This is a genomic window from Streptomyces tibetensis, from assembly GCF_007655005.1.
Classification (GTDB): domain Bacteria; phylum Actinomycetota; class Actinomycetes; order Streptomycetales; family Streptomycetaceae; genus Streptomyces; species Streptomyces tibetensis.
The window spans coordinates 1-171,722 of record NZ_SZVW01000022.1 but is presented as its reverse complement, the minus strand read 5'-3'; the positions used below and the strand labels follow the sequence as shown (position 1 = coordinate 171,722).

The following is a 171,722-nucleotide window of genomic DNA, read 5'->3' as shown; positions in this document are numbered from 1 at the left end:
ATCGCATGACACATGCCAGGGTTAGAACGAGTACCTTGATCCACTTTCGATACACGCCCTAGTTGACACCACGAAGGGGCTGGCCGCCAGATGCCATGAACACGTTCAGGAGCACTTGGATGGCCCCGTCGCGTCACGGGCTGGGGCTACCCGCAGTTGCCGTCAGCGGCTGTAGCGGGGCGGCAGGCCGAGACGCGGGTTGGGATCGAGAAGGATGTCGGCGGGGCCGAACTTCCCGGCCAGCTCATGGATTTCGGGGTCGTCGTGGAGCAGGAGGTAGCCGTTGTCGACGAAGGGCCGGCCGTCGAGGGTGATGGTGGGCTGGTCGAACTGACAGTCGCAGTGGGCGTGGCCGGGGGCAGTGCGGTCGACTTCTCCCTGCGGGGTGAGGCCGTCGATGCCGAAGTAGAAGGCGCCGGCGTGCTTCTCGCGTTCGAACTGGGTACCGCCTGCCGAGCGGACCTTGGGGTTGAGTCCGATGAGCGCGTGGCGCATGCAGCAGCCGTCCGACGCGTAGCGCCGCAGTTCGGCGGCCGCCGAACCGCCGTGAACGGCAGTGACGCGGTTGTTTTCCAGCTCCAGCGTAATCTGTTCGGCGGGAACGCCGGTTACGGTGGATTCCTCGACGACAACCACGCCGTCGGTCTGGTCGGGGGAGAAGTTGGCTCCTCCGTACGGGAAGGGCCGCCACACGCCGTTGGTGAGGGGGCGCTGGAGTGGCCGCTCACCGGCGATCCCGTGGTGACGGCGCGGAAGGTCACATCGGTACCCAGTGCGGTGGTGACCCTGATCTCCTGTGCCGCGGAGATCTGGGCGTATGCCTTGGTCTCCAACCCGAAGTACAGCTCGAGCGGGAACCGGGCCCTGGTGGAAAGGGCCGAGGCCGTGGCCGTCTGGTGCAGGGACACGAACCGGGCCCGCTTCTTGGCGATCTCGTTGAAGAACTGTGGGGCGGTGTGCACCTCCCCCCACCACGTCAGCGAGATCACTACGTCGGCGGCGGCGTGAGCGGCGGACAGGAGCGGTGAAAGCGCTCGACCCCACGCACCGGCGCTGAACGGCGCTGTGGACAGCACATGCACCTCGGCATTGCGGTAGGCGGCCGCCGCCGCGACCGCCTGGATGACCACCGGATCGGTGCCGTGCTCGGCCAGGACCAGCACCTGCTCGCCCGCCGTGACCGCGGCGTATTCCATGAGGTTGTAGGCGCCAGGCATTAGCTCGGTGATCGACAGTGGTGCTGCCGTCGGCGTGTCCAGGTAGCTGACGGGGGCGGTCATGGTCATGACAGCCACTCTTCGATCGATGCGGGTGCGGAAACTTGGGATTTCGTGTTGAGACGCAGGTCGCGGCCGGCGCCGGCTCCGACGGCGGCCTGGATGAGTGTGAGGGCGACCAGGAGCAGGAGAGGGAGCGTCCATCCGCCGGTGAGCTCGCGCAGCGCGCCGAGGAGGAGTGGTCCAACGGCGGCCACCAGGTAGCCGACGGACTGGGCCATCGAGGCCAGTGCCGCTGCCTGAGAGGCGTCCGCCGCCCGCTGGCCCTGGAAAGTCAAGGCGAGGACCAGGCACGCTCCGCCGCCCAGGCCCGTGAGCACACAGGACACGGCGGCCAACTGCGGTGCCACAGCCAGCAGCGCGAAACCCGCCGCGACGATCGCTGAGGCCGCCGCCGCCAGAAGTCGTTGATCCGTCCATCTGCGGGCGAGGACGGGAAGTGCACTGCTGGAGACGAGACCGACGATCTGGAAGAAGAACAGCTGCCACCCGGCGGCGGTCTCTCCTACTCCGTGATCGTGCACGATGCTGGGCAGCCAGGCGATCGTGGTGTAGAAGCCGAGGGACTGCAGCCCCATGAACACGCTGACCTGCCAGGCCAGGTGGGAACGCCAGGGGATACGCACCCGCGCGGCAGACGTCGCCGCCCCGGGGCCGGTGCGCCGGTACAGCGGGATCCAGACCCCGAAGGCCAGCGCGGCGAGTACGGCCCAGCACGCCAGCGCGGTGTGCCATCCCCCGGGCAGGTGATTCGCCAGCGGGACCGACACCCCGGAAGAGACGGCCGCAAGCAGGCCCATCGCGGTGACATAGAGGCCGGTCACTTGCCCGATCCGGTCTTCCGGCACGGTGCTCTTGATGACGGACGGCAGCAGCACGTTGCCGTAAGCGATCGCGCCCGCGACCACCACCGTGCCCGCAAACAGGAAGAACACCCCGGGTACGGATCGCATGAGCAGCCCGGCCGCCAGCACGGCGAGCGAGACGACCAGGACGCGGGGCGCACCGTGCCGCTGGGCGGTCCGGCCGACCAGCGGTGAGGTGGCGGCGAAGGTGAGCAGCGGCAGGGTGCTCAGAAGCCCGGTCCAGGTGCCGGACAGGCCGGTCGATGTCTCGATGCCGGGAAGCAATGGACCCACCCCGGTCAGTGCGGCACGCAGGTTCACCGCGACGAGCACAACACCCACCAGCAGCCACACACCGGGTAGGACGCCCGACGCAGCGCTGCCCGTCCTGCCCGACACGTCGCGCGGGTCATTCACCCGCATCACGACCGCTTCCCACCGCACCGCCCTTATCAGCGCCGGCATCCGCGCTCAGCCGGCCCGTAACTCGCACCAGCATGGACGCCGCGTAGCGGGCAGCGACCGCGTCGCCGGCACCGATCGCATCAACCACTGCACCATGCCAGTGGTCATGTTCGGCGGCGACGTCGCCGTCCCACGGCAGCGCGGTCAGCACGGCGGCCAGGGCACCGCCCAGATGTTCGTAGATCTCCGCGAGCAACTCGTTGCCGCTGGCCTGTACGACGGCCAGGTGAAAGGCGCCATCGGCGGCCGCGATCTGCGCCATCACCCCCGAGTGGTTGCTTTCGCGAGCCACCGCCAGCAGTTCCCGCAGCCGCGCGATGTCCGCTTCGGACCGCCGTTCGGCGGCCACGCCGGCGGCATACTCCTCCAGCACCGCCCGCAGTTCCAAAACGTCCGCCGGAGGCGTGGTAGCCGTCCGCCGCAGCAGGACCGCCTCCAACTCACTGGCCACCCGGACGTAGGTGCCATCGCCGACCCGAGCCTCCAGCAGGCCGAGGTGGACCAGGGCCCGCAAGGCCTCGCGAATGGTGTTCCTGCTCACCTGGAGCATCTCAGCCAGTTCCAGCTCCCCCGGAATGCGGGTGTCCACCGGCCACCGCCCGGATGCCAGTTGCTCCCGCAGCTGGTCAGCAACCTGTGCGGCCAGGGTCGACGCCCGGCGTGGCTGCCGCAGTCCCTCCATCACAACCTCCAAATGCTGGACATCTGCACATCCGGATTGAAGCATGGGAAGGGCCGCCAAAGCTGGCGTCGCCCGATGATTGGTCCGCTTACCCGCGCCTGCACGCCACACAGATGCCGGGAAAGCATCGCCGGTCGAAGGGCAGCACTTGCGGCTCCGTCGGAGAGCGCTCGAGTCCAGTGAGTTACTGCCTTGCCGTGCAAGTCGGCGGCGGAACGGGTTGACAGGACGGCCCGATCGCACCTCGCAGTAGGTGCGGTACCTGGTCCCGCAAACCGAGGATCAAGTGCTGCATGGGGAAGTGAGCTCGCACTCGGGGCGGGCGCGTGCTGTGAAGCGGCGGGCACTCAGGGACACGACGGCGGCCTAAGCGCCGCAACACGTCGGGTCGTTCCCCACGAGCCTTCATCGGGACTGATCGCGGAGTGAAGGCGGCCAGGGAAGCGGCACCCGCTCCTGCTGCTGCCCTGTTTGTATTCCGCTGCCCTTCTGCTCCAAACGAGCAGGACCGGCCAGCTCGCGCAGCCCCGCCAAATCCCTATTCGTCACCCGCGCTTGTCGCAGGCCGGCCCTTCGCCTGGAGCGCGGCCGCACGCTGGTCGACCCTGCGCAGCGCGATTGCCCCCCACTGATGGTTCTCCCGTTCGAACGACATCCCACGCAGCAGGGTGAGGTAGGGACCGATGCGTTCGGCTTCGGCGAAGTACGCCTCCTCGGAGCGCCCGTCAAGCAGGCGCTGCCGGAGCCTCTCGTAGCGGGCCAGCTTGGCGGTTGCCCACTCCATGCGCTCGACGATGGCCTCGCGGACCGCGTCAATGTCGCCCGCATCCAGGCACTGCACCTTGACCATCAATTCGTCCCGGATCACCGCCGGCTTACCCAAAGGCTCGGCCGTGTAGGCGTGTACGACCTCACGCCCGATCTCCGTCAGGGAGAAGAGTCGCTTGTTGGGGCGGCGCTCCTGCTCGACGAGGCGGGCCGTGACCAGCCCTTCGGCCTCCATGCGATCCAGCTCCCGGTAGAGCTGCTGGGGCGTCGACATCCAGAAGTTGGCGACCGTCGCGTCGAATTTTTTTGCGAGGTCGTAGCCGGACGCCTCGCCCTCGAGCAGCGCGGCCATCACCGCGTTCCGCAATGCCATGGGCACACGCTAGCACTACTGAGACTAGTCAACTACGCGACTAGTGAGCGTCGCCAACAACCTGTAGACAGTGGGCAAGTGTCCGTTCTACTCTCTAAGCACCTATTCAATTTATTGAGTATGCGAGGTGGCTCATGCATCCTTTCCGCAAGGCCGTCGAGAGCGGGGACATGGACGCCGTGGCCGACCTGCTGGCCGACGATGTCGTCTTCACCAGCCCGATCGCCTTCAAGCCGTACTCGGGCAAGGCGGTCAACGCCGCGTTCCTACGTGGTGTACTCCGCGTCTTCGAGGACTTCACCTACATCCGTGAGATCGCGGGCACCGACGGCCGCGACCATGTCCTCGTCTTCACCACGACCGTCGCCGGCAAGAAGCTCCAGGGCTGCGATCTCCTCCACTTCGACGAGAACGGCAGGATCGACGACTTCACGGTGATGGTGCGCCCGCTCTCCGCCGCCCAGGCGCTGGCCGAGGCCATGAGTGCCCAGTTCGAGCAGATCGCACGAGAGGCGGCCGAACAGTGACCACGAACGCGTACCTCAGCGACACAGGGACCGTGGACCATGCCACACGCCTCTGATGCGAAACCCGGTACGGGAGGAAGCCCTCTTCCACGGCATGGAACGCACCAGCTCGGCGAAGACCGCGAGAGGGACGCGCCTATCCCACACAAGTGGCGGCTACCACTCGCGATCTGTGCCGGCACTTTCACGCTCATGGCGGGCATCACGGCCTCAGGCGCCGCGGCCCACCACCAAACGGGGCATCCGCTGCCCTCGTCCTGTCGGCCCCAGCAGGCTGCAGACACCTACGATCCGGCGCCGACCCCCCTACGGAACCCTCTCGGCACCCCAGCGGCCAGCCCGTCCTGTGACGCGACCGTCCCCGACCGCACCCCGGCCCCGACACCCGAACCCGCACCAATGGCGGCACCTTCGCCGGATCAGGCGGATGCCCCAGCACGGCCCGCCCTCAGTTCGCAGCCAGCGGTCGCCTAACCCGGCGCAAGCTGGACACCTCGTCACACTGGCGGCGCAGCGCCTCCCGCCCTGAGCCCATCGGACGCCACGGCCCCGGACGAGAGAGACCCCCTGAAAGCGAAAGTGCCACGGCGCGTCGCAGTCCCGAACGGCGAGGTCAGCGATGATCCCACCGATGACGGGGACGATCTTGAAGCCATGCCCGGCGAATTGCAGGCGATCCGGACCTGGGGATGGCGGGGGTGGGCCGACAACACAAAGCGCTCGTCGGGAGTGAGCGTGTACCTGCAGGCCGCGCCGCTCAGGAACCGCCCGCCGCCCAGCGCGGGAATCCGCAGACGCAGATCCCCGCGCATCGCCTCCACCTCCTCCGGATGGATCTCCCGATCGAGGCCGTCCGGATCGGCGAGAGAAACCTTGGCGTGGAAGGCGACCTTGGCGCCGTCGTCCGCGCCGCCGACCGCGGGAAAGCCGTAAATGTCGCCGCCGTCGCGGTCCTCACAGACGTAGACCTGATGCTGGTCCGGAGCGAAGGGCGCGGTTCCGTCCCGGGGGCAAACCAGGAGATGACGCGACGTCGCGAACCAACTAGTTCTCGGCAGGGCCGACGACGGCCTGGCTGTCCCTCCCTGCGAGGGTGAGCGCCTCCTACAGTCCGGGCGGGTGTGAACTCTTTCCGCCACGTCAGCAAGCGAAGGAACACCATGGCAGGCATCACAGGCAGGACCGTTCTGATCGTCGGAGCCTCGTCAGGGATCGGCGCGGAGGTCGCGCGCCGGCTCGGCCACGGTGGCAACCGTCTGGTCGTCACGGCACGACGGGCCCCCGAGCTGGCAGCCCTTGCTGAGGACGTACGAGCGGCCGGCAGCGCCTGCCTGGACATTTCCGCCGACGCCCTGGACGCGCAGGCGGCCGCCGACGTAGTGGCGTCCGCCGTTGCCCAGTACGGCTCGATAGACATCGCCCTGCTCAACGCCGGCCAGGGACCGGACATGTCGATGGACGAGGTCACCGTGGCGGACGTGTCACGGATCATGGCGCTGAACTACGACGTCGTCGTCAACTACCTCATCCCGCTGATCGCACAGATGGGAGACCAACCGCACGGCGGCCTGATCGCACACACCAACTCGCTGGCAGGGCTCATGGGCATCCCCCGCCAAGGCCCCTACTCCGCCGCGAAGGCGGCCGCCCGAACGCTCATCGACGCCGCGCGCGTCGAACTGGCGCCCAAGGGCATCCGGTTCACCAGCATCCACCCCGGCTTCGTAGCGACCGACCGGGTCAACGCCGACAGCCTGCCCAAACCCTTCCAGGTCAGCACAGAGCGCGCGGCACGCCACGTCATACGTGCTCTGGAGAGAGAACCGGCGCAGGCGTACTTCCCCTGGGCGACAACCGCCCTGGTTCGTACCCTCAGCGTCCTGCCCACTGCGGTCTCCTCGGCAGTCCTCCGGAGCCTGGCTTCCCGATAGAGCAGCTGCGGGTATGTGTGGCGGCGGCATCCCAGCGACGTGGTTACCTCACCAGATGGGCGTCATGCCGCTCGACGACCTCTGACGGGCGACTCCGCGCTACCGGCCAGCGCGAGGGTGAAGCGGGGACGCCCTTCGCGAAGGTGCAGAACCTGGGGTAGGTGCGGGTAGTGGCCCGCTGAGTCCTGTCGCCAAGGGATGGGGGGTGCGTCGGCGGCGTCGCCGACGCTTCCCTACGTGTCCATCCTTCAAGGACATGGGCCGATCGCGTCGTCCTGATCCCCGTAGGGTCCGCGGCGCGGGGCGTTCAACCTCGTTCGGGCGTCAGTCCGCCGTCTGTGCCAGGCCCTCCGTCACCTTCCGCAGCAACGGCCTGCTGCCGGCGATGGCAGCGAACATGGCCAGCGCGCCGAGGCTCACGCAGGCCACGAGTTGCACGGACCGGAGGCGTTGATCGTCGTGCCGGCCGCCTAGTTGAGTTGCATGGCGCCGAAGACACCCATCGGCGGTGGTGCCGCCGGCCAGGACGGCCAACGGGATGACGGTCTCGCGGACTCGGGCCCGGTCCAACACCTTCAGCGGGGTGCCGGCCAGCCGCAGCAGGCCGTAGATCCGGCGCCGGTCGAGGACGTTCGCGGCCGCGGTGAGGCCGGCGGAAGCGGCTGCGACAAGGAAGCTCAGCACCAGGGTCGCGGTGCTGACGGTGGCAATGCGGGCGAATCCCGTGTCGTCCGGCGCGGAGACGTACTCCTGCGTGAACGGGTACCTGCCCGACGCACGGACCTCAGGGCGGTGACAGCACTGTCGATGTCCTCCTGACTGCCGGAGACATGGGCGATCACGCCGGTGGCACCGCCCAGCAGGCTGTCGTAGTCGTCCTCCCTCACGCCGGAGACGGTCACCGTGACGCCCATACGGCGCAGCGCAGTACGAGCCAGGCGTCTGGGGCGTTCGTGGTGATCACTGCCACCTGGCCCGATATCGGCGGCGGTGACCACCACCAAGGGCGAGGGTCGACGGCTTTGTCGGCATAGGCGCGGATGGTGGCGTCCAGGCCGGGTGAGCGGGACAGAATGCCGACCGCGGTGACGTCCTTGAGGGCGAGCGTGCGGGTGTCGATCCGGCTTGGCTCGCCGGCCAGTCCGCCCGCGTTGGGTGAGGCACGAGAAGAAGTGGCCCCGGAAGTGTGATGCGAAGTCGAACGCGTCCCGCCCGCCGGGCATCGTGATGCAGCAAACTCACCTCTGCGGCCTTCGTATGAGCACGGTTCCGTGGCGGAACGCATGATCATGCGAGGGCCGTCCGACTGCCCGGCGAATCTCCAGACGTTTGAGGAAGCATTCGCGGAACGGCCACTCCGTGGCCGTTCCGCGAACCGAGGCCCCGGGGCGATGAGTCACCTGAAAAGGCAATGACGGAGGCCCGGTCAGAGCCGAGATTCAGGCCTTACTTCAGAGGGCTGGTGCACACCGACTGCGTCGCGGTTTCGAGTGCCTGGCGGTGCAGTGCGTCGAGCCGGTCGATGATTGAGCCCGACTGCGTGGCCAGTGCCAACTGGACAGTGCAGGCCACGGGGGTGCTCCGCAGGTGCTGCGTAGTCTTGAGCCCTTGCAGGAGCTCCGTGGTGAGCTGGTCGAGCTGCGTGCGAATCTGGGTGAGATCCGGACGCGTGGTCGGCGCCTCGTCGGGGTATGCGGTCCAGCGGGCGAAAAGCCCCTTCTGCACAACCTTGCTCGCGGTGATCTGGTCCCGGAAGAACGCTACCGTCGCGTCCGGGTCCAGACCGAGCGTACCGGCCTGCTGCCTGACCGCATCCAGCTCCTGCTGCTCACGAGCCGGGTCAGCGATGGGCGAGTTGGTGCCGAACTTCGACGCCGCTACCTGATCGCTGACCAGGAGACGCTGAATGACGATGTCTGTCAGTGAACCGAGCTGGCCCAACGGCTTGACAGTCGTGTTGGAACTCTCTGCCGGAGTTTCCTGTGGGCCACCACTCGCCGCCATGGCCTGAGGTGCACCCAGTGCGACTGCGGCTACCACCGACGCGCCAGGCAATATGTGACGACGCATCCTTTTGGGAGTCTTCAACTGCATTTCCTCGCTCTTGCTCAGGTGATCATTTTACCGACGCACTATCCGCGCGGCCCGGCAGTGTCCCGCCCGCGACCCGCACCACGTAGATGCGATGCGCTCTTGCCCTAACCGAGGGGCGTCGCCCGGACCTCGGAGATCTGGCCTTGGCTCCGCGGTATGCGGCTGGGAACCAACGGATGCGACACAGGGTTCGAAAAAAGCTTCTTCGGCTCCGGCGTACGGGTTCTGGTCATAGGGGTGGGTTGTCGCTGCTGGTCAGATGAGGTTCGGGAGGGCCTGCGATCGTTCGACCGCGCCGGTGATCACGTCGGTCCACGGCAGGTGCGTCGCGAATTTCAGGTGCCGGGGGGGCTGTGGTGACGATCCGGGCACTACGCCAAACCGGGCCTTGGGTCCAAGGCCGCACCCCACCACACAGAGTCCCGTGGCAAGCTGACGAGGACTCAGGAAGATAATAATTAACGCGAACAGCACCATTACAACGCACGATTGAGGCCTTGCCTGGACGCATACAACTCCGGAACTGCCAACGACACGCAAGCAGTTCTGTGGACCTGCAACGTCGGATCCGGCCAGCGGTGGGCCCTCATCAGAACGCAGGCCGAACCGAGTGCCGGAACGGTTCACAGCCGAAGTGCCGTGCATGGCCGGCACTTCGGATCCCCCTCCCAGATTCCCCTAGGTCGGCCCTTCCGGGGAGATGTGCAGAGACCTGGGCGTCAGGCGTCGGGTGAGCCGCTCCGGGGCTGATGGAGGCTCAAACCACCCCCGTGTTCACCGAGGGGGCGCGGGTACCACTGAGCCGGTCGGCAGCGGCGGGTGCGCCGGGGCCGCCCCAGCGGTTGTGCCAGAGCCGGCGATGAGGACAAGGCCGACGCTGAGAGCGGCGGTCGCTAGCCCTGCGGCGACCGCGAGCTTCACACGATGAGTGGTGTTACGCATGGCAATCCTTCCGTGATGTGTTCAGGTGTTCCGAACCTGCCCCAAAGGGACCGGGACCGTGGTCGCGGTGTGACCGCGAGCCGTAGTGGAGCGGCCCATCGCTGACGTGAGCCGGGCTCGGCGGTGGCAGAGGCAAGGGAGCTCGGCACGTCGTGATCGGCGTACCTACCGGGTGACGCGGCGTTCCGCATGCCGATGGTCAAGATCTCTGTTTCGTGGCCGCTATCCGAGCCGCAGTAGAGGCGGCTCAGGTAAATCGGAGGGCGCTGGAAAAGTTGGTCGTCATCGGTCGTGAATTCACCGGTCGACCGCTTACGACGAGACCGGCGGCTGTCTTGCCGATGGAAGAGCGGCCGCCTTCCACGACGGGCTTGTCGCCGCGATCAGACCCGACACGGGCTTCGATGTCGTCGCTCGGGCCACTGCCGCAAACGAGATTGCAACTGGTCAGCACTCTGTGCGGCCAGAGTCGACGCCCGGCGCGGCAACCGCCACCCCTCCGTTAAACCTCCAAATGTTGGACATTTGCATATCTGGATTGAAGCATGCGAACGACTGGTCAAGCCAGCGCTCTGTGACGCATCCCACACTGGCCGTGTCTATACGGCGACCCCTGCGCTCAATATGACCCCGTCGGAAATTTCGGATGGTCGAGATCAGCTGCCGAAGATTCGTCAGCGGACTTGCAAGTCGCGGAGTCCTCGCCGGAGGAAGCCCACGCTCCGGGCGCGCTCGCGGGAGTTGCTGCACAGGGGCCGATCCGGACACCGGTGGCACTGGCTCTTGGTGAACCGCGCCATGATGAGGGGGCCGCGGTGGGCGAGCGGGTCGGGTAGGTGCTGTGCCAGCCCTGGCTGACCGGTCGATGCCGATGTGGAAGTCGCCCCGGGCGAAGTCTTCGTTCCTGCAGTGCCGGCGGGTGGGGTTGCCCCGGCAGCGACCCGCTGACGGTCCGTGCCGTTGGAGGCATTCCAGCAGCCGACAGGCCTCGCCGGCGGCGAGGATCCTGGCATTGGGCCGATGGGGTTCTGCTCAGGCGGACCGGACGGCCGTAGCGGCGCCCCCAGTCATCGTCGACCAGGCCGACCAGCATCGCCTGCTGCCGGAGTCCGCTACGCACTCTTGTTGGTTAGGAAGGGGATGACGACGAACCCGCCCGTGTGACTGAGCAACCGGGCGGGTCGACGTCCGGGACTGCAGGCACCGGCGCCGGACCAGTTGTGCGTCGCGTCGCAGCCATGACCCACGGGTTCGGGATCACGCGATGCGGACCTGCTGCGCGCGGACCGGCTCAGCGGCGACCGCGTCGCCGTGTCGGCGTGAACGCGCCTCAGCCGACGCTCGCATTTTTCAGTGCTGGTCAGGGCCTACTTACCAACTCCCCGGCCCTGCAGAGTCGGTGCCGGCCGGTGGTACTCCCTCGCCATCGGCACGTCCACAGGCGGCCCCGAGTCACCTGAGCCCCCTTCGGTGACTCGGGGCCGCCCTTGCACTCGCGTACGCGGCTTCGTACGGACCATGCAACGACCACGGGGAAGGGACCTTCCTTTGCAGAGCAAGCACCAGCGGACGAGAAGGAGACTGCACGGACATGGCAGAACAGGATTCGGCCTCGCCGCCTTGCTCGCCCTGGCCGGCCTCACCGCGACCGCGACTGCCGCCCCCGCGGCACCGGTCATTCCGGCCGGCCCGTCCGCCGCGTCTCTGGGCGGCAACCCAGGCCTGACCAAGCCGGCCGCGCGCGTGACGCTGCTGACCGGTGACACCGTCACCGTGGACGGCAACGGCCGGGTGGTCGAGGTCCGGCCGGGAAAGGGCCGTAGCGGCGTCGGGTACTCGGTACGGCGCTTCGCCGGGCACACCTACGTCGTTCCGCTCGACGCGACGAGGCTGCTGGGCAGCGGCAGGCTGGACCGCCGACTGCTCGACGTCACGCAGCTCGTCAAGGACGGCTACGACGACGCCCATCGCAAGCAGGTACCGCTGATCGTCTCCTACAACGGCTCGAGCGCTGTGCAGCAGGAAGCCAGGGAATCCCTCTTCGCCGGATCGGCGGAGGTCACGCACCGGCTGCCGGCCATCCACGGCGACGCGCTGACCACCGACAAGCCGGACGCGGGGAAGGTGTGGCGGACGTTGACCGACCCCGCCGGCAACCGCGCCGCCGTGACCACCGCCCCCGGGATCGACCGGGTGTGGCTGGACGGCCGAGTCAGGGTCACTGCGCAGGATCCCGTCGCTCCAGACCCGCACGGAGGGGTCGCGCAGATCGGTGCCCCGACGGCCTGGAAGGCGGGCTACGACGGCAAGGGCGTCAAGGTCGCCGTCCTGGACACCGGCATCGACGCCACCCACCCGGACCTCAAGGGCAGGATCCTCAAGGCCAAGGACTTCAGCGGTTCCGGCTCCACCGACGACAGGCAGGGCCACGGCACCCACGTCGCCTCCACCATCGTGGGCTCCGGCGCGAAGAGCCGCGGCAAGTACAAGGGGGTGGCGCCCGGGGCGAAGTTGCTGGTCGGCAAGGTTCTGGACGACACGGGCTTCGGTGAGGACTCGGGCATCATCGCCGGTATGCAGTGGGCCGTGGCGCAGGGCGCCAAGGTCGTCAACATGAGCCTCGGCAACGTCGACACGCCAGACGTCGACCCGATGGAGAAGGCCGTGAACGACCTGTCGGCCTCCTCCGGCGCCCTGTTCGTGATCGCCGCTGGAAACTCGGGCCCCTCGGACACCACCGTCGGCTCCCCGGGGTCAGCTGCGGCCGCCCTCACAGTGGCCGCCGTCGACCGCGACGACAAGATCGCCTCCTGGTCCAGCCGCGGACCCACCGCCGACGGCCGCCTCAAGCCGGACATCGCCGCGCCCGGCGTCGACATCATCGCCGCCAAGGCCGCCCGCGGCACCGAGGGCAACGACGAGGCACCCGGCTATGTGTCGATGTCCGGCACGTCGATGGCCACCCCGCACACCGCGGGCGCCGCCGCCATCCTGGCCCAGGAGCACCCCGACTGGACCGGCGAGCAGCTCAAGACCGCCCTCACCGCCTCGGCGAGAACGCTGAACGGCGAGACCGCGTACGACGTCGGCGTCGGCCGGGTCGACCTGCCCCGGGCGATCGACACCACCGTCAGCAGCGAGCCGTCCTCGGTCGACTTCGGCTCTCCGGACCCCTGGCCGCACAACGACGACACCCCGGTCACCAGGACTGTCACCTACCGCAACGACGGCACCCAGCCCATCACCTTGAACCTGGACATCACCGCGACGGGCCCCGACGGCGGGACGGCGCCCACCGGCATGGTCAGCGTCTCCCCCGCGCGGCTGACCGTCCCGGCCGGCGGCACCGCGCAGGCGACGGTCACGGCCGACACCCGGCTCGGCAGCGCCGACGGCCTGTACTCCGGCGCGGTCACCGCGAGCGGTGACGGGCGCAGCGTCCGTACCGCCGTGGCGGTCGACCGCGAGGTGGAGTCGCACACGCTGACCCTGGTCACCACCCGCCGGGACGGCAAGCGCGACAACGAACCGGACGTCACCGTGGCGGGACTGGACACGGGCAAGCAGTTCACGCCCTACGACGATGGAACGGCGCGGGGCGGCACGGTCACCCTGCGGCTGCCCCGAGGGCGCTACGCGATCAGCGCCACGTCCATCACCCCGGCAGGCCAATCGGCCCAGTTGGCCGCTCCTCACGTCGTGCTCGACCACGACACCACCGTCGCCCTCGACGGACGCAGGGCAAAGCCCGTGAAGGTGACTGCTCCTGATCGTCGGGCCACCTTGCGCGACGGCCAGGTGGTCTTCGCCGCCCGCGGTGCCAAGCCGGCCTACGACCTCTCCGTCGGCACCGGCCTCGACGCCGGGACGAGCTTCCTGGGCCAGGTCGGCCCGAGCGCCCCCGCGGGCGACTTCATCGCCCAGGTCGGCGGCGTCTGGCAGCGCACCGCGACCTCGCCGGCGTACAACCTGGTGACCACCCGCACCGGCCGCTTCTTCGACGGCCTCACCCGTAGGTTCGCCTCCACCCGCGGCATGGCCAGAGTGAACACCTCCGTCGCCACAGCCCTGGCCAAGGCCACGACCGCGCAGAACAACGCGTGGTCCACGCCGGGCTGGTCAGCGCTCGACCAAGCCACGTCGGCTTTCGAAGGGCCGCTGCGTGCGGCACCGACCGCCTCGATCGTGCAGTACCTGTCGGCCGACCACGGCTTGCGCTGGAGCCTCGGCGCCCGGACACAGAACGGTACGGACGGCGAGGGCATGACCGCCTTCGCCACCTCACGCCGCTTCGAGCCGGGCCGTACGTACCGCGTCACTCTGGACGGCGGTGTCCACGGCCCGATCGTGACACCGACGAAGGTCGTAGGCGGCCTGCGGGTCGGCCGGTACTACGCGCTGTGCGTGCCGATGTTCTCGGACGGGCCCGGCGACTTCTCGTTCTCCGTGCAGACCAGCGTCCACACCCGGCTCACCTCCGGCAGCAAGGTCATAGGCGACTCCACCGAGGACACCTGCCCGAACACCTACTCCAACCTGCGGGCCGACACGGCACGCTACAAGCTGTCCATCACCGCCGACCGCAGCAAGGGCTACAGGATCAGTGACCACGTCGAGGGCGTGTGGACGTTCACCTCGGCGAACACACCCGAGACCGAGGTGGTCGCCTGGCCGCTCTCCGTCGTCCGTTTCAACCCGAAGCTGAGCCTGACCGGCACGGCGAAGGCGGGCGCCCGGATCACAGTCCCGTTGTCCCTGCAGGGTCCGGCGGCGGCCAAGGGGCACCTGAAGTCGCTGACGGTGAAGGTGTCCACCGACGGCGGGCGCACCTGGAAGCCGGTCACCGTGCGCGGCACGGCGAGCGGCACGCCTTACCTGTCCCTTACCAACCCGAAGAGGCCCGGCACCGTCTCCTTCAGGGCGGACCTCTCCGACACCGCCGGCAACACCTACACCGGCACGATCCACAACGCCTACCGAACCGTCCGGTAACCGGAAGGCACCCCCGGCGGTGGTGAGCCGGCTCAGCCCGGCCACCACCGCCGCACACACCCACAGCTCGATCAGCTGCTTGCTCACGAACGGAACACCCATGGCCCACCACGGTCGCCGACGTCTGACCCGCCGCGATGTCCTGATCAGAACCGCCGTCGGCGCACTCGTCCTCGGCCCAGGCGCCGCGGTCGCCGGCCCCTTGCTCGCCACCGCCGACGCGGCGCCCAGCGCCTTCGGATACCGCGACGACGGACAGGCCTACGTCATCACCACCGGCGCCGACCTGGTCTTCAAGGTCGACCACCGCACCGGCGACCTGACCTCGCTGGTGTACAAGGGCACCGAGTACCAGGGCTACGGCAACCGCAACTCGCACGTCGAGACGGGCCTGGGCACGTCTTCCGTGAGCATCCGCAGGACCGGCGACACGATCCTGATCACCGTCGTGCACGGCACGATGCACCACTACTACGCCGCCCGCCGCGGCGAGAACAACGTCTACCTGTGGACGAACAAGGCGGACACCTCCATCACCGCCACCCGCTACATCGTCCGCGTCAAGCCCGGCCTGTTCCCCAACAACAACCCCGACACCTGGGACGCCCGCACCGACACCCTGATCGAGGCACAGGACATCCGCCGCAAGCCCAACGGCACCACCCGCTCCAAGCACTACTCCAACCAGCGTGTCATCGACTACGACCACGTCGGCTGGAGCGCCGGCAAGACCGGCATGTGGATGGTGCGCAGCAACCACGAGAAGGCCTCCGGCGGCCCGTTCTACCGCTCGCTCATGCGCCACCACTACGAGGACGGCGCAGGGCTGTACGAGATCCTCTACTACGGCGAGAACCAGACCGAACCGATGCGCTTCGGCCTTCAGGGGCCCTACATCCTCGCCTTCACCGACGGCGACGCACCCGCCCGCTCCCTCTCCCACGACCGGATCGACACCTCCTGGGTCGACGGCCTGGGCCTGGTCGGCTGGGTCGGCCGCGCAGGTCGCGGGCGGGTCGCCGGGGTCGGCATCAGCGGCCGGAGCGACGGCCACGCCTACACCGTGGGCTTCGCGAACGCCACCGCCCAGTACTGGGCGAAGGCCGACGCCGCCACCGGGCACTTCCTCTCCCCGTACATGCTCCCGGGCACCTACACGCTCACCGTGTACAAGGACGAGCTCGCCGTCCACACCACGGCCGTCACCGTGACGGCCGGGAAGACGACGGCCCTGCACACGCTGAAGGTCACCGCGGACCCGAGCCGGAAGCCCGCGATCTGGCGGATCGGCGACTGGACCGGCACCCCCGGCGGCTTCAAGAACGCCTCCCTGGTGACCACCATGCACCCCTCCGACGCCCGGGCCAGGCCCTGGACCACTGGCGTCCACACGGTGGGCTCCTCGTCTGCGGCGGACTTCCCCTGCTACCAGTGGGCGGACATCAACAACAAGCTGAAGATCCGCTTCAAGCTCACCGCCCAGCAGCTGGCCTCCGGCCACACCCTCAACATCGGCATCACCACCGCGTTCGCCAACGGCAGGCCCCGGATCAGGGTCAACGACTGGGTCTCGGCCGTCCCCCAGCCAACCAAGGAACCGACGACCCGCTCGCTCACCGTGGGCTCCTACCGCGGCAACAACCACACCTACAGCCACGCCGTCCCGGCAAGCGCCTGGATCAAGTCCGCCGACGCCTACCAGGAGCTGACGATCGAGATCGTCAGCGGCTCCGGCGGCACCGCCTACCTGAGCCCCGGAGTGTCGTACGACGCCATAGAGCTGGTGCCCTGAGCCCGAGGGAGTCCCGGCCTCATCCGCTGGGGCCGGGATTGCCTCCGGACGGGTGAAAACGTAGGTTGAGCACCGTTTCTTGTTTGATGGTTGAAAGGTGCCACCAGGTGGGCCGACGAGAGAAACCAGTCGACCCCAGTGCCGGTCCGGTCCAGCGCCTCGCGCATGACCTGCGCCTGCTGCGGGAGAAGGCCGGGAAGCCGCCGTACCGGGAGATGGCCGAGCGGGCGGGCTACTCCACGACCGCGCTGTCGCAAGCCGCGGCCGGTGACCAGCTGCCGACACTGGCGGTGGTACGCGCGTACGCGGATGCACTCGACGCCGACCCGGACGAGTGGGAGGCCCGCTGGCGGGAGGCGGACGCCGAGTCCCGTGCTCCCACGGCCGACGAGCGGGCTCCGTACCGTGGGCTCGCCCGCTTCGAACCGGCTGACAGCGACCTGTTCTTCGGCCGGGAGGCGCTCGTGCGCGAACTCCTGGACCTGGCGCACACGCACCGCTTCGCGGCGGTGTTCGGGCCGTCCGGCAGCGGCAAGTCCTCGCTGCTGAGGGCCGGCCTCATCCCGTTGCTGCGGGAAGACAGGGGCACCAGCCGCCCGGCGGTGGTCCGGGTCCTCACCCCCGGCGAGCGGCCCGCCCAGACTCACGGGCCGGCGCTCGTTCCCCAGAACGGTGAGCTGGACACCTGGGTGATCGTCGACCAGTTCGAGGAGCTGTTCACCCTCTGCCACGACCGCGAGGAGCGGGACCGCTTCCTGGACCTGTTGCTCAGCGCGCGTGAGCCGGAGAGCCGCCTGCGCGTGGTGGTCGCGGTGCGCGGCGACTTCTACGGCCACTGCGCGGTCCAGCGGGAGCTGGCCGAGGCGGTCAGCCGCGCCAACCTGCTGGTCGGGCCCATGAGCGGGGACGAACTGCGCGAGGTGATCACCGGCCCGGCCACCGTCGCGGGGCTGAACGTGGAACGGGTTCTGACCGCGCGGATCATCGAGGAGGTCGGCGACCAGCCGGGTGCGCTGCCGATGCTCTCGCACGCCCTGCTGGAGACGTGGCGCCGTCGCCGGGGCCGCACCTTGACGCTGACCGGCTACGAGGAGACCGGCGGCGTCCGTGGGGCGATCGCCGCCACTGCCGAAGAGGTGTATGGCGGTCTGTCCACCCAGCAGGCACGGACCGCCCGCCGGATCCTGCTGCGGCTGATCGCCCCCAACGGCTCCGCTGACGAGCAGGGTCGGGCCCTGCCCGCGGGCGCCCCCGACACGCGTCGCCCGGCGTCCCGCGCCGAACTGGCCGGACCGGACGCACAGGACGTAGTGGAACGTCTCGCCGCCGCCCGTCTGGTCACCTTGGACGGCGGCACCGTCGAGCTGGCCCACGAGGCGCTGATCACGAGCTGGCCGCGGCTGGCCGGCTGGATCGAGGAGAGCCGGGAACGACTGCACGTGCAGTGGCTGCTCGGCGAGGCCGCACGCGCCTGGGACGGGCTGGACCGCGATCCCGGCGCCCTGTACCGGGGCACCCGGCTGGCCCGGGCAGAGGAACTCTTCGCCGGCAAAGGGGCGGGGGCAGTACGAAAGGCCACGGAAGAGGACCTGGCCCCACTGGAGCGGGCGTTTCTCAGCGCTTCCCTGGATGCCCGGCGCGCCGAGCGGGATGCGGGGGCACGCACCGTCCGTCGTATGCGCGCGCTCACGGTGGGCCTGTCGGTCCTCCTCGTGTGCGCGCTGGCGGCCGGCCTGCTCGCCTGGCAACGCGACCGGGCGAGCGCGCAGGAGTCCGCGAAGGCCGCCGCCCGTCGCCTGGCCACGATCTCCGACAGCCTGCGTTCCAGCGACCCCCGCACCGCCGCCCTGCTCGGCGTCGCGGCCTGGAAGCTCGCTCCGCTGACCGAGTCCCGCTCCGCGCTGCTGGCGGCGCTGGCCCAGCCGGAACGGGACGCCTTCACCGACCCGCAGACGGGCAGGGACGTCCGCCGCTACCTCACCGACCACGGCCGGAGTCTCGTCAGCGTCGTGAACAGCGCGGTGAGTGTGTGGAGCGTCGCCGACCACCGGCGCACCGCGGCCTACCACCTCCCCAGCGGCATGGAGGTGACCGCCGCCGGCGCCGACTCCCGCTTTCTCGATCTCACCGGGCCGGACGGTGACGTGCTGTGGGACCTCCCCGCCGGGAAGCCCGCCGCCGAACTGGGCGACGCCACGCTGATGGACACCTCGGACGACGGAAGCACGTACGTGACCGGCCCGGCGGGCGAGGGCGGCACAGTGCGGGTACAGCGGACTGACAGCTCCAGGCCAGCGCTCTCGGCCGATGTCAGGGCGGCACAGTGCGGGTACAGCGGACTGACAGCTCCAGGCCAGCGCTCTCGGCCGATGTCCCCGACGGTCTGTCCATGACGGCCCTCAGCCCGGACGGCCGGCTGCTGGCGCTGTGCCCGGCCGGGGCCCCGCCACAGGTGTGGGACACCGTCCGGCACCGGCGGCTGACGGGAGAGTGGGACAAGTCCGACGGCACCGTCTGCGGCACCGGCACGGGAGCGGACGGCGGATCCCGCCTCCTGCGGTTCAGCACGGACGGCCGGCGCCTGGCCATCGCCTACGGTACGGCCGCCACAGTCTGGGACGTGAGCAGCGGACGCACGGCCGCCGACTTCCAAAGCGGTGGGATCTCCGGGTTCACGCAAGCCGCCCTCTCCCCCGACGGGCGGTTCCTGGCCACAGCCGACGACCAGCAGATCGCCGTGTGGCGACTGGACAACGGGGGCACCCTGGCCTACCAGCGGCCGTTGTCCGGTGCTGAAGTAAGGGGCCTGACCTGGGATCCGGGCAAGCAACGCGTCCTGCGATACCTGGACGGCGCCACAGTCCACAGCTACGACCTCACCGACCGCCTCGGCGCTCGATGGCAGGGCACCGAGGCCGACGCGACCGCCCTGAGTCCCGACGGCACATCCCTGGCCACCGTCACCCGGTCCGGCGACGGCTACCGGTTCGAGCTGCGCTCCACCGGCTCGGACAAGGTGCTCGGCCGGGCCACCCTCGGCTCCCTGCCCTCGCTGGACAGCACGACAAGCCCATTGCTGTCCTTCAGTCCGGACGGCCGGTCGCTCGCCGTCGCCGACACCACCTCCTCACAGGGCTCCCTGCGAATGCGATTCACCCTGTGGGACGTACCGGCGCACAAAGTGCGCACGTCCTTCACCGACTCCGGCGCCGCCGACCGCCCCCTGGCCGGACTCGCCACGGGCCCCGGGGGACGGACTGTGGTGGCCGTGCGTGAAGGCGGGGCCGAGATGTGGGACACCGCACACGGCCGCAGGTCACGGGTCCTGCACGGCCTGTCCGAGACGGCCCTGGTGGTCCGGCCGGACGGGGGGCTGCTGGTCGGCTACGACGACGAGTACGGGAACGTGGCGTCCGGCAAGGTCACCGGGCGTGCCCTCGCCGACGGCCGGGAGGTCACCGCGCTCGCCTTCAGCCCCGGCGGCACGCGGCTGGCCGTCGGTGACAGGACCGGGCATGTCACTTTGTGGGACGGCGACGTCCGACGTCGCACGGGCGTGTTGACCGGCACGGCCGACACGGTCTCGCGGGGTGAGCCCGAGTCCGTCACCGCGCTGGCCTTCTCCGCCGACGGCCACACCCTCGCCGTGGGCGGGATGGCCGGCACGCTACGCCTGTGGGACACCGAGAACCAGCAGCTGCTCGGCAGCGATCTGCCGACGTCCGGTGACGAGATCCGCTCGCTCTCCTTCGCCGACGACGGGGGCACGGTCTACGCATCAGGCCCGGACGTGCCGCTCCAGGCCCAGGCCATCGCACCGGACCAGGCCGTCCGCGCCGTCTGCCGGCGAGCGGGCGGCGGGCTCACCCGTGCCCAGTGGCGCAACTACGTCCCCGACGCCCCCTACCGCGAGGTGTGCCCCGCTCAACGCTGAAGAAGCCGCAATCGGGGGGCGTCGCAGGATTGTTCGGAGTGACCCCGAGGGTCGCTGAAAAACGCTCCTGACCTGCAACATCGAGAGCACGACGGCCGTCCGCGCTGCTGCGCTGGACGGCCGACCGGCGTCCGTTCCGCGTCGCCCGGCACGTCCTCTCTCCTCCAGGTGCTCCGCATGCGTTCTCCCGCCCTCCTTCCCCCGGCTCTTCTCCTGCTCGGTTCACTCACCCTCACCGCGGCCTGCGCCAACGGGTCCGGAACCCCGGACCCCTCCCCCGAACCGGTGCAGGCCGGACCGTCCTCCTCCGTCTCCCGGGCGGTCGACCCGTCGAAGATCAAGGGCCTGGAAATCGTCAACGACAGCAGTGAGCAGCGCTCCTGCCCGTTCGCCGTCAGCTACCCGGACGTGCCCGGAGCCGAGGCGATGACGGCCGCGATGAAGGCGGACGCCGACCGGCGCGTGGCCTCCTTCCGCTCCAGCAGGTGCGGCAACGGCTCGCCTTCGGTCGGCGAGCTCAACGTCAGCCACCAGTTCCTGGTGGCCTCCGGTGACGTGCTCGGCGTCCGGCTCACCACAGTGGACAGCAGTGGGGCCGGCAACGGGCGGTCGACCAGCACGTACTGGTACGACGGGCGGGACGGCGCCTACCGCCAGGCACTCGACCTCATCGCCGACGGGTCACGGGACGCCTTCACCGGCGCCCTCAAGCAACGGCTCAAGGGCCGCGAAGGGGTGGACCCCACCTCCCTCGACGACTCCTTCGCCGACGCCACCCACCGCAGCGGCTTCCTCGACGATCTGTCCTTCACCGCCGTCGGCGGTATCCGAGTTCAGCTCGACTCAGGCACGGTGGGAGCCTCTGCAGCCGGGTCCTACGTCGTGTCCCTCGACAAGGCGACGGTCACGCCTTGGCTGTCCCCCTTCGGCCGACGCGCCCAGAAGCAGACCGAGCACCCCAACGGCGACCTCGACCTTGGCGCCCCCAGCACACCCAGCGCGGCCGTGCCCACCCACACCGCCTCCGCCGACGACGACACCGACTGCAAGAAGGTCAAGTGCATCGCCCTGACCTTCGACGACGGCCCCGCCGCCCCGGAGACGGCGAACCTTCTGAACCACCTCGCCCGGTACAAGGCACGTGTCACCTTCTTCACCGTGGGCCAGAACGTGGCCGCCCATCCCGAACTCGTACGCGCCGAGGCGAAGGCCGGTCACGAGGTCGGCAACCACTCCTGGAACCACCCCGATCTCACCAAGCTCACCCCGGAGCAGGTCGCCTTTCAGCTGGGCCGCACCAGCTCCGCGATCAAGGCCGCCACCGGCACGGCCCCCACCCTCTTCCGGCCGCCGTACGGCGCGGTCAACGCCCAGGTGAAGGCCGCCACCACACTGTCGCCGGTGCTGTGGGACGTCGACACGGAGGACTGGAAGTACCGGGACAGCGCCAAGGTCGCTCAGACGGTCATCGCCAAGGCGCAGCGCAACAGCGTCGTCCTGATGCACGACATCCACCCGACGTCCGTCGCCGCCGTCCCCGAGATCCTTCGCTCCCTCACCGCCGAAGGCTTCCACTTCGTCACGGTGAGCCATCTGCGCGCCACGCTGTGATCAGGGAGCGGACGGCCGGCGCTGATGCGGTCCACGGCTGCTAAAGCGTCGGGCGTCGAACGGGTCGGTCATGATCTCACCGATGACCGGGACGAACTTGAAGCCGTGCCCGGAGAAGCCGCAGGCGATCGTCACCTGGGACTGGCGAGGGGGAGCGACAGCACGAAGTGCTCGTCGAGAGTGAGCGTGTACGTGCAGGCGGCGCTGAGCAGGAACCGACCGTCGGCCAGCGCGGATGGGTCTCCCGATCGAGACGGTCCGGATCGGCGCGAGAACCCTTGGCGTGGAAAGCGACCTTGGCGCCGCCGTCCGCGCCGTCGAGAGCGGGAAAGCCGTAGACGTCGCCGCCGTCGCGGTCCTCCCAGACGTAGACCGGATGCCGGTCCGGGGCGAAGGGTGCGGTTCCGCCCTGGGGAGGGGACCAGTACATGACACGGCGCTCCACACAGCGATCACCAGCCGGTCCGCCACGTACGTCTCCTTCGCCGTGACGACCCACACAAGCGCAGATCGGCGCCGTGCCGGGCCGCCGGATCGAGGTGGGCCGCGACGGTCAGCTCGGGCCGCGCCACACCGGCCTCACGCTCGTAGAAGGCCGGATGGTCGTCAGCGGGGGTGACCGGGGGAAACGGCGACGGATCTCGGCGCGGTCAACCTAATTTCCAGGACATTCGACGGCCCGGCAATCAGCGCATACAGCGTGACGAATCCGAGCACGACCGAACACCAAGTTTCGACAGAATCCTTGACGGCTCCTCGGCGCCTTCCTACGCTCCGTGGGAGCGTTCCCATGCTCGTCTGGGTGAATGATCACCTTCCGGCCCTCAGGGTCACCGATCCACTCAGGCACCCCCACGCATCGGAGGCCATCGTGACCGGCGCACGCCTCGACATCACGTCACCACCACGACGAGCCACGGTGCGGTTCCCAGAAGCTGATCGCTCGGCGGCATCACCACCGTCGAACTGACCGGCACGCGCATCACCCCACCGCTCCAAGACGCCCAGTGTCGCGCCGGCCTGGCATCACCGCGCCGGGAACCAGCCCCGCACCTTGGGCACTTCTTCGGTAACAGCCTGCCCACCCCGCCTCGCCCTGGCGTCTGCACTGCCTGAACCCCGCACACCTGACCAGTGGTGGGCACGAGCCAGGCGCGCTGACGTCATGGGCAGTTGCGCGGCGGCGAGGCAGCCGTTCACCGAACCGCACCTCTCATAGCACCCCCCGCTCACACAGGAAGGCAATGGCATGCGCAGCACCCGTCACTTACCGTTCGTCCGGATCCTTCTGACTCTGCTTCTGCTCGCCCTCGGCGTGACCGTTGCGCCTGCGGTCGCTGCCGCTCCCGCAGCTGCCCCCGTACGCATCATGCCGCTGGGTGACTCGATCACCGGCTCCCCCGGCTGCTGGCGAGCGGTGCTGTGGAACCGGCTACGCAGCAGCGGGCACTCGAACGTCGATTTCGTCGGCACACTCAGCCAGCAGGGCTGCCCCCAGGCGTTCGACGGCGACAACGAGGGCCACGGCGGCGAGCTCGTGACCAACGTGGCGAACCAGAACCTGCTTCCTGCCCGCCTCTCGGCCACCCACCCCGACATCGTTGTCATGCATTTCGGCACGAACGACGTCTGGAGCAGCATCTCCCCCGACCGCATCCTCGCCGCCTACACCAAGCTGGTGACGCAGATGCGGGCATCGAACCCGAACATGAAGATCCTGGTCGCACAGATCATTCCGATGAACCCCTCCAACTGCACCGGCTGTGCCGGGCGAGTGGTCGAGCTGAATGCGCGGATTCCTGGCTGGGCCCGGGCGACGAGCACAAGCCGCTCTCCGGTGACCGTGGTCGACCAGTGGACGGGCTTCAACACCTCGGGCGACACCTACGACGGGGTACACCCGTCCTCCTCCGGCAACACGAAGATCGCCGCCCGCTGGTATCCCGCCCTCGCCGCTCTCCTGTGAACGGTGCCCCGAGCGGCCCGGACATCCGGACGTGATCCCGCTGCCTGCCGGGCCGTCGTTCGGGCCGCCTCCTCCCGGACAGGCAGCCAGCGCAACACCACGGCACCACGACGACGAGCAGCCCGTCCGCGTCCCACATCACGGCCGACACCCGCGCTGCCCCCGTCAGCTGCACGACACAAGCCGCCCCCATCAGCTGTCCGACACAGGCCACCCCCGTCAGCTGTCCCCGACACGACCCACCCCCGCCTAAGCACACTCCTTCCCCTCCTGGAGCCGCCATGAGAGTCCACACGCGAACCGCCCCACGAATGGCCGCCGTCCTGGCAGCTCTCCTGGGTCTCCTCGTCCCCCTGCTCGGTCTCGCCGCCCCGGCCCAGGCCGCGCCCACCGGCTTCCGCGTCCAGAACGGCCGCCTGCTGGAAGCGTCCGGCAACGACTTCGTGATGCGGGGCGTCAACCACGCCCACACCTGGTATCCGAACCGGATCAACTCCCTCTCCCACATCAAGGCCAAGGGCGCCAACACCGTCCGTGTCGTCCTCGCCAGCGGTGACCGCTGGACTCGCAACAGCGCCGCCGACGTGGCCGACATCATCGCCCAGTGCAAGCAGAACCGGCTCATCTGCGTCCTGGAAGTCCACGACACCACGGGCTACGGCGACCAGAGCGGCGCGACCACCCTCTCCCGCGCCGCCGACTACTGGATCAGTCTGAAGAGTGTCCTGACCGGCCAGGAAAGGTACCTCATCGTCAATATCGGCAACGAGCCGTACGGAAACAGCAACTACACGAGGTGGACGGCCGACACCAAGGCCGCCGTCCAGAAGCTGCGGAACGCCGGGGTCAACCACACGTTGATGGTGGACGCACCCAACTGGGGCCAGGACTGGGCGTTCACGATGCGCGACAACGCCGCGTCGGTGTTCGCCGCCGACCCGGACCGCAACACGGTGTTCTCGGTCCACATGTACGGCGTCTTCAACACGGCCGCGAAGGTCAATGACTACCTGAACCGTTTCGTGGCCGCGAAACTCCCCATCGTGGTCGGAGAGTTCGGCCACAACCACAGCGACGGCAACCCCGACGAGGACGCCATCCTGGCCGCCGCCCAGCGGCTCCGCCTCGGCTACCTGGGCTGGTCGTGGAGCGGCAACAGCAGCGATGTGCAGTACCTGGACCTGGTCACCGGCTTCGACCCCAACCAGCTCACCGCTTGGGGCCGGCGCCTCTTCAACGGAGCGAACGGCATCGCCGCCACCGCCAAGGAGGCCGCGGTCTTCTCCGCCGGCGCCACGGGCACCAACTCCCCGGCGGCTCCCCGGCACCACCGCTGACGCAACGCGACCTTCATCTGTCATGCGCACGCCACATGTAGTCGGTCGCCCGTTCGCGACTCCCGTATCCACGACAAAGACATGGAGGAACAGGACGATGCACTCGAGCATCACCGACGTCCCGGTGTCCGGCGACGCCCCCACCCACCTGCCGAGAGCCGCCAGGAGGAGCAGGACGGTCACGTTGAAGGCGGCCGTGGGCGCGGCCGTGACCGGCCTGCTCACCGCACTGCTGTCGATCCAGCCGGCGTCGGCGCAATCCCCGTCGGCCGCGGCCAACCCCTACGAGCGCGGCCCGGCTCCCACGGTGAGCAGCGTCGCCGCCCAGCGGGGCACGTTCGCGACCGCGGAGGTGACCGTCCCGCCCGGCAACGGCTTCAACGGCGGGAAGATCTACTACCCGACGGACACCTCTCTGGGCACGTGGGGTGCTGTCGCCGCCGTGCCCGGCTACACCGCCCGGTGGTCCGCCGAAGGCGCGTGGATGGGGCCCTGGCTCGCGTCCTTCGGGTTCGTCGTCATCGGCATCGACACCAACAGCCCCAACGACTACGACACCGCCCGCGGCACCCAGCTCCTCGCCGCGCTGGACTACCTCACCCAGAAGAGCCCGGTGCGCGACCGCGTCGACCCCAACCGGCTGGGCGTGCTCGGCCACTCCATGGGCGGTGGCGGCGCCATCAGCGCGGCCGAACGCCGGCCCACCCTGAAGGCAGCCCTGCCGCTCGCTCCCTTCTCCCCCTCACAGAACCTGTCCACCCTGCGCGTGCCCACGATGATCATGGGCGCACGGGACGACGGCACGGTCACGCCCTCCTACCTCAACGGGCTCTACGGCAGCATGCCGGTCGCCACCCAGAGCGCCTACATCGAGCTCACCAGCGGCGGCCACGGCTTCCCCACCTGGGGCAACTCCAACGTGACGCGCCGTACGATCCCCTGGCTCAAGATCTTCCTCGACAACGACACCCGCTACACCCAGTTCCTGTGCCCGTCGCTCGCGGACAGCAGCGGGGTCTCCCGGTCCCAGACCAAGTGCCCGTACGTGCCGCCCGGCGGCACGACCACTCCCCCGCCGAGCGGCGGACAGATCGTCGGAGCCGGCTCCGGCCGCTGTCTGGACGTACCGAACGCGTCGCAGGCCAACGGCGCCCAGGTCCAGCTGTGGGACTGCTCGGGCAACGTCAACCAGAAGTGGGCGCGCACCGACGCCGGGGAACTGCGTGTGTACGGCAGCAAGTGCCTGGACGCCGAGGGGGCGGGAACCTCCCCCGGCACACGGGTCATCGTCTGGGACTGCCACGGCGGGCAGAACCAGCGCTGGAACGTCAACGCCGGCGGCACCATCACCAGCGCGGGATCCGGTCTGTGCCTCGACACGACCAGCGGCGGTACCGGAAACGGTGCCCAAAGCATCCTGGCGAACTGCAACAGCACGTCCACCCAGCGCTGGACCCTCCGGTAACGAGGACTGAATCCGACCCTAGGCAGAAGGGGCCGAAGTGCCTTGCGGAAAACGGCACTTCGGCCCTTGCTTCACTGCAACCCGGACACCCGGCGTGCCGGAGGAGGACGGCTGGGACGGCATCGCCGTACTCAGGTTGGCCGGCGCAGCCCTGGGCGCGGTCGTTGCACACCGGCACACATCGGGATCGGGCTCATGCCTGACGCCTTCGGACACGCACAACCGATCAAGGAGAAACCATGTTCAGACTCATCCGCGCGGTGCTCTCCGCGGCTGTGGTCGCCGCCGCGGTACCTCTCGCTCTCTTATCCGCCCCCCAGGCCCTGGCACTCGACAACGGCCTTGCCCGTACCCCGCAGTTGGGCTGGAACGACTGGAACAGCTTCGGCTGCAACGTGAGTGACCGTCTGATCCGCGAGACGGCCGACGCGATGGTCTCCAGCGGCATGGCCGCAGCCGGCTATCAGTACGTCAACATCGACGACTGCTGGTCGACACGGAATCGCGACGCCGGCGGCAACCTGGTCGCGGACCCCGTGAAGTTCCCCAACGGCATGAAGGCAGTCGCCGACTACGTGCACGGCAAGGGGCTGAAGCTCGGCATCTACTCGTCGGCCGGCCTGACCACCTGCGCCGGTTACCCCGCCAGCCTCGGCAACGAGCAGCGGGACGCCAACCTGTGGGCGTCCTGGGGCATCGACTATCTCAAGTACGACAACTGCGGTGACCACCAGGGCCGCAGCGGCCAGGACCGCTACACCGCCATGCGCGACGCGCTCGCCAGGACAGGCCGCCCCATCCTCTTCGCCCTCTGCAATTGGGGCCAGGACCAGGTCGGTACCTGGGGCCCCGCCACCGGCAACTCCTGGCGCAACACCGGCGACATCCAGGCCAACTGGAACTCCGTGATGGGCATCCTGGACGCCCAGCCCGGTTGGGCGGGCTTCTCCCGCCCCGGTGCCTGGAACGATCCGGACATGCTGGAGGTGGGTAACGGCCTGTCCGACACCGAGTCCCGAGCCCACTTCAGCCTCTGGGCGCTGCTCAACGCGCCTCTGATCGCGGGCAACGACCTGCGCACCATGAGCGCCGCCACCAAGTCGATTCTGACCAACACCGAGGTCATCGGGGTCAACCAGGACTGGGGCGGCAGGCAGGGCAACCGGATCGTCGACAACGGAAACACTGAGGTGTGGACCAAGCCGATGGCAGGCGGCTCGGTCGCAGTGGTGCTCCTCAACCGCGGCAGCGGCACGGCCACCATCTCCACGTCCGCTACCCAGATCGGCCTCGGCTCGGCGTCCAGTTACGCGGTACGTGACCTGTGGGCGCACTCCACCAGCACGACCAGCGGCTCCATCAGCGCCTCCGTCCCCGCCCACGGCGCCGCGATGTACGTGGTCTCCGGCGGCGGGACCCCGCCCGGCAGCAGCACCTACTCACTGAAGGGTCAGGGCTCCGGCCGCTGCCTGGACATCACCGGCGGATCCCAGTCCAACGGAACCCTCGCTGAGATCTGGGACTGCAACGGCGCCGCCAACCAACGGTTCACCAGCACCAGCGCGGGCGAGCTGCGGGTCTACGGCGGCGCCAAGTGTTTGGACGTCGTCGGCGCCGCCACCGCCAACGGCACCGCCGTGAACATCTGGGACTGCAACGGCCAGTCCAACCAGCAGTTCCGCCTCAATCCCGACGGCACCATCACTGCCGTCCACTCCGGTAAGTGCCTCGACGTCATTGGCGGCGCCACCGCCAACGGCACCAAGGTCCAGATCTGGGAGTGCGGCAGCGCAGCCAACCAGAAGTGGACCCGCATCTGACCGATCGCTGCTGACCGACACGCTCCGGGCCGTGACCACGGGTCCGGCCCGGAGAGCCGCCACGTTCTGAACTTTGCAACGGTGGAAGAGGCTTTTCTTCTCCGTCGCATGAGAACAGGCTCTTTGTTGAGCATGGAATCGCTCACCTGAATAACTGGCGGGCTCTCGCCCGCCATCACGGTCGCCGCAGGCACATGAGCGACATATACGCTCTCTTAGCGGCACGAAGGCTGTGCGGCAGTCCGCCGGTGGGCCTTCGCACTGACCTCCCGGCGGTTCCTCACGAAGCCTGCCGCCGGCACTCAGCGGCAGGGCCAGAGCCTCGCTCTCCTGGGTGATCCACGGCCTCGATGAGCCACCATCGTCAGGCAGGCTCACGTAGGAGGTGGACGAGTGTGGACGCGTAGTCGTCCGCGGCAAGGTCCAGGAGCAGGCCATGGCTGAGCAGGACGGCGCCGTGGTGCACAGTGCCGGTGGCCGTGTCGCGGTAGCGTGCCGCAGGGTCGAGTCCGCGCAGGGGCAGGACCGAGGAGCGATGTCCGTAGCGCTGTGACCGTCGCAGGGCGATCACTGCGGCTTCCCGACCGTCGGGGGCGAGATACTGCACCGCGCTGAGTTCCCCGTCCCCGGGGGGCCGCAGCCGGTGCTGCTCGCCCAGCTGCACCAGATGCCTTACACGTTTGTAGGCGGCGACGAGTTCGGTGGCGCGAGCCAGTTCCGCCTCGCCCCACTGGTTGAGGTCGCCGCCTATGCCCAGCACTCCGTTCATGGCGGCGTGGAAACGGAAGTCGAGGGGCACGCTGCGCCGTGTGTAGGGGTTGGGGCTGTCGGTGACCCAGGCGCCCATGACCCGCGCCGGGTAGAGCTGGGAGAAGCCGTGCTGGATCTCGATGCGATCCAGTGCGTCGGTGTTGTCGGAGGTCCACACCTGGTCGGTACGGGCGAGGATGCCGAGGTCCAGTCGGCCTCCGCCGCTGCTGCACGTCTCTATGCGCAGCCCCGGGTGGTCGGCGCGCAGCCGGTCGAGCAGTGCGTAGAGGTGGCGTACGTGGTCGATCCACAATCGGTCGGGGTCACCGTCCGCGTCGGGCCATCCGGCTTCGGAGAAGGGGCGGTTCATGTCCCATTTGAGGAAGTCGATGGCGTTCTTCGACAGCAGTTCGTCGAACCGGCCGTGCAGCCAGGCGGCCACGTCGGGGCGGGCGAGGTTGAGCACCAGTTGGTTGCGGTGCTCGGTGCGGCGGCGATGCGGGTGGTGGAGCACCCAGTCGGGGTGCGCGCGGTACAGGTCGCTGTCGGGATTGACCATCTCGGGTTCGACCCACAGGCCGAACTGCATGCCCAGCTCGTGAACCCGGTCGGTCAAGGGACTCAGGCCGTCAGGGAAACGGCTGGAGTTGGGCGTCCAGTCGCCGAGTCCGGCGGCGTCGTGGGTGCGGGCGCCGAACCAGCCGTCGTCCATGACGAAGAGTTCGGCACCGAGCGCCGCGGCCTTCTCGGCCAGCGCGATCTGCCCGGTGACGTCGATGTCGAACTCGGTGGCCTCCCAGGAGTTGTAGAGCACCGGTCGTATCTCTTCCGGGTGCGGCAGCACATGGTTCAGGACGTGCCGGTGCCACAGACGGGACGCCGCGCCGAAGCCCCCCTCGGTGTACGCGCCCGCGCAGACCGGGGTGGCAAGTTCCTCGCCCGGCGAAAGCTCCCAGGTGACCGGGTCGTGGCCGAAGCCCGCGGACAGGGTGACACGTTCGGTGGGCATTCTCTGGGCGGTCAGCCGCCAGCTGCCGCTCCAGGCAAGGGCGCACGACCAGACGGCACCGTGAACCTCGTCGGCTCCCCCGTCGTCGATCATGGCCCACGGGTTGCTCTGGTGCCCGGTGGTGCCGCGACGGCTGGTGAGGACGGTCTCCGCGTAGGGCAGCGGGGTCCGGTTCAGCTGCGTTTCGGCGCACCATTGTCCCCGCACCTGGCTGAGTCGGTACTCGCCCAGTCTGGGCAGGACCCAGGTGGCGGAGTCGGCGCGGAGGATGGTGATCGGGTCGGCGGTCTCGGTCCCGGTCCCGGTGTGGCGTAGGACCAGGTGGCGTTCGATGACGTCGGTGCCGGTGCGCAGGCGGTAGTGGGTTTCGATGGTGAGCGGGTAGTGCCGGTCGGCGAACCGCAGTACCAGTTCCGTGCCGTCCTCGTGGTGCAGCACCTCCTCGCCCGCCGGGTGCGGTTCCAGGTCGCGCACGCCGTCCGGGAAGCGGACCTGGACGCCCGCGTGGGCGTAGCGCATGGCTCCCGCGGTGTCGAGGTCGAGGGTGCCGTCGGCAGGGTCCTCGAACGACCGGTGGCCGGGCTCCGGGTAGCGGAGCAGTGAGGCGGCCTGTTCGAGCGTGAGGCGGGGCCCCCAGTGCAGGCCGCGCAGGCGGTCGGCGTCGTCGAGGTGGAGCACGTAGCTGGAGCCGGGTCCGGACAGGACCCACAGCCGGCGCTCGGGGTCGTGGGCGATGTTCGGCATGGCGGCCTTTCGGGCGGGTGACGATCGGGCGGCGAGAACGTGCGCCGGCATTGCAGGGGGACGGGGCCGCCGCCGGACTCGGCGGCGGCCCCTGGGGGTGGGACGGTCAGCCGTTCACGGGGGCGACCTCGATGTAGTCGATGTCGGGTGCGTAGGAGGCGGAGTTGGAGATCTTCAGGGTGTTGGTTCCGGCGTTGAGGCTGATCGTTGTGCCCAGCGACCAGAAGTCGCTCCAGCCGTAGGTGTTGCGGAAGGTCGCCGTGGCGGGGGTGCCGCCGTTCACCGTCAGCTGAGCGGTGCGGGACTTGACGTTGGTGTTGTAGCTGCCGGTGCCCGACCGGTCGTTGTTGGCGTAGTGGATCACCAAGGCGTAGCGGCCGGCGGCCGGGGCGCTGATGTTGCCGAAGGTCAGCGTGTTGGCGCTGCCGTTTCCGACGTAGCCGACGTCCTTGCCGCCGGAGGTCCACACGTTCGACTGGACCTTGGCCGCTCCGGCCAGGGTGCCGCTCTCGGCTTCGATCTTGGTGACGCCGCTGGTGTCACCCGAGCCGGCCACCTTAATGTCCTTGAGGGTGACGGTGGCGCCGCTGTTCGGGGTGGCCTTGATCCGGTTGATGCCGGCCACGAGGTAGAGGCGGTTGCTCGCGGTGGTCGCGGCGCCGTTGGAGTTGGCCAGGGTGGCGACGGTGGTGCCGTTCAGGGCCAGGGCGGCCGTTCCTCCCGTGGAGGCGTAGTCGGCCTTCACGGTGTAGTAGCCGTCGGTGGGCGCGTAGGCGTCGAACGTGGTGCTGTCACCGGAGCCCAGGACGACGGCGCCGGTCCCGGCCTCGCCCACGTCGGCGTACGACCAGCTCGGGGTGCCGCTGGTGTCGGCGAAGGTGGCCTCGTACAGCGTCTCCGGGGTGCTCGGCGCGGCCGTCAGGTCGATCTTGTCGAGGGTCACGTCACCCACGGCGGTGCCCAGAGTGGCGTCGGACTTGGCGAGGGAGACGGTGTGGCTGCCGGCGCTCAGGGTCACCGGGACGGTGACGTTGGCGCGGTACTCGGAGTTCAGGGTGGACGGATAGGTGACGAACTTCGGGTTGGCGCCATCGATCCGCAGCGCCTGCTGGGCCGGGGTGCCTGTCCCGTTGCCGTAGAAGATGCGCAAGTTGTATGTGCCGGACGACGGGACACTCACCGCGAAGTCGACCTTGCTGCTCGTCGTGTTGAGGGCGGTGACGTCCTTGGTGCCGGAGGCGGCGTAGAGCTGCGCGGTGTTGTAGTTGGCGCCCGTGCCCTGGCTGCTGATCGTGCCGCCGGTGATGGTGGCGTTCTCGGCCTCGTACGAGGAGTTCACCGGCACGGTGGGCGTGGCGGCGGCGCCGCCGCCGTTCGGGGTGACCGTGATGCGGTAGGCCGACATGGCGTTCAGGCCGGTCAGCGGGACGGTGATGGACCCGCCGGCGGGGGTGAAGGCGGTGCGGGAGATGGTCTGCGGCGGCGCGGACACGCCGTCGTATCCGGACCAGTCCAGGGCCTGGACGGTGACCTCGACCTTGCTGCCGAAGGTGGCGCTCGGGATGTTGTTGATCACCACGCTGGTGTCGGTGGCCGACCCGCCGAGGATCACCTGGGCCTGCTTGCGGGTGGTGTCCAGCGAGGCCATGCCCTGGAGGGTGTCCTGGACGTTGGCCTGCGGCGGGGTCGCCTTGACGGTCTGCCCGGTCATCCCGGCGTACCAGTGCCAGAACCACCAGGTGCCGTTGGGGCTGTTGGTGAGGGCCGTGTTGCCGTCCATGTTGCCGGCCGCGTCCCAGTAGGGCTGCTGGCCGTAGACCTTGGTGTCCTCGAACATCGTGGCCCATTGCACCATCTGCCCGGGCACCGAGAGGTCGCGCCGGTTGGCGTACTCGTCGATGTTGATCGGGATGGAGCTGATGCCGCGGGCGCTCTCCAGGGAGCGGTACGTCGTGTAGTGGCCGCGGTAGGCGGAGAGGGAGCCGGGGCCGAGCTCGTGCCAGGTGAACACGTCCGGCAGCTGGTTCTTGGCCTTGGCGTAGGTCAGGAAGTCGCCGAAGAACTTGCTGTTGAAGCCCGCGGTGTTGGGCCCGCCTATCTTGGCGCCGGGAATGATGCTCCGGATCCGGTCGTAGACGGTGCTCCAGTCGGAGTCGAACTTGTTCAGGGCGTTCTGGTAGGTGGTGGCGTCGCCGCTCTTGATGCCGGTGTACCAGATGCCGTCGGGCTCGTTGAACGGGACGAAGACCACCTTGTCCGCGTACGAGGTCCCCTTGATCGCGTTGACCGCGGCGTCGACCTTGGTGAGGTAGTCGTCGATGCCGAGGTTCTGGTACGGCCAGGCCGAGTACTCGTCCTGGATGTTGGTGTACATCGTGCCGCCGCCGTTGCGGAAGAACGACGGGGCCACGTCCAGGATGTCCCCGTTGGGGTGCTGGGCACCGTTCGGGGGCTTCTGCGATCCGGTCGTGAGCTTCAGCGGCGCCAGCAGGTTGTCGCTGGGAACACCGTCGTCGCTCTGCCCGTAGAGCGCGCCGTTCGAGCCGCGCAGGACGGAGCCGGTGGTCGTGCCGAGGTCGACGGTGAACGTCTGGGTGGCGGCCGCTGCCGTCTGTGGCACCGCGAGCGCGGTGCCGACGAGGGCGGCTACGGCAAGCAGCGAGCTGGTGAGGGCTGCTCTCCTGCGCCCGGGCGGCGCAGCGCCCGGGGTGCGCGTGTCGAGGGACATAAGGACCTGGCTTTCCCCTCCCGCGGCACTGCGGGAGGACGGATCGAGAGGACGGGATGTTATCGCTCACATCCCCCGCGGACGGAGCGCTACGAAGGTGTCCGGCGCCTGGGCCGGGGCAGCAGGGCGAGAACGGTCAGGCGGGGCGGTGCGGCGCCGGGCCCGTGCTCTCGCGCACGATCAGGTCAGGTTCGGCCCATAGGGGTGGCGCCGGGGCCTCGTCCGGGTCGAGCAGCCGGTGCAGCATCCCGAAGGCACCGCGCCCGAGCCCTTCGAAGTCCAGCCGTACCGAGGTCAGGGTGGGGTGGGTGTACGCCGCGTACGGTGCGTCGTCGAAGCCCATGACGCTCAGGTCGCCGGGCACGTCCCGGCCCGCCTCCCTGGCCGCCCGCAGCACACCGAGTGCGAGATCGTCGTTGCCGCAGAGCACGGCGGTGACCTGCGGGTCGGCAACCATGGCACGGGCGGCCAGATACCCGGATCGCGGGCTCCAACCGCCTTCCAGCGGCTCAGGGGCGGGATGACCGGCGCCGGCGAGCGCGTCCCGCCAGCCCTCGGCGCGCTGCCCGACCCGCGTCGTGGAGGACGGGATCGTCATGTAGCGGACGGTCCTGTGTCCGAGGCCCAGCAGGTACCGGGTGGCCTGGGCCGCAGCCGCCCGGTCGTCGAGCCAGGCTTCGGGCCTGCCGGTCTGCCCGGCCTCCCGCGGCCGCTCCACCACGGCTGCCGCGGGGAACTCTGAGGGCAACGCCTGCCAGGCCCGCTCACCGGCCGCGTTGAAGGCGATCACCAGTACGGGTTCCCCGGGGCGGGCCAGCCGGCCGGCAATGTCGTCCGGCGTCAATGGGGAGTCCTCGTCCAGGACACTGACCGACACCGCGAAGTCCGCTGCCCGGGCCGCCTCCTCTATGCCCCGTAGTGCGAGGGAGGCGCCGTACAGGGTGGTGTCCGAGGTGAGCACCGTCACCGAGCGCACCACTCCCCCGGCCAGCGCCCGGGCGAGCCTGTTGGGTTTGTAGCCCAGCTCGTCGATGACCTCCAGCACGCGCGCCCGGGTGGCCTTCGCCACTCTCGGCCTGGCGTTGACCACACGGGAGACCGTCTGGTGCGAGACCCCGGCCGCCTTGGCGACGTCGAAGATACTGACGGACCGCTGCCGGTCGGCGCCGTTCTCGGGCGGCTCCTCGTCGCGGCGCGCCGGGGTGGGATTCTGCATGTCCGTGGGCTCCTGGTGAATGTCGGTCGAGGCTCCTGCCGGCGACTGCCTACTTGATCGCGGCGTTGGATGCCTCGTTGACGGAGTCGGCCGCCGCCTTGGGGGACTGCTGACCCAGCCACACCTGGTTGAAGGCGTCCTGCACCTTGACGCTGTACGTCGCCGAGGACGTGGTCAGCGGATATCCGATGGTGGTGCCCTCGGCTTCCTTGGAGAAGCCGCTGACGTCCACGCCCCGCTGCTTCCACACGGCCACGTAGTCCTTGTTGAGCGTGGGAATGCCCGGCCACACCGATCCCTCGGAAACGATGATCTTCTGGGACTCCTCCGACCCGAGCCACTTCACCAGTTCCCACGCCTCCTTGGGGTGCTTGCCGCCCGCGTACAGGGCGTTGCTGAGCCCGTTGTACACCGTGCCCTTCCCGACCGGGCCACCGGGCAGCTCGGCGATGCCGAAATTGCCCTTCATCGAGCTCTGGTAGGCGTTGAGGTCCCAGCTGCCGTCCCACACCACGGCCGCCTGCTTGCGGGCCATGACCTGCGGCAGGGACGCCCCGTTCGGGGTGTTCGTGACGGAGGCCGGCACCGCCACGTGGTACTTCAGCCGCAGGTCCCGGACGAACTGGATGGCTTCCACGCACGACGGCTGGTCGATCGTCCACTTCCCCCACGCCTTGTCCTGGAGCTTGCAGCCGTTCTGGGCCGCCGCGTCCCACCAGTCCGTCTGGCCGTTGGACGACCCGAGTGCGAGACCGTACTGCTTGACCTGCTTGCTGTCGAAGCCCTTCTCGTTCGGATGCTTACCGTTGGCGTCGACGGTCAGCTTCTGGAGCGCCTTGACGAAGGTGCCGCCGTCGGTGGTGTTCCAGGACAGGCCGCCCAGCTCGCTCTGCGTCAGCCCGGCCTTCTCGAGCATGGTCTTGTTGTAGACCTGGGCGATGGTGTCCCAGTCCTTCGGCAGGCCGTACTGCTTTCCGTCCTGCTGCCAACCCGCCAGGAGCTTGGGGTCGTAGATCGACGTGTCCAGCTTGTCGGCCTTGATGTACGGGGTGAGGTCGGTGAGGACGTTCTGCTGGGCGAACTGAGGGAAGTACGCCACGTGGTCCCAGAAGACGTCGGGCGCGGTGCGGCCGGCCATCTGGGTCTGCAGCTTGCTCCAGTACTGCGCCCAGGCGTTCAGCTCGATCTTGACCTTGATCTTCGGGTGCTGCTGCTCGAACACGTCGATCGACTTCTGCAGCGCCGGCTGCTGAACCGCGTCCCAGATGGCGTACCGCAGGGTTACGGTGCCTCCGGAGGAGGATGTTTCCGAGCCGGACGAGCCGCAGGCGGTGGTGAGGCAGAGCAGGAGTGCGCTGGTGGCGGTGGCTGCCAGGACTCTTCTGGAGGTTGCGGACATGGTTGGGCGTCCTTTCGGTGCGGGCGGTGCCAGGTGCTGTCGGGGGGTGGGGTGAGGAGGCCGTTGTGCGGTGACGTCCCCGGGGACGTGGGCCGCTCGGTCCGGCGGCGGACGGCCTACTTGAGGCCGGTCAGCGCGATGGAGCGGACGATGTGCCGCTGGAACAGCAGGAACACGGCGATCAGGGGAAGCAGGGCGAGGGCCGCCCCGGCCAGCACGATGTGCGGCAGGTCGGAGACGTGCTCTCCCTGGAGGGCGGAGATGCCTACGGTGACCACCCGGGTCCGGTCGCTGTTGGTGATGATGAGCGGCCAGATCAGGTTGTTCCAAGTGTTGACGAACGTGATGATCGCAAGTGTCGCGAGGACTGGACGGCTCAGCGGCAGCATGATCCGCACCAGGATGCTCCAGGTGCTCGCCCCGTCGATTCGGGCGGCGGCCTCCAGGTCCTTGGGAATGGTGCGGAAGTGCTGGCGCACCAGGAAGACGCCGTACGGGGTGCCGAGGAAGGTGGGCAGGATCAGACCCGCGTACGTGTCGACCATGTTCAGCTCACGCATCATCAGGAACAGCGGCACGAGCGTGATCATCTGAGGCACCATCATCGTGGCGAGGTATCCCCAGAAGATCCAGTCGCGCCCTGGGAACTCCATCCGGGCGAGCGCGTACGCCGCCAGCGCGCTGAACACCATCTGTCCGACGGTGACGAGGACGGCCACGGCCAGCGTGTGCAACAGGAAGGAGGACATCCCGTACTGGTTCCATACGGCGGTGAAGTTGGCGGACGTGGCGGGATGCGCGGGGGCCCAGGCGTCGGTGGACAGGAGATCCGAGGGCCGCTTGAGCGCACCGTTCAGTGTCAGCAGGTACGGGGCGATCGACAGCAGCGCGCCGGCGGCCAGGATTCCGTACAGCGTCGTTCTGCGGACGGCGGTCGAGAGGGAAGACATGATCGTGGCCGTCCTCAGCTGAAGTCGTAGACGGTGCGCTTGCGGAAGTACAGGACCTGGACGGCCGTCACCAGCAGGATCACGGCGAACAGCAGCATCGCCAGCGCCGAGGCGTAGCCGGTGCGGAACAGCTGGAAGGCCTGCTGGTAGATGTGGTAGTTCATCGTGTCCGTCGACCCGCCCGGCCCGCCCTGGGTCATCACGTAGACGGTATCGAACATCTGGAACGACCCGATGGTGTTGGTGACCAGGACAAAAAACATCGAGGGCCGGAGCAGGGGCAGCGTGATCCGGAAGAAGCGGAGCACGGGCCCTGCCCCGTCCATGTCGGCCGCCTCGTAGAGTGACTCCGGGATCGCCTGCAGGCCCGCCAGAAGGAACAGCATGGTGTAGCCGGTGTATTGCCAGATGTTGACCGAAGCCAGCACCGGCATGGCCCAGGTGGTGGACGACAGCCAGGCCGGGCCGTCCACGCCGAACAGGGCGAGGAACTGATTGACCACGCCGTGCTGCGGGTCGAACGCCCAGCTCCAGACGATGCCGAGGGCCACCGGCATGGCCATCCACGGCAGGACGAACAGCACCCGGAACGCCTTGCCGCCGCGCAGCTTGCGGTTCATCGCAAGGGCGAGCAGCAGTGCCAGCACGGTCTGCGCGGGAATGTTCAGCACCACGTAGTAGGTGGTGTTGCGCATCGCGCGCCACACCTCGCTGTCGCCCATCATCTCGCGGTAGTTCGCCAGTCCCACGAAGTGCGGGGCGCCCATCAGGTTCCAGTCGAAGAAGCTGATGACGACGACGCCGACGATCGGCGCCACCAGGAAGAGCGCGAGCCCGGCGAGGCTCGGCGCGAGCAGGACGTACGCCTCGACCGTGGCGCGGATGCGGCTCCGCCTTCGATGGCGTTCAACTGCCGGCGCTCCCGGAGGCACAGCCGGTGGGCGGTGGCCGCGGTCCACCAAGGGGGAAGACACGGCGACAGACATGTTATCGGTCACATTTTGCTCCGTCGGGCGACTCGTCCGATGCGGCTAGAGCAACGGCCAGAGTTTGGGAAGAACAGACCGCCTGAGGTGGGGCTCGCGGCGCGGCTGCGCGGCTGTGTTTCAGCGATGCGAGGATGAGTGTTAGCGCTAACACTCTCGACGTCAAGGGGTGCCGTGAGGATTCATGTCGGCAGGTCCCGCCGCCCTCCACGGCGCCGACCTGCTGCAGTCTTCGACGGGTGTCGGGCGCCGACGAGGGGAGTTTGCCTGTCCGGCCAGGAACGGCGGTGCCGGCCGGTGGTCCACCGGGACAACCACTACGCCGACCTGGTCGGCCGTTCGCAGCACCTCGTCGCTCCGCCCGACCGACGACGGGCGGCGCGGTCCGGTCGGTTCACCTCGATCACTTGAACGTTCTGGGCGAGCAGGTACCGGCACCGGGCCGCACCGTGGGAGCCGGTGCCCTCCACGCCCGCGTGGCGCAGGTCGCCGAAGGAGCGGGCCCACTACAGAGGGCCGACAAGAGGACACCCCGCACATGTACTTCCGAGCGCATCAGAGTCCGAGATGTCTCCTCCAAAACGGCACTGGACCACATTCGACACCCGGAATGCCCGATATGACGCATACATCGCAAACGGAAACGACGAGACCTACAGCCCGGATTCGAACCGGATTCGCCCCGGACAGCTTTTCAGCAAGTAAACAAGGCATCCGATCCGCGGAAACGTGGTCACGTCCCGCACGGACGGCGCTTTGCGGGGCGGATCGTCGTGCGGGAAGGCTTCGCGGAGCCGCTGCACGTACTTCTTCACGACGCTCTCGCCACCGGGATAGCCGCGCTCGCGAACTTCCTCGAACAGGCGGCGGGCGACGGTGCAGCCCTCCGCCCACCGCTGATGCATGTAGGGCCTGCAGGGATCGAGGATGCTGGTCCTGCCGGTCCACCGTCCGACCAGGAGCTCGTCCGCGGTGGCCGCATTCGCGAGTCGGCGGACGGTGTGGCGGGCCAGGCCCAGCTGGCGGGCGACCGACCGCAACCCGAGCCCCTCATCCACCAGGGCATGGACGGCCGCGTGCTGCTCCCGCACCCGGTCGGACAGACGACCTGACTGTCGTGGTTCATCCAGGGGACGCGGCATACGGGCCGGGTTCTCGAGGAGCTCAGCGCGGACCGGGGGAGTTTCCTCCGGCTCGCGCAACAGGGCGCGGTGCTGGATGACCGTCTTCTCGACGGCTTCCACCAGGTTTTTTCCAGATGTGCCACCGGTCCGCGACGTGGATCGCCTCCGGGGCGCCGAGCCGTCCGGCCTCGGCGTAAGCGGTCGACCGGTCACGGCATATCACCTCGACGCCGGGGTGGTCGGTGAGCCAGGCGGCAACCGTTGCCGTGGCCCGGTCGGGCAACAGGTCAACCTGACGGCGCGTGTGGATGTCCACCAGGATCGTGCCGTTAATTGTGTCCCTTGCGCAGGGCGAACTCGTCCACTCCGAGCACCCGTGGTGTGTGCACTTGCGGATCCGGCAGGCGGCGATCACCCGCAGGAGCGTCGACCTGCTCGCCCGGACCGCGAGCGTGTCCGCCAAGCGGGCGCCGGCCCGGCCCGCCAGCATCACGGCCACCTGTTGCAGCACCGTCTGCAGCCCGGCGCTTCGTCTCCCATGCCGGCAGTCAGCCCCTCGACCTGCTCGGCGAACGTGGCCTGCCGGCCGTCGCGGTCGCGGCAGCGGAACCGCCGGACCTGTAACTCGATCACCACGTGACGCCCGCCGACCGCGGTGTCGGCGAGGCGGCGTACGTATCGGCTGCGCACTCGGCCCGACGTCGTCGAGCAAGCAGGACACACAGCCCGCTCCGCCGACGCGCGGGCTGGCACGATCACCAACTCGCCGTCGACCACTACATTTTCGAGCACAACGCCTTCGACCCGGTGGAACCACAGGTCCTGGAGGAACACATCACCCACGGCCGTTCGTGATCGCGGTTGTGGTGACCCTCCGTGGCTCTGGCACGGAAAGTGATCCAGAACCACGGTTCACGGAACGGCGACAGGTCCGGACACTCGCCGGACCTGTAAACGTCAATGCAGCGCCGAAGCTGGGGAAAGAGCCCCCACCCCAGCCTGACGAGACGTCAGCAAAGTCAGCATCAGGTCAGCAAGAGTCCTGCCACAGCCGCTCATAGACAGCCACACTTTGGAATCGCCAAGCGCACCGGACTGAGTCGGCCCTGTTCGGACACCTTCAGGCCGGCGGGTGAAAGACAGTGAGAATCACCCCACCGCCTTCCGCCTGGCTGTCACCCACGCCGACGCTTCCCGCAGTTCAGCGCACCCTTCCTCGCGGTTTCAACGGCACCGCCAGCAGCTCCGGTGCGGGCACTGGAGCCCCGTCGTACGCCTTCACCTCGCCGAATCGGGAGCCTTCCATCCAGCCCCGACGCGCCTGTACGATCTCCTCTTGAGATCGCCCGATCCAGCTCCAGAACAAATGGAACGGGCCATGCGGCGAGTGGGTCGCAGTGTGGCCATCTCCCAGCCCGTACGGCGCGTGGGTGTGCGGGGGCGGCGGGCCGAAGGGTGCGTTGTCGAGGTGGCAGGCCTCGGATCACCAGAGCGCAGCGCCGGTTAGCGGGCTTCCGAGGCTCACGGACAGTTCGCCGAACCATGCCCTCTCACGCAACCACGCTGACAGTGATCGCTCGCGGACGCCGGCCCATCCACCGGCCACACCGGCCACCATGAGTTCAACGCAGCGTAGTCAGTGCCAAGTCAGCACGGGAGAGGTGGCAACGGGTGATGACGTGCGCTTTCAGTCAGCACCGAACCAGCACAGGAGTCAACACGCGATCGCCAAATCGCCCTGAAGCGCGCACCCCAGACACTGTCTGATCTGCCACCGATCAAGCCCTCGAAATGGCCTACGAACCCCTACATAGGTGCAGCACGCACAGCCCGCCCCCGAACTATGTAGTCCCACCACATGTGCCACTGACCTGCGGATTCCTACCGTGTGCGAACACCCACCCGTCCCCACCGCACACGAGGAAGTGGCGCCCATGGCCTCCGCAGCAACCGCTCCCCCACCCCCCGCCAGCCTCAAGCGCATCGTCGCCGCGTCCCTCATCGGCACCACCATCGAGTGGTACGACTTCTTCCTCTACGGCTCCGCCGCGGCCCTCGTGTTCAACAAGCTGTTCTTCCCGGACTCCGACCCGCTCGTCGGCACACTGCTGTCGTTCCTGACCTACGCGGTCGGGTTCGCCGCCCGGCCGCTGGGCGCGCTGGTGTTCGGGCACTACGGCGACCGGCTCGGGCGCAAGAAGCTGCTGGTGCTGAGTCTGCTGCTGATGGGCGGCGCGACCTTCGCGATCGGGCTGCTGCCGACGCACGCCTCCATCGGGACGGCCGCGCCGGTGTTGCTCACCGTGCTCCGGCTGGTCCAGGGATTCGCGCTCGGCGGTGAGTGGGGCGGTGCCGTACTGCTGGTGTCGGAGCACGGGGACGCTCGGCGGCGCGGGTTCTGGGCGTCGTGGCCGCAGACCGGCGCGCCGGCGGGGCAACTCCTCGCCACCGGTGTGCTGTCGCTGCTCACGGCCCTGTTGTCGGACGCCGCGTTCGGCAGTTGGGGCTGGCGGGTGCCGTTCCTGTTCTCCGGGGTGCTGGTGATCGTCGGTTTGTGGATTCGTCTGTCTGTCGATGAATCGCCCGTCTTCAAGGAGGCGTTGGCGCAGGCCGAGGCCCGCAAGGCGGACGCGGCGGCGGACGCCGAGAAGCTGCCGCTCGTCTCCGTGCTGCGACACCACTGGCGTGACGTCCTGGTCGCGATGGGGGCACGCATGGCGGAGAACATCAGTTATTACGTCATCACCGCCTTCATCCTCGTCTACGCCACCACCTCGGCCGGCGTCTCCAAGCAGACCGCGCTGAACGCGGTGCTGATCGCCTCGGCCGTGCACTTCGCGGTCATCCCGGCGTGGGGCGCGCTCTCCGACCGGATCGGCCGCCGGCCCGTGTATCTCATGGGTGCGGTCGGTGTCGGGCTGTGGATGTTCCCGTTCTTCTCGCTGATCGACACCGGCGGTTTCGGCAGCCTGATCCTCGCCGTCACCGTCGGGCTGGTCCTGCACGGGGCGATGTACGCGCCTCAGGCCGCGTTCTTCTCCGAGATGTTCGCGACGCGGATGCGCTACTCCGGTGCCTCGATCGGCGCTCAGTTCGCCTCGGTCGCGGCGGGTGCGCCCGCCCCGCTCATCGCCACCGCGCTGCTGTCCGACTACGGCAGCTCCACACCGATCGCCCTGTACGTCATCGCCGCCGCGGTACTCACGGTCATCGCGGTGGCGGCGGCCGAGGAGACCCGGCACCGGGACCTGGCCGACGCCGACGCCGTGCTTCCCTCCGACCGAGGAGCGGACCTGAGGGACGCCGCCACGGAGGACGCCCGCACCGCCTGACCGAGAACCCGCGGCCTTCGGCCCCCGTACGTCCCGCGTACGGGGGTCAGTGCGGTGCCGGCGCCGACAAGAGGTGCAGGCGCAGCGCGAGCTGGATCTCCAGGGCCCGGGCCGGGCTCTGCCAGTCGTCGCCGAGGAGACGGCCGACGCGCTCCAGACGCTGGGCGACGGTGTTCACATGAACGTGCAGTTCGTCCTTGGTACGGGCGGGGCTCATGCCGCAGGTGAAGTACGCGTCGAGGGTGCGCAGCAGTTCCGTGCCACGTCGCCGGTCGTAGGCGACGACCTGGCCGATGGTGCGGTCGACGAAGCCCGGGATGTCGCGGTCGCCGGCCAGGAGCAGTCCCAGGAAGCCGAAGTCCTCGGCGGCGGCCCCGTCCCCGGCACGACCGAGGACGCGCAGGGCTTCGAGGCAGCGGCGGGCCTCCGCGTAGGCCGTGGCCACGGTCTCGGGGCGGGCCGCGAGGTCCTCGGCGGGTGCGGAGGCGCCGACGGTGACCGGTGCGTGGACCGCCGTGCCCAGATGCCGGGCGGCGCGGCGGGCCAGATCGGTGCCCGTGTCACCGGGACCGAGGGGCAGCAGCAGGACGGTGCCGCCGTCGCGTGCGGCGGCCAGGCCGTGCCCGGTGGCGGCCAGGTGGGACGCCGCCGCTGCCAGCCGTCTGCGGGCGTCGGCCTCCTGGTCGGCGTCGGTCGCGTCGCCTTCCAGTCGCGCGGCCAGGACCACGTGGAGGGCGTCGAGGTCTGCGTGGAGCCGCGCCGCGCGTTCCCGCAGCAGGCGCGGGTCGCGGTCGCGGGCGTCGAGCAGGTCGTCCAGCAGCTCACCGCGCACGCGCTGTTCGGCCTCGGCGGCGGATCTGCGGGCCAGGAGCAGCAGGGACGTGACCATGGCGGCACGCTCCAGGGTGCGCTGGTCGACGGGGTCGAGCCCCGGGTGCCCGCGCAGCACCAGGGCGCCGAGCACTTCGCCGCCGGCGGCGACGGCGGCGACCCAGTCGCCCTTGTGCAGCACCGCGTGTCCCTGTGCGCCGGACTTCTCCAGGGCACCGGCGGGTGCGGCGGCGGCCTCGGCGAACTCGACCGTGCCGTCGAGGATCTCGGAGACCGCGGCGGCCACGTCGTGCACCCCGCCGCCGCGCAGGACGAGTTCGGCGAGCCGGTCGTGCACGTCGGAGGCGCGCTCGATGACACCGCTGCGGTCCTGGATGATCTCGTTCGCACGCTCCAGGCCGGCGAGAGCCGACCTGGTCTCGGCGAGCAGGTTGGCGGTGTCGATGGCGGCCGCGGCGAGGGCGGCGAAGGAGCCGAGCAGGGCGATCTGCTCCCGCTCGAAGACCCGGGCGCGGCGGTCCGCGGCGAACAGCACGCCGATGACGTGGTGCCCGAGCGTCAAGGGCACGCCGAGAATGGCCACCAGCCCTTCGTCCCGCACGCCCGTGTCGATGGTGTGGGTGTGCTGGAAACGGTCGTCCTTGAAGTAGTCGTCGGTGACATAGGGGCGCGCCGTCTGTGCGACCAGGCCGCCGAGCCCCTCCCCCATGCCGAGCCGCAGCTGCTGGAACCGGGCCGCGACCGAGCCCTCGGTGACCCGCATGTAGGTGTCGCCGCGCTCCGTGTCGTTCAGGCTGAGGTAGGCGACGTCTGTGCCGAGCAGCGAGCGGGCGCGCTGCACGATCGCCTGGAGCACGGCATCGAGGTCGCGCAGACCGGCGAGGTCGTGGGCGGTCTCGAACAGCGCGGACAGCTCGGCCTCGCGCCGGCGTCGTCCCTCCAGCTCTGCGCGTACGCGCAGGGCGAGCGGCTTGGCCTGCCGGAGCGCGGCGATCCACTCCGCCGGGCGCCCTTCGGCACGCGCGAGCAGCTCCGGCTGCTCATAGGCGTCGGCCGACGCGCCCCGGGCCAGGAGCTCGAGGAACGGCATTTCGGCGGACTGCACGTGATCGCTGGACATGCTCACAGGATTCACCATGTTCGGGCCGCCCCGTCAGCCCTGTGGACAACTCCCCCGGGCGGACGGGACCGGCCGCTCAATGGGCGGTCCAGCCGCCGTCGAGCACGAGCGAGGTACCGGTCACGAACGATGCCTGCGGGCTGCACAGATACGCCACCGCCTCGGCGACCTCCTCCGGCTCGATGAGCCGTTTGACGGCGCTGTCCTGCAGCAGCACCTCGGACAGGACGCGTTCCTCGGGGATGCCGTGCGCCTGCGCCTGGTCGGCGAGCTGCTTCTCGACCAGGGGGGTGCGCACATAGGCGGGGTTCACACAGTTCGAGGTGACACCGTGGGGCGCTCCTTCGAGGGCGGTGGTCTTGGACAGTCCCTCCAGCCCGTGTTTGGCCGCCACGTAGGCGGACTTGTAGGCCGAGGCGCGCAGCCCGTGCACGGAGGACACGTTCACCACGCGGCCCCACCCCTGCCCGTACATGTGGGGCAGGGCCCCGCGGATGAGCCGGAAGGGTGCCTCAAGCATCACGGTGAGCACCGTGTGGAAGACCTCGGGCGGGAACTCCTCGATGGGGCGCACCAGTTGGATCCCGGCGTTGTTGACGAGGATGTCGGTGCCCGCGGCGGCGAGTTCGGCGGCGTCCAGGTCGGTGAGGTCGAGGACGTGCGGCTCCACCGTGCCCGCGAGGCCGTGGCCCTGGCCGGCCAGGGCCTCCAGGCCCGCCGCGTCCCGGTCGACGGCTCTCACCTTGGCTCCGGCGGCCGCGAGCCGCAGCGCGCAGGCACGGCCGATGCCGCCGGCGGCGCCGGTGACGAGCGCGGTGCGGCCGCCCAGGTCGAGCGGGGAGGCGTGGGGAGCCAGAAGGGCACGGGGCGCGGTCATGGGTCGACCCTAGGCAGCGCCCACGCCCCATCCCATGTGGTCAGGCCCCATAGTTCAGCGGGAGGCGGTGGGGTTGAACCATGTGGGGGCGTCCGACAGGGCCTGCTTGATCCGGTGCAGGCTGAACTGGTCGAGGTCGGGCAGGGCGTCGACGTCGAACCAGGCGACGTCCAGCGACTCGTCGTCGTTCACCCGCGCCTCGCCGCCGACGGCCCGGCAGCGGAAGGTGATGTCCATGAACTGGCAGGTGTCACCGTTCTCATAGGTGACGGGCTCCAGGGCCTCGACCACGACGACCCGTTCGGCGACGCAGCGTACGGCCGTCTCCTCGTAGACCTCGCGCACAGCGCAGGCGGCGGGCTCTTCCCCCGGGTCGGGGATGCCGGCGAGCACGGACCACTTGCGGGTGTCGGCACGGCGGTTGAGCAGCACCCTGCCCCCGTCGTCGAAGACGAGGGCGGTGACTCCGGGGAGCCAGAGCAGCTGTTGACCGGCCGAGGCACGGAGTGTGCGGATGAAGTCGGGAGTAGCCATGCCATCGACCCTAACGGGCCGCTCACGGCGCCCCGGCGCGATTCAAACGGCGTGCGACGGGCGTACGGTCACACGTCCCCGGCGCGTCGCCCGCGCAGCCCGGCGCCGACGGCCCAGCCGAGGCCGCCGGCCGCGACCAGGACGAGGGCGATCTCCGGCAGGATGCCGAGCCGCGTGGCCGGGGTCTGCGAGGAGCGCAGCGGCACCTTCTGCACCAGGGAGTCGGCCACGAACATGCCGGTCTTCTGCGTGATCCTGCCGTCCGGCATGATGATCGCGCTGACACCGCTGGTCACGGGTACCGTCACGGTGCGGCTGTGCTCGACCGCGCGGACCCGGGACATGGCGAGCTGCTGGTAGGTCATCTCGCTGCGGTCGAAGGTGGCGTTGTTGCTGGGCACGGAGATCATCTGAGCGCCGTCGGTGACCTCGGAGCGCACGGTCCAGTCGAAGGCTGCTTCGTAGCAGGTGACGAGGCCGACCTTGGCGCCGTCCATGGTGAACACGCCCGGCTCGGTGCCCCGGCTGAAGTCCTGGCGGACCATCGCCGTCCAGTTCTTGTTGATCGCGCCGATGAGCGAGCGCAGCGGGAGGTACTCGCCGAAGGGCTGGATCTGGCGCTTGTCGTAGGTGTCGATGGGGCCCTTCGCCGGGTCCCACAGGATCTGCTCGTTGTACAGCTTGCCGTCCCGCTCGACGACGCCGCCCACCGAGATGGGCACGCCGACGGACTTCGCGGCGGCGTCGATGACGGCACGGGCGTCGGGGTTGGCGAAGGGGTCGATGTCGGAGGAGTTCTCCGGCCAGAGCACGAAGTCGGGCCGCGCGACCTTCCCGGCCTTGACCTCGGCGGCCAGGCGTTCGGTCTCGCGCACGTGGTAGTCGAGTACGGCCCGGCGCTGGGAATTGAAGTCGAGGCCGGCGCGGGGCACGTTGCCCTGGATCACCGCGACGGTGGCGGTGCCGTCCTCGGCCGTGTCGCTCACGAGCGGCCGGGCCGCGACGGCGCCCACGACCGGGACGGCCAGGCTCAGCAGGCCCATGGCCGCCGCGGCCCGCCGTACCTCACCCGTCCGCCGCCATCGCACGGCCAGCCGGACGACCTCGTACAGCCCGAAGCCGCACAGGACGACCGCGAAGCCGAGCACGGGGGTGCCGCCCACCGCGGCGAGCGGCAGGAACACTCCGTCCGCCTGCCCGAAGGCGACCTTGCCCCAGGGGAAGCCGTTGAAGGGCGCACGCGCGCGTGCTGCCTCGCCGGCGATCCACACGGCGGCCGCCCACACCGGCCGGCCGGGGAGCTTGGACACGGCCGCGACGCCCGCGCCGACCGCGGCGACGAACAGGGCCTCGATCGCCACCAGGGCGAGCCAGGGCCCCGGCCCCACCTCCACTCCGGTCCACACCAGCAGCGGCAGCAGGAAGCCGAGGCCGAAGAGGTAGCCGAGCCCGAGTGCCGCCTTCCAGCCGCGGCCCCGCAGCACCCAGCCGAGGACGGCGAACGCCGGCAGCGCCAGCCACCACAGCGTGCGGGGCGGGAAGGAGACGTAGAGGAGCAGGCCGGAGAGCGCGGCTGCGGCGGCCGGAGCGAGACGGACGAGCCGCCGGGCCCACGTCCGCGCCCCGGGCGCGGTCCGCGGCTCCAGCTGGTCCGACTCGCCGACGGAGGTTGCGGTGACGGTCACTCCCGGAGTGTAAGGCGCGTGACCTGGGAGCCGACAGCGCGGTGTGCACCGCTAACTCGCTGTTCATTTCGTCACGACACATCCTCAAACCGTCCACCAGCCGTTACGGTGTGCCCAGCCTCAGTCGTAGGGCCCGTGGCGGCTTGTGACGGCGGGGGTCTTCACAAGTCGGGGGCGACGGTGCGCCGGGGGGCGGGCGGGGTGGGTTCCAGCGGGTTGACGTCCGCGTCCGGGTCGGACGCGGACGGCGAGAGACGAATCGTTTCCGACGCGGCCGGTGTCGTGGTGCTGGGCGCCTGCGCCGCCTGGTCACTGATCACGGCGGCCGTGCACGACGGCAGGCCCGAGGGGGTTCTCCTGGCGGTGCTGGCCGTGGCCGCCGGGTACGCCGCCGGACGGATCAGTGGGGCGTTGCTGCCCGTCGGCGCGCCCTTCGCCGGGGCACTGGCCGGCATCGCGCTGACGGTGGCCGTTCCGCACCTCGCGCCCGGTCCGCAGATCGCCGCACCGCTCGGGCATGCGGGGGCCACCGCCGCCGTACTGACCCTGTCGGCCGGTGCCGCGTGCTGCGCGGCCTGGGCCACGCCGGTACCGGCCGTTCGGTTCGCCCTGCGTCTGCTGGCGGCCGGGACCGCGGTGCTGGCGGCCGTGCTCGGTTCCACCAGCGGCTTCGCGACCTGCCTCGCGGTGCTGCTCTGCTCGCTCGCCGCCGGCCGCACCCGTCACCGTGGCGCCGGTACGGCCGTGCTGGCCACGGTCGCCGCCCTGGTCACCGGTCTGGTCTGGGCGGTTGCCGCACGGGCCGTACCGGTCGGCTTCGTGGCGGCTCTGGAGGGGCGTCTGACGCCGCATCGCGTACGGCTGTGGCAGGACGCATGGCATCTGCTGGGCGACGACACGCTGCTGGGGGCCGGCCCGGGCCGCTTCGGGGAGCTGAGCACGACGTCCGCCCAGTCCCTGTTGTCCGACGACAAGCCCCACTCGGCGCCCCTGCAGCAGGCGGCGGAACAGGGGATCGTCGGGGTGGCCCTCCTCGCGGCCGTGTTCGGCTGGGTCCTCTACGCCCTGTGGCGCGGTCCGCGCCCGACTCCGGTGGCGCTCACCGCCGGCACGGCGTTGACGGCACTCGCCTTGATCGCCGCCATCGGCAACGCGCTGAGCTTCACGGCGGTGTCCGTCGGAGCGGGCCTGCTGGCGGGCATGGCCACGGCGCGTCCCCTCGCCGACGAATCGTCGGGCCGTACCGCGCGAAGCCAGGCGCGCGGAGCGGGACGCACCCCGGCGTGGTGACCGGGGGGGGCACACGGCGTCCGGCGCCATGGGTGTCACCGTCCGGTGACCCCAGTCCTGTGACCGCAGTCCGGTGATCACAGTCCGTGATCAGTACCGGTGATCACAGCCGGTGACGAGGCCCCGAGGTTCAGTGTGCGGTCAGTGTGTGGGAGCGCCCGGCTTGGTGGGCCGCAGCCGCGCCTCGATCACCCGTACGGCGGCCTCCGCGTCGTCCACGGTGATCGTGAAGGTGTGCCCGTCCCACAGTTCGAGCTCGACACCCTCGCCGCGTCGTACGACCACCGCGGTGCCCTTCTCCGGCAGCCACCGGTAACCCCAGCCGCCCCAGTGGCGGGGGGTGACATGGGAGATGTACGTGGCGCCGGCCACGCTGGAGAGCGGGATACGGCGGCGGGGCACGCCGATGTGGCCGCAGCGCACCTCGAGGTGCTCTTCGTCGACCCGCAGGGCGACGTGCACGAAGGCGAGCGTTCCGAAGAGGACCAGCAGCCCGGCGGCGATGCATCCGACGACGGCCATCACCAGTGGGGCGATGCCGGAGGTCCAGGCCGAGTCGACGGCCAGCTCGATGCCGAGTGCCATGCAGGCGGCGCCCACGAGCGCCAGCAGCCACTGCACGCGGTTCGTGGCACGGCCGGTCCAGACGTCCGTGTGCGCGTGGGGGGCGTTCTCGCCGTGGCGGTGGTCCCTCATGCCTTGAGGGTACTCAGATTTCGCTCCGCTGGTACCTCGTGGCGGAGCGTGACTGCGCCGGGCGGCCGTCGCGCCGAGCCGGGTGGCCGGTGACCTTCGGTGACCGGTTCTCCGGTCAGCGGGCGGGTGTGACCGCCTGCAGCAGACGCCCTTCGGCGTAGGCCAGGGCGGGGGCGGGCAGCGTGCCCTCGCGTCCGCTGAGCAGCACGGTGAGCGTGCCGTGCGGGGTGGCTCCCGGCGCGGGCTGCAGGCCGACACGGCGCAGGGCCTGGGCGGCCACGGCTCCGGCGGAGCCGTGCAGCACGAGGGGCTGGCGGCCGGGTCGCTGGACGGCGGCCCGGATGCGCTCGGCGACCAGTTCGTAGTGGGTGCAGCCGAGGACGACGGTGGTCACCTCGTCCGGGGTGAGGGCGGCGGCCGCGGACACCGCCGCGTCGATGGCCGCCTCGTCCGCGTGTTCCACGGCCTCGGCGAGGCCCCAGCAGGGCACCTCGGTGACGGGCACGCCACCGGCGAAGTCCTTGATCAGGTTCTGCTGGTAGGGGCTGCCCGTGGTGGCCGGCGTGGCCCAGATGGCGAGGTGGCCGCCGCCCGCCGCGGCCGGTTTGATCGCGGGGACGGTGCCGATGACCGGAAGCTCCGGTTCGAAGCGGGCGCGCAGGGCGGTCAGCGCGTGCACGGTCGCGGTGTTGCAGCCGACGATCAGGGCCTCGGGGCGGCGCGCTGCAGCGGCTTCGGCGACGGCCAGGGCGCGCTCGGTCAGGTCCTCGACGGTGCGCGGGCCCCACGGCATGCCGTCGGGGTCCAGGGAGAGCACGAGATCGGCGTCGGGGCGCAGCCGTCGTACCGCGGCGGTGGCCGCCAGCAGACCGATTCCGGAATCCATGAGCGCGATCTTCACCCGATCACGATAGACGATGAGCCGTCCGGGGCAGCGTCGGTGGGGCAGACTGCGCCCGTGAGCGCCGTTGTGTGGACCGCCGCTGGATCACTCCTCGCCTGGGTGTGGCTGCTGCTCTGTCAGGGCTTCTTCTGGCGCACCGATGTGCGACTGCCGACGCGCACGGAGCCGGACGTGTGGCCGTCCGTGTGCGTCGTCGTCCCCGCCCGCGACGAGGCGGCCGTGCTGCCCGCCGCGCTGCCCTCGCTGCTCCTGCAGGACTATCCGGGACGGGCGGAGGTCTTCCTCGTCGACGACGGCAGCTCGGACGGAACCGGTGATCTGGCGCGTGAGCTGGCAGGCCGGCACGGCGGGCTGCCGCTGACGGTGGGGTCGCCGGGCGAGCCTCCGGCGGGCTGGACCGGCAAGCTGTGGGCGGTGCGCCACGGCATCGGGCTGGCACGCGCGCGTGATCCCGAGTACCTCCTCCTGACGGACGCCGACATCGCGCACGCTCCGGACAGTCTGCGGGAGCTGGTGGCGGCGGCCCGTTCCGGTGGATACGACGTCGTCTCCCAGATGGCCCGGCTGCGGGTGGACAGTGTGTGGGAACGGTTCGTCGTGCCGGCGTTCGTCTACTTCTTCGCGCAGCTCTACCCCTTCCGCCGGATCGCCGTGGCGGGTCGGACGGCGGCCGCGGCCGGGGGCTGTGTGCTGCTGCGGGCGGAGACCGCGGAGCGGTGCCGGATCCCGGACGCGATCCGGCACGCCGTGATCGACGACGTGGCGCTCGCCCGGGCCGTCAAGCGTGGCGGTGGCCGCGTCTGGCTCGGGCTCGCCGAGCGGGTGGACAGCGTGCGGCCGTATCCGCGCCTGCACGACCTGTGGCGCATGGTCTCGCGCAGCGCGTACGCCCAGCTGCGGCACAGCCCCCTGCTGCTCGCCGGGACGGTCGCCGGACTGGCGCTGGTGTATCTGGTCCCGCCCGTATCGGTCCTGACCGGCCTCGCCGCCGGCAGCACGTCGGCAGCCGTCGTCGGCGGTCTCGCGTGGCTCGTCATGACGGGGACGTACGTCCCGATGCTCCGCTACTACCGGCAGCCGCTGTGGCTCGCTCCGCTGCTGCCGTTCACGGCGTTCCTCTATCTCCTCATGACCGTCGACTCGGCGGTGCAGCACTACCGGGGGCGGGGTGCGGCCTGGAAGGGCCGCACCTACGCGCGCCCGGACGCCCTGCCCGACGAGGGCTGACGGCCGCCGCAGGGGTCATTTTCGGCCAGGGGTCCAGTTCATGCCCCAGCCGTAGGCGTGGTCGACGGTCCGCTGCGGACTCACCCCGCGCTCGGGTACGAGGTAGCGCGCCTCACGCTGGACGACCAGGTCGCCTCCGGTGTTGGTGATCAGGGCGAGCGCGCACACGAGCGAGGGAACCGTGCACTCGTCGAGGGAGAACTCGATCGGTGCCCCGTGCTGCGGCCGGAGCGTGACCGAGGCGTGCAGATCGGCGAAGGAACGGGCGCCTTCGTAGATGGTGACGAAGACGAGGATGCGCCGGAAGGCGTTCTTGTGGTCGAGGTTGACGGTGAGGTTCTCACCGCTCGACACGGCGCCGGTGCGGTCGTCACCGTCGAGGTGGATGTACGGCGGCCGGTGCAGGACTCCGAAGCTGTTACCGAGGGCCTGGACGACGCCCTTGCTGCCGTCGGTGAGTTCGTACAGCGCGCACAGGTCGAGGTCGAGGTCGGAGTGCATCGCGGTCGGGCGCCCGACCTTGCTGCTCCACCCCGAGAACTGTTTGCGCACCTCCCAGTTGAGGTTGACGTGCAGCGCTCCGGAGGTGCCGCCCTGTTTGGCGAGGGAGACGGACGGGGCCGCCTTGGTGAGCGTCACCTTGGTGAGGCGGACGGGCGTGGGCGGCGCGGCGGGCGGGGGCGGAGCGGCGGGCTGCGGCAGGGGCGGGGGCGAGTACGCGGCTGCGGGCGGCGCCGTGGCGGGGGCAGGTGCCGCCTGCTGCGGTTCGTCCACCGTGATGCCGTAGTCCGTGGCCAGCCCTTCGAGGCCGCTGCTGTAGCCCTGGCCCACGGCGCGGAACTTCCAGGCGCCCTGGCGACGGTAGAACTCGCCCAGCACGAAAGCGGTTTCGGTGGTGGCGCCCGGGTTGTCGAAACGGGCCACCGGCGTGCCCTGGGCGGCGTCCTGGACCTCGATGTACAGGTCGGGAATCTGCCCGAAGGTGCCGCCGTCGGCCGATGCGGCGAGGACGACGGTCTCGATGGCGGGTTCGACGCGCGCGAGGTCGACGAGGAGCATGTCGGTCACCCGGCCGTCGGTGGTGCGCTTGCCCTCGTGCCGGATCGCGCCGGAGGAGTGCGCGGGCTGGTTGTAGAAGACGAAGTCCGCGTCGGAGCGGACCTTGCCGCTCACCAGCAGCAAAGCGGAGGCGTCGGTGTCGGGCACGCCCGCTCCGGTCCGCCATCCCAATTCCACCCGCAACGCGGCGGTCGGCACCGGAGTATTTGAACCTTTCAGCATTTGCATGTCCGCCCCCATTGCGTGTCGCCGCGCCAGGCCCGTCCCGGCCGTCCGTCGAGTTTCGTGCGCACAACCTAATTGCTCGCCACGGCGAAGTCCCCCGCGCGGCCGCCACGGTGACCGGCGGCCGACCGTCGGTAACCCGCCCGGAACTCGGCCTTTACACGATCAAGGCCTCGTTCGCCGCCCCTTTTTGGCGAGTTCGCTCGCATTGGGGATCCCTGGTCACTGCGGACACGGAAAACAACCCTCTTATCGGTCTCCCCAACGAGCACATAGTTGGCTTAACTTATGTGGCATGACCTCCCCCCGCTCCACCTATGGCGGCGGCTACTACTCCGCCTCCTTCCCGGACACCCCGATCTACGACAGGCTCGTCGCCGAGCGGGGTACCCCGCAGATCGCCCCGATCCGGGTCCCCGCCCAGTACGACATGCCGGGCGGCAACCTTCCCGCCCTCCCGTCGGCGCTGCCCGCCCTTCCGGCAGCCCCCTCCCAGTCCGCCTACGGCTATCCGCAGACGCAGCAGCCCGCCCCGCTGCAGCAGGCGCCCGCGGCGTACATCCCGCAGCAGGCCACCGCTCCGCGCGGCTACCCCGGTCCCCAGCCGCAGCAGCCGCGTCCGGCGGCCCCCGCGGGCTACGAGGCGATGCGCCCCGCGGCTCCCCGGCCGGCCCCGGCGCCCTATCAGGACCCGTACAACAGCCAGCAGTACCGCGGCTACTGAGCCGGACTCCGGGGGCTGTCGTTGCCGGCTGGCACGATGGCCCCATGGGGAACGCTCACCTGCACTCGATTCACCTCCATCCGGTCAAGGCGGTCCGGGGCCTGGCGCCCCGGCAGGCCGTCGTGGAGCCCTGGGGGCTGGCCGGGGACCGGCGCTGGGTGCTGATCGACGACGGGGGAAAGGTCGTCACGCAACGCCAACAGCCGCGACTCGCGCGCGTCGCCGCCGAGCTGCTGCCCGGTGGCGGCGTCCGGCTGTCCGCGCCGGGCATGCCGCCGTTGACCGTGCCCGTACCCCGGCCGTCGGTCACCGTGCCGGTGGAGATCTTCCGCGACAAGGTCGAGGCGGTCCCCGCCGAGGACGAGGCCGCGCACGCCTGGTGCAGTTCCCACCTCGGCGTCGAGGTGCGCCTGGTGCACCTCGACGACCCGGCCACGCGCAGACCTCTCGCCCCGGAGTACGCGCGGCCCGGTGAGACCGTCTCCTTCGCCGACGGCTTTCCGCTGCTGCTCACCACCACGGCCTCGCTCGACGCCCTCAACTCCCTGATCGCGCAGGGCGAGTACGTGGGCGAAGGCCCGCTGCCCATGAACCGCTTCCGGCCGAACGTGGTCGTGACGGGCACCCCCGCCTGGGCCGAGGACGACTGGTCGCGCCTCGCCATCGGGGACGTGCCGTTCCGCGTGGCCAAGACCTGCGGCCGATGCGTGGTGACGACCACCGACCAGGACACCGGCGAGCGCGGCCGCGAGCCCCTGTTCAGCCTGGGACGGCACCGCCGGCGCGACGGCAAGCTGGTCTTCGGCCAGAATCTGGTGCCGCTGTCGCGCGGCGCGATCCGGGTCGGGGATCCGCTCAGGATTCTCGAATAGCTCTTCGGGCGGAGCGGGAACCGTGCCGCGGGTCCGGGCGTTTGGGCTTGTGTGAGAAATTCATGAGAGGCCCTGGGGAGAGGTGACTTCGCTCTCTCTTCGACGGGTCCGTGCGTGGACGGCTCCGCCGGGGAGTATCACGGAGCGGGAAGGGGGTGCAGGCAGTGCGAGCGATCAGCGGACTCTGGCGCTGGCGGCGCAATCCGCTCTGCCGCGCGACCGACCTGGCCGAGGCCTGGCTGGCACTGGCCGCCCTGCTGCTGATCCTGCTGGTCGCGCCGGTGGCCGGCTCACTCGTCGGGGAGTCCGCTCAGGACGCGCTGCAGCGCTCGGTGCGGGCGCAGCACGAGGCGCGGCATCTGGTGACCGCCACGGTGGTCCGCAAGCTGGACCGCTCCCCGCTGGACTCCGACCCCGAGACGTCGTCGGGACGGGATCTGCGCAACCGCGTCCTCGCCGACTGGACCGCGCCGGACGGCACCGCGCACCAGGGCCCCGCCCTGGCGAGCCTCAAGGACCCGCAGCAGGGCGACACGTTCCGGATATGGACCGACGCGCACGGCCGGATGGTGCCCCGCCCGCTCGACTCCGCGACCGCCTCGACGCACGCGGTCCTCGCCGGCTTCGGCGCGGCCCTGGCGACGGGCGGACTCATAGAGGGCGGCAGACGGCTGATCGTGTGGCGCATGGCCCGCCGCCGGTACGCGCGTTGGGACCAGGCATGGGACAGGGCGGGCCCGGACTGGGGCAGGACAGGCGCCGGCAGCTGACGGGCTTCAGGCTCTGGTCAACCCACCACCCGCGCGCACGCTACGGTGGTCCGGCCGAACCGTTCGGCACAACCCGCGCGCGAGCGAACCTCAGGGACGCGCCGGTGTCGATGCCGTGTGCGTGCCCGGGCCCCGGAGGGCCGGGCTCGGTCGCGGTAGCGACCCCGGCCGGAGCGCCCCTAGGGCGGACGAGCCATCAGTACGACCGAGGTGGGGGCACAGCTACACCATGGCACAGGGCACGGTCCAGGTGACGCACACCGGCACGTCGCGGTGGCGGCGCCGCACGGGTGAGTACGCATCGCTCGCCGCCGCCCTGGAGGCCGCGGCCGACGGAGACGTCCTCACCGTCGCGCCCGGCACCTACCGGGAGAACCTCGTCCTGCAGCGCGCGGTGACCCTGCGCGGCCCCGAGGGCTCCCCCGGCTCGGTGCGGATCGCACCCTTGGACGGCGTGCCGCTGACCGTGCGCGCCTCGGCGGTGGTGCAGGACCTGCACGTGGAGGGCCAGGACGCGGCCGCCCCCGCCGTGCTGGTGGAGGAGGGCACCCCGGAGCTGCGGGACGTGCGGGTCGTGACACGGTCGGCGGCCGGGATCGAGGTGCGCGGCAGCGCCCGGCCCACGGTGCGGCGCTGCGCGGTGGACAACCCGGCGGGCATCGGCATCGCCGTGGTCGACGGCGCGGGCGGGGTGTTCGAGGAGTGCGAGGTCGTCGCGGCCGGCCAGGCGGGGGTGGCGGTGCGCGGCGGCGCCCACCCGCGCCTGGAGCGCTGCCGGGTGCACCACACCTCGGGCTCGGGCCTGTCGGCGACCGGGGAGAACTCGGCGCTGGAGGCCGTGGGCTGCGAGGTGTACGAAGTCCGGGGCAGCGGTGTGCAGATCACCGGCCGGGCGACCGCGCACCTCACCGACTGCGATGTGCACCGCACGACGTCCGACGGCGTCACACTCGACACGGACGCGGTGCTGACCCTCGCCGACTGCCGTATCCACGACATCCCGGAGAACGCGGTCGACCTGCGCTCCCGTTCCGTTCTCACCCTGACCCGCACCACGGTGCGGCAGTTCGGGCGCAACGGCCTGTCGGTGTGGGACCCGGGCACCCGGGTGGACGCCAACCAGTGCGAGATCTTCGACAGCACGGGCGACTACCCGGCGGTGTGGGTCAGCGACGGCGCCACCGCCGTACTGGACTCATGCCGGGTGCACGACGTGCCGGACGCGCTGTTCGTCCTCGACCGCGGTTCGCGTGTGGACGTCGTCGACACCGACCTGTCGCAGGTGCGCAACACGGTCGTGTCGGTGAGCGACGGCGCGACCGCGCAGCTCGACGACTGCCGGATCCGGGACGCGGCGACGGGCGCCTGGTTCCGCGACCACGGCAGCGGCGGCACGCTCAGCGGCTGCACGGTCGACGGCACGCAGACCGGCGTGATCGTCACCAAGGGCGCCGACCCCACCGTGGAGCGCTGCACGATCGACTCGCCCGCGGAGGCCGGCGTCTATGTCTCGGCGGGTGGCCGGGGCAGCTTCCTCAACTGCCGGGTGACGGGCAGCGGCGGCTACGGCTTCCACGTCATCGACGGCAGCCGTACGACGCTGCGGAAGTGCCGCACGGAGCGGTGCGCGCGCGGGGGTTACGAGTTCGCGGACAGCGGCGCCGACGCGACGTCCGGGGCGGGCCCGCTCGTCGAGGACTGCACGAGCGACGAGAGCGCGGGGCTGCGCGCGCCCGCGGCGCGGGAGACGGCCGTGCAGGCGGTGAGCCACTCCCCCGGCCTGCTGGGCGCGCTCCCGGGACCGCGCACCGAACCGGAGCCTGAGGCGCAGGCCGCCGGGGCCGAGCAGCCGGCCCGGACCTCCAAGGACGTCCTCGGTGAACTGGACGCGCTGGTGGGCCTGGAGAGCGTCAAGCGCGAGGTGCGCGCCCTGACCGACATGATCGAGGTCGGCCGCCGCCGTCAGCAGGCCGGTCTGAAAGCGGCCTCGGTCAAGCGTCATCTGGTCTTCACCGGCTCCCCCGGCACCGGCAAGACGACGGTCGCGCGGCTCTACGGCGAGATCCTCGCCTCCCTGGGCGTGCTGGAGAAGGGGCACCTGGTGGAGGTGTCCCGGGTCGACCTGGTCGGCGAGCACATCGGCTCGACGGCGATCCGCACCCAGGAGGCCTTCGAGAAGGCGCGCGGCGGCGTGCTGTTCATCGACGAGGCGTACGCGCTGTCCCCCGAGGACGCGGGTCGCGACTTCGGCAAGGAGGCCATCGACACGCTGGTGAAGCTGATGGAGGACCACCGGGACGCGGTCGTGGTGATCGTCGCGGGCTACACGGCCGAGATGGAGCGCTTCCTGTCCGTCAACCCGGGCGTGGCGTCCCGCTTCTCACGGACCATCACCTTCAGCGACTACGACCCCGAGGATCTGCTGCGGATCGTGGAGCAGCAGGCCGAGGAGCACGAGTACCGGCTCGCGCCGGGCGCCGCGGAGGCCCTGGGGAAGTACTTCACGCTGCTCCCCAAGGGTCCGGCGTTCGGCAACGGGCGTACCGCACGGCAGACGTTCGAGGCCATGGTCGAGCGGCACGCGAGCCGGGTCGCCCAGCTCCCGGAGCCGGACAAGGACGACCTGACGCTGCTCTACGCCGAGGATCTGCCCGAGCTGCTCTGAGGATCCGCCTAGGCGGCGGGCGGCTCGGGCTGGGGTCGTGGCGAAGGCAGCTCCGGATGCTCCGAGCGGCCCGCTGGCGGCTCCTCCGACACCCCCGTGGGCTCTGAGGGCGCCTCGGGCCGCAGCCGGGCCAGCAGTGTGCGGCGCTCCTCGGCGAACACCGGGTCCGCCTGGTAGTCGGAGTGGCCGAGGATCGGCGCGGGCAGCGGCAGCAGGGCGGTGCGGCCGAAGGCGAGGGGGTCCATCAAGGGAGCGTGGTCGACCTGCGCTCCGGGCAGCCGCATCGGGCCGCCGATAGGGTCGGTGAGCCGGTAGAGATTGCGCCAGCAGTCGACGTCCCGGTGCAGGGAGCCGAGTGCGGCGGGCCCGAAGTGGGCCGGGAACCAGCGGCCGTACAGGCGCTCCAGCGGGGAGCCGTAGGTCAGCAGGGCGACGCGCTTGCGGGCTGACGGGGCGAGTTGCCAGGCCGCGGCTGCGGCGAGGACGCTGCCCTGCGAGTGCCCGGAGATGACCAGCCGTCCGCCGGTGGCGCGCGTCCAGGTCGCCATCCGCCAGGTCAGGTCGGGCACCGCGCGCTCGGCGTAGCAGGGTGGGGCGAAGGGGTGGGAGGCGCGTGGCCAGAAGGTGCCGACGTCCCACAGGATGCCGATCGTGCGGCGGGCGGCGGCGTCCTTGTAGGCGCGCCGTCCCCAGGTGACGAAGAGGAGGAAGCCGAGGCCGATCAGCCAGGAGCCGAGGGCCTGGGAGGTCTCGGCGGCGCCGTGGAGGACGGGGTAGGTGCCCTGCGCGGCCTGGCCCGGGGTCTCGTCGGTGGCCAGGGCACCCACGAGGGCTCCGGCGCCGAGCAGCAGGGTGACGCCGGAGGTCACGGCGACGATGCGGGGTCCGCGGTCGGTGAGCGAGGCCATCGCACGGGTGTAGGCGATGCGCCGGGTGCGGGCGCGGTCCTGGTTCTCGTCCGGGTAGTCGAGCGCCACGGCGGTGCGCTCGGCGCGGGCCAGCCGCCAGGCGCGATGGGCCAGCCAGCCGAGGAGCCCCAGCAGCACGACGAGCAGCGGCGGGATCACGGACGCCTGCCAGGTCAGCAGCACCGGCGGGCCCTCGATGGACGCCCCGGTGCCGTCCAGCCAGTCGGACACGCGCTGGGAGACGCCGCCGGACATCACCCCGCCGAGCGCGCAGGCCAGCATCGCCACCGCGGGTCCGCCCAGGCCCCGCAGCACCGCCCGGCGGTCGGGGTCGGTGCGGTGCAGGACGTGGGCGACGACCCCGAGGACGACCACGAGCACGCCCTGGACCAGGGCGATCCCGCCGAAGGTCGTGTCACCCGGCAGCCGTCCTTCCGACGTCCACCCCGGGCGCTCCCACCCGGCGTACACCACGGCGAGGGCGAGCAGGACGAGCGCGGCGAGCGGCAGGCGTCGTACGAAGCCCTCGTCGAGTTTCCGGTCGAGCCGTCTCTCGCTGCGGCCGCGGCGGCACACCACCCAGACCACGGCGACCGCGCAGAGCGCGAGGGCCGCTTCCAGGATCAGTCCCAGGGTGCCGAGTACGGCGGGGCCGCCGGGGCGGCGGTCGTAGCGGGCGGCGGCGCTGCCGACCGCGGCGGCGACCGTGATCAGGCCGGCAGCGGTGTGCGCGGCGCGCAGCCGGGCCACCAGCCGGCGCCCGTACCAGAACCCGGGCCGGCCGAGGGCCGTCGGGCCGCCGTCCCCTTCGGGCTCGGGGGCACGCTCGATGGGCTGCTGGGACTCGTAGTCACTCCAGGTGCGCCGGGACAGGTACCACAGCAGGACGGTCAGGGCGGTGGGCACGGCGGCGGCGAGGGCGAGCCGTCGGCCGGGGGCGCTCCACCAGCCGCCGTCCGAGACGGTGGGTGAGAGGAAGCCCAGCCAGGAGTGGCGGTCGGCGCAGGCGGCGGTGCCCGCGCACTGCCAGGCCGCCAGGTCGAGGGCGACCTCGCAGGCCGCCGCGACGAGCAGCACCGTCAGAGTGAGCCCCGCGAGCCGCACCAGCAGGCCGTACAGCCGCACGGTCCGGCGGCGGCCGTGGGCGGTGGGGCGCATCCAGTGGGCCAGGTTGACGACCATGAACGGCAGTAACAACAGCCACAGGGCGCGGGTGCCGTTGCCGGAGGTGAGGTTGCACCAGACGTAGGCCTCGGGCACCGGCCCGTCGCGACGACGGTCGTCGGGGCTGTGCTCGGCGTCGACGTCGTCGGCGCGCCGGAAGACGGCCGCGGTGTGGTCGCCGGTGATCCGCACCGTCCGCGGATCGTTGAGCATCTCCTGCGGCGTGGTGCCGCCCACGCCGTGGACCAGGAGCTCCAGGGCGGTTCCGCTCTCGGCGCGCCGTGTGGCGGGACCGTCCGGTCCGCCGCTCGACGCCTGTTCCTGCGCGCGTTCCACTGATTCGCACTTCCCCCGTGACACGCCGTCGGCTCTGTCCGTGCGGGCACAAGGATCTCCACTTCCGCGGCGCGGCACACCCCCTGTCACGGAATCTCCCCGATCTGTGATGAAGCGGAGCGAGGAGACGATCGGGCGGGTGGCACGGGCGCGACGAGCGGTCGGTGGCACTGTCCGCCCCTCGACATGCGAGGATGGGGCGTCCTCGCATCGCGGCAGGGAAGAATGTCCTGGTAGGAGCCGATATGCGCGGGGCGTGTCGACGGCATTGAGGCGAAAGGACCGGAGCGTACGTGAGCGAGAATCAGAACCTCCTCGCGGAGCAGCGGCGATCCCTGATCCTCGACGAGGTCCGGCGCCGGGGCGGTGTCCGGGTCAACGAGCTGACCCGCAAGCTCGGCGTGTCGGACATGACGGTCCGCCGTGACCTCGACGCGCTCGCCCGCCAGGGCGTGCTGGAGAAAGTGCACGGCGGCGCGGTCCCGGTGGTCGAGGCGAGTACGCACGAACCGGGCTTCGAGGCCAAGTCCGGTCTGGAGCTCACAGCCAAGGAGGACATCGCACGCGCCGCGGCCAAGCTGGTAGCGCCGGGCGCGGCGATCGCCCTGTCGGGCGGTACGACCACGTTCGCGCTGGCGCACCAGCTGCAGGACGTACCGGACCTCACGGTGGTCACCAACTCGGTGCGGGTCGCCGATGTGTTCCACGCGGCGCAGCGCACCTCGGGCCCGCGGCAGGGCGCGGCCACGGTCGTGCTGACGGGCGGGGTGCGCACGCCCTCCGACTCGCTGGTGGGGCCGGTCGCCGACCAGGCGATCGCGGCGCTCCACTTCGACCTGCTGTTCCTCGGGGTGCACGGCATATCGGTCGAGGCCGGCCTGTCGACGCCGAATCTCGCGGAGGCCGAGACGAACCGGCGGCTCGTGCAGTCGGCCCGCCGCGTGGTCGTGGTCGCGGACCACACCAAGTGGGGCAAGGTGGGCCTGAGTTCGTTCGCCGCGCTGGAGCGGGTCGACACGCTCGTGACGGACGCCGGCCTGCCGGAAGAGGCACGCGGGGTGGTCGCGGACCATCTGCGGCGGCTGGTGGTGGCCGGGGAGCCCGAGGACGCCGAGGACGTCTGACGGCCCCTCAACCAGGGTGGCGCACGTGCGTCACCCGTTCCCGCCCGGGAGGGCGCGGCGGCCGCGGGGCCGAGGGCCCGGGCTCAGCCGGGCCAGACGCCCGTCTTCAGGAGTGAGTCGATCGCGGCGGTGTACGGCTCGATGTCCAGTCCCTGGCCGGCCAGCCAGGCGTCCGAGTAGTACTTGTCGAGATACCGGTCCCCCGGGTCGCACAACAGGGTCACGACACTGCCCTGCCGGCCGTCGGACACCATCTCGGCGACGATCTTCAGCGCGCTCCACAACCCGGTGCCGGTCGAGCCGCCGGCCTTGCGGCCGATGGCGCGCTCCAGGGCCCGTACCGCGGCGACGCTGGCCGCGTCGGGCACCTTCATCATCCGGTCGATCGCGCCGGGCACGAAGCTCGGTTCCATGCGGGGCCGGCCGATGCCCTCGATACGGGAGCCGCAGTCACAGGTGACGTCCGGATCGCCGGTGGTCCAGCCCTCGAAGAAACACGAGTTCTCGGGGTCGGCCACGCAGACGCGGGTGTCGTACTGCATGTAGTGGACGTAGCGCGCGAGGGTCGCCGAGGTACCACCGGTGCCCGCCGTGGCGACGATCCACGCCGGCTCGGGAAACCGCTCCAGGCGCAGCTGGCGGAAGATGGACTCGGCGATGTTGTTGTTCCCGCGCCAGTCGGTGGCCCGTTCGGCGTAGGTGAACTGATCCATGTAGTGGCCGCCGGTCTCGGCCGCGAGGCGGGCGGACTCCGCGTACATCGTGCGAGGGTCGTCCACGAAGTGACATCGGCCGGAGTGGAACTCGATGAGGCGGATCTTCTCGGCGCTCGTCGTGCGCGGCATGACGGCGATGAAGGGCACGCCGATCAGCTTCGCGAAGTACGCCTCGGAGACGGCCGTCGAACCGCTGGAGGCCTCGATGACGGGCCGGTCCGGGCGGATCCAGCCGTTGCAGAGGCCGTAGAGGAAGAGGGAACGGGCGAGGCGGTGCTTGAGGCTGCCGGTGGGGTGGGTCGACTCGTCCTTCAGGTACAGATCGATCCCCCACCGCTCCGGCAGGGGGAACTGGAGCAGATGGGTGTCGGCCGAGCGGTTGGCATCGGCCTGGACTCTGCGGACGGCTTCTTTGAGCCACGTCCGGTAGGCGACGTCGCTGTGGTCGACGTCGAGGGTCACGCCGGTCCGGGTCTGCTGGGAAGTGCTCACGGGGGGGCTCCTAACGCTGCGCGCCGCCGACGCGTCGCGCGGCCGACACCTCCGATCATAGGCACCTCGCGCACGCTTCTCACCTGCATAAACGCATCTTTGAGCCCCCCAAAGCGCCCCCAGGAGCAGAGCCGGGGCAAGGGGGCGCGTGGTCCCGGGGGCGCCTTCGTGAGCGTGCTGCGGGCGCCCCCCGGCGAGGGGGTCGCGGGCACTGGTGCTCGGCGCTGGGCGGGGGCAGACTGCACGGCGGGACCAAGGCCCCGGACGGGGTGAGCGCAGGGGCACGACGCGCCTTCCGCGGCAGGCTTCCGGGCACGGGCACCGCGCCCCGGGAGAAGCGGCAGGCAAGGGTGCACCGCGGTGCCGGGCCGGGGCCCTGACCGGGCACGACGCACCGTTCGGAGGGGAGCACTCCTGCGGACGGGGCACACTGGAACGGGACACGAGCCCGTACCGGGCATCGCACGGAGCGAGCCGGTACACCGACGCGCACCAGGGGGTGGGTGGCATGGGAGAGCCGGAGTTCAGGGCCACGGGCGTGCGGATCGGGAAGCGGCTGCGTTCGCTCACCCGGGCCGGACAGGTCCGGATCAACGACGGCCGCCTCGAGCTCCTGACCAGCTACGGCAGTGAGATCGACAGCGCCCCGGTCCAGGCCGTGCGCGCCTCCAGGCCCTGGTTCGGCCCCGATGACCGGGCCACGGCGGATCTCAACGGCCAGCGGTACCTGCTCACCCTGGGCGAGAACGACCCCGCACCGGGAGAGCCGGGCCCGCCGGCCGCACGGCGCTTCATCGAGGCCGTGCGCAGGGCAGCGGGGCGTGGCGACTGAGATGTCCGCGAGTTGCGGTACCTCACCCCCTGCGCCACTCTGGTCTCACGTCACTCTGGGTTTACCGGCGATAACGCTGCGAACCAGCCCGCCGGACACGACAGCAGGCGGCAGTGTCACGCAGGCGCCCTGCTGGATCCGAATCCCGTGTTCTTCCGGACCTCACGTCGGGGAGTCGCAGCCGTGATCAGCTACCCAAGCAGGCACTGCACGGTGGAGCTCCAAGCCCTGCCGTCGCGGATCGGCCAGGTCCGCAGAATCGTATCTGCGCAATTGCGCTACTGGCATCTGGATCCCCTGATCGACCGGGCCTCGCTCGGCGTGACGGAGCTGTTGTCCAACGTCCACCGGCATGCCCAGCCCGACAAGACGTGCACCGTCGAGATAGAGCTGCTGCTGGACCGGCTCATGGTCTCGGTGCGCGACGGCGATCCACGCATGCCCGTGGTGGAGGACCCTCAGGACATCGCGCCGATGGCGACGTGCGGGCGCGGGCTCGCGATGGTCGCCGCCATGAGCGAGAGCTGGGGCGTCCGGCCGGACGGCGAGTCCGGCAAGGTCGTGTGGTTCACCCTGCCGACGGCCGCCCCCGTGATGACGGCGCCGTCCCTCCGGACGCGGCGCACGGTGCTGGACAAGCCCGAGCGCCGGTTCGCCGAGGTCGGGGCGTCCACCGACGGGCTCAGGCCCGACCATGCTCCCGCCCGGTCCGCCGTTGCCGGCTGACCGGGCGGTGACCACCGTCCCCCCTCTGAGGCGCCGGGGGCGCACGCCGTCGCGTGCGCTCCCGCGGTGTACGCCGTCGCGTGCGCTCCCGCGGTGTACACCACTGTCACTGTGACCCGACGGCGCGCGGCACGTCCGGGCGTGCCGCGTGCCAGCCGGTCAGGGGCTCGCGAGGCGCCGGCCGCGCCTGATCATCCCGCGCCCCCCTTGTGGCCGAACTCCTCGTTCAGCACGGACAGTCGGCGCCAGTACTCGTCCTCGTCGATGTCGCCGGAGGCGAAGCGGCGTCCGAGCACGGCGATGGGCGAGTCGTTCCCGACCGTGGGCCGCTGCCCGGGGCCGCCGTGGCGTCCGCGCCACACGGTGCGGCGCAGCAGTGCGATGCCGCCGCCGATCACCAGCACCCAGATCACCGGGAAGAGCAGGATCCACGGGCCGGGCCCGCCGCCGTCACCGAAATTCGCCAGGGTCTGCATGTCGTCCCACTCCTCGATGGCTTCGTGTCGTGTGTCGCTTTCGAGCGTCGTCCGGCGAGGGGCCCCCGGTCGTCGTACCGCCAGCGGCACCGTGTGTACCTCGCGGGGAGTAGGCGAGCGGGCCCCGAGTGCTTCCTTCGCCCTCGACTTCTGTAACTACTGGTATGTACAGTGAGGCCATGAGCACCCCGGAACGGCTGATCGAGTCCACCCGCGAACTGCTGTGGGAGCGCGGCTACGTGGGCACCAGCCCCAAGGCGATCCTGGAACGCGCGGACGCCGGACAGGGCAGCATGTACCACCACTTCAAGGGCAAGCCCGATCTCGCCCTGGCCGCGATCCGGCGGACCGCCGAGCAGATGCGGGCCACCGCCACGGCGGTACTCGACGGTCCGGGCACACCGTACGAGCGGATCGAGGCGTATCTGCGCCGCGAGCGGGACGTGCTGCGGGGCTGCCCGGTCGGCCGGTTGACGATGGACCCGGACGTGATCGCGAGTGCCGAACTGCGGGCGCCGGTCGACGAGACGCTCGACTGGCTGCGCGGGCGGATCGCCGGGATCGTCGAAGAGGGCAAGGCCCAGGGCCAGTTCGCGGCCACCCTCGACGCCGGGGAGATCGCGGCGGCGGTCGTCGCGACCGTCCAGGGCGGTTACGTCCTGGCCCGCGCCTCCGGCTCCCCCGCCGCGTTCGACGCGGGAATCCGGGGTTTGCTCTCCCTGCTGGCACCCCGGTCCTCCTGAGGAGAATTCCATGCACGCCATGCAGTACGAGCTCACCCTGCCCGCGGACTACGACATGGGCATCATCCGGGACCGCGTCGCCCGCCGGGGACACCTGCTCGACGGCTGGGCCGGGCTCGGCCTCAAGGCCTACCTGGTGCGCGAGCGCGGACAGCGCGCCTCGCCGGTCAACCAGTACGCGCCCTTCTACCTCTGGAACACCGTCGACGGCATGAACGCCTTTCTGTGGGGCGGTGGGTTCCAGGGGGTCGGTGACGACTTCGGGCGGCCGTCGGCGCGGCAGTGGACGGGGCTCGCGTACGAGGAGGGCGGCGGCTCGCAGGCGCGATTCGCGGTACGGCGCCGCCATCCGGTGCCGGACGGCGCGCTGTTGGCCGACATCGCGGAGGACGCGGTGGGCGAGGCCCGGCGGCTGGCGGCGGAGGACGGAGCCCTGTGCGCCGCCGCGGCCGTCGACACGAGCCGCTGGGAGCTGGTGCACTTCTCTCTCTGGGAGCGATGGGAGCAGGACGCGCCCAAGGCCGACGGCGAGGTGTTCGAGGTGCTGCACCTGTCCACGCCGGGCCGGGACCGGCTGCCCCGGGGACGCCAGTGGTGAGCGCGGTCCGCACGGTGCTGGGAGACGTGTCGCCGGCGGACCTGGGGGTGTGCGACGCCCACGACCATCTGTTCTTCGGCAGTCCACTGCTTCCCGGCCAGGAGCTGCGCAGTGTGACGGCGGCGCGGGCGGAGCTGGCGGCGTTCCGGGAGCAGGGCGGCGGGGCCGTGGTGCAGTGGACGCCGTACGGGCTCGGGCGGCGGGTGGCCGATCTGCCGCCGCTGTCCCGGGAGACCGGTGTCCACGTGGTCGCCGCGACCGGTCTGCACCAGGCCGTGCACTACGACGAGGACACGCTCGCCGGGCTGCGGAGCCGGCTCGCCGAGGTCTTCGTCTCCGAACTCACCGAGGGCATCGGGACGTCGGGGGTGCGGGCGGGGCTCGTCAAGGTCGCGGGCGGTTTCCACGCGCTGGACGCGCACGCCCGCTGGACCATGACGGCGGCGGCCGAGGCGCATCACGCCACGGGCGCGACGATCACCGTGCACCTGGAGATGGGGACCGGCGCGCTGGACGTACTGGACCTGCTCTGCGGGCGGTTGAGGGTCCCGCCGGACCGGGTGGTGCTCGGGCACCTCAACCGCTCCCCCGACCTGGTGGTGCACCGGCAGGCGGCGCAGTACGGCTGCTATCTGGCCTTCGACGGGCCGTCCCGCACCCACCACGCCACCGACTGGCGGATGCCGGACGCCGTCCGGGCCCTCGCGGACGCCGGGTTCGGCGACCGGCTGCTGCTGGGCGCGGACACCACCACGGCCGCCGCCCGCTCGGTGGACGGCGGCCCCGGCATGCCGTACCTGCTGCGCCGGGTGCGGCCACGGCTCGTGCAGGCCGTGGGCGAGGAGCTGGTGGGGCGCATCCTCACGGAGAACCCGGGCCGGGCGTTCGGGACCGAGTGGCGCCGGCTGGTGCGGTGACCGGCCTCAGCCGCCGGCTTGGTCGCTGTCCTTCATCGAGCCCCAGCCGTGCCAGCGGTCGACCTCGATCCAGGCACTGACCCGGGGGCGCACGCGGTCCGGGTAGGGCTTGCCGGTGTAGTGCCGGGCGAGGAGGTCGATGTCGGCCAGGTCCTCGTCGGCGTACGTCTCGGTGACGCGGCCGATGAGGGTGACGTGGGTGTACCAGTCGTCGCCGGCGAGGACGGTGAGGGTGACACGCGGGTCGCGGCGCAGGTGCTTGAGACGTACCCGGCCCTCGTCGAGGTTGATCAGCACACGGCCGTCCTTCCACGCGTACCACGTGGCGGTGGAGACGGGGGCGCCGTCGGAGCGCAGCGTGGCCATGACGCACGGGTTGGGCTTGCTCAGCAGGGCCTCGGCCTCGGGCGGCAGCGGCGGCTTGGACATGGGAGGAACCTCCTAGGAGTCGGTCTTCTCGTCGAAGCTGGCGAAGTAGGCCGCGACCATGTCCTCGTCGGCGTGACCCTGGGCGGCGGCCCGCTCCATACGGGCGACGGTCGCTTCGGCGACGTCCAGGCGGACACCGTTCTCCGCGCCGGCCCGGACGATGAGCCGGGCGTCCTTGGCGGCGGTGCCCACCGCGAACTGGGGCGGCGTGAGCCTGTCTTCGAGGACGAGATCGGACTTGGCGCGCAGATAGCCCATGTCGAGGGGGCCGCCGGCGACGAGGTCGAAGAAGCCGTGCGGGTCGACGCCGAGGGCCTTGGACAGGGCGAGGGCCTCGCCGACGGCGGCCGTGACGGCCAGGACCCAGCTGTTGGCCACCAGCTTCAGCCGGGTGGCACCGGCCTGCGCTCCGTCCTCGCCGCTCCACACGGTCCGGGCGCCTACGGCGTCGAAGACCGGCGTCACCTTCTCGCGGCCCTCGGTGGGGCCGGCCGCGAGCACGGTCAGCTTCCCGGCCTCGGCGGGCTGGCGGGTGCCGAGGACGGGGGCGTCGTAGAAGACCAGGCCGTGGTCGCGGGCGAAGGCGGCCAGCTCGGCGACGCCCTCGATGCCCGCGGTGGTCGACTGCACCCAGACGGTGCCGGGTCGCAGGGCGGGGGCCGCCTCACGCATGGTGGTCAGGGCCGCGGGGCCGTCGTAGAGCATGGTCAGGACGACATCGGCGTCCTGGACCGCCTGCGCGGGGCTGTCGGCGATTTCCACGCCCTCGTCGGCCAGTGGCTCGGCCTTGGCACGGGTGCGGTTCCAGGCGTGGACGGTATGTCCGGCCCGGGCGAGATTGCGGGCCATCGCGGCGCCCATGATGCCGGTGCCCAGGACGCTCACGGTGAGTGTGTCGGTCATTGCGTCAACTTCCTCGGTGGTGCGGTGCGGGCGGACTGCCTGCGGATCAGCCTGCCCGCTCAGCGGCGCGCCTTCCCGGAAGCGGCGCGGACAAGCCTGACACCAGTGGGGTCACTCTCGCGGCCTCGCGACCGACGACCGCTCACGCCCGCGGGGCCAGCGCCCCCAGCGGATCGTCCAGGACCGGCTGCCAGGCCAGTTCCGCCGCGCCGACCAGGCTGTTGTGGTCGAGGGTGCAGGGCAGGATGGGGACACCACCGCTCTGGCCCCACAGGCTGCGGTCGGCCACGACCGCGCGCAGGCGGCCCGGGTCGGCGTCGAGGAGGGTGCGGTGCAGGCCGCCGAGGATGATGCGGTCCGGGTTGAGGATGTTGACCAGGCCGGCGAGTCCGAGGCCGAGGCGGTCGATGAGGGCCTCGGCGGCGGTGCGGACGCCCGGGTCGTCGTAGTGGTGGCGGATCAGGTCGATGGACTGCTGGAGCAGGGACACCTCGGGGCCCGGTTCGCGTCCGGCCTCCGTGAGGAAGGCCAGCGGGTCGGTCTCCACGTCGAGGCAGCCGCGGCTGCCGCAGTGGCAGGGGCGGCCCTCGGGGTGCACGGTGAGGTGCCCGACCTCCAGCGCGAGGCCCGAACTGCCCCGGTGCAGGCGGCCGTCGAGGACGAGCGCGCCGCCGACGCCGCGGTGGCCGGTGGCCACGCACAGCAGATCACGGGAGCCACGGCCGGCGCCGTGCCGGTGCTCGGCGAGCGCGGCGAGGTTGACGTCGTTCGCGGCGAACGCGGGTCCGTCGATGCCGGCCGCGCGCACCTGCTCGGCGAAGATGTCCCGCACGGGCGCGCCCGCGGGCCAGGCCAGGTGGAGCGGGTTCAGCGCCAGCCCCTCGGGTTCGGCGACGGCGGAGGGTACGGCGAGGCCCGCGCCCACGCACCGCAGCCCTGTCTCGCGCAGCAGTTCGGCACCGGCCGTGACGACCGAGGCCAGCACCTTGGCCGGGTCGGCGTCGACGACCTCGCAGCCGGGCGCGGTGGCGACGATCCGGCCGCCCAGTCCGACCAGCGCCGCCCGGAACCCGTCGGCGTGCACCTGCGCGGCGAGCACGACGGGCCCGTCGTCGGCGACGGCCAGTCTGTGGGAGGGCCTGCCCTGCGAGCCGGCCGCCGCGCCGGGGCGGGCGTCGACCCGGATCAGCCCGAGTGCCTCCAGCTCGACGGCGACGGCACCCGCGGTCGCCCGCGTCACCCCGAGCTCGGCGGTGAGCACGGCCCGGGTCGGGGCGCGTCCGGTGTGCACGAGCTCCAGTGCGGGTCCGAGCGCTCCGCGCCCCCGGTCCAGCCGCGCCCTCGAAGTGCTCCCGTTCCCCGACTGCCGGGGGTCCGCCTTCCCGCTCATGAGGGCGAGTCTCCCATGATCCGCCGGGACGGTGGCCGAGCGTGCCCGCCGGGCCTCGCCGTGCGGCCGGGGTCGCCGTCCGGCGGGCGCCGCAGGCCGCTCACCCGGAGCGTGATGTTGAGCCGCCCGGTCAGCCCCAGCCCCGGCGATGCCGTCCCGGGGTGGATGCGGGGGACCCCGTGATAGGCGAGACGGGAGGGGCCGCCGAAGACGAACAGGTCGCCGCTGCGCAGCTCGACGTCGGTGTAGGGACGGGTGCGCGTCGCGGTGTTGCCGAAGCGGAAGACGCAGGTGTCGCCGAGGCTGAGCGACACCACCGGGGCGTGCGACTTCTCGTCGCTGTCGCGGTGCATGCCCATGCGGGCGTCGGCGTCGTAGAAGTTGATCAGCGCGATGTCGTAGTCCGGCGCGGGTCCCCCGAGGGTGTCGCGGACGGCCCGGCGGCCCAGTTCGCCGAGCCACGGCGGGAACGGCTTCACCGGCGCGCCGTCCCCGTCGGCGACCGTGCGGGCGTAGGCGTACGGGTACCAGTGCCAGCCCAGGCAGACCTGCCGGGCGGTCATGGTGCCGCCGCCTGGGGTGCGGACCGTGCGCAGCCCGGCGGGTGGCCGGGCCCAGTCGCGGCAGGCGTCGAGCAGCTCCGACTGGCGTACCGCGTCCAGCCAGTCGGGCAGGTGCACGGCGCCGGGCGCGACCTGCGTACGGGCCCTCGGGAACAGCTCGGCGTCCATGCCTTCCATGGTGCCCGACACACCCTGAGCTGCGGCTCGGCTAGCCTGGTCGCACGATGGACGACCGCATGAAGACGCCGTGGGGCGAGCCGGCGCTGACCCGTTTCCCCGAGGACCCGCGCGACCGGCTGCGCGCCTGGGACGCCTCGGACGAGTACCTGCTGAGGTATGTGGCCGCGGAGCGGGTGCCGCTGGACGGCTCGGTCGTGGTGCTCGGGGACCGCTGGGGTGCGCTGGTCACGGCGCTCGCGGCGCACCGGCCGGTGCAGATCACCGACTCCTGGCTCGCGCAGGAGGCGACCCGCGCCAACCTCGCGCGGGCCGGGGTCGAGCCGGGGTCGGTGCGGCTGCTCACCACGCAGGATCCGCCGCCCGGGCGGATCGACGTGCTGCTGGTTCGGGTGCCCAAGAGCCTGGCGCTGCTGGAGGACCAGTTGCTGCGGCTGGCGCCGGCGGTGCACGCGGGGACGGTCGTGGTCGGCACGGGCATGGTGAAGGAGATCCACACCTCGACGCTTCAGTTGTTCGAGCGGATCCTCGGCCCGACCCGCACCTCCCTCGCCGAGAAGAAGGCCCGGCTGATCTTCTGCACGCCGGACCCCGCGCTGGAGCGGCCCGCCAGCCCGTGGCCGTACGTCTACACGCTGCCGGACGGCATCGGTCCCGCCTCGCGCGGGACGGTCGTCAACCACGCCGGGGTGTTCTGCGCCGACCGGCTCGACATCGGGACGCGGTTCCTCCTCCGCCATCTACCCGAGGGGCGGGGTGGCCGGGTGGTGGACCTGGGATGCGGCAACGGCGTGGTGGGTACGTCGGTGGCACTGGCCGACCCGGGTGCCGAGGTGCTGTTCGTCGACGAGTCGTTCCAGGCCGTGGCCTCGGCGGAGGCGACGTACAAGGCGAACGGCGTGCCGGGGCAGGCCGAGTTCCGGGTCGGGGACGGGCTGGCGGGCGTGCCGTCCGGCAGTGTCGACCTGGTCCTGAACAACCCGCCGTTCCACTCCCACCAGGCGACGACGGACGCCACGGCCTGGCGGATGTTCACCGGGGCGCGGCGCGCGTTGCGGCCGGGCGGGGAGCTGTGGGTGGTCGGCAACCGGCACCTGGGCTACCACGTCAAGCTGCGGAAGCTGTTCGGCAACAGCCGGCTCGTGGCGAGCGACCCGAAGTTCGTGGTGCTGAAGGCCGTCAAGCGGTAGCGGCGCCGAGGGTCTGCAGGGTCCTCGCCACCGTCCGGGTCATCGCCTCCCGCGCGAGGGTCAGGTAGCTGCGCGGGTCGACCTCCTCGGGCCGGTCGGTGAGGAACTCCCGGATCGCTCCGGTCAGCGCGATGTTCAGGGCCGTGCCGATGTTGACCTTGGTGATGCCGCCCGCCACGGCCGCCGTGAGTTCCTCGTCCGGGACGCCGGAGGAGCCGTGCAGGACGAGCGGGACGTCCAGTGCGGCCGACAGGCGTTTCAGCAGGGCGTGGTCGAGGGCGGCGGTGCGGGTGGTCATGGCGTGGGAGCTGCCGATGGCGACGGCGAGGGCGTCGACACCCGAGTCGGCGACGAACGCCCGTGCCTCGTCGGGGTCGGTGCGGGCGCCGGGGGCGTGCGCGTCCAGCGGGGGTCTGCCGTTCTTGCCGCCGATCTGGCCCAACTCGGCTTCGATCCACAGCCCTTGGGTGTGCGCCCAGGCGACCGCTGCCCGGGTCGCCGCGAGGTTCTCCGCGTAGGGCAGCTGGGCCGCGTCGTACATCACGGAGCTGAACCCGGCGTCCGCGGCCTGGTGCAACAGGGTGTCGCTCTGCACATGGTCGAGGTGCAACGCGACCGGTACGGCGGCGTGTTCGGCCGCGGTGAGGGCAGCGCGGGCGAGCGGGAGCAGCTGTCCGCCGCGGAATTTCACCGCGTTCTCGCTGACCTGGAGGACGACAGGGGTGCGGACCGACTCGGCGCCCGCGATGACGGCCTCGACGTGCTCCAGGGTGATGACGTTGAAGGAGGCGACGGCCGAGCGGCCGGCTGCGGCGGAGGTGACGAGTTCGCCGGTGGTGGTGAGGGGCACGTGGTCTCCTGGGGCCTGTGGTCCGGTTCAGGTCGCGGGGATCGGCTGCGGCCCGTGGTCGCCTCACGTGTGCGGGGCCACGCCCCCGCGGCGTGGTCCGGGCGACAGGCCCCGGGTCAGGGCGCGAGGATCACCGAGCGCGTGAGGTGCCGCGGGCGGTCGGGGTCCAGTCCGCGGGCCGCGGCGACGGCGACCGCGAGGCGCTGGGCGCGGACCAGTTCGGCGAGCGGGTCGAGGTGTCCGGCGATCCACGACGCGCCGGTGCCGCGCACCTGTTCGGGGAGTCCGTCCGGCGCGTCCCCGAACATCCAGGTCGCCGTGCCCGCTGTGCTGACGCTGATGGGGCCGTGCCGGTACTCCATCGCCGGGTAGGCCTCCGCCCAGGCCAGGGCGGCCTCGCGCATCTTCAGCCCGGCCTCGTTGGCCAGGCCGACGGTCCAGCCGCGCCCCAGGAAGGTGAACTGCCCGCATTCCACGAGTCCTTCGGGCACCGGCTCGGTCAGGGCGGTGCGCGCGTCGGTGACGGCGGTGCCGGGGTGGAGGCCGAGGTGGGCGCGCAGCAGGGTGAGAGCTGTGGTCGCGAACCGGGTCTGCACGACGGAGCGTTCGTCGGCGAAGTCCAGGACGGCGAGGTCGTCGGCGGCCGTCATCACGGGCGTGTCCGGGTCGGCGGTGATCGCGGTGGTGCGGGTGCCGTCCCTCAACCGGGCCAGCAGGTCCAGGACTTCGGTCGTGGTGCCGGAGCGGGTCAGGGCGACGACCCGGTCGTAGCGGCGGCCGTGGGGGAACTCCGAGGCGGGGAAGGCGTCGGTCTCGCCCTGGCCCGCGCCCTCGCGCAGGGCCGCGGCTGCCTGTGCCATGAAGTACGAGGTTCCGCAGCCGACGATCGCGACCCGCTCCCCCGGCGCCGGCAGCGCCTTCAGGAACCGGGGCGCCTGGGACGCGGCGCGCTCCCAGCACTCGGGTTGGCTCGCCAGTTCGTCCTCGACATGCGTCATCTCGCACCCTCCACTCCACGCGCCCGGCGGATCTGATCGTTCCTGCAAGATAATGCCACCTTTCGAGCATCATCAAGCATCCGGTGGGGTTCAGGTGCGCTAGGGTCGCCGGAGATCGAGACGTGGAGGTGCGGATGTCGCGCGACGCCCGCTGGAAGGCGCTGCTGGAACTGCTCGTGGAGCGCGGCCGGCTGGACGTCGAGGACGCGGCGGCGGAGCTCGGGGTGTCGGCGGCGACGATCCGCCGTGACTTCGACGGGCTCGCCGAGCAGCAGATGCTGGTGCGCACCCGGGGTGGCGCGGTCGTGCACGGCGTGTCCTACGAGCTGCCGCTGCGCTACAAGACGGCCCGCCACGCCTCGGAGAAGCAGCGCATCGCCAAGGCGGTGGCGGAGCTGGTGGCGCCGGGCGAGGCAGTCGGACTGACCGGGGGGACCACCACGACCGAGGTGGCTCGGGCCCTGGCCGTGCGGGGGGACCTCGGGTCAGGGGCGCACGCGCTGACCGTGGTGACGAACGCCCTGAACATCGCGAACGAGCTGGCGGTGCGGCCCCAGTTCAAGATCGTGCTGACCGGCGGGGTGGCGCGGGCCCAGTCCTACGAGCTGGTCGGGCCGCTCGCGGACGGGGTGCTCGGGCAGATCACCGTCGACGTGGCGGTGCTCGGTGTCGTCGCCTTCGACGTCACGCACGGTGCGGCGGCGCACGACGAGGCCGAGGCGGCGATCAACCGGCTGCTGTGTGAGCGGGCGGAGCGGGTGGTGGTCGCCGCAGACTCCAGCAAGCTCGGGCAGCGGGCGTTCGCCCGGATCTGCGCGGCCGAGGCGGTGGACACGCTGGTCACGGACACGGCGGCCGACGCGGAGACGGTACGGCGCTTCGAGGAGGCCGGGCTGCGGGTCGTCACGGTCTGACGGCGGCGGGGCGGTGGCGGCGATCCGACGGCGGCGGGGCGGCAGCGGCAATCCGACGGCGGCGGGGCGGCAGCGGCGATCCGACGGCGGCGGCTCTAGGCTTGGGCTGAGGCGCCGACCGGGCAGGGAGGCTGTCATGGACGGAGCGGCACAGGACCGGGGCGGGCGGCGGTACGTGCCGATCGCGGAGCACGGGCTGATCGGCGATCTGCGCAGTGTGGCCCTGGTGGGGACCGACGGCACGATCGACTGGTACTGCTGCCCGGCCTTCGACGCGCCGAGCGTGTTCGCCTCGATCCTGGACGCCGAGCGCGGTGGCTGTTTCGAACTGGCGGCGTCGGTGCCGGCCCGGACCAAGCAGTTCTACTTCCCCGACACCAACGTGCTGATCACCCGGTTCTTCACCGAGGACGGGGTCGGCGAGGTGCAGGACTTCATGCCGGTCGGCGGCGGTCCGGCCGAGGCCGAGCGGCACCGGCTGATCCGGCGGGTGGTGTGCGTACGGGGCTCGATCCCGTTCCGTACGCGGGTGGCGCCCCGGGTCGACTACGGCTCCCGGCCGCACACCGTGCGGCTTGCCGGCGACACCGCGGTGTTCGAGACCGAGGGGCTGGCGCTCGCGCTCACCGCGACCGTGTCGCTGGAGACGGACGGGCCGGACGTCCGAGGCGACTTCAAGCTCACCGAGGGCGAGACGGCGGTGTTCGCGCTGGACAAGGTCGGCGGCGAGGTGACGCCCCGCCGGTGTGCGCGCACGGAGGCGGAGGAGCAGTTCGCGGCGACGGTGGCGTACTGGCGGCGCTGGCTGTCGGCGTCCCGGTACAAGGGCCGCTGGCGGGAGATGGTGCACCGTTCGGCCCTGACGCTGAAGCTGCTCACGTACGCGCCGACCGGGGCGATCGTGGCCGCGCCGACGACGAGTCTGCCCGAGGAGCTGGGCGGCGAGCGCAACTGGGACTACCGGTACGTGTGGGTGCGCGACGCGGCGTTCTGCGTCTACGCCCTGCTGCGACTGGGCTTCACTGGGGAGGCCGAGGCGTTCATGGACTTCGTGACCCGGCACATCAGCCCGGGCGACGGCAAGGTCTCCGGCCCGTTGCAGATCATGTACGGCATCGACGGACGCACCGAGCTGCCCGAACGCACCCTGGACCATCTGGAAGGGCATCACGGCTCGGCGCCGGTGCGGGTCGGCAACGCCGCTGCCGACCAGCTCCAGCTCGACATCTACGGCGCGCTGATCGACTCGATCTACCTCTACGACAAGTGGGCCAAGCCCATCTCCAGCGGCCACTGGGACGACGTGTGCGCACTGGTGGACTGGGTGTGCGCGCACTGGGACCAGCCCGACGAGGGGATCTGGGAGACGCGGGGCGGGCGCAGGAAATTCCTGTACTCGCGGCTGATGTGCTGGGTGGCGATCGAGCGGGCCATCCGGATGGCCAACCGGCGCGGCCTGCCCGCCGACCTGCCGCGCTGGCGGGAGTGCCGCGACACGATCTACCGGCGGATCATGAGCCGGGGCTGGTCCGAGCAGCGCCGAGCCTTCGTCCAGCACGAGGACGGGGACGTGCTCGACGCGGCCGTGCTGATGATGCCGCTGACGAAGTTCATCGCCCCCACGGATCCGAAGTGGCTGTCGACGCTGGACGCGCTCACCGAGGAGCTGGTGTCGGACTCGCTGGTCTACCGCTACGACCCCCGCTCCAGCCCCGACGGGCTGCGCGGCGACGAGGGCACGTTCTCCATCTGCTCGTTCTGGTATGTCGAGGCGATGGTGCACGCCGGCCGGATCGACGAGGCACGGCTCGCCTTCGAGAAGATGCTGACGTACGCCAACCATCTCGGCCTCTACGCCGAGGAGATCAGCCACACCGGGGAGCAGCAGGGCAACTTCCCACAGGCGTTCACGCACCTCGCGCTCATCAGCGCGGCCTTCAACCTGGACCGGGCGCTCGGCTGACGCTCAGTGCCCGTGGGCGTCCTCCGCATGCCCCTCGGGGGTACCGGAGTCGGCCGCCGCTCCCCCGGCGCGGACGGTGAACGCCGCCGTGTGGACCTTGCCGTCGTGCTTGAAGTCGAGGAACAGGCGGTAGGCGCCGGAGCTGGGTGCGATGGCCGTGAACGAGATGTCCGGGCCGGGCCTGGTCGTGCCGTCGCCGGGTTCGCCGTTCGGGTGGACGTGCAGGTAGGCGAGGTCGCTGGAGCGCAGCGCGACCAGATGGCCGTAGGCGCCGAGGTAGGGCTGGAGGTCGGTGACGGGCTTGCCGTCGCGGGAGACCTTCAGCTTCAGCTCGCTCGCCTTGCCCGGGTGCAGGGCGCCGGCCAGCTTCACGTCGTAGCCGTTGATCCGGGCCGTGGTGCTCGCGGGCGGCAGTTGCCGGGCCTCGTACGGGCCGGAGGCGGCGAGGTCCGCGCCGAGGGTGAGGTTCTCGGCGTTCTTCTTCGCCGGGGAATCCTTCGCCGGGGTGAAGTCGGCGAAGACGCGGTAGCCGCCCGCGCGGGGCAGGTCCAGGGGTGTGCTCCAGGTGCCGTCGGCGGCGCGGGTGGGGTGCAGATGCCGATAGGTGACCAGGTCACGTGAGGCCACGATGAGGTGCAGTTCCTTGTCGTGCTCGCGCTGGTAGGCGGTGAGCGCGCGGCCGCCGGTGTCCCGGACGGTGAAACGCAGGTCGGCCGGCCTGCCCGCGGTGACGCGCGGGGTTTCCAGGTCGAGCGTGTAGCCGCCCTCGGCGATCTGCAGTCCGCCGGCCGGGGGTGTGTCGTGTCCGGAGTGGCCACCGCCTTCCGACTGCTCCTGCGGGGGCCGGCCGTGTTCGTCTCCGTGCTTCGGGGGACTGTCGGCGGCGACGGGGCCGACGCCCTGTCCGATGCCGTAGGCCGCGCCGAAGGTCGCTGCCAGGGCGGCGGCGAAGGTGGTGATCCTCAGTCCGGTGTTCATGGCCGTCGGCTCCTTCAGATATCGGGCCTCCCGCTCGTTGCGGGGCCTCCATGCATTTTCACGATACCCCTGGGGGGTATTCAGTCAAGTCCCTCTCGCGCTTGCATCATATACCCCTGGGGGGTATACCTGAAGGTGGTGAGGAGATACCCCCACCCCGCATTCACCGCATCTGTTGTATCGCCCAGAGGAGGCACCGATGCCCACCACCGCCTACGCCGTCTCCGGAATGTCCTGCGGCCACTGCAAGGCCACGCTGACCGAGGTCATCGGCGAGCTGGACGGCGTCCGCGGTGTCGAGGTCGACCTCGACACCGGCCATGTCACCGTCACCAGCACCGTCGAGCCCGACGACGCCGCGATCGCGGAGGTCGTGGACGAGGCCGGCTACGAGCTGACCGGGCGGGTCTGAGTCATGAGCACCGGTACGACGACCGGCACCGAGACCGAGGTCGAGCTCGCCATCGGCGGCATGACCTGCGCCTCCTGCGCGGCACGCGTCGAGAAGAAGCTCAACCGCATGGACGGGGTCACCGCGACCGTCAACTACGCGACGGAGAAGGCCAAGGTCGGCTACTCCGGTGACGTCTCCGTCGGCGATCTCATCGCCACCGTCGAGGCCACCGGGTACACCGCGCGGGAGCCCGCGCCCCCCGCCGAGCAGGACGACACGGGTGTGGAGGCCGACGAACTGCGGCCGCTGCGCGAGCGGTTGGTCACCGCGGTGGTGCTCGCGGTACCCGTCGTGGCCATGGCGATGATCCCGGCGCTGCAGTTCGCGTACTGGCAGTGGCTGTCGCTCACTCTGGCCGCACCCGTCGTGACGTACGCGGCCTGGCCCTTCCACAGGGCGGCGTTCACCAACGCGCGGCACGGCGCGGCCACCATGGACACCCTGATCTCGCTGGGCACCTCGGCCGCCTTCCTGTGGTCGCTGTGGGCGCTGTTCCTCGGCACCGCGGGCACACCGGGCATGACGCATCCCTTCGAGCTGACCATCGAGCGCACGGACGGCGCCGGGAACATCTACCTGGAGGCCGCCGCGGGCGTGACCGCCTTCATCCTGGCCGGGCGGTACTTCGAGGCCCGCGCCAAGCGCAAGGCGGGCGCGGCACTGCGCGCGCTGCTGGAGCTGGGCGCGAAGGACGTCACCGTGCTGCGGGCAGACGGCCGTGAACAGACCGTCCCGGTAGGTGAGTTGAAGACCGGGGACCACTTCCTGGTCCGGCCCGGCGAGAAGATCGCGACGGACGGGACGGTCGAAGAGGGTTCCTCCGCGGTGGACGCCTCGATGCTCACCGGTGAGTCCGTCCCGGTGGAGGTGGGCGCGGGCGACCCCGTCACCGGCGCCACGATCAACGTCGGCGGGCGGCTCGTCGTGCGGGCCACCCGGGTGGGCGCGGACACCCAACTCGCCCGGATGGCCCGGCTGGTTGAGGACGCGCAGAACGGCAAGGCCGCCGCGCAGCGGCTCGCGGACCGGATCTCTGCCGTGTTCGTGCCGGTGGTGATCGCCCTGGCGCTCGGCACGCTGGGCTTCTGGCTGGGCAACGGCGTCGGGCTGACGGCCGCCTTCACCGCGGCGGTCGCCGTCCTCGTCATCGCCTGCCCCTGCGCCCTGGGGCTGGCGACGCCGACCGCGCTGATGGTGGGCACCGGGCGGGGCGCCCAGCTCGGCATCCTGATCAAGGGCCCGGAGGTCCTGGAGTCCACGCGCCGGGTCGACACCGTCGTCCTCGACAAGACCGGCACGGTCACGACCGGCCGGATGACGCTGCTGGCCGTGCACACCGCCGAGGGCACGGAAGAAGCCGAAGTGCTGCGGCTGGCCGGGGCGCTGGAGCACTCCTCCGAGCATCCGATCGCCCGGGCCGTCGCCGACGGGGCGCTGGAGAAGCTGGGCGCGCTGCCCACGCCCGAGGACTTCGCCAACGTGCCCGGGCTCGGTGTGCGGGGCGTGGTCGAGGGCCACGCGGTGCTCGTCGGACGGGAGCGGCTGCTGGCCGACTGGGCGATGGAGCTACCCGAGGGCCTGGCCCGTGCCAGGGCGGCGGCCGAGGACGCCGGGCGCACAGCTATCGCCGTCGCGTGGGACGGCGAGGCACGTGCGGTGCTGGAGGTGGCCGACGCGGTGAAGGACACGAGCGCGGAGGCCGTCGGCCGGCTGCGGGCGCTCGGTCTCACGCCGATCCTGCTGACCGGCGACAACGAAGCGGTGGCCCGGTCCGTCGCCCGCGAGGTGGGCATCGAGGAGGTCGTCGCCGAGGTGCTCCCTCAGGACAAGGTCGAGGTGATCAAGCGCTTGCAGACGGAGGGCCGGTCGGTGGCGATGGTCGGGGACGGTGTCAACGACGCCGCGGCCCTCGCCCAGGCCGATCTCGGTCTGGCCCTGGGCACCGGCACGGACGCCGCGATCGAGGCCGGCGACCTGACGCTCGTCCGGGGCGATCTGCGGGCCGCGGCGGACGCCGTCCGGCTCGCCCGCCGCACGCTCCGCACGATCCGCTCGAATCTGTTCTGGGCCTTCGCCTACAACGTGGCGGCCCTGCCACTGGCCGCGGCCGGCCTGCTCACCCCCATGATCGCCGGGGCGGCGATGGCCTTCTCCTCGGTCTTCGTGGTCGGCAACTCGCTGCGGCTGCGCACCTTCCGTGCCGCCGACTGAGGCACCGAGGGGTCAGAGGCGCCGCCACACCAGCGTGTAGCGCCAGAACAGGCGCCGACGCAGCCGGACACCGGGGAGGACGGCCCGGGCCTCGCGTGCGATCTCGGAGAAGGTCAGGTCCGCCGGACGAGTGGGTGCGGTCATCGAGACCGGGCGGGGCGCCGGGCGACCCCGGTTCTTCAGCAACGCCATGAGGACGTTGAGCGGGATCGACGCGATGCCGAGCAGGTGGTCGACGGGCGTGTGCTCCCGGGCCACGCCGACGATCACCAGGGTCCCACCGGGGGCGAGATGGTCACGGAAGGCCTTGAGGGCCTCGGGGAACGGCAGATGGTGGAGGGCGGCGACGCAGGTGATGACGTCGTACGACCGGCCACCGAGACCGGTCAGCGCGTCGGCCGCCGTGTACGTCACGGGGGCCGCCCGCGGGGTCAGCTCCCGCGCCCGGGCCGTGATCGCCGGGTCGGCGTCGATTCCGTGCACACGGGCGGCCCTGCCGGTCAGCAGCCGGGCCAGGTCGCCGCTGCCGCATCCCACATCCAGGGCACCGCCCACCCGCTCGGGAAGCTGCCGCAGGATCCAGCGGTGGAAGTGGGCGTTGTGGTCCCAGGGCCGGGCGGCGTGGAAACGCTCCAGTGCGCGCAGGGTGCGGCGGGGCAGCAGAGGCATGTGCTCAGTGTTCCGGATCACCGGGGTGGTCGTCCGCCGTCCGGGCACCCGGAGGGTACCGGCTCGCAGGGGCGCCGAGCGTGCGCCGGGCGTGAGCCGGTACCTTGCTGGGGAAGGCCACTGCGGGGAGAAGCACATGACCGATCCGACGACCACAGACGCGGACGCCCCCCGTCCGCTTCAGCACTCCCGGGGCTTCGCGAGTCGGCCCGGCCGGCTCCTGAGCGCCGTGTTCGGCGATCTCAGGGCCGTGGACGGCGCCCTGTACGCGGCGGTGGCCGCCACTCCCACGCCGACCCTGGACCGGACGCTGCGCCATCTGTCGCACGCGGCCGACCACTCGAAGATCTCGTTCGCCATCGCCGCCGCCCTGTCCCTGGCCGGGAAGCGACCGCGCAAGGCCGCCCTCGCGGGCGTCGGTGCGATCGCCGTGGCATCGGCCTCGGCCAACCTGCTCGGCAAGCGCCTGGTGCGCCGGGCGCGGCCGGACCGGGAAGCGGCCCGGGTGACGGTGGACCGGCATGTCAAGATGCCGACCTCCGCCTCGTTCCCGTCCGGGCACACGGCGTCGGCGGTCGCCTTCGCCACCGCCGTCGGCGTGGTCCTGCCGCCCGCGGCGGTACCCCTCGGCGCGCTGGCGAGCGCCGTCGGCTACTCCCGCGTGCACACGGGCGTGCACTACCCGGGCGACGTGGCGGCGGGCGCGGTCCTCGGCATCGCGAGCGCGGCGGCGGCCCTGGCGGCAGCGGCGGCCACCCCGTCGGCGAGGACCGAGGCCCTCCTCGCGGCGGCCCGTTCGTGGCCGCGGATCAGCGTCGGCGCTCTGCGCCGGTGAGCCGCGGCTCGGCCGGGCGCGGGGCGCCACCCCGCTGCCCGGCGCCCTCGCGGTGACGAACCGTCAGCCGAAAGCCCGCACGGCCTGGTAGTAGGTCCAGGCCGTGCTGGTGCAGGAGGTCTTCGTGCCGCCGCTGTAGGCCGCGCACACCCTCTTGAGGTCTTCGTAGAAGGCGCTGTCGAGCCGGGACTTGTTGGCGCTGAAGGTGCCCGCCGCCTTGTAGTTGCGGTAGCCGAAGTCGTGACGGGCGCAGGACATCGAGAAGGGGAAGCCGAACGGGTTGTCCGGCGAGGAGGAGCAGTAGTCGGTCGACCAGTCGAAGGCGTACGCGGCCCATGCCGACTGGTTGGCCCGGGCGGCGGCCCAGGTGCTGTAGCTGGACGCGCTGGTCTGCGTCCAGTTCGCGAGCACCTGCGGCTTGTCGGCAGGAGCGGCGCTCGCGCTCGTGGCGGCGCCGACCACGGTGACGAGGGTCAGGGTCGTGGCGGCAAGACCGGTTGCGAATCTGCGGTGCATCCCACACCTCCATGAGGCTGCGACCCGCCCATCGAGCCGCAGGTTCATGACAAGAGGATGACCAACTCGTCCCCGTGATCACACCTGATGTGCACCAATGACTGCTGAACTTCCGGCTATTGAGGGAGAACGGCAGCGGACCTGCGTACGTCGACGGCGGTGAGCGCCAGGGCCAGTGGCCCGGGGGCGAGGAAGGCCAGCGGCAGCAGCATCCAGGCGCACAGCGCTGCCGTCGCCACGGCGAGCAGAACCAGGCCGCTGCCGCCCACGTCCGCCACGGCGTCCCGGCCGGCCCCGCGCACCGCGGCCCGCCAGTCGGTGAGCGACTCGGGGCGCCCGCAGGCGCGCAGCCCGACCACCACCGCGCCCGTGCCGATCACCGCGGCCGCCACCGCGAACCCCGGCGCTCCCGGCAGTCCGGCCCCGGCCAGCGCCACATCGGCGGCGAACACCAGCAGACCCGCAAGGGCGACGGCCCCCGCCACCAGGTCGCCGGCGCGCAACCGCCGCCGCAGCAGGGCGAAGTACCGCCCCGCCGTGACGGGTTGGCCCACTCCCGCTCCCCGCAGCACGGCGCACGCCGTCGACAGCGCGGCCGGGACCGTGACCAGGGGCAGGCAGGCCGCCGCCGTGGCGAGTCCGATGCTCAGCACGTCGGCGAACAGCGTCATGCGCGGGCCGAACACCTCGCCCGTGTCCCTCGCTGCCATTTCCCTCACCCCTTCAGTCCGGAGCTCGCCATGCCCTCCACCAGGAACCGCTGGAAGGCGAGGAAGAACAGCACGATCGGCAGCAGCGCGATCACCGACAGGGCGAACATCGGGCCGAAGGCGGAGGTGCTGGAGGCGTCCACGAAGGAGCGCAGCGCGAGCGTGAGGGTGAACTTCTCCGGGTCGAAGAGGTAGATGAGCTGGGTGAAGAAGTCGTTCCAGGTCCAGATGAACGTGAAGATGGCGGTGGTGATCAGGGCCGGCCGGGTGAGCGGCAGCACGACCTGGAAGAAGCTCCGGAAGGGCCCGCAGCCGTCGATCCGGGCCGCCTCCTCCAGCTCGCGCGGCAGACTGCGCATGAACTGCACGATGAGGAAGACGAAGAACGCCTCGGTGGCGAGGAACTTCGGCAGGATCAGCGGCCAGTAGGTGTTCACCAGGCCGAGCTGGTTGAAGATGATGTACTGCGGGATCAGCACCGCGTGGTGCGGCAGCATGATCGTGGCGATCATGAAGGCGAACAGCGGCCCGCGGAAGCGGAACCTCAGCCGCGCGAAGGCGTAGGCCGCGAGTGAGCAACTGATGACGTTGCCGAGGACCGCGCCGCCCGCGATCAGCAGGGAGTTGCCGAGCAGCCGCCAGATGGAGACGTCGTTGACGCCGTCGAGGGCGGTTGCGTAGTTCGACCACTCCAAATGGCTGGGCAGCAGGTTCAGGCTGGCTATGACCTCGTCGGCGGGTTTGAGCGAGGTGGCCAGCAGCCAGGCCAGGGGGTACAGCATGACCAGCAGGGCGAGCAGGCAGCCCACGTGCAGGGCCACGCGTCCCCACCGAACAGGCCTGTGGACAACGGTCGTAGAGGTCACCGGTCCCCCTCGGAGGCGTAGAAGACCCAGGAGCGCGAGGTGCGGAACAGCACCGCCGTGACGACACCGATCACGAGGAGCAGCACCCAGGCCATGGCGGAGGCGTAGCCCATGTGGGAGGCGACGAAGCCGCGGTCGTAGAGGTACATGGTGTAGACGAGCGTCGAGTCGGCCGGTCCGCCCTTGCCTGCGCTGACCGCGAAGGCGGGGGTGAACACCTGGAAGGCCTGGATGGTCTGCAGGACCAGGTTGAAGAAGAGCACCGGGGACAGCATCGGCACGGTGACGGACAGGAACTGCCGCCACTTTCCGGCTCCGTCGACGGCCGCCGCCTCGTACAGCTCGGCGGGGATCTGCTGGAGCCCGGCGAGGAAGATGACCATCGGGGCGCCGAACTGCCACACCGTCAGCAGGGCCATGGCCAACAGCGCCCAGCCGGGCTTGTTCACCCAGCCGCCGGTGCCCAGCAGGTTGTCCACGGTGCCGCCGTCGTTGAAGATCGCCCGCCAGACGAGCGCGACGGACATCGACGCACCGAGCAGGGACGGTGCGTAGAACGCGGAGCGGTAGAAGCCCTTGCCGTGCTTCATGCCCTTCAGGGCGAGCGCGACGACCAGGGCGAGGGCGAGTTGCAGGGGCACGGCGACGGCGACGTAGGTCAGGGTCGTCGCGACCGAACGCCAGTAGCGGGGGTCCTCGGTGAACATCTGCACGTAGTTGCGCAGACCGACCCACTTCGGCGGGCTGAACAGGTCGTAGTCGGTGAACGACAGGTACAGCGACACGGCCATCGGCAGCAGCGTCAGGACGATCGCGCCGAGCACCCAGGGCGAGAGGAACACCCAGGCGGCGCCCTCGCGTTCGCGCCTGGGGCGGCGCTTCGGGGCGGCGGCGGGGGCGCGCCTCGCCTCCGCGGGGATCGCGGTGGTGGTCATGACCTCAGCTCCGCCTTCGCCTCGGTGACGTAGTTCTCGGCCGCCTCGCGGGGCGACATGCGCGCGTAGGACACCTGGTCGTAGTCGCGCTGGAAGGTGCTCTGCAGGGCGTTGTCGCCGGAGGGCGGGGCCTGGGGCGGATCCTTGAGCTTGCCCTCCAGGGAGGTTTGGAAGCCCGCGATGGTCTTGTCGAAGTCCTTGAGCTGCGGGCCGATCTCGTCGCGGATCGTCTCGTTGACGGGGATGCCGCGGCTCGCGCCGAGGATCTTCGCGGCCTGCCGGTCGTTGATCAAGAAGTCGACGAGCTGCGCGGCCGCCTCGGGGTGGCCGGTGTCGGCCGAGACGCCCACGAACATGGACGGCTTGAAGTACTGGCCGGGTGTGCCGTCCTCGCCGGTCGGCATCGGGGCGAGGGCGACGCCGCCCTTGACCAGGGCGGCGAAGCCGCTGGCCGGGGCGTCCCAGTTGGCGTCGGTGACGGACGTGCCACGCCCCAGCGGGGTGTTCTCGACGGATCCGTCGAGCTGGGTGGTCTGCTCTGCGGGCGAGACGGCGCCCTCGCGGCGCAGCCGGTCGGTGAAGGTCCACCAGCGGGTGAGGTCGCCGGCGGTGAAGCCCAGCCCGCCGTCCTCGGTGTAGAGGGCCTTGCCCTGCCCGCGCAGCCAGACCTCGAAGGCGTCCTCGCTCTGGCCGGGGTCGGTCGCCCCGGGCTTGCCGGTCTGCTTCGCGAGGGCCCGCATGGTGTCGGCCCACTCGCTCCAGGTCCAGCTCTCGCCGGGCAGGGGGACGCCCGACTTCTTCCAGGTCCGGACGTCGTAGGCGACGGTCTCGGTGCCGCGGCCCTGTGGGATCGCGTACTGGACGTCGTCGACGCGGCCGGTGGCGAGCAGGCCCGGGTCGATCTCGGAGGTGCGCAGAACGGACTTCTGTTTCGCCAGGTCGAGCAGGACGCCGCCGGAGGCGTACTGGTCGATCTGGCGGTAGTCCAGCTGCATCACGTCCGGGGCGTCACCGCCGGCGGCCTGGGTGGCGAGCTTCTGCTTGTAGGCGTCGTAGCCGGAGAACGACGTCGCCACGTCGATGTCCGGGTGCTGTTTCTCGAACAGCGCGACGGCCTGCTCGGTGCGTTCCGCGCGGTCGGGGTTGCCCCACCACGTGTAGCGCAGCACGACCTTGCCGCCGCCCGCGGACTCGCCGGATCCTCCGCAGCCTGCCAGCACCGCACACAATGCCAGTGCGGCGGCCGACGCGCAGAACCCCTTTGTCCTGTGTCCGGGCATGCCGAGGTCACTCCCTTCGACGGAGTTTCGGTTGAGCCCCCCTCAGGCCTCTGCTGTTACTCCCCCTGGTACGGCAGTGTGGTGCCGGGCAGCGTGTACTCGTCGCGCCGGCCGCACATGCCGAAACCGCCGAGCCGGGTGGGTGCGGCCTCGTGGGCGGTGGCCCCGCCGAGGTAGGCGGGATCGCCGGCGGCCAGGGCGTCGAGCTGGGCGCCGGTGCGTTCCGCGGTGGCCAGGGCGCCCTCCCGCCACAAGGCCTGCCAGGTGGGCACCTTGTCGCGCACGATCCGGGCGGCGGCCCGCTGGAACTCCAGGTACGGACCGTTGTCGCCGGCGACGAGGGCCTCGCGCAGCCCGAGGTAACCCTCGACTGCGAGGTCCCTGCGGCGTCGGGCGGCCGCGGCCGTCTCCGGTCCCGTGCCGGGCGGCAGTGCGGCCGCTGCGGCGTACCGGTCGGGGTCGGCGAGCACCTCGGGCGGGAAGGTGAACACGGCGTCCCCGGCCTCGGGCAGGCCGCTGTTCTGCATCAGCACCGTGATGCGCAGGTCGCCGCCCTGCACCATGCGGTGCACGGTGCCCGGCGTGAACCAGGCGAGGGAGCCGGCTTCGAGGGGGATCTCCCGGTAGCCGTCCGGGCTCAGCGTCTGGACCGCGCCCCGGCCGCCGGTGACGACGTACGCCTCCGTGCACACCAGGTGCAGGTGCGGGCTGCCGCCGCAGACGCCGTCGGCGGCCTCCCAGTCGTAGGCGCTCAGGTGGGACAGGCCGATCGCGCCGGGCAGCGGGTGCGGAAGGCCCGCCGGTTCGGGTTCGCTCACCACGGCAGACCCTCCAGGTGGGTGCCGACCCGGTCCCGGTCCCAGGCGCCGTCGGCGACGACGATGCGGTACCGGTACCCGAAGGACTCCCCCGGCGGCAGTTCGAACTCCTCGAAGAACGCCCAGGAGAACGCGACCGTCGGGAAGGGCTCGGAGCGGACGAACCAGTGCGACTCGTGGATGGGCGACGTCCCGTCGAGGTTCTCGGGCGCGTGCGCGAACACCAGGGTCGAGTGGTCGTCGACGTCGTCGTGCTCGGTGGTGAAGGCGAGCCAGGGGCCCTGGGTGCCCATCAGCTTGCCCGCGTCGGCGTCGGTGTCCGGGGCGAAGACCGTGCCGCCGGTGAAGTCGCGCGGGCCGCGCCACTGGAGTCCGGTGTAGCCGGCCATCTCGCGGCCCGCGGTGGTCGGGGAGCCGAAGGCCAGGGGCTCGGAGCGGGTGTTGGTGAGCCGGATCGACCAGTCCAGGGCCCAGGATCCGGCCTCCTCGTCCACCGAGTGGACGGTCAGTCCGCGCACCTCGCGCGCCCACTCCTCGCCGCCGTTCTCGATCCAGGTGAGGTTCTCTGTGAAGGCGAGGCGGTCGTCTTCGACGGTGAAGTCCGCGAAGCCGTCGTGCCGCATCGAGCCGACGCGCTCGGGCAGGTGGAGGTAACCCTGCCCGTGGACGTAGCAGTTGCCGCCCCAGAAGTTCTGCCCGGACAGATGGCTCGCGGTCATCTGCAGGCCCTTGTGCCAACGGTGGTCGTTCGGGCGGTAGCCGGTGACGGTGCGGCCCGAGAGGGTGCGCACGGGGTGGGCGTAGGGCTTGCGGGACTCGAAGGGATCGGGGTCGGGACGGTAGACGTAGCGGAGGATCTCCGTGCCGCCTGCGGTGACGGCGATGTCCTCGCCGTGCGTGTGGGTGACGCGGATGGTCATGCCTGCTCCTTGGGGGCCCAGTCGGGGTACTCGCCGTGCATGGCCTCGTAGAAGGGGTCACCGGGGCCGATCTCCCCCGCGTGCACCGAGCGGCCGGTGAACGCCGCCTTGTACAGGGCGGCGGCGAACTCCAGGGTGGCGCGGGCGTCGTGGCCGCTGCCGGGTGGCCGGGTGCCGGTGTCGTAGGCGTCGAGGAGTGCGCCCAGCTGGGCGGTGTGCGAGCTGGGCACGTCGGTCGCGGGAGTGCGCCAGGCGGTGGCGCGCTCGGAGGCGACGTGCGGGGCCGGGGTGTAGGCCCAGCTGTCGTTGCTGTGGCCGTACAGGTGGGTGAGTTCGACCGTGGCGTCGGCGCAGTCGATGCGGATGCGGCTCACCTCGTCCGGGGAGAGCACGCTGTTGACGACGGTGGCGAGGGCGCCGTTGCGGAAACGCACCAGGGCGGTGGACACGTCCTCGCTCTCGGTGTCGTGGACCAGCCTCGCGGCCATGGCCCGGATCTCCTCCCACTCGCCGAGCAGGTGCAGCAGCAGGTCGTACTGGTGGATGCCGTGGCCCATGGTCGGGCCGCCGCCCTCGCTGGCCCACTTCCCGCGCCACGGCACCGCGTAGTACGCCGCGTCCCGGTGCCAGGTGGTCTGGCAGTGCGCCACCAGCGGGGCTCCCAGCTCGCCGCTGGTGATCAGCTCGCGGGCGTGTACGGCGCCGGAGCCGTAGCGGTGCTGGAACACGACCGACGCGTACCCGCCGGAGGCCTCCTCGGCGGCGGCGATCTCGTCGTACTCGGCGAGCGACAGGGTGAGCGGCTTCTCGCACAGCACCCAGGCGCCGGCCTTCAGCGCGGCCACCGTCTGTTCGCGGTGCAGCGAGGGCGGCGTCCCGATGAGGACCAGGTCGGGGCGTACGGCGTCCAGCATCGCGTCCACCGAGGTGTACCCGGCGACCTGGTCACCGGCCACCTCGCGGAAGGCGTCGAGGCGCTCCTGGTCGACATCGACGGCGGCCACCAGTTCCACCCGGCCGGAGTGGGCCCGGAGCGCGGGCAGGTGACTGCCGCTCACGATGGCTCCGGTGCCGACGACGGCCACGCGGCGGCGGGCGGGAGACCCTGGGGTCACGGACATGCGGTGCTCCTCGGACAACCGGCGGACAGGCGCTTGGAAAGCGCTTGCACTCGGAAGGGACCCTAGGCGCGAGAGAATGTCTGGACAACCCCCCTGCAGCGACCTGCACAAGGTCTGCCCAGGCATCGTCCCAGCTCGGGGCGCAGATACGGGCTGTCGTCCCTGCCATGGAAACGGCATTCCCCCCTCTTCCCGCTGGGGATGACCCCACCGGGGACCGGCTGCCAGCCGGAGTGATCGCGCGGCGCACCGTCCCTAGCGTTCTGACGCACAGCACCCCTCTTCCGGCATGCCCCTGCCATGCCGTCGAGGAGGCGACAACGACAGAAAGGACTCCCCACGTGTTACCCGGCTCCACGGGAACCGCGAGACGTGCCGCCCTGGCCGCGACGGCCGCGGCCTTCGCCTTCACGGCGCTGCCCGCCACCGCCGAGGCCACCCCGAACCCTCTCACCCGCTACCACCGGCAGCACCTGACCTGGAAGAGCTGCGTACTCGGGGCCGACGACGCCACCGGCAAGGAACTGGAGCAGGCCGGTGCCCGCTGCGCCGACGTGACCGTACCGATGGATTACTCCGACCCCGGCGGCCGGACCCTCACCGTCGCGATCTCCCGGATCCGCGCCACCGACACCGAACGCCGCGTAGGCCCCCTGCTCCTCAACGGCGGCGGCCCGGGCGGGCCCTCGCTCGGCGACGCGCCGTGGGTGCGCAAGGCGATGAAGGACGTCGCCGCGCGGTACGACGTGGTGGGCGTCGACCCTCGTTTCATCGGCCGCAGCACACCACTGGACTGCCGCTGGCCGACCGGCTCGGCCTGGCGCGGAGCCGGTGCGGACCGGGCCGGCTTCGACCGCATGGCGGCCTTCTCGAAGAACCTCGCCGACCGCTGCCGCACCCACGCGGGCGACGCCCTCCCCCATGCCACCACCCGCAACACCGCGCGCGACATGGACGTCATCAGAGCGGCCCTCGGTGAGCGGCGGATCTCCTACCTGGGCTACTCCTACGGCAGTTACCTCGGCGAGGTGTACACCTCGATGTTCCCGGGCCGCACCGACCGGATCGTCCTGGACGGTGTGATCGACCCGCAACGCTACAGCGCCCGGCTGTGGCGGGGTGCCGAGCCGTCCAACCGCCACGCCCTGCGCGGGTGGGCCTCCTGGGCCGCCGCTCGCGACGCGTCCTACGGACTGGGCCGTACGCGGGGTGAGGTACTGGCCACGGTGGAACGCGTCCGGGTTGCCGCCGCCAGCACTCCGCTGCGGCTCGGCGACCACCGGCTCGACGGGCACCTGATGCCGATCGTCGTCCTCAACGGCCTGTCGCAGCACAACGACGCCGCCTACGGAGACTTCGCGCAGGGCGTGCGGGACATGCTGCGGGCCTCGCGGGGGCAGCGGGTGACACCGTCCCCGTGGCTCGCCGGGGTGCTCGAGTTCGTGCTCACGGGCACCGACTCCCCCTACGGCAGCGCGCAGACGGCGATCGTGTGCGGCGACAACGCCGCGCCACGTGACCCCGAGGTGTACTGGCGCGACGTCCAGCGCTCCCGCGCCGAGGATCCGCTGTTCGCGCCCGTCACGAACAACCTCAATCCCTGCACGTTCTGGGACCGGCCCCGTGAGCGTCCGACCAGGGTCCGGGACGACGTGCCGGCCCTGCTGGTGAGCGCCACCGGAGACCCGCGCACCTCCCACGAAGGCGCCGAGGCCGTCCGCGCGATGTGGCCCTCCTCTCGCCTGGTCACCCTGAAGGGGGCCGACCAGCACGCGGTGTACGGCGTCTACGGGTCGGCCTGCGCCGACGGTGCGGTCAACGCCTACCTCGCGACGGGGCGCCTGCCGGCGCGGACATCGACTGCGCGGCGCGCTCGGGAGGCTCGGGGGGCTAGGCGGTTACGGCGGTTCGTGGGACGAGGACGAGTCGCCCAGCACCTACAGTGTCTGCCTGTGATCTAAGAGTGACTTCGCGGTCCGCCCTGCCGGAGGGCGGACCGACACGCCCCCTGACAGACCGCACGGGCGAAGGCTCCGCTCCCGACGCCGGCCGGGACGAGCCCGTCGCCCCGCCCACCTCTGCGGAGGCACCATGGCCGCGCCCGCACAGTCGCCCCGCCCACGCCGCTCCGGTGCGTCCGTCCTGCTCGTCCTTCTTCCTCTTGCGGTCCTCGTCCTGGTGGCGGTGTCCGTGGGGTCGTGGCTGCAGTTCACCGAGCGGCAGGCGAAGGACAGGGTGCACACGGTCGGATCCGGAGCCGCCGACCGGGTGGACGTGGAGGTCACGGCCCAGAGCGTCGACGCCGCGGCCAGAGAACTCGTCCTGCGGGCCCGGGTGCGCCCGCGCGGCGCTCTCGGCGAGGAGGAGGGGACCGCTCCGGTGGCCGATCTCCGCCTCCAGACGTCCGTGGCGACCCTCGGCGACCTGGCGTTCGAGGCGCACGAGCGGCTCGCCCCCAAGGACGTGCAGGTCGCACTCACGGGTGGGTCGATCAGCGACTACCCGTTCGACACCTATGACACCGACATCGAGTTCTGGGCGGTGCTGGGTGGCGAGCCGGTGCCGGTGCGGATGCTCTTCTCCAACAACGACACCCTCTTCTCCATCGCCGTGACTCCCCCACCCTCCGGACAGGAGGCCGTCCTGGGGCTGAAGCTGTCCCGGTCGGGCAGCCTCATCGTGTTCGCGGTCTTCATGATGGTCGTGATGTGGGCGCTGGCGACGTCCGTGCTTCTCGGGGCCTGGTTTCTGACGACCCGCAGGCAGGGTCTGGTCTGGCCGGCCCTCGCGTGGATGGCCGCCACGTTGTTCGCTCTCGCGGCGTTCCGCAACACCGCCCCCGGCACACCGCCGATCGGCTGCGTGATGGACTGGTTCGCCTTCTTCTGGGCCGAGACCGTCATCGCCCTGTGCCTGATCGTCGCGGTCACCGCCGGTATCCGCACCACTCTGCGCACAGATACCGACCGCCCCGCCTAGGCCGTGCTCCAGAAGAGGGTTTGGCCTTCGCTCCGCGCCGTGATGTGTGGTGGGGGCGAGGGAAAGCCGGCGGCCGGCCTCCGGCCTTCGACGGTGAGGACTGCAGGGCCCGGCAGTGGCTCTGACCTCGCTCGCCAAGAGAGTTCCGGTGTCGCTGCAGGCGTGCCCTGCCGTGAGTCTCTCCGGCATCCTCGCTGCCGACGGACAGCTCACTCGGAACGGGCTTGGGGAACAGACCCCAGGCCTGCCACCACGCCACCCGAAGCGCGACGGCAACCGGCCCTGATGGTCACCGCCCGCGGGCGGTGACCATCAGGGCCGGCCTGGCCGGGTCAGGACTCGACGATCTTGCGCACGTTCTCCACGGAACCGCACCCGGCCTTCAGCCGGCGCTCACGCTCCTGCAGGAACGCCAGACCGAGTTCCTCGCGCCGCTCCATCGCCACGTTCTCCCGCGCGCCGTTGAGGATGGTGCGCTCCTCCTCGTCGGCGTGGTGGGTGACGGCCTCGACCAGCTCCTCGAGCTTCGAGTCCCACTCCTCGGAGCCGACCTCCTCGACCTCGAGGAGCTCCAGGAGGGCCTCGTTGCCCTCGTCGTGCTCGTGCTCGCCGTGCTCGACCTCTTCGTCATCGATGTTCTTGTACCGCTTGAGCGCCGGGTAGACCTTGGCCTCCTCGGCCTGCGCGTGCGCGATCAGCAGGTCCGCGAACTCCCGCAGGGCACCCGCACGGTCGTCCTCGACGCTCCGCATCCGACGGAAGAGGTCTTCCATGCGCCGGTGATCCTGAAGGATGAGTTCTACGACGTCTTTGGTGTCGGCCATGGAAATGGAACGCCTTTCCTGGGAGAGCTTCGGGTCACTTTCGTCTACCCCATTCCTGGCGATTTGTTCGCCACCGACGTGCTGCCGGTCTACCAGCGGTACCAGCGGCCCTTACGGCCACCGCTGTCCGCGGTGCGCACCACGAAGCCGAGCAGCCACAGGACCAGCACGATCACCGCGATCCACCACAGGGCCTTCAGTGCGAAGCCCGCACCGAACAGGACCAGGGCCAGCAGCAGGACGAGAAGCAGGGGAACCATAGTTATCAACCTCCGCTCCCTCAGGTGCCCTGCACACAGACGAACACACAGTCGAATCTTCATGTTTCTTCACAAGGATCACGGGCACGTGAATCGCTTGTGCCGGGCGGGCCGCCAGGATCGGCTCCCGCCCGAAGTTCCCCTCGTCGCAAGGGAGTTGTTCTCCATTCCACGGGTATGCGGAGCGGCGGCCGGTGCGCCGGCCCACTTCATCCGACCCGAGGGGGGTTTCCATGGGCAGTTCCACGAGGCGCGTCCGGGCGAGATCGAGCTGTGTGGTGGCGACGGCGCTGGCGGTCCTGGCCGTCGGCGCCGGTCCCGGCGGCGCGGCCACTCCCGCACCCGCGGCCACTCACGCAGCCGCGGCCGCGACGGCCATCGCCAAAGCGAGGGCCAAGGCGAAGGTCAAGGCCACTTCGGAACCGCCGGACGCCACACTGGGCTACCGCGCCAACGCGCGTAACGACAGCTTCGTCACCGGGGCCACGGCCGCCCCGCCGTTCACCAAGGCCTGGTCGGTCGACCTGGGCTCGGCGGTCTCCGCGCCGGTGGCGGTCGGCGGGAAGGTCTTCGTGGTGGTCAACGCGGTCGAGGAGGAGGAGAGCGGCGGCCCGCGCATGGAACTCGTCGGCCTCGACGCGGCCACCGGCAAGAGGCTGTGGCCCCAGCGGCTGATCGCCGACAACGACCCCAAGGCCACCCTGGCCTACGGCGGCGGCCTCCTCTACACCCAGACCGGCAGGGGCGTCGTGACCGCATGGGACCCGGCGACGGGCGGGCAGCGGTGGACCCGCAGCATCGGCTCGGGCTCCTGCGAGTACCCGCCGACCTGGTACGACGGCACGCTGTACACCCAGGACGGCCGGGGCACGGCGCTGGCGCTCCGCCCGAGCGACGGAGCCGAGCTGTGGCGGGCTCCGCTCGTCGACTGGGGATGGTCGCCCGTGGTCGTCGACGACCTCGGCGTGTGGTTCGGCTTCGACAACGCCTCGTACCAGCTCCTGGACCGGCACACCGGCCGGGAGCTGCGCCGTTACGACGTACCCGACCTGCTCGCGCTCGGCGGCAACCCGATCGCGCGCGGCGCCGGGGCGCTGTGGCTGCGCAGCGACGACCTCGCCGACGAGCGGACCGTGGCGTACGACCGGAACACCGGTGCCGTCCTGCGGTCCTTCCCCGCCGACGCCACTCCCGCGTTCGGCCCGGGCCGGGTGTACGTGGCCCACCGGGGCGTCGTGAAGGCGATCAGCACGACGACGTACAAGACGGCCTGGAGCTACCGCAGCCCGCGCGGGGCCGCGACCGTCCGGCTGGTCGCGGGCGGGTACGTGTACGTCCAGGACGGCAACGGCAAGCTGGTGGTGCTGAACGAGCGCAGCGGCGCTGCGGTCTGGTCCTACCAGCTCTGGGCCGAGCCGCACCCGATGGAGAACGTACTCGCGGAGGAGGACTGGCGCGGCTGGGTCAACCCCGGCATCGCGACCCATGACGGCCGCGTGTTCGCACCCGGCCAGGACGGCGTCCTGACGGCGTTCGCGCACTGACCCGCCCAGGAGGGGGCGCCGGGTGCCCGCACGGGCGACCCGGCGCTCCGCGCGTGCCGCCGGTCGCGTTCGCGCGTCCAAACTCCCGGTTCTCCCTCAATCCGTCCCCACGACGATCACCTCGTCGGCGGCCGTCCAGCGGCGGCGCTCGGACTTGGGCGGGTTGACCCGCACGCCGTAACCCGGACTCGTCGAGGCGTCGTCGTGGCTCCGGTAGCCGATGGCGCATTCGCCGCGCCCGCGTGCCGCGGCGACGACGGTGGCGAAGGCCGTCTCGCACCCGGGCAGCACGTAGTCGCCGGCCGGCCTCAGGCGGATGCCGGTGCCGTCGGCGGAGAACAGCTCCTCGAAGACCGCCGCGAGCTGCCGGTTCTGGGAGATCTGTGCCATGAGCAGGCCGATGAGCTTGCCGCTGATGATCACGTCGGCTCCGGGGCCGAGGGGTGCCAGCGCCCGGTTTCGGTCGTCCACCAGCTCGGTGACGACGGGGAGTTCACGCCCGGACGCTTCCTCCAGCTGTCGTAGCAACAGCAGGGTGACGAGCGTGCGGTTGTCGGGCTGGTCCGGGGGGTGTCCGGGAGCGGGGTCCTCGCCCACGACGATCACGCTGTCGTAGGAGTGCACGTCCAGACGCCGGAGGGTCTCCGGGCGGGTGACGTCCCCCAGGTGGAGGGTGAGGGTCAGGCCGGTGCCGTCGGGCGCTGCGGACTCGCGCACCTGCCGGACCGTCGCTTCACCGCCGTCCGCCACCACGTCGACGACCGACCCGGACCGGGCACGGCGACGCAGCTGCTCGATCATGAGCGGCGCCCGGCGGTTCCAGCCGAGCAGCAGGACCCGCTCCGGCCGCGCGGACGTCGCGGGCCCGGAGACCATCGCCGCCTTCTCGACCCACTGCCCGCACTCCCCCGGCCATGCCGTGTCGTCGTCGCGGGAGATGACGATGAGCAGATCGTCCGCGGCGACGGTCGTCTGCGGCGGCGGGTTGAGCAGCGGGGTGTCGCCGCGCACCAACCCGACGACGCTGGACGTCGGGTAGGACAGCAGCGCGTCGCCGAACGGGCGGCCCGTCAGGGACTCCTCGCCGACCAGGTAGAACTCGTCGCCGGCGAAGTCGAGGAGCTCCTGGTGGACGAGGGAGAGCCCGGGGCGGCGGGCGGCCTGGACGATCAGCCGGGCCGTGACGGTGTCGCTCTCCAGGACGACTCCGCCCGGGCCGGCGGCGAGGCCGGCGGCCATCCGGTAGCGGTCGTCCCGGACGGCGGCGACGACGGGCGGGCGGTTCTTCACCCCGGCCAGGGCCGCCCGCAGCGCCAGCAGCGTCTTGACGACCTCGGCATCGGCGTCGGGCTCGTCGCGGGGCAGGACCAGCACGACGCCGGCCGTCGCCGGACTGGTCAGAGTGAGCACGGTCGGGTCGGTGGTGGGGCCGCTGCGGCAGATCAGCCGCGTCCGGCCGACGGGTCCCACCTTCGTGGCGAGCGCCTCCTCCATCGCGGTCTTGTCGCGGTCGGCCAGCACCGCCACCGCCGCGCGCCGCTGGTTGGCATTGGCGGCCACCAGCTCGCCGACGACCGTGAACACCTGTTCCGACCAGCCCAGGACCACGACGTGCCCTTGTTCGAGCACGGTCGACCGGCCACGCCGCAACGCGGTGAGCCGCTCCGTGAGCGCCGTCGTGATCAGGCCGACCAGCGTCGAGACGTACAGCAGCGCCACCAGGGCGAGCAGCACCGACATCGTCACGCGCAGCGGCCTGCCGGTCGCCCCGCCCAGTCGCAGCGTCTCCCCGGTGAGGCGCCACACCTGTACGAGCCGGTCCGGCAGGGACCGCGGAGCGTGCGGGTCGGTCCACACCACCAGGGCACTGGCCGGGACCACGACGGTCAGACACAGCAGCGCCATCCAGCCGAACAGGGCCGAGGCACCCCGGGCCAGCGTGCTGTCGAACCAGTAACGGGCCCGGTCGCCCAACGGAGTGCGCCGCTGCGCCACCGTTCCCCCCTCGGTCGTCCCTGGCTCTCGTGCGGCCGGTCGGCGCCGCGTGCGCGGTGCGCCGGGCGGGACGGCCGGAGAGCACGGTTGTGGATACGCAGTCGCAGTGTGGGGGCTCGTTCACGGTGGCGGACGCGGTTCGCCGCGCATTCATTCCTTCGGGTTCGCCGGGCATGTCGTGGCGGCAAATCCACTGTGACGTGAGGGTTTTGCCCCTGATTCGCTCCTTAGGGGCAACGCCCGGGCGAACGGCGGCGGCCCGCCACGGCGGCCGTTACAAAGATCGTCATGACTGATGATCACGCGGTGACGCGCTCTGACGGTGGTTTCTCCCGGCGGGAGTTCGCGGCGGTGGCCGGCACGGCCACGGTGGCGACGGCCCTGGCCGGCGGTACCGCCACGGCCCTGCCCGCGCCGCTCGCCCCGGCCGTTCCCGGCACCGGCCGCGGCGCCGACTCCGACAGATGCCTCGCCGTCGCCCGTGCCCTGCTCGTCCTGGATTCCGACGACCGCCCCCTCGTCCCGCGCTACCGGCGCGTCCTGAAGGACGGACTGCCGGCGCGACGGACCCGCCCCAAGGACGTCCTCGTCATCGGCGCCGGCCCGTCCGGGCTGGTGACCGCCTGGCTGCTGAAGGAGGCAGGCCACCGGGTGACGGTCCTGGAGGCCAACGGCAACCGGGCGGGCGGCCGCATCAAGACCTTCCGCAAGGGCGGCCACGAGGGCGCCGGACAGCCCTTCGCGGATCCCGCCCAGTACGCCGAGGCGGGCGCGATGCGCATCCCCGGCAGCCATCCGCTGGTGATGGACCTCATCGACCGGTTCGATCTGAAGAAGCGGCGCTTCCACTACGTCGACGTCGACGAGGAGGGACGTCCCGCCGCGCGCACCTGGATCCACGTCAACGGCATCCGTGTGCGGCGCGCCGACTACGCCCGTTCCCCCCGGCGCGTGAACCGGTCCTTCGGTGTCCCGAAGGCCCACTGGGACACCCCCGCCGCAGCGATTCTGCGTGCCGCGCTGGACCCCGTGCGCGACGAGTTCAGCTCCGTCGGCCGGGACGGCAAGCGGGTCGACAAACCGCTGCCGGAGCGGCTGCGGGGCTGGGCGCGGGTGGTGAAGCGGTTCGGCGACTGGTCGATGTTCCGCTTCCTCACCGAGCACGCGGGGCTCGACGAGCGGACCGTCGACCTGATCGGCACCCTGGAGAACCTCACCTCGCGCCTCCCGCTGTCCTTCATCCACAGCTTCATCGGCTCCTCCCTCATCAGCCCCGACACGCCCTTCTACGAGCTGGAGAGCGGCACGGCCGTGCTGCCGGACGCCCTGCTCGAACGGGTGCGCAAGGAGGTGCGCTTCGACCGCCGGGTGACGCGCATCCAGTACCACCACCCCGACCGGCCGTCCCCGGACGGCGGGCATGTGCGGAGCAAGGGCCCGCACGTGTGGGTGGACACCGTGTCCGAGGGGCGCGACGGCCCGGTCGTCCGCGAGCAGTTCACCGCCGACGTCGCCGTGGTCACGGTGCCGTTCTCCGGACTGCGCCATGTGCAGATCGACCCGCCCCTGTCCTACCGCAAGCGCCGCGCGGTCTGCGAGCTGCACTACGACAGCGCGACCAAGGTGCTGCTCGAGTTCAGCCGCCGCTGGTGGGAGTTCGACGAGGACGACTGGAAGCGCGAGCTGAACGCCGTCGACCCGGGCCTGTACGACGCCTACCGCACCGGCAAGGCCCCCTCGGACGGCAGCCTGCTCGGCGCGCACCCCTCGGTACCCGGCGGGCACATCACGCAGGCTCAGCGCACCCACTACGCCGCGAACCGCGCGATCGGCCGCGACCAGCCGGAGGCCGCCGGCGTTGTGGGCGGCGGCTCGGTGTCGGACAACGCCAACCGCTTCATGTTCAACCCGTCCCACCCGGTCCCGGGCAGCGCGGGGGGTGTGGTCCTGGCGTCCTACAGCTGGGCCGACGACGCGCTGCGCTGGGACTCCCTGGACGACGAGGCCCGGTATCCGCACGCGCTGTGCGGTCTGCAGCAGGTCTACGGCCGGCGTATCGAGGTCTTCTACACCGGCGCGGGGCGTACCCAGAGCTGGTTGCGCGACCCGTACGCCTACGGGGAGGCGTCGGTGCTGCTGCCCGGGCAGCACACGGAGCTGTTGCCCGTCATCCCCGAGCGTGAGGGGCCGTTGCACTTCGCCGGGGACCACACGTCCGTCAAACCGGCGTGGATCGAGGGAGCCCTGGAGTCGGCCGTGCGGGCCGCCCTGGAGGTCCACACGGATCAGTGACCGTTGATCGAGGGGCCCCGGCGCACATGCGCCGGGGCCCCTCTGCGTCCACCTCGCACCGGGCGGCGCTTCCTGCGACCGCAATGACCAAAACCTCCGTTGCTTCCGGAAGGCAGACAGCCCGCCGGAGCCCGGGCACCATGTGGCCCACGTCACCCTCCCTCACAGAGCCTTTACCTACCCGCATCGACGTACCGACAGGTGGTGGCACTCGTGCGCCTGCGCACTCCCCTCGCCCTGCTCGGGGCCGCCGTGCTCGTGCTCGTCGGACCCCCGCTGCTGACCACCGGCAGCGGCTCCGAGACCGGCACACAGATCCCGGGCCTGCGCTTCATGGTCCCCAACACGCCCGGCGGCGGCTACGACATCACGGCCCGGACGGCCGCGAAGAACGCCGAGGACGCCGGACTGACCCACAACATCGAGGTGTTCAACCTTCCCGGCGCCGGCGGCACGGTGGGCCTCAGCCGGCTGGTGAGCGAACACGGCAACGGCAAGCTCGCCATGTCCATGGGGCTCGGGGTGGTGGGCGCCGTCCGCTCCAACGACGCGCCGAAGACACTCGGGGACACCACGCCGATCGCCCGGCTCACCGAGGAGCAGGACGTGGTGGTCGTGGCGAAGGACTCGCCGTACAAGACGATCGACGACCTGATCGGCGCCTGGAAGGAGAACCCGGGCAAGCTCCCGGTGGGCGGCGGCTCCTCGCCCGGCGGGCCGGACCACCTCGCGCCGATGCTGATGGCGCGGGCCGCCGGGATCCCGCCGAAGCAGGTCAACTACATCCCCTTCGACGGCGGTGGGGAGCTGCTCGCCTCGATCCTCGGCAACAAGGTCGCCTTCGGTGTCTCCGGGGTCGGCGAGTACCAGGACCAGATCAAGGCGGGCGAGCTGCGCCTCCTCGCGGTCACCGGCCCGGAACGCGTCGACGGCCTGGACGCGCCCACGCTGAAGGAGGCGGGCTACGACGTGAACTTCACCAACTGGCGCGGGATCGTCGCCCCGCCCGGCCTGAACGACGGGGAGCGCGACAAGCTCGTGAAACTGGTCGAGGAGCTCCACGACTCCGACGAATGGCGCACGTCCCTGCGGCAGAACGGCTGGGACGACGCCTTCCTCACCGGCGAGAAGTTCGGCGCGTTCCTCGACGCCGAGGACAAGCGCGTGGTTTCGGTGCTGAAGGAGCTGGGACTGTGACGACGCAGACCGACATACCCACCGCGCAGACCGGCGGCGAGCGGCGTTCGTGGCTGCGGGAGCACTCCGAACTCGGCGTGTGCGCCCTGCTGCTGGCGCTCGGCGTCCTGGTCCTGACCGACGCGCTCACCATGGACGTCGACATCGCCCAGCGCGGCCCGGTCGGACCGAAGACCGTGCCGGTCGTGGTCGGCACCGGCCTGCTGGTCATCGCCGCCCTGCTCGCCCTGGACGTGCTGCGCGGCGGACGGGGCCAGGCCGAGGGCGGAGAGGACGTCGACCTGTCCGAGCCCGCCGACTGGCGCACGGTGCTGCTGCTCGCCGGGGTGTTCCTCGGCGCGGCCGTCCTGATCGAGCCGCTCGGCTTCCCCATCGCCGGCGCGCTGCTGTTCTGGGGCGCGGCGTTCGCTCTCGGCAGCCGCCGGATCGACCGCGATCCGCTCATCGCCGCCGGGCTCTCCCTCGTCACCTACACCGTCTTCAACAATCTGCTCGGAGTGCCCCTGCCCGGTGGTCCGCTGATGGGAGTGCTGTGACATGGATGCCTTCAACTCCCTTCTGGACGGCTTCGGTACGGCCCTCACCCCGATCAACCTCCTGTGGGCCGTCATCGGTGTGCTGCTCGGTACGGCGATCGGCGTGCTGCCGGGCATCGGCCCGGCGATGGCGGTCGCCCTGCTGCTGCCGGTGACGTACGGGCTGGACCCGATCGGCGCGTTCATCATGTTCGCCGGCATCTATTACGGCGCGATGTTCGGCGGCTCGACCACCTCCATCCTGCTCAACACGCCCGGTGAGAGCGCGGCGGTGGTGGCGGCCATGGAGGGCAACCCCATGGCGAAGTCCGGGCGCGGCGCCCAGGCCCTGGCGGCGGCCGCCGTCGGGCACTTCGCGGGGGGCCTGATCGGCACGCTGCTGCTGGTGGCGCTCGCGCCGACGGTCGCGAAACTCGCCGTCGACATCGGCGCGCCGGACTACTTCGCCATCATGGTGCTGGCGTTCATCGCGGTGACCTCGGTGCTGGGCTCGTCCCGCATCCGCGGCCTCGCCTCCCTGCTGATCGGCCTCACCCTGGGCCTGGTGGGCCTGGACCAGATGACCGGCCAGCAGCGCCTGACGTTCGGCTCGCTGCAACTGGCCGACGGCATCGACGTGGTGATCGTCGCGGTCGGTCTCTTCGCGATCGGCGAGGCCCTGTGGGTGGCGGCGCACCTGCGGCGCAGGCCGCCCGAGCCGATCCCGGTCGGGCGTCCCTGGCTGGGACGCGGGGATGTGAGCCGGACCTGGAAGTCGTGGCTGCGCGGCCCGTTCATCGGCTTCCCGTTCGGCGCGATCCCGGCGGGCGGCGCGGAGATCCCGACCTTCCTGTCGTACGTGACGGAGAAGCGCCTGTCGAAGCACAAGGACGAGTGGGGCAAGGGCGCCATCGAGGGTGTCGCCGGTCCGGAGTCGGCGGCGTCGGCCTCGGCGGCGGGCACCCTGGTGTCGATGCTGACCCTGGGTCTGCCGACCACGGCGGTCGCGGCCGTGATGCTGGCCGCCTTCCAGCAGTACGGCATCCAGCCGGGCCCGCTCCTCTTCGAGCGCGAGCCCGACCTGGTGTGGGGCCTGATCGCCTCCCTGTTCGTCGGCATGGTGCTGCTGCTCGCGCTCAACCTGCCGCTGGCGCCGGTGTGGGCGAAGCTGCTGCGCATCCCCCGGCCGTACCTGTACGCCGGGATCATGTTCTTCGCGGCGGTCGGTGCGTACGCCGTCGGCGGCGAGGTGATCGACCTGGTGATTCTGCTGATCATCGGGCTGATCGGCTTCGGCATGCGCCGCTACGGGCTGCCCGTGCTGCCCGCCGTGATCGGCGTCATCCTCGGCCCGAACGCCGAGCAGCAGTTGCGGCGGGCCCTGCAGATCAGCGACGGCAGTGTCACGGGGCTGGTCAACACGCCGTTCGCGGTGACCGTGTACGCGGTGATCGTGCTGCTGCTGGTGTGGCCGCTCCTGCGGAAGGCGGTGACGCGCGGCAGCGGCGAGGGCTGAGGTCCGGCCGTCGCGGCGCCCGTTCCCGCGGGCCGTACGGGCGGCGGATCATTCCCCCACCGGTCGCGGCGACCCGTACGCGCGTTCCTGAACCTCGCGCGTGCGGGTCGCCGTTCGTCCAGGGGTTGCGTTCGGCTCGGGCCCGGGCGTCAGGCGGAGAGCAGTCCTCTGCCCAGCCAGTCGGAGGAGTCCCGTACACCGGGCAGGGCGAAGAAATAGCCGCCGCCGGTCGGGGAGATGTAGTCGACGAGGGGTTCGTCGATCAGCCGGGTCTGGGTCGCCTCGAACTGGCGGCGCACGTCCTGCTGGTAGCAGCAGAAAACCAGTCCCATGTCGAGGTCGCCGACGCTGTCGACGCCCCGGTCGTAGTTGTAACCCCGGCGGAGGATACGGGAGTTGTCGGTCTTCGGGGTGCGGGGGTTGGCGAGCCGGATGTGCGCGTCGAGCGGGATCGCCGTGCCGTGCGGGTCCTTGGCGTAGTTCGGGCTGTCGGTCTCCCGGGCGCCGTCCAGCGGGGCGCCGGTGTCCTTGCGCCGGCCGAACATCAGCTCCTGCTCGGACAGCGAGACCCGGTCCCAGAACTCGACGAGCATCCGGATGATCCGGACGACCTGATAGCTGCCGCCGGCCGTCCACGCGGGCTCGCCCTGCCCGTCGCCGACCCACACCAGGTGGTCCATCTCGCGGGCCGACGCGACGTCCGGGTTGGCGATGCCGTCCTTGAAGCCCAGCAGGTTGCGCTGGGCGCCGCTGGGCCGGGGCACGTTCTGGAAGCCGTCGACGCGCCACCGGATCTGCAGTGCGCCCCGCGTGTGCTTGGCGATGTCGCGCAGCGCGTGCAGCACGGTGTCCTGGCGGGCCGCGCAGATCTGCAGGGACAGGTCGCCGTGGCATTCGGCGGGGTTCAGGTTGTCGTTGGGGAAGATCCGCATGGGCGTGAGCCGGTGCGGCTTGGCCGGGGCGAGTCCGTAGCGGTCGTCGAAGAGGGAGGCGCCGACCCCCACGGTGACGGTGAGCGCGTCGGCCGGTACGACGGGGCCGAGGATGCCGTTGTCCGAGGGCGGGGCGCCGACGCCGAGGTCCGCGGGCGTGCCGCCGGAGGTGAGGAAGCGGGCCCGCTCGGTGAGGGTCTTCAGCAGGTCCACCAGTTCGGTACGGCGGTCGGCGATGACGTCGAAGGAGACGAAGGCGGCGGCCGGTGGAGCGGGGGTGAGGATCCCGGCCTGGTGGGTTCCGTGGAAGGCCACCGGGCCGGCACTCGGCTCTCCGGCCGCCCGGGCCGTGCCGCTGCCGCTCTCGGCGAGCGCGAGTCCTCCCCCGGCCAGGACCGCTCCGGCGGCTCCGGCACCGAGGGCCCTCTTCACGAAGGAGCGGCGGCCGGCGTGTGCGGGGCAACCCGTCGGCGGCGTGTCGGCGGACGGCATGGAGGTGTTCCCTTCGGAGTCCTGTGCGGGGTGGTGCCGACGCTCGGCGCTCATGCGGACTTCCTGATCTCGAGCAGGTCCGGCACCGGGGAGAGGTCTTCGAGAAGCTGCCCCGTGGCCCCGTCGATCCGGGCCTTCACCACCGGGTCGAGCCGGTCGACGGGGGTCCAGCGGTTCTCGTGGTGTGCGGAGTCGAGCAGTTGCTGCAGGCGGGCGATGTCCGCGTCGACGGTGGGCAGCAGCCGCGGAGCACGCGCGGTGAGCAACGGCCGGAGCACGGTGAGCAGTTCGCGTGTGCCGGCGAGGTTGGCGTCGGCGGTGGCCAGCCCGGTGCCGCTGCCCTGGTCGGTGTCGCCGGTCAGCTCGAACTGGAGGGTGTTCTCCAGGATCTCGTGGGCGCGCAGGGGCAGGTCGGAGGGGTCGAAGTCCTGGTGCGGGAAGGCCTTTTGCAGCCCGGCGGCATCGTCGGCCAACTGCTGTGCGACCCCCTTGAGCTGCGCAGCGGACCGACCGTGCCACAACCCGTACTCGATCCGGTGGAAGCCGGTGAAGCCCCGGTCGCGCACGCCGCCCGGCAGCCCGTCGGGCCGTCCGTTGATCTTCTGGTCGAAGTCCTCGAAGGTGCCGTAGGCGGCGCCGAGGGAGGCGTAGGTGCGGTGGGCGGTCAGCCAGTCGGTGCGGGCGGTGTCCAGGTGCCCGTCCCGGATGTCGTCGCTGAGCCGCCGGGTCTGGGTGAGAAGCGTCGACAGGCCCCGGTTCACGTACGCCCTGTACGCGTTGAGCGGTGCGGTGAGATCCCGCTGGGTGACGGGGACCACGGCGTGGGCTGCGGCGGTTCCGGCGACACGGACCGCCTTCGAGGTGACGGCCTTGCCGTCGGTCGGCACACAGCGCCAGGCGTAGGTGCCGCCCGCCACGGTGGCGACGAGGTCCCGGGTGGTGCCGGGGGCCAGGCCCTCGATCTCGCCGTAGACCGCGTTCGAGGACGGGTCGATCAGGTACACCTCGGACGTCTGGTTCCCCGTGTTGTGCATCCGGAAGTCCTGCCGCCCCGGCTTCGGCGCGGTGAAGCCCTGACCACAGTCCGTCCCGGAGACGGCGACGGTCTGACCGGCGGCGGGCTTGGAGTCGGCCAGGGCCACGACGAGACCGGCCAGGAGGGTCGGGACGGCGACGACGGCGACGGGGAGGAGCAGGCGGCGACGGGTCGCCGCCGGGCGGCCGGGCCGGCCGGATCGCGGGCTCGCCTGCGGATCGGCGGGCCGGCCGGATCGCGGGCTCGCCTGCGGGGGTGGCGTGGTGGTCCCACGGGCTCCCGGCACTCCGCGCGCTCCCCGGACGAACAGCGGCATCACCACGGCGAGATAGCCGACGTAGCCGACCACTTGGAGCCAGGTCATCGCCGGAGTCAGGTTGAGGACGCCCTGGAGCAGGGTGCTGTACCAGGAACCGGCGTCGACGCTGCCGCTCAGGTCGAAGGCGAACGCCGTCCCGCCGGGCAGCACCCCGCCCTCCTGGAGGTCGCGCAGCCCGTAGCCGAGGACGCCCGCGGCGACGACGACGAGCACCGCGCCGGTGACGGTGAAGAAGCGAGTGAGGTCGATGCGCAGCACCCGGCGGTAGAGCCCCCAGCACAGGACGGCCGCGAGGACGAGGCCGGCACCCGCGCCGGTCAGCGGCCCCGCCGACTCGTCGGCCGCCCGGGCGGTGGTCCACAGGAACAGGGCGGTCTCCAGCCCCTCACGTCCCACGGCGAGGAAGGAGGTGAGGATCAGGACTCCGGCGCCCATGGTCAGCGCCTCGGTGACCTTCTCCCTGATCTCGCCCGCGAGGCTGCGGGCGGACCGCCGCATCCAGAACACCATCGCGGTGACGAAGGCGACGGCGACGATGCTCAGGGCTCCGCCGAAGGCCTCCTGTGCGGTGGTGGAGAGGGAGGCGGCGGTGAAGGTCAGCACCGCGCCGAAGCTCATCGACAGCGCGATCGCGGCGAGCACTCCGGTCCACACCTGCGCCAGCCGCGAACCGGCCCCTGCCCGCACGAGGGTGGCGACCAGCACGGAGACGATGAGTCCGGCTTCCAGCCCCTCCCTCAGCCCGATCAGAAAGCTCGGAAACGAGTCGTCCCACATGTAGCGCGGCCCTCCCGGCCCAACGCCCCGGCGCCCCGCAGGGCGAGTTAGCCAAGGCATGCCTTACCGACGCCGACCATCATGGACTCGGCTCTCTGGGCATCCGGTCATGAATGCCTCATGGCCCGGCAAAAGTACTCAGGGGGCGTCGGCAGACCCCGCCGGAACGGCAGTCAGCCCGCGGGTTCGCCGAAGACTCGGCGGTGCGCTCACCCAGTTTGCACGTCCGCCTCCGGGTGATCGTCGCTGATCGTTCTCGGCCGCCGGACCTCACTCCCTCATCGCCACCCCTTGACGCGTCAATGACAACAATGGCTTGATGCTGGGAGCGCTCCCACCTCATCCAGGGAAGGGACCACCATGCACGGAACCCCCCACTCGTCCCCGCACTTACGGGTCATGTCCGTCCTCGGCCTCCTGGCCGCCCTGCTCCTCCCCCTCGGCATGACGTTCGCACCGCGCGCGTCGGCCGCGCCCGCGGCGGACGCCGTCCGCGTGATGCCGCTCGGCGACTCGATCACCGGCTCTCCGGGTTGCTGGCGGGCCCTGCTGTGGAACCGCCTGGTCAACAGCGGGTACAAGGACATCGACTTCGTCGGCACCCTCCCCCCGCAGGGCTGCGGGCAGGCGCACGACGGGGACAACGAGGGTCACGGCGGCGAGCTGGTCACCAACGTGGCGGACCAGAACCTGCTGCCCGGCCGGTTGTCCTCCACACGTCCGGACATCGTTGTCATGCACTTCGGCACGAACGACGTCTGGAGCAGCATCGCCCCCGATCGCATCCTCGCCGCCTACACCAAGCTCGTGGGGCAGATGAGGGCCTCGAATCCCGACATGCGGATCCTGGTGGCGCAGCTGATCCCGATGAACCCGAGCACCTGCGCGGCCTGTGCCCAGCGCGTCGTCGACTTCAACGCGCGGGTTCCCGGCTGGGCCCGGGCGACCGGCACCGAGCGCTCCCCCGTCAGCGTCGTCGACCAGTGGACCGGCTTCAGCACGGCCACCGACACCTACGACGGCGTGCACCCCAACGCCTCCGGGGACGCCAAGATCGCGGCCCGCTGGTTCCCGGCCCTGGCGGCGGCCCTCGACGCCGGAGTGCCGCAGGACCCGGACGACCCGGGTGGCCCGGGCGGGGACCCCACCGCGTGCACCGCGCGCTTCCGGGCCGTCTCTGTCTGGCAGGGCGGCTACCAGGGCGAGGTGACGGTGACGAACACGTCGGGCTCCGCCGTTCAGGGCTGGACCGCGACTGTCGTACCGGCGGGCGGGGCGCGCCTGACCCAGCTCTGGAACGGCTCCCTCACCACGGCCGCCGACGGCACGGCCACCGTCACCGACGCGGCGTGGAACGGCGCCCTCGCGCCCGGCGCGAGCGCCACGTTCGGCTTCGTCGCCACCGCCCCGGCAACGGCCGGCACCCCGGCGGCGACCGTCACCTGCGCCGGGAAGGCACCCGCCGGGTGACGGCCACGCCGGGCCGGAGAACGCCCAGGCACGGGCGCACCCCTCCGAACCGGGCGCGCCCGAACCCGGCACATCCGGACCAGGCCCACCCGGACCCGGCGCATCCGAACCCGGCCCACCCAGGCCCGGCGCACCCGAACCCGGCCCACCCAGGCCCGGCGCACCCGGACCCGGCCCACCCGAACCCGGCACACCCGGACCCGGCCCACCCGAACCCGGCACACCCCCACCGAGTACCGACGGCAGGACCCCGTCCGGCACGACAGCGCAACCGACAGCGAGTGCCACTCGACCCCCACTTCTGGAGCCGTCATGAGACTCCGCCCCACCTCTCCACGCCCGGCCACCGTGGCCGCCGCCCTGCTCGCCCTCTTCCTGTCCTTCCTCGCCCTCACCCCGCCGGCCCAGGCCGCGCCCACCGGCTTCCGCGTGCAGAACGGCCGGCTGCTGGAGGCCGGTGGGAACGACTTCGTGATGCGGGGCGTCAACCACGCCCACACCTGGTACCCGGACCGCGTCAGCTCCCTCGCCCACATCAAGGCCAAGGGCGCCAACACCGTGCGTGTGGTCCTCTCCAGCGGCGACCGCTGGACCCGCAACGACGCCGCCGACGTGGCGAACGTGATCTCCCAGTGCAAGCAGAACCGGCTGATCTGCGTCCTGGAGGTGCACGACACCACGGGCTACGGCGAGCAGAGCGGAGCCGTCTCGCTCTCCCGGGCCGCCGACTACTGGATCGACATGAAGAGCGTTCTGGCCGGCCAGGAGGACTACGTCATCGTCAACATCGGCAACGAGCCGCACGGCAACATCGGCTACGCGGCGTGGACGGCCGACACCAAGGCCGCGATCGTCAAGCTCCGGGCCGCCGGGTTCAACCACACGATCATGGTCGACGCGCCCAACTGGGGCCAGGACTGGGCGTTCACGATGCGCGACAACGCCGCCTCGGTCTTCGCCGCCGACCCCGACGCCAACACGGTCTTCTCGGTCCACATGTACGGCGTCTTCGACACCGCCGCCGAGATCACCGATTACCTGAACCGGTTCGTCACCGCCCGACTGCCCATCGTCGTCGGCGAGTTCGGCCACGACCACTCGGACGGCAACCCCGACGAGGACACCATCCTGGCGGTGGCCCAGCAGCTCCGGCTCGGCTACCTCGGCTGGTCGTGGAGCGGCAACGGCGGCGGCGTCGAGTACCTGGACCTGGTGACGAACTTCGACCCGGACCGGCTCACCTCCTGGGGACAGCGCCTCTTCAACGGCGCGAACGGCATCGCCGCCACGGCCAAGGAGGCCGCGATCTACGGCTCCGGCGGAGGCGACACCACTCCCCCGACGGCCCCCGGCACCCCCACCGCCTCCGGTGTGACGTCCTCGTCCGCCACCCTGACCTGGGCAGCCGCCTCCGACGCGAAGGGCGTCACCGGCTACGACGTCGTGCGGATCAGCGGCGGCTCCGAGTCCGCCGTCACCAGCACCACGAAGACCACCGCCACCCTCACCGGACTGTCCCCCGCGACCTCCCACACCTTCGCCGTCTACGCCCGCGACGCCGCCGGCAACCGCTCGCCCCGCTCGGGCACGGTGACGGTCACGACCCCGTCCGGCGGCTCACCGTCGGCCTGCGGCGTCGGCTACCGGGTGACGGGCAGCTGGTCCGGCGGCTTCCAGGGCGAGATCGTGCTGCGCAACACCGGCACGTCGGCGATCAACGGCTGGACGCTGCGCTGGACCTTCCCGGACAGCCAGCGCATCACCAACCTCTGGGGCGGTACGGCGACCCAGACCGGCTCCGCGGTGAGCGTGGCGGCCGCCCCGTACACCGCGACGATCCCCGCGTCGGGATCGGTCACCCTCGGCTTCACCGCCTCCCGGTCGACGGCCAACCCCAGCCCGACGGCCTTCACCCTGAACGGCGCCGACTGCTCCGTTAGCTGACCGTCCCCGTACGGCGGTGCCGCCACGGCTCCGGGCACTGCGGCACCGCCCTCGATGTGATCCGCACTACAGCCGCACGGAAAGCGGTTTACGTCGTTCCGCAGTGGTCAGGCGGCGGGGATGTCGCACCGGCACCCCGTCGCCGTATCTCCGGCACGACGCGAATACGACCGTCCGGGTTCCCCGCACGCCGCGCGGGGGGCGTGATGAGCGAGGACACCCTGCGCATCCGCGCGGTCCCGAGCGCAGCGGCGGAACGGAAGACGCCCCCCGTACCGGAGCCGGCCGGCCGCCGGGACGCGTTCTTCGACAACGCGAAGTACCTGGCGATCGTGCTGGTGGCGATCGGGCACTCCTGGGAGCCGCTGCGGGACGGCAGCCGGGCGGCCTCCGCGCTCTACATGGTCGTGTACGCCTTCCACATGCCGGCGTTCATCGTGATCTCCGGCTACTTCTCGCGCTCCTTCGACGCGAGCCCGGGGCGGATCAGGCGCCTGATCACCGGGCTCGCTGTGCCGTACATCGTCTTCGAGACGGCGTACACCCTGTTCACCCGGTGGACCGACCAGGAACCGGACCGGCCGGTGACCCTGCTGGACCCCCTCTACCTGACCTGGTTCCTGATCGCCCTGTTCATCTGGCGGCTGACCACACCGATCTGGCAGCGCGTGCGGTGGCCGCTGCCGGTGGCCCTGGTCATCGCGACGCTGGCGACGCTCTCGCCGTCCATCGGCAACGACCTCGACCTGCAGCGCACGCTGCAGTTCCTGCCGTACTTCGTCCTCGGTCTGCTGCTGCGGCCCGAGCACTTCCGGCTGGTGCGGCGCCGTGCGGCGCGGATCCTCGCCGTGCCGGTCTTCGCCGGTGCGCTCGTCGTGGCTTACTGGGCGGTGCCGCGGATGAGCGGGGCCTGGTTCTACCACCGTGACAGCGCCGAGGAACTGGCCGCGCCCTCCTGGTACGGGCCCGTGATGACGCTGGTGACGTTCGGCTGCTCACTGGTCCTGGTCGCCTGCTTCCTGGCCTGGGTGCCCGGCCGCCGCATGTGGTTCACGGTGCTGGGCGCGGGCACGCTCTACGGCTACCTGCTGCACGGCTTCGTCGCGCAGGGATCCAAGTTCTGGGGCTGGTACGAGCCGGCGTGGGTGCACCGGCCCCCGGGCGAGATCCTCGTGACGGTCGTCGCCGCGCTGCTCGTGACCGTGCTGTGCACCCCACCGGTGCGGCGGGTGTTCCGCTGGGTGATGCAGCCCGACATGGCCTGGGCGTTCCGCCGGGACGCACGCCATCAGGCGCGGGAGCGGAACGCCGTACGGGTGTGAGAGGGCCGGGAGGGCGGACCGCCGATTCGCCCCACGGCCGGGCGGGGCGTGTGCGGAGCGTCCCGCTGCCGGGCCGCGGGGCGTGTGCGGCGCCTCCCGACTCGCTCGTTACCCTCTCTTGACGATCCAGGTGTGACCGATCACAATTCTCGACATGAATGTGACCGGTCACACAAGGCGTCCGGCGAGCATCCGGGATGTCGCCACGGCCGCCGGTGTCTCTTACCAGACGGTCTCGCGGGTGATCAACGGTCATCCCAGCGTCCGGCCGTCCACCCGGGAGCGGGTGCAGGCGGCCATCGAGGAGCTGGGCTTCCGGCGCAACGCCACCGCCCTCGCCCTGGCCAGCGGGCGCACCCGCACCGTGACCGTGCTCACCGCGAACACCACCCACTACGGCTACGCCTCGATCCTGCAGGGCATCGAGGAGGCCGCCCGCGCCGCGTCCTACGCGGTCGGCATCGGCGTGCTGGAATCCGCCGAGGACGCGGCCGTCGCCGCCGAAGTGCAGCGCGCGACGGACACGGGCGGCGGGATCGTCGTGATCGCCTACGACCCGGCCGGGGTGCGGGCGCTGGGAACCGTGCCCGCCGGGGTGCCGGTCGTGGGCGTGGTCGAGACCCCGGCGAGCCCGCCCGGCGGCGAGAGCCCCTGGGTGTGGACCGACGACCGCGAGGCCGCCTACCAGGCGACCCGCCATCTGCTTGCCCTCGGCCACGCGACCGTGCACTACGTCGCCATCCCCTCCAGCACCCGCCGCACCAGCGCGCGCACCAGCGGCTGGCGGCAGGCGCTGAAGGAGGCGGGGGCCCCGGAACCCCGTCCGGCGCAGGGGGGCTGGGGACCGGCGGGCGGTCACGCGGCGGCGCTGAAGCTGGCACGGGACCCGTCCGTCACCGCGATCCTGTGCGGCAACGACGACCTCGCGCTCGGCGTGCTGCGCGCCCTGCACGAGACGGGCCGCTCGGTGCCCGGCGAGGTCAGCGTGGCCGGGTTCGACGACGCCCCGCACTGCGCCTTCCTCACCCCGTCGCTGACCACCGTGCGCCTGGACTTCACCGGCCTCGGCAGGGCCGCTTTCGCCCTGCTGCACGGCGCCCTGGAGGAATCCGCCCCGGTCGCCCCGCATCCCGTGTCCGAACCGGAACTGGTGGTGCGGGAGAGCTCGGGCCCACCGCCCGCCCGTGCCTGAACAGCCCCTGTGGGCACCGCAGTCGCGCATCCGGCCTGCTGAGCCGAACCCGCCTGTGGCGAAAGATCGTGTCCGGACATCACCAGTGGAGCCGTCAAGTGACCGGAGGTCCAGCAGCGTGATCACCCCCACCCGCACGAGATCCCGTACCGGAACCGCCCTGTTCGCAGCACTACTTGGAGCAGCCGCCATGGCAGCGACCCTTCCCGCGACCGGGCCGGCGGCAGCCGCCGGCCCGCAGCGCCTGACCGTCGACCTGGACTCGTCCGAGGGCCCGGTGATGCTCGGCGCCAACGGCTCCCTCTACGGGCTCAGCGACGACGGGGTGCCCAGTGACGCCGTGATGGAGCCCCTGAAGATCACCAGCGTCTCGCAGAAGCCGGAGGGCGGCGCCCAGCATCCCAACGGCGACGCGCTGACGGTCTCCAGGTCGTTCTTCCGCACCGGCGGCGGCGAGATCAACGTGATGATGCAGGACATCTACGCGAAGTGGCCGTACGAGGACCTCGGCATCGACGACTACCTGCCCAAGGTCGACAAGATCGTCAAGGAGATATCGGCCGACCCGAACAGCGACCGCTTCGTCTACATCCCGTTCAACGAGCCCGACCAGATCTGGTACAAGCTCGACGTCCAGGACCAGGCGCAGTACGAGAAGAACCGCGACCGGTTCTTCAAGGACTGGAAGACGGTGTACCAGCGGATCCGCGCGATCGACCCGGACGCGCGGATCGCCGGACCCAACGAGGCCGGGTACCACACCCGCCTGCTGAAGGACTTCCTCGCGTTCACCAAGCGGGAGAACGTGCTGCCCCAGGTGATGACCTGGCACGAGCTCGGCTCCGGTTCGCTGCGTGACTTCCAGGCGCACCACGACGACTACCGCGCGCTGGAGCGCGCGGCGGGCATCGCACCGCTGAAGATCAACATCGACGAGTACGCCAACCGCCGCGACCTGTCCGTGCCAGGGCAGCTCGTGCAGTGGGTGTCGATGTTCGAGCGCAACAAGGTGTACGCCAACATGGCGTACTGGGACGCCGCCGGCAATCTCAGCGGCCAGATGGTGCGCACCAACATTCCCAACGGCGGCTGGTGGCTGTTCCGCTGGTACGCGGGACTGACCGGGAACACCGTGAAGGTGACGCCGCCCCGGCCGAACACCGTCGACACCCTCCAGGGCCTCGCTTCCCTGGACACCTCCCGCCGCCAGGCCCAGGTGCTGCTCGGGGGCGCGGACGGTGACGCGGACGTGGTCGTGAAGAACGTCCCGCGGTCCGCGTTCGGCCGTACGGTCACCGCGACCGTCGCCGAGGCGGCCTGGTCGGGATACGAGGGGCAGCACGCGGCGCCGCGGGTCCTCGCGCGCACGAAGGTGAGGATCGCGGACGACGGTTCGGCGACCGTCCCGCTGCGTGGCCTGCACAAGATGTCGGCGTACCGGATCGTCCTCACGCCCGGCGGCTCGGGCACCCCGTCCGCCGCTTCCGTCCCGTGGTCGGCGTCGTACGAGGCCGAGGACGCGGCCATCACCGACGGCAAGGTCTACACCCAGGGCACGGTGAGCAACGCCAACGGCTACGCGGCCTCCGGCACCAAGGACGTAGGCTCCCTCAACCAGCCCGGCAGCCAGGTCGCCTTCACGGTGGACGTGCCGAAGGACGGCACCTACGACCTGTCGATCCTCTACGGCAACCAGTCCGGCGGCCCCGCCACGCAGAAGCTGATCGTCGACGGCGCCGACCCGGTGACGGTCACCTACGCCTCCACCGAGAACTGGACCTACCGCGCCAAGAAGGACGTCGGCGTTCAACTGAAGGCCGGGACACACCGGCTGGTGCTGGCCAGGGGCGACGGCGAGGTCACCCTCGACCGGATCGACCTGACGGCAAGCACGGGCGCGGCCTTCGCGTCGTACGAGGCCACCCTGGCGGACATCAGCGGCAAGCCGTCCTACGACTACACCTCCTCGGCCGGTGTGGGCACGGGCTCCCTGGTGCTGCGCCCGGGTGACAAGGCCGTCTTCGACGTCTACGCCCCGCGCGACGGCTACTACACGGTCACGCCCCGGACCTCGGCCGCGGTGAAACTCGCGCTGCACGGCGAGAGGGTCACGGCGACGCCCGGCCGCCCGCTGCGGCTGTACCTCGTCGCGGGCAACAACCGGGTCGCGATGACGTCGGGCCACGCCGCCGTGCGCTCCCTCGACGTCTCGGGCGACGGCTCGGCCGCGGGCACCCTCTCCTACGAGGGCGCCTCGGCCACGCTCACGGGTGGCGCGAAGCTCGTCGACTCCCCGCACGCCTCCGCCGGCTCGTACATCGGCGGGCTGGGCAACAGCCCCTCCAGCACCGCCGAGTTCACGGTGGACGCCCCGAGGTCCGGCCGGTACGTGCTGGTCGTCCACTACGCCCACAACGACCGCCGGGACAACGGCCACGCCTACAACACGGACATCATGTCCCGTACGGCGGACATCACGGTCGGGAGCGCCGCACCGCGGAAGGTCACCTTCAAGAACACCTGGAGCGAGGACGACTACTGGACGGTCGGCGTCCCGGTCGATCTGGCGAAGGGCGCGAACACGGTGACGTTCGGCAACGCCACCGCCTGGGCACCGAACATCGACCGGATCGAGCTGGGCCGCGTCGTGGGCTGAACCGTGCGGTGACGGACTGACTCTCGTGCCGCAGTCCGCCGTGGGAGCGGGCTGCGGCACCGTCGCGTCCGGAGGTGATCTCTTTTCAGCCAATCCCGGCGCGCGGGGACCCGCAAGGCGGACTCCCTCCGTCCGCACCCCCTATGCTTCTACAAGCCTGTAGAAGACAGCACACGCACATGAAGGAGTGGACGCCACCATGGTGTTCAAACGACTGCTCGGCGCGCTCGGTGTCGGCGGCCCCACGGTCGACACGGTTCTCGACCCCGCTCCCGTCCGGCCCGGCGGCACCCTCACCGGTCAGGTCCACCTCGCGGGCGGCAAGACCGACTTCGAGATCGAGCACATCACCCTGGAGCTGGTGGCCCGGGTCGAGGCGGAGCACCAGGGCGGTGAGAGCGAGGGCGTCGTGGCCTTCGACCGGTTCACCGTCGGCGGCGGCTTCCGGCTCGCGGAGGGCGAGCAGCGCAGCGTGCCGTTCAGCGTGGCCCTGCCGTGGGAGACGCCGGTCACCGAACTGCACGGGCAGAACCTGGGCGTGGTCCTCGGGGTGCGCACCGAGCTGTCGGTGGCGGGCGCGAAGGACAAGGGCGACCTGGACCAGCTGACCGTCTCGCCGCTGCCCGCGCAGGAGGCCGTGCTGGAAGCCCTCGGCGGGCTCGGGTTCGGCTTCAGGTCGGCCGATCTCGAGTACGGGCGCATCGGCGGTTCGGGCCAGCGGCTGCCCTTCTACCAGGAGATCGAGCTCGTCCCCGCTCCCCAGTACGCGCAGCAGATCAACGAGATCGAGCTGACGTTCCTGGCGAACCCGGGCGGCATGGAGGTGGTGCTGGAGGCGGACAAGCGGGGCGGCTTCCTGTCCCCCGGCCACGACGCCCTCACCCGGTTCACGGTCTCCCACGACGGAGTCGGGCAGCAGGACTGGCCCTCGATCGTCGACGGCTGGATGCGGCAACTGGCCGAGCACCGGGCGTCGTACGGCGGCCCCGCCGGCTACGGCTCGCCCATGGACCACGGCACGTCCGCCGGCTATGGCTCGCCCCTGGGCCACGGCTCCCCCTCCCCCTTCGGCCCGGGCGACCACGGGCACAAGGGGGAGCATCATGACGGCCGCCGCTCGGGCCCCGGCATGGGCACGGCCGTCGCCGCGGGTGCGGCCGGACTCGCGGCCGGAGTCGTCGGCGGCATGGTCGCGGGCGAAGTCGTCGACGAGGTCGGGGACTTCTTCGAGGGCGACGAGGAGGAAGAGGAGGGCTGAGGCCGCGCCTCGGCGGCTTCCCAGGTGGGACTTCCCGTTGTCTGCCGGGTGCGGCGCCGTTGTGGCTTGTCGCGCAGTTCCCCGCGCCCCTGAGGGCGCGCCCCGCCGGCAGTGCTGCGGGCGGGCCGAGCCCACCGCTCGGACACGCTGGTCAGAGCGGTGTCGCCGCGTGCAGGATGAGGACCATCGTCACCGCCGAGTTCGCCGACGACATCGCCGAGGCGGCCGTGCCCGCGGCCGCTCCCCACGCCGCCAGTCCCACCGCTGTGAACGCCGGCGGCCAGTGACGCACGGCGGGGGCGGGGCCGAGCAGCGCCGCCACCCGGCGCGGTACCGGTCCGGGGGCGGCGAGTCCGGCGAGGGTGGGATGCGGGGTGCCCCGTGAGACGAGCGCGGCCGTGCCGATCGCCCGCGCCACCGTGCGGCGGCTGCCGATCGCCCGGGCCGCCTCCTCGTCCGCCCACCGCTCCGCCGTGTACGCCACGGCGGTGCGCAGCGGCCGCAGGAACGGGTTGGCGCGGGCCGCCAGTTGCACGGCGAGCAGGAAGCGGTCGTGGCGGGCGGCGAGGTGCGCCCGCTCGTGGGCGAACAGAGCCCGCCGCTCGCCCGGCCGCAGCCGGTCCAGCAGAGCCGTGGTCACCACGACACGGCCACGCCCCCGGCGCGGACCCCGGCCGTCGGCGCCGGCACGCGGCTCAGCACCCCCACGGCGGCCTCCGGGCGGCAGCGCGTACGCGTAGGGCTCGGCGTCGGGCAGTACCGCCACCTCCGTCCCCCGCAGCCCGGCCAGAGCCAGATGCGCCCGGCGGCGTACCCGCCCGTGCCGCCGCACGGTCCGGGCACAGGCGACGAGCACGGCGCACAGCGCGGGAATCGCGGCCTTGCCGACGACCTCGTCGTGGGGCACCGCCGCCCGCACCTCGGGGTCCGACCAGCCGTCCGGCAGCGGGTTGCCGGGCAGTTGGGCGGTGCCGACCACCATCACCAGCGCCAGGCACACCGTGCTGCACAGCGCCAGCACCACGGCCAGCGCCGTCAGCAGCCGGGTCGCGGTGCGCGGATGCAGATGTTGTTCGGCCAGGCGCGCCACCGGCCAGGCCGTGAGCGGCAGGACGAGTGGCAGAAAGACGAAAACCCCCATCAGGCTTCAGTCGTCCCCTTCGCCCTGGGCCTGGTCCAGCAGGTCACGCAGCAGCCGCTCCTCGTCCGGGCCGAGTCCGGTGACGAAGCTGGCCAGCACGGCCCCCCGGTCGCTCTCGGCGTCCAGCACCTTGCGCATCTTGCGGGCGGCCAGACCCGCCTGGTCCGAGGCCGGTGTCCAGGCGAAGGACCGGCCGACCCGCTCCCGGGTGACCGCGCCCTTGCCCAGCAGCCGCGTCAGGATCGTGATCACCGTCGTGTACGCGAGGTCACCGCCGAGGCGTTCCTGCACCCAGCCGGCCGTGGCCGGGCCGTCCGCCTCCCGCAGCGCCGACAGCACCAGCGCCTCCAGCTCGCCCTGTCCCCGTCGGGGACGCTGCCCGGGATCCGTCACCGCCCTGCCTCCCTCACGCCGCCCTGCGTTGCCCTTGCGGCCATCGTATAGATCCGCCGACCCGATCCCACCCACTTCTACAGTGCTGTAGATTTCAGAGTGGCATCACACCGCACACGTCAAGCGCTCAAGAAGGAGTACCCCGTGGGAGTTTCCCTGTCCAAGGGCGGCAACGTCTCGCTCAGCAAGGAGGCGCCGGGTCTCACCGCAGTCCTGGTCGGACTGGGCTGGGACGTGCGCACGACGACGGGCGTCGACTACGACCTCGACGCCTCCGCCCTGCTCCTGGACGCCTCCGGCAAGGTCCCCTCGGACCAGCACTTCGTGTTCTACAACAACCTCAAGAGCCCCGACGGTTCGGTCGAGCACACCGGCGACAACCTGACCGGTGAGGGCGAGGGCGACGACGAGTCCGTCAAGGTGAACCTCGCCGCCGTGCCCGCCGACATCGACAAGATCGTGTTCCCGGTGTCGATCCACGACGCCGGGAACCGCGGCCAGAGCTTCGGACAGGTCAGCAACGCCTTCATCCGGGTCGTCAACCAGGCGGGCGGCCAGGAGATCGCCCGCTACGACCTGTCCGAGGACGCCTCCACGGAGACCGCGATGGTCTTCGGCGAGCTCTACCGGCACGGCAGCGAGTGGAAGTTCCGCGCGGTCGGCCAGGGCTACGCCTCGGGCCTGGCCGGTATCGCCTCCGACTTCGGCGTCAACGTCTGACACGGACCGACCGAGCCGCCGGGCCCGACCGCGTGTGGCCGGGCCCGGCGGCCGCATCACCAACCGACCGGGAGACCCTGTGGCCGACCTGTCCCGCCTCCGCCCGGACGACCGCGCGGACTTCGAAGCCGTACTGCACCACGCGCTGGGCACCGCGGACATCCGTGACGCCCTGGGCGCCGACCCGACCGGCCGGGCGGCAGCGCACCTGCGCGCCCACGCGCTCGCCCACGCCGACGCCATCGCGGCGGCGGCCGAGCAGCCCTACCGCTCCTACCTCGCCGTGCGCCGGGCAGCCCGGCACGAGGCCCGACACCCGCTCGGCGGGGGCGAGCTGCTGCCGGCCCTCGCGGTGCTCACCCCGCTCGTGGCCGGCACCTCCGCCGCGGCGCTGCTGCTGATCGGCGGCCTGCTCCACATCGCCGACGCCCTCGGCCCCCTGCCCGGATCGCTCGTGGCGGCCGGCTGGACCCTGGCGCTCGTGGCAGCCCTGACCGGCCTCGCCGCCCTGACCGCACTGCTGCACACGGCCCTGCGCCGGCGCGGTGCGCCCCCGGCCGCCGACCAGGTGGAGCACGCCCGGCTGGTCTGGCGGCAGGAGCTGCTCGACCGCGGGATACTGCCCCACCTGCACCGGCACCTGGTGCCGTATCCCGAGACGGCGGTCACGCCGTGCTCCCCGCCCGATACGCTCACGCCGTGCCCGGCCCGGGCGAGAGAGGACAGGACACCATGTTCGGACTGAGCGAGCTCGCGATCATTCTCATCGTCGTCATAGCCGTCATCGGGATGAAGAAGCTCCCCGAGCTGACCCGCTCGGCCGGGAAGGCGGCCCGCATCCTCAAGGCCGAGGCACGCGCGGCGAAGGACGAGGAGGCCGGGACGGCCCCCGCGCCGCGGGTGGTCCAGGGCGAGATCGTCCCGCCGGGCACCGGCACGACCCCGCCCGGCACCCGGGCGGCGGGCGCCCCGGACCACCCCTGATCCTTGCGCTGACTACAGCGTGCGCTCCAGGCGGTCCGCCACGAGCCTGACGAAGCGCGCCGGGTCCTTGGGCTGACCGCCCTCGGCGAGCACCGCCAGGGTGTGCAGCAGCTCGGCGGACTCGGCGAGCTCCGCACGGTCCTCGCTCGCCTGATACGCCTGGTGCAGGCCCTTCACCAGCGCGTGGCCGGGGTTGAGCTCCAGGATCCGCTTGGTGCGCGGCACCTCCTGGCCCATCGCCCGGTACATGTTCTCCAGGGCCGGGGTCAGGTCGTGCGCGTCGGAGACGATGCAGGCCGGAGAGACCGTGAGCCGGGTGGAGAGGCGGACCTCCTTGATGTCCTCGTCGAGCCGCTCCCGCATCCAGCCGAGCAGCCCGGCGTACTCCTCGGCCTGCTTCTCCCGCTCCTCGCCGGCCTTCTCCTCGTCCTCGGCGTCGAGGTCGATCTCGCCCTTGGCGACGGACCGCAGCTTCTTGCCCTCGTACTCGCCGACGGCGTCGACCCAGACCTCGTCGACGGCGTCGGTGAGCAGCAGGACCTCGATGCCCTTGTCCCGGAACGCCTCCATGTGCGGGGAGTTCTCGATGCTCTGCCGGGACTCTCCGGTGATGAACCAGATGGCGTCCTGGCCGTCCTTCATGCGCTCCACGTACTGCGCGAGCGTGGTCGGCTCGTCGTCGGAGTGCGTGGTCGCGAACGAGGAGACGGCGAGGATGGCGTCGCGGTTCTCGGAGTCGGTGACCAGGCCCTCCTTCAGGGCGGTGCCGAACTCCCGCCAGAACGTCGCGTAGCGCTCGGCGTCCTTGGTCTTGATCTCCTTGACCGTGGACAGCACCTTCTTGGTCAGCCGGCGCTGCATCATCCGGATGTGCCGGTCCTGCTGGAGGATCTCGCGGGAGACGTTGAGCGAGAGGTCCTGCGCGTCGACGACGCCCTTGACGAAGCGGAGGTAGGGCGGCAGCAGCGCCTCGCAGTCGTCCATGATGAAGACGCGCTTCACGTAGAGCTGGACGCCTCGCTTGAAGTCCCGCGTGAACAGGTCGTGCGGGGCGTGCGAGGGGACGAAGAGCAGGGCCTGGTACTCGAAGGTGCCCTCGGCCTGGAGCCGGATCGTCTCCAGCGGCTCGCGCCAGTCGTGGCTGATGTGCTTGTACAGCTCGTGGTACTCGTCGTCGGAGACCTCGTCGCGCGAGCGCGCCCACAGGGCCTTCATGGAGTTGAGCGTCTCGGGCTCGGGCGCGTCCTCCCCGTCCTTCGCCTCCGGGACCATCCGGATCGGCCAGGTGATGAAGTCCGAGTAGCGCTTGACGATCTCCCGGATCGTCCACGCGGAGGTGTAGTCGTGCAGCTGGTTCTCGGGGTCGGCGGGCTTGAGGTGGAGCGTCACGGACGTGCCCTGCGGCGCGTCGTCGACCCTCTCCAGGGTGTACGTGGCCTCGCCGCGCGACGTCCAGCGGGTCCCCTGGCTCTCGCCGGCGCGGCGGGTCACCAGCGTGACCTCGTCGGCCGCCATGAAGCCGGAGTAGAAGCCGACACCGAACTGGCCGATGAGCCCCTCGGCCCCGCCCGCGTCCTTGGCCTCCTTCAGCTCCTTGAGGAACGTGGCCGTCCCCGAGTTGGCGATGGTGCCGATGAGCTGCCCGACCTCGTCGTACGACATGCCGATGCCGTTGTCCCGCACCGTGAGGGTGCGGGCCTCCTTGTCGACGTCGAGCTCGATGTGCAGGTCCGACACATCGGCGTCGAGGGAGTCGTCCCGCAGCTTCTCCAGACGCAGCTTGTCGAGCGCGTCGGAGGCGTTGGAGACGAGCTCCCGCAGGAAGACATCCTTGTTCGAGTAGACCGAGTGGATCATCAGCTGGAGCAGCTGACGTGCCTCTACCTGGAACTCAAACGTTTCGGTCGTCATGGTTAGCGAATCCCTCACAGGTCCCACAGTCGCCTGAACTGGTGGCTGCCACTGTAAAACACCAAGTCAGGCCGGAGTCCCGGAAGTCAGACGAGATGGGCGAAGACGACCAGGTTCTCGGTGTAGTCCCGGGCCTGGCGGTCGTAGGAACCCGAGCACGTGATGAGCCGGACCTGGGCTCTCGGGGTGTCGCCGTACACGCGCTCGCTGGGGAAGTCGTCCTTCTCGAACGACTGTGCGGCGTCCACGGCGAAGGTCGCCCTGCTGCCGTCGGCCCGCACGACCTGGAACCGGTCGCCCTTCTTCAGCTCGCCGAGCCCGGCGAACACGGCCGGTGAGGTCGCCGTGTCCACGTGCCCGGCGATGATCGCGGTGCCGGCCTCTCCGGGCGTGTGGCCCTTGGCGTACCAGCCGACGAGGTTGATGTCGTTCGGCGGCGGGGGCTCCAGCTGGCCGAGGTCGTTGATGGCGAGGCCGGTGAAAGGCGCGTCGACCGAGATCTTGGGGATGAGCAGACGGACCGGTCGGGACCGCGGCAGGTGCGGGCCGTCGGACCGGTCCGGCGCCGTGGACACGGGCGTGTCGGGCAGGTCGGGAACGGCCGAGGGGGCGGCCACGGCGGGCGGTGCGTGCGGCGGGCCGGCGTCGTCGGGCGACTCACCGCTGCCGCCGAACAGGTTCACGGTCAGCACGAGGGCGGCCACCGACCAGACCACCGTCACGACGGCGCGCAACCGCCGCTTCGACGGCGCGGGGCCGAGGTCGGAAAGAGCGGGGGGAGGGGCTGCCATCAGGGACCACCTCATTCGGGCACGGCAGCGGGCACGACACGCGGGGGGACGAGCCGGGCCGCCGCGACGTGACAGGCACGTGCGGCGGCCACGGCGGCTATGACGTCAGGCATCGGTCATACGCCCTGCGCGGCCTTCCGGCGGCGCAGCGCGTACATGCCGGTACCGGCGACCGCCAGCGCGGCCAGCCCACCGGCGGTCACACCCGGCGCGGAGGCGAGCCCGCCGCCACCGGTGTGCATGCCACCGCGCGGCTTGTCGTGCTTGCCCTCCCAGGAGCCCTTCTCGTGCTTGTCGCCCCAGTCGCCCTTCTCCTCCTTGTCGCCCCAGTCGCCCTTGTCGCCGTAGCCGTCCTCTTCCTGCCTGTCGCCCCAGTCGTCCTCGTCCTTGTACGTGTCCGGGTCGTGCTTGGGGTTGCCCCAGTCGTCCGAGTTCACCGCGGCCAGCGCTCCGCCGCCGGTGTGCACGCCGCCGTGCGGCTTGCCGTGCTCGTCGTGCTTGCCCTCCCAGTCCCCCTTCTCGTGCCCGTGCTCCTTGCCGTGCTCCTCGTGCTTGCCCCCTTCGTCGCCCTTGGCGGCGTCGGAGTCCTTGTCGTGCCCGGAGCCGTCCCAGTCGTCGGCGGTCACGGCGGACAGCGCTCCGCCGCCCGTGTGCATGCCGCCGCGCGGCCCGTCGTGGTTGCCGTCCTTGTGGTGCTCCTTGCTGTAGGAAGAGGAGGTGTCGTGGTCCCCGTCACCCATCGCCTCGGCGTAGGCGGCGGGTGCGGCGATCGCGAGGGCGGCCGTTGCCGTGGCCGTCGCGAGCAGCATGCGGGCAGAGCGCATCGGTGAGTCCTTCCGTCGCGGTCCGGGCAGCTGACGCCTCGCCAGCTCACGAGACCCGGTCTCGACGTGAACCACCGTCAGTCATGCCGGTCCGTCCCACCATCCGGGGCGATCACACGGGTTACAACAACACTCCGACGGCGGCATACCCCGACGTGCTCCCGTCGCCCCCCAAGGTTCTCGATGTGCGCTCCCGTCAGCGGCGTCCGAACCCCCGGTGGGTCATACGGGCCGGGTCCGGGTCCGCCCGCTGGGCCGCCATGCCGACGAGGACCAGCCCGCCCGCGATGAGCAGGCCCTGGGCCAGGGCGATGCCGGAGCCCAGCACGGCGACGCCGAACGCCAGCCCCCACCAGGCTCCGGTCCGCCGGTACTCGCGGGGCCGGGCGGGGCGGCCTGATCTCATGGCCCGGGTGAACCGGGGGTCCTCTCGCTCGAGTCGTGCTTCGAGAGCGACCAGGGCGTGGTCTTCGGACTGGGGCACGGCTTCTCCTTCCCGGAACCCGAGCGCTTCGAGGCAGGGCACGGCCGAGGCCATGACAAGTCCTGGGGTGTCGGGCCCTGTGACGGCGCGGAGGGAGACAGGCCGTCTTCGGGGTGGTGCGGCGTGCCACGGCTGTCTCACCCGGGCTTCAGCTTCTCCCCCCTCCAGCGGCTTCCACCATCGGGCCCCACCCTCATCCTTCCCGGTGGCAGCCCCCCACGAACGCCGGTCCGAAAGCCGGGTGTTCGGTCCGGGGATGGGTGCTGTCACGGATGGCGGCGGGGCCGGGCAGCGCAGACCCTGGGGGGTGAGGTCTCGGCGAGGGGGCGCGGCGCCCTTGTCCCGGCGGATCTTCCTGCCGACGGCCGGACTCGCCTCGATCCGCCGGGGCCCGCCTCACCGTCCCGTCCCGCCCTCGTACCCGATCCCGACCGGAACGGCCGACCATGAGCGACTCCCCCACCCGCATCCTGCTCGCCGACGACCACGCCCTGGTGCGGCGCGGTGTCCGGCTCATCCTGGACGCCGAGCCCGACCTCACCGTGATCGCGGAGGCCGACGACGGCGCCGAGGCCGTCGCCCGGGCCCGGGAGCACCGGCCCGACCTGGCCGTCCTCGACATCGCCATGCCGCGCCTGACGGGGCTCCAGGCCGCCCGGGAACTGTCCCGGACCTGCCCGCGGACGCGGATCCTGATGCTGACCATGTACGACAACGAGCAGTACTTCTTCGAGGCACTCGGTGCCGGGGCCTCGGGCTACGTCCTCAAGTCCGTCGCGGACCGGGACCTGGTCGAGGCGTGCCGGGCGACGATGCGGGGCGAGCCGTTCCTGTATCCCGGTGCGGTCGACGCGCTGATCCGCGACCATCTCGAGCGGGTCCGGGAGGGCGGCGCGGGGGCTTCCCGGGCCCTCACCGACCGTGAGGAGGAGATCCTCAAGCTCGTCGCCGAGGGCCACACCTCGCAGCAGATCGCGGACCTGCTGGTCATCAGCCCCAAGACGGTGGAGCGGCACCGCGCGAACCTGCTGCAGAAGCTCGGCCTGAAGGACCGTCTGGAACTGACCCGCTACGCCATCCGCGTCGGGCTGATCGAACCCTGAGCGCGTCCGCGACCGGTCGCCCGCCAGTGCCGCGACAGGCAACGTGCGCCCGTCAAGGAGCGGCGTCCGGTGTGTGCTCCGGGGCCCCCGGCCGAAGGCCGGGGAAGTGCCGGGCGTCGCGACGGAGCGAACGTCGCCTGGTGCGGGTCAATACACCTGGCGCTCGGCCTCGGCGGGCTGAGGCGCGGACGGTGTGCCGTCGCCCGCGGGCTCGACGTCGTACGCCGGGGCCGTGCGGCGGGGCAGGAAGCCCTGCCCGGCCCGGAGCGCGCGGGCCAGCAGATGTGCGCGTCCGGCGGCGATGGGGCCGAGGACCGCGAGGACGAGGACGTACCCCGCGATGAACGGGGCGAGCCGGGCGTCGAGGCCGGCACCGGCGGCCATGGCGGCCAGGATCAGTGCGAACTCCCCGCGGGCCACGAGGGTGGTGGCGATCTCGGCGGCGGGATCGAGGCCGTAGCGGTACACGCGGGCGACGAGGAGACCGGCCGCGACGTTCATCACGAGGGTGAGCGCGGCCGCCGCGGCGACCGGTCCGACCACGGAGACGATGTCACCGGGGTCGATGGAGAGTCCGAAGGCGAAGAAGAAGATGGCCGCGAAGGCGTCGCGCAGCGGATGCACGAGGTCCCGGATGCGCGGGCCGGAGGGGGTGCCGGCCAGGATCAAACCGACCATGAACGCGCCGATGGCGTCGGCGACTCCGAGGACCTCGGCGAATCCCGCCACGAGGACGGCCGCGCCGAGGAAGCTGATGACGAGCAGTTCGTTGTCGCGGGTCGCGATGAGCCGCCCCACCGGTTTGGTGCCGTAGCGGGCCGCCGCGGCCAGCAGCAGCAGGAAGCCGAAGGCCTTGGCGCCCTGCAGAACCATGTCGCCGACGCCCTCGGCGCCGCTGATGACGGGCTGGAGGGCGGCCAGGTACAGCGCGAGGAAGATGTCCTCCACCACGATGACGCCCAGGATGAGGCGCGTCTCCGGGCGGCCGATGCGCCCGAGGTCGATGAGGATCTTGGTGACGATGGCGGACGAGGAGATCCCGAGGACACCGGCGAGGACCAGTGCCTCGCGCACGCCCCAGCCCAGGGCGAAGCCGAATCCCAGCCCCGCGCCGACGTTGAGCAGCAGGTAGATCCCGCCCGCCGTCAGCAGGCGCCGGCCGCCGCTCCTGAGGTCGTCGAGGTGGAACTCCAGGCCGAGGTAGAACAGCAGCAGCACCAGTCCGAGTGCGGAGAGCATCTCGAAGTCGTGGGCGTCCTGGACGATGACCAGGCCGGGGGTGTGGGGGCCGAGCAGGATGCCCGCGAGCATGAACAACGGGATCGTGGGGAGCCCGATTCTGCCGCCGAGGCGGGCGAGGAGGGCGGCGGCCAGGAAGGCTCCGCCCATGGCGAGAAGGCTGTCAGCGTGTCCCACGGATCACCACCTTCGTGGGCGCGCAGGCGGATCGTTTCACCGAGCGGGGATGGATAGGGGCTCCTCCTTCAGGGGGCTGTGACGGACAGCGTCGTGCGCCCGTGGGCGCAACCCGGGGCGCGGCCATGACCGTCGGCGCGTCGGCCCGGGCGGTGCTGCCAGCCTCACACGGGCACCGGTGGCGTCACCATCGGTGACGGCACCCATCTCCGGGTGGTGACGGCACCCACCCCGTTCGCACCGTCTCCGTGCCGGCCGCGTCGTTCGTGCCGCCCGTGCCCGCCCTTGCCGGTCTTTGCCGTTTTCACAGCCCTGGGACGGAGCACCGTCGAGCGGAAAGCTCCCACTCTCCTGCGTCCGGGCCGGTGTTGTGCAGCCGCGGTCGGCTGAACGGGAGGTCGCCCGGCCGATGTCCTCACCCATTGTGGTCCCGGCGGTTCTCCGGCCCGGCCTTCGTCCACGACGAACAGGTTCATGGCAGCAGAGGCGGGTCCGCCGGGCGTTGCGCTCGGTGCCGGAGCCGCCCGGCCCCGGGACTGTCAGACCTGCCGGTGGTCGATGCCCAGCAGGCTCGCTGCCGCCCGGAAGTCGGCCGTGTGGCTCCCCACCGCGAGGGACCAGTGGTGGCCGACGCCCGTGGCGCTCCAGGCGTCGACCCATTCACCGGGGTCCCGGCCGAAGTCGACGCGGCTGGTGGTGTTGCCGATCTCCAGCAGCGGTCCCGGTACGACGGTGCCCTCGGAGGTGACGAAGGACAGACTGCCGTCGGCGTCCTGGCCGAGGCCGAGCAGGGTGACGGGCCCGTGCCGGACGTCGAATTCGACGCTCACGCCCCAGCCGCGTTTGCCGTGGTAGACGCCGAGCCCGCGCAGCAGCGGGTCGCGGGCGCCGACCGCGAGGTGGGCGGGGCCGTCATGCCCCATCTCCACCACGCCGTCCTCGAAGTTCAGCGCCTGGATCTCGGTGAAGGAGCCTCCGGCGCCGATGCTCTCGGACGCCAACTGGGCCACGGACGTGCGCAGTTCGTACTCGCCGGCCGCGGGCACGCCCCGGGCGGTGAGCAGCGAGGCGCCTAGGATCATGCCCGCGCCGAGCCGCTCGTGCAGCTCGCCGTCGAGTCCGCGGTGGTAGTAGGCGAGGCTGTCGAGTTCGAAGTCGGCGACCAGCCGGTCCAGGGCGACGGACACGGTCGCGCCCCAGGCGAAGTCCTCCTCCACCACGCTCTCGTCGAGGGTGAAGATCTGCCGGGCGAGAGCCATCCGCTCCCGGGTCTCCGCCTCGGTCACCCGTTCCACCCGGTGCCGCAGGTCGTCGAACTCCAGGACCTCCACATGCGAGCCGAACGTCGTGGCGAGCAGTGTCGGATCGGTCTGCACGTCGAGCATGCCGGGGTACACGTGCCCCATGAGGCCGTGCCGGGCGTGCCGGAGCGCGGCCCGGACGTGCGCGGCCCGGATCCACTGCTCGATGCGCCGCCAGGCGGACTCCTGGCGCAGCCAGCCCGACACCGACCGGAAGGGGATGCCGGCGCGCCGGAAGACGTTGCCGACCTCGGGGACGGGGCACTGCCCGCAGTAGGCCAGCCATGCCCCGGTGTCGAAGGCGGCGTGGTCCATCCTCTCGGACGGCTGGAGGTCGATGACCAGCACGGGTGTGTGCGAGCGCTGGGCGATCGGCAGGACCATCGACGAGGTGAGGTAGGTCGTCAGGAACAGCACGATCAGATCGCAGTCGGCCCTGCGCAACTCCTCGGCGGCGCGGGCGCCTTCCTGGGCGTCGGAGACGAACCCGGCGTCGGTCACCTCCGCGTCCATCTCCCGGAAGCGCTCGGCGACATGGGCGGCCGACTCCTTGAGCTGCGGCAGGAGCCCTGGGAACTGCGGCCAGTAGGTGCCCAGTCCGCCCGCGACCAGCCCGATCCGGGTACGGCGCCGGGTGACCGGCGGGAGCAGGTCGTCGAGGTCGGCGGTCCGTACGGCCGTGCGGTCCGCGGTCGTTGCCATGGTCGGTGCTCCTTGTCGGGGTGCTGCGGCTCAGGTGCTGGGCACTCGCAGGCCGGCTCGGTCCGGCGCCTGCTCCTTGTCGGGGTGCTGCGGCTCAGGTGCTGGGCACGCGCAGGCCGGCTCGGTCCGGCACGGTGCTCGCGGAACGCGGGACCAGGACGCGGATGATGAACACGCCCGTGAACGCCGCCGCCGTCATGCAGGCGGTGATCGTCCAGAGCAGGACGGAGGGGCTGTGGTCGGCCAGGGCCGGGGTGAAGAACGCGGCGACCGCGAAGACGCCCCGGGACAGGGCGTAGGTCAGGCCCTGGGTGGTGCCGCGGGTGTCCGCGGGCAGCGTGAGCTGCGACCACACCTTGTAGTTGGCCTCCCCGGCGAAGGGGTTGGAGAGCTGGTAGAGCACGTAGAAGACGAGCATGCCGGCGAGGGCGCCCGCGGTCAGGGACGCGATGACGAACGCGAGGATCTGCACCACCGCGGCCACGTGGAACAGCCGGTCGCGCCAGGGGCTGTCGGCGACGCGCACGAAGGCGAAGGTGAGCAGCACGCCGATCGGGATGAAGGCCAGGTTGATCCCGGTGGCGAGGCTCTGCGAGGCGTCGCTGACGGTGACGAGCAGATAGGTGCCGAACTGGCCGAAGGTGTTGGCCCCGAGGCCCCAGGTCACGTAGAAGACGAAGGTCGCGGCCATCGGCAGCATCGCGGCGCGGGTCCACACGCCCTTCAGGGAGATGCTCTCCGGGACGGTGCCGGTGTCTTTCTCCGACGGCGCGTCGGCCGGCTTCAGCCGGGACCTCATGGCCCAGGTGACGAGTGCGGCGAGGGCCAGTTGCCCGGTGATGAGCCGGGCCCCGGTCATGCCCGTGGTGGACAGGGCGAAACCGAGGAAGATGGCGACGGTGATGCCCAGCATCCACATGACCTGGGTGAACGCCACCAGTCTCCCCCGGGCCCAGGAGGGCGCCGCGTCCGAGACGACGGCCAGGGAGGTCGGCAGGTCGGCGCCGGCCGCGAGCCCCGCGACGAGCACACCGGCCAGCAGGGTGATGTCGTCCGGCGCGAAGGTGATGACGAGGGCGCCGATCGCGAAGCAGAAGATGTCCCAGTTGTAGACGCGGCGGCGGCCGAAGAGGTCGGCGAGCCGTCCGCCGACGAGTGATCCGACGGCGATGCAGCCGGTGACGATCGCGCTGATCGCCCCGGCCATCCACACGCCCATGTCGTAACTGTCGCGGTAGACGGCCAGGTTGACGGAGATGCTCACGATCAGCCCGGCGTCGAGGTAGGAGGCCATGCCCGACAGGGCGGCGGCCTTCCAGAGCGGTCTGGGGATGGGGCGGGTACCGGCCATGATGCGACTCCGTCGTCTGGTGACATCGCGGTTCCGGGGGCCTGGTCGCAGCGAATATAGGGCGAGAAAAACGTTGCAACAAGGTGTCTCGCACGTATGGCTGACGAGACGTCGAGTTCCGGGACCCCGTGCGGGGATATGGCGTGGCCGCTCCAGCTCACCTACCGTGAAGGTGGTCTGAAAACGTTTTAGGGGAAGGACCGCGTCCGTGATCTCCCCCGAGCTCCGGCGACTGTTCGACGACCCGCCCCGCGACTTCGGCCCCACTCCCCTGTGGTGGTGGTCGGGTGCGAAGGTCACCCGCGAGCGACTCGCCTGGCAGTTGCGGGCGTTCGCGGAGGGCGGCGTCCACAACCTCGTCGTCATCAACCTGGCCCCCGCCGGCCCGACGTTCGGGGCCAGGGCCGACGATCCGGTGTGGTTCGGTGAGGAGTGGTGGGCGCGCTTCACAGACGCCTGCGAGATCGCGGCGGAGCTGGGCACGCGGCTGTGGTTCTACGACCAGATCGGGTTCTCCGGGGCGAATGTGCAGGGCGGTGTGACACGGCGTCATCCCGAGGCCGCCGGACTCGCGCTGCGCTGTCGTGACGTGCGGGTCTGCGGGGGCACAGTCGCCCTGGCGGATGCCGAGACGCCGCTGGCCGCCTACTCCAGGCGGGGCCGTCGGCTCGATCTCGCCGCGTCCGGGGCCGTCACGGCCCCGGACGGAAGCGAGGTGCGGCTCGTCACCGCCGTCCCCACGGCGTTCGACTACCTGGACCCACACGCCGTGGGCCTGCTGATGGACGTCGTCCACCACGAGTACGACCGCCGGATACCGGAGTACCTGGGCACCGTCGTCGCGGGCAGCTTCCAGGACGAACTGCCCGGCACCAACGCCTGGAGCCACCGTTTCGCCGAGGAGTTCCGCACCCGGCGCGGCTACGACCTGCTCGACCACCTGCCGGCCCTGTTCGGCACCGGCTCCGGCGTGCCGGAGGGGAAGATCCGCGCCGACTACTACGCGGTCCGCGCGGAGCTGACCGAGGAGGCCCTGTTCCGGCCGCTCGCAGCCTGGCACCGCGAGCGCGGTCTGCTGCTGGGCAGCGACCAGAGCCACCCCGCCCGCGCGGGGTACCCGGCCCAGTCCACGCAGCTCTACACCGACTACTTCCGCACCCACCGCTGGTACAGCGCCGCGGGCAGCGACCACCACGGCGACGCCAAGGTGCACTCCTCCATGGCCCACCTCCACGGCCACGAGCGGGTCTGGATCGAGGCGTTCCATTCCTCCGGCTGGGGCGGCACGCTGGAGGACACCTACGACTGGCTGCTGCCGTTCCTGCGCAGCGGCGCCAACCTCTACAACCCGCACGCGAGTTACTTCGGCACCGCGGGCGGCTGGTTCGAGTGGGCGCCGCCGTCGACCGACTGGCGCCAGCCCTACTGGAGGCAGTACCCGGCGTTCTCCCGGGCCGTGGCCCGGATCTGCTCGATCATGTCGTGGGGCGGCTACGCGGCCGACGTGGCGGTGCTGTATCCCACCGCCACCATGCAGGCCCTCGTGCCGCTGGACGCGCCGGTCCGGCACTTCGGCGACGGCCGGCTGGGCGAGGGCCATGCCCTCGCCGACGAGACGCAGCGGCACTACCTGAACCTGTGCGGCACGAACAACTGGCTCCGGCCGCACGCCGGGGCCCTGGACCGGCACGGTATCTCCTTCGACGTCGTCGACGACGAGTCGGTCCAGTGCGCCGAGACCGCCGACGGTGCCCTGCGGATCAGGGACCTGGCGTACAAGGCGGTGCTGCTGCCCTCGGCAAGCGTGCTGGAGGAGGAGACGGCGCGGGGGCTGGCCCGGCTGCTCGACGCGGGAGGGCGGGTGGTGGTCGTGGGCCGTGCGCCCGCGACGGCGGCGGGCCGGTCCGGTGACGACTCGGTCGTGGCGGCGCTGCTGGCCCATCCCCGGCTGGAGCGGGTGCGCGACCCCGAGGCCGCCGCCGCGGCGGTGGCCGACGCGGCCGGATACGCCACGGGCGAGGTGCCGCTGCTCGTCCGGAGGAGGGGCAACGACGCGGTGGCGCTGGTCACGGCGTCCTTCCCGGAGATCGGCGCACATCCCCTGCGACCGTCCGGCTCCCTACCCGAGCCCATGCGCACCTCGTCTCTCACCGTCCGGGCCGGCGTCGCGGAGGCCGAGGTCTGGAACCCGGCGACCGGCTCGCGCCGTCCCGCCCGCGTCACGGTCCTGGAGGACGGCGCCCTGTCGGCCATCGAGGTGCCTCTGGAGGGTGCTCCGGCGGCGTTGGTCGTCTGGCGTGAGGGCCGTGCGGCACCGGCGCCCCGCACGGAGGGCACGGCGGCCCGGGTGCTCGACCTCTCCTCCGGCTGGCACGGCCGGCTGGTCCCGACGATGGACAACACATGGGGCGATCTCGCGCTGCCCCCGGGGACGTCCGTGGCGGAGCCGCAGATCTGGACCATGGACTGGGCCGAGGGGGCGGTGTGGGAGCCCGCCCGGGTCACCTACGGCAACCGGGTCCGTGTCCTGCCCCCGGTGCCCCTCGGCCGGGCCCCCGAGCCGCTGGACACGGCGTGCGTGGAGCGGATCCTCGCCGGTGAACTGCCCCTGGTGCCGTCGGACTCGGCCTGGGGCGTCGGGGTGTACTCGTCGAGCCGGGGCGTCCTCGACCAGGGCGGCCTGCTGGGGACCAAGGGGCTGGTGAACGAGGAGTTCGTTCATGTCCCCGTACCGGGCGGCGGCACGGCAGCGCGGGTCCGGGCGATCGTGCAGACCGGCCATCGGGGGCCTGCCGAGCTGCACGTCGGCGCGGAGGCGGTCAAGCGGGTGTGGTGGAACGGGCAGCCGCTGGGCTCCTGCGGCGGCTACCTGGCCTCCGCCCCGGTCACCGTGGGCCGGGAGCGGAACGTGCTCGAGTACGAACTGTCGGACGCCCAGGACCGGCCTTCGCAGATCTCGGCCGCCGCCGGCACCCCGCTGGGCAGCTTCTTCTGCCTGTCCGAGCCGGGCGGGCTCGGGCCACGGCCGGGGTTCATGCGCCCACCGGACGGGGTGCGGCCCGACGGCCGGGTCGCCTATCGCGCGAAGCTCCTGGCCCCGGCCGGGGAGGTGCGGGCGGTGCTCGTCGTGGGTGCGGCCTCGGCGGTGACGGTGCTGCTCGACGGGGCCGTGGTGGCACGGCAGGAGAAGGTGGAGTACTACGAGGCGGACTGGGGCGCCGTGCCGATGTTCTTCCGTCACGAGCCGGAACTCGGGACGGGCGAGCACACACTGGAGATCGTGGCCGACAGTGCCGATGCCCGGGACGCCGTGTACGTCGACCTGGTGGCGCGGTCGGCCTCGGGGGTGACGGCCCTGGTCAGTGGCGCCGGCTGGGAGGCAGAGACGGGCGCGTGGCGGGGCCGGACCGTGGAAGACACTTGTCGGCGCGGCGAGTTGCAGCACTGCCACGCGGCCGTACGGCCGCACCCGCTTCCGGAGACCGCGTGGCTGGGTGGCCCTCCGGTGGTCGGCGGTGCCGTATGGCCGTCGCGGTCCACCGATGACGTGCGCGCGGCGCGGCAGCGTTTCCGGTTCACCGTTCCGCCGGGAACGGTGTCGCTGGAGCTGCCGTTGGCGCTGCCCGCGCGGGTGCGGGTCGGCGACGGGAGGGAACGGGCCGTGGCCGGTGGTCGGCTGACGCTCCGTGAACCGCTGGCCGCGCCTGCCCGGGTCGAGGTGGTCACCGAACCCACGGCCGTGCTGCGGGCCGGCGCGGCGTGGCGCGGGCCGGTTCGGGTGCGGACCGTGCCGGCGCCGCTGGCGCTGGGTGACTGGCGTGAGGTGGGGCTGGGCGGCTGGAGCGGGGGCGTGGCGTACGCGCGGTGGGTGGAGGTGCCGCCCGGGCCCGATCCGGTGCTGGATCTGGGGCGGGTGCGGGGCAGTGTGGAGGTGTCGGTCGACGGGGACTTCGCCGGTGAGGCGTTCTGTCCGCCGTACCGTTTCCCGCTGCGCGCTGCCGCGGGGCGGACCGTCCGGCTGGAGGTGACGGTCCGGGGCACGCTGGCGCCGTACCTCGCGGAAGCCACGCCGACCGCCTGGGCGCTCGCGCCGCAGCTGTCGTCGGGGCTGTGGGGGCCGGTGACGCTGCGGATTCCGGCCGGGGGTCAGTGGTCGGCGGGTGGTCGGGTGGAGTCGCGCAGGACGAGGCCCGGGGCGAAGACGCGGGTTTCGTGGAGGTGGTCCGCGCGGGCGTCGATCTCGTCGAGCAGCATCTCCACGGCCGCCCGGCCGAGGTCCTCGACCGGCTGGCGGACCGTCGTCAGGGTCGTCGCCCCGAAGGTCGCGACGTCGAGGTCGCCGTAGCCGACGACCTGCACGTCCTCGGGGACGCGCACGCCCCGTTCGGCCAGGCCACGGCACAGGCCCGCGGCGAGGAAGTCGTTGGTGCAGAACACCCCGTCGGGCAGGTCCGTCAGCCCGCGGGCGATCTCCGTGCCGTACGCGACGGTCATCCGCTCGGCGACGACCTGGCCGAGCCGGGCCCCGCGGTGGCTGCGCACGGCCTGCCGGGCGCCCTGGTAGCGGTCGGAGCACTGGCGAATGCCGCGCTCGCCGTTGACGACGAGGATGTCGCGGGCCCCGCTGTCGAGGAGGTGCCGCACGGCGATGCGGCCGCCGGCGATGTCGTCGACGGAAGCGGAGCAGCCCTCCCGGTCGGTCATCGCGCGGTCGGCCAGGACGAGCGGGATGCCCCGCTCACGCAGCCGGGCCAGCCGCCCGGGGTCGGCGCTGAGCGGCACGACCACGACTCCGACGGCCCGCTGCTCGACGAGCATGCTGAAGTAGCCCTGCTCCCGTTCGGGGGCGTCGCCGCTGTGGCACAGCACGAGGGAGTAACCGTGGTCGTAGGCCGCGTCCGCGGCGCCTCGCGCGATGCGCGCGTAGAAGGAGTTGGTGACGTCGGGCAGGACGAGCCCGATCGCGAAGGAGTGGCCGGTGCGCAGACCCGCGGCTCCGGGGTGGGGGACGTAGTCGAGCGCGGCGACGGCGATGCGGACGCGCTCGGCGGTCCGGGCGGTGACGCGCTCGGGCCGGTTGAGGACGTTCGAGACCGTCGACACCGAGACACCGGCGGCCGCGGCGACGTCCTGGATGCGGGCGGGGCGTGCCGGAACGGCGTCCACCCCCTCGCTGTTGCGGCCGCGCGACCAGGCACGACGATGGCCTACATGAGCGCCGGAAGTATACCGTGACCGGGTGTGAAACGTTTTTCACACCCGGCGCGGAGCGGCCAGGTACGGCCGTCGTTCGAGGAGAGGGCCGGGGAGAGGGGCGTGGCCGGGGACCAGGTCCCTTCATGGCAGGTCTGCACACCTTCGCTCAGGGCTGCACCGTGCCGGCCGCCGCACCACTGGGCGCCGTCGCCGAGCCGCTCCCGAAGCGGATCCCCTTGGCCTCCTTGCCGAGCGCGCTCAGCAGGATCACCACGGCCAGGGTGGGCACGATCGTCCACGCCATCGCCGAGGGGTACCCGTGGCGCTCGGCGAGGGCCTCCTGGATCGGCAGATTGAGCGCGGCGATGAGGTTGCCGAGCTGGTAGGTGACGCCCGGGTAGAAGCCCCGCACGGCGTCCGGGCTCATCTCGGTCAGATGCGCCGGGATGACGCCCCACGCGCCCTGCACGCACACCTGCATCAGGAAGGACGACAACATCAGCCATCCGACGGTGGTGGACAGCACGAAGAACGGCACCACGACCAGACCCGCCGCTGCCGCGATCATGATGGTGCGGCGGCGGCCCAGCCGCTCGGAGTACGCACCGAGCAGCACCCCGCCGATCATGGCACCGATGTTGTAGACCACCGCGATCGCGATCGACGTGTTCGCCGACAGGTCGAGGCCCTTCTTCACGAAGGTCGGGTAGATGTCCTGGGTGCCGTGCGACATCCAGTTGAAGGCGGTCATCAGCGCGACCAGGTAGACGAAGCGCCGCAGCACCGCCGGGTTCCTGAACACCTGGTGCGCGGGGGTGCGGTTGAGCGCGACGCTCTCCTCCCACACCTCGCTCTCCTCCACCCTGCTGCGCACCCACAGCGCGACCAGGGCGGGCAACAGGCTGAACGCGAACAGGCCGCGCCAGCCGAAGACGGGCTCGATGACGAAGAACGCCACGGCGGCCAGGAGGTACCCCAGCGAGTAGCCGCTCTGCAGCAGGCCCGACCAGAAGCCGCGCCGTTCGGTGGGGATCTTCTCCATGGCCAGGGCCGCGCCCAGACCCCATTCGCCACCCATGCCGATGCCGTAGAGCAGGCGCAGCACCAGCAGCACGGTGTAGTTGGGCGCGAAGGCGCAAGCGAAGCCGACGATCGAGTAGAAGACGACGTCGACCATGAGGGGGACGCGACGGCCCCGGCGGTCCGCCCACATGCCGAAGAGGAGCGCGCCGACCGGCCGCATCACCAGGGTCGCGGTCGTGAGGAAGGCCATGTCGGTGAGGGAGACGTGGAAGTCGTCGGCTATCTCGCTGTAGACGAGCACGACCAGGAAGTAGTCGAACGCGTCCATCGCCCAGCCGAGATAGGCGGCCACGAAGGCATTGCGCTGGTCCTTCGTCAGACCCGCGGCCTGGCCTTTCACGGTCTTCAGCACGGCGGCCTCCCGGAGTTCGCAGCCGAGGCTAGGCACACGGCGACGGGAATCGGGCAAAGGACGGCCCAGTTTTGGACCAAGAGCGCCGACGGCCCGTCAACGGCGTTCCGGGAGCCGCCTTCCCGGCGCCGCGACACCGCCCGACGCCGCCGCGTCGATCAGGCCGCGGAAGGTGGGGCACTCCAGATGGCTGGGTGCTGGGCACGCGGCGGCGTGCCGCAGGGAATCACGCAGGGCGCCCAGTTCGCGGATCCTCCGGTCCAGTTCCTCCGCTTTCGCCGACAGCACCCGCCGGTCGATCCGCGGCCGCCCGTCCGGCGCGAACATCCGCGCGATCTCGTCGAGCGAGAACCCGGCCGTGCGCCCCAGCGCGATCAGCGCCAGCCGCTCCAGCACGCCGCTGTCGTACTGGCGCCGCAGGCCGCGTCGGCCGGTCGAGGCGATCAGCCCCTTCTCCTCGTAGAACCGCAGGGTCGAAGCGGGGACTCCGGCGCGCTGCGCCACTTCCGCTATGTCCAGTTCTGTCATTGTCTTGACCTCAAGTCGACTTGAAGTAGAACGCTGTCATCCCGTCCCGTCCAAGACAAGCGGGACGAAGGCGAGCAGAGGGAGAAACGACGATGAACGACGCACGCAGGTCCTACGACGAGCAGGCCGCCCGCTGGAACGGGCCCGCCGGCCACGCCTGGGTGGACCTCCAGGAGGTGCTGAACGAGATGTTCAGGCCCATCGAGGAGCTGCTCGTCGACGCCGTGGCCGCCGAACACCCGGCGAGTGTGCTCGACGTCGGCTGCGGCACCGGCGCCCTCACCCGGGCCGTCGCACGCCGGGCCGGTCACTGCGTCGGTGTCGACATCTCCGGCCCGATGATCGAGGCGGCCCGGGCGCTCGCCGAACGCGAGGGTGTACCGGCGTCCTTCGTCCAGGCCGACGCGCAGGAGTACGCGTTCGAACCGGCCGCCTTCGACGCGGTCGTCTCGCGCTTCGGCGTCATGTTCTTCAGTGACCCCGTGCGGGCCTTCGCCAATCTCCGGAGCACGGTGCGGGACGGAGCCGGGCTGCGGTGCGTCGTGTGGCGGGGCGCCGAGGAGAACCCGTTCATGACGACGGCGGAACGCGCCGCGGCCCCGTTCCTGCCGGAGCTTCCCGTGCGCCGGCCGGACGATCCGGGTCAGTTCGCGTTCGCGGACCCGGAGCGGGTCCATCGCGTCCTGGCGGAGAGCGGCTGGGCCGGGATCGACCTCCAGCCGGTCGACGTGGTCTGCACCCTGCCCGAGGAGGACCTCGTCACGTACTTCAGCCGGCTCGGCCCGCTGGGCACCGTCCTGCCCGATGCCGACGAGCGGACCCGGGCGGACATCGTCGAGGCGGTCCGCCCCGCCTTCGAACCCTTTGTGCAGGGCGCGGAAGTCCGCTACACCGCCGCCTGCTGGACGGTGTCGGCCCGGGCCGCCGTCTCGAAACTTTCGTGAGGTCCGGCCCTCTTTTCCGAACGCGGGCCACCGGCGCATAGTGAGATCACGATGACGCAGAAGAGAGCGCTGGTGGTCCGGGGCGGCTGGGAAGGACATCAGCCGGTCGAGGCCACGGAACTGTTCCTGCCCTTCCTCCGGAGCAACGGATACGCCGTCCGGGTCGAGGAGTCGACCGGGATCTACGCGGACGGCGCCGAGATGGCCGCCACCGACCTGGTCGTGCAGTGCGTGACGATGTCGGAGATCACGCGCGAGGAGCTGGCGGGCCTGAGCTCAGCGGTGGTGGCGGGCACGGGCTTCACCGGCTGGCACGGCGGCATCGCCGACTCGTTCCGCGCCTCCTCGGACTATCTGCACCTGGTCGGCGGGCAGTTCGCCACGCACCCCGGCAAGGAGCCGTGCGAGCGGCGGGGGGAGGCGGCGGACAACTTCCTGCCCCACACGATCACTCTGACCGAGGCTGGGCGCGCGCACCCGATCACCGCCGGCGTCGAGGACTTCACGCTGGACACCGAGCAGTACTGGGTGCTCCACGACGACCTCATCGACGTCCTGGCCACCACCACGCATCCCACCCGGCCGTGGCAGCCCTGGCACCGGCCGGTCACCTCCCCGGCGGTCTGGACCCGCCAATGGGGCGCGGGGCGGATCGTGGTGACGACGCCGGGGCACAGCGTCGACGTGCTGGAGAACCCCCACGTCCGCACCATCGTCGAGAGGGGCATGCTGTGGGCGACGCGCACCGCGTCGGGATCGTAGGGCTCGGCGTCATCTCCCGCGCGTACCTGGACACGCTCGTCGGCCATCCCGCGGTGCGGATCACCGCGGTCGCCGACCTCGACGCCGCCCGGTCGGCCGCGACCGCCGCCGAACTGCCCGGCGCCCGCGCCCTGACGGTCGAGGAACTGCTGAGCAGCCCGGACGTGGACACGGTGCTGAACCTGACCACACCGGCGGCGCACGCCGGGATAGCCCTGGGCGCGATCCGGCACGGCAAGCACGTCTACGGAGAGAAGCCGCTGGCAGCGGACCTGGTGGACGCCCGGGCCGTGCTGGAAGCGGCCGGGACGGCGGGCAGCGGTGTGGGTTGTGCCCCTGACACTGTGCTGGGCACGGGCGTCCAGACCGCGCGGGCCGCCGTGGAGGCGGGCACCATCGGGCGCCCCCAGTTCGCCTCGGCCGTGATGGTGACTCCGGGCCATGAACGCTGGCACCCGAACCCGGACTTCTACTACACGGCGGGCGGTGGCCCGCTGCTGGACATGGGGCCGTACTACCTCTCCTCACTGGTCCATCTGCTGGGACCGGTGCGTGCCGTGACCGGGGCGGCCGGGCGGCTGCGGGCCGAGCGCGTCATCGGATCCGGTCCGCGCGCCGGCGAGCACATACCGGTCGAGGTGGACAGCCATGTCTCCGGAGTGCTGGAGCACGTGGACGGGACGCTGACGACGCTCACGACGAGCTTCGACGGCGTGGCCACCACGGCCGCTCCGATCGAGATCCACGGCGAGAGCGGCACCCTCTCGGTCCCCGACCCGAACCGCTTCGACGGCGAGGTACGTCTCCACGCGCTCGGCGACACCCGCTGGCGCCCCCTTCCGGCGTCGGCGGGCTACGCGGACGGTGCCCGCGGGGTCGGCCTGCTCGACTTCCTCACCGCCGGCGGTGAGCGGCCGCCGCGCGCGAACGGCGAACTCGCCCTGCACGTGCTGGAGACGATGACCGCGCTGCTGCGTTCGGCGGCCGAGGGGCGCCGGATCGAGCTGACGACGTCCGCGAAGGTGCCCGCGGCCGTGCCCCTGACGAGTGCGGCACTGTGGCGCGGCCGGCAGGAGTGACGCTCAGTCCACGGGCCACGTGTGGGCGGGCGCGTTCATGTGCATGTAGTCCATGTACGTCCTGGTCATCTGCCGCAGTGCCTCCCGCCGGTCGGAGATGCCGGCCTTCTCCAGGTGGTGCACCGTCTCCGCCTGCCACAGGGCGCCGTTGCGGCCGGTGACGCAGCGCTGCTCGATGATGCCCAGCAGGGGCTCGCGCCACGCGGCGTCCATGCCGGTCAGCTCCAGGCCCCGGTGGGCCAGGGGCAGCAGACGCCGCAACACCAGTTCCGTGACCGGCACTTCGCCCACTCCGGGCCAGTACAGACGGGCGTCGATGCCGTCGCGGGCCGCGGTGTGCAGGTTCTCCTCGGCGACCGAGAAGGACATCCGTGACCACACCGGCCGGTCCTCGTCGACCAGCGCGCGGGTCAGGCCGTAGTAGAAGGCGCCGTTGGCGATGATGTCGGCCACGGTGGGGCCGGCGGGCAGGACCCGGTTCTCGATGCGCAGATGGGGGCCGCTCTCGGTGACGGCGTAGATGGGGCGGTTCCAGCGGTAGATCGTGCCGTTGTGGAGGGTCAGTTCGCCCAGCTGGGGAACGCCGCCGCTGTCCAGTTCCTTCTGCGGGTCCTCGTCCTCGCACAGCGGCAGCAGGGCGGGGAAGTAGCGCACGTTCTCCTCGAACAGGTCGAAGACGCTGGTGATCCAGCGCTCCCCGAACCACACCCGGGGCCGTACGCCCTGGGCCTTGATCTCCTCGGGGCGGGTGTCGGTGGCCTGCTCGAACAGGGGGATGCGGGTCTCGCGCCACAGCTCCTTGCCGAACAGGAAGGGTGAGTTCGCCGCGAGGGCGACCTGCACGCCCGCGATGGCCTGGGCCGCGTTCCAGTAGTGGGGGAACTCCCTCGGGTCGACCTGGAGATGGAACTGGGTGCTGGTGCAGGCCGCCTCGGGAGTGATGGTGTCGGCGTACGTCGACAGGCGCTCCACTCCGTCGACCTTGATCCGCAGGTCCTCGCCCCGGGCCGCGAAGATCTGCTCGTTGAGGAGGCGGTAGCGGGGGTCGCCGGAGAGCGCGGACTCGCTGACGTCCGACTCGCCCAGGGTCGGCAGGATGCCGACCATGATCAGGTGCGCGCCCACCGCGGCGGCACGGTCCTCGGCGTGGTTGAGGGCGTCCCGGATCGCCTGCTCCCAGGAGCCCGGGCCGCCGGTCGTCAGCAGCCGGGGCGGGATGTTGATCTCCAGGTTGAAGCGGCCCAGCTCGCTCGACCAGGCGGGATCGGCGATCGCCTGGAGCACGTCGGTGTTGCGCATCGCGGGCAGTCCCTCGTCGTCCACGAGGTTGAGCTCGATCTCCAGCCCGACCTGAGGGCGCTCGCTCTCGAAACCGGACTCGCTGAGCATCCGGGCCAGCACCTCGAGGTCGGTGTGCATCTTCTCGCGGTACCGACGGCGGTCCTCCCGGGTGAACACCAGGGCCGGCACGTCACGTCCCATGTGCCCTCCTGCGCTCCTTCGGCGGGTACGTCCGCTCCTCGGCGGACGGGTCTCGTCCCAGAGTCGCACCTTGTCCTCGACCCCGCACCCACCTAGCCTCGGTTTGTGCCGCAAATAAACAAAGCCCGAACACACAAGGACGTGCCGGGCCACAGCAGCTCCCTGACCCGGCTCCGGATCGCCCTCACCGTCTTCTTCGCCCTCGACGGCTTCGTCTTCGCGGGCTGGGTCGTGCGCATCCCCGCCATCAAGGCGCAGACCGGCGCCTCCGCGAGCACCCTCGGCCTCGCCCTCCTGGGCGTCTCCGCCGGGGCGGTCATCACCATGATCCTCACGGGCCGGCTGTGCCGCCGCTACGGCAACCACCGGGTCACCGTCGTCTGCGCGGTGCTGCTCTCCCTCAGCGTCGCCCTGCCCCCGCTGACCCACTCGGCCCTCGCACTGGGCCTCGTCCTGCTGCTCTTCGGGGCCGCGTACGGCGGGATCAACGTGGCCTTCAACAGCGCGGCCGTCGAACTCGTGGCCGCGCTGCGGCGGCCGGTCATGCCGAGCTTCCACGCGGCGTTCAGCCTGGGTGGCATGGTCGGAGCGGGGCTGGGCGCGCTGGTCGCGGGGGTCCTCTCCCCCACGCGGCACCTGCTGCTGCTCACGGTCGTCGGCCTGCTCGTGACCGCCGCCGCGGGCCCCACCCTCCTGCGGCACGAGCCGCCGCCCCCACAACGGGAGCTGCCCGCCGAGGGCTCACCGCGCCGCCCGGACCGCCGCACCAGGGGGCTGGTCATCGTCTTCGGCCTGATCGCGGGGTGCACCGCGTACGGCGAGGGGGCGCTGGCCGACTGGGGTGCCCTGCACCTCGAACAGGACCTGCACGCCTCGGCGGGCGCCGCGGCGGTGGGGTACTCGTGCTTCGCCCTCGCCATGACGGTGGGACGGCTGACCGGCACGACGCTCCTGGAACGTCTGGGGCGGACCCGGACCGTCGTCACCGGCGGCACCACCGCGGCGGCCGGCATGCTGCTCGGCTCCCTCGCCCCCTCCCTCTGGGCCGCTCTTCTCGGCTACGCGATCACGGGCATCGGTCTCGCGAACCTCTTCCCCGTGGCCGTGGAGCGCGCGGGCGCCCTGGCGGGCCCCGGCGGCGTCGCCACGGCCTCCACCCTGGGCTACGGGGGCATGCTCCTCGGCCCGCCGGCGATCGGCTTCATGGCGGACTGGTTCACCCTGCCTGCCGCGCTGACGAGTGTGGCGGTGCTGGCGGCGGCGGCCGCGGTCGTCGGTGCGCTGGTGGGCGCGGCTGCCCGACGGGCGGACGGGGGCTGAAGCGGGGAGGCTGCCCTGAGGGATGCCGGTGATCCTGGGTACCCGTGGCGGCGCCCGTGGTGATCACCGGGCCGTACGCCAGTACAAGGAGGCAGACCCGTGACCGAACAGCAGCACCCCGCAGAGCAGCACCCGACGCCGGAGTTTCCCTCCCAGGACCAGCCGCACCCCGGCTGGACGGGGCCGATGGATCCGCCCCCGGACCACGGTGAGGAGTCCTACCGGGGCAGCGGCAGGCTGGAGGGCCGCAAGGCCGTGATCACCGGGGGGGACTCCGGGATCGGCCGTGCGGTGGCCCTGGCGTTCGCCCGCGAGGGTGCCGACGTGCTGTTCACCCATCTGGATGATGAGAAGAACGACGCCGCCGAGACGGCCCGGCTCGTCGAGGAGGCCGGCCGGCGTGCCGTGCCCGTCGCGTGCGACGTACGGGAGGAGGAGAACTGCCGGGCGCTGATCGACCGCGCCGTGGACGAGTTCGGCCGGATCGACGTGCTCGTGAACAACGCGGCGTACCAGATGTCCCAGCCGGACGGCATCGAGGCGATCACCACCGAGCAGTTCGACCGGGTGCTGCGCACCAACCTGTACGGCATGTTCTGGCTGTGCAAGCTGGCCCTGCCGCACATCCCGGAGGGCGGCAGCATCATCAACTCCACGTCGGTGCAGGCGTACAAGCCCAGTCCGCATCTGCTGGACTACGCGACGACGAAGGGCGCGATCGTCACCTTCACGCAGGGGCTGGCGCAGATGCTGATCGACAAGGGCATCCGCGTCAACGCGGTCGCGCCGGGCCCGGTGTGGACGCCGCTGATCCCGGCGACCCTGCCGGACACGCAGACGTTCGGCAAGCAGGCCCCCATCGGACGGCCCGCACAGCCTGCCGAAATGGCTCCGGCGTACGTCTTCCTCGCCTCGCAGGAGGCGTCGTACATCACCGCCGAGATCGTCAACGCGACGGGCGGGACGCCGCTGCCGTGACCGCCGCGGCCGGCCTCCATGAATCCAGGGCCTGGAGAGCGCTTCATGCGGCAGACTCGGGGCCATGGAGACCGCCGAGTTCCTTCAAGCACTGGAGACGGAAGGCCGGCTGCTGGCCACGGCCGCCGAGGAGGCCGGGACCGACGCGAAGGTGCCGACCTGTCCCGAGTGGCAGGTGCGCGACCTGCTGCGGCACACGGGCGCCGTACACCGCTGGGCCGCCGCCTTCGTCGCCGAGCAACTCACCGAGGGGCGCCCGCTGGTCGAACCCACCGACCTCGACGGCGCGGAGCTGATCGCCTGGTACCGCGACAGCCACCGCCACCTCGTGGGCACGCTGGCCGGCGCCTCGCCGGACGTGGAGTGCTTCGCCTTCCTGCCCGCGCCGTCCCCGCTGGCCTTCTGGGCCCGGCGGCAGGCGCACGAGACGGCGGTGCACCGGGTCGACGCGGAGTCCGCGCGCGGCGGCGTCCCGGCCACCGTCACCCCTGCATTCGCGACCGACGGCATCGACGAACTACTGCGCGGCTTCCACGCCCGCCCCAGGAGCCGGGTGCGCACCCCGCAGCCACGCGTCCTGCGGATCCGCACGGAGGACACCGGGGCGGTGTGGACGGTACGGCTGTCGCCGGAGCCGCCCGTGACCACGCGGGACGCGTCCGCGGAGGCCGAGTGCGAACTGTCCGGCCCGGCCGAGCAGTTGTACCTGGCCCTGTGGAACCGGGCTCCCCTCCCGGCCGCAACGGGTGACCAGGCGCTCGCCGCCCTGTGGCGGGAGACGTCGGCGATCTGAAACGTCCACCGACGGGCGATCGTCCGTCTGCGACCCGAGCAGACGGCCGACGGGCAGTCAGCCGTCGGTGAGCGTCCTCTCCAGTACCGCGCGCTGTACGGGAAGCACCTCGCCGTGCAGCGCGCGTCCCTTGGCGGTGAGACACACCTTCACGCCGCGGCGGTCCTCGGAGCACATGCCGCGCTCGACGAGCCCCTCCTTCTCCAGCCGGGCGATCAGCCGCGACAGCGCACTCTGGCTCAGATGAACCCGCTCGGAGATCTCCTGCACGCGATAGGACGGCGTGCCCTTGGGCGTCCGGCACCGGGCGAGGACGTCGAGCACCTCGAAGTCGCTGGCGCACAGGCCGTGGCCGTGCAGCGCCCGGTCGAGTTCGCACTGTGTCCGCGCGTGCAGCGACAGGATGTCCCGCCACTGTGCCACGAGGGCCTGCTCGGCCTGCTGAGCCGTCATGCGCCGCACCGTAACAGAGAACCGAGATTGTTGCACCTGAATTAAATGCGCTTGCATCTCATGCATACGCATGTAGTGTCTCGGGCATGACCTCTCCGCTCATCTCCCCCACGTCCGAGGGGCGTTGGACGCCAAGGCTCTGGGGCACCCTGCTCGTGCTCTGTGCCGCGATGTTCCTGGACGCCCTGGACGTGTCCATGGTCGGTGTCGCCCTGCCGTCCATCGGCGCCGACCTCGGCCTGTCGACCTCGGCACTGCAATGGATCGTCAGCGGCTACATCCTGGGCTACGGCGGCCTGCTGCTCCTCGGCGGACGCGCCGCCGACCTGCTGGGGCGGCGACAGGTCTTCCTGGTGGCGCTCGGCGTCTTCGCACTCGCCTCGCTGCTCGGCGGTCTCGTGGACTCGGGGCCGCTGCTCATCGCCAGCCGCTTCATCAAGGGCCTGAGCGCGGCCTTCACGGCACCCGCCGGCCTGTCGATCATCACCACGACGTTCCCCGAGGGCCCGTTGCGCAACCGGGCGCTCTCCATCTACACCACCTGCGCGGCCACCGGCTTCTCCATGGGCCTGGTGCTCTCGGGCCTGCTCACCGAGGCCAGTTGGCGTCTGACCATGCTGCTGCCCGCACCCATCGCCCTGATCGCGCTCGTCGCCGGTCTGAAGCTGCTGCCGCGCAGCGAACGGGAGAGGGACCACAACGGCTACGACGTCCCCGGCGCCGTCCTCGGCACCGCCTCGATGCTGCTGCTGGTCTTCACTGTCGTCCAGGCACCGGAGGTCGGTTGGGCGTCGGCCCGCACCCTGCTGTCCTTCCTCGCGGTGGCCGCGCTGCTGACGGTGTTCGTCCTGGTGGAGCGGCGCTCGGCGGGACCGTTGATCCGGCTCGGCGTGCTGCGCTCCGGCAGCCAGATCCGCGCCCAGCTCGGCGCGATGGCGTTCTTCGGCTCGTATGTCGGCTTCCAGTTCCTGGCGACGCTCTACATGCAGTCGCTGCTGGGCTGGTCGGCGCTGCACACGGCGCTCGCCTTCCTGCCCGCGGGCGCGCTGGTGGCGGTGTCGTCGACGATGGTGGGCACGATCGTCGACCGGTTCGGCACCCAGCGGCTGATCGCGGGGGGCTTCGCGCTCATGGTTTTGGGATACGCGCTATTCCTGCGCGTCGACCTGGACCCGGTGTACGCCGCGGTGATCCTTCCGAGCATGCTGTTGATCGGCGCCGCCTGCGCCCTGGTCTTCCCGTCTCTCAACATCCAGGCCACCAACGGCGTCGACGACCACGAGCAGGGCATGGTCTCCGGCCTGCTCAACACCTCCGTCCAGGTCGGCGGAGCGATCTTCCTGGCCGTCGTCACGGCCGTGGTGACCGCCGGCGCCCCCGCGGACCCCACTCCGCAGGCCGTCCTGAACAGCTACCGGCCCGGGTTCATGGTCGCCACGGGCATCGCCGTCGCCGGCCTGCTGATCACCCTCACCGGCCTGCGGCCGCGCCGAGGGCGGAAGCCCGCGGAGCCGTCCGTCGTCGTCGCCAGGTCCACCCCGAAGGAGGCGGAGCGCGTCGCCGTGCGCGACTAGCGCGACCGGGGGGAGCGCCTTTGACCGTGCGCCCGGCGGGCTGCCTTGCCCGCCGGGCGCACCCCTGTTCGACTCGCCGTATGACCAGTCACGGGGGACGGCGCAGTCAGGCCGAACGGGATGCCATCACCGTCGAGATCGGGTACGCGCTGTGCAGTGCGGCCTTCGCGGCAGCCGTGATCTTCGGAGCCGTGGCCGGGCCCGCGCTGATCTTCGACCTGCCGGAGACACCGGAGCGCGTGCTGGTGCGGGCCGGTCTGGTGCTCGCGCCGGTGCTCTTCGCCGCCCGGGTCGTCAGTGTGCTGCTCCGGTTCCGCAGGGCGGGTCAGCCCAGCCAGCCCGGCCGCACCAGCCCCGACTCGTAGGCCAGCACGACCAGTTGGGCCCGGTCGCGAGCGCCGAGCTTCACCATCGTGCGGCTGACGTGGGTCTTCGCGGTGAGCGGGCTGACCACCAGGCGGCGGGCGATCTCCTCGTTGGACAGGCCCATCCCCACCAACGCCATCACCTCGCGCTCCCGCTCGGTGAGCCGGTCCAGCGCGCCGGCCGCCGCAGGTTCCTTGGACCGGGAGGCGAACTCGGAGATCAGCCGCCGCGTCACACTCGGCGACAGCAATGCGTCGCCCGCGACCACCGCCCGTACGGCGCGCAGGAGTTCCTCCGGCTCGGTGTCCTTGACCAGGAAGCCGGAGGCGCCGGAGCGGATCGCCTCGAAGACGTACTCGTCGAGCTCGAAGGTGGTGAGCATGACCACCTTGACGCCCCCCAGGCCCGGATCGGCGGTGACCCGCCGGGTCGCGGCCAGGCCGTCGAGTTCCGGCATGCGGATGTCCATCAGCACGACGTCGGGCCGCAGTTCACGGATCCGGCGGACAGCCTCCGCACCGTCGGCGGCCTCCGCGGCCACCTCGATGTCGGGCTGCGCGTCGAGCAGCGCCCGGAATCCCGCCCTCACCAGTGACTGGTCGTCGGCGAGCAGTACACGGATCACCGGTCCTCCTGTCTCGGTCCGGCGGACGCGCCGGCGGATGCCGACAGCGGCAGCACGGCGAGCACCCGGAACCCTCCGTCGGGGCGGGGGCCCGCCTCGATGGTGCCACCCAGGGCGGCGGCCCGCTCCCGCATCCCGGCGAGCCCGTTGCCGCTGCCGCCCGCGTCGGCGCCGGTCGCGGGTCCGTCGTCGTCCACGCGCAGCCGCAGGACGCCCGCGTCGTGCGCGAGGTGCACGCGCGCGTGCCGTGAACCCGAGTGCCGTACGACGTTGGTCAGGGCCTCCTGAACGATCCGGAAGGCGGCGAGGTCCGTGCCCGGCCCGAGGCGCGGCGGCTCTCCCTCGACATCCACCGTGAGGCCCGCACTCGCGGCCTGCTCCACCAGTTCGGGCAGCCGGTCGAGGCCGGGCGCGGGGGTGCGCGGCGCGGCGCCGGGGGCGCGCAGGGTGTCGAGCACCTGGCGCACCTCCCCGAGCGCCTCCTTGCTCTGGTCCTTGATCGTGGTGAGGGCGGTGCGGGCCTGCTCGGGGTCGGTGTCGAGCAGTGCGAGGCCGACGCCCGCCTGGACGTTGATGACGGAGATGCTGTGGGCGAGGACGTCGTGCAGCTCCCGCGCGATGCGCAGCCGCTCCTCGTCGGCCCGCCGCCGTGCGGCCTCGGCCCGCTCGGCCCGTTCGCGGGTCCACTGCTCGCGCCGGACACGGAACAGCTCCGACACCGCCGCGATGGCCACCACCCAGGTGGCGACGACGATCTCCTCACCCCAGGAGACGGCGGAGTCCCCGGACGGGGGCAGCCACGTGAAGAGCCAGTGCGCCACCAGAACGTGCCCGGCCCAGAGCATGGCCATCGCGGTCCACGCCGCCCGACGGTGCCCGGCGACGATGGCGCTGAAGCAGGCCAGGGCGACGGTGAAGAGCACCGGCCCGTAGGGATACCCGGCCCCGAGATACACCATGACGGCGGCCGCCGTGCCGAACACCACGGCCACCGGATACCGCTTCCGCCACAGCAACAGCCCCCCGGCCACCAGCAGCAGCACCCGTGCGAAGAGATCCAGCTCCGCCCGCTCGCCCTGCTGTCCGTGGGCGGCGAAGTTCGACCCGGCCAGGACGAACACGGTCACGAGGACCGTGGACCGCCAGGGCCACCGCGGCTCCCGCCCCTCCCACCGGTCCCACGACGAGGGCCCGTGCCGCCACCACTGCGGCGGACCGCCCCGCGCACGCTGCTCGTCCATACCGGCCACGCTAGACGCCCGGCTCCCGCAGCCGCGTCACCCTCGCGCGGTGATCACGCGTACTCCCCGGGAAGTACGCCCGCTCACCGGGGCGGTGGCCTACACGGGCCCGGGCACCAGCCCCACTCCCCTGGCGAGTTGCTCCGCCGCGTGCCGGAAGAACGTCTCCCGGTCCTCCACCACCCGGTTGAACTGGCCGAACAGTTCGAAGCCGACCAGTCCGTACAGTTGGGCCCAGGCCGCGACGAGTGCGGTCACGACCTCCGGGGGGAGATCCGGGGCGAGGTCGGCGGCCATCCGTTCGGCCTCCGGGCGCAGGCCGGCCGGCAGCGAGGGCCGGGCAAGGCCCGGACCGTGGTGGGCGTCGCGCGTGATGCCGATGAGCAGGAGGCCGACGCGGGCGGCGGCCGGGACGGTGACGTCGGGCGCGGTGTAGCCGGGCACGGGCGATCCGTAGATCAGTGCGTACTCGTGCGGGTGGTCCAGCGCCCAGCGCCGCACCACCTCGCAGACCGCGATCCACTGCTCGAAGGGGCCGGCCGCAGCGTCGCGGGCCCCCTCGCGGGCCGACTCGGCGCTCTCGCCGAGGGAGTCGTAGGCGTCGATGATGAGTGCGGTGAGCAGGTCGTCACGGCTGGGGAAGTAGCGGTAGAGCGCGGAGGAGACCATGCCCAGTTCACGGGCGACGGCCCGCAGGGAGAGCCGGGCGGCACCCTCTGCCGCGAGCTGTCTGCGGGCCTCGTCCTTGATGGCCGCGGTCACTTCGATCCTGGCCCGGGCACGGGCGCCGTGTGCGGTGCTCATGCCGGACAGTCTCCCATGACCGCAGATCACTGCACACAAATGAGAGCGGTGAATCAAAAAGAGAGCAGCGCTCTTGCGCTGACGTGTCGGCCTCATGCAGACTGGCACCAGAGAGAGCGAGAGCGGTGCTCACAGAACGGAGCACCGCTTCGCCACCACACGAGGGGGCCCCGATGTCCACGCACGTCCAGAAGCCCGGCTGGTTCACCGTCAACGTCCTCAACCGCTTCGTGGCCTGGCTGACCCGCCGCGGCATCAGCGTCTGGGGCTCCCGCGTCCTCGCCGTCCGAGGCCGCAAGAGCGGCCAGTGGCGCACCACCCCGGTCAACCTGCTGACCCTGGACGGCAGGCAGTACCTGGTCGCCCCCCGCGGTCATGTGCAGTGGACGCACAACATGCGCGCCGCGGGCGGCGGTGAGCTGCACCTCGGCAAGCACGTGGACACCTTCACCGCGGCCGAGGTGGGCGACGACGACAAGACCCCGATCCTGCGCGCCTACCTCAAGCGCTGGAAGGCGGAGGTCGGGGTCTTCTTCAACGGAGTCGGCCCCGACTCCCCGGACGACGAGCTGCGCCGCATCGCCCCGGACCACCCCGTCTTCGAGGTCACTCGGACGAGCTGACCTCCGCGGCCGCGACGGGACGGCGGTCCATCGCGGCCAGGGCACGCTGGGCGATCGGATACGTGCGGACGATCTCGCCCAGCGACGTCGAGCCCTGCGTGATCTCCTTGAACGCCCTCCACGCGGGGCGGAAGCCCGTCAGCGTCGCGTGGAACAGTCCGGGACGGCGCTCGAACACCGTCAGCAGCCGCCTGCCGACGCTCATCTCCACCCCGAGGCCGGCCTTGATCGCGAACGCGTAGTTGAGAGCCTGCCGACGCGTGTCCACGGCGTCGTGCGCCTCGGCGATCCGCACCGCCCACTCCCCCGCGAGTCGTCCGGACCGCAGCGCGAAGGAGATGCCCTCACGGGTCCACGGCTCCAGCAGCCCCGCCGCGTCACCGCACACCAGCACGCGCCCGCGCGAGAGCGGCGAGTCGTCGGCCCGGCAGCGGGTCAAGTGGCCGGAGGAGATGCTCGGTTCGAACCCCGCGAGGCCGAGACGGCCGATGAACTCCTCCAAGTACCGCTTGGTCGCGGCGCCTTCGCCACGGGCCGAGATGACCCCGACCGTGAGGGTGTCGCCCTTGGGGAAGACCCAGCCGTAACTGCCGGGGATGGGGCCCCAGTCGATGAGCACCCGGCCCTTCCAGTCCTCCGCGACGGTGTCCGGCACCGGGATCTCCGCCTCCAGGCCGAGATCCACCTGGTCGAGCTTGACCCCGACATGCGCCCCTATCCGGCTGGCGCTGCCGTCCGCCCCGACCACGGCCCGCGCGAGCACGACCTCGCCGCCCTGCAGGACCACGGCGACCGTGCGCCGGTCCGGCACCGTCGAGCCGTGCTGCTCGACCCGCTGGACGGTGACGCCGGTGCGCAGCTCGGCGCCCGCCTTCTGCGCGTGCTCGACCAGCTGCTGGTCGAACTCGGGCCGGTTGATCAGCCCGAAGAGCATCTGCCTGGAGCGGCGTGTGCGCGTGAAGCGGCCGTTGTTGGAGAACGTCACCGCGTGCACCCGGTCCCTGAGCGGCAGCTCGAAGCCGGGCGGCAGGGCGTCGCGCGAGGGGCCGATGATGCCGCCGCCGCACGTCTTGTACCGCGGCAGCTCCGCCTTCTCCAGCAACAGCACGCGTCTGCCGGCCACCGCCGCCGCGTATGCGGCCGAAGCGCCCGCGGGTCCCGCGCCCACCACGACGACGTCCCACACCTGCCGCACGTCGTCCGCCGAAGAGTTCTCGCTGCTCACGATGGTCTGTTGCTCCCGATCAAAGCCGCCTGCCGCTGTCTCCCGCATCCTACGGCGGCGGTCACCGCAGGCCGCTGTGGGAGGATCGGCGGCGTGGGTGGCCCTTACACGGGGACTGCCCGCGCCACACGATCACGCGTACCGAGAGGTACGCATCCTTACAACGTCGCACCCACGAGGAGCGTGCCCATGTCGTCGAATCCGGTCGCCGAGACCGTCGCCTCGCTGATGCCCAGGGCGAAGCAGGAGCTCACCGAGCTGGTGGCCTTCCGGTCGGTGGCGGACTTCGACCAGTTCCCGAGGAGCGAGAGCGAGGGCGCCGCCCGCTGGGTCGCCGACGCGCTCGCCGCCGAGGGTTTCGAGGACGTGGCCCTGCTCGACACCCCCGACGGCACGCAGTCGGTCTACGGCTTCCTGCCCGGCCCGGAGGGCGCGAAGACCGTCCTGCTCTACGCCCACTACGACGTGCAGCCGCCGCTCGACGAGGCCGCCTGGACGACCCCGCCCTTCGAGCTGACCGAGCGGGACGGGCGCTGGTACGGGCGCGGGGCCGCCGACTGCAAGGGCGGCCTGGTCATGCACCTGCTGGCGCTGCGCGCGCTGAAGGCCAACGGCGGCGTGCCCGTCCATGTGAAGGTGATCGCCGAGGGCTCGGAGGAGATGGGCACCGGCGGTCTGGAGCGTTACGCCGAAGAGCACCCCGGCCTGCTGGAGGCGGACACCATCGTCATCGGCGACGCGGGCAACTTCCGCGTCGGCCTGCCGACCGTCACCTCCACCCTGCGCGGCATGACGATGGTGCGCGTCCAGGTCGACACCCTCGCGGGCAACCTGCACTCGGGCCAGTTCGGCGGCGCCGCACCCGACGCGCTGGCCGCGCTGATCCGCGTGCTGGACTCGCTGCGCGCCGAGGACGGTTCGACGACCGTCGACGGGCTCTCGGCCGACGCGGGCTGGGAAGGACTGCAGTACGAGCAGGAGCAGTTCCGGCAGGACGCCAAGGTCCTGGACGGCGTCGAGCTGATCGGGTCCGGGACGGTCGCGGACCGCATCTGGGCGCGCCCCGCCGTCACCGTCCTCGGCATCGACTGCCCGCCCGTGGTCGGCGCCACCCCGTCCGTGCAGGCCGGTGCCCGCGCGCTGATCAGCCTGCGGGTGCCGCCGGGCGTGGACGCGGGCGAGGCGACCAAGCTGCTCCAGGCGCATCTGGAGGCGCACACGCCGTGGGGGGCGCGGGTGAGCACCGAGCAGATCGGCCAGGGCCAGCCGTTCCGCGCCGACACCACCAGCCCGGCGTACCAGGCCATGGCGGCCGCGATGGCGGTGGCCTACCCGGGCCAGGAGATGCAGTACGCGGGGCAGGGCGGCTCCATCCCGCTGTGCAACACGCTGGCCGCGCTGTACCCGCGTGCGGAGATCCTGCTCATCGGGCTGAGCGAGCCCGAGGCGCAGATCCACGCGGTGAACGAGAGCGTGTCCCCCGAGGAACTGGAGCGGCTGTCGGTGGCGGAGGCACTGTTCCTGCGCAACTACGCGGCGAGCTGACAGCCCGGCCCCCAGCACAAGGCCCTCGTCCGCGGACGAGGGCCCTTCCTACGGTCCTGTGCCGGTGTCGCCCGCGGCTGCGACCTGATCCGAACGACAGGCCTCAGCCGAGGGCCGGATCCAGGACGATGTCCTCCTCGCGTGCGGTGACGGACGGCTCCTCGGGGAAGTGGCAGGCGGTCAGGTGCCCCGACGGGTTGCCCTCGACGCGCACCAGCGCCGGCTCCTCGAGGGCGCACTTGTCCTGCGCCTTCCAGCAGCGGGTGCGGAAGCGGCAGCCGGAGGGCGGGTCGATCGGGGAGGGCACGTCCCCCGCCAGCCGGATGCGCTCACGCCGTCCGACGGCGTCCGGGTCGGCCTCGGGTACGGCGGACAGCAGCGCGTGCGTGTAGGGGTGCCGGGGCCGCGTGTAGAGCGACTCCCGATCGGCGACCTCGACGATCTTTCCGAGGTACATGACAGCGACCCGCTCGGAGAAGTGCCGTACGACGGCCAGGTCGTGGGCGATGAAGACGAAGGCGATGCCGAATTCCCGCTGGAGGTCCTGGAGCAGGTTGACGACCTGCGCCTGGATGGAGACGTCCAGCGCGGAGACGGGCTCGTCGGCCACGATCAGCTTCGGCCTGAGGGCGAGGGCGCGGGCGATGCCGATGCGCTGGCGCTGGCCGCCGGAGAACTCGTTCGGGTAGCGGTTGTAGTGCTCGGGGTTGAGCCCGACCGTCTCCAGGAGTTCCTGGGCGCGCTTCTTGTGGCCCTGGGGCGGGTTGATGCCGTTGAGCCGCATCGGCGTCTCGATGATGGTGCCGACGGTGTGGCGGGGGTTCAGCGACGAGTAGGGGTCCTGGAAGATCATCTGCAGGTTGCGGCGGGCCTCCCGCATCCGCGCGGCGGGCTGGTGGGTGATGTCCTCTCCGTCGAACACGACGGAGCCGCCGGTGGGTTCGAGCAGCCGCGTGATCAGGCGGCCGGTGGTCGACTTGCCGCAGCCGGACTCGCCGACCAGGCCCAGCGACTCGCCGGGGCCGACCGAGAAGTCGATGCCGTCGACGGCGCGGACCGCTCCGATCTGCCGCTGGAAGATGATGCCCTGCTTGATCGGGAAGTGCTTCTGCAGACCGCGTACCTCCAGCAGGTTCTCGCCGTGGCTCTCGCCGGCGGGGCGGTCGGTGCTCTGCCCGGTGCGGGGCTCGGTGGTGCTCACGGCATGGTCCCTTTCGTCCGCCGGCGTCATCGCGCGGTCCGTGCGGCCGCGGCGTCCCGGTCGTCCGGACCGGCCCCGCCGCGGATCTCCTGCTTGGCGTCATCGCTCAGATGGCAGGCGGCGAGGTGCCGTTCGCTTCCGGAGACGAGGCGCAGTTCGGGCCGTTCCGCCGTGCAACGGCCCTCCGTCACCCAGCCCTTGTAGGCGCAGCGGGGGTGGAAGGAGCAGCCGTCCGGCAGGTTGATCAGGCTCGGCGGGGTGCCGGGGATCGGGTTGAGTCGTTGGCCGACGTCGCCGCCGAGGTGCGGCATCGACTGCAACAGGCCCCAGGTGTAGGGGTGCTGGGGCTGCTTGAGCACCTCGCGGGTGGTGCCGTACTCGATGCGGCGGCCGCCGTACATGACCAGGATGTCGTCGGCGATGTCGGACACGACGCCGAGGTCGTGCGTGATGATGACGACGGCGGAGCCGAACTCCTCCTGGAGGTCGCGGATGAGGTCCAGGATCTGCGCCTGCACGGTGACGTCCAGGGCGGTGGTGGGCTCGTCGGCGATGAGCAGGGCGGGGTCGCACACCAGTGACATGGCGATCATGGCGCGCTGGCGCATACCGCCGGAGAACTGGTGCGGGTAGTCCCTGACCCGGCGCTCGGGCTGCGGGATGCCGACCCGCTTCAGCATCTCGACCGCGCGGTCCTTCGCCTCCTTCTTGGAGACCTTGTGGTGCACCCGGTACGCCTCGGCGATCTGGGAGCCGACGGTGAAGAAGGGGTGCAGCGCGGACAGCGGGTCCTGGAAGATCATGGAGACGGTGCGGCCGCGCAGGGCGCGCATCCCGGCCTCGGGCAGGGCGATCAGTTCCCTGCCCTCCAGCCAGATCTCGCCGGAGACCTGGGCGCGGGTGCCCTTGTGGAGTCCGAGCAGGGCCAGTGAGGTCACCGACTTGCCGGAGCCGGACTCGCCGACGATGCCGAGGGTCCTGCCCTTCTCCAGGGTGAAGGAGACGCCGTCGACGGACTTGACGAGGCCGTCCTCGGTCGGGAAGTGCACCCTCAGGTCGCGTACGTCGAGGAAGGGTGCGGGCGCGGGGGTGACGTCCGCGGGCTGCGGTGAGGTCGATACGGACACGGGTGTTCCTAAGGACGAAGAAGGGCTCAGGCGAGGCGCACGCGCGGGTCGACGAGGCCGTACACCAGGTCGACGACGACGTTGGCGAGGACGACGAACGTCGCGGCGAAGAGCGTGGTGCCGAGGATGACCGGTAGGTCGGAGTTCTGGACCGAGTCGACGGCGAGCTTGCCGATGCCGTTGATGCCGAACACCGACTCGGTGATGACCGCGGAGCCGCCGATCAGGGAGCCGACGTCCATGCCGAAGATGGTGATGATCGGGGTGATCGCGGCCCGCAGTCCGTGCTTGAGGACGACCGTGGCGGCCGGCAGGCCCTTGGCGCGGGCGGTGCGCATGTAGTCCTCGGAGAAGACCTCCAGCATGGAGGAGCGGGTGAGCCGGGTGTACATCGCGAGGTAGACGATGACGAGGGTGGACCAGGGCAGGATCAGCCCCTGGAACCAGCCGGCCGGGTCCTCGGTGAAGGGCGTGTAGCCGGAGGTCGGCAGGATCTGGAACTTGTCCACGAAGAGGTAGAGCAGGAGCAGACCGATGAAGTAGATCTGCACCGACACGCCGAACAGGGCGAGTCCCACCGCCGCCTTGTCGGCGGCCCGGCCCCTGCGCACCGCCGCGACGGTGCCGAGGCCGACGCCCAGGATCAGGAACGCCACCGCGGCGCCGAGCCCGAGGGAGAGGTCCGCCGGGAAGTCCTGGAGCAGCGTGGTCAGGACGGGGGTGTCGGTCTGGAAGGAGATGCCGAGGCAGGGCGCGCCGCAGTGGATGCGGACGCTCTGGTCGCCGTAGTCGCGGCCCACGACCAGTCCCTTGAGGAACTCCCAGTACTGCGTCAGGTAGCTCTGGTCCAGGCCCAGCGAGTGCTTGATCTCCGCGAGGCGGGAGGGCGAGCAGGTCTTTCCGCAGGCCAGGAGCGCGGGGTTGGACGGCAGCGCGAAGAAGATGAAGAAGGTGATGGTGGTGATCACCAGCATGATCACGGCCGCTGCCAGCAGGCGTCTGATGAGGTAACGAAACATGGGGTGCCGGGACCTGACGTGAGTGGGGTGCCCGCCGGCGGCCGAGGCCGCCGGCGGGGTTCAGAGGGGTTGCGTCACTGCTTGATGTAGGCGTGCACCAGGCTGGGTTCGGCCATGATCGAGTCGTTGATGACACCGCCGACCTTCGAGCCGCTCACCTCGCTGAAGTTCATGTACATCAGTGGGACCACGGCGGCGTCCTTGAGGATCTGCTCGTCCAGTTCCCCGTAGGCGACGTTGCGCTGCTTGATGTCGGTCATCTTGCCGATCTTGTCGATCTGCGCGTTGACCTTCGGGTCGTTCAGGTAGGCGAGGTCGTTGTTGGACTGCGGGAGCTTCTTGATCTGGCGTCCGTCGAAGAGGGTGGGCAGCACGGTGGAGGCGTTGGGCCAGTCCGCGATCCAGTCGCCCCAGGTCAGGTCGTACTGGTTCTTCACGTTGTCGACGGTGCTGAAGTAGTTGTTCTTGTCGATCGGGGTGATGTTCACCGTGATGCCGATCTTCGCGAGCGCGGTCTTCACGGCGTCCGCGAAGTGCTCGTGCGTGGGGATGTTCTCCACCGCGAGGGACATCGTCGGCTTGGGGTTGCCGGCCTGCTTCATCAGGGCCTTGGCCTTGGTGAGGTCACCGGCGGGGTTGCTGCTGTAGAGGTTGAAGTCCTTGTGGCCGTCGATGCCGGGGGCGAGCATCGTGGTGGCGTAGTTGCCGTAGGCCGAACCGCCGAAGGCGCCGCGTACGGTGGTCTTGTCGATGGCGTACTCGATGGCCTGGCGGACCTTCAGGTCCTTCACCCGGTTCAAGTTGATCGCCAGGTAGTTGATGCCCGGGGCCGGGATCTTGTAGTAGCGCGACTTGAGCGACGGGTCGCCGGCCATCGTCGTCAGGTCGGAGCCGGCGATCGGCGTCTGGGTGATCGCGGTCTGGGCGGAGCCGCCGTCCGACTTGATCTGCTGGTCGATGGCGGCCTGGTCCTGCCCGAACTTCGCGTCGATCTCGTTGAGGTTCTGCTGCCGGATCGGGTCGCTCGACTGGCTCCAGTTCTTGTTCCGGACGAGGACCATTTCCTTGTTCTTGGTGTACGACTTGATCATGTAGGGCCCGTCGGACCAGACGTGGGTGTCGTACGTGGCGCCCGTGTCGTGGGCCTTGGGCACGCCCGACCAACCGGTCATCGCGGTCGTCTCGTTGAAGTCGGCGACCGGCTGGTTGAGATGGAAGACGATGGTGTACTTGTCCGGTGTCTGGATCGAGGACAGCTGCTTGCCCTGGTACGGGCCCTTGTAGGAGTCACCGCCGACCAGCCACTGACTGGCGTACGGCGGGCCGCCGTTGATGTCCGGGGAGAAGGCCCGCTCGACGCCGTACTTGACGTCCTGCGCGGTGACCTCGCTGCCGTCCTGCCACTTGACCCCGTGGCGCAGGTGGAACGTCCACACCGTGGCGCCCTTGCTCGCAGTTCCGGTGTCCGTCGCCAGGTCGCCGACCAGCTTGGGCTGGGAGCCCGTCTCGTCCCATCCGGTGAGAGTGCGGACGAGTTCGTAGTCCATGCTCGAACCCTCGGTGGTGTACGTCCGCTGAGGGTCGATGTGGTTGAAGTCGGCGTCGTCGAGGATCGTCAGCGTGCCGCCCTTCGACGGGGAGCCGCCGGCGCTGTTGCCGGAGGACCCTCCGCATGCGGTGGCTCCGAGGGCGATCACCACGGCGGTTGCCGTGAGAGCGACCGTGCGCGATCTGCGCGTGGTACGCGTGGTGCGCGTCATGGGGGAAACTCCGTTTCTTGCTACGGGCTCGGCGGCCGTTCGTGGGACCGCCGGGGCGACACTCGGGAGGGGGTGGCTTGTCAGCCGCGCCGGGCGCGGGGGTCCAGGGCGTCCCGGACGCCGTCCCCGAGCAGGTTGAGTGCCAGCACGAGGAGGAAGAGCAGGACGCCGGGCACGAAGAGGTACATCGGGTCCTGGAGGAAGAACTGGGAGGCGTCCGACAGCACGGCTCCCCAGTCGGGGTTGGGCGGGATGACGCCCACGCCCAGGTACGACAGCGCCGCCTCGGTGGTGATGTTCTGCGGGACGGCGAGCGCGAACGAGATCAGGATCGGCGCCCACAGGTTGGGCAGCAGTTGCCGGAAGAGGATGTGCCGGCGGCCGGCGCTCATCAGCCGCGCGGCGTCGACGAACTCCCGCTCGCGCAGGGACAGCACCTGCCCGCGCACCAGGCGGGCGGTGTAGGCCCAGGCGAAGACCGCGATGTTGAGGACCAGGACGAGCAGCCGGAGGTTCTCGTCGGTGCCGCCGTGGCTGTTGGTCTGCAGGGCGTTCTGGATCACCGGAGTGAGCGCGATGATGAACAGCAGCTGGGGGAACGCCAGCATCACGTCCATGATCCGGGACAGCAGGGAGTCGACCCAGCCACCGAAGTAACCGGCGGCGAGCCCGGCCACCACACCGACCGCGGTGGACAGCAGGGCGGAGGCGAATCCGACGTAGAGCGAGGTGCGCAGGCCGTAGACGATGCGGGCGAACAGGTCGTACCCCGTGCCCGGTTCGACGCCGAGCAGGTGCTTGGCGCTGATGCCGCCCAGCGATCCGTAGGGGAAGTTGCCCGTGTCCGGATTGATCGCCTTGTTGTCGGGGGTGATCGGCCCCCAGCCGGTCAGTGCGGTGAGCACCGGGGCGAGGAGCGCGATCGCGATGAACAGGAGGGTGGCCGCCAGGGCGACCGTGGTGACCTTGTCCCGCCTGATCCGCCGCCAGGCCATCCGGGCCGGTGAGCGGCCGGCGACTGCCGTGCCGCCGGGTCTGGAGCCTTGGATCGACGGCTCGGGCAGCAGCGCGGTGCCGCCGCCGGTGTCGACCGGCTGGTGTTGCGTGGTCATCGTACGGACATCCCGGATCTGCCCCTGAGGCAAGGAAATTGGGTGGCGGTCGTTGCTTCCGCCATGAGACTCTGCGGACTTTCGCAACCGTGTGCGAGTCCGGTCAAGCCGCGCAGGGGCGAGAAAAGGGATTGTTTGCTGAGATGGAAAAGTGTTGACGAGAGCGGGGAATGCGATTACCCGGGGCGTGAGTGTTCGCGGGAGATTCCTTGGGCAGCGATTGGCCGTGGCCGCGCCTTCGTTTCCTTTTGCTTTTCCCTCGGAATCCCCCGTGCCGGGTAAAGGGGGCGGGCGGCGGGCTCGGCGTCAGCCGACCGGCACCCCGGCTTCCAGATAGAGCGCGGCTCCGCGTTCGCGTGCCCGCAGAGCCCAGCGCAGTCGCTCGTAGCGCACAGGGGGCAGCAGGTCGGCGGCCTCCGCCTCGGTGACGAACCGCCAGGCGCGCAGCTCCGGGCCGGGAAGCAACAGCCGGCCGGCCTCGGCGGAGTGCAGCAGGCCGCCGTCGAAAAGGAGACGCAGACCGCCGAACGCGGGGGGCGCAGGGCGCTCCCAGTCGACGACGAGCAGGCTCGGCACCTCGTCGAGGTGGATGCCGGTCTCCTCGGCGACCTCCCGCATTCCGGCGCGCGCGGGTGCCTCGCCGGGTTCGACGACACCGCCGGGGAACTCCCAGCCGGCCTTGTACGTGGGGTCGACGAGCAGCACCCGGTCCTGCTCGTCGAAGAGGAGCACTCCGGCGGCGACGGTCTCGGCGGTGGGCTCGGGCGTCTGGACGATGTCACAGGCGGGCACCGACCCGTCGGTGACGGCCTCGGCGATGCGCACGGCCGTCTCGTACGGAGTGAGGTCGCTGGTGTCGAGAGGGTGGGCGTCGGCGGTGAGCCAGGAGGCGAGAGCGGTCCGGTACGGCTCGATGTGGTCGAAGGACCACTGGCGTATTCGCATGTCGCCGTCGGGGAGGTCCCGCGGCACCTCACGACCCGCTATACGTTCCCGCAGTATCGTTTCGGCCGGGGCGAGCAGAATGTGGCTGACCGGAATCCTGCGCGCGGCGAGGCCGCCGAAGATCTCGTCGCGGTACTCCTGGCGCAAAATGGTCATGGGCACGACGAGGGTGCCGCCGAGCTCGGCGAGCATCGCGGCCGCCGTGTCGATCACGAGCCGTCGCCAGATCGGCAGGTCCTGGAAGTCGCCGACCTCGGCGAGGTGTTTGGGTGGCAGCAAGTGGGCCAGCGCGCCGCCGATGACCTCCGGGTCGAAGAGCGTGCTGTTCGGGATCAGTTCGATCAGTTCCCTTGCGGTGGTGGTCTTCCCCGCACCGAACGCGCCGTTGATCCAGACGACGGTCACAGGTCCCCCTCTTCTGTTGGCCCCCTGAGGCTTGCCCGCTCCACCCTGCCACGGAAACCAGCCGCAGTTGAGGGCACATGACGACGGCGCCGGCGCCCCCTCTCACGCGGGGGGCGCCGACGCCGTGCGCCGTGGCCGGGGCGGCCCGTCAGCCCTTCTTCTGGGCGCCCTTCTTCTGCGCGCCCTTCTTCTGGGCGCCCTTCTTCTTCTGTACGCCGTTCTTCCCGTCCACGGCCAGGCCCTCTCCGGCGACCGTCTGGTCGAGCGTCTTGAGGGTCTCGTCCACGTTGATGGCGGGGAGCTTCTCTCCGACGGCGTGCGACGGGGTGATCGCCGCGACGGCGAAGCCGGTGGCCAGGGAGGCGATGGCGAGCATGCTGCGCTTCTTCATGCCTCACTCAACTGCCGGACGGGGCCCGGGGTCACGCCACTGGGCCGTTCGGGCGAAGCGGCGGCTTCACACGGGGTCGGTGCCCCAGATGCCGGAGCCGCCGCCGCGCCACTCGATCAGCCCCGTGGCCGCCACGTACGCCGCGTCCGCGTCCTCGATCCCCGCCCGCCGCAGGAACTCGGCGACGTCGAGCGGACCGTAGGCGATGCCGAGGAACTGGTCGTCCACGCGGACCCGGCGACCGCCGTCCGCGGCGGGCGGGTAGACCACGACGGGTTTCTCGGACGCCATGGCACCAGGGTGCCCGGGGACGCTGCCGGCCGCGCGCCGGGATGGGCCGTTCAGCCCGCCTTGCGCGTCGGCCGGAACTCGTGGACGTCGGCGGTGAGGGTGCCGTCCTGCTGCTCGTAGTGGGACAGGGCGAGACCGAGACCGAAGAAGGTGGGTGCCCACTCTCCGACGAAGATGCCCCAGCGGTCGGCGCGGGCCAGGCCGGTGCCCGCTTCCATCTTCAGGGAGCCCATCCAGGCGACGACGCTGAGGCCGATGGAGGCCATGCCGGCCATGTAGGCGTGCTCGCTGCGGACGCCCATCTCGTGCATCTTCTTGATGATCATCTGCGGCTCCGTTCCGTGAGGGACTCAGGAGACGGAGTGCCCTCGACCGGCGCCGCTATTCGCCATATTTGTCCTTTATGTCAGACATGGAGGCCGTGAGGTGAGCCCGCAGCGGTCACCTCACGGCCTCCGAAGCCCCTGTCAGGCGCCCACGTAGGCCGCCAGGTGCTCTCCGGTCAGCGTGGAGCGGGCCTCGACGAGGTCGGCCGGGGTGCCCTCGAAGACGATCCGGCCGCCGTCGTGGCCCGCGCCGGGGCCGAGGTCGATGATCCAGTCGGCGTGCGCCATGACGGCCTGGTGGTGCTCGATCACGATGACCGACTTCCCGGAGTCGACGAGCCGGTCGAGGAGGCCGAGCAGCTGTTCCACGTCCGCGAGGTGGAGGCCTGTGGTCGGCTCGTCGAGGACGTACACGCCACCCTTCTCACCCATGTGCGTGGCCAGCTTGAGCCGCTGCCGCTCACCGCCGGACAGCGTCGTGAGCGGCTGGCCGAGGGTGAGGTAGCCGAGACCGACGTCCGCGAGCCGCTGAAGGATCCTGTGCGCGGCGGGCGTGCGGGCCTCACCGCTGCCGAAGAACTCCTCGGCCTCGGTCACGGGCATCGCCAGCACCTCGCTGATGTCCCGGCCGCCGAGGCGGTACTCCAGCACCGACGCCTCGAACCGCCTGCCCTCGCACTCCTCGCACGGGGTGGCCACGCTCTGCATGATCGCCAGGTCGGTGTAGATGACACCGGCGCCGTTGCAGGTGGGGCAGGCGCCCTCGGAGTTGGCGCTGAACAGGGCCGGCTTCACACCGTTGGCCTTGGCGAAGGCCTTGCGGATCGGGTCGGCCAGTCCGGTGTACGTCGCCGGGTTGCTGCGCCGGGAGCCGCGGATCGGGGTCTGGTCGATCGCGACCACGCCCTCTTCGGCGGGGATCGAGCCGTGTACCAGCGAGCTCTTGCCGGAACCCGCGACGCCGGTGACGACGGTGAGGACGCCGAGCGGGATGTCGACGTCGACGTCGTGCAGGTTGTTCGCCGAGGCGCCCCGGATCTCCAGCGCGCCGGTGGGCTTGCGGACGGTCGCCTTGATCTTGGCGCGGTCGTCGAGGTGACGGCCGGTGACGGTGCCGCTGCCCCGCAGCCCCTCCAGGGTGCCCTCGAAGCAGACGGTGCCGCCCGCCGTGCCGGCGCCGGGGCCGAGGTCCACGACATGGTCCGCGATGGCGATCGTCTCCGGCTTGTGCTCCACGACCAGCACGGTGTTGCCCTTGTCCCGCAGGCGCAGCAGCAGGTTGTTCATCCGCTCGATGTCATGCGGGTGCAGGCCGATGGACGGCTCGTCGAAGACGTAGGTGACGTCGGTGAGCGAGGAGCCGAGGTGGCGGATCATCTTGGTGCGTTGCGCCTCGCCGCCGGAGAGCGTGCCCGACGACCGGTCGAGCGAGAGGTAGCCCAGGCCGATCTCCACGAACGAGTCGAGGGTGTGCTGGAGCTTGGTGAGCAGCGGGGCCACCGACGGCTCTTCCAGCCCTCGCACCCACTCGGCCAGGTCGCGGATCTCCATCGCGCAGGCGTCGGCGATGTTGACCTTGCCGATCTTCGAGGAACGGGCGAGCTCACTGAGCCGGGTGCCGTCGCAGTCGGGGCACCGGGTGAAGGTGACCGCCCGGTCCACGAAGGCCCGGATGTGCGGCTGCATCGACTCGCGGTCCTTGGAGAGGAAGCTCTTCTGGAGCTTCGGGATCAGCCCCTCGTAGGTGAGGTTGACCCCGTTGATCTTCACCTTGGTCGGCTCGCGGTACAGGAAGTCGTGCCGCTCCTTCTTGGTGTAGTCGCGGATCGGCTTGTCCTTGTCGAAGAAGCCCGACTCGGCGATGACCCGCACCACCCAGCCTCCCCCGGTGTAGGTGGGGATGGTGAACGGGTCCTCGGACAGCGACTTGGAGTCGTCGTAGAGCTGGGTGAGGTCGATGTCGGAGACCGTGCCCCGGCCCTCGCAGTGGGTGCACATACCGCCGGTGCGGCTGAAGGACACCTTTTCGGTCCTGGTCTTGTCGGCCCCCCGGTCCACCGTGAAGCCACCGCTCGCCGAGACCGAGGCGGTGTTGAACGAGAACGCTCCGGGCGGGCCGATGTGGGGCGTGCCGAGCCGGCTGAAGAGGATCCGCAGCATCGCGTTGGCGTCGGTGGCGGTGCCGACGGTGGAGCGGGGGTCGGAACCCATGCGCTGCTGGTCGACGGCGATCGCGGTCGTCAGCCCGTCCAGGACGTCGACCTCGGGCCGGGCGAGGTTCGGCATGAAGCCCTGCAGGAAGGCGCTGTAGGTCTCGTTGATCAGCCGCTGCGACTCCGCGGCGATCGTGTCGAACACCAGGGAGCTCTTGCCCGAGCCGGAGACGCCGGTGAACACCGTGAGCCGGCGCTTCGGAATCTCGATGCTGACGTCCCTGAGGTTGTTCTCGCGCGCGCCGTGCACGCGGATCACGTCATGGCTGTCGGCAACGTGCGGCCCGGGCGACTGTCTGTCCGTCGTCGTGGCCTTGCTCATGGTGTCTCCATCTGTCGGGCGGCGCTGCCGCGCTCGGGCGATCTCGTTCCCCCGCGCCGCTCCGGGGAGCGGCGCGGGGGAGTGCGGTGCGGGGGCTGCTACGACGCCTTCAGCTGCTGGATGCGGACCATGTTGCCCGCGGGGTCGCGGAAGGCGCAGTCGCGAACGCCGTAGGGCTGGTCCACCGGCTCCTGGACCACCTCGGCGTCACCCGCCTGCACCCGCTCGAAGGTGGCGTCGACGTCGGTGGTGGCCAGGACGATGCTGGCGTAGGTGCCCTTGGCCATCATCTCGGCGATGGTGCGGCGCTCGTCCTCGGTGACGCCGGGGTCGGCGGCCGGCGGGTGCAGCACGATGTTCGTGCCGGGCTGGCCGACGGGGCCGACCGTGATCCAGCGCATGCCCTGGTACCCGACGTCGTTTCTGACTTCGAAGCCGAGGGTGTCGCGGTAGAACGCCAGGGCGGCGTCCGGGTCGTCGTGCGGAAGGAAACTGGCGTGAATGCGAAGGTCCATGGCCCTCACGCTAGTTTCGGCCCGGGGCGGGCGCTTCTCGATTCCTGATCGGTCTGGTCACCTGCTTCGCCACGCACGACGGAATCCCCGCCGTCGCGCGCGCCGCCTCGCGCCGGTAGGCGCTGGGCGGCATGCCCACCAGCTCGGTGAAACGGGTGCTGAAGGTGCCCAGCGACGCGCAGCCGACCTCGAAGCACACCTCGGTGACGCTGAGGTCGCCCCGGCGCAGCAGCGCCATCGCGCGCTCGATGCGCCGCGTCATGAGGTAGCTGTACGGCGACTCGCCGTACGCCTGCCGGAACTCGCGGCTGAGGTGCCCGGCCGACATGTGCACGCCCCGCGCGAGCGCCTCGACGTCCAGGGGTTTCGCGTACTCCCGGTCGATGCGGTCCTTGACGCGCCGCAGTCGGGCGAGGTCGCGCAGATGCTGCGCCGAGGCGGGTCTGCTGCTCACAAGCGCGATCGTGCCACATCGCACGCACGTGCGGCTGATTTCCGGCTAAACGGACCGGACCGGTCCGTATCGCCCAGGGGTGGCCGTCACGTCGGCCTCCGCTCCGACCCGCATCGCACCACCGCCGGCCGAACGTTCCTGCTCGATCGGCCGGCCCCGTCTCACACCCCGGCCGTCGCCGCGTCCGAACGCCTCGCCAGCGCTGCCGCCGCCGCGCCCACGAGCCCCGCGTCGGTGCCCATCTGCGCCGGCGCCACGGTCAGGTGCCGGACGAAGGACAGCGTCGCGTAGGAGCTCAGGGCCTTGCGCAGGGGACCGAGCAGAACGTCGCCCGCCTTGCCCACTCCCCCGCCGATCACGGCGATGTCGATCTCCACGAGGGTCGCGGTGGCGGCGATCCCGGCGGCCAGGGCCTGGGCGGCCCGTTCGAAGGAGGCGACGGCGACCGGGTCGCCGGAGCGGGCGGCGGCGGCCACCGCGGCGGCGGAGGTGTCCCCGTCCGGGCCGGGCCGCCAGCCGCTCTCCAGGGCGCGCCGGGCGATGTTGGGGCCGCTCGCGATGCGCTCCACACAGCCGTGCGAGCCGCACGGGCACAGATCGCCGTCGAGGTCCACGCTGATGTGGCCGATGTGGCCGGCGTTGCCGGTGGGCCCGGGATGCAGCCGGCCGTCGAGCACCAGACCGCCGCCGACGCCCGTGGAGACGACCATGCACAGCGCGTTGTCGTGGCCCCGGGCGGCACCCTGCCAGTGCTCTGCCGCGGTGATCGCCACACCGTCGCCGATCAGCTCGACGGGCAGGTCGCCGGCGGCGGCCCGGACGCGGGCGACGAGCGGGTAGTCGCGCCAGCCGGGCACGTTCACCGGACTGACCGTGCCCGCTGAGGCGTCCACGGGACCGGCACTGCCGATCCCCACGGCCGAGGCACGCTCCCACAGCGGCGACGCGGTGAGCTCGCCGAGCACCTCCGCCACGGCCCGCATCACGGTGTCGCCGTCCTCCCGGGCGGGCGTCGGCCGCTGGGCGCGGACCAGAATCCGGCCGCCGCCGTCGACCAGAGCGCCGGCGATCTTGGTGCCGCCGATGTCGAGCGCGGCCACGAGGTCGGTGTGCATCAGAGTCGGATCTCCCCGTCGGGCGTGAGAAAAACGCCGATAAAGGCCATCAAGCAGGGCAAGCAGCAGGCCCGTCCCACGGCGGTGCGCGGGCCGGAGAGTGCGGTGGACAGTCTCCCCCGAGCCTGACAACGTTGTCCAGGCTCTATGCTCGACGCCACATCGTCATACAAACCGAGAATCGACGCACCCCCGTGGACGACAGGACAGGACACCGCACCGTGCCCCAGACCCCCCTCCGCTCCGCAGCGCGTTACGGCACCCGGCCGACCATGAAGGACGTGGCCGCGCGCGCCGGAGTCGGCCTCAAGACGGTCTCCCGTGTCGTGAACGGGGAGCCGGGGGTCACCGCGGAGACGGAGCAGCGGGTCCAGGAGGCGATCGACGCCCTCGGCTTCCGCCGCAACGACAGCGCGCGGGTGCTGCGCAAGGGCCGCACGGCGAGCATCGGCCTGGTCCTGGAGGACCTCGCGGACCCGTTCTACGGGCCGCTGAGCCGGTCGGTCGAGGAGGTGGCCCGCGCGCACGGTGCCCTGCTGATCAACGGCTCCAGCGCGGAGGACCCCGAGCGGGAACAGGAGCTGGTGCTGGCCCTGTGCGCGCGGCGGGTGGACGGGCTGGTGGTGATCCCGGCCGGGGACGACCACCGGTATCTGGAACCGGAGCTCAAGGCGGGGGTCGCCACGGTGTTCGTGGACCGGCCGGCCGGGCACATCGACGCCGACGTGGTCCTGTCGGACAACTTCGGCGGCGCCCGCGGCGGCGTCGCCCATCTCATCGCACACGGTCACCGCAGGATCGGCTTCATCGGCGACATGCCCCGGATCCACACCGCCGCCGAGCGGTTGCGCGGCTACCGGGCCGCCATGGAGGACGCGGGCATACCGGTGGCGGACTCCTGGATGTCCCTCGGCGTCACCGGCCCCGAGCGGGTGCGCAGGGCGGCCGAGGACATGCTGACCGGCCCGGACCCGGTCACGGCGATCTTCGCGGGCAACAACCGGGTGACGGTGACCGTGATCCGGGTGCTCGCCGAGCAGGCCCGCCGTGTCGCCCTGGTCGGTTTCGACGACATCGAGCTCGCCGACCTGCTCCAGCCGGGCGTCACGGTCGTGGCCCAGGACGCGGCGGACATCGGCCGCACCGCGGCGGAACGTCTCTTCCGGCAGCTGGACGGCACCCCGGTGCCCCCCGAACGCATCGAGCTGCCGACCCGGCTGATCACCCGCGGCTCGGGCGAGATCCCTCCGGCGGACTGAGCGGCCGATGGACGACGCCACCGATCGCACACTGCGGGCACTCGGCCTGGCGGAGGCGCCGCGCGAGCACCCTCTGCTGTACCCGGGAGCGTGGCCCGCCGATTCCGGGCTGCTCGACGGGGACTGTTTCCTGCCGCTGGAGCAGCTGGTGTACGAGGACCGCACTCCGGTCATCGCCATCGGCTCGAACGGCTGCCCTGGGCAGTTGCGGCACAAGATGGCGGAGTTCGGCATCGGGGCGCCGCTGCCCATGGTGAAGGCGCGGGTGAGGGGCATCGACGCCGGTGTCTCCGCGCATGTGAGCCGTATGGGGTACGTCTCCGCCTCGCCGGTCGGCGCCCCGGGCACCGTACGGGAGTTGTTCGTCCTGTGGCTCGACGCCGAGCAGCTCGCGGTGATCGACGCGAGCGAGGGCGTGCCGGTGCCGGGCGGCAACTTCGACCGGGCCTGGCTGCCGTCGCCCGACGTCCGGATCGACCTCGCGGACGGCACCCGGCTGCCCGGGGCGTACGTCTACGTCAACCGGCACGGTGTCCTCCACGACGGCACGGGCGCGCCGCGCACCCACCCGGGTGAGCGGGAGCTGCTGACCGAGCTCCTCGTCGGGTTGCCGCGTCTGCGGGAGCTGTTCGGAGTCGTGCCCGAGGAGTTCTGCGCGCGGGCCCGGGGAGACCGGCGGCTGTGCGAGCGGGGCACGCGGCTGTTCGTCGAGGAGAAGCTGGTGACGGCCTCCGGTCTCGAGCGGTACGTGGCCGCTTCGGCCCGGGGTCAGCAGACCGGGAGTCCGGGGACCGGCGCGTCGTTGCCGCCGCCCTTGATGTAGACGTCGCTGACCCAGACGTTCGTGTTGCCGCTGTCGTCGTCGGTCTTCGCCCACCAGATGTTGGTCCACTCCCCGGACGTCTCGCGGCGGCCCAGGTTCCGCTGGCAGTAGAAGTAGTTGGTGCCCGCGTTGAGGATGCCGGCCTTGGTGCCGGAGGCGGTGTAGGAGCCGGCGGTCTTCCAGACCTGGCAGTTGTACCTGCCGCCGCCGATGGCGTGACAGGCCGGGGCCGGGGTGGTCGATCCGCCGCCGGGGGTGGTGCCGCCTCCGGATCCGCCGCCGGGGGTGGTGCCGCCTCCGGCGGTGGCGCGAGGGGTCGATTTCCCGGGGGCTGGTGTGGTCTCCCGGCCGGTGGGCTCGGGGTCCTTCGGGTCGGCGGTCTTCCCGGAGGGTGCCCTGTCCTCGGCGTCTCCCTGTTCCGTGGACCTCGGGGCGTTCGAGCCGTCGTCCGGTCCACTGGGCTCGGAGGGCCCGTCGTCCGCACCGACGGCGCCCGTCCGCGGGCCGGTCCCCTTGCCGCCGGAGTCGTCGCTCAGCAGGGCGATCGTGGTACCGGCGGCGGCCAGGACGACGGTGACGGCCGCGGCGGCCAGCAGGACACGCGCCTTGCGGCGGGGCGCGGCGCGGCCGGGGTTCATGGAGCCGGTGGGTGCGGTGCTGCCGGGGGCGAGAGGGCCGGCACCCCGGGGGCTGGTGCCGGGGCTCGACGGTGTGGCCTGACCAGCACCCGAGGCCTGCGTGTCGGTGCCTGCGTGCGCGGAGTGCCCGGACGCCGACGTCCCCGGGGTGGCGCCGTCGGTGCCTGCGTGCGCGGGGTGCCCGGACGCCGACGTCCCCGGGGTGGCGCCGTCGGTGCCTGCGTGCGCGGGGTGCCCCGGCACCGATGGCCCCGGGGTGCCGCCGCCCTCGTGAGGTCCGGCCGCGCCCTGCAGCGGGGGTCCGAACCCCGGCGGCACCGACGGGACACCGCGCTCCGTCTCCGCCCGCGGGGGCGCGACCGCGGGGCCCCGCAGAGTGGACGTCGGCGTGTCCGAGCCGCCCGTGTCCGCGACGGCCTGGAGCAGTGCGCGGGCCTGGTCGGCCTCCGGGCGGGACTCGGGGCGTTTGTCCAGCAGCCGCCGCAGGACCGGCGCGAGGGGGCCGGCGCGACGGGGCTCCGGCAGCGGCTCGGAGACGATCGCGGTGAGCGTGGAGAACGTCGACGTGCGACGGAAGGGCGAAGCACCCTCGACGGCCGCGTACAGCGTGGCACCCAGGGCCCAGATGTCGGAGGCTGGGCCCGGGTCGGCGCCCTGGGCGCGCTCGGGAGCCAGATAGTCGAGGGAGCCGACCAGTTCGCCGCTGCGTGTGAGGTGCGTGGCCGAACCGTCCCCCGGATCGTCCATCGTGGCGATGCCGAAGTCGGTGAGGACGACCCGGCCCGAGCGGTCGAGCAGGATGTTGCCCGGCTTGACGTCCCGGTGCAGGACGCCCGCGCGGTGGGCGGCGGCCAGCGCGTCCATGACCTCGGCGCCGATCCCGGCCGCCTCACCCGGGTCCAGCGTGCCGCGCTCGCGCAGGACGTCGTCCAGGGACGGCCCGTCGACCAGTTCCATGACGATGATCGGGCGGCCGTCGACCTGGGCGATGTCGTGCACGGCGATGACACCGGGGTGACGCACCCGGGCCGCCGCACGCGCCTCGCGTTGCATCCGCAGCTGCAGAGCGGCCAGTTCGGGGCCGGCCGCGTCGGTGTAGGTGCGCAGTTCCTTGACCGCGACCTCACGGCCGAGGACCTCGTCGACGGCCTTCCACACGACGCCCATCCCGCCGCGCCCCAGCGCCGCCGTGACGCGATAGCGGCCTGCCAGCAGCCGTCCGGCCCCGTCCGTCTGCCCGTGCTCCCCCGTCGACACCGCTGCCCCGTTCCTGTGACCCCACCGGATGCGCCGACGACCGACACCGTCAGTGCGTGGCGTACAGACTACGGGGCGCCGGTGACGGCAACAGGTGTCGGTGACGGCTGTGACAGGGCCGGTACGTGCCGTCCGATCCGCCGGACCGACACGGTCAGGCGGAGGCCGTCAGGTCCCCGCGCCGGGGCGTCGCGAAGCTCTCCAGGTCCGCCCGGGTCAGGCCGGCCAGGCGGGCGACCTCCCCGATGTCCAGGGCCCCGCAGTCCAGGCCGCGCAGCAGGTAGCCGCTGAGGGCCTTGGCGGTGGCGGGCTCGTCCATGACGTCGCCGCCGGTGCGGTTGGCATAGCGGGACAGGCGAGCTGCGGCCTGCTCGAAGCCCTCGCGGTAGAAGGCGAAGACGGCCGCGTAGCGGGTGGGGATGTGGCCGGGGTGCATGTCCCAGCCCTGGTAGTAGGCGCGGGCCAGGGCGCGGCGGGTGAGGCCGTAGTGCAGGCGCCAGGCGTCGTGGACCTTCGCGGTGGGTCCGACGGGCAGGACGTTCGTCGAGCCGTCCGAGACGCGTACGCCCGTACCGGCAGCGGCGACCTGCATGACGGCCTTGGCATGGTCCGCGGCGGGGTGGTCACTGGCCTGGTGGGCGGCGGAGACGCCGAGGCAGGCACTGTAGTCGAAGGTCCCGTAGTGCAGTCCGGTGGCGCGGCCCTCGGCGGCCTGGATCATGCGGGCGACGGTGGCGGTGCCGTCGGCGGCGAGGATGGACTGGCTGGTTTCGATCTGGATCTCGAAGCCGATCCGGCCGGGCTCGAGCCCATGGGCCTTCTCGAAGGCGTCCAGTAGCCGCGCCATGGCGGTGACCTGCTCCGCGTACGTCACCTTCGGCAGGGTGAGGACCAGCCCGCCGGGCAGGCCGCCGGCCTCCATCAGGCCGGTGAGGAAGATGTCGAGGGTGCGGATGCCCCGGGCTCGTACGGGCGCCTCCATGCACTTCATGCGGATGCCCATGTAGGGAGCGGCGGTGCGCTCCGCGTAGGCCTCCGCGATGATCCGGGCGGCGCGGGCGGCGGCCTCGTCCTCCTCGGCGTCGGGGCGGTTGCCGTAGCCGTCCTCGAAATCGACGCGCAGGTCCTCGATCGGCTCGCGCTCCAGCTTGGCGCGCACGCGCGCGTGGACGGGCCCGGCGAGTTCCTCGGAGAGGCCGAGGACGGCGGCGAAGGCCGCGGCGTCCGGGGCGTGTTCGTCGAGTGCGGCGAGGGCCCGGTCGCCCCAGGAGCGGACGGTGTCGGCGGCGAAGGCGTCGCCGGGCACGTAGACGGTGTGGACGGGCTGACGGGTACCGGGGTCTCCGGGGTAGCGGCGCTCCAGCTCGGCGTCGACCGGCGCGAGGGAGGCGCTGATCTCCTCGCTGACGGCTCCCGCGAGGCTCGTCGCCACCTTCTCCTGCCGGCCCTGACCCATTGCGAGACCCTCCATTTTCCGCACAGCGGAATCAACAATCCGTAGAACGAAGCTATCGGCCGACCTTCGGCCTGGTCAACACCATCGTGAAGGGGAATTCCCCGTGCTTCCCTCTTGATCACTGCCGATCGGCCCTCTTCTTCCGTACTCAGAAGGCAAGCTTCATCCTGACGTGCAAGGGGAGGGAGACCACGTGCCGAACGAGGCCGGCGTGACGCGACGCCACGGGCTCAAGGCAGCGGCGGCCGCCGCCGTCGCGGGACCGCTGCTCACCACCGCGGGCCCCACACACCGCGCTTCCGCCGGCGAGCACGCGGGCGCCCTGAACGTCATGACGTTCAACGTGCGCTTCGCGACCGTCGTCGACGAGACACCGCGCTGGACCGTGCGCCGCCCGGTGATGCGAGAGCTGCTGCGCCACGAGCGACCGCACGTCATCGGCACCCAGGAAGGGCTCTACCGGCAAGTGCGCGCGATCGAGAAGGATCTCGGCGAGCACTACGACTGGATCGGCACCGGGCGCGGGGGCGGCAGCAAGGACGAGTTCATGGCGATCTTCTACGACACACGCAGACTCGACCCGATCGAGTTCGATCACTTCTGGCTGTCCGGCACCCCGCGCACGATCGCCTCGAACACCTGGGGCGCTGACTGGCTGCGCATGGTGACCTGGGTCCGCTTCGCCGATCGCGCCGACGGAGGACGGGAGTTCTACGTCCTCAACACCCACCTGGACAGCGTCAGCCAGTACGCCCGGGAACGCTCGGCGGAGCTCATCGGCGAGACGATCACCGGGTGGGACCGGTCCGTACCGGTCATCGTCACCGGCGACTTCAACGCGGCCGCCCACGACAACCGGGTGTACGACCTCATGCTGGACACCGGACTGGTGGACGCCTGGGACACGGCGGCCTCACGGGGCCCGGCGTACGGGACGCACCACGGCTACCGGACGCCCAGGCCCGGCGGGCGGCGCATCGACTGGATCCTCACCACACCCGGAGTGAGAACGCACTGGGCCCGGATGAACACCTTCAGCAGGGACGGGACGTACCCGAGCGACCATCTGCCGGTGCAGGCCTCGATGACCCTGGGATGAGCAAAGGCCCCCGGGACCGTTCTTGAGTTCTAGCGATCGTCGCAACACCCCAGCTCAAGGGGTGCGATGTTCGAGATCCGCAAGACCCGGACGGTGGCTCAGGGGCGCAGGAAGCTGACC

General features: G+C 71.3%; 140 protein-coding genes and 3 pseudogenes. 61 read left to right on the top strand and 82 right to left on the bottom strand.

From position 1 onward, the window contains the following. Positions 1-162: 162 nt before the first annotated feature. The 5 genes from FDO69_RS32770 to FDO69_RS32750 form a co-directional block, all read right to left on the bottom strand. Positions 163-636: a hypothetical protein gene (locus FDO69_RS32770; RefSeq protein WP_104785445.1), complete on the bottom strand. Its 474-nt coding sequence runs from the start codon at positions 634-636 to the stop codon at positions 163-165. Then, the gene (locus FDO69_RS32765) at positions 609-1,286 is read right to left on the bottom strand and encodes a 2,5-dihydroxypyridine 5,6-dioxygenase NicX family protein (RefSeq protein WP_138430240.1); all 678 of its coding nucleotides are present in this window, start codon (positions 1,284-1,286) and stop codon (positions 609-611) included. The genes FDO69_RS32770 and FDO69_RS32765 overlap by 28 nt, the downstream gene beginning before the upstream one ends. Then, a complete protein-coding gene (locus tag FDO69_RS32760) occupies positions 1,283-2,545 on the bottom strand; it encodes a CynX/NimT family MFS transporter (protein WP_104785477.1) in 1,263 nt (420 codons plus the stop codon). The genes FDO69_RS32765 and FDO69_RS32760 overlap by 4 nt, the downstream gene beginning before the upstream one ends. Further along, positions 2,532-3,269 (bottom strand): FadR/GntR family transcriptional regulator, encoded by a 738-nt coding sequence (locus FDO69_RS32755; RefSeq protein ID WP_167526725.1) that lies wholly within the window; start codon positions 3,267-3,269, stop codon positions 2,532-2,534. The genes FDO69_RS32760 and FDO69_RS32755 overlap by 14 nt, the downstream gene beginning before the upstream one ends. Before the next feature lie 538 nt (positions 3,270-3,807). Continuing rightward, complete coding sequence (locus tag FDO69_RS32750; protein WP_104785440.1) at positions 3,808-4,410, bottom strand: PadR family transcriptional regulator; 603 nt, start codon at positions 4,408-4,410, stop codon at positions 3,808-3,810. A 134-nt stretch (positions 4,411-4,544) separates the two neighbouring features. Between FDO69_RS32750 and FDO69_RS32745 the strand changes: the two genes are divergently transcribed. Together FDO69_RS32745 and FDO69_RS32740 are read left to right on the top strand one after the other, a co-directional pair. Then, entirely contained in the window at positions 4,545-4,937 is a 393-nt protein-coding gene (locus FDO69_RS32745; protein ID WP_104785437.1) for a nuclear transport factor 2 family protein, read from the top strand. 1,160 nt (positions 4,938-6,097) lie between these two features. Beyond that, positions 6,098-6,868: an SDR family NAD(P)-dependent oxidoreductase gene (locus FDO69_RS32740; RefSeq protein ID WP_104785435.1), complete on the top strand. Its 771-nt coding sequence runs from the start codon at positions 6,098-6,100 to the stop codon at positions 6,866-6,868. A 324-nt stretch (positions 6,869-7,192) separates the two neighbouring features. Here the strand turns inward: FDO69_RS32740 and FDO69_RS42410 are convergent, their stop codons facing one another. From FDO69_RS42410 to FDO69_RS32725, 3 genes and pseudogenes are all read right to left on the bottom strand, one after another. Continuing rightward, positions 7,193-7,552, bottom strand: a complete 360-nt coding sequence (locus tag FDO69_RS42410) for a hypothetical protein (RefSeq protein ID WP_234388194.1) — start codon at positions 7,550-7,552, stop codon at positions 7,193-7,195. Positions 7,553-7,871: 319 nt separating this feature from the next. Continuing rightward, positions 7,872-8,012: pseudogene (locus tag FDO69_RS42405) on the bottom strand (alcohol dehydrogenase); the annotation flags it as partial. Positions 8,013-8,314: 302 nt separating this feature from the next. Continuing rightward, positions 8,315-8,809, bottom strand: a complete 495-nt coding sequence (locus FDO69_RS32725; RefSeq protein ID WP_324828047.1) for a chorismate mutase — start codon at positions 8,807-8,809, stop codon at positions 8,315-8,317. 2,715 nt (positions 8,810-11,524) lie between these two features. Between FDO69_RS32725 and FDO69_RS32715 the strand changes: the two genes are divergently transcribed. From FDO69_RS32715 to FDO69_RS32675, 9 genes are all read left to right on the top strand, one after another. After that, entirely contained in the window at positions 11,525-14,896 is a 3,372-nt protein-coding gene (locus FDO69_RS32715) for a S8 family peptidase (RefSeq protein ID WP_159030673.1), read from the top strand. Between the two features lie 100 nt (positions 14,897-14,996). Beyond that, positions 14,997-16,688, top strand: coding sequence for a rhamnogalacturonan lyase B N-terminal domain-containing protein (locus FDO69_RS32710; RefSeq protein ID WP_104785474.1), 1,692 nt, complete (start codon positions 14,997-14,999; stop codon positions 16,686-16,688). Between the two features lie 107 nt (positions 16,689-16,795). Continuing rightward, complete coding sequence (locus FDO69_RS32705; protein ID WP_240806343.1) at positions 16,796-19,081, top strand: nSTAND1 domain-containing NTPase; 2,286 nt, start codon at positions 16,796-16,798, stop codon at positions 19,079-19,081. Beyond that, the gene (locus FDO69_RS32700) at positions 19,078-20,622 is read left to right on the top strand and encodes a WD40 repeat domain-containing protein (protein WP_138430236.1); all 1,545 of its coding nucleotides are present in this window, start codon (positions 19,078-19,080) and stop codon (positions 20,620-20,622) included. Before FDO69_RS32705 ends, FDO69_RS32700 begins: the two co-directional genes overlap by 4 nt. A 177-nt stretch (positions 20,623-20,799) precedes the next feature. Next, positions 20,800-22,233: a polysaccharide deacetylase family protein gene (locus FDO69_RS32695; protein WP_104785424.1), complete on the top strand. Its 1,434-nt coding sequence runs from the start codon at positions 20,800-20,802 to the stop codon at positions 22,231-22,233. Between the two features lie 1,249 nt (positions 22,234-23,482). Beyond that, positions 23,483-24,199: an SGNH/GDSL hydrolase family protein gene (locus FDO69_RS32690; protein WP_420878560.1), complete on the top strand. Its 717-nt coding sequence runs from the start codon at positions 23,483-23,485 to the stop codon at positions 24,197-24,199. A 281-nt stretch (positions 24,200-24,480) separates the two neighbouring features. Next, the gene (locus FDO69_RS32685) at positions 24,481-25,536 is read left to right on the top strand and encodes a glycoside hydrolase family 5 protein (RefSeq protein WP_104785421.1); all 1,056 of its coding nucleotides are present in this window, start codon (positions 24,481-24,483) and stop codon (positions 25,534-25,536) included. A gap of 97 nt (positions 25,537-25,633) precedes the next feature. After that, a complete protein-coding gene (locus tag FDO69_RS32680; protein WP_104785418.1) occupies positions 25,634-27,001 on the top strand; it encodes a poly(ethylene terephthalate) hydrolase family protein in 1,368 nt (455 codons plus the stop codon). 239 nt (positions 27,002-27,240) lie between these two features. Beyond that, complete coding sequence (locus FDO69_RS32675) at positions 27,241-28,821, top strand: RICIN domain-containing protein (protein WP_104785415.1); 1,581 nt, start codon at positions 27,241-27,243, stop codon at positions 28,819-28,821. A gap of 364 nt (positions 28,822-29,185) precedes the next feature. Here the strand turns inward: FDO69_RS32675 and FDO69_RS32665 are convergent, their stop codons facing one another. From FDO69_RS32665 to FDO69_RS41645, 10 genes and pseudogenes are all read right to left on the bottom strand, one after another. Further along, complete coding sequence (locus FDO69_RS32665; RefSeq protein ID WP_104785412.1) at positions 29,186-31,324, bottom strand: alpha-galactosidase; 2,139 nt, start codon at positions 31,322-31,324, stop codon at positions 29,186-29,188. A gap of 106 nt (positions 31,325-31,430) precedes the next feature. Beyond that, entirely contained in the window at positions 31,431-34,052 is a 2,622-nt protein-coding gene (locus FDO69_RS32660) for a carbohydrate-binding protein (protein ID WP_104785409.1), read from the bottom strand. Positions 34,053-34,188: 136 nt separating this feature from the next. After that, positions 34,189-35,268, bottom strand: a complete 1,080-nt coding sequence (locus tag FDO69_RS32655; protein WP_104785406.1) for a LacI family DNA-binding transcriptional regulator — start codon at positions 35,266-35,268, stop codon at positions 34,189-34,191. A 49-nt stretch (positions 35,269-35,317) separates the two neighbouring features. Beyond that, complete coding sequence (locus tag FDO69_RS32650; RefSeq protein ID WP_104785403.1) at positions 35,318-36,667, bottom strand: ABC transporter substrate-binding protein; 1,350 nt, start codon at positions 36,665-36,667, stop codon at positions 35,318-35,320. Positions 36,668-36,783: 116 nt separating this feature from the next. Continuing rightward, positions 36,784-37,617, bottom strand: a complete 834-nt coding sequence (locus tag FDO69_RS32645) for a carbohydrate ABC transporter permease (protein WP_104785400.1) — start codon at positions 37,615-37,617, stop codon at positions 36,784-36,786. A gap of 14 nt (positions 37,618-37,631) precedes the next feature. Further along, positions 37,632-38,591 (bottom strand): carbohydrate ABC transporter permease, encoded by a 960-nt coding sequence (locus tag FDO69_RS32640; protein WP_234388192.1) that lies wholly within the window; start codon positions 38,589-38,591, stop codon positions 37,632-37,634. Between the two features lie 665 nt (positions 38,592-39,256). Next, entirely contained in the window at positions 39,257-39,847 is a 591-nt protein-coding gene (locus FDO69_RS32635) for a transposase (RefSeq protein WP_138430234.1), read from the bottom strand. Continuing rightward, positions 39,768-40,217 (bottom strand): transposase, encoded by a 450-nt coding sequence (locus tag FDO69_RS43140; protein ID WP_420878561.1) that lies wholly within the window; start codon positions 40,215-40,217, stop codon positions 39,768-39,770. The genes FDO69_RS32635 and FDO69_RS43140 overlap by 80 nt, the downstream gene beginning before the upstream one ends. Further along, the gene (locus tag FDO69_RS32625) at positions 40,217-40,570 is read right to left on the bottom strand and encodes a transposase family protein (RefSeq protein ID WP_159030672.1); all 354 of its coding nucleotides are present in this window, start codon (positions 40,568-40,570) and stop codon (positions 40,217-40,219) included. The genes FDO69_RS43140 and FDO69_RS32625 overlap by 1 nt, the downstream gene beginning before the upstream one ends. 358 nt (positions 40,571-40,928) lie before the next feature. Then, positions 40,929-41,093, bottom strand: a pseudogene (locus tag FDO69_RS41645) (pirin family protein); the annotation flags it as partial. A 568-nt stretch (positions 41,094-41,661) separates the two neighbouring features. Here FDO69_RS41645 and FDO69_RS32615 point away from each other — a divergent pair. Then, positions 41,662-43,059, top strand: coding sequence for an MFS transporter (locus FDO69_RS32615; RefSeq protein ID WP_104785385.1), 1,398 nt, complete (start codon positions 41,662-41,664; stop codon positions 43,057-43,059). A gap of 46 nt (positions 43,060-43,105) precedes the next feature. On the opposite strand, the gene FDO69_RS32610 is transcribed toward FDO69_RS32615, so the two are convergent. The 4 genes from FDO69_RS32610 to lnt form a co-directional block, all read right to left on the bottom strand. After that, positions 43,106-45,010 (bottom strand): helix-turn-helix domain-containing protein, encoded by a 1,905-nt coding sequence (locus FDO69_RS32610; RefSeq protein WP_104785382.1) that lies wholly within the window; start codon positions 45,008-45,010, stop codon positions 43,106-43,108. 76 nt (positions 45,011-45,086) lie between these two features. Further along, entirely contained in the window at positions 45,087-45,887 is an 801-nt protein-coding gene (locus FDO69_RS32605) for a 3-hydroxybutyrate dehydrogenase (RefSeq protein WP_104785379.1), read from the bottom strand. Between the two features lie 54 nt (positions 45,888-45,941). After that, positions 45,942-46,421, bottom strand: coding sequence for an NUDIX hydrolase (locus FDO69_RS32600; RefSeq protein ID WP_104785376.1), 480 nt, complete (start codon positions 46,419-46,421; stop codon positions 45,942-45,944). A 68-nt stretch (positions 46,422-46,489) separates the two neighbouring features. Beyond that, the gene (gene lnt / locus FDO69_RS32595; RefSeq protein ID WP_104785373.1) at positions 46,490-48,106 is read right to left on the bottom strand and encodes an apolipoprotein N-acyltransferase; all 1,617 of its coding nucleotides are present in this window, start codon (positions 48,104-48,106) and stop codon (positions 46,490-46,492) included. Positions 48,107-48,322: 216 nt separating this feature from the next. Here lnt and FDO69_RS32590 point away from each other — a divergent pair, with 216 nt between their 5' ends. Next, entirely contained in the window at positions 48,323-49,396 is a 1,074-nt protein-coding gene (locus FDO69_RS32590) for an O-antigen ligase family protein (protein WP_170320974.1), read from the top strand. A gap of 141 nt (positions 49,397-49,537) precedes the next feature. On the opposite strand, the gene FDO69_RS32585 is transcribed toward FDO69_RS32590, so the two are convergent. Next, positions 49,538-50,092, bottom strand: coding sequence for a hypothetical protein (locus tag FDO69_RS32585; RefSeq protein WP_104785371.1), 555 nt, complete (start codon positions 50,090-50,092; stop codon positions 49,538-49,540). A gap of 115 nt (positions 50,093-50,207) precedes the next feature. Continuing rightward, entirely contained in the window at positions 50,208-50,993 is a 786-nt protein-coding gene (locus tag FDO69_RS32580) for a glutamate racemase (protein WP_167526724.1), read from the bottom strand. Between the two features lie 39 nt (positions 50,994-51,032). Between FDO69_RS32580 and FDO69_RS32575 the strand changes: the two genes are divergently transcribed. Further along, on the top strand, positions 51,033-52,223 hold the full coding sequence (locus FDO69_RS32575; protein WP_104785368.1) for a glycosyltransferase: 1,191 nt from the start codon (positions 51,033-51,035) through the stop codon (positions 52,221-52,223). 15 nt (positions 52,224-52,238) lie between these two features. Here FDO69_RS32575 and FDO69_RS32570 read toward each other — a convergent pair whose 3' ends face one another. Continuing rightward, positions 52,239-53,504 carry a TerD family protein gene (locus FDO69_RS32570; protein ID WP_104785366.1) on the bottom strand — a complete coding sequence of 422 codons (1,266 nt, stop codon included), beginning with the start codon at positions 53,502-53,504 and terminating at the stop codon, positions 52,239-52,241. Positions 53,505-53,802: 298 nt separating this feature from the next. Here FDO69_RS32570 and FDO69_RS32565 point away from each other — a divergent pair, with 298 nt between their 5' ends. The 4 genes from FDO69_RS32565 to FDO69_RS32550 all read left to right on the top strand — a co-directional run bounded on the left by FDO69_RS32565 (position 53,803) and on the right by FDO69_RS32550 (position 58,538). Beyond that, the gene (locus FDO69_RS32565) at positions 53,803-54,231 is read left to right on the top strand and encodes a DUF6643 family protein (protein ID WP_104785363.1); all 429 of its coding nucleotides are present in this window, start codon (positions 53,803-53,805) and stop codon (positions 54,229-54,231) included. A gap of 44 nt (positions 54,232-54,275) precedes the next feature. Then, entirely contained in the window at positions 54,276-55,103 is an 828-nt protein-coding gene (locus FDO69_RS32560; protein ID WP_104785360.1) for an MOSC domain-containing protein, read from the top strand. Between the two features lie 164 nt (positions 55,104-55,267). After that, entirely contained in the window at positions 55,268-55,873 is a 606-nt protein-coding gene (locus FDO69_RS32555) for an Rv1733c family protein (RefSeq protein WP_104785465.1), read from the top strand. Between the two features lie 229 nt (positions 55,874-56,102). After that, positions 56,103-58,538, top strand: a complete 2,436-nt coding sequence (locus tag FDO69_RS32550) for a right-handed parallel beta-helix repeat-containing protein (RefSeq protein WP_104785357.1) — start codon at positions 56,103-56,105, stop codon at positions 58,536-58,538. 8 nt (positions 58,539-58,546) lie between these two features. Here FDO69_RS32550 and FDO69_RS32545 read toward each other — a convergent pair whose 3' ends face one another. After that, the gene (locus tag FDO69_RS32545; RefSeq protein WP_104785354.1) at positions 58,547-60,946 is read right to left on the bottom strand and encodes a hypothetical protein; all 2,400 of its coding nucleotides are present in this window, start codon (positions 60,944-60,946) and stop codon (positions 58,547-58,549) included. A gap of 293 nt (positions 60,947-61,239) precedes the next feature. Here FDO69_RS32545 and FDO69_RS32540 point away from each other — a divergent pair, with 293 nt between their 5' ends. Next, entirely contained in the window at positions 61,240-62,070 is an 831-nt protein-coding gene (locus FDO69_RS32540; RefSeq protein ID WP_104785351.1) for a DeoR/GlpR family DNA-binding transcription regulator, read from the top strand. 83 nt (positions 62,071-62,153) lie between these two features. Here FDO69_RS32540 and cds1 read toward each other — a convergent pair whose 3' ends face one another. Continuing rightward, positions 62,154-63,278, bottom strand: a complete 1,125-nt coding sequence (cds1, locus tag FDO69_RS32535; RefSeq protein WP_104785348.1) for an L-cysteine desulfhydrase Cds1 — start codon at positions 63,276-63,278, stop codon at positions 62,154-62,156. Between the two features lie 508 nt (positions 63,279-63,786). Between cds1 and FDO69_RS32530 the strand changes: the two genes are divergently transcribed. After that, the gene (locus FDO69_RS32530; RefSeq protein ID WP_104785345.1) at positions 63,787-64,110 is read left to right on the top strand and encodes a hypothetical protein; all 324 of its coding nucleotides are present in this window, start codon (positions 63,787-63,789) and stop codon (positions 64,108-64,110) included. A 183-nt stretch (positions 64,111-64,293) separates the two neighbouring features. Next, positions 64,294-64,836 (top strand): ATP-binding protein, encoded by a 543-nt coding sequence (locus FDO69_RS32525; RefSeq protein ID WP_104785342.1) that lies wholly within the window; start codon positions 64,294-64,296, stop codon positions 64,834-64,836. 191 nt (positions 64,837-65,027) lie between these two features. Here the strand turns inward: FDO69_RS32525 and FDO69_RS32520 are convergent, their stop codons facing one another. Continuing rightward, entirely contained in the window at positions 65,028-65,312 is a 285-nt protein-coding gene (locus FDO69_RS32520; protein ID WP_104785339.1) for an SHOCT domain-containing protein, read from the bottom strand. 164 nt (positions 65,313-65,476) lie between these two features. On the opposite strand from FDO69_RS32520, the gene FDO69_RS32515 reads away from it, so the two are divergent. From FDO69_RS32515 to FDO69_RS32505, 3 genes are read left to right on the top strand one after another with little or no spacing between them, the layout of a single operon-like run. Then, positions 65,477-66,055: a TetR/AcrR family transcriptional regulator gene (locus FDO69_RS32515; RefSeq protein WP_167526723.1), complete on the top strand. Its 579-nt coding sequence runs from the start codon at positions 65,477-65,479 to the stop codon at positions 66,053-66,055. Between the two features lie 10 nt (positions 66,056-66,065). Next, positions 66,066-66,653, top strand: coding sequence for a DUF4865 family protein (locus tag FDO69_RS32510; protein WP_104785333.1), 588 nt, complete (start codon positions 66,066-66,068; stop codon positions 66,651-66,653). Continuing rightward, the gene (locus FDO69_RS32505) at positions 66,650-67,570 is read left to right on the top strand and encodes a phosphotriesterase family protein (protein ID WP_104785330.1); all 921 of its coding nucleotides are present in this window, start codon (positions 66,650-66,652) and stop codon (positions 67,568-67,570) included. The genes FDO69_RS32510 and FDO69_RS32505 overlap by 4 nt, the downstream gene beginning before the upstream one ends. Positions 67,571-67,576: 6 nt before the next feature. On the opposite strand, the gene FDO69_RS32500 is transcribed toward FDO69_RS32505, so the two are convergent. From FDO69_RS32500 to FDO69_RS32485, 4 genes are all read right to left on the bottom strand, one after another. Then, positions 67,577-67,999, bottom strand: a complete 423-nt coding sequence (locus FDO69_RS32500; RefSeq protein ID WP_104785327.1) for a PPOX class F420-dependent oxidoreductase — start codon at positions 67,997-67,999, stop codon at positions 67,577-67,579. Positions 68,000-68,011: 12 nt separating this feature from the next. Next, a complete protein-coding gene (locus FDO69_RS32495; protein WP_104785324.1) occupies positions 68,012-68,902 on the bottom strand; it encodes an NAD(P)-dependent oxidoreductase in 891 nt (296 codons plus the stop codon). A gap of 142 nt (positions 68,903-69,044) precedes the next feature. After that, complete coding sequence (locus FDO69_RS32490) at positions 69,045-70,292, bottom strand: ROK family protein (protein ID WP_104785321.1); 1,248 nt, start codon at positions 70,290-70,292, stop codon at positions 69,045-69,047. After that, positions 70,289-71,023, bottom strand: a complete 735-nt coding sequence (locus tag FDO69_RS32485; RefSeq protein ID WP_234388191.1) for an alpha-ketoglutarate-dependent dioxygenase AlkB family protein — start codon at positions 71,021-71,023, stop codon at positions 70,289-70,291. The genes FDO69_RS32490 and FDO69_RS32485 overlap by 4 nt, the downstream gene beginning before the upstream one ends. Positions 71,024-71,091: 68 nt before the next feature. Between FDO69_RS32485 and FDO69_RS32480 the strand changes: the two genes are divergently transcribed. Beyond that, positions 71,092-72,222 (top strand): methyltransferase, encoded by a 1,131-nt coding sequence (locus FDO69_RS32480; protein WP_104785462.1) that lies wholly within the window; start codon positions 71,092-71,094, stop codon positions 72,220-72,222. On the opposite strand, the gene FDO69_RS32475 is transcribed toward FDO69_RS32480, so the two are convergent. Further along, positions 72,212-73,072, bottom strand: a complete 861-nt coding sequence (locus tag FDO69_RS32475; RefSeq protein WP_104785317.1) for a class II fructose-bisphosphate aldolase — start codon at positions 73,070-73,072, stop codon at positions 72,212-72,214. The two genes, FDO69_RS32480 and FDO69_RS32475, sit on opposite strands and share 11 nt — an antisense overlap. Positions 73,073-73,188: 116 nt before the next feature. Continuing rightward, positions 73,189-74,070 carry an SIS domain-containing protein gene (locus tag FDO69_RS32470; protein WP_104785314.1) on the bottom strand — a complete coding sequence of 294 codons (882 nt, stop codon included), beginning with the start codon at positions 74,068-74,070 and terminating at the stop codon, positions 73,189-73,191. A 134-nt stretch (positions 74,071-74,204) separates the two neighbouring features. On the opposite strand from FDO69_RS32470, the gene FDO69_RS32465 reads away from it, so the two are divergent. Continuing rightward, positions 74,205-74,984, top strand: a complete 780-nt coding sequence (locus FDO69_RS32465) for a DeoR/GlpR family DNA-binding transcription regulator (protein ID WP_104785459.1) — start codon at positions 74,205-74,207, stop codon at positions 74,982-74,984. 136 nt (positions 74,985-75,120) lie between these two features. Continuing rightward, the gene (locus tag FDO69_RS32460; RefSeq protein WP_104785309.1) at positions 75,121-76,947 is read left to right on the top strand and encodes a glycoside hydrolase family 15 protein; all 1,827 of its coding nucleotides are present in this window, start codon (positions 75,121-75,123) and stop codon (positions 76,945-76,947) included. Positions 76,948-76,950: 3 nt separating this feature from the next. Here the strand turns inward: FDO69_RS32460 and FDO69_RS32455 are convergent, their stop codons facing one another. Further along, entirely contained in the window at positions 76,951-77,925 is a 975-nt protein-coding gene (locus tag FDO69_RS32455) for a hypothetical protein (RefSeq protein ID WP_104785306.1), read from the bottom strand. Between the two features lie 199 nt (positions 77,926-78,124). Between FDO69_RS32455 and FDO69_RS32450 the strand changes: the two genes are divergently transcribed. Together FDO69_RS32450 and FDO69_RS32445 are read left to right on the top strand one after the other, a co-directional pair. Then, positions 78,125-78,337, top strand: coding sequence for a heavy-metal-associated domain-containing protein (locus tag FDO69_RS32450; RefSeq protein WP_104785303.1), 213 nt, complete (start codon positions 78,125-78,127; stop codon positions 78,335-78,337). A 3-nt stretch (positions 78,338-78,340) separates the two neighbouring features. Next, positions 78,341-80,590, top strand: coding sequence for a heavy metal translocating P-type ATPase (locus FDO69_RS32445; protein WP_104785301.1), 2,250 nt, complete (start codon positions 78,341-78,343; stop codon positions 80,588-80,590). A 12-nt stretch (positions 80,591-80,602) separates the two neighbouring features. Here FDO69_RS32445 and FDO69_RS32440 read toward each other — a convergent pair whose 3' ends face one another. After that, complete coding sequence (locus tag FDO69_RS32440; RefSeq protein ID WP_104785298.1) at positions 80,603-81,259, bottom strand: class I SAM-dependent methyltransferase; 657 nt, start codon at positions 81,257-81,259, stop codon at positions 80,603-80,605. Positions 81,260-81,395: 136 nt separating this feature from the next. On the opposite strand from FDO69_RS32440, the gene FDO69_RS32435 reads away from it, so the two are divergent. Next, on the top strand, positions 81,396-82,094 hold the full coding sequence (locus tag FDO69_RS32435) for a phosphatase PAP2 family protein (protein WP_104785295.1): 699 nt from the start codon (positions 81,396-81,398) through the stop codon (positions 82,092-82,094). Positions 82,095-82,157: 63 nt separating this feature from the next. Here FDO69_RS32435 and FDO69_RS32430 read toward each other — a convergent pair whose 3' ends face one another. The 8 genes from FDO69_RS32430 to FDO69_RS32395 form a co-directional block, all read right to left on the bottom strand. After that, the gene (locus FDO69_RS32430; protein ID WP_104785292.1) at positions 82,158-82,610 is read right to left on the bottom strand and encodes a phospholipase; all 453 of its coding nucleotides are present in this window, start codon (positions 82,608-82,610) and stop codon (positions 82,158-82,160) included. Positions 82,611-82,726: 116 nt separating this feature from the next. After that, on the bottom strand, positions 82,727-83,320 hold the full coding sequence (locus FDO69_RS32425) for a hypothetical protein (RefSeq protein WP_104785289.1): 594 nt from the start codon (positions 83,318-83,320) through the stop codon (positions 82,727-82,729). Between the two features lie 5 nt (positions 83,321-83,325). Further along, positions 83,326-84,186, bottom strand: coding sequence for a carbohydrate ABC transporter permease (locus FDO69_RS32420; RefSeq protein WP_104785286.1), 861 nt, complete (start codon positions 84,184-84,186; stop codon positions 83,326-83,328). After that, a complete protein-coding gene (locus FDO69_RS32415) occupies positions 84,183-85,121 on the bottom strand; it encodes a carbohydrate ABC transporter permease (protein ID WP_104785283.1) in 939 nt (312 codons plus the stop codon). The genes FDO69_RS32420 and FDO69_RS32415 overlap by 4 nt, the downstream gene beginning before the upstream one ends. Beyond that, the gene (locus FDO69_RS32410; protein ID WP_104785281.1) at positions 85,118-86,401 is read right to left on the bottom strand and encodes an ABC transporter substrate-binding protein; all 1,284 of its coding nucleotides are present in this window, start codon (positions 86,399-86,401) and stop codon (positions 85,118-85,120) included. Before FDO69_RS32410 ends, FDO69_RS32415 begins: the two co-directional genes overlap by 4 nt. A 56-nt stretch (positions 86,402-86,457) precedes the next feature. Beyond that, positions 86,458-87,222, bottom strand: coding sequence for a cupin domain-containing protein (locus FDO69_RS32405; RefSeq protein WP_104785278.1), 765 nt, complete (start codon positions 87,220-87,222; stop codon positions 86,458-86,460). Further along, complete coding sequence (locus tag FDO69_RS32400; protein ID WP_104785276.1) at positions 87,216-88,139, bottom strand: DUF6807 domain-containing protein; 924 nt, start codon at positions 88,137-88,139, stop codon at positions 87,216-87,218. Before FDO69_RS32400 ends, FDO69_RS32405 begins: the two co-directional genes overlap by 7 nt. After that, the gene (locus FDO69_RS32395; protein WP_170320973.1) at positions 88,136-89,260 is read right to left on the bottom strand and encodes a Gfo/Idh/MocA family protein; all 1,125 of its coding nucleotides are present in this window, start codon (positions 89,258-89,260) and stop codon (positions 88,136-88,138) included. The genes FDO69_RS32400 and FDO69_RS32395 overlap by 4 nt, the downstream gene beginning before the upstream one ends. Before the next feature lie 341 nt (positions 89,261-89,601). Between FDO69_RS32395 and FDO69_RS32390 the strand changes: the two genes are divergently transcribed. After that, on the top strand, positions 89,602-91,221 hold the full coding sequence (locus FDO69_RS32390) for an alpha/beta hydrolase (protein ID WP_104785273.1): 1,620 nt from the start codon (positions 89,602-89,604) through the stop codon (positions 91,219-91,221). A gap of 130 nt (positions 91,222-91,351) precedes the next feature. Then, positions 91,352-92,239 (top strand): DUF4436 family protein, encoded by an 888-nt coding sequence (locus FDO69_RS32385; RefSeq protein WP_104785270.1) that lies wholly within the window; start codon positions 91,352-91,354, stop codon positions 92,237-92,239. Positions 92,240-92,571: 332 nt separating this feature from the next. Here FDO69_RS32385 and FDO69_RS32380 read toward each other — a convergent pair whose 3' ends face one another. Both FDO69_RS32380 and FDO69_RS32375 read right to left on the bottom strand, forming a co-directional pair. Continuing rightward, positions 92,572-93,063, bottom strand: a complete 492-nt coding sequence (locus tag FDO69_RS32380) for a hemerythrin domain-containing protein (RefSeq protein ID WP_104785267.1) — start codon at positions 93,061-93,063, stop codon at positions 92,572-92,574. Between the two features lie 89 nt (positions 93,064-93,152). Beyond that, positions 93,153-93,323, bottom strand: coding sequence for a DUF5670 family protein (locus tag FDO69_RS32375; RefSeq protein WP_104785264.1), 171 nt, complete (start codon positions 93,321-93,323; stop codon positions 93,153-93,155). A gap of 233 nt (positions 93,324-93,556) precedes the next feature. Here FDO69_RS32375 and FDO69_RS32370 point away from each other — a divergent pair, with 233 nt between their 5' ends. Continuing rightward, entirely contained in the window at positions 93,557-94,867 is a 1,311-nt protein-coding gene (locus FDO69_RS32370; RefSeq protein WP_104785261.1) for an outer membrane protein assembly factor BamB family protein, read from the top strand. 96 nt (positions 94,868-94,963) lie between these two features. Here the strand turns inward: FDO69_RS32370 and FDO69_RS32365 are convergent, their stop codons facing one another. Next, entirely contained in the window at positions 94,964-96,862 is a 1,899-nt protein-coding gene (locus FDO69_RS32365) for a CASTOR/POLLUX-related putative ion channel (RefSeq protein WP_104785258.1), read from the bottom strand. 288 nt (positions 96,863-97,150) lie between these two features. Between FDO69_RS32365 and FDO69_RS32360 the strand changes: the two genes are divergently transcribed. The 4 genes from FDO69_RS32360 (at position 97,151) to FDO69_RS32345 (ending at position 102,382) form a co-directional block, all read left to right on the top strand. Continuing rightward, complete coding sequence (locus FDO69_RS32360) at positions 97,151-99,154, top strand: flavin monoamine oxidase family protein (RefSeq protein ID WP_104785255.1); 2,004 nt, start codon at positions 97,151-97,153, stop codon at positions 99,152-99,154. A 213-nt stretch (positions 99,155-99,367) separates the two neighbouring features. Further along, positions 99,368-100,351, top strand: a complete 984-nt coding sequence (locus tag FDO69_RS32355; RefSeq protein WP_167526726.1) for a Bug family tripartite tricarboxylate transporter substrate binding protein — start codon at positions 99,368-99,370, stop codon at positions 100,349-100,351. Next, positions 100,348-100,887, top strand: coding sequence for a tripartite tricarboxylate transporter TctB family protein (locus FDO69_RS32350; protein WP_104785249.1), 540 nt, complete (start codon positions 100,348-100,350; stop codon positions 100,885-100,887). The genes FDO69_RS32355 and FDO69_RS32350 overlap by 4 nt, the downstream gene beginning before the upstream one ends. A gap of 1 nt (position 100,888) precedes the next feature. Continuing rightward, the gene (locus FDO69_RS32345; RefSeq protein WP_104785246.1) at positions 100,889-102,382 is read left to right on the top strand and encodes a tripartite tricarboxylate transporter permease; all 1,494 of its coding nucleotides are present in this window, start codon (positions 100,889-100,891) and stop codon (positions 102,380-102,382) included. 149 nt (positions 102,383-102,531) lie between these two features. Here FDO69_RS32345 and efeB read toward each other — a convergent pair whose 3' ends face one another. Then, a complete protein-coding gene (gene efeB, locus FDO69_RS32340) occupies positions 102,532-103,806 on the bottom strand; it encodes an iron uptake transporter deferrochelatase/peroxidase subunit (protein WP_104785453.1) in 1,275 nt (424 codons plus the stop codon). Between the two features lie 50 nt (positions 103,807-103,856). After that, entirely contained in the window at positions 103,857-105,938 is a 2,082-nt protein-coding gene (efeU, locus tag FDO69_RS32335) for an iron uptake transporter permease EfeU (protein WP_104785243.1), read from the bottom strand. Positions 105,939-106,298: 360 nt separating this feature from the next. Here efeU and FDO69_RS32330 point away from each other — a divergent pair, with 360 nt between their 5' ends. From FDO69_RS32330 to FDO69_RS32300, 6 genes are all read left to right on the top strand, one after another. Then, the gene (locus FDO69_RS32330) at positions 106,299-107,408 is read left to right on the top strand and encodes a GDSL-type esterase/lipase family protein (RefSeq protein ID WP_104785237.1); all 1,110 of its coding nucleotides are present in this window, start codon (positions 106,299-106,301) and stop codon (positions 107,406-107,408) included. Between the two features lie 312 nt (positions 107,409-107,720). Continuing rightward, positions 107,721-109,352 (top strand): cellulase family glycosylhydrolase, encoded by a 1,632-nt coding sequence (locus FDO69_RS32320; protein WP_104785235.1) that lies wholly within the window; start codon positions 107,721-107,723, stop codon positions 109,350-109,352. Positions 109,353-109,558: 206 nt separating this feature from the next. Then, complete coding sequence (locus FDO69_RS32315; protein ID WP_104785233.1) at positions 109,559-110,674, top strand: acyltransferase family protein; 1,116 nt, start codon at positions 109,559-109,561, stop codon at positions 110,672-110,674. A 154-nt stretch (positions 110,675-110,828) separates the two neighbouring features. Then, positions 110,829-111,866 carry a LacI family DNA-binding transcriptional regulator gene (locus FDO69_RS32310; protein ID WP_104785230.1) on the top strand — a complete coding sequence of 346 codons (1,038 nt, stop codon included), beginning with the start codon at positions 110,829-110,831 and terminating at the stop codon, positions 111,864-111,866. 190 nt (positions 111,867-112,056) lie between these two features. After that, a complete protein-coding gene (locus FDO69_RS32305; RefSeq protein ID WP_104785227.1) occupies positions 112,057-114,522 on the top strand; it encodes a CBM35 domain-containing protein in 2,466 nt (821 codons plus the stop codon). 199 nt (positions 114,523-114,721) lie between these two features. After that, positions 114,722-115,780, top strand: coding sequence for a sporulation protein (locus tag FDO69_RS32300; RefSeq protein ID WP_167526722.1), 1,059 nt, complete (start codon positions 114,722-114,724; stop codon positions 115,778-115,780). A gap of 151 nt (positions 115,781-115,931) precedes the next feature. Here FDO69_RS32300 and FDO69_RS32295 read toward each other — a convergent pair whose 3' ends face one another. Together FDO69_RS32295 and FDO69_RS32290 are read right to left on the bottom strand one after the other, a co-directional pair. Next, positions 115,932-116,921: a M56 family metallopeptidase gene (locus FDO69_RS32295; RefSeq protein ID WP_104785222.1), complete on the bottom strand. Its 990-nt coding sequence runs from the start codon at positions 116,919-116,921 to the stop codon at positions 115,932-115,934. 6 nt (positions 116,922-116,927) lie between these two features. Further along, positions 116,928-117,314, bottom strand: coding sequence for a BlaI/MecI/CopY family transcriptional regulator (locus tag FDO69_RS32290; RefSeq protein WP_104785219.1), 387 nt, complete (start codon positions 117,312-117,314; stop codon positions 116,928-116,930). Between the two features lie 144 nt (positions 117,315-117,458). Between FDO69_RS32290 and FDO69_RS32285 the strand changes: the two genes are divergently transcribed. From FDO69_RS32285 to FDO69_RS32275, 3 genes are all read left to right on the top strand, one after another. Further along, positions 117,459-118,034, top strand: coding sequence for a TerD family protein (locus FDO69_RS32285; RefSeq protein WP_104785217.1), 576 nt, complete (start codon positions 117,459-117,461; stop codon positions 118,032-118,034). Between the two features lie 79 nt (positions 118,035-118,113). Further along, positions 118,114-118,779: a hypothetical protein gene (locus FDO69_RS32280; RefSeq protein ID WP_104785215.1), complete on the top strand. Its 666-nt coding sequence runs from the start codon at positions 118,114-118,116 to the stop codon at positions 118,777-118,779. Then, positions 118,767-119,018, top strand: coding sequence for a twin-arginine translocase TatA/TatE family subunit (locus tag FDO69_RS32275; protein WP_104785213.1), 252 nt, complete (start codon positions 118,767-118,769; stop codon positions 119,016-119,018). Before FDO69_RS32280 ends, FDO69_RS32275 begins: the two co-directional genes overlap by 13 nt. A gap of 12 nt (positions 119,019-119,030) precedes the next feature. On the opposite strand, the gene htpG is transcribed toward FDO69_RS32275, so the two are convergent. The 4 genes from htpG to FDO69_RS32255 form a co-directional block, all read right to left on the bottom strand. After that, positions 119,031-120,929: a molecular chaperone HtpG gene (gene htpG / locus FDO69_RS32270; protein WP_104785210.1), complete on the bottom strand. Its 1,899-nt coding sequence runs from the start codon at positions 120,927-120,929 to the stop codon at positions 119,031-119,033. 86 nt (positions 120,930-121,015) lie between these two features. Beyond that, positions 121,016-121,720: a class F sortase gene (locus FDO69_RS32265; protein WP_104785207.1), complete on the bottom strand. Its 705-nt coding sequence runs from the start codon at positions 121,718-121,720 to the stop codon at positions 121,016-121,018. 116 nt (positions 121,721-121,836) lie between these two features. Next, on the bottom strand, positions 121,837-122,544 hold the full coding sequence (locus tag FDO69_RS32260) for a hypothetical protein (RefSeq protein WP_104785204.1): 708 nt from the start codon (positions 122,542-122,544) through the stop codon (positions 121,837-121,839). A gap of 196 nt (positions 122,545-122,740) precedes the next feature. Further along, entirely contained in the window at positions 122,741-123,028 is a 288-nt protein-coding gene (locus FDO69_RS32255) for a DUF3040 domain-containing protein (RefSeq protein WP_104785451.1), read from the bottom strand. A gap of 446 nt (positions 123,029-123,474) precedes the next feature. Here FDO69_RS32255 and FDO69_RS32250 point away from each other — a divergent pair, with 446 nt between their 5' ends. Then, complete coding sequence (locus FDO69_RS32250) at positions 123,475-124,131, top strand: response regulator (protein ID WP_104785201.1); 657 nt, start codon at positions 123,475-123,477, stop codon at positions 124,129-124,131. Positions 124,132-124,278: 147 nt separating this feature from the next. Here the strand turns inward: FDO69_RS32250 and FDO69_RS32245 are convergent, their stop codons facing one another. The 3 genes from FDO69_RS32245 to FDO69_RS32235 all read right to left on the bottom strand — a co-directional run bounded on the left by FDO69_RS32245 (position 124,279) and on the right by FDO69_RS32235 (position 128,901). Further along, a complete protein-coding gene (locus FDO69_RS32245) occupies positions 124,279-125,547 on the bottom strand; it encodes a cation:proton antiporter (protein WP_104785198.1) in 1,269 nt (422 codons plus the stop codon). A 539-nt stretch (positions 125,548-126,086) separates the two neighbouring features. Then, positions 126,087-127,550: an L-fucose/L-arabinose isomerase family protein gene (locus FDO69_RS32240; RefSeq protein WP_104785195.1), complete on the bottom strand. Its 1,464-nt coding sequence runs from the start codon at positions 127,548-127,550 to the stop codon at positions 126,087-126,089. 94 nt (positions 127,551-127,644) lie between these two features. Continuing rightward, positions 127,645-128,901: an MFS transporter gene (locus FDO69_RS32235; protein WP_104785192.1), complete on the bottom strand. Its 1,257-nt coding sequence runs from the start codon at positions 128,899-128,901 to the stop codon at positions 127,645-127,647. A gap of 208 nt (positions 128,902-129,109) precedes the next feature. On the opposite strand from FDO69_RS32235, the gene FDO69_RS32230 reads away from it, so the two are divergent. After that, positions 129,110-133,246 (top strand): glycosyl hydrolase, encoded by a 4,137-nt coding sequence (locus FDO69_RS32230; protein WP_420878559.1) that lies wholly within the window; start codon positions 129,110-129,112, stop codon positions 133,244-133,246. Here the strand turns inward: FDO69_RS32230 and FDO69_RS32225 are convergent. From FDO69_RS32225 to FDO69_RS32215, 3 genes and pseudogenes are all read right to left on the bottom strand, one after another. After that, positions 133,129-134,004, bottom strand: a pseudogene (locus FDO69_RS32225) (LacI family DNA-binding transcriptional regulator); the annotation flags it as partial. The gene FDO69_RS32230 and the pseudogene FDO69_RS32225 sit on opposite strands and share 118 nt — an antisense overlap. Before the next feature lie 259 nt (positions 134,005-134,263). Further along, positions 134,264-135,532 carry an MFS transporter gene (locus tag FDO69_RS32220; protein WP_104785186.1) on the bottom strand — a complete coding sequence of 423 codons (1,269 nt, stop codon included), beginning with the start codon at positions 135,530-135,532 and terminating at the stop codon, positions 134,264-134,266. A gap of 96 nt (positions 135,533-135,628) precedes the next feature. Continuing rightward, on the bottom strand, positions 135,629-136,060 hold the full coding sequence (locus FDO69_RS32215) for a helix-turn-helix domain-containing protein (protein WP_104785183.1): 432 nt from the start codon (positions 136,058-136,060) through the stop codon (positions 135,629-135,631). Positions 136,061-136,152: 92 nt separating this feature from the next. Between FDO69_RS32215 and FDO69_RS32210 the strand changes: the two genes are divergently transcribed. Genes FDO69_RS32210 through FDO69_RS32200 form a run of 3 tightly spaced genes read left to right on the top strand, consistent with a single transcriptional unit; the run spans position 136,153 to position 138,845 of the window. Then, entirely contained in the window at positions 136,153-137,004 is an 852-nt protein-coding gene (locus tag FDO69_RS32210) for a class I SAM-dependent methyltransferase (protein WP_104785180.1), read from the top strand. A gap of 51 nt (positions 137,005-137,055) precedes the next feature. After that, positions 137,056-137,766, top strand: a complete 711-nt coding sequence (locus tag FDO69_RS32205; RefSeq protein WP_104785177.1) for a ThuA domain-containing protein — start codon at positions 137,056-137,058, stop codon at positions 137,764-137,766. Then, entirely contained in the window at positions 137,736-138,845 is a 1,110-nt protein-coding gene (locus tag FDO69_RS32200) for a Gfo/Idh/MocA family protein (protein ID WP_104785174.1), read from the top strand. The genes FDO69_RS32205 and FDO69_RS32200 overlap by 31 nt, the downstream gene beginning before the upstream one ends. 3 nt (positions 138,846-138,848) lie before the next feature. Here FDO69_RS32200 and FDO69_RS32195 read toward each other — a convergent pair whose 3' ends face one another. Then, on the bottom strand, positions 138,849-140,327 hold the full coding sequence (locus FDO69_RS32195) for a glutamate-cysteine ligase family protein (protein ID WP_104785172.1): 1,479 nt from the start codon (positions 140,325-140,327) through the stop codon (positions 138,849-138,851). Positions 140,328-140,468: 141 nt separating this feature from the next. Between FDO69_RS32195 and FDO69_RS32190 the strand changes: the two genes are divergently transcribed. The 3 genes from FDO69_RS32190 to FDO69_RS32180 all read left to right on the top strand — a co-directional run bounded on the left by FDO69_RS32190 (position 140,469) and on the right by FDO69_RS32180 (position 143,418). Further along, on the top strand, positions 140,469-141,647 hold the full coding sequence (locus tag FDO69_RS32190) for an MFS transporter (protein WP_104785169.1): 1,179 nt from the start codon (positions 140,469-140,471) through the stop codon (positions 141,645-141,647). Between the two features lie 99 nt (positions 141,648-141,746). After that, complete coding sequence (locus FDO69_RS32185; protein ID WP_104785166.1) at positions 141,747-142,625, top strand: SDR family oxidoreductase; 879 nt, start codon at positions 141,747-141,749, stop codon at positions 142,623-142,625. Between the two features lie 64 nt (positions 142,626-142,689). Next, positions 142,690-143,418 (top strand): maleylpyruvate isomerase family mycothiol-dependent enzyme, encoded by a 729-nt coding sequence (locus FDO69_RS32180; protein ID WP_104785163.1) that lies wholly within the window; start codon positions 142,690-142,692, stop codon positions 143,416-143,418. Positions 143,419-143,475: 57 nt separating this feature from the next. Here the strand turns inward: FDO69_RS32180 and FDO69_RS32175 are convergent, their stop codons facing one another. Further along, positions 143,476-143,871, bottom strand: coding sequence for a MarR family winged helix-turn-helix transcriptional regulator (locus FDO69_RS32175; protein WP_104785161.1), 396 nt, complete (start codon positions 143,869-143,871; stop codon positions 143,476-143,478). Positions 143,872-143,957: 86 nt separating this feature from the next. Between FDO69_RS32175 and FDO69_RS32170 the strand changes: the two genes are divergently transcribed. Continuing rightward, positions 143,958-145,445 (top strand): MFS transporter, encoded by a 1,488-nt coding sequence (locus FDO69_RS32170; RefSeq protein ID WP_104785158.1) that lies wholly within the window; start codon positions 143,958-143,960, stop codon positions 145,443-145,445. Between the two features lie 80 nt (positions 145,446-145,525). Further along, on the top strand, positions 145,526-145,810 hold the full coding sequence (locus FDO69_RS32165) for a DUF6332 family protein (RefSeq protein ID WP_104785155.1): 285 nt from the start codon (positions 145,526-145,528) through the stop codon (positions 145,808-145,810). Here FDO69_RS32165 and FDO69_RS32160 read toward each other — a convergent pair. From FDO69_RS32160 to FDO69_RS32150, 3 genes are all read right to left on the bottom strand, one after another. Then, positions 145,771-146,436 (bottom strand): response regulator, encoded by a 666-nt coding sequence (locus tag FDO69_RS32160; protein WP_104785152.1) that lies wholly within the window; start codon positions 146,434-146,436, stop codon positions 145,771-145,773. The two genes, FDO69_RS32165 and FDO69_RS32160, sit on opposite strands and share 40 nt — an antisense overlap. Continuing rightward, entirely contained in the window at positions 146,433-147,677 is a 1,245-nt protein-coding gene (locus FDO69_RS32155; protein ID WP_104785149.1) for a sensor histidine kinase, read from the bottom strand. Before FDO69_RS32155 ends, FDO69_RS32160 begins: the two co-directional genes overlap by 4 nt. A gap of 99 nt (positions 147,678-147,776) precedes the next feature. Then, positions 147,777-148,481 carry a TetR/AcrR family transcriptional regulator gene (locus FDO69_RS32150; RefSeq protein ID WP_104785146.1) on the bottom strand — a complete coding sequence of 235 codons (705 nt, stop codon included), beginning with the start codon at positions 148,479-148,481 and terminating at the stop codon, positions 147,777-147,779. A 173-nt stretch (positions 148,482-148,654) separates the two neighbouring features. On the opposite strand from FDO69_RS32150, the gene FDO69_RS32145 reads away from it, so the two are divergent. Continuing rightward, the gene (locus FDO69_RS32145; protein ID WP_104785143.1) at positions 148,655-149,104 is read left to right on the top strand and encodes a nitroreductase family deazaflavin-dependent oxidoreductase; all 450 of its coding nucleotides are present in this window, start codon (positions 148,655-148,657) and stop codon (positions 149,102-149,104) included. Here FDO69_RS32145 and FDO69_RS32140 read toward each other — a convergent pair. After that, positions 149,088-150,329, bottom strand: coding sequence for a geranylgeranyl reductase family protein (locus tag FDO69_RS32140; protein ID WP_104785141.1), 1,242 nt, complete (start codon positions 150,327-150,329; stop codon positions 149,088-149,090). The two genes, FDO69_RS32145 and FDO69_RS32140, sit on opposite strands and share 17 nt — an antisense overlap. 189 nt (positions 150,330-150,518) lie before the next feature. Here FDO69_RS32140 and FDO69_RS32135 point away from each other — a divergent pair, with 189 nt between their 5' ends. Beyond that, positions 150,519-151,874, top strand: a complete 1,356-nt coding sequence (locus FDO69_RS32135) for a dipeptidase (RefSeq protein ID WP_104785138.1) — start codon at positions 150,519-150,521, stop codon at positions 151,872-151,874. A gap of 103 nt (positions 151,875-151,977) precedes the next feature. Here the strand turns inward: FDO69_RS32135 and FDO69_RS32130 are convergent, their stop codons facing one another. From FDO69_RS32130 to FDO69_RS32070, 13 genes are all read right to left on the bottom strand, one after another. Further along, the gene (locus FDO69_RS32130; RefSeq protein WP_104785136.1) at positions 151,978-153,105 is read right to left on the bottom strand and encodes an ABC transporter ATP-binding protein; all 1,128 of its coding nucleotides are present in this window, start codon (positions 153,103-153,105) and stop codon (positions 151,978-151,980) included. After that, complete coding sequence (locus FDO69_RS32125; protein WP_104785133.1) at positions 153,102-154,202, bottom strand: ABC transporter ATP-binding protein; 1,101 nt, start codon at positions 154,200-154,202, stop codon at positions 153,102-153,104. The genes FDO69_RS32130 and FDO69_RS32125 overlap by 4 nt, the downstream gene beginning before the upstream one ends. 26 nt (positions 154,203-154,228) lie before the next feature. Then, on the bottom strand, positions 154,229-155,221 hold the full coding sequence (locus FDO69_RS32120) for an ABC transporter permease (protein ID WP_104785130.1): 993 nt from the start codon (positions 155,219-155,221) through the stop codon (positions 154,229-154,231). Between the two features lie 74 nt (positions 155,222-155,295). Beyond that, complete coding sequence (locus FDO69_RS32115; protein ID WP_104785127.1) at positions 155,296-156,981, bottom strand: ABC transporter substrate-binding protein; 1,686 nt, start codon at positions 156,979-156,981, stop codon at positions 155,296-155,298. An 80-nt stretch (positions 156,982-157,061) separates the two neighbouring features. Continuing rightward, positions 157,062-158,093, bottom strand: a complete 1,032-nt coding sequence (locus FDO69_RS32110; RefSeq protein ID WP_104785124.1) for an ABC transporter permease — start codon at positions 158,091-158,093, stop codon at positions 157,062-157,064. Positions 158,094-158,399: 306 nt separating this feature from the next. Next, positions 158,400-159,443: an NUDIX hydrolase gene (locus tag FDO69_RS32105; RefSeq protein WP_104785122.1), complete on the bottom strand. Its 1,044-nt coding sequence runs from the start codon at positions 159,441-159,443 to the stop codon at positions 158,400-158,402. A 148-nt stretch (positions 159,444-159,591) separates the two neighbouring features. Further along, entirely contained in the window at positions 159,592-159,834 is a 243-nt protein-coding gene (locus tag FDO69_RS32100) for a hypothetical protein (protein WP_104785119.1), read from the bottom strand. Between the two features lie 66 nt (positions 159,835-159,900). Next, positions 159,901-160,125, bottom strand: coding sequence for a hypothetical protein (locus tag FDO69_RS32095; protein ID WP_104785117.1), 225 nt, complete (start codon positions 160,123-160,125; stop codon positions 159,901-159,903). 50 nt (positions 160,126-160,175) lie between these two features. Next, positions 160,176-160,451, bottom strand: coding sequence for a hypothetical protein (locus tag FDO69_RS32090; protein WP_104785114.1), 276 nt, complete (start codon positions 160,449-160,451; stop codon positions 160,176-160,178). A gap of 141 nt (positions 160,452-160,592) precedes the next feature. After that, positions 160,593-162,986, bottom strand: coding sequence for an ATP-binding cassette domain-containing protein (locus tag FDO69_RS32085; RefSeq protein ID WP_104785112.1), 2,394 nt, complete (start codon positions 162,984-162,986; stop codon positions 160,593-160,595). A gap of 98 nt (positions 162,987-163,084) precedes the next feature. Continuing rightward, complete coding sequence (locus FDO69_RS32080; RefSeq protein WP_104785448.1) at positions 163,085-163,501, bottom strand: VOC family protein; 417 nt, start codon at positions 163,499-163,501, stop codon at positions 163,085-163,087. A gap of 10 nt (positions 163,502-163,511) precedes the next feature. Next, positions 163,512-163,955, bottom strand: a complete 444-nt coding sequence (locus FDO69_RS32075; RefSeq protein WP_104785109.1) for a helix-turn-helix transcriptional regulator — start codon at positions 163,953-163,955, stop codon at positions 163,512-163,514. Positions 163,956-164,116: 161 nt separating this feature from the next. Further along, positions 164,117-165,070 carry an ROK family protein gene (locus tag FDO69_RS32070; protein ID WP_104785106.1) on the bottom strand — a complete coding sequence of 318 codons (954 nt, stop codon included), beginning with the start codon at positions 165,068-165,070 and terminating at the stop codon, positions 164,117-164,119. A 272-nt stretch (positions 165,071-165,342) separates the two neighbouring features. On the opposite strand from FDO69_RS32070, the gene FDO69_RS32065 reads away from it, so the two are divergent. Beyond that, on the top strand, positions 165,343-166,329 hold the full coding sequence (locus FDO69_RS32065) for a LacI family DNA-binding transcriptional regulator (protein WP_234388195.1): 987 nt from the start codon (positions 165,343-165,345) through the stop codon (positions 166,327-166,329). Between the two features lie 7 nt (positions 166,330-166,336). After that, the gene (locus tag FDO69_RS32060; RefSeq protein ID WP_104785101.1) at positions 166,337-167,152 is read left to right on the top strand and encodes a hypothetical protein; all 816 of its coding nucleotides are present in this window, start codon (positions 166,337-166,339) and stop codon (positions 167,150-167,152) included. Here FDO69_RS32060 and FDO69_RS32055 read toward each other — a convergent pair. Continuing rightward, entirely contained in the window at positions 167,098-169,047 is a 1,950-nt protein-coding gene (locus FDO69_RS32055; RefSeq protein WP_104785098.1) for a serine/threonine-protein kinase, read from the bottom strand. The genes FDO69_RS32060 and FDO69_RS32055 overlap by 55 nt on opposite strands. A 154-nt stretch (positions 169,048-169,201) precedes the next feature. Continuing rightward, positions 169,202-170,503, bottom strand: coding sequence for a DUF6986 family protein (locus FDO69_RS32050; RefSeq protein WP_104785095.1), 1,302 nt, complete (start codon positions 170,501-170,503; stop codon positions 169,202-169,204). Positions 170,504-170,696: 193 nt separating this feature from the next. Between FDO69_RS32050 and FDO69_RS32045 the strand changes: the two genes are divergently transcribed. Then, on the top strand, positions 170,697-171,602 hold the full coding sequence (locus FDO69_RS32045; RefSeq protein ID WP_104785092.1) for an endonuclease/exonuclease/phosphatase family protein: 906 nt from the start codon (positions 170,697-170,699) through the stop codon (positions 171,600-171,602). Positions 171,603-171,722: the final 120 nt, after the last annotated feature.

What these genes read in the sequence shown, in the direction of transcription:
- FDO69_RS32765 (WP_138430240.1), bottom strand. Translation starts at nt 1,286, where the DNA reads ATGACCATGACCGCCCCCGTCAGCTACCTGGACACGCCGACGGCAGCA.
- FDO69_RS32760 (WP_104785477.1), bottom strand. Translation starts at nt 2,545, where the DNA reads ATGCGGGTGAATGACCCGCGCGACGTGTCGGGCAGGACGGGCAGCGCT.
- FDO69_RS32755 (WP_167526725.1), bottom strand. Translation starts at nt 3,269, where the DNA reads ATGGAGGGACTGCGGCAGCCACGCCGGGCGTCGACCCTGGCCGCACAG.
- FDO69_RS32750 (WP_104785440.1), bottom strand. Translation starts at nt 4,410, where the DNA reads ATGGCATTGCGGAACGCGGTGATGGCCGCGCTGCTCGAGGGCGAGGCG.
- FDO69_RS32745 (WP_104785437.1), top strand. Translation starts at nt 4,545, where the DNA reads ATGCATCCTTTCCGCAAGGCCGTCGAGAGCGGGGACATGGACGCCGTG.
- FDO69_RS32740 (WP_104785435.1), top strand. Translation starts at nt 6,098, where the DNA reads ATGGCAGGCATCACAGGCAGGACCGTTCTGATCGTCGGAGCCTCGTCA.
- FDO69_RS32710 (WP_104785474.1), top strand. Translation starts at nt 14,997, where the DNA reads ATGGCCCACCACGGTCGCCGACGTCTGACCCGCCGCGATGTCCTGATC.
- FDO69_RS32700 (WP_138430236.1), top strand. Translation starts at nt 19,078, where the DNA reads ATGACGGCCCTCAGCCCGGACGGCCGGCTGCTGGCGCTGTGCCCGGCC.
- FDO69_RS32695 (WP_104785424.1), top strand. Translation starts at nt 20,800, where the DNA reads ATGCGTTCTCCCGCCCTCCTTCCCCCGGCTCTTCTCCTGCTCGGTTCA.
- FDO69_RS32690 (WP_420878560.1), top strand. Translation starts at nt 23,483, where the DNA reads ATGCGCAGCACCCGTCACTTACCGTTCGTCCGGATCCTTCTGACTCTG.
- FDO69_RS32685 (WP_104785421.1), top strand. Translation starts at nt 24,481, where the DNA reads ATGAGAGTCCACACGCGAACCGCCCCACGAATGGCCGCCGTCCTGGCA.
- FDO69_RS32680 (WP_104785418.1), top strand. Translation starts at nt 25,634, where the DNA reads ATGCACTCGAGCATCACCGACGTCCCGGTGTCCGGCGACGCCCCCACC.
- FDO69_RS32675 (WP_104785415.1), top strand. Translation starts at nt 27,241, where the DNA reads ATGTTCAGACTCATCCGCGCGGTGCTCTCCGCGGCTGTGGTCGCCGCC.
- FDO69_RS32665 (WP_104785412.1), bottom strand. Translation starts at nt 31,324, where the DNA reads ATGCCGAACATCGCCCACGACCCCGAGCGCCGGCTGTGGGTCCTGTCC.
- FDO69_RS32660 (WP_104785409.1), bottom strand. Translation starts at nt 34,052, where the DNA reads ATGTCCCTCGACACGCGCACCCCGGGCGCTGCGCCGCCCGGGCGCAGG.
- FDO69_RS32655 (WP_104785406.1), bottom strand. Translation starts at nt 35,268, where the DNA reads ATGCAGAATCCCACCCCGGCGCGCCGCGACGAGGAGCCGCCCGAGAAC.
- FDO69_RS32650 (WP_104785403.1), bottom strand. Translation starts at nt 36,667, where the DNA reads ATGTCCGCAACCTCCAGAAGAGTCCTGGCAGCCACCGCCACCAGCGCA.
- FDO69_RS32645 (WP_104785400.1), bottom strand. Translation starts at nt 37,617, where the DNA reads ATGTCTTCCCTCTCGACCGCCGTCCGCAGAACGACGCTGTACGGAATC.
- FDO69_RS43140 (WP_420878561.1), bottom strand. Translation starts at nt 40,217, where the DNA reads ATGCTGGCGGGCCGGGCCGGCGCCCGCTTGGCGGACACGCTCGCGGTC.
- FDO69_RS32615 (WP_104785385.1), top strand. Translation starts at nt 41,662, where the DNA reads ATGGCCTCCGCAGCAACCGCTCCCCCACCCCCCGCCAGCCTCAAGCGC.
- FDO69_RS32610 (WP_104785382.1), bottom strand. Translation starts at nt 45,010, where the DNA reads ATGTCCAGCGATCACGTGCAGTCCGCCGAAATGCCGTTCCTCGAGCTC.
- FDO69_RS32605 (WP_104785379.1), bottom strand. Translation starts at nt 45,887, where the DNA reads ATGACCGCGCCCCGTGCCCTTCTGGCTCCCCACGCCTCCCCGCTCGAC.
- FDO69_RS32600 (WP_104785376.1), bottom strand. Translation starts at nt 46,421, where the DNA reads ATGGCTACTCCCGACTTCATCCGCACACTCCGTGCCTCGGCCGGTCAA.
- FDO69_RS32585 (WP_104785371.1), bottom strand. Translation starts at nt 50,092, where the DNA reads ATGAGGGACCACCGCCACGGCGAGAACGCCCCCCACGCGCACACGGAC.
- FDO69_RS32570 (WP_104785366.1), bottom strand. Translation starts at nt 53,504, where the DNA reads ATGCTGAAAGGTTCAAATACTCCGGTGCCGACCGCCGCGTTGCGGGTG.
- FDO69_RS32565 (WP_104785363.1), top strand. Translation starts at nt 53,803, where the DNA reads ATGACCTCCCCCCGCTCCACCTATGGCGGCGGCTACTACTCCGCCTCC.
- FDO69_RS32560 (WP_104785360.1), top strand. Translation starts at nt 54,276, where the DNA reads ATGGGGAACGCTCACCTGCACTCGATTCACCTCCATCCGGTCAAGGCG.
- FDO69_RS32550 (WP_104785357.1), top strand. Translation starts at nt 56,103, where the DNA reads ATGGCACAGGGCACGGTCCAGGTGACGCACACCGGCACGTCGCGGTGG.
- FDO69_RS32530 (WP_104785345.1), top strand. Translation starts at nt 63,787, where the DNA reads ATGGGAGAGCCGGAGTTCAGGGCCACGGGCGTGCGGATCGGGAAGCGG.
- FDO69_RS32520 (WP_104785339.1), bottom strand. Translation starts at nt 65,312, where the DNA reads ATGCAGACCCTGGCGAATTTCGGTGACGGCGGCGGGCCCGGCCCGTGG.
- FDO69_RS32515 (WP_167526723.1), top strand. Translation starts at nt 65,477, where the DNA reads ATGTACAGTGAGGCCATGAGCACCCCGGAACGGCTGATCGAGTCCACC.
- FDO69_RS32510 (WP_104785333.1), top strand. Translation starts at nt 66,066, where the DNA reads ATGCACGCCATGCAGTACGAGCTCACCCTGCCCGCGGACTACGACATG.
- FDO69_RS32500 (WP_104785327.1), bottom strand. Translation starts at nt 67,999, where the DNA reads ATGTCCAAGCCGCCGCTGCCGCCCGAGGCCGAGGCCCTGCTGAGCAAG.
- FDO69_RS32495 (WP_104785324.1), bottom strand. Translation starts at nt 68,902, where the DNA reads ATGACCGACACACTCACCGTGAGCGTCCTGGGCACCGGCATCATGGGC.
- FDO69_RS32490 (WP_104785321.1), bottom strand. Translation starts at nt 70,292, where the DNA reads ATGAGCGGGAAGGCGGACCCCCGGCAGTCGGGGAACGGGAGCACTTCG.
- FDO69_RS32485 (WP_234388191.1), bottom strand. Translation starts at nt 71,023, where the DNA reads ATGGACGCCGAGCTGTTCCCGAGGGCCCGTACGCAGGTCGCGCCCGGC.
- FDO69_RS32480 (WP_104785462.1), top strand. Translation starts at nt 71,092, where the DNA reads ATGAAGACGCCGTGGGGCGAGCCGGCGCTGACCCGTTTCCCCGAGGAC.
- FDO69_RS32470 (WP_104785314.1), bottom strand. Translation starts at nt 74,070, where the DNA reads ATGACGCATGTCGAGGACGAACTGGCGAGCCAACCCGAGTGCTGGGAG.
- FDO69_RS32465 (WP_104785459.1), top strand. Translation starts at nt 74,205, where the DNA reads ATGTCGCGCGACGCCCGCTGGAAGGCGCTGCTGGAACTGCTCGTGGAG.
- FDO69_RS32460 (WP_104785309.1), top strand. Translation starts at nt 75,121, where the DNA reads ATGGACGGAGCGGCACAGGACCGGGGCGGGCGGCGGTACGTGCCGATC.
- FDO69_RS32455 (WP_104785306.1), bottom strand. Translation starts at nt 77,925, where the DNA reads ATGAACACCGGACTGAGGATCACCACCTTCGCCGCCGCCCTGGCAGCG.
- FDO69_RS32450 (WP_104785303.1), top strand. Translation starts at nt 78,125, where the DNA reads ATGCCCACCACCGCCTACGCCGTCTCCGGAATGTCCTGCGGCCACTGC.
- FDO69_RS32445 (WP_104785301.1), top strand. Translation starts at nt 78,341, where the DNA reads ATGAGCACCGGTACGACGACCGGCACCGAGACCGAGGTCGAGCTCGCC.
- FDO69_RS32440 (WP_104785298.1), bottom strand. Translation starts at nt 81,259, where the DNA reads ATGCCTCTGCTGCCCCGCCGCACCCTGCGCGCACTGGAGCGTTTCCAC.
- FDO69_RS32435 (WP_104785295.1), top strand. Translation starts at nt 81,396, where the DNA reads ATGACCGATCCGACGACCACAGACGCGGACGCCCCCCGTCCGCTTCAG.
- FDO69_RS32430 (WP_104785292.1), bottom strand. Translation starts at nt 82,610, where the DNA reads ATGCACCGCAGATTCGCAACCGGTCTTGCCGCCACGACCCTGACCCTC.
- FDO69_RS32425 (WP_104785289.1), bottom strand. Translation starts at nt 83,320, where the DNA reads ATGGCAGCGAGGGACACGGGCGAGGTGTTCGGCCCGCGCATGACGCTG.
- FDO69_RS32415 (WP_104785283.1), bottom strand. Translation starts at nt 85,121, where the DNA reads ATGACCACCACCGCGATCCCCGCGGAGGCGAGGCGCGCCCCCGCCGCC.
- FDO69_RS32410 (WP_104785281.1), bottom strand. Translation starts at nt 86,401, where the DNA reads ATGCCCGGACACAGGACAAAGGGGTTCTGCGCGTCGGCCGCCGCACTG.
- FDO69_RS32400 (WP_104785276.1), bottom strand. Translation starts at nt 88,139, where the DNA reads ATGACCATCCGCGTCACCCACACGCACGGCGAGGACATCGCCGTCACC.
- FDO69_RS32395 (WP_170320973.1), bottom strand. Translation starts at nt 89,260, where the DNA reads ATGTCCGTGACCCCAGGGTCTCCCGCCCGCCGCCGCGTGGCCGTCGTC.
- FDO69_RS32385 (WP_104785270.1), top strand. Translation starts at nt 91,352, where the DNA reads ATGGCCGCGCCCGCACAGTCGCCCCGCCCACGCCGCTCCGGTGCGTCC.
- FDO69_RS32380 (WP_104785267.1), bottom strand. Translation starts at nt 93,063, where the DNA reads ATGGCCGACACCAAAGACGTCGTAGAACTCATCCTTCAGGATCACCGG.
- FDO69_RS32375 (WP_104785264.1), bottom strand. Translation starts at nt 93,323, where the DNA reads ATGGTTCCCCTGCTTCTCGTCCTGCTGCTGGCCCTGGTCCTGTTCGGT.
- FDO69_RS32370 (WP_104785261.1), top strand. Translation starts at nt 93,557, where the DNA reads ATGGGCAGTTCCACGAGGCGCGTCCGGGCGAGATCGAGCTGTGTGGTG.
- FDO69_RS32360 (WP_104785255.1), top strand. Translation starts at nt 97,151, where the DNA reads ATGACTGATGATCACGCGGTGACGCGCTCTGACGGTGGTTTCTCCCGG.
- FDO69_RS32345 (WP_104785246.1), top strand. Translation starts at nt 100,889, where the DNA reads ATGGATGCCTTCAACTCCCTTCTGGACGGCTTCGGTACGGCCCTCACC.
- efeB (WP_104785453.1), bottom strand. Translation starts at nt 103,806, where the DNA reads ATGCCGTCCGCCGACACGCCGCCGACGGGTTGCCCCGCACACGCCGGC.
- efeU (WP_104785243.1), bottom strand. Translation starts at nt 105,938, where the DNA reads ATGTGGGACGACTCGTTTCCGAGCTTTCTGATCGGGCTGAGGGAGGGG.
- FDO69_RS32330 (WP_104785237.1), top strand. Translation starts at nt 106,299, where the DNA reads ATGCACGGAACCCCCCACTCGTCCCCGCACTTACGGGTCATGTCCGTC.
- FDO69_RS32320 (WP_104785235.1), top strand. Translation starts at nt 107,721, where the DNA reads ATGAGACTCCGCCCCACCTCTCCACGCCCGGCCACCGTGGCCGCCGCC.
- FDO69_RS32315 (WP_104785233.1), top strand. Translation starts at nt 109,559, where the DNA reads ATGAGCGAGGACACCCTGCGCATCCGCGCGGTCCCGAGCGCAGCGGCG.
- FDO69_RS32310 (WP_104785230.1), top strand. Translation starts at nt 110,829, where the DNA reads ATGAATGTGACCGGTCACACAAGGCGTCCGGCGAGCATCCGGGATGTC.
- FDO69_RS32305 (WP_104785227.1), top strand. Translation starts at nt 112,057, where the DNA reads ATGGCAGCGACCCTTCCCGCGACCGGGCCGGCGGCAGCCGCCGGCCCG.
- FDO69_RS32300 (WP_167526722.1), top strand. Translation starts at nt 114,722, where the DNA reads ATGGTGTTCAAACGACTGCTCGGCGCGCTCGGTGTCGGCGGCCCCACG.
- FDO69_RS32295 (WP_104785222.1), bottom strand. Translation starts at nt 116,921, where the DNA reads ATGGGGGTTTTCGTCTTTCTGCCACTCGTCCTGCCGCTCACGGCCTGG.
- FDO69_RS32275 (WP_104785213.1), top strand. Translation starts at nt 118,767, where the DNA reads ATGTTCGGACTGAGCGAGCTCGCGATCATTCTCATCGTCGTCATAGCC.
- htpG (WP_104785210.1), bottom strand. Translation starts at nt 120,929, where the DNA reads ATGACGACCGAAACGTTTGAGTTCCAGGTAGAGGCACGTCAGCTGCTC.
- FDO69_RS32265 (WP_104785207.1), bottom strand. Translation starts at nt 121,720, where the DNA reads ATGGCAGCCCCTCCCCCCGCTCTTTCCGACCTCGGCCCCGCGCCGTCG.
- FDO69_RS32260 (WP_104785204.1), bottom strand. Translation starts at nt 122,544, where the DNA reads ATGCGCTCTGCCCGCATGCTGCTCGCGACGGCCACGGCAACGGCCGCC.
- FDO69_RS32250 (WP_104785201.1), top strand. Translation starts at nt 123,475, where the DNA reads ATGAGCGACTCCCCCACCCGCATCCTGCTCGCCGACGACCACGCCCTG.
- FDO69_RS32240 (WP_104785195.1), bottom strand. Translation starts at nt 127,550, where the DNA reads ATGGCAACGACCGCGGACCGCACGGCCGTACGGACCGCCGACCTCGAC.
- FDO69_RS32235 (WP_104785192.1), bottom strand. Translation starts at nt 128,901, where the DNA reads ATGGCCGGTACCCGCCCCATCCCCAGACCGCTCTGGAAGGCCGCCGCC.
- FDO69_RS32215 (WP_104785183.1), bottom strand. Translation starts at nt 136,060, where the DNA reads ATGACAGAACTGGACATAGCGGAAGTGGCGCAGCGCGCCGGAGTCCCC.
- FDO69_RS32210 (WP_104785180.1), top strand. Translation starts at nt 136,153, where the DNA reads ATGAACGACGCACGCAGGTCCTACGACGAGCAGGCCGCCCGCTGGAAC.
- FDO69_RS32205 (WP_104785177.1), top strand. Translation starts at nt 137,056, where the DNA reads ATGACGCAGAAGAGAGCGCTGGTGGTCCGGGGCGGCTGGGAAGGACAT.
- FDO69_RS32195 (WP_104785172.1), bottom strand. Translation starts at nt 140,327, where the DNA reads ATGGGACGTGACGTGCCGGCCCTGGTGTTCACCCGGGAGGACCGCCGT.
- FDO69_RS32180 (WP_104785163.1), top strand. Translation starts at nt 142,690, where the DNA reads ATGGAGACCGCCGAGTTCCTTCAAGCACTGGAGACGGAAGGCCGGCTG.
- FDO69_RS32175 (WP_104785161.1), bottom strand. Translation starts at nt 143,871, where the DNA reads ATGACGGCTCAGCAGGCCGAGCAGGCCCTCGTGGCACAGTGGCGGGAC.
- FDO69_RS32170 (WP_104785158.1), top strand. Translation starts at nt 143,958, where the DNA reads ATGACCTCTCCGCTCATCTCCCCCACGTCCGAGGGGCGTTGGACGCCA.
- FDO69_RS32165 (WP_104785155.1), top strand. Translation starts at nt 145,526, where the DNA reads ATGACCAGTCACGGGGGACGGCGCAGTCAGGCCGAACGGGATGCCATC.
- FDO69_RS32155 (WP_104785149.1), bottom strand. Translation starts at nt 147,677, where the DNA reads ATGGACGAGCAGCGTGCGCGGGGCGGTCCGCCGCAGTGGTGGCGGCAC.
- FDO69_RS32150 (WP_104785146.1), bottom strand. Translation starts at nt 148,481, where the DNA reads ATGAGCACCGCACACGGCGCCCGTGCCCGGGCCAGGATCGAAGTGACC.
- FDO69_RS32145 (WP_104785143.1), top strand. Translation starts at nt 148,655, where the DNA reads ATGTCCACGCACGTCCAGAAGCCCGGCTGGTTCACCGTCAACGTCCTC.
- FDO69_RS32135 (WP_104785138.1), top strand. Translation starts at nt 150,519, where the DNA reads ATGTCGTCGAATCCGGTCGCCGAGACCGTCGCCTCGCTGATGCCCAGG.
- FDO69_RS32130 (WP_104785136.1), bottom strand. Translation starts at nt 153,105, where the DNA reads ATGACGCCGGCGGACGAAAGGGACCATGCCGTGAGCACCACCGAGCCC.
- FDO69_RS32120 (WP_104785130.1), bottom strand. Translation starts at nt 155,221, where the DNA reads ATGTTTCGTTACCTCATCAGACGCCTGCTGGCAGCGGCCGTGATCATG.
- FDO69_RS32115 (WP_104785127.1), bottom strand. Translation starts at nt 156,981, where the DNA reads ATGACGCGCACCACGCGTACCACGCGCAGATCGCGCACGGTCGCTCTC.
- FDO69_RS32110 (WP_104785124.1), bottom strand. Translation starts at nt 158,093, where the DNA reads ATGACCACGCAACACCAGCCGGTCGACACCGGCGGCGGCACCGCGCTG.
- FDO69_RS32100 (WP_104785119.1), bottom strand. Translation starts at nt 159,834, where the DNA reads ATGAAGAAGCGCAGCATGCTCGCCATCGCCTCCCTGGCCACCGGCTTC.
- FDO69_RS32095 (WP_104785117.1), bottom strand. Translation starts at nt 160,125, where the DNA reads ATGGCGTCCGAGAAACCCGTCGTGGTCTACCCGCCCGCCGCGGACGGC.
- FDO69_RS32090 (WP_104785114.1), bottom strand. Translation starts at nt 160,451, where the DNA reads ATGATCATCAAGAAGATGCACGAGATGGGCGTCCGCAGCGAGCACGCC.
- FDO69_RS32085 (WP_104785112.1), bottom strand. Translation starts at nt 162,986, where the DNA reads ATGAGCAAGGCCACGACGACGGACAGACAGTCGCCCGGGCCGCACGTT.
- FDO69_RS32080 (WP_104785448.1), bottom strand. Translation starts at nt 163,501, where the DNA reads ATGGACCTTCGCATTCACGCCAGTTTCCTTCCGCACGACGACCCGGAC.
- FDO69_RS32070 (WP_104785106.1), bottom strand. Translation starts at nt 165,070, where the DNA reads ATGCACACCGACCTCGTGGCCGCGCTCGACATCGGCGGCACCAAGATC.
- FDO69_RS32065 (WP_234388195.1), top strand. Translation starts at nt 165,343, where the DNA reads ATGAAGGACGTGGCCGCGCGCGCCGGAGTCGGCCTCAAGACGGTCTCC.
- FDO69_RS32060 (WP_104785101.1), top strand. Translation starts at nt 166,337, where the DNA reads ATGGACGACGCCACCGATCGCACACTGCGGGCACTCGGCCTGGCGGAG.
- FDO69_RS32050 (WP_104785095.1), bottom strand. Translation starts at nt 170,503, where the DNA reads ATGGGTCAGGGCCGGCAGGAGAAGGTGGCGACGAGCCTCGCGGGAGCC.